At 63.3% G+C, this 230134-nt stretch carries 205 protein-coding genes, 1 tRNA gene, 1 other RNA gene, 3 pseudogenes and 1 riboswitch (2 of these 211 cut by a window edge); of the genes and pseudogenes, 88 read left to right on the top strand and 122 right to left on the bottom strand.

What is annotated here, in order from left to right:
• Both B0G71_RS01580 and B0G71_RS01575 read right to left on the bottom strand, forming a co-directional pair.
• Positions 1-857 carry the 5' portion of an ABC transporter substrate-binding protein gene (locus tag B0G71_RS01580; protein WP_116139303.1) on the bottom strand. The gene continues 97 nt to the left of window position 1, outside the view, so only the first 857 of its 954 coding nucleotides appear in the window; its start codon is at positions 855-857; the stop codon falls past the left edge of the window.
• A 113-nt stretch (positions 858-970) separates the two neighbouring features.
• Positions 971-1951 (bottom strand): AraC family transcriptional regulator, encoded by a 981-nt coding sequence (locus tag B0G71_RS01575; protein WP_116139301.1) that lies wholly within the window; start codon positions 1949-1951, stop codon positions 971-973.
• Between the two features lie 385 nt (positions 1952-2336).
• Between B0G71_RS01575 and dalD the strand changes: the two genes are divergently transcribed.
• The 3 genes from dalD (at position 2337) to B0G71_RS01560 (ending at position 6427) form a co-directional block, all read left to right on the top strand.
• On the top strand, positions 2337-3749 hold the full coding sequence (dalD, locus tag B0G71_RS01570) for a D-arabinitol 4-dehydrogenase (protein ID WP_116139299.1): 1413 nt from the start codon (positions 2337-2339) through the stop codon (positions 3747-3749).
• Between the two features lie 158 nt (positions 3750-3907).
• On the top strand, positions 3908-5389 hold the full coding sequence (xylB, locus tag B0G71_RS01565; RefSeq protein WP_116139297.1) for a xylulokinase: 1482 nt from the start codon (positions 3908-3910) through the stop codon (positions 5387-5389).
• Positions 5390-5479: 90 nt separating this feature from the next.
• Positions 5480-6427: a sugar-binding transcriptional regulator gene (locus B0G71_RS01560; RefSeq protein WP_116148263.1), complete on the top strand. Its 948-nt coding sequence runs from the start codon at positions 5480-5482 to the stop codon at positions 6425-6427.
• Between the two features lie 25 nt (positions 6428-6452).
• On the opposite strand, the gene B0G71_RS01555 is transcribed toward B0G71_RS01560, so the two are convergent.
• From B0G71_RS01555 to B0G71_RS01525, 7 genes are all read right to left on the bottom strand, one after another.
• The gene (locus B0G71_RS01555) at positions 6453-6749 is read right to left on the bottom strand and encodes a DUF1330 domain-containing protein (RefSeq protein WP_116139295.1); all 297 of its coding nucleotides are present in this window, start codon (positions 6747-6749) and stop codon (positions 6453-6455) included.
• A 57-nt stretch (positions 6750-6806) separates the two neighbouring features.
• Positions 6807-7916: an ABC transporter ATP-binding protein gene (locus tag B0G71_RS01550; protein ID WP_116118202.1), complete on the bottom strand. Its 1110-nt coding sequence runs from the start codon at positions 7914-7916 to the stop codon at positions 6807-6809.
• 106 nt (positions 7917-8022) lie between these two features.
• Positions 8023-8736 (bottom strand): HAD family phosphatase, encoded by a 714-nt coding sequence (locus B0G71_RS01545; RefSeq protein WP_116139293.1) that lies wholly within the window; start codon positions 8734-8736, stop codon positions 8023-8025.
• The gene (locus B0G71_RS01540; RefSeq protein ID WP_241974671.1) at positions 8733-9566 is read right to left on the bottom strand and encodes a carbohydrate ABC transporter permease; all 834 of its coding nucleotides are present in this window, start codon (positions 9564-9566) and stop codon (positions 8733-8735) included. Before B0G71_RS01540 ends, B0G71_RS01545 begins: the two co-directional genes overlap by 4 nt.
• Positions 9567-9607: 41 nt before the next feature.
• Entirely contained in the window at positions 9608-10543 is a 936-nt protein-coding gene (locus tag B0G71_RS01535; protein ID WP_116139289.1) for a carbohydrate ABC transporter permease, read from the bottom strand.
• 151 nt (positions 10544-10694) lie between these two features.
• Entirely contained in the window at positions 10695-12017 is a 1323-nt protein-coding gene (locus tag B0G71_RS01530; protein WP_116139287.1) for a sugar ABC transporter substrate-binding protein, read from the bottom strand.
• A 72-nt stretch (positions 12018-12089) separates the two neighbouring features.
• Positions 12090-12872 carry an L-iditol 2-dehydrogenase gene (locus tag B0G71_RS01525; RefSeq protein ID WP_116139285.1) on the bottom strand — a complete coding sequence of 261 codons (783 nt, stop codon included), beginning with the start codon at positions 12870-12872 and terminating at the stop codon, positions 12090-12092.
• 331 nt (positions 12873-13203) lie between these two features.
• Here B0G71_RS01525 and B0G71_RS01520 point away from each other — a divergent pair, with 331 nt between their 5' ends.
• From B0G71_RS01520 to B0G71_RS01505, 4 genes are all read left to right on the top strand, one after another.
• Positions 13204-13698, top strand: coding sequence for a Fur family transcriptional regulator (locus B0G71_RS01520; RefSeq protein WP_116139283.1), 495 nt, complete (start codon positions 13204-13206; stop codon positions 13696-13698).
• Positions 13699-13759: 61 nt separating this feature from the next.
• Complete coding sequence (locus B0G71_RS01515) at positions 13760-14728, top strand: metal ABC transporter solute-binding protein (protein ID WP_116139281.1); 969 nt, start codon at positions 13760-13762, stop codon at positions 14726-14728.
• Entirely contained in the window at positions 14725-15672 is a 948-nt protein-coding gene (locus B0G71_RS01510; protein WP_116139279.1) for an ABC transporter ATP-binding protein, read from the top strand. The genes B0G71_RS01515 and B0G71_RS01510 overlap by 4 nt, the downstream gene beginning before the upstream one ends.
• Positions 15665-16447, top strand: coding sequence for a metal ABC transporter permease (locus B0G71_RS01505; protein WP_116139277.1), 783 nt, complete (start codon positions 15665-15667; stop codon positions 16445-16447). The genes B0G71_RS01510 and B0G71_RS01505 overlap by 8 nt, the downstream gene beginning before the upstream one ends.
• A gap of 59 nt (positions 16448-16506) precedes the next feature.
• Here B0G71_RS01505 and fghA read toward each other — a convergent pair whose 3' ends face one another.
• The 3 genes from fghA to B0G71_RS01490 form a co-directional block, all read right to left on the bottom strand.
• On the bottom strand, positions 16507-17358 hold the full coding sequence (fghA, locus tag B0G71_RS01500; protein ID WP_116139275.1) for an S-formylglutathione hydrolase: 852 nt from the start codon (positions 17356-17358) through the stop codon (positions 16507-16509).
• Positions 17359-17373: 15 nt separating this feature from the next.
• On the bottom strand, positions 17374-18480 hold the full coding sequence (locus B0G71_RS01495; protein ID WP_042321278.1) for an S-(hydroxymethyl)glutathione dehydrogenase/class III alcohol dehydrogenase: 1107 nt from the start codon (positions 18478-18480) through the stop codon (positions 17374-17376).
• 231 nt (positions 18481-18711) lie between these two features.
• Positions 18712-20175, bottom strand: a complete 1464-nt coding sequence (locus B0G71_RS01490) for a xylulokinase (protein WP_116139274.1) — start codon at positions 20173-20175, stop codon at positions 18712-18714.
• 426 nt (positions 20176-20601) lie between these two features.
• Between B0G71_RS01490 and B0G71_RS01480 the strand changes: the two genes are divergently transcribed.
• Complete coding sequence (locus B0G71_RS01480) at positions 20602-22011, top strand: nucleobase:cation symporter-2 family protein (RefSeq protein ID WP_106311363.1); 1410 nt, start codon at positions 20602-20604, stop codon at positions 22009-22011.
• A 163-nt stretch (positions 22012-22174) separates the two neighbouring features.
• On the opposite strand, the gene B0G71_RS01475 is transcribed toward B0G71_RS01480, so the two are convergent.
• Genes B0G71_RS01475 through B0G71_RS01465 form a run of 3 tightly spaced genes read right to left on the bottom strand, consistent with a single transcriptional unit; the run spans position 22175 to position 28223 of the window.
• On the bottom strand, positions 22175-23752 hold the full coding sequence (locus tag B0G71_RS01475; protein WP_116139272.1) for an efflux transporter outer membrane subunit: 1578 nt from the start codon (positions 23750-23752) through the stop codon (positions 22175-22177).
• A gap of 1 nt (position 23753) precedes the next feature.
• Entirely contained in the window at positions 23754-26972 is a 3219-nt protein-coding gene (locus B0G71_RS01470) for an efflux RND transporter permease subunit (protein ID WP_116118212.1), read from the bottom strand.
• An 18-nt stretch (positions 26973-26990) separates the two neighbouring features.
• Entirely contained in the window at positions 26991-28223 is a 1233-nt protein-coding gene (locus B0G71_RS01465; RefSeq protein ID WP_116139270.1) for an efflux RND transporter periplasmic adaptor subunit, read from the bottom strand.
• Positions 28224-28653: 430 nt separating this feature from the next.
• Here B0G71_RS01465 and B0G71_RS01460 point away from each other — a divergent pair, with 430 nt between their 5' ends.
• Complete coding sequence (locus B0G71_RS01460; RefSeq protein WP_106284097.1) at positions 28654-29313, top strand: TetR family transcriptional regulator; 660 nt, start codon at positions 28654-28656, stop codon at positions 29311-29313.
• Between the two features lie 172 nt (positions 29314-29485).
• Here the strand turns inward: B0G71_RS01460 and B0G71_RS01455 are convergent, their stop codons facing one another.
• Positions 29486-30118 carry a cysteine hydrolase family protein gene (locus tag B0G71_RS01455; RefSeq protein WP_116139268.1) on the bottom strand — a complete coding sequence of 211 codons (633 nt, stop codon included), beginning with the start codon at positions 30116-30118 and terminating at the stop codon, positions 29486-29488.
• Between the two features lie 167 nt (positions 30119-30285).
• Here B0G71_RS01455 and B0G71_RS01450 point away from each other — a divergent pair, with 167 nt between their 5' ends.
• On the top strand, positions 30286-31293 hold the full coding sequence (locus tag B0G71_RS01450) for a helix-turn-helix domain-containing protein (RefSeq protein WP_116139267.1): 1008 nt from the start codon (positions 30286-30288) through the stop codon (positions 31291-31293).
• Positions 31294-31435: 142 nt separating this feature from the next.
• Here the strand turns inward: B0G71_RS01450 and B0G71_RS01445 are convergent, their stop codons facing one another.
• The 6 genes from B0G71_RS01445 to B0G71_RS01420 all read right to left on the bottom strand — a co-directional run bounded on the left by B0G71_RS01445 (position 31436) and on the right by B0G71_RS01420 (position 37222).
• Positions 31436-32197, bottom strand: a complete 762-nt coding sequence (locus tag B0G71_RS01445) for a CoxG family protein (protein ID WP_106284094.1) — start codon at positions 32195-32197, stop codon at positions 31436-31438.
• 33 nt (positions 32198-32230) lie between these two features.
• Positions 32231-32623, bottom strand: a complete 393-nt coding sequence (locus B0G71_RS01440; RefSeq protein ID WP_106284093.1) for a DUF427 domain-containing protein — start codon at positions 32621-32623, stop codon at positions 32231-32233.
• A gap of 163 nt (positions 32624-32786) precedes the next feature.
• Positions 32787-33284 (bottom strand): carboxypeptidase-like regulatory domain-containing protein, encoded by a 498-nt coding sequence (locus tag B0G71_RS01435; RefSeq protein ID WP_106284092.1) that lies wholly within the window; start codon positions 33282-33284, stop codon positions 32787-32789.
• A gap of 298 nt (positions 33285-33582) precedes the next feature.
• Entirely contained in the window at positions 33583-35097 is a 1515-nt protein-coding gene (locus B0G71_RS01430; RefSeq protein ID WP_116139260.1) for a DegQ family serine endoprotease, read from the bottom strand.
• Between the two features lie 156 nt (positions 35098-35253).
• Positions 35254-36555 carry an ATP-binding protein gene (locus B0G71_RS01425; RefSeq protein WP_116139258.1) on the bottom strand — a complete coding sequence of 434 codons (1302 nt, stop codon included), beginning with the start codon at positions 36553-36555 and terminating at the stop codon, positions 35254-35256.
• 4 nt (positions 36556-36559) lie between these two features.
• Positions 36560-37222 (bottom strand): response regulator, encoded by a 663-nt coding sequence (locus B0G71_RS01420; RefSeq protein WP_116139256.1) that lies wholly within the window; start codon positions 37220-37222, stop codon positions 36560-36562.
• A gap of 222 nt (positions 37223-37444) precedes the next feature.
• Between B0G71_RS01420 and dacB the strand changes: the two genes are divergently transcribed.
• The 3 genes from dacB to B0G71_RS01405 all read left to right on the top strand — a co-directional run bounded on the left by dacB (position 37445) and on the right by B0G71_RS01405 (position 41683).
• Complete coding sequence (gene dacB, locus B0G71_RS01415) at positions 37445-39187, top strand: D-alanyl-D-alanine carboxypeptidase/D-alanyl-D-alanine-endopeptidase (protein WP_116148259.1); 1743 nt, start codon at positions 37445-37447, stop codon at positions 39185-39187.
• A 188-nt stretch (positions 39188-39375) separates the two neighbouring features.
• The gene (locus B0G71_RS01410; protein WP_116139254.1) at positions 39376-40338 is read left to right on the top strand and encodes a sterol desaturase family protein; all 963 of its coding nucleotides are present in this window, start codon (positions 39376-39378) and stop codon (positions 40336-40338) included.
• Positions 40339-40432: 94 nt separating this feature from the next.
• Positions 40433-41683: an SGNH/GDSL hydrolase family protein gene (locus B0G71_RS01405; RefSeq protein WP_116139252.1), complete on the top strand. Its 1251-nt coding sequence runs from the start codon at positions 40433-40435 to the stop codon at positions 41681-41683.
• A 107-nt stretch (positions 41684-41790) separates the two neighbouring features.
• On the opposite strand, the gene B0G71_RS01400 is transcribed toward B0G71_RS01405, so the two are convergent.
• From B0G71_RS01400 to B0G71_RS01360, 9 genes are all read right to left on the bottom strand, one after another.
• The gene (locus B0G71_RS01400) at positions 41791-42831 is read right to left on the bottom strand and encodes an L-threonylcarbamoyladenylate synthase (RefSeq protein ID WP_116139250.1); all 1041 of its coding nucleotides are present in this window, start codon (positions 42829-42831) and stop codon (positions 41791-41793) included.
• A 10-nt stretch (positions 42832-42841) separates the two neighbouring features.
• A complete protein-coding gene (locus B0G71_RS01395; protein WP_116139248.1) occupies positions 42842-44038 on the bottom strand; it encodes a 5-(carboxyamino)imidazole ribonucleotide synthase in 1197 nt (398 codons plus the stop codon).
• Between the two features lie 112 nt (positions 44039-44150).
• Positions 44151-44669, bottom strand: coding sequence for a 5-(carboxyamino)imidazole ribonucleotide mutase (gene purE / locus B0G71_RS01390; protein ID WP_106284085.1), 519 nt, complete (start codon positions 44667-44669; stop codon positions 44151-44153).
• 223 nt (positions 44670-44892) lie between these two features.
• Positions 44893-45783, bottom strand: coding sequence for a phosphoribosylaminoimidazolesuccinocarboxamide synthase (locus tag B0G71_RS01385; protein WP_012434235.1), 891 nt, complete (start codon positions 45781-45783; stop codon positions 44893-44895).
• A 132-nt stretch (positions 45784-45915) separates the two neighbouring features.
• Complete coding sequence (gene fba / locus B0G71_RS01380) at positions 45916-46980, bottom strand: class II fructose-bisphosphate aldolase (RefSeq protein WP_106284084.1); 1065 nt, start codon at positions 46978-46980, stop codon at positions 45916-45918.
• A gap of 316 nt (positions 46981-47296) precedes the next feature.
• Positions 47297-48733 carry a pyruvate kinase gene (gene pyk, locus B0G71_RS01375; RefSeq protein ID WP_116148257.1) on the bottom strand — a complete coding sequence of 479 codons (1437 nt, stop codon included), beginning with the start codon at positions 48731-48733 and terminating at the stop codon, positions 47297-47299.
• Between the two features lie 454 nt (positions 48734-49187).
• Positions 49188-50381 carry a phosphoglycerate kinase gene (locus tag B0G71_RS01370; RefSeq protein ID WP_116139246.1) on the bottom strand — a complete coding sequence of 398 codons (1194 nt, stop codon included), beginning with the start codon at positions 50379-50381 and terminating at the stop codon, positions 49188-49190.
• Positions 50382-50652: 271 nt separating this feature from the next.
• Complete coding sequence (locus B0G71_RS01365; protein ID WP_106311304.1) at positions 50653-50976, bottom strand: AzlD domain-containing protein; 324 nt, start codon at positions 50974-50976, stop codon at positions 50653-50655.
• On the bottom strand, positions 50973-51719 hold the full coding sequence (locus B0G71_RS01360; RefSeq protein ID WP_116139244.1) for an AzlC family ABC transporter permease: 747 nt from the start codon (positions 51717-51719) through the stop codon (positions 50973-50975). Before B0G71_RS01360 ends, B0G71_RS01365 begins: the two co-directional genes overlap by 4 nt.
• A gap of 220 nt (positions 51720-51939) precedes the next feature.
• On the opposite strand from B0G71_RS01360, the gene B0G71_RS01355 reads away from it, so the two are divergent.
• From B0G71_RS01355 to B0G71_RS01330, 6 genes are all read left to right on the top strand, one after another.
• Positions 51940-52863 (top strand): branched-chain amino acid transaminase, encoded by a 924-nt coding sequence (locus B0G71_RS01355; RefSeq protein ID WP_012434241.1) that lies wholly within the window; start codon positions 51940-51942, stop codon positions 52861-52863.
• Between the two features lie 62 nt (positions 52864-52925).
• Positions 52926-53120, top strand: a complete 195-nt coding sequence (locus tag B0G71_RS01350) for a zinc-finger domain-containing protein (protein ID WP_007180502.1) — start codon at positions 52926-52928, stop codon at positions 53118-53120.
• Positions 53121-53478: 358 nt separating this feature from the next.
• On the top strand, positions 53479-54504 hold the full coding sequence (waaF, locus tag B0G71_RS01345) for a lipopolysaccharide heptosyltransferase II (RefSeq protein WP_116139242.1): 1026 nt from the start codon (positions 53479-53481) through the stop codon (positions 54502-54504).
• Positions 54505-54671: 167 nt separating this feature from the next.
• Complete coding sequence (locus B0G71_RS01340; RefSeq protein ID WP_106284077.1) at positions 54672-55118, top strand: nuclear transport factor 2 family protein; 447 nt, start codon at positions 54672-54674, stop codon at positions 55116-55118.
• Positions 55119-55157: 39 nt separating this feature from the next.
• Positions 55158-56264, top strand: a complete 1107-nt coding sequence (locus B0G71_RS01335) for a hydrolase (protein ID WP_116139240.1) — start codon at positions 55158-55160, stop codon at positions 56262-56264.
• Entirely contained in the window at positions 56257-56841 is a 585-nt protein-coding gene (locus tag B0G71_RS01330; protein WP_116139238.1) for a DUF2946 family protein, read from the top strand. The genes B0G71_RS01335 and B0G71_RS01330 overlap by 8 nt, the downstream gene beginning before the upstream one ends.
• 79 nt (positions 56842-56920) lie before the next feature.
• Here B0G71_RS01330 and B0G71_RS01325 read toward each other — a convergent pair whose 3' ends face one another.
• Positions 56921-58630 carry a M48 family metalloprotease gene (locus B0G71_RS01325; protein ID WP_116139236.1) on the bottom strand — a complete coding sequence of 570 codons (1710 nt, stop codon included), beginning with the start codon at positions 58628-58630 and terminating at the stop codon, positions 56921-56923.
• 124 nt (positions 58631-58754) lie between these two features.
• Here B0G71_RS01325 and moaC point away from each other — a divergent pair, with 124 nt between their 5' ends.
• Positions 58755-59231, top strand: a complete 477-nt coding sequence (gene moaC, locus B0G71_RS01320; RefSeq protein WP_116139234.1) for a cyclic pyranopterin monophosphate synthase MoaC — start codon at positions 58755-58757, stop codon at positions 59229-59231.
• Positions 59232-59292: 61 nt separating this feature from the next.
• Here the strand turns inward: moaC and B0G71_RS01315 are convergent, their stop codons facing one another.
• The 8 genes from B0G71_RS01315 to recA all read right to left on the bottom strand — a co-directional run bounded on the left by B0G71_RS01315 (position 59293) and on the right by recA (position 67712).
• The gene (locus B0G71_RS01315) at positions 59293-61077 is read right to left on the bottom strand and encodes a Wzy polymerase domain-containing protein (protein ID WP_116148256.1); all 1785 of its coding nucleotides are present in this window, start codon (positions 61075-61077) and stop codon (positions 59293-59295) included.
• A gap of 161 nt (positions 61078-61238) precedes the next feature.
• Positions 61239-61862 (bottom strand): pilin, encoded by a 624-nt coding sequence (locus tag B0G71_RS01310; RefSeq protein WP_116139232.1) that lies wholly within the window; start codon positions 61860-61862, stop codon positions 61239-61241.
• Positions 61863-62005: 143 nt separating this feature from the next.
• Complete coding sequence (locus tag B0G71_RS01305; RefSeq protein WP_106284071.1) at positions 62006-62710, bottom strand: TerC family protein; 705 nt, start codon at positions 62708-62710, stop codon at positions 62006-62008.
• 144 nt (positions 62711-62854) lie between these two features.
• Positions 62855-63736, bottom strand: a complete 882-nt coding sequence (gene sucD / locus B0G71_RS01300) for a succinate--CoA ligase subunit alpha (RefSeq protein ID WP_091799342.1) — start codon at positions 63734-63736, stop codon at positions 62855-62857.
• Positions 63737-63863: 127 nt separating this feature from the next.
• Positions 63864-65033: an ADP-forming succinate--CoA ligase subunit beta gene (gene sucC, locus B0G71_RS01295; RefSeq protein ID WP_012434252.1), complete on the bottom strand. Its 1170-nt coding sequence runs from the start codon at positions 65031-65033 to the stop codon at positions 63864-63866.
• On the bottom strand, positions 65030-65770 hold the full coding sequence (locus B0G71_RS01290; protein ID WP_116139230.1) for a DUF2889 domain-containing protein: 741 nt from the start codon (positions 65768-65770) through the stop codon (positions 65030-65032). Before B0G71_RS01290 ends, sucC begins: the two co-directional genes overlap by 4 nt.
• Positions 65771-65920: 150 nt before the next feature.
• The gene (recX, locus tag B0G71_RS01285; RefSeq protein ID WP_116139228.1) at positions 65921-66628 is read right to left on the bottom strand and encodes a recombination regulator RecX; all 708 of its coding nucleotides are present in this window, start codon (positions 66626-66628) and stop codon (positions 65921-65923) included.
• 7 nt (positions 66629-66635) lie between these two features.
• Complete coding sequence (gene recA / locus B0G71_RS01280; RefSeq protein ID WP_012434255.1) at positions 66636-67712, bottom strand: recombinase RecA; 1077 nt, start codon at positions 67710-67712, stop codon at positions 66636-66638.
• A 232-nt stretch (positions 67713-67944) separates the two neighbouring features.
• On the opposite strand from recA, the gene B0G71_RS01275 reads away from it, so the two are divergent.
• The 5 genes from B0G71_RS01275 to B0G71_RS01255 all read left to right on the top strand — a co-directional run bounded on the left by B0G71_RS01275 (position 67945) and on the right by B0G71_RS01255 (position 72772).
• The gene (locus B0G71_RS01275; RefSeq protein ID WP_116139226.1) at positions 67945-68727 is read left to right on the top strand and encodes a response regulator transcription factor; all 783 of its coding nucleotides are present in this window, start codon (positions 67945-67947) and stop codon (positions 68725-68727) included.
• Positions 68728-68736: 9 nt separating this feature from the next.
• A complete protein-coding gene (locus B0G71_RS01270; RefSeq protein ID WP_116118234.1) occupies positions 68737-70284 on the top strand; it encodes a sensor histidine kinase in 1548 nt (515 codons plus the stop codon).
• 218 nt (positions 70285-70502) lie between these two features.
• Positions 70503-72161 (top strand): MFS transporter, encoded by a 1659-nt coding sequence (locus B0G71_RS01265; RefSeq protein ID WP_116139224.1) that lies wholly within the window; start codon positions 70503-70505, stop codon positions 72159-72161.
• 89 nt (positions 72162-72250) lie between these two features.
• Positions 72251-72327 (top strand) — tRNA-Met (locus tag B0G71_RS01260).
• Positions 72328-72421: 94 nt separating this feature from the next.
• Positions 72422-72772 (top strand): hypothetical protein, encoded by a 351-nt coding sequence (locus B0G71_RS01255; RefSeq protein WP_116148254.1) that lies wholly within the window; start codon positions 72422-72424, stop codon positions 72770-72772.
• Positions 72773-72904: 132 nt separating this feature from the next.
• On the opposite strand, the gene B0G71_RS01250 is transcribed toward B0G71_RS01255, so the two are convergent.
• Positions 72905-73348 carry a MarR family winged helix-turn-helix transcriptional regulator gene (locus B0G71_RS01250; protein WP_116139222.1) on the bottom strand — a complete coding sequence of 148 codons (444 nt, stop codon included), beginning with the start codon at positions 73346-73348 and terminating at the stop codon, positions 72905-72907.
• Positions 73349-73483: 135 nt separating this feature from the next.
• Here B0G71_RS01250 and B0G71_RS01245 point away from each other — a divergent pair, with 135 nt between their 5' ends.
• Positions 73484-75022, top strand: coding sequence for a DHA2 family efflux MFS transporter permease subunit (locus B0G71_RS01245; protein WP_116139220.1), 1539 nt, complete (start codon positions 73484-73486; stop codon positions 75020-75022).
• A gap of 57 nt (positions 75023-75079) precedes the next feature.
• On the opposite strand, the gene B0G71_RS01240 is transcribed toward B0G71_RS01245, so the two are convergent.
• Positions 75080-75757, bottom strand: coding sequence for a FadR/GntR family transcriptional regulator (locus B0G71_RS01240; RefSeq protein ID WP_116139219.1), 678 nt, complete (start codon positions 75755-75757; stop codon positions 75080-75082).
• A gap of 291 nt (positions 75758-76048) precedes the next feature.
• Between B0G71_RS01240 and dgoD the strand changes: the two genes are divergently transcribed.
• The 3 genes from dgoD to B0G71_RS01225 all read left to right on the top strand — a co-directional run bounded on the left by dgoD (position 76049) and on the right by B0G71_RS01225 (position 78041).
• Positions 76049-77197 carry a galactonate dehydratase gene (gene dgoD / locus B0G71_RS01235; RefSeq protein ID WP_116139217.1) on the top strand — a complete coding sequence of 383 codons (1149 nt, stop codon included), beginning with the start codon at positions 76049-76051 and terminating at the stop codon, positions 77195-77197.
• A 285-nt stretch (positions 77198-77482) separates the two neighbouring features.
• Positions 77483-77785 carry a hypothetical protein gene (locus B0G71_RS01230; RefSeq protein ID WP_106284059.1) on the top strand — a complete coding sequence of 101 codons (303 nt, stop codon included), beginning with the start codon at positions 77483-77485 and terminating at the stop codon, positions 77783-77785.
• Between the two features lie 13 nt (positions 77786-77798).
• Positions 77799-78041, top strand: a complete 243-nt coding sequence (locus B0G71_RS01225) for a YodC family protein (RefSeq protein WP_106284058.1) — start codon at positions 77799-77801, stop codon at positions 78039-78041.
• A gap of 181 nt (positions 78042-78222) precedes the next feature.
• Here the strand turns inward: B0G71_RS01225 and B0G71_RS01220 are convergent, their stop codons facing one another.
• Together B0G71_RS01220 and copC are read right to left on the bottom strand one after the other, a co-directional pair.
• Positions 78223-79152, bottom strand: a complete 930-nt coding sequence (locus B0G71_RS01220) for a CopD family protein (protein WP_116139215.1) — start codon at positions 79150-79152, stop codon at positions 78223-78225.
• Complete coding sequence (gene copC, locus B0G71_RS01215) at positions 79149-79526, bottom strand: copper homeostasis periplasmic binding protein CopC (protein WP_116139213.1); 378 nt, start codon at positions 79524-79526, stop codon at positions 79149-79151. Before copC ends, B0G71_RS01220 begins: the two co-directional genes overlap by 4 nt.
• A gap of 379 nt (positions 79527-79905) precedes the next feature.
• Between copC and B0G71_RS01210 the strand changes: the two genes are divergently transcribed.
• From B0G71_RS01210 to B0G71_RS01195, 4 genes are all read left to right on the top strand, one after another.
• Positions 79906-80637 carry a c-type cytochrome gene (locus B0G71_RS01210; protein WP_012434267.1) on the top strand — a complete coding sequence of 244 codons (732 nt, stop codon included), beginning with the start codon at positions 79906-79908 and terminating at the stop codon, positions 80635-80637.
• A gap of 21 nt (positions 80638-80658) precedes the next feature.
• On the top strand, positions 80659-81957 hold the full coding sequence (locus B0G71_RS01205; RefSeq protein ID WP_116139211.1) for a cytochrome c: 1299 nt from the start codon (positions 80659-80661) through the stop codon (positions 81955-81957).
• Between the two features lie 194 nt (positions 81958-82151).
• The gene (locus B0G71_RS01200) at positions 82152-82772 is read left to right on the top strand and encodes a hemolysin III family protein (RefSeq protein WP_116118242.1); all 621 of its coding nucleotides are present in this window, start codon (positions 82152-82154) and stop codon (positions 82770-82772) included.
• A gap of 215 nt (positions 82773-82987) precedes the next feature.
• Complete coding sequence (locus tag B0G71_RS01195) at positions 82988-84532, top strand: DEAD/DEAH box helicase (RefSeq protein WP_116139209.1); 1545 nt, start codon at positions 82988-82990, stop codon at positions 84530-84532.
• A gap of 186 nt (positions 84533-84718) precedes the next feature.
• Here B0G71_RS01195 and B0G71_RS01190 read toward each other — a convergent pair whose 3' ends face one another.
• From B0G71_RS01190 to ggt, 4 genes are all read right to left on the bottom strand, one after another.
• Entirely contained in the window at positions 84719-85243 is a 525-nt protein-coding gene (locus B0G71_RS01190) for a hypothetical protein (RefSeq protein ID WP_116139207.1), read from the bottom strand.
• Positions 85244-85346: 103 nt separating this feature from the next.
• Entirely contained in the window at positions 85347-86174 is an 828-nt protein-coding gene (locus B0G71_RS01185; RefSeq protein WP_106284131.1) for a ferritin-like domain-containing protein, read from the bottom strand.
• Between the two features lie 347 nt (positions 86175-86521).
• Entirely contained in the window at positions 86522-87886 is a 1365-nt protein-coding gene (locus tag B0G71_RS01180) for an MFS transporter (protein WP_116139205.1), read from the bottom strand.
• Positions 87887-88077: 191 nt separating this feature from the next.
• Positions 88078-89715, bottom strand: a complete 1638-nt coding sequence (gene ggt / locus B0G71_RS01175) for a gamma-glutamyltransferase (RefSeq protein WP_116139203.1) — start codon at positions 89713-89715, stop codon at positions 88078-88080.
• Positions 89716-90064: 349 nt separating this feature from the next.
• Between ggt and B0G71_RS01170 the strand changes: the two genes are divergently transcribed.
• From B0G71_RS01170 to B0G71_RS01160, 3 genes are all read left to right on the top strand, one after another.
• Positions 90065-90844 carry a DeoR/GlpR family DNA-binding transcription regulator gene (locus tag B0G71_RS01170; protein ID WP_116118247.1) on the top strand — a complete coding sequence of 260 codons (780 nt, stop codon included), beginning with the start codon at positions 90065-90067 and terminating at the stop codon, positions 90842-90844.
• A 305-nt stretch (positions 90845-91149) separates the two neighbouring features.
• The gene (locus B0G71_RS01165; RefSeq protein WP_166679045.1) at positions 91150-91347 is read left to right on the top strand and encodes a hypothetical protein; all 198 of its coding nucleotides are present in this window, start codon (positions 91150-91152) and stop codon (positions 91345-91347) included.
• A 212-nt stretch (positions 91348-91559) separates the two neighbouring features.
• The gene (locus tag B0G71_RS01160) at positions 91560-92189 is read left to right on the top strand and encodes a TetR/AcrR family transcriptional regulator (protein ID WP_116139201.1); all 630 of its coding nucleotides are present in this window, start codon (positions 91560-91562) and stop codon (positions 92187-92189) included.
• A 74-nt stretch (positions 92190-92263) separates the two neighbouring features.
• Here B0G71_RS01160 and B0G71_RS01155 read toward each other — a convergent pair whose 3' ends face one another.
• On the bottom strand, positions 92264-92638 hold the full coding sequence (locus B0G71_RS01155) for a hypothetical protein (RefSeq protein WP_116139199.1): 375 nt from the start codon (positions 92636-92638) through the stop codon (positions 92264-92266).
• A gap of 201 nt (positions 92639-92839) precedes the next feature.
• Here B0G71_RS01155 and glpD point away from each other — a divergent pair, with 201 nt between their 5' ends.
• The 4 genes from glpD (at position 92840) to B0G71_RS01135 (ending at position 97715) form a co-directional block, all read left to right on the top strand.
• Entirely contained in the window at positions 92840-94369 is a 1530-nt protein-coding gene (glpD, locus tag B0G71_RS01150) for a glycerol-3-phosphate dehydrogenase (RefSeq protein ID WP_116139198.1), read from the top strand.
• A 175-nt stretch (positions 94370-94544) separates the two neighbouring features.
• Complete coding sequence (gene glpK, locus B0G71_RS01145) at positions 94545-96044, top strand: glycerol kinase GlpK (RefSeq protein ID WP_116139196.1); 1500 nt, start codon at positions 94545-94547, stop codon at positions 96042-96044.
• Positions 96045-96138: 94 nt separating this feature from the next.
• On the top strand, positions 96139-96852 hold the full coding sequence (locus B0G71_RS01140; protein WP_116118251.1) for an MIP/aquaporin family protein: 714 nt from the start codon (positions 96139-96141) through the stop codon (positions 96850-96852).
• 176 nt (positions 96853-97028) lie between these two features.
• Positions 97029-97715 carry an HAD family hydrolase gene (locus B0G71_RS01135; protein ID WP_116139195.1) on the top strand — a complete coding sequence of 229 codons (687 nt, stop codon included), beginning with the start codon at positions 97029-97031 and terminating at the stop codon, positions 97713-97715.
• 171 nt (positions 97716-97886) lie between these two features.
• On the opposite strand, the gene ribB is transcribed toward B0G71_RS01135, so the two are convergent.
• The 4 genes from ribB to B0G71_RS01115 all read right to left on the bottom strand — a co-directional run bounded on the left by ribB (position 97887) and on the right by B0G71_RS01115 (position 101518).
• Positions 97887-98606, bottom strand: coding sequence for a 3,4-dihydroxy-2-butanone-4-phosphate synthase (ribB, locus tag B0G71_RS01130; protein ID WP_116148253.1), 720 nt, complete (start codon positions 98604-98606; stop codon positions 97887-97889).
• A 147-nt stretch (positions 98607-98753) separates the two neighbouring features.
• A riboswitch (FMN riboswitch) is annotated at positions 98754-98937 on the bottom strand.
• A gap of 121 nt (positions 98938-99058) precedes the next feature.
• Positions 99059-99748: a helix-turn-helix domain-containing protein gene (locus tag B0G71_RS01125; protein WP_116139193.1), complete on the bottom strand. Its 690-nt coding sequence runs from the start codon at positions 99746-99748 to the stop codon at positions 99059-99061.
• Positions 99749-99936: 188 nt separating this feature from the next.
• Positions 99937-101103 (bottom strand): MFS transporter, encoded by a 1167-nt coding sequence (locus B0G71_RS01120; protein ID WP_116139191.1) that lies wholly within the window; start codon positions 101101-101103, stop codon positions 99937-99939.
• Positions 101104-101119: 16 nt separating this feature from the next.
• On the bottom strand, positions 101120-101518 hold the full coding sequence (locus B0G71_RS01115) for a VOC family protein (protein ID WP_116139189.1): 399 nt from the start codon (positions 101516-101518) through the stop codon (positions 101120-101122).
• Positions 101519-101627: 109 nt separating this feature from the next.
• Here B0G71_RS01115 and B0G71_RS01110 point away from each other — a divergent pair, with 109 nt between their 5' ends.
• The 7 genes from B0G71_RS01110 to lnt all read left to right on the top strand — a co-directional run bounded on the left by B0G71_RS01110 (position 101628) and on the right by lnt (position 109390).
• A complete protein-coding gene (locus tag B0G71_RS01110) occupies positions 101628-102611 on the top strand; it encodes a LysR family transcriptional regulator (protein WP_116139188.1) in 984 nt (327 codons plus the stop codon).
• 151 nt (positions 102612-102762) lie between these two features.
• The gene (miaB, locus tag B0G71_RS01105) at positions 102763-104136 is read left to right on the top strand and encodes a tRNA (N6-isopentenyl adenosine(37)-C2)-methylthiotransferase MiaB (protein WP_116139186.1); all 1374 of its coding nucleotides are present in this window, start codon (positions 102763-102765) and stop codon (positions 104134-104136) included.
• A gap of 59 nt (positions 104137-104195) precedes the next feature.
• The gene (locus tag B0G71_RS01100; RefSeq protein ID WP_106284036.1) at positions 104196-105269 is read left to right on the top strand and encodes a PhoH family protein; all 1074 of its coding nucleotides are present in this window, start codon (positions 104196-104198) and stop codon (positions 105267-105269) included.
• A 48-nt stretch (positions 105270-105317) separates the two neighbouring features.
• Positions 105318-105779, top strand: coding sequence for an rRNA maturation RNase YbeY (ybeY, locus tag B0G71_RS01095; RefSeq protein WP_116139184.1), 462 nt, complete (start codon positions 105318-105320; stop codon positions 105777-105779).
• 50 nt (positions 105780-105829) lie between these two features.
• Positions 105830-106531: a gamma-glutamylcyclotransferase gene (locus B0G71_RS01090; RefSeq protein WP_116139182.1), complete on the top strand. Its 702-nt coding sequence runs from the start codon at positions 105830-105832 to the stop codon at positions 106529-106531.
• Positions 106532-106732: 201 nt separating this feature from the next.
• Positions 106733-107626 (top strand): HlyC/CorC family transporter, encoded by an 894-nt coding sequence (locus B0G71_RS01085; protein ID WP_116118260.1) that lies wholly within the window; start codon positions 106733-106735, stop codon positions 107624-107626.
• Positions 107627-107686: 60 nt separating this feature from the next.
• Positions 107687-109390 (top strand): apolipoprotein N-acyltransferase, encoded by a 1704-nt coding sequence (gene lnt / locus B0G71_RS01080; protein ID WP_116139180.1) that lies wholly within the window; start codon positions 107687-107689, stop codon positions 109388-109390.
• A 137-nt stretch (positions 109391-109527) separates the two neighbouring features.
• Here the strand turns inward: lnt and B0G71_RS01075 are convergent.
• Positions 109528-109794: pseudogene (locus tag B0G71_RS01075) on the bottom strand (M48 family metalloprotease); the annotation flags it as partial.
• 99 nt (positions 109795-109893) lie between these two features.
• Between B0G71_RS01075 and B0G71_RS01070 the strand changes: the two are divergent.
• Complete coding sequence (locus B0G71_RS01070) at positions 109894-111132, top strand: IS4 family transposase (RefSeq protein WP_309546281.1); 1239 nt, start codon at positions 109894-109896, stop codon at positions 111130-111132.
• Positions 111133-111146: 14 nt separating this feature from the next.
• Here the strand turns inward: B0G71_RS01070 and B0G71_RS01065 are convergent.
• Positions 111147-111662 (bottom strand): annotated as a pseudogene (locus B0G71_RS01065) (M48 family metalloprotease); the annotation flags it as partial.
• A 303-nt stretch (positions 111663-111965) separates the two neighbouring features.
• Positions 111966-112580, bottom strand: a complete 615-nt coding sequence (locus tag B0G71_RS01060; protein WP_181196645.1) for a glutathione S-transferase C-terminal domain-containing protein — start codon at positions 112578-112580, stop codon at positions 111966-111968.
• Between the two features lie 203 nt (positions 112581-112783).
• On the opposite strand from B0G71_RS01060, the gene B0G71_RS01055 reads away from it, so the two are divergent.
• The 5 genes from B0G71_RS01055 to purH all read left to right on the top strand — a co-directional run bounded on the left by B0G71_RS01055 (position 112784) and on the right by purH (position 118759).
• Complete coding sequence (locus B0G71_RS01055; protein ID WP_116148251.1) at positions 112784-114190, top strand: aminopeptidase P N-terminal domain-containing protein; 1407 nt, start codon at positions 112784-112786, stop codon at positions 114188-114190.
• Between the two features lie 6 nt (positions 114191-114196).
• Positions 114197-115603, top strand: coding sequence for a UbiH/UbiF/VisC/COQ6 family ubiquinone biosynthesis hydroxylase (locus B0G71_RS01050; protein WP_116139176.1), 1407 nt, complete (start codon positions 114197-114199; stop codon positions 115601-115603).
• Between the two features lie 240 nt (positions 115604-115843).
• A complete protein-coding gene (gene dusB / locus B0G71_RS01045; protein ID WP_116139174.1) occupies positions 115844-116908 on the top strand; it encodes a tRNA dihydrouridine synthase DusB in 1065 nt (354 codons plus the stop codon).
• Positions 116905-117138 carry a Fis family transcriptional regulator gene (locus tag B0G71_RS01040; RefSeq protein WP_007180440.1) on the top strand — a complete coding sequence of 78 codons (234 nt, stop codon included), beginning with the start codon at positions 116905-116907 and terminating at the stop codon, positions 117136-117138. Before dusB ends, B0G71_RS01040 begins: the two co-directional genes overlap by 4 nt.
• A 55-nt stretch (positions 117139-117193) precedes the next feature.
• On the top strand, positions 117194-118759 hold the full coding sequence (gene purH, locus B0G71_RS01035) for a bifunctional phosphoribosylaminoimidazolecarboxamide formyltransferase/IMP cyclohydrolase (protein ID WP_116139172.1): 1566 nt from the start codon (positions 117194-117196) through the stop codon (positions 118757-118759).
• Positions 118760-118993: 234 nt separating this feature from the next.
• Here the strand turns inward: purH and B0G71_RS01030 are convergent, their stop codons facing one another.
• A complete protein-coding gene (locus B0G71_RS01030) occupies positions 118994-119233 on the bottom strand; it encodes a hypothetical protein (RefSeq protein ID WP_116139170.1) in 240 nt (79 codons plus the stop codon).
• 127 nt (positions 119234-119360) lie between these two features.
• Between B0G71_RS01030 and ruvC the strand changes: the two genes are divergently transcribed.
• The 4 genes from ruvC (at position 119361) to B0G71_RS01010 (ending at position 122722) form a co-directional block, all read left to right on the top strand.
• On the top strand, positions 119361-119903 hold the full coding sequence (gene ruvC / locus B0G71_RS01025) for a crossover junction endodeoxyribonuclease RuvC (RefSeq protein WP_106284025.1): 543 nt from the start codon (positions 119361-119363) through the stop codon (positions 119901-119903).
• 77 nt (positions 119904-119980) lie between these two features.
• Entirely contained in the window at positions 119981-120562 is a 582-nt protein-coding gene (ruvA, locus tag B0G71_RS01020) for a Holliday junction branch migration protein RuvA (protein WP_106284023.1), read from the top strand.
• Positions 120563-120680: 118 nt separating this feature from the next.
• On the top strand, positions 120681-121745 hold the full coding sequence (ruvB, locus tag B0G71_RS01015; RefSeq protein WP_106284022.1) for a Holliday junction branch migration DNA helicase RuvB: 1065 nt from the start codon (positions 120681-120683) through the stop codon (positions 121743-121745).
• A 35-nt stretch (positions 121746-121780) separates the two neighbouring features.
• A complete protein-coding gene (locus B0G71_RS01010) occupies positions 121781-122722 on the top strand; it encodes an oxygenase MpaB family protein (RefSeq protein WP_116139168.1) in 942 nt (313 codons plus the stop codon).
• A 187-nt stretch (positions 122723-122909) separates the two neighbouring features.
• On the opposite strand, the gene B0G71_RS01005 is transcribed toward B0G71_RS01010, so the two are convergent.
• The 3 genes from B0G71_RS01005 to tyrS form a co-directional block, all read right to left on the bottom strand.
• Positions 122910-123569: a histidine phosphatase family protein gene (locus B0G71_RS01005; protein WP_116139166.1), complete on the bottom strand. Its 660-nt coding sequence runs from the start codon at positions 123567-123569 to the stop codon at positions 122910-122912.
• 104 nt (positions 123570-123673) lie between these two features.
• Complete coding sequence (gene dtd / locus B0G71_RS01000) at positions 123674-124132, bottom strand: D-aminoacyl-tRNA deacylase (protein ID WP_116139164.1); 459 nt, start codon at positions 124130-124132, stop codon at positions 123674-123676.
• Positions 124133-124163: 31 nt separating this feature from the next.
• On the bottom strand, positions 124164-125414 hold the full coding sequence (gene tyrS / locus B0G71_RS00995; RefSeq protein ID WP_116139162.1) for a tyrosine--tRNA ligase: 1251 nt from the start codon (positions 125412-125414) through the stop codon (positions 124164-124166).
• A 206-nt stretch (positions 125415-125620) separates the two neighbouring features.
• Between tyrS and B0G71_RS00990 the strand changes: the two genes are divergently transcribed.
• Positions 125621-126751, top strand: coding sequence for an anhydro-N-acetylmuramic acid kinase (locus tag B0G71_RS00990; RefSeq protein ID WP_116139160.1), 1131 nt, complete (start codon positions 125621-125623; stop codon positions 126749-126751).
• An 83-nt stretch (positions 126752-126834) separates the two neighbouring features.
• On the opposite strand, the gene erpA is transcribed toward B0G71_RS00990, so the two are convergent.
• The 3 genes from erpA to rplM all read right to left on the bottom strand — a co-directional run bounded on the left by erpA (position 126835) and on the right by rplM (position 128311).
• The gene (gene erpA, locus B0G71_RS00985) at positions 126835-127200 is read right to left on the bottom strand and encodes an iron-sulfur cluster insertion protein ErpA (protein ID WP_007180424.1); all 366 of its coding nucleotides are present in this window, start codon (positions 127198-127200) and stop codon (positions 126835-126837) included.
• A 278-nt stretch (positions 127201-127478) separates the two neighbouring features.
• Positions 127479-127871 carry a 30S ribosomal protein S9 gene (gene rpsI, locus B0G71_RS00980; protein WP_007180423.1) on the bottom strand — a complete coding sequence of 131 codons (393 nt, stop codon included), beginning with the start codon at positions 127869-127871 and terminating at the stop codon, positions 127479-127481.
• Positions 127872-127882: 11 nt separating this feature from the next.
• Positions 127883-128311, bottom strand: coding sequence for a 50S ribosomal protein L13 (gene rplM / locus B0G71_RS00975; RefSeq protein WP_007180422.1), 429 nt, complete (start codon positions 128309-128311; stop codon positions 127883-127885).
• Between the two features lie 661 nt (positions 128312-128972).
• Here rplM and B0G71_RS00970 point away from each other — a divergent pair.
• Positions 128973-129395, top strand: coding sequence for an OsmC family protein (locus B0G71_RS00970; protein WP_106284016.1), 423 nt, complete (start codon positions 128973-128975; stop codon positions 129393-129395).
• 112 nt (positions 129396-129507) lie between these two features.
• Here the strand turns inward: B0G71_RS00970 and rnpB are convergent.
• The 3 genes from rnpB to pyrC form a co-directional block, all read right to left on the bottom strand.
• Positions 129508-129921, bottom strand: an RNA gene (rnpB, locus tag B0G71_RS00965) — RNase P RNA component class A.
• Between the two features lie 118 nt (positions 129922-130039).
• Positions 130040-130867, bottom strand: coding sequence for a DUF3025 domain-containing protein (locus B0G71_RS00960; protein ID WP_116139158.1), 828 nt, complete (start codon positions 130865-130867; stop codon positions 130040-130042).
• An 11-nt stretch (positions 130868-130878) separates the two neighbouring features.
• On the bottom strand, positions 130879-131940 hold the full coding sequence (gene pyrC / locus B0G71_RS00955) for a dihydroorotase (RefSeq protein ID WP_116139156.1): 1062 nt from the start codon (positions 131938-131940) through the stop codon (positions 130879-130881).
• A 166-nt stretch (positions 131941-132106) separates the two neighbouring features.
• Between pyrC and B0G71_RS00950 the strand changes: the two genes are divergently transcribed.
• Positions 132107-133042, top strand: a complete 936-nt coding sequence (locus tag B0G71_RS00950; RefSeq protein ID WP_116139154.1) for a class II glutamine amidotransferase — start codon at positions 132107-132109, stop codon at positions 133040-133042.
• 124 nt (positions 133043-133166) lie between these two features.
• On the opposite strand, the gene B0G71_RS00945 is transcribed toward B0G71_RS00950, so the two are convergent.
• The 6 genes from B0G71_RS00945 to B0G71_RS00920 form a co-directional block, all read right to left on the bottom strand.
• Positions 133167-133892 carry an amino acid ABC transporter ATP-binding protein gene (locus B0G71_RS00945; RefSeq protein WP_012434314.1) on the bottom strand — a complete coding sequence of 242 codons (726 nt, stop codon included), beginning with the start codon at positions 133890-133892 and terminating at the stop codon, positions 133167-133169.
• On the bottom strand, positions 133889-134566 hold the full coding sequence (gene gltK / locus B0G71_RS00940; RefSeq protein ID WP_116118276.1) for a glutamate/aspartate ABC transporter permease GltK: 678 nt from the start codon (positions 134564-134566) through the stop codon (positions 133889-133891). The genes B0G71_RS00945 and gltK overlap by 4 nt, the downstream gene beginning before the upstream one ends.
• On the bottom strand, positions 134566-135306 hold the full coding sequence (locus B0G71_RS00935; RefSeq protein WP_106284011.1) for an amino acid ABC transporter permease: 741 nt from the start codon (positions 135304-135306) through the stop codon (positions 134566-134568). Before B0G71_RS00935 ends, gltK begins: the two co-directional genes overlap by 1 nt.
• 82 nt (positions 135307-135388) lie before the next feature.
• Entirely contained in the window at positions 135389-136282 is an 894-nt protein-coding gene (locus tag B0G71_RS00930) for a glutamate/aspartate ABC transporter substrate-binding protein (RefSeq protein ID WP_106284010.1), read from the bottom strand.
• 287 nt (positions 136283-136569) lie between these two features.
• Positions 136570-137892, bottom strand: a complete 1323-nt coding sequence (locus tag B0G71_RS00925) for a Glu/Leu/Phe/Val dehydrogenase (RefSeq protein WP_116139152.1) — start codon at positions 137890-137892, stop codon at positions 136570-136572.
• A gap of 138 nt (positions 137893-138030) precedes the next feature.
• On the bottom strand, positions 138031-138987 hold the full coding sequence (locus B0G71_RS00920) for a LysR family transcriptional regulator (protein WP_116118278.1): 957 nt from the start codon (positions 138985-138987) through the stop codon (positions 138031-138033).
• Between the two features lie 236 nt (positions 138988-139223).
• On the opposite strand from B0G71_RS00920, the gene B0G71_RS00915 reads away from it, so the two are divergent.
• Together B0G71_RS00915 and purB are read left to right on the top strand one after the other, a co-directional pair.
• Complete coding sequence (locus B0G71_RS00915; protein WP_116139150.1) at positions 139224-139976, top strand: glycosyltransferase family A protein; 753 nt, start codon at positions 139224-139226, stop codon at positions 139974-139976.
• Positions 139977-140103: 127 nt separating this feature from the next.
• Positions 140104-141492 (top strand): adenylosuccinate lyase, encoded by a 1389-nt coding sequence (gene purB, locus B0G71_RS00910; RefSeq protein ID WP_116148250.1) that lies wholly within the window; start codon positions 140104-140106, stop codon positions 141490-141492.
• Between the two features lie 94 nt (positions 141493-141586).
• Here purB and B0G71_RS00905 read toward each other — a convergent pair whose 3' ends face one another.
• From B0G71_RS00905 to edd, 4 genes are all read right to left on the bottom strand, one after another.
• Positions 141587-142084: a gluconokinase gene (locus tag B0G71_RS00905; RefSeq protein ID WP_116139148.1), complete on the bottom strand. Its 498-nt coding sequence runs from the start codon at positions 142082-142084 to the stop codon at positions 141587-141589.
• A gap of 10 nt (positions 142085-142094) precedes the next feature.
• On the bottom strand, positions 142095-143492 hold the full coding sequence (locus B0G71_RS00900; RefSeq protein ID WP_116139146.1) for a GntP family permease: 1398 nt from the start codon (positions 143490-143492) through the stop codon (positions 142095-142097).
• Between the two features lie 259 nt (positions 143493-143751).
• Complete coding sequence (eda, locus tag B0G71_RS00895) at positions 143752-144393, bottom strand: bifunctional 4-hydroxy-2-oxoglutarate aldolase/2-dehydro-3-deoxy-phosphogluconate aldolase (protein ID WP_116139144.1); 642 nt, start codon at positions 144391-144393, stop codon at positions 143752-143754.
• 87 nt (positions 144394-144480) lie between these two features.
• On the bottom strand, positions 144481-146391 hold the full coding sequence (gene edd, locus B0G71_RS00890) for a phosphogluconate dehydratase (RefSeq protein ID WP_116139142.1): 1911 nt from the start codon (positions 146389-146391) through the stop codon (positions 144481-144483).
• Positions 146392-146688: 297 nt separating this feature from the next.
• Between edd and B0G71_RS00885 the strand changes: the two genes are divergently transcribed.
• Positions 146689-147534: a MurR/RpiR family transcriptional regulator gene (locus B0G71_RS00885; protein ID WP_116139140.1), complete on the top strand. Its 846-nt coding sequence runs from the start codon at positions 146689-146691 to the stop codon at positions 147532-147534.
• 67 nt (positions 147535-147601) lie between these two features.
• Here B0G71_RS00885 and B0G71_RS00880 read toward each other — a convergent pair whose 3' ends face one another.
• From B0G71_RS00880 to B0G71_RS42590, 3 genes and pseudogenes are all read right to left on the bottom strand, one after another.
• A complete protein-coding gene (locus B0G71_RS00880; protein WP_116139138.1) occupies positions 147602-148354 on the bottom strand; it encodes an OmpA family protein in 753 nt (250 codons plus the stop codon).
• Positions 148355-148480: 126 nt separating this feature from the next.
• Positions 148481-157798 (bottom strand): YadA-like family protein, encoded by a 9318-nt coding sequence (locus tag B0G71_RS00875; protein ID WP_404935452.1) that lies wholly within the window; start codon positions 157796-157798, stop codon positions 148481-148483.
• A 177-nt stretch (positions 157799-157975) separates the two neighbouring features.
• Positions 157976-158095, bottom strand: a pseudogene (locus tag B0G71_RS42590) (ESPR domain-containing protein); the annotation flags it as partial.
• A gap of 774 nt (positions 158096-158869) precedes the next feature.
• Between B0G71_RS42590 and B0G71_RS00870 the strand changes: the two are divergent.
• Complete coding sequence (locus B0G71_RS00870; RefSeq protein ID WP_116139134.1) at positions 158870-159295, top strand: nuclear transport factor 2 family protein; 426 nt, start codon at positions 158870-158872, stop codon at positions 159293-159295.
• 304 nt (positions 159296-159599) lie between these two features.
• Positions 159600-160034 carry a nuclear transport factor 2 family protein gene (locus B0G71_RS00865; RefSeq protein WP_181916700.1) on the top strand — a complete coding sequence of 145 codons (435 nt, stop codon included), beginning with the start codon at positions 159600-159602 and terminating at the stop codon, positions 160032-160034.
• A gap of 95 nt (positions 160035-160129) precedes the next feature.
• Here the strand turns inward: B0G71_RS00865 and B0G71_RS00860 are convergent, their stop codons facing one another.
• The 10 genes from B0G71_RS00860 to B0G71_RS00810 all read right to left on the bottom strand — a co-directional run bounded on the left by B0G71_RS00860 (position 160130) and on the right by B0G71_RS00810 (position 171089).
• Positions 160130-160579 carry a hypothetical protein gene (locus tag B0G71_RS00860; RefSeq protein ID WP_258875469.1) on the bottom strand — a complete coding sequence of 150 codons (450 nt, stop codon included), beginning with the start codon at positions 160577-160579 and terminating at the stop codon, positions 160130-160132.
• Between the two features lie 440 nt (positions 160580-161019).
• Positions 161020-161436: a CopD family protein gene (locus B0G71_RS00855; RefSeq protein ID WP_116118288.1), complete on the bottom strand. Its 417-nt coding sequence runs from the start codon at positions 161434-161436 to the stop codon at positions 161020-161022.
• Between the two features lie 163 nt (positions 161437-161599).
• Entirely contained in the window at positions 161600-162871 is a 1272-nt protein-coding gene (locus tag B0G71_RS00850) for a glutamate-5-semialdehyde dehydrogenase (RefSeq protein WP_116139130.1), read from the bottom strand.
• 243 nt (positions 162872-163114) lie between these two features.
• Entirely contained in the window at positions 163115-164233 is a 1119-nt protein-coding gene (holA, locus tag B0G71_RS00845) for a DNA polymerase III subunit delta (protein WP_116118290.1), read from the bottom strand.
• A gap of 54 nt (positions 164234-164287) precedes the next feature.
• Entirely contained in the window at positions 164288-164839 is a 552-nt protein-coding gene (gene lptE, locus B0G71_RS00840) for an LPS assembly lipoprotein LptE (RefSeq protein ID WP_116118291.1), read from the bottom strand.
• Positions 164840-164930: 91 nt separating this feature from the next.
• Entirely contained in the window at positions 164931-167522 is a 2592-nt protein-coding gene (leuS, locus tag B0G71_RS00835) for a leucine--tRNA ligase (protein WP_116139128.1), read from the bottom strand.
• A 514-nt stretch (positions 167523-168036) separates the two neighbouring features.
• A complete protein-coding gene (locus B0G71_RS00825) occupies positions 168037-168465 on the bottom strand; it encodes a biopolymer transporter ExbD (protein WP_116139124.1) in 429 nt (142 codons plus the stop codon).
• 25 nt (positions 168466-168490) lie between these two features.
• On the bottom strand, positions 168491-169207 hold the full coding sequence (locus B0G71_RS00820) for a MotA/TolQ/ExbB proton channel family protein (RefSeq protein ID WP_116139122.1): 717 nt from the start codon (positions 169205-169207) through the stop codon (positions 168491-168493).
• A 77-nt stretch (positions 169208-169284) separates the two neighbouring features.
• Entirely contained in the window at positions 169285-170082 is a 798-nt protein-coding gene (gene dapB, locus B0G71_RS00815) for a 4-hydroxy-tetrahydrodipicolinate reductase (protein ID WP_116139120.1), read from the bottom strand.
• A 176-nt stretch (positions 170083-170258) separates the two neighbouring features.
• Positions 170259-171089: an outer membrane protein assembly factor BamE gene (locus B0G71_RS00810; RefSeq protein ID WP_106285230.1), complete on the bottom strand. Its 831-nt coding sequence runs from the start codon at positions 171087-171089 to the stop codon at positions 170259-170261.
• A 158-nt stretch (positions 171090-171247) separates the two neighbouring features.
• On the opposite strand from B0G71_RS00810, the gene fur reads away from it, so the two are divergent.
• On the top strand, positions 171248-171676 hold the full coding sequence (fur, locus tag B0G71_RS00805) for a ferric iron uptake transcriptional regulator (RefSeq protein WP_012434340.1): 429 nt from the start codon (positions 171248-171250) through the stop codon (positions 171674-171676).
• A gap of 119 nt (positions 171677-171795) precedes the next feature.
• Here the strand turns inward: fur and B0G71_RS00800 are convergent, their stop codons facing one another.
• The 3 genes from B0G71_RS00800 to B0G71_RS00790 all read right to left on the bottom strand — a co-directional run bounded on the left by B0G71_RS00800 (position 171796) and on the right by B0G71_RS00790 (position 174775).
• Positions 171796-172308, bottom strand: a complete 513-nt coding sequence (locus B0G71_RS00800) for an ureidoglycolate lyase (protein WP_181916699.1) — start codon at positions 172306-172308, stop codon at positions 171796-171798.
• A gap of 13 nt (positions 172309-172321) precedes the next feature.
• Entirely contained in the window at positions 172322-173332 is a 1011-nt protein-coding gene (gene alc / locus B0G71_RS00795) for an allantoicase (protein WP_116139116.1), read from the bottom strand.
• 117 nt (positions 173333-173449) lie between these two features.
• Positions 173450-174775 (bottom strand): C4-dicarboxylate transporter DctA, encoded by a 1326-nt coding sequence (locus B0G71_RS00790; protein ID WP_116119645.1) that lies wholly within the window; start codon positions 174773-174775, stop codon positions 173450-173452.
• Positions 174776-175004: 229 nt separating this feature from the next.
• On the opposite strand from B0G71_RS00790, the gene B0G71_RS00785 reads away from it, so the two are divergent.
• Complete coding sequence (locus B0G71_RS00785; protein ID WP_116139114.1) at positions 175005-175715, top strand: FadR/GntR family transcriptional regulator; 711 nt, start codon at positions 175005-175007, stop codon at positions 175713-175715.
• A gap of 104 nt (positions 175716-175819) precedes the next feature.
• Here the strand turns inward: B0G71_RS00785 and gap are convergent, their stop codons facing one another.
• Complete coding sequence (gap, locus tag B0G71_RS00780) at positions 175820-176830, bottom strand: type I glyceraldehyde-3-phosphate dehydrogenase (protein WP_106285226.1); 1011 nt, start codon at positions 176828-176830, stop codon at positions 175820-175822.
• 95 nt (positions 176831-176925) lie between these two features.
• Complete coding sequence (gene tkt / locus B0G71_RS00775; protein ID WP_116139112.1) at positions 176926-178947, bottom strand: transketolase; 2022 nt, start codon at positions 178945-178947, stop codon at positions 176926-176928.
• A 288-nt stretch (positions 178948-179235) separates the two neighbouring features.
• Here tkt and speE point away from each other — a divergent pair, with 288 nt between their 5' ends.
• From speE to B0G71_RS00760, 3 genes are all read left to right on the top strand, one after another.
• Entirely contained in the window at positions 179236-180108 is an 873-nt protein-coding gene (gene speE / locus B0G71_RS00770) for a polyamine aminopropyltransferase (RefSeq protein ID WP_116139110.1), read from the top strand.
• 116 nt (positions 180109-180224) lie between these two features.
• Complete coding sequence (locus B0G71_RS00765; RefSeq protein WP_106285247.1) at positions 180225-180638, top strand: glyoxalase/bleomycin resistance/extradiol dioxygenase family protein; 414 nt, start codon at positions 180225-180227, stop codon at positions 180636-180638.
• Positions 180639-180657: 19 nt separating this feature from the next.
• Positions 180658-181398 (top strand): 16S rRNA (uracil(1498)-N(3))-methyltransferase, encoded by a 741-nt coding sequence (locus B0G71_RS00760; protein WP_116148248.1) that lies wholly within the window; start codon positions 180658-180660, stop codon positions 181396-181398.
• A 135-nt stretch (positions 181399-181533) separates the two neighbouring features.
• Here the strand turns inward: B0G71_RS00760 and B0G71_RS00755 are convergent, their stop codons facing one another.
• The 3 genes from B0G71_RS00755 to B0G71_RS00745 all read right to left on the bottom strand — a co-directional run bounded on the left by B0G71_RS00755 (position 181534) and on the right by B0G71_RS00745 (position 185309).
• Positions 181534-182094, bottom strand: coding sequence for a barstar family protein (locus tag B0G71_RS00755; RefSeq protein WP_106285246.1), 561 nt, complete (start codon positions 182092-182094; stop codon positions 181534-181536).
• Between the two features lie 16 nt (positions 182095-182110).
• The gene (locus B0G71_RS00750; protein WP_116139108.1) at positions 182111-182527 is read right to left on the bottom strand and encodes a ribonuclease; all 417 of its coding nucleotides are present in this window, start codon (positions 182525-182527) and stop codon (positions 182111-182113) included.
• Between the two features lie 442 nt (positions 182528-182969).
• Positions 182970-185309: an NADP-dependent malic enzyme gene (locus tag B0G71_RS00745; protein WP_012434352.1), complete on the bottom strand. Its 2340-nt coding sequence runs from the start codon at positions 185307-185309 to the stop codon at positions 182970-182972.
• Between the two features lie 219 nt (positions 185310-185528).
• Between B0G71_RS00745 and thiL the strand changes: the two genes are divergently transcribed.
• From thiL to B0G71_RS00725, 4 genes are all read left to right on the top strand, one after another.
• On the top strand, positions 185529-186527 hold the full coding sequence (thiL, locus tag B0G71_RS00740) for a thiamine-phosphate kinase (protein WP_116139106.1): 999 nt from the start codon (positions 185529-185531) through the stop codon (positions 186525-186527).
• The gene (locus B0G71_RS00735; protein WP_181916698.1) at positions 186517-187098 is read left to right on the top strand and encodes a phosphatidylglycerophosphatase A; all 582 of its coding nucleotides are present in this window, start codon (positions 186517-186519) and stop codon (positions 187096-187098) included. The genes thiL and B0G71_RS00735 overlap by 11 nt, the downstream gene beginning before the upstream one ends.
• A 66-nt stretch (positions 187099-187164) precedes the next feature.
• The gene (locus B0G71_RS00730) at positions 187165-187665 is read left to right on the top strand and encodes a CinA family protein (protein WP_106285221.1); all 501 of its coding nucleotides are present in this window, start codon (positions 187165-187167) and stop codon (positions 187663-187665) included.
• Between the two features lie 23 nt (positions 187666-187688).
• Positions 187689-188204, top strand: a complete 516-nt coding sequence (locus tag B0G71_RS00725; protein ID WP_116139104.1) for a cupin domain-containing protein — start codon at positions 187689-187691, stop codon at positions 188202-188204.
• A gap of 35 nt (positions 188205-188239) precedes the next feature.
• On the opposite strand, the gene pyrF is transcribed toward B0G71_RS00725, so the two are convergent.
• From pyrF to B0G71_RS00670, 11 genes are all read right to left on the bottom strand, one after another.
• The gene (gene pyrF, locus B0G71_RS00720) at positions 188240-189055 is read right to left on the bottom strand and encodes an orotidine-5'-phosphate decarboxylase (RefSeq protein ID WP_116139102.1); all 816 of its coding nucleotides are present in this window, start codon (positions 189053-189055) and stop codon (positions 188240-188242) included.
• Positions 189056-189298: 243 nt separating this feature from the next.
• Positions 189299-190360, bottom strand: a complete 1062-nt coding sequence (locus B0G71_RS00715) for an aldose 1-epimerase (RefSeq protein WP_116139100.1) — start codon at positions 190358-190360, stop codon at positions 189299-189301.
• Positions 190361-190578: 218 nt separating this feature from the next.
• Positions 190579-191481 (bottom strand): SMP-30/gluconolactonase/LRE family protein, encoded by a 903-nt coding sequence (locus B0G71_RS00710; protein WP_116139098.1) that lies wholly within the window; start codon positions 191479-191481, stop codon positions 190579-190581.
• On the bottom strand, positions 191478-192278 hold the full coding sequence (locus B0G71_RS00705; RefSeq protein WP_116139097.1) for an SDR family NAD(P)-dependent oxidoreductase: 801 nt from the start codon (positions 192276-192278) through the stop codon (positions 191478-191480). Before B0G71_RS00705 ends, B0G71_RS00710 begins: the two co-directional genes overlap by 4 nt.
• 39 nt (positions 192279-192317) lie before the next feature.
• Positions 192318-193334, bottom strand: coding sequence for an L-arabinose ABC transporter permease AraH (araH, locus tag B0G71_RS00700; RefSeq protein WP_116139095.1), 1017 nt, complete (start codon positions 193332-193334; stop codon positions 192318-192320).
• A 54-nt stretch (positions 193335-193388) separates the two neighbouring features.
• Entirely contained in the window at positions 193389-194927 is a 1539-nt protein-coding gene (gene araG, locus B0G71_RS00695) for an L-arabinose ABC transporter ATP-binding protein AraG (protein ID WP_106285244.1), read from the bottom strand.
• 181 nt (positions 194928-195108) lie between these two features.
• Complete coding sequence (locus tag B0G71_RS00690) at positions 195109-196107, bottom strand: arabinose ABC transporter substrate-binding protein (protein ID WP_106311003.1); 999 nt, start codon at positions 196105-196107, stop codon at positions 195109-195111.
• Positions 196108-196239: 132 nt separating this feature from the next.
• Positions 196240-197016 carry an SDR family oxidoreductase gene (locus tag B0G71_RS00685; protein WP_116139093.1) on the bottom strand — a complete coding sequence of 259 codons (777 nt, stop codon included), beginning with the start codon at positions 197014-197016 and terminating at the stop codon, positions 196240-196242.
• Positions 197013-197693, bottom strand: coding sequence for a 2-dehydro-3-deoxy-6-phosphogalactonate aldolase (locus B0G71_RS00680; protein WP_116139091.1), 681 nt, complete (start codon positions 197691-197693; stop codon positions 197013-197015). The genes B0G71_RS00685 and B0G71_RS00680 overlap by 4 nt, the downstream gene beginning before the upstream one ends.
• A gap of 36 nt (positions 197694-197729) precedes the next feature.
• Positions 197730-198782 (bottom strand): 2-dehydro-3-deoxygalactonokinase, encoded by a 1053-nt coding sequence (locus B0G71_RS00675; protein WP_116139089.1) that lies wholly within the window; start codon positions 198780-198782, stop codon positions 197730-197732.
• Complete coding sequence (locus tag B0G71_RS00670) at positions 198779-199765, bottom strand: IclR family transcriptional regulator (RefSeq protein WP_116139087.1); 987 nt, start codon at positions 199763-199765, stop codon at positions 198779-198781. Before B0G71_RS00670 ends, B0G71_RS00675 begins: the two co-directional genes overlap by 4 nt.
• Before the next feature lie 1092 nt (positions 199766-200857).
• Here B0G71_RS00670 and B0G71_RS00660 point away from each other — a divergent pair.
• Positions 200858-201310: a hypothetical protein gene (locus B0G71_RS00660; protein ID WP_116139086.1), complete on the top strand. Its 453-nt coding sequence runs from the start codon at positions 200858-200860 to the stop codon at positions 201308-201310.
• 432 nt (positions 201311-201742) lie between these two features.
• Here B0G71_RS00660 and mtgA read toward each other — a convergent pair whose 3' ends face one another.
• The 5 genes from mtgA to mpl form a co-directional block, all read right to left on the bottom strand.
• Positions 201743-202465 carry a monofunctional biosynthetic peptidoglycan transglycosylase gene (gene mtgA, locus B0G71_RS00650; RefSeq protein WP_116139084.1) on the bottom strand — a complete coding sequence of 241 codons (723 nt, stop codon included), beginning with the start codon at positions 202463-202465 and terminating at the stop codon, positions 201743-201745.
• A 48-nt stretch (positions 202466-202513) separates the two neighbouring features.
• The gene (gene aroE / locus B0G71_RS00645) at positions 202514-203377 is read right to left on the bottom strand and encodes a shikimate dehydrogenase (protein WP_116139082.1); all 864 of its coding nucleotides are present in this window, start codon (positions 203375-203377) and stop codon (positions 202514-202516) included.
• Complete coding sequence (locus B0G71_RS00640; RefSeq protein WP_116139080.1) at positions 203374-205491, bottom strand: ribonuclease catalytic domain-containing protein; 2118 nt, start codon at positions 205489-205491, stop codon at positions 203374-203376. Before B0G71_RS00640 ends, aroE begins: the two co-directional genes overlap by 4 nt.
• A 196-nt stretch (positions 205492-205687) precedes the next feature.
• Positions 205688-206290 carry a YqiA/YcfP family alpha/beta fold hydrolase gene (locus B0G71_RS00635; protein ID WP_116139078.1) on the bottom strand — a complete coding sequence of 201 codons (603 nt, stop codon included), beginning with the start codon at positions 206288-206290 and terminating at the stop codon, positions 205688-205690.
• Positions 206287-207681, bottom strand: coding sequence for a UDP-N-acetylmuramate:L-alanyl-gamma-D-glutamyl-meso-diaminopimelate ligase (mpl, locus tag B0G71_RS00630; protein ID WP_116139076.1), 1395 nt, complete (start codon positions 207679-207681; stop codon positions 206287-206289). The genes B0G71_RS00635 and mpl overlap by 4 nt, the downstream gene beginning before the upstream one ends.
• Positions 207682-207959: 278 nt before the next feature.
• Here mpl and B0G71_RS00625 point away from each other — a divergent pair, with 278 nt between their 5' ends.
• From B0G71_RS00625 to B0G71_RS00580, 10 genes are all read left to right on the top strand, one after another.
• Positions 207960-208613 carry a UDP-N-acetylmuramate--alanine ligase gene (locus B0G71_RS00625; protein WP_116139074.1) on the top strand — a complete coding sequence of 218 codons (654 nt, stop codon included), beginning with the start codon at positions 207960-207962 and terminating at the stop codon, positions 208611-208613.
• A gap of 10 nt (positions 208614-208623) precedes the next feature.
• Complete coding sequence (locus B0G71_RS00620; protein WP_116139072.1) at positions 208624-209175, top strand: TlpA disulfide reductase family protein; 552 nt, start codon at positions 208624-208626, stop codon at positions 209173-209175.
• A gap of 194 nt (positions 209176-209369) precedes the next feature.
• On the top strand, positions 209370-209825 hold the full coding sequence (aroQ, locus tag B0G71_RS00615; protein WP_116139070.1) for a type II 3-dehydroquinate dehydratase: 456 nt from the start codon (positions 209370-209372) through the stop codon (positions 209823-209825).
• Positions 209826-209893: 68 nt separating this feature from the next.
• Positions 209894-210361 carry an acetyl-CoA carboxylase biotin carboxyl carrier protein gene (accB, locus tag B0G71_RS00610; RefSeq protein ID WP_106285201.1) on the top strand — a complete coding sequence of 156 codons (468 nt, stop codon included), beginning with the start codon at positions 209894-209896 and terminating at the stop codon, positions 210359-210361.
• 117 nt (positions 210362-210478) lie between these two features.
• A complete protein-coding gene (gene accC, locus B0G71_RS00605; protein WP_106285200.1) occupies positions 210479-211846 on the top strand; it encodes an acetyl-CoA carboxylase biotin carboxylase subunit in 1368 nt (455 codons plus the stop codon).
• Between the two features lie 3 nt (positions 211847-211849).
• Positions 211850-212752, top strand: coding sequence for a 50S ribosomal protein L11 methyltransferase (prmA, locus tag B0G71_RS00600; protein ID WP_116139068.1), 903 nt, complete (start codon positions 211850-211852; stop codon positions 212750-212752).
• A gap of 48 nt (positions 212753-212800) precedes the next feature.
• Positions 212801-214144: a zinc-ribbon and DUF3426 domain-containing protein gene (locus B0G71_RS00595; protein ID WP_116139066.1), complete on the top strand. Its 1344-nt coding sequence runs from the start codon at positions 212801-212803 to the stop codon at positions 214142-214144.
• 73 nt (positions 214145-214217) lie between these two features.
• A complete protein-coding gene (tpx, locus tag B0G71_RS00590; RefSeq protein WP_106285197.1) occupies positions 214218-214718 on the top strand; it encodes a thiol peroxidase in 501 nt (166 codons plus the stop codon).
• A 94-nt stretch (positions 214719-214812) separates the two neighbouring features.
• Positions 214813-215751, top strand: a complete 939-nt coding sequence (locus B0G71_RS00585; protein WP_116139064.1) for a carbohydrate kinase family protein — start codon at positions 214813-214815, stop codon at positions 215749-215751.
• A 26-nt stretch (positions 215752-215777) separates the two neighbouring features.
• Complete coding sequence (locus tag B0G71_RS00580) at positions 215778-216254, top strand: glycine zipper 2TM domain-containing protein (protein WP_116139062.1); 477 nt, start codon at positions 215778-215780, stop codon at positions 216252-216254.
• Positions 216255-216527: 273 nt separating this feature from the next.
• On the opposite strand, the gene B0G71_RS00575 is transcribed toward B0G71_RS00580, so the two are convergent.
• From B0G71_RS00575 to B0G71_RS00535, 7 genes are all read right to left on the bottom strand, one after another.
• A complete protein-coding gene (locus tag B0G71_RS00575; RefSeq protein WP_012434386.1) occupies positions 216528-217145 on the bottom strand; it encodes a histone H1-like DNA-binding protein in 618 nt (205 codons plus the stop codon).
• A gap of 30 nt (positions 217146-217175) precedes the next feature.
• The gene (locus B0G71_RS00570; RefSeq protein ID WP_116139060.1) at positions 217176-217502 is read right to left on the bottom strand and encodes a hypothetical protein; all 327 of its coding nucleotides are present in this window, start codon (positions 217500-217502) and stop codon (positions 217176-217178) included.
• Between the two features lie 86 nt (positions 217503-217588).
• Positions 217589-218815 carry a ribonucleotide-diphosphate reductase subunit beta gene (locus tag B0G71_RS00565; protein ID WP_106285193.1) on the bottom strand — a complete coding sequence of 409 codons (1227 nt, stop codon included), beginning with the start codon at positions 218813-218815 and terminating at the stop codon, positions 217589-217591.
• Between the two features lie 761 nt (positions 218816-219576).
• A complete protein-coding gene (locus B0G71_RS00550) occupies positions 219577-222582 on the bottom strand; it encodes a ribonucleoside-diphosphate reductase subunit alpha (RefSeq protein WP_116139054.1) in 3006 nt (1001 codons plus the stop codon).
• 541 nt (positions 222583-223123) lie between these two features.
• A complete protein-coding gene (gene ampD, locus B0G71_RS00545) occupies positions 223124-223720 on the bottom strand; it encodes a 1,6-anhydro-N-acetylmuramyl-L-alanine amidase AmpD (protein ID WP_116139052.1) in 597 nt (198 codons plus the stop codon).
• The gene (locus tag B0G71_RS00540) at positions 223717-224022 is read right to left on the bottom strand and encodes a PP0621 family protein (RefSeq protein ID WP_116139050.1); all 306 of its coding nucleotides are present in this window, start codon (positions 224020-224022) and stop codon (positions 223717-223719) included. The genes ampD and B0G71_RS00540 overlap by 4 nt, the downstream gene beginning before the upstream one ends.
• A 9-nt stretch (positions 224023-224031) precedes the next feature.
• A complete protein-coding gene (locus B0G71_RS00535) occupies positions 224032-224961 on the bottom strand; it encodes an inner membrane protein YpjD (RefSeq protein WP_116139049.1) in 930 nt (309 codons plus the stop codon).
• An 81-nt stretch (positions 224962-225042) separates the two neighbouring features.
• On the opposite strand from B0G71_RS00535, the gene ffh reads away from it, so the two are divergent.
• Complete coding sequence (gene ffh, locus B0G71_RS00530) at positions 225043-226410, top strand: signal recognition particle protein (protein ID WP_012434393.1); 1368 nt, start codon at positions 225043-225045, stop codon at positions 226408-226410.
• Positions 226411-226564: 154 nt separating this feature from the next.
• Positions 226565-227116 (top strand): hypoxanthine-guanine phosphoribosyltransferase, encoded by a 552-nt coding sequence (locus B0G71_RS00525; protein ID WP_012434394.1) that lies wholly within the window; start codon positions 226565-226567, stop codon positions 227114-227116.
• A 127-nt stretch (positions 227117-227243) separates the two neighbouring features.
• Here B0G71_RS00525 and B0G71_RS00520 read toward each other — a convergent pair whose 3' ends face one another.
• Entirely contained in the window at positions 227244-227843 is a 600-nt protein-coding gene (locus B0G71_RS00520) for a MarC family protein (RefSeq protein WP_012434395.1), read from the bottom strand.
• A gap of 12 nt (positions 227844-227855) precedes the next feature.
• Positions 227856-229592, bottom strand: a complete 1737-nt coding sequence (locus B0G71_RS00515; RefSeq protein ID WP_116139047.1) for a proline--tRNA ligase — start codon at positions 229590-229592, stop codon at positions 227856-227858.
• Positions 229593-229906: 314 nt separating this feature from the next.
• Between B0G71_RS00515 and B0G71_RS00510 the strand changes: the two genes are divergently transcribed.
• Positions 229907-230134 carry the beginning of an RNA pyrophosphohydrolase gene (locus B0G71_RS00510; protein ID WP_116118326.1) on the top strand. Its footprint extends 513 nt past the window's final position, so the window shows 228 of its 741 coding nt (coding positions 1-228); it begins with the start codon at positions 229907-229909; its stop codon lies off the right edge, out of view.

The raw sequence follows: 230134 nt of genomic DNA, 5'->3' as shown, positions 1-230134 counted from the left end.
ATGCCGAGTGCAATGCGCACCTGGTCCGCCGGGAATTGCGCGGACGTTTCGACGAACTTCGAGTTTGGCTTCTGAATCGCGGCAATTGCTTCCGGCGCACCGTCGACGCTGGTCAGCTTGATGTCCTTGCCCGACGATTCGATCGCCGAGAGCGCGCCCATCGAGCCGCCGTCGTTCACGCTGAACACGCCCTTCAGGTTCGGATGCGCCTGAATCATGTTCTCGGTGACGGATAGCGCGGTCGCGCGTTCCTGCTTACCGTTCTGCGTATCCACGAGCTTCACGCCTGGCGCTTTCGCGAGCGCCGCCTTGCAGCCGCGCACGCGTTCGAGAATCGGCACGACTGGAATGCCGTCGAGAATCGCCACTTCGCCGCTGCCGCCGATCGACTTCGCCAGATACTCGCAAGCCATTTCGCCGGCGTCGTAGTTCTTCGAGCCGACGAATGAATCGACCGGACCGTTGGCGTTCGCATCCACGGCGACCACCACCACGCCCGCCTTCTTTGCCGATGTCACCGCCGACTGGATGCCGGTCGAGTCAGTCGGATTCACGAGCAGGATGTCGATCTTCTTCTGCAGCATGTCTTCCACGTCGTTGACCTGCTTGCTGACATCGTGGTGTGCGTCCGTGACGACCACCGTCGCGCCGATCGAAGCCGCCGCATCGTTCAGCGCTTTTTGCATCGTCACGAAGTACGGATTGTTCAGCTCCTGAAACGTCATGCCGATTTTCAGCGGCGTGGCCTGTGCGGCCGGCGCGGCGATCAACGACAGGCCGAAGGCGAGCGTCGCCAGTGCCGCCCTGCTGCGTGCGAAAGTCTTCAACGAAGTCGGTTTCGAAAGGGATTGCGTCATGGTTGTCTCCATTATTAAAAGTGAGCACGTCCCTCACGCTGCCGTGGGGCAGCGCGATACGTGTTGAAACGCAGGTGAAATAAAACGCTTCGGCGGGAAGCCTGGGCCTGGGACTACGTCGGTGGATAAGCGGCGGCGGCCCTGCGCGGCAAACCTGGCGCGAGCACGATGGCGGGCGCGTCGTCGATGCCTACACCGCGTGCCGCGGCTTGTTCGGAGGCGTCGCGGCTCGCGTCGTTCAGCTGCTGATAGTGCCGAAATTTCGAAGGCGCCATGCCCTTCACCGCGAGAAACTGCCGGTTGAAATTCGACAGGTTGTTAAAGCCCGCCTTGAAACAGATATCGGTGACGCTCAGATCGTCGTCGGTGAGCAGTTGGCACGCTAGATTGATGCGCATGCGATTCACGTACTGCACGAACGGCAACCCCGTATGGCGACGGAAATAACGCGAGAACGCGCTGACGCTCTGGCCCGCGAGTTGCGCCAGGTCCGACTCGCGCAATTCGTTCGCGAGGTTTTTGCCGATATACGAGAGCACGTGATTGATGCGCGTCGACGCGAAACTGGTCGGGTCGGCCTGATAAGCGGGGCTCGCAAGCGTCTCGCGGTCCTCGGCGTTCATCAGGATTTCGAGCATCGACATGAACAGAACCAGCCGGCGCAGTCCGCGCGCCGCCAGCAATTCGAGGAACAGCGGCTGGATCGCCGCGCTCGTTTGCGCGCCGAACGAGATGCCGCGGCGCGAATCGGCAAGCAGCGCCTCGACCTGCCGCCACTCCGGAAAACTGTCGATGCAGCTCGACACGAACTCCTGCCCAAATTGCACGACCAGATTGCGCTGTGCAATCGTCTCGCCTTCCGGCACGTCGCTTACCCAGTTGTGCGGCAGGTTCGGCCCCATCAACACGAGGTTGCCGGGCGTGTAGCTGCTGATGTGATCGCCGACGAACATCTTGCCGGTCGTCGCCACAATCAGATGAATTTCGTATTCCGGATGAAAGTGCCAGCGCACCGTACGGTACGGATAGCCGTGCGACCATACTTTGAACGATTCGTCACGACGTACGGCCACGAGTTCGAGATCGGGTTGCACTGTCTGTCTCCATGAAGCGGCCACTTGAGGCGCCGCTGGTCTTTCGTCTTGTATAGCGAAAAGTAGTCTTCTCGCGCGTGATCCACCACTAAAAATGAGACCGCGGACCAATACTTTTTTGCATTCGGGTTAGTCCTGGCCCGCTCGATGTCAAATTTGATGCAATGCAATACGCGCCGCAACTCGCCGCCATCACGCCACGGCGCATCGCGAGTCGCGCCGAAAAGCCCCGCAGCGCGGCGCTGCGCCACAAAAAACCGTACTCGGTCGCCTTGACTTTCGTTTCGCCGGGTACGATCATTCGCTCACATACAGAGCAAATGCTCCATCTCAAGAAGAAACGCACGCTACGAGCGGTGCGAGCAAGGACATTCAGGAGACGCACATGAACAGCGGGCAAGACAGCGGCGCGGCCGCACACGTGATCCTGCACATCGGGGCGGGATCGTTTCATCGCGCGCATCAGGCGTGGTATCTCCATCGGTTGAACGAGGCCAAGGTGCCTGGCGAGCCGCACTGGTCGCTTACAGTGGGCAATATCCGCAGCGATATGAACGCGGTGCTCGAAGCGCTCGCCGCGCAAAACGGCGTCTATACGCTCGAGACCGTCACGCCTCAAGGCGAGCGCGCGTACGAGACGATTCGCTCGATCGAGCGCGTCGTACCATGGACCGAAAGCCTCGACGCGCTGATCGAAGCAGGCGCCGATCCGGCCTGCAAGATCATCGCGTTCACGGTCACCGAAGGCGGCTATTACCTCGACGAGCAGGACGAACTCGACACCGCCAACCCCGATCTCGCGGCCGACCTCAAAGGCGGCCACACCACCATTTACGGCGCGCTGGCCGCGATTCTCGACGCGCGCATGAAAGGCGGCGCGGGCCCGGTCACGCTGCAGACTTGCGACAACCTGCGCAGCAACGGCGAGCGCTTCCATGCCGGCATGAGCGAGTTTCTCGAACGCCGCGGCGCGATCGAACTGGCGCAATGGTTCGACGACAACACCGCCAGTCCAAGCTCGATGGTGGATCGAATCACGCCGCGTCCCACGCCGGACGTGCGGGAACGCGTCAAGGCGGCGACCGGTGTCGACGACGCCGCTCCGGTGATGGGCGAAGCGTTCATCCAATGGGTGATCGAAGACAACTTCATCGCGGGACGGCCGGCATGGGAAAAGGTCGGCGCGGAACTGGTCGACTCGGTGATGCCGTATGAAGAGGCGAAGATCCGCATTCTCAACGCGACGCATAGCGGCATCGCGTGGGCGGGTACGCTGGTCGGGCTGAACTACATTCACGAAGGCACGCTCGACGCGGACATCAACAAATTCGCCTACGAATACGTGACCGAAGACGTGATTCCGTGCCTCACGCCAAGTCCGCTCGATCTCGAACGCTATCGCGACGTGGTGCTCGAACGCTTCAGCAATCCTTATATCCAGGACACGAACCAGCGCGTCGCGGCAGATGGCTTTTCCAAGCTGCCGGGCTTTATCGCGCCGACGTTGTCGGAGTGTTTCGAGCGCGGCGTCACGCCTGCGGCGACCGCCATGCTGCCCGCGCTGTTTTTCCGTTTTCTCGATCGCTGGAACGCCGGCGAGTTGCCCTACGCGTACCAGGACGGCGTGATGGATGAGCGCGTCGCGCGGGCCTTCTTCGAGGCGCCCGATCCATTGAAAGCGTTCGCCGCCGACCGGCTGCTGTGGGGCGGCATGGCGCAGACGCCGGAGCTGGAATCGGCGCTGGAAGGCGCCGTGGCGCGCGTCGACGTATGGCTCGCCAAACGCGGCGCGGTTTGAACGCCGCTGACTTCATGATTCGTAAGCGCCGCGCACCGCGCGGCATCGAAGCGCGCGGGTGCCACACCAGGCGAGGCTTAGCCAGGCTTAATGCGCATGGCACCGCGCGCCATGTGCGGCTAAAGTAGCGCATCTCCAACGACGAAGGTTCCGCGCCCATGTATCTCGGCATCGACCTCGGCACGTCCGAAGTGAAAGTCCTGCTGCTCGCCTCCGATGGACGCGTGATCGGCACCGCAGGCTCACCGTTTACCGTTTCGCGCCCGCATCAGCGCTGGGCCGAGCAGAATCCCGAAGATTGGTGGGCCGGCACGCGCACCGCGCTTGCAGCATTGCGCGCGAAGTATCCCGACGAGTTCGCGCAGATTCGCGGCATCGGCCTGTCGGGCCAGATGCACGGGGCCGTGCTGCTGGATGCGCAGGACCGCGTGCTGCGTCCTGCGATCCTGTGGAACGACATGCGCAGCGACAAGGAGTGCGCGGAGCTGACCGAGCGCGCACCGGAGTTGCACAGCGTGGCCGGCAATCTCGCCATGCCCGGTTTCACCGCGCCGAAGCTGCTGTGGGTCGCGCGTCACGAGCCCGAGATTTTTGCGCAAACCGCCTGTGTGTTGCTGCCGAAGGATTACTTGCGCCTGCAACTGACCGGCGGCAAGGTGTCCGATCCATCCGATGCGGCCGGCACGCTGTGGCTCGATGTCGCCAAACGCGACTGGTCAGACTCGCTGCTCGCGGCCTGCAACATGACGCGCGCGCAAATGCCGAGCCTCGCCGAAGGCAGCGAGCCGTCCGGCACGCTGCTGCCCTCGGTCGCGCGTGAATTCGGCCTGAACGACGGCGTGATCGTCGCGGCGGGCGGCGGCGACAACGCCACCAGCGCGATCGGCATCGGCGCGACGCAACCCGGCGACGGCTTCGTCTCGCTCGGCACGTCGGGCGTGCTGTGCGTGGTCGGCGACAGCTTCCGGCCGAATCCGGCTTCCGCCGTGCACGCGTTCTGTCACGCGATTCCTGATCGCTGGCATCAGATGAGCGTGGTGCTCTCCGCCGCGAGTTGTCTGCGCTGGGTCTGCAAGCTCACCTCCACCGACGAGCCGACTCTACTCGCCGAAATCGAGGCGCTGCCCGCGGACGCATTGAACACCGCACCGCTCTTCCTGCCCTATCTGTCGGGCGAACGTACTCCGCATAATGACCCGTACGCGCAGGGCGTGTTCTTCGGCATGACGCATGCAACGGATCGCGCGTTGCTCGGCTACGCGGTGCTCGAAGGCGTCACGCTCGCGCTCACTGACGGCCTCGACGCGCTGCGCGCGGCCGGCACCGAAGCGAAGGCGCTGTCCCTGCTCGGCGGCGGCGCCCGTAGCGACTACTGGGCCCAACTGCTCGCCGACGCACTCGACACCGCCACGCGCAAGCACGGCGGCGGCGAAACAGGCGCGGCGCTCGGCGCGGCACGCCTCGGCTGGCTGGCCGCCGGTGGCGATCCGGCCACCGTGCTGACCAAGCCGCCTATCGCCAAGGAGTTCACGCCGAACCCGCGCCGCCATGCCGAACTGCGCGCGCGGCTCGAAGCCTATCGCGCACTTTACCGCCACGTACGGCCGCTGTTCGACCCCGCGCGGCAACCGCTTGCCTGACCGGCTATCCGCAGCCGGTTTGCGCGCCAGGGTTGGTTGAAGCGCGCAGACCGGCTGCTATCATCGGCGCACTTCAAGCGAACCGTCACCGTGCCCAAGTCCACAGAAAAATTAGATCTCGCTACCCGCGCCGCGTGGCTCTACTACGTTGCCGGCAACACCCAGAACGAAATCGCCGAGAAGCTCCAGGTGTCGCGCCCGGTCGCGCAACGGCTCGTTGCTTTCGCGGTGGAGAAGAATCTGATTCGTGTGCGCGTCGATCACAAGCTGGCTGACTGCCTCGCACTCGCCGATCAACTGTCGAAACGCTACGGTCTGAGCATGTGCGAAGTGGTGCCGATCGACAGCGATACGTCCGAGGAAGTCGACCGCAAACTCGCAGTCGCCGGCGCGCAGGTGATGGAGCGCTATCTCGGCGAGGAAAAACCGATGGTGGTCGCCGTGAGCAGCGGCCGCACGCTGAAGGCCGCCGTCGATCAGATCGCGCAGCTGGACCGTCCGCAGCACCGGCTGGTGTCGATGGTCGGGGCGATCGCCCAGGACGGCTCCTCGAACCGCTATGACGTCGCACTGCACATTTCGGAGAAGACGGGCGGCAAGCATTTTCTGCTGCCCGCCCCGCTGCTCGCCGATAACGAAGCTGAGCGCGCGCAGTGGTGCAATCACCGTTTGTATCGGATCGTCGAGTCGTTGTCGGCGCAAGCCGATGTGGCGTTTGTCGGCATCGGCAATATTGGGCCGAAATGTCCGCTGCACGAAGACGGCTTCATTACGTCGGCGGAAGTGAAGGAGTTGATGCAGAACGGCGCGGTGGCGGAGATGCTCGGACTGCCTATCGACGCCGCGGGCGCGCATGTCGAATCGCCTACCGGCCGGCGCGTGACGAGTATCGCGCTCGACTCGCCGCCGCAGCGCCCGACCATCGGCTTTGCTGGAGGGCAGCGCAAGCGTGAAGCGTTGATCGCTGTGCTGAAAGGCGGCTGGCTATCGGGCCTGGTGACCGACGAATCATGCGCGAGAGCCGCGCTCGAGGCTTAAGCGGACGGTCTGCGCCCATGCCGCGCTACATCGCCGTCAGGCCTTCGGTGATGATGATCCGATATTCCCCGCCCTGCAGACGCGTCTCGCTGACGGCCTGATACTCCGGGCTGCGATACCAGGCAATCGCTTCGTCGTAGCTGGAAAATTCGAGGATCAGGATTTCGTCGATCGGCGGACCCTCCACCACTTCCTTGCGGCCGTGGCTCGCCAGCATCATCACCGGATGTTGCTCGAAGGTTGCAGGCGCAACCTGTTTGTATTCATCCAGCTTCGCGGGGTCGAGCGTTTTCTCGCGCGTAATGACGACATAGGCGGCCATGAACGTTTCCGGAGCGTGATTGAAAGGAAAGCGGCGCGCCCGCCGCTTTCCCAATCATTACGCGGCCAGCACTTCGACGATCTTACGCTGGAATGCTTTCCCCGCGCTGTCGAACAAATGGCAGTGCTCCGGCGTGGCGCCGAGTTTTTGCGTCTCACCCTTGGTATGACGTTCGAGCGGCGGAATGCGCGCGATCAGTCCGTCCGGCGCGACGCTCGATTCCGCGTACAGATACGCGGCGTCACCGAGCGATTCGATCGCCATGGTTCGGGCCGAAATGCCGTCTTCAGCCATGCCTACGTGCAGGTGCTCGGGTCGAATGCCGACCGTCACCTTGTCGCCCTGCTTCACCGCGGCCGGTTCCACCGCGACGCGCTGGGTCTCGCCGGTTTCGTAGCGCACCGTGACGCCGTCGTGCGTAACCGATTGCACCACGCCTTCCATGAAATTCATCTTCGGCGAACCGATGAATCCCGCGACGAAACGGTTGGCCGGCGCGTGATACAGCATGGTCGGACTGCCGACCTGCTCCAGATTGCCCGCCGACAGCACCACGATCTTGTCCGCCAGCGTCATGGCCTCGACCTGATCGTGCGTCACGTAGATCATCGTGGTCTTCAGTTCGTCATGCAGACGCGCGAATTCGAGGCGCATTTTCACGCGCAAGGCGGCGTCGAGATTCGACAGCGGTTCGTCGAACAGGAACACCTTCGGCTTGCGCGTAATCGCACGGCCGATCGCCACGCGCTGGCGTTGGCCGCCGGACAACTGCTTCGGCTTGCGATCGAGCAGATGGTCGATATGCAGGATCTTCGCGGCGTTGCGCACTGCCGCGTCGATTTCCGGCTTCTTGGTACCGGCGAGTTTCAGGCCGAACGCCATGTTGTCGTACAGCGTCATGTGCGGATACAGCGCGTACGACTGGAACACCATCGCGATGCCGCGCTTGGCGGGCGCCACGTCGTTCACACGCATGCCGTCGATGGTCAGATCGCCGCCGCTGATATCTTCGAGGCCGGCGATCATCCGCATCAGCGTCGATTTACCGCAACCGCTCGGGCCCACGAACACGACGAACTCGCCGTCCGCGATATCGAGGTTGATGTCGCGCATCACTTCGTTTTCGTCGTACGCCTTCCTGATGTTGCGCAGAGTTACGCTTGCCATGATGTGTCTCCGTGTAATGCTGTGTGCTGCTTGTCCGATGTTTCGGTTGCCTGAGTTGTTTCCGACGCTCAGGCGGCTACATTTGATTCGCTTTCGATGCCGCCGCTTATGGCGCGGCCGCCGTTGCGCTCAGCGTCCATTGCGCGACCAGTTCGGGCAACTGCTGCATGTCGTCGAATACATGGCGCGCCCCGGCTGCATGCAGCTTGTCGATCTGCGCATCGCTCGCATGACCGCCGCCGATGAAGCCGAGCACCGTCATGCCCGCCGCCGTGGCCGCGGTCACGCCGGTAACGCTGTCCTCCACCACGAGGCACGCCGAAGGCGCGAGTCCGAGGCCCTTGGCCGCCGCCAGATAAACGTCGGGCGCGGGCTTCGGATTCGGCACCGCGTCAGCGCAGAACAGGCGGTCGCCGAAAAATCTCACGAGACCCGTGCGCGTCAGCACCGTTTCCACATACGGGCGAAAGCTGTTGCTGGCGCAGCCTTTGGTGAGCGGCACCTGAGCCAGCGCGGCTTCGATGCCTTCGACCGTTGGCGCCTGCATCGCCGCCGCTTCCACAGCTTGCCGGATCGAATCGATATCCTCGTCGCTGAGGCTTTTGCCGAGCTGCGCCGCGGTGCCTTGCAGCACTTTCTCGATGCGCAGTCCGAGCAGCGGCAGCACGACCGGTTCGACGTCGGTGTCGGGCCAGCGCGCTTCGAGTTCGTGCACCAGCATGCGCGCCGCCACGGCTTCGCTGTCGATCAGCACGCCGTCGCAATCGCAGATCAGCGCGAAATTGCCGGCGAGCGTGCTTCCACTCGTGCCTGCCGTCATTTGACCGCCCCAAAGGTAAGACCGCGCACCAGTTGCTTCTGCGACAGCCAGCCGACGATCAGGATCGGCGCGACCGCCAGCAGCGAAGCGGCGGACAGCTTGGCCCAGAAGAGACCCTCAGGACTCGAATACGACGCGATGAACACGGTCAGCGGCGCGGCGTTCGAACTCGACAGGTTGATACTCCAGAACGCTTCGTTCCACGACAGGATCACGAGCAGCAGCGCCGTCGAGGCGAGACCCGGCAGCGACATCGGCATCAGCAGATAGACGATTTCCTGCCACGTCGCGGCACCGTCGATCCGCCCTGCTTCGAGAATGTCGCGCGGAATTTCGGCGAAGTACGTGAAGGACATCCACACTGCGATCGGCAAATTGATCAGCGTGTAGACGATCACAAGACCCGACACCGAATCCAGCAGTCCGCTGTTTTTCCACAGCAGATAGATCGGCACCAGCACGCCGACCGACGGCATCATCTTGGTCGACAGCATCCACAGCAACACCTTCTGCGTGCGGCGGGTCGGGAAGAACGCCATCGCATACGCGGCCGGCACGGCGAGTATCAGGCACAGAATCGTCACGCCCACGGAGATCAGTATCGAATTCCACGCGAACGAAAAGTAGTTGCTGCGCGCGAATACCTCGCGGAAGCTATCGAGCGTCGGAGTGAAAAACAGCGACGACGCATAGGCCTGCTGCTCCGTCTTGAAGGCGGTGATCGTCATCCAGAAGATCGGAAAAAACAGCAGCAGGGCGACGAGCCAGGCGATCACGCCGGGAATGCCGCGTCGGATCGCGGCGAACGGCGACTTCGCCGGCACCGTCATGGCAGTCGTCGGGTTCGACACCGGGGTAGAGGCAACTTGGCTCATTTTTCGTACTCCCCTTTCAGGTTCTTCGCGAGCATCCGCACGAGGAAGAACGACACGATATTGGCCAGCACGACAGCGAGAATGCCGCCCGCCGACGCGAGACCGACGTCGAACTGTTGCAGGCCCAGCGAATAGATCAGGTACGACAGGTTGGTGGTCGCGGTGCCCGGACCGCCGCCCGTGGTCGTATAGATTTCGGCGAAGATCGACAGCAGGAAAATCGTCTCCATCATCACCACCACCGCGATCGCCCGTTTCAGGTGAGGCAGCGTGATATAGAAGAACATCGAGAACGGGCCCGCGCCGTCGATGCGCGCCGCCTCCTTCTGCTCCTGATCGAGCGACTGGATCGCCGTGAACAGAATCAGGAAAGCAAACGGCAGCCACTGCCACGCGACAATCATGATCACTGCCGTCAACGGATATTCCGCGAACCAGTCGATCGGCGTCATGCCCATGGCGCGCATGCCCTGCGCGATCAGGCCATACACCGGATGCAGAATCATGTTCTTCCAGATCAGCGCGCTCACGGTCGGCATCACGAAGAATGGCGCGATGGCGAGCAACCGCGCGACGCCCTGGCCGTAGAACTTGCGGTCGAACAGGATCGCCATCAGCACGCCGCCCACCACCGTGATCACGAGGACCGAGATAATCAGTTCGAGCGTGTGGCCGATCGAAGGGCCGAACGACGGATCGCTGGCAAGGTATTTATAGTTGTCGAAACCCGCGAAGCCTTTCAGATCCGGATTCAACAGGTTGTAGCGCGAGAACGAAAACCAGATCGTCATCGCGAGCGGAATCGCCATCCACAGCACGAGCACCGCAACCGAAGGCGTGACTAGCCAGCGGGCGGAATTGGCTTTGCGGGTTTCGCGTTCTTTTTCTGTCTGGGGATGGGCATGCATGATAGGTAGGCGCAGAGGACGCATGATTGACCACCTGTGGTAATGCGCGGACCGCCGCCCGAAGCCGCGACGACACCCTGCGATGTCGCGGCGCACGTGTGGCGGCAAGGCCCGCTGTGCCGCGTAAGCCGGCTGACTGGCGTCAGCCGGCGCGTGCCACGTAACGGACCGTGGCTTACTTCTGGTAGCCGGCCTGCTTCACCGCGCGATCCGCGGTGGCGTTGCCGGCTGCCAGCGCCTGATCGACCGTCATCTGACCGGCAATCGCACCGGAGATGCTCTGACCGACCACGGTGCCGAACGACTGGAACTCAGGAATCCCGACGAACTGCACACCGGTGTACGGCACCGGCTTGAGCGTCGGATGCTCCGGATCAGCCGTTTCGATTGCCTTCAGCACGAAGTCGCCGAACGGTGCTGCCTGCTTGTACTCAGGGCGCGCGTAGGTGGATTTACGCGTTCCCGGCGGCACCGAGGCCCAGCCTTCGTCCTTCGCGACCAGTTCGATGTACTGCTTCGACGTGGCCCACGTGATGAATTTCTTCGCCGCGTCAGCCTGCTTCGACGACTTCGGAATCGCCAGCGCCCAGGCCCACAACCAATGCGAACCCTTCGGCGTGACCGCGACCGGCGCCGCGGCGAAACCGACCTTGTCGGCGATCTGCGATTGCTGCTTGTTGTAGAGCATGCCGGCTGCCACCGTGGCGTCGATCCACATCGCACACTTGCCAGAGGACATCAGCGTCAGGTTCTCGTTGAAGCCATTCGAACTCGCTCCCGGAGGACCGTCCTTCTTCAGCAGATCGACGTAGAAGGTCATCGCCTTCTTCCATTCCGGCGAGGTGAGCTGCGCGTTCCACTTCTCGTCGAACCAGCGGCCGCCGAAGGTGTTCACCACCGTCGTGCCGTAGGCCATGTTCTCGCCCCAGCCCGCCTTGCCGCGCAGGCAGATGCCGTAAATGCCGTTGGCTTTGTCGGTGAGCTTGTCGGCGAATTGCTTGATCTGGTCGTAAGTCGGCTGGTCGGGCATCTTCAGGCCGGCCTTCTCGAACAGGTCCTTACGGTAATACGTCATCGAGCTTTCGACGTAGAACGGCAGCGCGTACAACTGGCCGCCGCTCGAGAGGCCATCGCGGGCCGTCTTCACGACGTCGTTCAGATCGTAATCAGCGGGCAGATTCGTGAGCGGCGTGAGCCAGCCGCGCTTGCCCCATTGCGGCGTTTCGTACGCGCCGATCGTCATCACGTCGAACTGGCCGCTGCCGGTCGTGATGTCGGTGGTAGCGCGCTGACGCAGCACGTTTTCTTCGAGAATCACCCAGTTCAGCTTGATGTCCGGATTCGCCTTTTCGAATTCGGGCGAGAGCTTCTTCAACTCGATCATGTCCGGATTGTTCAGCGTGGCGATCGTTACCGTCGCCGCCGACGCGCTCAATGCAAAGCATGCGACCGCGCCGGCACTGACCGCCTTTAGCGTGGATTTGAGGGCTGGCTTCATGTGTTGTCTCCTTTCTCGTACGTTATGTAGTGCAGCGTTTGTTCTACGAAATTGACGATGAACGGCGCGGACTCAGCTCATCCAGTTGCCGCCGTCGACGTTCAGGGTTTGCGCGGTGATGTAGTCGGCATCCGCCGACGCGAGGAACAGGGCGGCGCCGGTCAGATCGTCCGGCACGCCCATGCGGCCGAGCGGCACCGCTTCGCCGACAAGCCGTTTCTTCTCGCCGAGCGGGCGCTTCTCATAGCGCGCGAAGAGCGCGTCGACTTCGTTCCACATCGGCGTATCGACGACACCCGGCGCGATGCCGTTCACATTGATCTTGTGCGGCGCAAGCGCCAATGCCGCGGATTGCGTGTAGCTGAGCACCGCCGCCTTGGTCGCGCAGTAGTGCGACACGAGCGCCTCGCCGCGCCGTCCGGCTTGCGACGACATATTGATGATCTTGCCGCCGTGGCCCTGCTCGACCATCTTTTGCGCCACGGCCTGCATGAGGAAGAACATGCCCTTCACGTTGACCGCGAAGAGACGGTCGAATACGTCCCAGGATTCGTCGAGGATCGGGCGCATGTCGAAGAGCGCCGCGTTGTTGAACAGAATGTCGATTTGCCCGAAGCGCTCCAGCGCGCTCGCCACGATGCGCTGGATATCGTCGCGGCGCGTGACGTCGGCGCGCACCGTCAGCACGCGATCGCCATGGATCGCACGCAGCGAGTCGCCGAAACTGTCGGCCGGCTTCACGTCGACCAGCACGCAGCGCGCGCCTTCGTCCAGATATCGCCGCGCCACGGCTTCACCGATTCCGCTTGCCGCGCCCGTCAGAATGGCCACCTTGTCCTGCAATCGTGCCGCCACTGCTCGTCTCCGGTTCGTTTCGCTTCTTGAGGCGCGGTGAGCGAACGCTCATCACGCGAACAATTGCTCTGTTAGTGATCGAATGATCGGATACGTACCGGGCCATGTCAAGGCGCCCGAGCAGATTTCGATGGTGCAGCGCGGCAGGACTCCGGTACCCCTTTCCTGCTCCGATCAACACTAGTACGAGAACTCGCAGTCGGCCAATTTGCTTTCCATGCGGCCATGCTGACAACATTTCGAGATACGTTATATCATTGCGACCTCGCTTCGCTTCGAAGCTGTTTGGTTGCGATTTCGCCCGATTGCCATTTCGTAGGAGCCTCCGCCGATGGCCACATCGACTGCAGAACACCATGCCGTGCGCCTCGCGCACGCCGAAGCGCATGCCGCCTTGCACAGGCTCGCGCTGACGCCGCTGCGTCGTCAGGTGTATGCGGCGATCGTCGCGAGCGAGCGGCCGATCGGCGCTTATGAACTGCTCGATGCGCTCGAACCGGAACGCGGCCGCGTGCCGCCCACGACCGTGTATCGCGCGCTGGACTTTTTGCTCGCGCATGGCTTCGTGCATCGGATCGAATCGAAGAACGCGTTCGTGGCCTGCTGCGAAGTCGGCGTGCCGCATCGCAGCCAGTTTCTGATGTGCGACGGCTGCGGCGCCACCGTCGAAATTCCCGGCGACGACCTCGCCGAACAGTTGTCGCATAGCGCGCCGGCCCACGGCTTCCAAGTGCATCGGCAGGTGGTCGAACTGAGCGGTCTATGCGCGCTATGTGCCCGCACGGCGCGGCCTGGCGACGCTTCGGCCGACACAAAGCCGGCCTAGAGCCGGCGCGCTTTTCCTAACGTCAGTGATCCATTCAACCCTCACGCAGCAGGACACAGCAATGAAGAAATTCGCCCCGATGTTGAACGGCGCGCAGCGTGCGCTGAAACTGTCGAAGTATGTCGCGGTAAGCGCCGCCATGGTCGCGTTCGGCCACGCCGCGATGGCCGCGGACGCCAAAATCCCGGTGGTCGCGGCGGAGAATTTCTACGGCGACGTGGTGCAGCAACTTGGCGGCGAACGCGTCGACGTGACGAGCATCCTCAGCAATCCGGAGCAGGACCCGCATCTGTTCGAAGCGAGCCCGAAGACGGCGCGCGCGCTACAGCATGCGAGCCTTGTGGTCTACAACGGCGCCGACTACGATCCGTGGATGGCAAAACTGCTGGCGGCGTCGAAGGGCGCGAAGCGCGTGACGATCGTCGCGGCCGATCTCGTCGGCAAGAAAGGCGGCGACAATCCGCACCTCTGGTACGACCCGGCGACCATGCCGAAAGTGGCGCGCGCGGTGAGCGAGGCGCTCGTCGCGGCTGACCCGGCGCACAAGTCGGCGTACGATGCGAACCTCGCGAAGTTTCTCGATTCGCTGAAACCAGTCGACGCCAAAGTCGCCGAACTGCATGGCCGCTACGCCGGCGTGCCGGTCACGGCGACCGAACCGGTGTTCGGCTACATGTCCGACGCCGTGGGCCTGACGATGCGCAACCTGCGCTTCCAGCTCGCCACGATGAACGACACCGAAGCCAGCGCGGCCGATATCGCCGCGTTCGAACGCGACCTGCGCGAGAAGCGCGTCCGTGTTCTGATCTATAACAGCCAGGCAACCGAGGCCCTGACCAAACGCATGTTGAAGCTCGCGCAGCAATCGAAGGTGCCGACCATGAGCGTCACCGAGACCGAACCGGCCGGCAAGACCTATCAGACGTGGATGCTGACGCAGCTCGACGCGCTGGACACGGCGCTGGCCTCGGGTAATACGAACGGCGCAAGTGCGGCTGCGGCTTCAGGCGCGAAAGGAAAAACCCAATGACCCAGACTGGCCGCGGCGCGCCAGCGCGCGAGCCCAGCAGCGCGCCCGTGCTCGAGCTCGAACGCGTGACGCTCGAACTCGGCGACCGCACGATTCTGCGCGACACCGGCTTCGTGGTGAACCAGGGCGAATTCATCGGCGTGCTCGGACCCAACGGCGCGGGCAAGACGACGCTGATGCGCGCCGTCCTCGGTCTCGTGCCTGCCGCTCAAGGCGCGATCCGCGTGCTGGGGCAACCGGTCGAACGCGGCAATTCGTCGATCGGCTATATGCCGCAGACGCGCAGCGCGCTCGCCGGACGCCGCGTGCGCGGCCGCGATTTCGTCGCGATGGCCGCCGACGGCCATCGTTGGGGCTTGCCGCATGCGGACGCGGCCACTCGCGCCGATGTCGAACGTGTGCTGGATCTGGTGGGCGGCCGCAAGCTGGCCGAGCGGCCGTTGTCGGAACTATCGGGCGGCGAGCGTCAGCGGTTGTTGCTGGCGCAGTGCCTGCTCGGCAACCCGAAACTGTTGCTGCTTGACGAGCCGTTGATCAGCCTCGACCCGCATCATCAAAAGAGCGTGGTCGAACTGGTGCGGCGCGTGCAACAGGAACTCGGCATCGCCGTGCTGTTTTCGGCGCATGAATTGAACCCGCTGCTTCACGCGCTCGATCGCGTGCTGTATCTCGGCAGCGGCGTGGCGGCGCTCGGCACCGTCGACGAAGTGATCACGCGGCCGGTCCTGTCGCGCCTCTACGGCTCGCCGATCGACGTGATGCGCGTGAACGGCCGCATCTTCGTGATGTCGGGCGACGTCGAAGTGGAAAAGCACGATCACGAGCACGAACACGACGAGCACGGCGGCCACGGCCACTCGCACTCGCATTCCCATTCGCATGGCCACGCGCACGGCCACTCAGACCAGCACGACTCACGCGACGGACACAAGCACGATGTTTGAATACGATTTCATGGTGAACGCATTCGCGGCGTCGGGGATCGTCGCGGTGCTGGCCGGCGTGGTGGGCTATTTTCTGGTGATGCGCGGACAGACCTTCGCGGGCCACGCGCTCTCGCACGTCGGCTTCACCGGCGCGACCGGCGCAGTGCTGATCGGCGTCTCGCCAATCTGGGGGATGATCGGCTTCACGCTGGCGGCGGGCGTCGGCATGGGCGCGCTCGGCGAACGCCTCGCCGGACGCGATGTGGCGATCGGCGTGATCCTCTCGCTGTCGCTCGGTTTCGGCTTGCTGTTTCTGCACTTCTTCACCGCGTACGCGACCCAAGTCACGGCGCTGCTGTTCGGCAATGTGCTCGGCGTGAATGCATCGACGCTCGGCGTGCTGGCGGGCTTGGGTCTAGTGAGCTTGCTGGCGCTCGCGGCGATCATGCGGCCGCTGCTGTTCGCTTCGTTGCAGCCGGAACTGGCCGAAGCCAAGGGCGTGTCGTTGCGCCTCGTGTCCGTGCTGTTTCTCGCGATCGCGGCGCTCGCCGTCGCCGCGTGCACGCAGATTGTCGGCGTGCTGCTGGTGTTCACGCTGATGGTCGGCCCGGCCGCCGCCGCGCAAAACATGACGACGCGGCTATCAGCGGGCCTCGTGCTCGCCGCAGTGTTCGCGCTACTGCAGGCGTGGCTCGGTCTGACACTCGCGTTCTACACCGATTGGCCGACGAGCTTCTGGATCACCGTGCTGTCGGCAATGGTGTACGGCGGGAGTTTGTTGAGACGGCATTGAGTCTTCGGGAACGATGGCGGCATCGTATCTGCACACCGCCATCGTCGTCCTACGAGCCTTCAGCCGAGCAGCACCTTCGCGTGATGCGCGAGATGATCCTCGATGAACGTCGAGATGAAGTAATAGCCGTGGTCGTAGCCCGCGTGACGGCGTAGCGTCAGCGGTTGACCTGCGGCCTGGCAAGCGGCTTCGAACACGTCGGGATTCAGTTGCTCCGCGAGGAACTGATCCGCGAGTCCCTGATCGACCAGAATCCCTTCCGAGAACTTGCGCGACGTACGCGCGACCAGTTCGCTCGCGTCGTACTGCTTCCACGCTTCGCGGTCGTCGCCCAGATAGCCGCGGAACGCTTTCGCGCCCCACGGACAGCGCGTCGGCGCGGCAATCGGCGCGAACGCCGACACCGACCGATAGATCTCCGGATTGCGCAACGCGAGCATCAACGCGCCGTGACCGCCCATCGAGTGCCCGAAGATGCCCAGACGCGCGCCGTCCACCGGCAGATTCGCGAGCACCGTTTCGCGCAGCTCGTCCCGCACGTACGAATACATCCGGTAGTGCTGCGCCCACGGCTGCTGCGTGGCGTCAACGTAAAAGCCCGCGCCCACGCCGAAGTCCCACGCCGCGCTTTCGCCCGGCACGCCCGCGCCGCGCGGACTGGTATCCGGCGCGATCAGCGCAATGCCGTGCTGCGCGGCGAAACGCTGCGCGCCGGCTTTGACCGGAAACGTTTCTTCGGTGCACGTGAGACCCGCGAGATAGAACAGCGCGGGCACGTTCGGACTGGCCTGCAAAGCTTGCGGCGGCAGATAGACGGAGAAGCGCATCGGCAGACCGATGGTCTGCGACTCGTGCCGATAGATGCGCTGCTCGCCGCCATGACAGACATGCGACGACAAGAGTTCAAGCATGGCGAGGCTTCCGGATTAGTACAGCACGACCGAGCGGATCGACTCGCCCTTCTTCATCAGATCGAAGCCCTCGTTGATGCGCTCGAGCGGCAGACGGTGCGTGATCAGATCGTCGATATTGATCTTGCCTTCCATGTACCAGTCGACGATCTTCGGCACGTCGGTGCGGCCGCGTGCGCCGCCGAACGCCGAGCCTTTCCACTCGCGACCCGTCACCAATTGGAACGGACGTGTGCTGATTTCCTCGCCCGCCGCCGCCACGCCGATGATGAACGACTGTCCCCAGCCCTTATGCGTGCATTCGAGCGCCTGACGCATCACCTTCGTGTTGCCGATGCATTCGAACGAGTAGTCCGCGCCGCCGTCGGTGAGTTGCACGATGTGATCGACCACGTTCTCAACCTCGTTCGGGTTGATGAAGTGCGTCATGCCGAATTTCTTCGCCAGTTCGACACGGCCCGGATTGAGGTCCACACCGATGATCTTGTCCGCGCCGACCATCTTCGCGCCCTGGATCACGTTCAGCCCGATGCCGCCGAGACCGAACACGACCACGTTCGCGCCCGCCTCGACCTTCGCCGAATACACGACCGCGCCGACGCCCGTCGTCACACCGCAACCGATGTAGCAAATCTTGTCGAACGGCGCGTCTTCACGCACTTTCGCCACCGCGATTTCCGGCACGACGATGTAGTTCGAAAACGTGGACGTGCCCATGTAGTGAAATAGCGGCTTGCCGTCGAGCGAGAAGCGCGAGGTCGCATCGGGCATCAAACCTTTGCCTTGCGTCGAACGGATCGCCTGGCAGAGATTGGTCTTGCGCGACAGACAGAATTTGCACTGGCGGCATTCCGGCGTATAGAGCGGAATGACGTGATCGCCCTTCTTCAGCGTGCCGACGCCGGGCCCGGTATCGACAATCACGCCCGCGCCTTCGTGCCCGAGAATCGCCGGAAAGATGCCTTCTGGGTCCGCGCCGGAGAGCGTGTAGTAATCGGTATGGCAAATGCCCGTGGCCTTCACTTCGATCAGGACTTCACCGGCGCGCGGCCCTTCCAGATCGACTTCCTCGATCGTCAACGGCGCGCCGGCTTTCCATGCGATTGCTGCTTTGGTCTTCATCGTCAATGCTCCTGTAATCCTGTAAGTCTGTCGAGGCAAGGCGCGTCGCGGCGGACTGCGTTGCGGCGCGCATGTGTTGCGATTCGGTGCTGCGGTTGGTTCGTGCGTCTCATGCGAGCACGTCATCATTGTCGTTCGGCGCACTGCGCCGACTCATACGTTAGCGAGTGAAAAACGTAATGGTATTGCAAAGTGCGTCAAGGCATTGTCTGAACCTGACATGACATTCGCTCATTGCGACGGCGTTTCCGTGAACCATGTTTCGACTCGTCCGTAGAGATCGAGAAAGCGCTCATAGCGTCCGGCAAGCGCCGCGTCGCCTTGCGGACCTGCAACGCGCGTCGCGCCCGGCGCGAGCGCGGCCAGATCGCGCGCGTGCCAATGCCCGCTTGCGAGGCCGCCGAGAATCGCCGCGCCACGCGGCGCCGCGTTCGGACAATCGACCGCGTGCAGTTCGACATTCAGCGCATCGGCGAGCAACTGGCGCCAGCGGGCGTCGACGGAGCCGCCGCCCGCCAGTTTCAACGCCGTCACCGTCGCGCCGCTCGCGCGAATCGCGTCGAGTCCGGCACGCAGCGAGAACGCGACGCCTTCGAACGCGGCGCGCATCATCGTGCCGCGCGTGTGATCGAGCGCGAGGCCGAGCCAGCCGCCGCGCGCCATCGGATTGAGCCAGGGCGTGCGTTCGCCTGTGAGGTACGGCAGGAACGTGAGGCCGGGCGCGGCCGCTGTGTTCGCACTGGATGTGGTGGTCGCGTTGGTCGCGTCACCGAACGCGTCCCGATACGCATCGGCCCATTCATACGACAGCCACCCGCGCGCGCGTTCGAGCGCGATGCCGACGTTCTGCATCGCCGCCATCCGATACCAGTGATCGCTCGCCGCGCGATAACGATGCAAGCCCCTGACCGCCGCGGGCGCGTGGTCGGCCAGCACCACGATCTGTCCGCCAGTGCCGGTGGTCAGCAATGCGTCGCCGTCGTGCGCCAGTCCGCTGCCGAGCGCGGCACAAGGCGTATCGGCCGCGCCGGTCGCGAGCACGATGCCGGCGCGCAACCCCAACGCCCGCGCAGCGCTCTCCGACAACACGCCACCGGCCGCATAGGACGGCGCCAGCGGTGCGAACCATTCGCGCGGAATCTCGAGCCGATCGAGCAGCGCCGCGTCCCACACGCCAGCGGGATCGGCGAGCGCGGTCGCGCAGGCGTCGGAGGGATCGGTCGCCACCGCGCCGCCCAGTGCGACGCGCAGCCAGTCTTTCGGTTGCAGCGCCCAGCGCGTGCGGCTCGCGGACTGCGGCTCGTGCAACACGATCCAGCGCAGCAGCGGACCGGCCATGCCCGGCGCAACCGGATTCGGCTGCGGCTCGGGCCACGCGTCGAGCAAGGCCAGCGCGCGCGTGTCGGGCCACAGCATGGCGGGCCGCACGGCCTCGCCCGCTGCGTCGACCAATACGACGCCGTGCATCTGTCCGGAAAAACCGATGGCTCGCACATCGCGGCGCAATCCGTCAGGCAAACGCGCGGCGGCTTCGCATAGCGCGCGCCACCATGTTTGCACCGATGTCTCCGCCCACCCCGCCTGCGGCGTTTCGATGGGGTAAGCGACGCTCGCCACCGCCTGCTCGCGACCGTTTTCGTCGACGATTGCTACTTTGAGGGAACCGGTGCCGAGGTCGATGCCGAGAAAACTCATGGGCGATTGAACGTCAAATTGAGGAGCGAAATAAGCACGCGAAAGCTGCCCGAAAAGCGCATTTTCCAGCTTCGGCGCAGCGCTTGAAAAGCATGCCCGACCGCACGCCGAAAATCGCGAATCGCGGGTTAACCCACCCGCGCCGCGAGCCACATCAAAACAGGACTATGCGGTGAGCCAGATACACCTCATTGATTCTCACACATATCGCGTCAATCCGGACTCGCGCGACGCACAGCCTCGCATCGCCACTGCAAGGGGCTGACCGCCGATGGACCAGGCCCGCGCATTTCTTTTGGCTTTCAAACGGCCCCTACCCATATCGTCACCGGGAATGCCGGAATAGGCCCCACTGGTCTTGTTGTGCTTTTTAGTCCCCGATACCTTGGAGTCATCCCAAAAACTCAGATGGTGGAGACAGACAATATGCAATCGAACACGGTTCACCCGTGCGACGAACGACTGCCCGCAGGCCAGTTGCTCACGCTCGGCATCCAGCACGTTCTGGTGATGTATGCCGGTGCGGTCGCAGTACCGCTGATCATCGGCGCGGCGCTCAAGTTGCCGAAAGACCAGATCGCGTTCCTGATCAGCGCCGATCTGTTTTCCTGCGGCATTGCCACGCTGATCCAGACGCTCGGTCTGTGGATTTTCGGCATCCGTCTGCCGGTCATCATGGGCTGCACGTTCGCGGCCGTCGGTCCGATGGTCGCGATCGGCACCAATCCCTCGCTCGGCATTCTCGACATCTTCGGCTCCACGATTGCGGCCGGTGTGGTCGGGATCCTGCTCGCGCCCGCGGTCGGCAAATTGCTGCGCTTCTTCCCGCCGGTCGTGATCGGCGTGGTGATTTCGGTGATCGGTTTGTCGCTGATGGAAGTCGGCATCAACTGGGCGGCCGGCGGTGTGGGCAATCCGGATTACGGCAATCCGATCTATCTCGGCCTCTCGCTGATCGTGCTGATGCTGATTCTGCTGATCAACAAATTCGCCAAGGGTTTCCTTGCCAATATCTCGGTGCTGCTCGGCATTGTCGCCGGCTTTGTGATCGCGCTGGCCATCGGCCGCGTCAACATGGAAGGCGTCACGCATGCGCCGTGGGTCGGCTTCGTCATGCCGTTCCACTTCGGCCTGCCGCACTTCGATCCGCTGTCGATCGCGACGATGGTCACCGTGATGTTCGTCACCTTCATCGAATCGACCGGCATGTTCCTCGCGGTCGGCGACATGGTGGATCGTCCGGTCGATCAGAAGACGCTGGTGCGCGGCTTGCGCGTCGACGGCCTGGGCACGCTGATCGGCGGTATCTTCAACTCGTTCCCGCATACCTCGTTCTCGCAGAACGTCGGCCTGATCGGCGTGACCGGCGTGAAGAGCCGCTTTGTCTGCGCGATGGGCGGCGTGATCCTGGTGCTGCTGGGCCTGTTCCCGAAGATGGCGCAAGTGGTCGCCTCGGTGCCGGCTTTCGTGCTCGGCGGCGCCGGCATCGTGATGTTCGGCATGGTCGCCGCGAACGGCATCAAGGTGCTGTCGAAGGTCGACTTCGTGAAGAATCACCACAACCTGTTCATCGTCGCGGTCAGTATCGGCCTGGGTCTCGTGCCGGTGGTGTCGCCGCACTTCTTCTCGAAGCTGCCCCCGGCGCTCTCGCCGCTGCTGCATAGCGGAATTCTGCTGGCTTCGGTGTCGGCGGTCGTGCTGAATCTGATCTTCAACGGCGTAAAGAGCGAGAAAAAGGCGCAGTGCGAAATTCGCAGCGCCGGGCATGATTTCGACGGACGCGGCGGCAATGAACCGCGCGGCGACGACATGCTGCGCGCGGCTGACGTGCACTGAACGGCACGCAACATTTGAGCGCTTGCGCGAATGAGGGACCGCGCAAGCGCTGCGGATAAAAAAACGCCACGGCATGCCGTGGCGTTTTTTTCATGGCGGGCTGCGCAAGGCGGTTTCTGCTGAAACTGAAACCGCTCTACGCGCCCGGGGGCAACGAGCAATTCTAACCCGCCGTGGCCCCAGAAGCCGCCACCGGCGCGCTCGCCGCACCGTAGTCGACCGGTGCATCGGCCGGACGCGGCTGCTCGCCGTTGTGTTCGATCCAGCCGCCGCCGAGCACCTGATACAACGTCACGAGGTTCTGCAGACGTTCCATGCGGGCGGTGACCAGCAACTGCTGCGACGAATACAGATCGGTCTGCGCGGTCAGCACCGTCAGATAGCTGTCGACACCATTCGTATAACGCAGGTTCGACAGATCCAGCCGGCGCTGTTCGGCAAAGGTATTGCGCTCCAGTGCCTGGATCTGCTGATCGTACGTGCCGCGCGCCGCCAGGGCGTCGGCCACATCGCGGAAGGCCGACTGGATCGCTTTTTCATACGTGGCGATCTGGACTTTCTTCTGGATATTGGCGAGATCGAGGTTGGCGAGATTCTGTCCGCCCTCGAAGATCGGCAACGTGATCGACGGTGCGAAGCTCCATGCCGCCGAACCCGGTTTGAACAGACCGCCGAGCGACGGGCTGAGCGTACCGAAGCTGCCGGTCAGCGAGACCTTCGGGAAGAACGCCGCGCGCGCCGCGCCGATGTTCGCATTGGCGGCCAGCAGATTCTCTTCGGCCTCCATGATGTCCGGACGACGCGTCAGCAGATCAGACGGCAGACCCGCCGGAATATCCGTGAGGAGATTCTGGTTGTCCAGCGTCATGCCCGGCGGCAGATCGTCCGGCAACGGCTCGCCGATCAACAGCACGAGCGCGTTATCCGCTTGCGCCCGCAGACGCAGCTGCTGCTGCAGGTTGGCCTGAGCCTGTTCGACCACGGTTTGCGATTGACGCAGATCCAGCTCCGAACCGGTGCCGTTGTCGAACTGCAGCTTGGCGATCCGATACGATTCCTGCGAGGTCTTCAGCGTGTTCTGCGTGACTTTCAACAGGTCGTCGAGCTCGAGCACGGTCATGTACTGGGTCGCCACCTGCGAGACCAGCGAGATTTCCGCCGCCTTGCGCGCCTGAGCCGTGGCCAGGTATTGCGCCAACGCCTGGTCCTTCAGGCTCTGAATCCGCCCGAAGAAGTCGATTTCCCACGACGCGTTCAAGCCGACCGAATAGGTGTTGGTAATCGTCTGCCCCGCGACCGACAGATCCTTCGGCGTGCGTTGCTTGCTTTGCGAAGCCGCGGCGTCGAGCGTGGGGAACAGCCCGGCGCGAACGATCCGGTATTGCGCCGCCGAGGCCTGCATGTTAAGCACCGACACGCGCAGGTCGCGGTTGTTCTTCAGCGCGATCTCGATCAACCGCTGCATGCGCGGATCGACGAAGAAATCACGCCAGCCGATATCCGCCGCGGCCACGCCGTTGGCGCTGCGCGCAGCATTCGTCGCGCCGGGCGGTTGCTTGCCCGCCTGGGTCGCGTCTGTCTGGCTCGCGCCCGGCTGGGTCGCGCCCGGTTGCGTGTCGTACACGCCGCCGGTCGGGAAGGTGCTCGTCGTGGGCGGAGCCGGACGCTCGTACTTCGGCGCCATCGTGCACCCCGCGGCGAACAGCGCGACCGCCACTGCAATCAGAGAGTGTTTTTGCATCTCAATGTCCGTCCTTGCCCGAGCCTTCATCCGTCGACCCGGCCGAAGCGCCGCCCTGGCCGTCATGCGGATGGTGCTGGTTGTAGTGTGCGAGCGCCTCGTCCGGGTCTTCCTTCTCACCGCCGAATTTCGCGCGGATCACGACGAAGAACATCGGGATCATGAAAATCGCGAGGAAGGTCGCCGTCAACATCCCGCCGATCACGCCGGTACCGATCGCGTGCTGGCTCGCTGAACCCGCGCCATTACTGATCGCGAGCGGCATCACGCCGAGAATGAACGCGAGCGAGGTCATCAGAATCGGGCGCAACCGCAGACGCGCTGCTTCCAGCGCGGCCTCGATCGGCCCCATGCCCTCACCCTGCTGTAGCTCGCGGGCGAATTCCACGATCAGAATCGCGTTCTTCGCCGACAGACCCACCGTGGTCAACAGACCCACCTGGAAGAACACGTCGTTCTCGAGTCCACGCAGCGTAGCGGCCAGCAGTGCGCCGATCACGCCGAGCGGCACCACCATGATCACCGAGAACGGAATCGACCAGCTTTCATACAGTGCCGCGAGACACAGGAACACGACGAGGATCGAGATGCCATACAGAATCGGCGCCTGCGAACCGGACTGGCGTTCCTGCAACGACAGGCCCGTCCACTCGTAGCCCACGCCGGCCGGCAGCTTCGCCACGAGCGCTTCCATGGCTGTCATGGCCTGACCGGTCGACTTGCCCGGTGCCGCCGCGCCCTGGATTTCCACCGCGGAAATACCGTTGTAGCGCTCCAGCTTCGGCGAACCGTAGGTCCACGTGCCGCTCGCGAACGACGAGAACGGCACCATGCCACCCGCCGAGTTACGCACGTACCAGGCGTTCAGGTCTTCCGGCGTCATGCGGAACGGCGCATCGCCTTGCAGATACACCTTCTTGATCCGGCCGTCGGTGTCGAGGAAGTTGTTCACGTACTGCGACGCCCACGCGATCGAGAACGTCTGGTCGATCGCGGACAGCGACACGCCGAGGGCCGAAGCCTTCTCGTGGTCGATATCCACCTTGAACTGCGGCGTGTCGTTCAGGCCGTTCGGACGCACCTGAGCCAGCGTCGGATCTTTCGCCGCCATGCCCAGCAACATATTGCGTGCTTCCATCAACTTTGCGTGACCGACGCCGGCGCGATCCTGCAATTCGAAGTCGAAGCCCGCGGCCGTACCGAGTTCAGGAATCGACGGCGGATTCACCGGATACACCAGCGCGTTCTTGTAGCTGCCGAAGTGCATGAAGAGACGGCCCACCAGCGCCTGCACCTTCTGATCGCTGTGCTGACGTTGCGAGTAATCCTTCATCCGCACGAACACGAGACCCGCATTCTGGCCGCGACCGGCGAAGCTGAAGCCGTTCACGGTAAAGGTCGATTCGACGATGCTCTTCTCGGTGTTGAGCAGATAGTCGGACACGTCCTTCAACGCGCGCGCCGTGGTTTCCTGCGTCGAGCCCGACGGCGTTTGCACCAGCACGAACATCGTGCCCTGGTCTTCGTCAGGCAGGAACGACTTGGGCAACTTCACGAACAGCAGGCCGACCGCGAAAATCACCACCATATAGATGATCAGCCAACGGCCCGAGCGCTTGATCACGTGGTGCACGCCCGAGTGATACTTGTCGCGGCTCCTGTTGAAGGTGCGGTTGAACCAGCCGAAGAAACCGGTGGTTTTTTCCTGATGCCCCGGTTCAACCGGCTTGAGAATCGTCGCGCACAATGCCGGCGTCAGAATCAACGCGACCAGCACGGACAGCACCATGGCCGCCACGATCGTCAGCGAGAACTGCCGGTAAATTGCGCCGACCGAACCACCCGAGAACGCCACCGGCACGAACACCGCCGAGAGCACGAGCGCCACGCCGACCAGCGCGCCGGTAATCTGATCCATCGCCTTGCGGGTTGCGTCACGAGGCGATAAACCCTCCTCCTGCATCACCCGCTCGACGTTTTCCACCACCACGATCGCATCGTCCACCAGCAAGCCGATCGCCAGCACGAGCCCGAACATGGACAGCGTGTTGATCGAGAAGCCCACCAGACCCATGATCGCGAACGTGCCCAGCAGCACCACCGGCACCGCGATCGTCGGGATCAGCGTGGCGCGCAGGTTCTGCAGGAACAGGTACATGACCAGGAACACCAGCACGATACCTTCGAGCAGCGTCTTGACCACTTCTTCGATCGACAGACGCACGAACGGCGTGGTGTCGTACGGGTACTGCACCACCAGACCGTGCGGGAAGTACTTCGACAGTTCGGCGACCTTCGCGCGCACCGCCTTCGCGGTAGCCAGCGCATTCGCGCCGGTAGCGAGCTGAATACCGAAGCCCGCCGTCGGCTGGCCGTTGTACTTGGTGTCGAAGTTGTAGTTTTCGCCGCCGAGCTCGATACGCGCCACGTCCTTGATGCGAACGCGCGAGCCGTCCTGGTTCACCTTCAGCAGTACGTTGCCGAACTGTTCAGGCGTATTGAGCAGCGTGGCTTCCGTGATGGTGGCCTGCAACACCTGACCCGGCACGGAAGGCGTGCCGCCGAGCGAACCACCCGCGACCTGCACGTTCTGCGCTTGCAACGCGGTTTCCACATCCACCGGCGTGAGGCCGAAGTTGGTCAGCTTGTTCGCGTCCAGCCAGATCCGCATGGCGTACTGCGAACCGAACAGCGTCACCGTGCCCACGCCGTCGATACGGCTCACCGGATCCTGAATGTTCGACGCGACGTAGTTCGCCAGGTCGTACTTGTTCATGCTGCCGTCTTCGGACACGAACGCCATCACCAGCAAGAAGCTGCTGCTCGACTTCGTGACCTTGGTGCCCAACTGCTGCACGGCTTGCGGCAACAGCGGCGTGGCGAGCTGCAGCTTGTTCTGCACCTGCACCTGCGCGATGTCAGGATTGGTGCCGGCCGCGAACGTCAGCGTGATGGTTGCCGTACCCGAGTCGTCCGAGGTGGACGACAGATACAGCAAGTGGTCGAGACCACTCATCTGCTGCTCGATCACCTGCGTGACAGTGTTTTCCACCGTCTTCGCCGATGCGCCCGGGTACGTTGCGCTGATCTGCACGGCCGGCGGCGCGATGGTCGGGTACTGCGCGATCGGCAATGTGAAGACCGACGCGATACCCGCGAGCATCAGAATAATGGCGATCACCCATGCAAAAATCGGGCGATCAATGAAGAACTTTGCCATGAGGCGGGCTCCCTGTTATTACGCGCCCGATGCAGCGGAGGCAGGTTGTGCCGTCTGCGCAGCACCGCTGGCGGCCGGCGCGCTTTGAGCAGCAGCGCCGGAAGCGGGTGTGGCGGGAAGTTGCGCGGCGACGGTCTTGACCTGCATGCCGGGTTTCGCCTTGTCGGTGCCCTGCACGATCACGCGGTCGCCCGGCTTCAGGCCGCTTTCGACCACCCAGTTCGAACCGTACGTGCCCGAGGTGACCAGCTGACGCAACACCACCTTGTTGTCGTTACCGACGACCAGCGCGGTCGGCTGGCCCTTCTGGTCGTGCGTGATGCCGACTTGCGGCACCACGAGCGCGCTTTCGTTGACGCCTTCTTCGATGCGCGCGCGCACGAACATGCCTGGCAGCAGCACCTTGTCGGTGTTCTTGAAGATCGCGCGCACGGTGACCGAACCGGTGCCCTGGTCGACCGTCACGTCGGTGAACTGCAGCTTGCCCTTCTCCGAATAGGTGCGGCCGTCTTCGAGAATCAGCGACACCTTGGCGGCGTCCGGCCCGGTCGTCTTCAGACGTCCTTCCTGCATGTCGCGGCGCAGCTTCAGCCCGTCGAGGCTCGATTGCGTCAGGTCCACATAGACCGGATCCAGTGTCTGCACGGTGGCCATCAAGGTGGCGGCGCTGGCCTGCACGTAGGCGCCCGGCGTGACCTGCGAAATGCCGACCTGGCCGCTCACCGGCGAAACCACGTCCGTGTAGCCGAGGTTGATCTGCGCTGTATCCACTGCCGCCTTGCCCGCGGCGACGTCAGCCACTGCCTGCCCTTGCGAGGCGACGGCGTTGTCGTAGTCCTGCTTGCTGACCGCATTGGCCGCCACCAGCACCTTGTAACGGTTCGCTTGCGCAGTGACCGACACGAGGTTGGCCTGCGCCTTCGCCAGGCTCGCCTTGGCGTTATTCAGCGTGGCGATGTACGGCGCCGGATCGATCTTGTACAGACGTTGTCCCGCTTTGACCTGACTGCCTTCTGTGAACTCGCGGCGCAGCACGATGCCGTCGACCCGCGCGCGCACTTGCGCCACGAGGAAGGCACTGGTGCGGCCGGGCAATTCGGTGACGACGGGCACGGCCGTCGGCTGAACAGTGACGACACCGACTTCCGGCGTTTGTTGCGGCGGGGCAGATTGTTTTGGTCCGCACGCTGCCAGCAATACGGCAGCCGTCGCGGCACTGATTAAGCGGAATGGAACCCGTTCGACGCGCATGGAGCGACCTCTGTCAAAGACTGAGAATGAAAAAGTGCGCGCATCCCTACCCCGGGGACGACAGCGCACACATGCGTCTTGCGACGCTTGACCGGACACCCGCGGACGCACACCGAACCTGCAGGGCACCCTGAGTGAAATGCGCCATACCGGGGAAATGCCGCGCGGCGCCGCCCGTCCGGGCACGGCGCGAAGAGCGTTTTGAAAGGCAACAGTGACGGATATTAACGTTTCGTCACGGCTTGGGCTATCCGATCGTGGGATGCTATTATATATACATTCACGAATGCATGTAAAAGTGCGTTTATATCTCTTGCTGGCTGGGGGCTTGCAAGATCGCTTCGCAATTCGGTCAACGGTAGACGGATTGTCATCGGGCGTACTTAAAAACGCCCGGGAAAACCCCACAATCAGGGCAGGTCATTCCAACATGGTCAGAAGAACCAAAGAAGAGGCGCAGGAGACGCGCAACAGTATTCTCGACGCGGCTGAACGGGTCTTCTTCGAGAAAGGCGTATCGCGCACGTCGCTTGCCGACATCGCGCAGGCCGCCGGTGTCACACGCGGTGCCATCTACTGGCACTTCGCACATAAGAGCGATCTGTTTACGGAAATGTTCGACCGCGTGCTGCTGCCGCTGGACGAACTCAAGGCTGCTTCGCAAGATCCCAACGAGCCCGATCCGCTTGGCCGTCTGATGGAAATCTGCACAGTCTGTCTGCGCGACACCGCCAACGACCCGCGTCGCCGGCGCGTGTTCGACATCCTGTTTCTGAAATGCGAGCTGGTCGAGGAAATGGGTCCGGTGATGGTCCGCTATCAGACCAACATGCGCGAAGGACTTCAGAAAATCCAGGGCGGTCTGCGCAATGCCATCTCCAAAGGGCAACTGCCCGCGGATCTGGACACGAAGCTGGCGGCGGCGATGGTGCACGCGTTCGTCAGCGGTTCGCTGCGCGACATGCTGTTTTTGCCCGACGCCACGGATTTCGGCGCCCATGCCGTGCAAATGGTCGAAGGCATGTTCGACGCACTGAAGCTGAGCCCGGCGCTGCGCAATGGGCATGCGCAGCGGAGCGGCGGCGGTTAGGCGATCGCCTGGCGGAAGCGGCGGACGAAAAAGGGCCGACGGGTGAGCAACCCGCCGCCTTTGTTTTCATGCACAGCATGCGTGATGCCGCATTCGCCGCTTTGTTCTACCCGCCCGAACCGTAGCACCGCTTCTATATAGCAGTGTTGGACGCGACCATCGTCCGCGATCTCTACGCCGCGGTCCGCGTGGCCCTTGCCTTCTGATTCGACGCATAGATATTGTCCCGCTCCAAAGGCGTCCCGCTCCGCACCGCCGCGATCCACTCGTCCGTGCTCGCCACCGCCGCGAAACGCGACTGCAGCACCACGCTGAACACCCGGTGGATGTCCTGCGCGCTGGCGAAACCCGCACTGTTCTGATACGGCACGGAACCCGTCGCGTCGTGCAGGAATTCGACGGTCAGCCCCGAGTGAACCGCGTGATTGATGGTCGACGCGTCGCAGTTGTGCGTCATGTAGCCGGCAACCGTCAGCGTGTCGATCTGGCGCGCGGCGAGCCAGTCGGCCAGGTCGGTGCCGGTAAAAGCGCTCGGCAGCGACTTTTCGACGTAGTGATCGCGAGCCCGCTCGCCCACCACCGGATGCAGCTCCGCGCCGCTGCTGCCACGCGCGAATAGCGGCGAGCTGGCCGGCGCGAAGTTTTGCACGACCACCACCGGCACGCCGGCGGCCCGCGCCGCATCCATCGCGCGGCCGATATGGGCGAGCGAGCTTTGCACGTCCGGATATTCGATCGGCAGATCGCCGGTCACGTATTCGTTCTGCACATCGATAACGATCAGCGCACGGCGCGGTGTGGTCATGGCAAGACTCCTCGGTCGGTAAATGGGCGGCGCGGGCGGGTCCAGTCTGGACTCGGAGCGAGCTGCGGGGATGACTGCATTGTTCCCTCACGGCGAATTTCCCGACAGCGACCCGAATGACAAGATTCGCTAGAATCGGGCCATTGTCGGAATTCACGAGATGACTGATGGCCACGCCCGCTTCCACTTCCGTTTCCTCTGGCACGACGCGCGGCGAACCGCTCCGCCACATCGTCGTGGTGGTCGCGTTCGATCGCATCAGTCCGTTCCATCTTTCGGTGCCGTGCGTGGTGTTTGGCGAAGACCGCAGCGGCGGCGGCGTGCCGGAGTTCGACTTCCGCGTCTGCGCCGCCGAAACGGGCGCGCTGACCACCACCGCCGGCTTTTCGATCGCCGTCACGCATGGACTGGAAGCGCTCGCCGACGCCGACACGATCATCGTGCCGAGCTGGCGCGACCCAGCCGAAACGCCGCCCACAGCGCTGCTCGGCGCACTACGCGCCGCCCACGCGCGCGGCGCGCAACTGGTCGGGCTTTGCCTGGGCGCATTCGTGCTGGCAGCCGCCGGCATCCTCGACGACCGTCCGGCGTCGACGCACTGGGCGTGGGCCGACGACTTCGCGCGCCGCTACCCGCGCGTGCGCCTCGATCCGAACGTGCTCTATGTCGACGACGGCAACGTGCTGACCTCGGCCGGCACGGCAGCGGGCCTCGACTGCTGTTTGCATGTGATGCGCAAACTGTGCGGCACCGCAGTGGCCAATCACGTCGCGCGCCGGCTGGTGGTGCCCCCGCATCGGCAAGGCGGCCAGGCGCAATACGTTCAGCAGCCGATGCCGCCGAATGTGCGCGGCGACCGGCTGTCGGATCTGCTCGATTGGGTGAGCGGCAATCTGACGTTGCCGCATACGCTCGACACGCTGGCCGGGCGCGCGCTGATGAGCCGCCGCACCTTCACGCGACGCTTCCGGCTCGCCACGGGCACGACTGTCGGCGCGTGGCTGCTGGCGCAGCGGCTGGCTCGCGCGCAGCAATTGCTCGAGAGCACCGACGAGTCGGTGGAAGCGATCGCGGGAATCGCGGGCTTCGGTTCGGCCGCTTCGTTGCGGCAACATTTCGCGGAGGCGTTTCGCACGTCGCCGTCGGCATGGCGAAGGGAGTTTCGTGGCGTGTGAGTGTGCATGCGCGAGCGCCAGCGCGGCGCTGCTCGGCTGACGACGTTTCGTAGCAGGCCACCGGAATTTCGTAGTCGCATGGACACGACAGCGGCGCTACCCGCCGCGCTTGCGCCGCCGCTACGACAGGCACCTGGCAGAATCAATGCTCGCTGATCCAGCGCGCGACATACAACAGCAGCGCGACCAGAAAGATCATCGCGGCCCAAGCCCAGTTCGGGACCGCGTGAGGACTCGGCTCGTGATGCGGAACCCCGTGCGACACACCATGCGCGGCTCCGTGCGACGCGCTGGCCGCGCGCCCGGGCAGCGCATTGCCGTGATCCGACCTTACTCGCCGCGCCATGCTGCCGAGCGTGATCGGCCGCAGAAACACATGCTGGCGGCGCACCGCCGAACCCCGGGCGCGATTAGGACCTTGCCCGTGCTTCGCGCGCACGACAGCATCGAACTCCGTAAAAAAGTCGTCGGCCAGTTGATGCAGCGCGTTTTCGAGTTGCCGCGTCGGCAGTTCCGCGAGCGGGCCCGACGAGGTGGCCCAGATGGTGTAATCGATCCGCGTGCTGCGCTCCCTGTCGGCGGCGTGCGCGCTTTCGTCCGCGCGCAAGCGCACTTCGATCTGGCCGCGCAACGCGCCGATGCCCTCGGCCCGCGCTTTGAAATTGATGGTGCGACGCTGCGCATCCGCCGGACCGGAATCCTGGCCGGCCACGTGGGCACGCGCCTGGTAGCGTGCGCGCAGCGGACCGAGCGGCACGGTCATGATCAGCTCGTATTCGCCGTGCGCGAGGCGGGTGAACGACTCGCAATTGTCGAGGCTGGCGCGCAGCAGCGCGAGATCCTGCAACGCTTCCCAGACGTCGGACGGCGCAAGTGGAATCCGTAACGCGTCGTTCAGTTCCATGCCAGCCTCCCCGATGAACGCGCGACAGCGGGATCAGGACGTCTGATCGATGCGGTCGACGCGCGATGCGTAAAACGCGAGATACCCTTTGATCTTCATCGCCGATTCGAGCGGCGTTTCGTAACTCCACACGGCGTTCTCGATCAGGCCGTCTTCCGTGCGCAGATGGAAATACGACGCGTCGCCCTTGAACGGACAGTGCGTGGTGTGCGTCGAGCGCTCGAGCCGGGCCATGTTCACGTCCGAGCGCGGGAAATAGAACACGTCCGCCAGACCGGTTTCCGACAATGTCAGTCCCGCCTGCGTATCGGCCATGGTGACGCCGCCGTGGATCATCCGCACCCGGTGGCTGTTGCCGGTGATCACGATGGTGTGCGCGCCTGCGCTCGCGTCGGGGCTACCGTGAGATGTCAAGGCATCGCTCATGTCTCGGCTCCGTGATGATGTGCGGTCGTGCAAACAGTAAAGCCACGGGGGGTGCCCGTGGCTTCATTATCGGCCAAAGTCCGGCCGATTGCGCAACCTTCCTGCACGCAGTGCGGCGCTAACCACACCACCGCCCGTAACGGCGCCGGGCTTACTGCGTGTCTTACTGCGTGTTCCAGTAGAACGCGGCCTTCGCAGTGCCCTTGGCCGGGATCGTCACCGATTTGGACTGGTCGCGGTCCTTGTATTGAGCGTGCACCGTGTAGCGCCCCGGGCGCACTTTCACCAGCATATACGGCCCGCGCGACGTGGTGCTCAGCACCTCGCCGTTGTGCGCGTCGACCAGACGCACATGAACGTCGGCGAGAAAGTCGGAACCCGGGCCCGTAAAGCGCAGCGACAGCGGCCACTGGCTTTGCGCCTGTTGCAATGCCTTCGATTCGTCGAGACCGACGCCGCCCGACACGAACGAGACGTCGCCTTGCTGCTGGATTTGCGGCAGGCCGCCGCCATTGGCGTTGCCCGCGCTGGTTTGATCGGTGGTCGTGCCGCCGGTCGTATCGCTTGCCTGCTGTGCGTATGCGCCACCCGCCAGACCGAGCGTGAGCGCTGCGGCGACCGCGGCGGCTACGATCCTTCGCTGATTGCGTTGGGTTTTCATCGGTTCGCTCCTTGTTGAAGTCCTATGCCTGCTTCTCCGGTTTCCCGCGATGGGCCCGGATCAAAGCAGACGCAACCTGCGTGCCAAGCCGTGGGCTGAGTCATATGGAGACCGCCATATGCCACGCCGGGCGGCGCACGGCGCCCTTCTTCAATGCAAAGGTCCAATAAAAATTGCCGGTCCGCCGGCATTAAATGCAACGGACCGACAAGCATTACTTCAACTCGCGGTGAGATCAGCCGCAGCGTCGGTCAAACTTCCAACCGGACGAGCGGCTATGCCGTTCGCCTCTCGCGCATCAGCCGAGATCCACCGGCACGAAGATCTGCGAGTTGTCGCGCTGGATCAGCAACGCGATGCTGTTGCCGGCGCCGGCGATGATCTGTTTCAGTTGATCGACGCTCGAAATGGGCCGGCCGTTGACCGCCAGAATCACGTCGCCCGGCTGAATGCCGGCGCTTTCCGCCGCGCCGCCCGATTGCTGCACCAGCAGACCGTGCGAAACCGACGCGCCGCTCTTCTCTTCCGGCGTCAGCGGCCGCACCGCCACACCGAGCCGGCCTTGCAACTGCGTCGGCTGATCGGCCTTGCCCGAAGCGACCTTCGCATCCGACAACGAGCCGATGGTTACCTTGAGGTCTTTGGTGGCCTTGTCGCGCCAGACCTGCACGGTTGCAGAACTGCCCGGCGCCAGACCTGCGACCTGCGCCGGCAGATCGGACGAGTCGCTGACCGGTTCGCCGTTCACCGACAGGATCACGTCGCCCGGCTGCAAGCCGCCCTTGGCCGCCGGGCCGCCCGGATCGACCGAGCTGACCAGCGCGCCCTGCGGCTTCTGCATGCCGAACGAGTTGGCGAGCGTCTGGTCCATGCCCTGCACCGCCACGCCGAGACGGCCGCGGCTCACGTGGCCGGTCTTGACGATGTCGTCCTTGACCTTGATCGCCTCATTGATCGGGATGGCGAACGAAAGGCCCTGGAAGCCGCCCGTCTGCGAATAGATCATCGAGTTGATACCGATCACTTCGCCTTGCAGATTGAACAGCGGTCCGCCCGAGTTGCCTGGGTTCACCGGCACGTCGGTCTGAATGAACGGCGTGTAGTTTTCGTTAGGCAGCGAGCGCGACTTCGCGCTGATGATGCCCGAGGTCACCGTGTTGTCGAAACCGTAAGGCGAGCCGATCGCGACGACCCACTGGCCGACCTTGCTCTGGCGCGGATCGCCGATCTTCACGGTCGGCAGATTGCTCGCGTCGATCTTCAGCACGGCGACGTCGGACTGCTTGTCGGCGCCGACCACCTTGGCCTTGAACTCGCGCTTGTCGGTCAGCTTCACTGTGACGACGTTCGCGCCGTCCACCACGTGCGCGTTAGTCAGGATATAGCCGTCATTGCTGACGATGAATCCCGAGCCCAGGCTCGCGCTCGGCTGATCGGTCGCATCGCCGCCGTCGCCGCCGCCTTGCATGCCCGGCATGCCGCCGAAGAAATGCTTATAGAACTGGTAGAACGGGTCACTCGGATCGATCGGCAACTGATTGCCGTTGCCATTGCCGGGATTGCCGCGCAGCGCCGTCTGCTTGACGACGTGCTTCGCGCTGATGTTCACCACGGCCGGACCGTAGGTTTCGACGAGGCCCGAGAAGTCGGGAATGCCGGTTTTAGCGGCGGCTTCTGCGGGCATCATCGCGGCTTGCGCCGGCGAGATCACCTGCGGCGCGGGCACGTCGCGATGCCCCGCTACATAGCCGGCGGAAAGCGCTACGGCGACGGCGATTGCAACGGCGCTGCGGGACAAGGTTTTCGCGTTCATCGTGTACTCCTGACTGGGAGAAAGAGACTTTGGATGTCTCGAAGCGTACGTGGCATCGCTTAAAAGAGTCTTAAGCAGCGACAGATCGCTTCCAGCCAGCTATTTAGGCCTGTTTAAGCCCTCTTTAAGTCTCTTTACGAACAGAAAGCCTTGCCTTCAAAATCGCACGCTCACCTGCAAGCCGCCCGCCGGCGACTCGTCGAGCGATACGGCGGCATGATGCTGCACGGCGATGCGGCGCACGATCGCCAGACCCAGACCGGTGCCCGCCACGTCCGTACGGACGCGATTCGCGCCGGCGCCCGCGCGATAAAAACGATCGAACACGCGATCGCGTTCGGCCGGCTCGATCCCCGGCCCGCTGTCGGCGATCCGCACGACCGGGTGTCCCTCTTCGACATGCAGGCTGACGTCCACACGTCCGCCGCGTGGCGTGTACTTGGTTGCGTTATCCACGAGATTGTTGAACATCACGCGCAACGCGTCGGCATCGCCGATCACGGTGGCGGATTCGGTCGCCTCGATGCCGAGATCGACGCCGCGATCGAGCGCAAGCGGCGCGTAAGCCACCACGCACTCTTGCAGCAGCGCGCGCAGATCGACCGCGTCGGTGGCGGCAAGGCCGTCCGGTTCAGAACGCGCCAGCGCCAATAGCTGTTCCGCAAGACGCGTGGCGCGTGTCACGCCGGCTTGCAGATCGGCGAGCGCTTCGCTGCGGCCGCTATCGTCCTTCGCGCGCGCCACCAGTTGCGCCTGAATCTGCACGGCGGCGAGCGGCGTGCGCAGTTCGTGCGCGGCGTCGGCGACGAATGCTTTCTGAGTATCGAGCGCGGTGGCGAGCCGTGCGAGCAGACCGTTCAGCGCGCGCACCAGCGGCTGCACTTCGAGCGGCAAGCGCTGATCCGGCAAAGGATCGAGCGCTTCGGGATGACGCGCGTCGAGCGCGCTGGTCACGCGCCGCAATGGCCTGAGTCCGCGACCGATAACCACCCACACCGCGAGCCCCAGCAACGGTAGCAGCACGATCAACGGCCACAGCGTACGCAACGCGACATTCGCAGCGAGCCGGTTGCGCACGGAAATCGGCTGCGCCAGTTGCACCACGTTATCGCCGACGATCGCGCCATACACGCGCCACTCGCCGCGATCCGTGTGCTCGGTCGAAAACCCGAGTTCGGCGCGCGGCGCGAGCGGCGCACGCGGACGCGAGTAGTACATCAGCACGCCGTTGCGATTCCAGATCTGCAGCACGATGCCCTCGTCGCCGGTGTCGCGCGAACCGAGCACTTGGGAGAACGGTTCCGACGGCAGCGCGGCGGCGATCTGCTCCAGTTGGTAATCGAAAAGTTCGTTGGCTTCGGCCAGCGCTTGCCGGTAAATCAGCCAACCCGCAATGCCGACGCCGAGCAGCACCAGCGCCAGCAGCCAGACCAGCAATTGACGGCGAATCGAACGCATCGGCTCAGGCGTCCTTCGCGATCATGTAGCCCAGACCGCGCACGTTGCGGATCAGCTCCGCACCGAGCTTCTTGCGCAGCGCGTGAATGTAGACCTCGACCGTGTTGCTGCCGATCTCCTCGCCCCAGCCGTACATTTTTTCTTCGAGCTGGCTCTTCGAGAGCACGGCGCCGGGACGCGCAAGCAGCGCCTCGAGCAGCGCGAATTCTCGCGCCGACAACGCGACCGGCGCGCCGTCGAGCGTGACCTGATGAGAGGCGGGATCGAGCGTCAGGTTGCCGTGGCGAATGGTCGAATCGCTGCGTCCGGACTGACGCCGGATCAATGCGCGCATGCGGGCGCCGAGTTCGTCGAGATCGAAAGGTTTGACGAGGTAATCGTCGGCGCCGGCGTCGAGGCCTTTGACACGATCCGCCACGGCGTCGCGCGCGGTGACGATCAGCACCGGCAGCGCGTGACCGCGCGAGCGCAGCGTGCGCAAGACGTCGAGGCCGTCGCGTTTGGGCAGGCCCAGGTCGAGCAGCACGAGATCGTAAGGCTGGCTGCCCGCCGCGCTGAGCGCCGCTTCGCCGTCTTCCACCCAGTCGACCGCAAAGCCTTCGCCGCGCAGCGCCTTGCGCACGCCTTCAGCAATCATCCGGTCGTCTTCGACTAGCAAGATGCGCATGGTTATCCGTTCCGAATCGTTCGATGATGCCGCATTCTAGCGCCCGCTCCCTGCATGCGCGCCGCGTGGCGCATTTTCCACCGCAGCCTGGCGGCAACTCTCTACAATGGGCGCTTTGCTTCGCGCGGCCGGCGTTTTGCGTCCGCGCGCCAACGCGATCCATCGGCGCCGCCGGGATTGCCGCGTGCCCCACGCCCTGACATTTTGCTTTTTCGCCCGTCCATGACGCACGCTTTTCTGGTTTCTCTTGCACGCCGCATCAAGTATGTTCGTCATGTCGCGCTGCGTACGCGATCCGCTTCTGTTTCCGCCGCTCCAGGCACATTCACTGAGCCGTTCGATGGCGTGGCTCGCGCAGCTTCGGCCATAACAACCGCTTCCACCATACATCTGCCGCGCCGGTTCGCGCCGCGCGCCGTGACATGGCTCGTCGCCTGCGCCGCGCTCGGCTGCGGCGCATCGCTGCCGCTAGTCGCGCAGGCTCGCGTCAAGGCCACGCGTCCGAGCGTCAACGTCACCACGGTCTTGCCGCAGTCGGTGATGCTGGGCTTGCAGCGCGCGCACGTGCCCTTGTCGTCGATCAGCGTGGTCGTGGAGAAAGTCGGCGATCGCACGCCGATCCTCGCACTGAACGCCGGCAAGCCGATGATGCCCGCCTCGACGATGAAACTCGTCACCACCTACTCGGGCCTGTCGATACTCGGCCCGGACTACCGCTGGCGCACCAGCGCCTACGCGGACGGCACCATCGACGCGAACGGCGTGCTGCACGGCAATCTCTACATTCAGGGCACGGGCGACCCGAAGCTCGTGCCGGAAGAACTGATCGATCTCGTGCAGAAGATCCATAAGGCGGGCATCACCGGCATAGACGGCGCACTGGTGCTCGACAAGCGCTACTTCGATCCGTCCACACGCGACCTTCCGCCGTTCGATGACGACGCCACCGCGCCGTACAACGTCGGCCCCGATCCGCTGCTGTATGCATTCAAATCGCTGTCGTTCACGCTGACGCCGTCGCCCGACGGCAGCGTCGCGATCGACGTGCTGCCCGCGCTCGCGCAGTTGCAGATCGACAACCAGATGCACGCGGTGAACGGCCCGTGCCGCGGCGACGCGGCCTCGGTGTCGCCCACTGTCACGCCGCAACCGAACGGCACCGTCGTGGCCTCGTTCAGCGGCGACTATTCGATGCGCTGCGGCCCGCGCACAATCAATGTCGCGGTACTCGACCACTCGGCTTTTTTTGCGGGCGGTTTTCTCGCGCTCTGGCAGCAAACCGGCGGCACGTTCAGCGGCGCGACGCACGAAGGCGCGGTGCCCGTCGGCGCCAAACTGGTGGCGACGCATCAGGGGCCGGTGCTGTCCGACATCGTTCGCGACATCAACAAGTTCAGCAACAACACGATGGCGCGCAACCTGTTCCTGACGATCGGCGCCGCCGAGGAAAAAGGGCCCGCGACGACCGCCAAATCGGCGCGCGCAATCCAGGCGTTTCTGCGCCGCGATAGCGTGGACATGGAATATCTGACGCTGGATAACGGCTCGGGCCTCTCGCGCGAAGAGCATGTCACCGCGCTCTCACTCGCTGATCTATTGCAGCGAGCCAACGCGAGTCCGGTCGCGCAGGTCTTCGTGGAGTCGCTGCCGATCGCGGGCGTCGACGGCACCATGCGCAACCGCTTGACCAACCAGGGCGCGGGCGGCAATGCGCACATCAAGACGGGCACCTTGCGCGACGTTCGGGCAATCGCGGGCTATGTGGCCTCGGCGGACGGTAACAGTTACGTGGTGGTCAGCCTGATCAACGATCCGCATTCGGAAGCCGCGCGCGCCGCGCACGACGCGCTGCTCGAATGGGTGTATCAAGGACCGTCGCAGGGCTTCACCAAGGTGTCCGATCCGGTCGTTGAACCACGCAGCATCAAGCCCAGGAAAAACCCGCACGCGCGTGGCGCTCACTGAGTGTTCCTTCTAGCGAAGCCGCGCGCGGCAACGTGCTCAAGCGTGTACGCTGTCGGGCAGTGTTTGAGGCGCGCGTAATACGCTGGACGTGGCGCCGGGGCTGTGCATCGATTACGGTCCCGCTCGAACAAAAACGACAACATCCGCTGCGCACAGCGCGGCGGCCAGGGACCACGGAGGAAGACACAATGCAATTCGATGCCGAATTGCTGCTGCTCGCCATGGCGCCGGTCTTTCTCGCATGCATCGGCTGGGAGGCGTGGCACCTGCGGCGCACGCAACCGGGCGCGCAACTCTATAGCTGGCGCGACACGCTCTGCAATGCCGCGCTCGCTCTGATGCAGCAAGCCGCCGACAAGCTCGCGTGGCTCGCCATCATTCCGGTCTACGCGTTCTTCTACGATCACTACCGCATCTACACGTGGCAGGCGGGCTGGGTCTCGTTTGGCGTGCTGTTCATCGCGCAGGATCTGCTCTACTACGTGTTCCACCGCTGCAGTCATCGCGTGCGCTGGCTGTGGGCCGCGCATGTCGTGCATCACTCGTCGGAGCGCATGAATTTTTCGACCGCGTTCCGTCAGAGCCTGATGTATCCGGTCGCGGGCATGTGGCTGTTCTGGACGCCGCTCGCCGTGCTCGGCTTTCCGCCGAAGCAGATCGTCGCGATCGTGCTGATCAATCTCGGCTTTCAGTTTTTCGTGCATACGCAGGCCATCGGCAAACTCGGCTGGCTCGAAAACGTGTTCAATACGCCGTCGATTCATCGCGTGCATCACGCGCGCAACGACCGCTATATCGACCGCAACTATGCCGGCGTGCTGGTGATCTGGGATCGCCTGTTCGGCAGCTACGTCGAGGAAGATTTGCGCGATGCGCCGGTGTACGGCATCGTCGAGCCGCTTCACACCTACAACCCGTTGAAGGCGACGTTTCACGAATGGGCGTCGATGACCGCCGACTTCGCGAGCGTGCGCGGTTGGCGCAACAAACTGCGTGCGCTGTTTGCGCCGCCCGCGTGGGCGGCGGATTATCATGCGCGGCGCGCCGCCGGTTCATCGGGAGCGCGCATGAATTCAGTCGAATATTCGGGCGAGGCTACGCGCGCGAAGCAAGACCATACGGCCGCATTTCAAACACCACGCAGGCCGTAGAAGATTCTGTAAGCTGTCGTCACGCCGCCTAAGCGGTGGGCGCTGCCTGCAACACATGGCATAAGGGCCACACATACGAGGAGATGTCGTCAACATGAAGCAAACAGCATCGCGGAAACAACATTGGCTGCGTGTCACGCAGATCGCCATGGCCAGCACGGCCTTCGCTCTGCTCGCGGCTTGCGGCGGGGGTAGCGACAATAACAATAACGCCAGCAGCACGCCTGCGGGCGGAGTCAAATTGCAGGTCGTGTCGTTCGGCGACAGCTTGTCGGATGTCGGCACGTACTCGCCGGTCATTCAGGGGAGCTTCGGCGGCGGCCGCTTCACGACGAACCCGGGTGAAGTGTGGACCCAGAAGGTCGCTGAGTATTACGGCGACACGTTGACGCCGGCCTACCTCGGCGGCTTCGGCCAGCCGTTGGTCGCAACGGGTGGCCTGGGCTATGCACAAGGGGGCTCGGACGTCGTCAATGCTCAAGGCCAGGGTTGGGCGCCTAACAACATGGCCGCGACGACCGTGCCGGTCGTGACGCAGGTGGCCAACTACCTGGGCGCGCATGCGAGCTTCAATCCGAACCAACTCGTGCTGATCAACGGCGGCGCGAACGACATCTTCCAGTTCGCGGGGACCACCGCCAATCTGACGGCGCTGGGCGCCGCGCTACAGACGCAATATCCGCTGCTCGTGCAAGCCGGCACACTGCCGAACTCGCAAGCGGGCCAAGTGGCGTTCATCGTCGGCTACCTGCAGAAGTTGCCCAATCCGCAGATCGCGCAGGCCGCCACGCAGCTCGCTGCGCAAGTCCAGAAAATCGTCGGCTCGGGCGCGACTCACGTGGTGGTGTCGACAGTGCCGGACATCGGCAACACACCGCTCGGCGTCGCCGCCAACGCAAGCACGCCTGGCACGGCTGCACTGCTGTCCGGCATTACCGCGGCGTATAACTATCTGCTGGTGCAGAACCTGACGGCTCTCGGCCTGGTGGGTACGGGCAAGGTCATCGTGGCCGACGCGTTCACGTGGATCGATCAGCAACTGCCGAACTACCAGGCGCTGGGCTTCACGGTGTCCAACACCGGCACGGCGTGTAACCTGACGTCGATGCAGGCCAACGCAACCGCATACGCCACCGCCAATCCGAGCGCGACGAACGGGCTGACGCCGGCTCAGTACGGCGCCCAGTTCGGCTCGTCGCTGTTCTGCTCGCCGCAGACGTATACGGTGGCTGGCGCTGACCAGACCTATATGTTCGCGGATACGGTGCACCCGAGCACGCACCTGCACGCGTTGTTCGCGCAGTACGTGCAGCAGCAGATCGCTGCGACGGGGTTGGGGAAGTAATCAGGCGAGACGTTGCAGGCAAAACGGCGGATCGAAGCTCGATCCGCCGTTTTTCTTTGCTGTGGTGAATGAGAGGCCCGGCGGCTGATGCAGCCGTGCTGCCGGCATTATCCCTGCGCTTCGAACGCGGCGGCCGCCCGGCCAAGCCGGTCATTCACCGCGATCCACTCAATCGTATCCGGCAGCTTCTCGATCAGAATCCGCGTCACGTTCGCGCGATCCAGCGCCCGCAGCAAGCCATACAACTCACGCGCGTAGACATGCGGATCTTCAGGCGCCGCGATGAAATGCACGCCTTCGGCATCGGCCCAATGTCCGGCTCGCGACGCACGCGCCACCAACGCCACGCGCTCATCCGCTTGCCGCGCGGCAAGCAAAGGCTCCAGCGCGACGAACGGCAACAGCGCCAGCGGCGTGCGCGGCGCGTAATGCGCCTTCAACGTGCCGGAAGCCCGCGGCGCAGTCGCGTCCGAGCCGTCGGGCAAACGCGGCGCCTCGCCGAGCACGTCGGCGATGTCTTGCGGTGTTACACGCCCCGGCCGCAACAACGCCGGAAAGCCGCGCGACAAATCCAGAATGGTCGATTCAATACCGACATCCGACGCGCCGCCGTCCAGCACATGAATCGTGTCGCCGAACTCGTCGCGCACGTGTTGCGCCGTAGTCGGGCTCACATGTCCGAACCGGTTCGCCGACGGCGCCGCAACACCGCCGTGTCCGCCGCGCAATGCATTGAACGCATCGAGCAACGCTTGCGCGACCGGATGCGAGGGGCAGCGCAATCCCACCGAATCCTGGCCGCCGCTCACCGCCGCCGGAATGCGCGCGGCGCGCTTCAGAATTAACGTGAGCGGACCCGGCCAGAACGCGTCGATCAACCGCTGCGCCTCCGCAGGCAAATGCTCGACCCAATAGTTCGGGTCGCCTTGCGGCGCGAGATGCACAATCACCGGATGATTCGCCGGCCTACCCTTCGCCGCGTAAATGCGCGCGACGGCGTCGGGACTCTCGGCGTCGCCGCCGAGACCGTAGACCGTCTCCGTGGGAAACGCGACCAGGCTGCCCGCGTCGAGCAGCGCCGCCGCGTGTTCGATCTGCGCGGCGCTCACCGGCAATGCGGCTTCGGCGTGTTTCGGTTGATCCGGCATGATGCTCGTGTCAGCTCGTGATGATGTGCAGAAGCCGCGCGCAATCGCGTCCCGCCGTGCGCGCTTCTTCGAGCGTGGCAGCCGTGAAGTTCACGTGGCCCATCTTGCGGCCGCATCGTGCCTCCTCCTTGCCGTACAGATGCAGACGGGCTGCCGGCATGGCGGCGACTTCATGCCACGGCGGCGTGACGGCCGCGCGCTTCGGGCCGTCCGGAAACCACACGTCGCCGAGAATGTTCAGCATGACAGCCGGCGAATGCTGGCGCGTGTCGCCGAGCGGCATGCCGGTCATGGCGCGCACCTGTTGCTCGAACTGGCTGGTCGCGCAGGCGTCGACAGTGTAGTGGCCGGAATTGTGCGGGCGCGGCGCCATTTCATTGGCCACCAGCGAGCCGTCTTCGAGAATGAAGAACTCGACGCACAGCACGCCGACGTAACCGAGCTTGTCGGCGATTTGCAGTGCGGCCTGTTGCGCCTGCTGGACGAGCGTGGGGCTCGCATCGGGCGCCGGGACTATGGTGTGCGACAGCACGCCGTCGCGATGCGTGTTCTGCGCGAGCGGATAAACCACCGACGCGCCGCTCGCCGCCCGCGCGATCAGCGCGGACACTTCGAACTTCAACGGCAAACGCTTTTCCAGCACGCACGGCACGCCGGCGAGCGAAGCATGCGCCTCGCGCACTTCCTCGGCGTTGCGCACGCGAATCTGGCCTTTGCCGTCGTAGCCCATGCGGGCGGTCTTGAGAATACCCGGCAGCACGGCTTCGAGCTTCGCATCGTCGAGCGCGGCCAGCGCATCCGACGATTCGATCACCACGTGCGGCGCCACCGTCACGCCCGACGACGCGATAAAACGCTTCTCGGCAATACGGTCCTGGGCTACGGCGACGCAGCGCCCGGCCGGACTCACGAACGTAGTCCGCGCGAGGAAGTCGAGACTCGCGGCCGGCACGTTCTCGAATTCGGTCGACACCGCCGCGCACAGCCGCGCGAGTTCGGTCAGCGAAGCTTCGTCGTCGTAAGCGGCGCGCAAATGGCGATCGGCGACGGCGCCCGCCGGACTGCTTTCGTCCGGATCGAGCACGGCAACGCGATAGCCCATGGCTTGAGCAGCGAAACAGAACATGCGGCCAAGCTGGCCGCCACCGACCATGCCAAGCCATGCGCCGGGCAGAATCGGTGAAACCGGTGTGTTGTCTGGGTTCATCTTAGTGGTCGGTCGCGGCCAGGTGCTGTATGCAGTGCGTGCGTGCAATGCGATGTCAGGCACCCGGCCGGGGGTCGGACAGGGGACGTCTTCAAGCAATCAATTCGTGCGCTTACAGCGCCGGCAACACCATGGCGTGAGCCGCTTCGTTCTGGCGCACGCGGAACGCAGCCAGCTTCTGCGCATACTCGTCGCTCGTGCCGCTCAGGAGCGACACCGCGAAGAGCGCCGCGTTCGCCGCGCCCGCTTCGCCGATCGCAAATGTGGCGACCGGCACGCCCTTGGGCATCTGCACGATCGAATGCAACGAATCGACGCCCTTCAGGTACTTGCTCGCCACCGGCACGCCAAGCACTGGCACCGTAGTCTTGGCGGCCAGCATGCCCGGCAGATGCGCCGCGCCGCCCGCACCAGCGATGATCGCGCGAATGCCGCGCTCGCGCGCGCTTTCAGCATAGGCGAACATTTCGTCGGGCATGCGATGCGCGGAGACGACCTTCGCTTCGTAGGGCACGCCGAATTCCTGCAGAATCGCCACGGCGTTCTTCATGACTTCCCAGTCGGAACTGGAGCCCATCAGCACGCCGATAACCGGCGCGCCATGCGTATGGGCGGTTTGTGCTTCACTCATCTTACGGCTTCCTTGTTTCTTGAGAGCGCCCGGCGCTGTCGCTTCGCGCCAGACGCCCCGGCGGAGCGGAATAGTTAGCGGCGGCCCGGCGCCCGGTTAGAAGCGCCACAAAGTCGTCGCTTCGCGCCGCCCGGCGAGGCCGTGATTGCAGAGGCGGCTTCCTCGGGAGCGGGCAAGCCACGGCGGCCCACGCTTTCTCGCGCGCGCCAACCGCTGCGCGCAATCAGGCGAGCTTATGTCCGGTCAGGCGTTCGAGCGCTTCCTGGTACTTCTCGCCCGTTTTCGTGACCACGTCGTCCGGCAGCTTCGGCGCCGGCGGCTCTTTCTTCCACGGCTGGGTTTCGAGCCAGTCGCGCACGAACTGCTTGTCGAACGACGGCGGGTTGGTGCCGACCTGATACTGGTCGGCCGGCCAGAAGCGCGACGAATCCGCAGTCAGCGCCTCGTCCATCAGATACAGCTTGCCGTGATTATCCAGACCGAACTCGAACTTCGTATCCGCGATGATGATGCCGCGCGTGGCCGCGTAGTCGGCCGCTTCCTTGTACAGCTTGATCGAGATGTCGCGGATCGTGGCCGACAGTTCGGTGCCGATGCGGCGCTCCATCTCGTTGTACGTGATGTTTTCGTCGTGATGGCCCATTTCGGCCTTGGCTGCCGGCGTGAAAATCGGCTCGGGCAGCTTCTGCGCGTTTTGCAGACCCGGCGGCAGTTCGACGCCGCACACCGAACCGGTGGCCTGGTAGTCTTTCCAGCCGCTGCCGGCCAGATAGCCGCGCACCACGGCTTCGACGAGGATCGGCTCAAGGCGCTTCACGACGACCGCGCGGCCCTTGACCTGCTCGACCTCGTCGGCCGCCACCACGGACTCGGGCGCGACGCCCGTCAGGTGGTTCGGCACCACATGCTTCAGTTTCTCGAACCAGAAGTTCGCCATTTCGTTGAGCACGCGTCCCTTATTCGGAATCGGCTCGCCCATGATGACGTCGAACGCCGACAGACGGTCGGTCGTGACGATCAGCAACTGGTCGTTGCCCACCGCATAGTTGTCGCGGACTTTACCGCGGCCGAGCAGCGGCAGCGAGCGGAGCGTGGATTCGTAGAGGGTAGACATCGTCGTGGTTCGCTAAAAGTGAGGCAAAAAGTGTGACCGGAACAAAAGGGAAACGCCGTTCCCCGGATGATGCGGGAACGGCGGTCTAACGGCAACCTGGCCAAACGGCCAGGCGCGGAGCCTGTTGATAGCTTAGCGGACGACTTGCGAAAGCTCGCCTGCTTTGTACTTCTCCGCGATTTTATCAAGCGAAACCGGCTTGATCTTGCCAGCCTGGCCTTCGCAGCCGAATTGCGTGTAGCGCTCGACGCAGATTTTCATGGCGGCTTCGCGCGCCGGCTTGAGGTAATCGCGCGGATCGAACTTGCCCGGGTTGGTCGCCATGTAGCGGCGGATCGCGCCGGTGATCGCCAGACGCAGGTCGGTGTCGATATTGACCTTGCGCACGCCGTTCTTGATGCCTTCCTGGATTTCCTCGACCGGCACGCCGTAGGTTTCCTTCATGTCGCCGCCGAATTCACGGATTTCCGCCAGCAGTTCCTGCGGCACCGATGACGAACCGTGCATCACCAGATGGGTGTTCGGAATGCGCTGGTGAATTTCCTTGATGCGCTGGATCGACAGAATATCGCCCGTGGGCTTCTTGCTGAACTTGTACGCGCCGTGCGACGTACCGATCGCGATGGCCAGCGCGTCGCACTGGGTCAGCTTGACGAAGTCGGCAGCCTGCTCCGGGTCGGTCAACAACTGCTCGCGCGTCATCGTGCCTTCCGCGCCGTGGCCGTCTTCCTTGTCGCCCTTCATGGTTTCCAGCGAACCGAGCACGCCCAGTTCCGCTTCCACCGTGATGCCGATCGAGTGAGCCGCTTCCACGACCTTGCGCGACACGTCCACGTTGTACTCGTACGACGCAACCGTCTTGCCGTCGGCTTCGAGCGAACCGTCCATCATCACGCTGGTGAAACCGCTGCGGATCGCCGCCATGCAAACCGCCGGCGACTGGCCGTGATCCTGGTGCATCACGACCGGAATGTGCGGATACGACTCGACCGCGGCTTCGATCAGGTGACGCAGGAACGCTTCGCCCGCGTACTTACGCGCGCCGGCCGACGCCTGCATGATGACCGGAGCGTTGACCTTGTCGGCCGCCGCCATGATCGCCTGAACCTGCTCCAGATTGTTCACGTTGAATGCCGGGAGGCCGTAGCCGTTTTCGGCGGCGTGGTCCAGCAGTTGACGCATTGATACGAGAGGCATGCAATAACTCCATAGATTGAAACGAAATCTTGTGCCGTCGGCATCTTTTTTTGCGAGTTGGTCTCGGAGCAAGCTACATACCCGTTCACACAGTCTCTAAAGCGCGGAGCGGTCCTTACCGCTCGACGCGCGATTGGAGCCTGTGCGCCGCCTCTCGCGGAGCATGGCAGCCTGCTTCGGCCAATCAAAGCTGTCGACCGGAGTTTGTGCTTCAGCACCCACTCCGGTCCGACGCAGAGCGTGCCGATCGAGCAGAGCACATGTCGATCAGAGCCAGCGCTTCAGCACCGACCCCGATCCCACGCACCACACGCGCTCAATACGGTTCGCCGACCCGTACGATCTTCAGCGTATTCGTGCCGCCGGCCTGACCCATCGGCTCGCCGACGGTCAGCACCACCATGTCGCCGAGTGACGCGTAACCCTTGCTGACCACGGTCTCCAACGCCTGTTGCAACGCGGTGTCGCGGTCGGTGTTGGTGTCCAGATGCAGCGAAGTCACGTTGCGGTACAGCGCCATGGCCCGCTCGCTGCCGACCCGCGGCGTGAGCGCGAAAATCGGCACGTGGGTCCAGTGACGCGACATCCACAGCGCGGTCGAGCCGGACTCGGTCAACGCCACGATCGCCTTCGCGCCGAGATGGAACGCCGTGAACAGCGCGCCCATCGCGATCGACTGGTCGATCCGCGTAAACGTGCGGTCGAGGAAATCCTTGTCCAGCTCCGACTGCTCCGACTTCTCGGCTTCGATACAGATCGCCGCCATGGTTTCGATGGTCTGCACCGGATACTTGCCCGCCGCCGATTCCGCCGACAGCATCACCGCGTCCGTGCCATCGAGCACCGCGTTGGCGACGTCCGACACTTCGGCGCGGGTCGGCACCGGCGCGTGGATCATCGACTCCATCATCTGCGTGGCGGTGATCACGAACTTGTTCGATTCGCGCGCCATACGAATCATCCGCTTTTGCAGCGCGGGGACTGCGGCATTCCCCACTTCCACGGCCAAGTCGCCGCGCGCGACCATGATGCCGTCCGATGCATCGAGAATGCCCTGTAGCGCCGGAATGGCTTCAGCGCGCTCGATCTTGGCGATCATCTTCGGCTTGATGCCGAACGGCGCGCCGGCGATGTTCGCCAGCTGACGGGCCATTTCCATGTCGGTGGCGTTCTTCGGGAACGATACCGCGACGTAATCCACGCCGAGCGACATGGCGGTGCGAATGTCTTCCATGTCCTTGGCGGTCAGCGCGGGCGCCGTCAGACCGCCGCCCTGGCGGTTGATGCCCTTGTTGTTCGACAGCTCGCCGCCGATCTTCACAACGGTGTGAATCTCGTTGTTGATCACGCGCGCGACGTTCAGCACGATCAGGCCGTCGTTGAGCAACAGCACGTCGCCCGCTTTCAGGTCGCGCGGCAGGTCTTTGTAGTCGAGACCGGCGCGCTCTTCGTTGCCGAGTTCGCAGTCGGCGTCGAGGATGAACGGCTCGCCGGCGATCAGATTGATTTTGCCGTTTTCAAATTTGCCGACCCGGATCTTCGGGCCTTGCAGGTCCGCCATGATGGCGACTTCACGGCCGGCCTGGCGAGCCGCCTCGCGCACGAATTCGGCGCGTTGGCGGTGGTCGTCGGCGGTGCCGTGCGAGAAATTGAGCCGTACCACGTCCAGTCCTGCCTGCATCATTTGCAGCAGGATTTCCGGCGTGCTGGAAGCCGGTCCGATGGTGGCGACAATCTTGGTGGCGCGATGCATGAGTCTCCTCGTCTGGGTGAGATCGCTGGAAAGAGCGCTGCGAGTCGGATGCGGAGGCTGCGCACCGAAAGATGCTGCCGGGGGCTGCGCGCCGGTTGAAACCAGCGTCGCTTTATTGGGTGAAGCGGTGTTCGAGACCAGCACGGGAGGTGCCGGCTGCGGGGCGAGTTCTTCGTCGGGGAGTTCTGCGGATGGCGAGGCGGTCTGCACAGCATCTGCGCTGGGCAATTCCGCTGCCTCGCCGGCAGTGGTCAACTCCGCGAGCGCAAGGGGCGCCCCGGATTCTTCTTGCTGCTGGCTAGCTGAACCGACCGTGGCATCACCCGCGGACTCGAGCGCTGCCGGCGTGGCGGCGGAGCGCGCCGCGCGCTCCCCTGCCGATTCCGCCGCGATGTTGCGCGGCTTGCCGCCGCGCGCTTTTGCAGACTTTGCCGTTGGGGAGCGCGTCGCCACGTTAAGCCCGCGATTCCAGAACTTCGACGGCGGGCAGCTTCTTGCCTTCGAGGAACTCGAGGAAGGCGCCGCCGCCCGTCGAGATATAGCTGACCTTGTCGTGGATGCCGTATTTGGCGATCGCCGCGAGCGTGTCGCCGCCGCCGGCAATCGAGAACGCCGACGACTTGGCGATAGCGTCCGCCAGCGTTTTGGTGCCGTTGCCGAACTGGTCGAATTCGAACACGCCGACCGGGCCGTTCCATACGATCGTGCCGGCCTTTTCCAGTTGTGCGGCAAGCGCCTTGGCCGTTTCCGGTCCGATGTCGAGGATCAGGTCGTCGTCTTGAACGTCGGCGACGGCCTTGATTTCGGCCTTGGCGGTCGGCGAAAACTCTTTGGCCGTGACCACGTCGGTCGGGATCGGCACCGAGGCGCCGCGCGCTTTCGCGGCGTCGATGATGGTTTTGGCCTCGTTCACCAGATCGGCTTCGGCAAGCGACTTGCCGATCTTCAGGCCGGCAGCCAGCATGAACGTGTTGGCGATGCCGCCGCCCACGATCAGCTGATCGACCTTGTCGGCGAGCGACTTGAGAATGGTCAGCTTGGTCGACACCTTCGAGCCGGCGACGATCGCCACCAACGGACGCTTCGGCGCGCCCAGCGCCTTGCCGAGCGCTTCGAGTTCGGCGGCCAGCAGCGGGCCGGCGCACGCGACCGGCGCGTATTTGGCGATACCGTGCGTCGTGGCTTCAGCGCGGTGCGCGGTGCCGAACGCGTCGTTCACGTAGATGTCGCAGAGCTTCGCCATTTTTTGCGCGAGCTCGTCGGAATCCTTCTTTTCGCCCTTGTTGACGCGGCAGTTTTCCAGCAGCACGACCGAGCCCGGCTCGACATTCACGCCATTTTCCACCCAGTTCGCCACCAGCGGCACGTCGCGGCCGAGCAGTTCGGCCAGACGCTTCGCGACCGGCGCCAGCGAGTCTTCCGGCTTGAAATCGCCCTCGGTCGGACGGCCCAGGTGCGACGTGACCATCACGGCGGCGCCCGCGTCGAGCGCGGCCTTGATGGCCGGCACGGAGGCGCGGATACGGGTGTCTTCGGTGATGTTGCCTTGATCGTCCTGCGGCACGTTCAGATCGGCGCGGATGAACACGCGTTTGCCGGATAGCTTGCCTTCGGCGATCAGATCGGAGAGACGCAATACCTTGTTCATGGGCGTGTGTGTGCGAGTTGATGGGAAGGCGGTGGCGGACGGCGCGCGGCACTCAAGCGCGGTGAACTCCAGCGCTCAGGCACGGCAGCGGCTCCACTGAATCGGGTGCCGGCGGCAGAGCCGCGGCCCGCGCGCCTTGCAGCGGCGCGCGTATCCCGGAAACAAGCATTTTAACTGATCCACACGGCCTTCTGACCCGCGACCGGGCGAATGTCCCGTATTTGGAGCAAGCGGCGTCTACGCCGCAACGCACCATTTCCTGCCTCTTCAACTACATGAAGAGCCGCAACAGCGTGAACACGACCATTCCGACGACAATCGTACCGAGCATGGTGCGTCGCCACAAAAACCACGCGAGACCCGCCAGCGTGGCGTAGAACTCATGGTTCGACGGCGCGAACGACAGGCCGTCGGGCGTCGCCAGCACGTCCGGCAGGACCACGGCGGCGAGCGCCGCAGCCGGCGCATAACGCAGCATGCGCTGCACCCGCGCCGGCAAAACGGTACGCTCGCCGCCGATTAGAAACATCGCGCGTGTCACGGCGGTGACCAAGGTCATGCCGAAAATGGCCAGCCAGATCTGCGTGGATGTCATCGGGAATCTCCGGCGCTGTTACGGATGCGTCGCAAATCGGCGCGCTCGACCATCAGGTCGGCGGCGCTGCCGGCGACGATCGCCGCGATCACCGCGAGCGGCAGCGCGAGCCGGTACGGCAAGTCGAACGCCAGCAGAGACACCACACCGGCGACGGCGACCGCGACCAGTGTGGAGCGCGTCGCGATCGCCGACATCATGATGGGCAGCAAGGCCAGCGTGCCCGCCAGCGCAAGGCCCCAGTTATCGGGAATCAGGCTCGCCAGCAGAATCCCGGCGATCGACGACACCTGCCACGACAGCCAGCTACAACTCGCCATGCCCCAGTAATACGCCTCCTTGCCCGGCACATAGCCAGTGGGGAAGCTCTTCTTCTGGAACAGCAGATAGATGACGTCGCCATTGAAGTAGCCGAGCACGATGCGCCGCCACATCGACAGATACGAAAAATGCGGCGCGAGACCCACGCTGAAGATCACGAAACGCGTATTGACCATCGCGGCGGTGAGCAGCACGGTCCAGATGGGCAGCTTGGCGGCGAGCAGCGGCAGCACCGCCAGTTGCGACGAGCCCGCATAGCACAGCAGCGACATGGTGAGCGCCTGCGGCAACGTGAGCACCGATTTGCTCATGGCGATGCCGGTGACGAGCCCCCAGGAGAAGATCGCCATCAGCGTGGGCGAATAGTCGCGCGCGCCTTCGCGGAAGGCACGACGATTGGTATCTGACAGGCGAGCGAGCATGGGGGCGAAACGCGGGCGCCAAGGGGCGCTGCAAGGATGGGAAGTCGGCGCCAGGTCGTCAAGCACCCGCTGGCGCATCCGGATATGAATTATGCGTGCGCTGGATTATAGCGTCGGGAATGCGGCCAAATGCCCGTTTCGTGTGCAAAAGACGTTAAAATGCGGGTCCTGGCTATACCCGACATAGCTACGCCTAACAACGCACCCGCTGGAGAATCGTATGTCAATGGCCGACCGCGACGGCAAGATCTGGATGGATGGCAAGCTCATCGACTGGCGCGACGCCAAGATCCACGTGCTCACCCACACGCTGCACTACGGCATGGGCGTCTTCGAAGGCGTACGCGCCTACAAGACCGCGGACGGCGGCACCGCGATTTTCCGTCTGCAGGAACACACCAAGCGTCTGCTGAACTCGGCCAAGATCTTCCAGATGGACGTGCCGTTCGACCACGAAACGCTCGCCGCCGCGCAATGCGAAGTGGTCCGCGAAAACAAGCTCGAATCCTGCTACCTGCGCCCGATCATCTGGGTCGGCTCGGAAAAGCTCGGTGTGTCGGCCAAGGGCAACACCATCCACGTGGCGATCGCCGCCTGGCCGTGGGGCGCGTACCTCGGTGAAGACGGTATCGCCAAGGGCATCCGCGTGAAGACTTCGTCGTTCACGCGCCATCACGTGAACGTGTCGATGGTCCGCGCCAAGGCGTCGGGCTGGTACGTGAACTCGATCCTCGCCAACCAGGAAGCCATCGCCGACGGCTACGACGAAGCGCTGCTGCTCGACGTGGACGGCTACGTGTCGGAAGGCTCCGGCGAGAACTTCTTCCTCGTGAACAACGGCAAGCTGTACACGCCGGACCTGTCGTCGTGCCTCGACGGCATTACGCGCGACACGGTCATCACGCTGGCGCGGGACGCGGGCATTCAGGTGATCGAAAAACGCATCACGCGCGACGAGGTTTATACCTGCGACGAAGCGTTCTTCACCGGCACCGCCGCCGAAGTCACGCCGATCCGCGAACTCGACAACCGCACGATCGGCTCGGGCGCGCGCGGCCCGATTACCGAGAAGCTGCAGTCGGGCTTCTTCGATATCGTGAACGGCAAGAGCGACAAGTACGCGAACTGGCTCACCAAGATCTAACGCGCGCTGCGCCGGAATCAACCGGCGAAACGCACGCACCCTGCATACAACGAGAACGTCTCATGAGCGAAATCAAGGAAATGCCGCTGGTCGAACTGTCGGCAAAAGACCTGCCGGCGTATTGCCCGAATCCGGCCATGCCGCGCTGGAGCGCGCATCCGCGTGTCTTTATCGACGTCACGCATGGCGAAGCCAAGTGCCCGTACTGCAGCACGCGTTACAAGCTGCGCGACGGCGAAGTGGTCAAGGGTCATTGAACACGGCGCATTGAGCACTGATTGCTTGTGGCGCCGCTTGCCGGGTCGGCGGCCCGCTTCGTTGCGGGTTGCGCGCGGGTTGCGTCGTGGGGTTCGCTGCTTGATCGGCTGCGGGTTGTTCCGCGGCGAGGTTCGTCGTTGCACGAGCCCGCGCCGGTCGTGTAGCAGACCGTGACCATGCCACGCGCGCGCGCAACCCGGTCCGAAAGCAGGCGCGTCACAGCAGGGCCGCCACCGCGGCGCGTCCGGCCATGCCGGAAATACGCCACGCGGCTTGCGGCTTTTCCCCTTTTACTAATCCGAATGCCACGCGCAAAACCTGCGCGGGGTTTCGTTTCGACACCGGACACTCACTCTGATGCGTCGCGCGTTGGTTATCGCACCGAACTGGATCGGTGACGCATTGATGGCGCAGCCGCTGTTTGCGCGCCTCGTGAAATTGCATCCGCGCATCGTCATCGACGCGGTCGCGCCCTCGTGGGTCGCACCTGTACTCGAACGTATGCCGGAAATCCGCGACGTCTACTCCACGGATCTCGCGCACGGCAAGCTGCAAATGCTGCGCCGCTGGCAGTTGGCGAGCGACTTGCGCGATGTCGGCTACGACGCCGCCTACGTGCTGCCGAACTCGCTCAAGTCGGCGCTGATTCCGTGGATGGCGGGCATTCCTCTGCGCATCGGCTATACCGGCGAAAGCCGCTACGGCCTGCTGAACGTGCGTCATGCGAATCCGCGCAAGGACGAGCGCCCGCCGATGGTCAGCCAGTACGCCGCCCTCGCCTACGCGCCCGGCGCCAAGCTGCCCGACGACCTGCCGATGCCGCGCCTCGACGCGGACTTGAACGAAGCGTCGCGCGTCTCGGCACGCTTTAATCTCGACACGCGCGTGCCGCTGCTGGTGTTTTGTCCGGGCGCCGAATACGGGCCGGCCAAGCGCTGGCCACCCGAGCACTTCGCGTCGCTCGCGCAAATGGTCGGCCAGTCGTTTCCGTACACGCAGATCGTCGCACTCGGTTCCCCGAAAGACGCGCCGCTCGCGCAGGCCATTGCCGAGCGGGCGCCGAACGTGCGCAACCTGTGCGGCCAGACCGCGCTGGGCGAGGCCTGTGCGCTGATCGCTCGCGCCAACGCCGTCGTCACCAACGATTCCGGCCTGATGCATGTGGCCGCCGCGCTGCGCCGGCCGCTGGTGGCCGTGTACGGTTCGACCGATCCGCGCCACACGCCGCCCTTGTCCGAGCTTGCGAAGGTACAATGGCTTCATCTCGAATGCAGCCCCTGTTTTGAGCGCGAGTGTCCGCTTGGTCATCTGAACTGCCTGAAGCAGTTGAGCGCCGAGCAGGTGTTCGGCGATTTGCGCGGCATGTTGCTGGCGCAACGCTGAACTCGCTGACACTCGCACGCAACACCGCACGCCCTGAGCGCGTCGCGTCATGTTCGCGCCTTGCGGCGCGGGCATTCTGGCGCTCGGGTGCGATTGTCCGGTGCACCGGACTGTCCCGCTGACCGCTGTCCCGCAACCGCGCGCCGCGCACAAGAGACTGACGAGCCATGCCACGTTTTGCCCATATCTTCGAAGCCGCCGCCGATACCCTGAATGCCTATTACCAGGCCGTCGCCGAGGTCAATATCGACAGTTTGATGGGTCTGTGGATCGATGAAGAGTTCGTCAGTTGCATCTGCGCCGACGGCTCGCACCTGCACGGCCTCGACAGCATTCGCGCGGGCTTGCAGACCCAGCTCGAGACCGCGCGGGTGTCCATCGAACCGCTCGATATCCGCGTCTATGACAGCCTCGGCACCGTGGTCTACGCGATTGCCGAAGCGCACCGGCCGGCCGACCCGAAGGCCACGCCCGCCATGGTGTTCACGACTTACGTGATGGTTCACGAACGCGGCGAATGGCGCATCGCGCACATTCACGCGAGTCCGATGCCCAACGAAGCCGCCAGCCAGTTCGCCACGAAGATGCGGCATGGCCAGGGGTCGCTGCACTGACGCGCACCGCGCGTTTCACTTTTTTGTTCTGAAGCAGGCATGAGCACGCCCCGCAGGAAGTCCCTTTTGGGCACGACGCACGATCAATCCGCTTCTTCCGGCGCGGCACGCGCCGCGGCCGCCGTCGAGGCGACGGTCGAAGCGGCCGTCGACTTGCTCTACCGCGCGCCGCTCTGGCTGCCGAACCGGCATGTGCAGACCATCGTCCCGTCGCTGTTTGCGCGCCGCCCCGCCGTCTCGTTTCGGCGCGAGCGCTGGGACACGCCAGACGGCGATTTCATCGATCTCGACTGGGTCCAACATTCGGGCCACGCCGACGCCGCACCTCGCATTCCCGCCGAGACCGCCCCGCTCTTTGTCCTGTTTCACGGCCTCGAAGGCAGTTCCGGCTCGCACTACGCCGCTTCGTTGATGGCGGCCGCGCGAGAGTACGGCTGGCATGGCGTCGTGCCGCACTTTCGCAGTTGCAGCGGAGCGTTGAACCGCATGCCGCGCTTCTATCATCTCGCCGACAGCAACGAAGTCGACTGGGTGCTGCGCCGCCTGCGCGCCGCGCATCGCGGGCCGATCGTGGCGGCCGGCGTGTCGCTCGGCGGCAATGTGCTGCTGCGCTGGCTGGGCGAGCGGCGCGAAGACGCGGCCTCGGTGATCTCGGCCGCCGCGGCGATCTCGACACCCATCGACGTGCATGCCGGCGGCCGAGCGTTGTCACAGGGTTTCGGCCTCGTCTACACGCGCAGTTTCCTGAGGACGCTCAAGCAGAAGGCCGAGCAGAAGCTGGTTCAGTTTCCCGGCCTGTTCGACCGTGGCGCGATGCTGGCGAGCCGCACCATGTACGAGTTCGACAACGTGGTGACCGCGCCGCTGCACGGCTTTCGCGATACCGACGACTATTGGAGCACGGCGACCACGCGTCCTCTGCTGCCGCACATTCAGGTGCCGACGCTGGTGCTGAACGCGCGCAACGACCCGTTCCTGCCGGCTGCGGCATTGCCGTCGCGGCATGAAGTCTCGGAGGCGGTGGAACTCGACCAACCCAGGCACGGCGGCCACGCCGGCTTTATGACCGGGCCGTTTCCGGGCCGCATCGACTGGCTGTCGCGGCGCGTGCTCGGCTATCTGGAGCAACACGTCGATCATGGATGACATCGTCAAGCAGGCCTTGGCCAAATGGCCGAATGTACCGAGCTGCACAGGGTGGCTGATGCTGGACAGGCGCGGTAACTGGCGCATGCGCGACGAAGCCGCGCAGTCGAGTGGTTCGCCGGGTACACCGATCCGCCATGAAGCGTTGCTCGCGTTCATCAACCGGAATTACGACGCTGACGAGCGCGGGCAATGGTATTTCCAGAACGGTCCGCAGCGCGTGTATGTCGAGTTGGGCTATACGCCGTGGGTCGTGAGGCTGTCGGCCAATACGGAGGCCGGCGCCGCAGTGCTCGCCTTGCAGGACCAGGCGGGCGGCCCATTCGAGCCCGCAGCCGTGTTCGTCGATGAAGAAGGCGGCATTCTCTTTACGGACGGCGCGACGCCGCCGAGAGTCGCCGTCCTGCACGACCACGATCTGGAAGTGTTCTCCGATCACGCAACGCTGGCGGACGATTCGATGAGCGGCGAGTTTCGCTGGAACAATCGGGTTGTGCTGCCGCTGCAGGCTGTGCGGCGAAGCGACGTTGCGGCGCGATTTAAGTTTGTGCCAAGTCCGGCGGCTGCGGGCGCTTGAACCTTAGCCCGCGCGCGGCGCTGTGCTTCGACGAGGCCAGCGCGTTGAACCCAGCCAGGCGCAGGCAACCAGGCGACGCTTAACTCTTTTCGTCCAGCCGCTCCTCCTGATAGCGGCTTTCCATCTCATGCAGCCTCGCGTCGACGGTCGCGAGGTCGTAGTAGCCGATCGTCTTCAGATCGCGCGCGTCCTTCAATTGACGGATCGCCGAAGGCCACGCTCCCTCGAGCGCGAACTTTTCAGCCATCGCACGATGCTGGGTCAATGCGTCGCCGGTGCCCGCGCTAGCCTGGGCAAGATACAGCCACCAGGCCGGCTGATCGGGCTGGGCACGGGTTTCTTTTCGCGCAAGCGCCTGAGCATCGGCAAAACGGTGCAAGGTCAGCAAGGTGCGGATATGCATGTCGATGGCGGCATTCGACTGTGGCCAGCGCTTCTGCGCCAGCTCGGCCAGACGCGCGGCTTCGTCGTCGCGGCCGGCGCGCCGCGCGATGTCGGCGGCCAACACGTCGAGACTCGGCGAACTGCGTGCCGTGCCGCCCTCGGCCTGCTCACCCGTCGCGAACGCGGCGCGGGACGACGCCAGCGACGCCGCCGCTTCGTCGTAACGTTCGAGCAGCATCTGCCCGTACGCAATGCCGTACCAGTTCGCCGCGACGTTGACCGCGGTGCGGTCCTCGATCTCGGAGCGCAAGCGCGAAATCTCGTCGCCGTATTCGCTGCGCGAGCGGTCCTGCAGCAGACGAGAGCGGGCCCGCACGAAACCATATTCGGCCGATTGATGCGGTTGCCGGTAAGGCGCGCGGCGCGCACGGTCCTCCATGTCGGCAATCCGTTCGCCAGTCAGCGGATGGGTGCGCGCGTACGCCGGAATGCCGGTGTCACTCATCGCGGCACGATCTAGGCGACCGAAGAAGGTCGTCATCGCGTAGGGATCGTAGCCGGCACCGGCAAGCAGCAGAAAGCCGACGCGGTCCGCCTCGTGCTCGGCGGACCGGGAGAAACGCAACTGGTTGTCGACCGCATACGCCTGGCCGCCGATCGCAATCGCGCTGCCGAGGTCGCCGCTATGCGCGAGCACGCCGGCCAGCACGCCGAACAATAGGCCCGCGAGCGCCGCGTAGCCGCTGCGCTCGCCGGTTGTGATCATGCGCGAGATGTGCCGCTGCAAGACGTGTCCCATTTCGTGACCCAGTACCGATGCCAACTCGGACTCCGTCTGCGTGGCCACGATCAGGCCGGTGTTCACGCCGATAAAACCGCCCGGCAGCGAGAAGGCGTTGATCTGCGGGTCGCGCACCGCGAACAGATCGAAGTCCGGCCGATATCCGCCGATATAGAGCGCGCTCGCCGCCGCGGCCAGTTTCGCGGCAACCGAGTTCAGATAGTCGCGCACCAGCCAGTCGTCGAGATAGTCGGGGTCGCGGCGCAGTTCGCGCATCACGCGCTCGCCGAGCTTGCGCTCGGCCTGTGGCGTAAGCGAGCCGGAACCGCCGTTGCCGAGATCGGGGAGCTGTTGCGTAACGATCGGTGTGCGCCAGTTGGTGTTCACGCCGGTGTTGCCCGAGAAGCGGCTCTGCGCGCCGCCGTACACACCGAACACGCCTTGCGCGATATCGGACGGAACGAGCGGATCGGCGTAGGCATCGGCCGGGCCGCTAACCAGCGGCGGCTCCGCGGGCAAGGTGTTGAGCGCGATGCTCGACCCGCCGGGCGATTGCGCGAACGCGCCAGGCGGTGCGGCCAGCGCGACAGACAGCAACGCAGCGAGGAACCGTTTGAGACGCATCGCGAGCTCGAGTTGACGAAGTCGAAAGCGACGCCCGCCGCTCGGACTAAGATAGCGGGCATGGGCAATTGTAATCCGCCCATGCCGCGCTGCTATGATAGGCGCCCTCTGAAGGAGCCCAACCATGCCTGAACTCACTCATTTCGACGCAGCCGGCCAGGCGCATATGGTGGACGTCGGCGGCAAGCAGGAGACCAGGCGCATCGCCGTTGCGCGTGGCTCGATTCGCATGCTGCCGGAAACCTTCGCGCTGATTCGCGACGGCAACGCCAAGAAGGGCGACGTGATCGGCATCGCGCGGATTGCCGCGATTCAAGGCTCAAAGCGCACTGCCGATCTGATTCCGCTGTGTCATCCGCTTGCGTTGACGCGCGTGAAAGTGGATTTCGAGCTCGATGACACGCTGCCGGGCGTGCATTGCACGGTTCAGGTTGAAACGCTGGGGCGAACGGGCGTGGAGATGGAAGCGCTGACTGCCGTACAGGTCGGGTTATTGACCGTGTACGACATGTGCAAGGCGGTGGATCGCGGCATGACGATCACCGATGTGCGCGTGCTGGAAAAGCACGGCGGGAAGTCGGGGGATTGGGTGGCGAGTTGACGACTGGCTGCGTCATCAACCCTCCCTTGAATCCTTGAAGCATTGAAGCGAACGTAGCGCCTCACTCCTCGTCGCTGTTGTCGTCCTCATTGACGTCGCCCGGCGGCATGCCGTAGCGCTTGACCAGTTCCGCCTTGAAACCGGCCAGCGTTTTCTGCTCGTCGCAAAGCTCGTACACGTAGCTCAGTTGCGACGGCCAGTCCTTCAGTTCCGTGGCGAAAATCTTCAGTCGTTCGACGGTATCGAGTGCCCCGGCCTGATCGCCGCTCAACGCCTGCAACACCGCATAGCGACGCAACACGGTTTCGCCCGGCAGCAGCGCCATCGCCTGTTTGTGCATGGCGAGCTTCTGTGGCAGATCCGTCGAATTCATCGGCAAAAGCGTCGCCAGACCATATTCGCCCCACGCCTGGAACAGGAACGACGGGTCCGCGCGATATTGCTCGGCGGGACGCTGGCCGTAGTACAGAACCTCGGCGCGCGCATAGTCGCGATACACCGGATACAGCGCGGCCAGCCCGCCGAACACCACCACCGCAAAGACGCCGAACGACAGCCGTGCGGGCACGAGCCGCAGCGGCCGCGTTTCCAGCAGGCCGAACACGAACATCGCCGGCAGCAGGAAGAACATGTACTGCTGCGGATATTCGACCAGCGCGTGCATGACCAGCACACCGATTAGCGCAATGCCGAATACGCGCGCTGAACTTTGTGGTGCGCGCACCACGCGCACGAGCCACGTAATCAGACCGAACAGCACGATCGCGAGGCCGATCAAACCGGTCTTCGCGAGCAGGTCGATAAAGATGTCGTGCGAATTATTGGCGATCTCGACGCCGCCGAGCGACTTCGCAAACTCGTACTGGTAGCTCGGAAATTCGCCCCAACCGACGCCCAGCAGCGGATGCGTCTTGAACATCGTCCAGCCGTATTTCCACAGCGCGAGGCGCGGCGCGATCTGTCCGGCATCCTGAAAACGTTCCGCCGCGGACTGCCCAAGCTCCAGGTGATAGTGAACGTTGGCCCAGCGGATCAGCGCGTTGATCACGAAAAACAGCACGGCGAGCGCGATCGGAATGATCCATTCGCGATTGCCGCGGCGTACCTGCGACTGATCGCGCATCTGCGCGAACGCCATCCAGAAACCTGCCACCACGATCACACCCATCTGCAGCCACGGCCCGCGCGACACGGTCAGCGCGAGGCCCACCGCGAAAATCGTCGACACGAGGAACCAGATGCTCACGGCGATCCGCCGCGTTTGCACGAGGAACAGCGCCCCCGCCATCGCAAACGCAATGTAAGTGGCGAGGTGGTTGGCCTGAGCCATGTTGCCGAACGGCCGGCGCTCGACGGCCACGTTATACGCGACCACGAGCGGCGACACGCGCACTTCGAGGTGAAACAACTGGATGACCTGGCAAAACACCGCAAACAGTCCGCCGACGATCAACGCCCCTGCCGCCCAACGCAACGCGGTCTCGTTGAGCTTGGCGCGCGTGAAGCCATAACCGGCGTGCGTCGCCATGAAGGCCGCCAGCAAATAGCCGCCGCCGAGCCAGTTCATGGAAGGTTGCGAGACCGGCAACACTACCGACTGCGCCACCAGCAACAGCCCGAACAGCAACGGCACCAGCGCGACCACCGGCGACGCGAACGTCACACGCGGCTTGGCGCTCGCCACCATCAGCACGACACCCGCCCCCGTCAGCAGATACAGGGCGAGTGCGGTGAATTCAGCGTAAAAGGTCGGAATCGGATACGTATGGTTGACAACTGCATAAGGCAGCACCAACGCGAGAGCCAACAAAATGAAAGACAGATAGCGCGCGAAAGGGGTGGGCATCGAGGAACCGGTGGGCGTCAGCAACCGGCGCACTATACAAAAAAATTCTCCTGCTGTGCGCCGGCCCGGCTGAAATATCCCAAAAATCAGCCTTTTACGTGCGGACGACTGCGGCGCCGCGCCGCTCTCCCGCGGTTATCGCGCGTTCATGTCGCATAGGTTCATGAACGGCACTCAGGCGGGGCGAGATTCGACGGCAACGTGGGCGCATCGGTCGGTGCCGGGCCTGCGCCCGGCGCCGGCAGCGAGGACGCCGCTTTGCCGCCCGCAAAACATTCCCACGTCAGCGCGCCCGCCTGCACTCCGCCCTTGCTCAACGCGACGCGCGCAGTCGGCGCATCCGCATTGTCAGGCACCGACGGCACGAGCGTGAGCGTGTTCGAACCAACGGCTGCGACGCGCGTCGTGAAGGCGACGGTGATCTGGCCGGTGTCGTCGTCGACCCGAATGGATTCGACGTTGCGGGTGGCGGGCGGCGACGCATAACCGCCACTGAACGTGTTGCCGCTCGCGGCGTTTTCAGCCACCGCCAGCCGCGCGGACGCCGCCAGCGACAGCCCCTCGCCGACGCGGCTGCGAGCCAGATAGTCCTGATACGCGGGAATCGCATAGGCCGCGATCACGCCGACGATCGCCAGCACGATCATCAGCTCGATCAGCGTGAAACCGAAACCGAGGTGTCGGCAGGCACGCGCGAGCCGCGCGGACCAGGCCGCCCGGCAAGATCGTGAGCGCGTGGCGAGCGAGGATTGGGAGTACGGGCAATAAGGCAAAGTGAAGATCATCGGCAGGCTCCTGAAACGAAAACGCCTGCCCCACGGATCGGGAACAGGCGTATCAATCGTAGCCAGCGGCGTTCGTGTCAGACAGTCAGCCGAATGGCTAACGTTGCAGCGTGGTGCGCCTCATGCCGACGCCGGAGCGCGTCTCAAGCCGCCGCGCGATGGGCGTTGCGGCGCTTGAGCAGATAACCAAGGACGACGACGAACAGCGCCCCCGCGATGCTCATGCCGTATTCGGCCAACGGCGTATCGAGGATCGGCCAGCGATCGCCTGCCGGGTCGTTGATGATCAGCCCGCCCGCAATCCAGCCCAGCAACCCGGCGCCGAGCGTGATGACGATCGGGAAGCGGTCGAGCAGTTTAAGAACCAGCTGGCTGCCCCACACGATCAACGGGATGCTCACCACCAGACCGAAGATCACCAACGCCAGACGGTGCTCGGGATCGGCCGCCTCAGCAGCGCCCGCGATCGCGATCACGTTGTCGAGGCTCATGACCGCGTCCGCGACGATGATGGTCTTGATCGCCGCCATCAGCTTGTCGGCCGGCTTGATGTTCTCATGCGGGTCGTGCGCCGGCGCCATCAGACGCACGCCGATCCACAGCAGCAACAGGCCGCCCGCGAACTTCAGCAGGGGCACATCGAGCAGGGCGACCGCGAACGCGATCAACGCCACGCGCAGCACAATCGCGCCTGCCGTGCCCCACAGCACGCCTTTCGTGCGCTGGGACGGCGGCAAATTGCGGCAGGCCAGCGCGATCACGACGGCATTATCGCCACCCAGCAGAATGTCGATGACGATGATCTGGATGACAGCGCCCCAGTGGAGCGTGGCGAAGAACTCGAGCATGTTTGAAAGAATAAGGAGAAATGCGGCGAGCGGCCAATAAAAAAGCGGAGGAGTCTGCACTCCCCCGCTTTTTGGACCGCGTGCTCACGAAAGGACTTCGTAAGCGTATCAAAAAACGCGCCGTGACAGCGCGCGAATTTCGATTTACAGCATTGCCTTCAGAAGACGCGCCATTTCCGACGGGTTCTTCGTGACCTTGATGCCGCAGGCGTCCATGATTTCCAGCTTCGCTTCAGCGGTGTCAGCACCGCCCGAGATCAGCGCGCCGGCGTGGCCCATGCGCTTGCCCGGAGGCGCCGTGACACCCGCGATGAAGCCGACCACCGGCTTCTTCATGTTGTCCTTGATCCACTCAGCCGCGTTGGCTTCGTCCGGACCGCCGATCTCGCCGATCATGATGACGGCGTCCGTTTCCGGATCGTCGTTGAACATCTTCATCACGTCGATGTGCTTCAGACCGTTGATCGGGTCGCCGCCGATACCGACCGCCGACGACTGGCCGAGGCCGATCGCCGTCAATTGGCCGACTGCTTCGTACGTCAGCGTGCCCGAACGCGACACGACGCCGATGCGGCCCTTGCGGTGGATGTGACCCGGCATGATGCCGATCTTCAGTTCGTCTGGCGTGATCGTGCCCGGGCAGTTCGGGCCGAGCAACAGTGTCTTGCGGTTTTCAGCGCGCATACGAGCCTTCAGCTCGATCATGTCACGCACGGGAATGCCTTCCGTGATACAGATCGCCAGATCCAGATCGGCTTCGACCGCTTCCCAGATGGCAGCCGCGGCGCCTGCCGGCGGAACATAAATCACCGACACGGTCGCGCCCGTTTCAGCCTTGGCTTCAGCGACGCTAGCGTAGATAGGAATGCCTTCGAAGTCTTCGCCGGCACGCTTCGGGTTCACGCCCGCAACGTACGCTTCGCGGCCGTTTGCATATTCACGGCAAGCACGCGTATGGAACTGACCGGTCTTGCCGGTGATGCCCTGCGTGATGACCTTGGTGTCTTTGTTAATCAGAATCGACATGTATTGACCTCTGTTCGTTTGGCGTCATGCGATGGCGCCGCGAGGCGGAATGTTCTCGCCCGCGTCGCTCGCACGCCGCCATTCGTAATCCTGGTTAATTCTGGCAAAAAGCCGCCGGGGGCGACGCTTACGCCTTGCCCGCAGCAGCCGCGACGACCTTCTGAGCCGCTTCTTCCATGCTGTCCGCCGCGATGATCGGCAGACCGGATTCAGCGAGCATCTTCTTGCCCAGGTCTTCGTTCGTGCCCTTCATGCGGACCACGAGCGGCACCTTCAGCGACACGGCCTTCGACGCCGCGATCACGCCTTCCGCGATCACGTCGCAGCGCATGATGCCGCCGAAAATGTTGACCAGAATCGCGGTCAGGTTCGGGTTCTTCAGCATGATCTTGAACGCTTCCGTGACCTTCTCGGTCGTGGCGCCACCGCCCACGTCCAGGAAGTTCGCCGGTTCGCCGCCGAACAGCTTGATGGTGTCCATCGTTGCCATGGCGAGGCCAGCACCGTTCACGAGGCAGCCGATGTTGCCGTCGAGCGAGATGTATGCGAGGTCGAACTTCGACGCTTCGACTTCAGCCGGATCTTCTTCGTCCAGATCGCGATACGCGACGATTTCCGGGTGACGGAACAGCGCGTTCGAATCGAAGTTGAACTTGGCGTCCAACGCGATGACCTTGCCGTCGCCGGTCAGGATCAGCGGGTTGATTTCGGCCAGCGATGCGTCGGTTTCCCAGAATGCCTTGTACAGGCCTTGCAGGATCGCGCGCGCTTGCGGCAGCGAAGCAGCGGGCACGCCGATCTTCGTGGCCAGTTCGTCGGCTTCGGCGTCTTTCAGGCCGGTTGCCGGATCGACGGCGATCTTGTGGATCAGCTCAGGCGTCTTTTCGGCGACTTCTTCGACGTCCATGCCGCCTTCGCTCGATGCCATCACGACGATCTTCTGCGACACGCGATCGATCACGAGGCCGACATACAGTTCCTTCTTGATGTCAGCGCCTTCTTCGATCAGCAGACGATTCACCTTCTGGCCTTCCGGACCGGTCTGGTGCGTGACGAGCTGCATGCCGAGGATCTGTTCCGAGTACTCGCGAACCTGATCCAGCGACTTGGCGACCTTCACGCCGCCGCCCTTGCCACGGCCACCCGCGTGGATCTGAGCCTTCACGACCCATACCGGGCCGCCGAGCTCTTCCGCGGCCTTGACCGCATCATCCACCGAGAAGACCGGCTTGCCGCGCGGTACCGCGACGCCGAATTTCCGCAGGATTTCCTTACCCTGGTACTCGTGAATCTTCATGCGTGATTCCCTTCAGTCTGAGAGTTGGATTGAACTTCGTTTCCGCTGCCGTCGTTCATGCCGGACGCGTTGCCGCCCTCGCCTGTCTGGCGGACTGCCCCGTCGCCTGACGATGCCGCGCGGTCCGCTGTATACGGAGCGCGGCCATACCAGCGCGGATAAAACTGCTGCACCGCCTCGCCGTCGAAACGCAGCGCGTGGCAGCGTCCCAGCTGGAATGGCGGTTTATCGTTGGAATGCTCGCCTGTGCTGTTAGACGATCCGTCTCCTGAACCTGCGTTCGCGCCCGGCGCACTGCCACCGGTATTCCACACTTCGCCCGCGAACGCCTGAATCGCGGCGGTCGGCAGAATTGCGCACAGCTCGGTGAGATGCGTGCAACCCGCCGTGCCACCGAGCACACGGGCAGACTCGCGACGGAAGTTTTGACGGAGATTGAGCCCGATGAGGGCACGGTAGGCGGGATTGCTGGCTTGGCACAAACCAGGATAGGGCACCCAGTCGGACGACGCCTCGGCGTCAACGACATTGAGCTTGCGATCGATGGTGATGCGAAGCCAGAGTTCATGGATCGGCTGACCCTTGGGCCGGACGCCCGACGCAAGCACTACGTCGCGCGGTTTTTCGTCAGTCAAGCACGCTTCCACATCCCACAGGCCATCGGCTCGCTCATAGGCTTCCGCTCTGATTGCGCGACGATGGCGCAACTGACGGGACACGGGCGGGGAGAGCGGCATGCGGGAAGGAAAGGCCGGATTGGAAAACCCACGAATTTTAGCATACTGGGTATTTGGGACAGGTCCGAGTGCGCACGGCCGTGCCGCGCGCGGCTGAGAGGGGAACGTGCCACCCCAAAGGGTCTTGTATGCAAACGATGGACGACGCGGCTACTCGCCGCTCCACTCCTCGTCCATTCCCTTGAGGATTTTGCCGATCGTGGCGCCCGAAAATCCGCGCGATGCCAGAAAACGCTGCTGTTTCGCCCGTTCGGCAGGCGTTTCGGGAAGCCGGCCGAACTTCTTTTGCCAGACGGCATGGGCACGGGCGAGTTCGGTTTCGCGCAATTGCGCGCTCGCCTCTTCGACAAGCGTCTGGTCGACCGAATGCTGCTTCAATTCGCCAACTATCCGGCTCGCGCCCAGTCGCGACGAGCGGCGATGAATCAGGCTTTCGGCAAAGCGCGAGTCGGACAGCCAGTTTTCGGCTTCCAGCGAGTCGAGCACGGTGTCGAGAGAATCGGTTTCCTCGACGAATGGCTTCAGCTTGCGCGCCAGTTCAGTGCGGCTGTATTCGCGGCGGGATAGATAGCCGAGCGCGCGGCCTTTTAAAGACCGTGCCGGACGTTTGGACTGTTTGGCTTCGTCTTGCCCGGGTTTCGCTTCGCCTGGGACGCGACGTGAGCGGGTGTAGGTGGTCTCGGAGGGATCCGAGCCTACGGGCGGCGGGGATTCAAACTGCGCGCGCTGCGGATTGCGGCCCGCAGCGCGGTCGTGTGCGTCGAACGATTCGAACGGATCGAACGACTCGCCGTCTTCATCACGCGGGCCGTCCGCGTGGCGTCCGGAATCGGACAACGGCCGGCCCTTGCGTATCACGTGATGGTTACTCTTCTTCGTCCGCGACTTCAGCGGCTGCGCCGGTCACGGCTTCAGCCATGGCATTCACGCCCAGCGATTCGCGGATACGATTTTCGATTTCACGAGCGATATCCGGATTTTCGCGCAGGAATTCACGCGCGTTGTCCTTGCCCTGACCGATACGTTCGCCGCTGTAGCTGTACCACGCGCCGGCCTTGTCGACGATCTTGGCTTGCACGCCCAGGTCGATGATTTCGCCCTGACGTGAAATGCCCTCGCCATACAAAATGTCGAAAATCGCTTCGCGGAACGGCGGCGCCACCTTGTTCTTCACCACCTTCACGCGCGTTTCGTTGCCGATCACTTCGTCGTTCTTCTTGATCGAACCGATACGGCGAATGTCCAGACGCACCGACGCGTAGAACTTCAACGCGTTACCGCCCGTAGTGGTTTCCGGATTGCCGAACATCACGCCGATCTTCATGCGGATCTGGTTGATGAAGATCACAAGGCAGTTCGTGCGCTTGATCGTGCCGGTGAGTTTGCGCAGCGCTTGCGACATGAGACGCGCTTGCAGACCCGGCAGCGAGTCGCCCATTTCGCCTTCGATTTCAGCCTTCGGCACGAGTGCCGCGACCGAGTCGATCACGATCATGTCGATCGAACCCGAGCGCACCAGTGCGTCGGCGATTTCGAGCGCCTGCTCGCCGGTGTCCGGCTGCGAAACCAGCAGTTCGTTCACGTTCACGCCGAGCTTGCCCGCGTACTGAATATCCAGCGCGTGTTCCGCGTCGATAAACGCTGCCGTGCCGCCGAGCTTCTGCATTTCGGCGACGACCTGCAACGTCAGCGTGGTTTTACCGGACGATTCCGGGCCATAAATTTCGACCACACGGCCACGCGGCAAACCGCCGACGCCCAACGCGATGTCGAGGCCGAGCGATCCGGTTGAGACCACCTGGATATCTTCGACCGCCTCACCTGCGCCGAGCCGCATGACCGACCCTTTGCCGAACTGCTTTTCGATCTGTGCGAGTGCGGCAGCGAGTGCCTTGCTCTTTTCAGCCGTCAGTCCAGCCGAGCCTTTCTTGCTTTCTTCCATGAATCGTCCTTTGCTATGATGAACGGCGTCTGAGGCGGATGTGCAGCCCACTTTGAAAGGACAGCACACGAAACCCAGACACTGTATAAAAAAACAGTAGTTTTGGCAAGCACGATTCTCATGCGAACGCGCATTTTTACCGTCGCGCTGCCCAACTACCCACAATAATTTTCGGAGACCGCTGTGCGCCGGGGGGACACCCGCGGTGCCGGCAAGGCCAGGCTGGCGCACCATGCGAATTCTGATTGCCGAAGACGACAGCATACTCGCGGACGGTCTGGTTCGATCACTCCGCCAATCGGCCTATGCCGTCGATCACGTAAAGAGCGGCGTCGAGGCCGATACCGCGCTGTCGATGCAATCTTTCGACCTGCTGATTCTCGATCTGGGCCTGCCGCGCATGTCCGGCCTCGAGGTGTTGCGGCGCTTGCGCGCGCGCAATTCCACCCTGCCGGTGCTGATTCTGACCGCCGCGGACAGCGTCGACGAGCGCGTCAAGGGCCTCGACTTCGGCGCCGACGACTACATGGCCAAGCCCTTCGCGCTGAACGAACTCGAAGCACGCGTGCGCGCCCTGACGCGGCGCGGCGCCGGCGGCGGCCCGACGGTCGTGCGGCACGGCTCGCTGTCGTTCGACCAGGTCGGCCGGATCGCCTATGTCAACGAGCAGGTGATCGACCTGTCGGCGCGCGAGCTGGGTTTGCTCGAAGTGCTGCTGCAGCGGATCGGCCGGCTGGTTTCGAAGGAACAACTCGTCGATCATCTATGCGAATGGGGCGAAGAAGTCAGCAATAACGCAATCGAGGTCTACGTGCACCGCCTGCGCAAGAAAATCGAGCCGAGCGGCGTGCGCATCATCACCGTGCGCGGTCTGGGCTACTGTCTTCAGAAGGCCGCGTCAGCGCCGAGCGCAAGCACGAGCGCGAACGCTACGACCGCCGCCCCGCCCGCCGAGCCCGAACCGCCCGCCGCGCCGCCGTCCGGCGCGATGCCGGCGAGCCATCACTACAAATAGAGACCGCCCATGTCCGCACGCGCAGACCGCGCTACGGCGCACGCGGCGGACCTCGACGAGGCGCGCGACGAGCGCTACGCCAACCCGTTCGCCCCGCCCGACGAAACCGAAGCCGCCGCCGAGGCGCGCCCGCGCTCGCTGTTCGGCGAGATTCTCGACTGGATGCTGGCGCCGCTGCTGCTGCTTTGGCCGATGAGTCTCGCGGTCACCTATCTGGTCGCCAAGTCGATCGCGAACGGCCCGTTCGACCGCGCGCTGGAAACGGACGCCTACGTGCTGGCCCGCCAGATTCATCCGGTGAACGGCGTGGCGGAACTGACGCTGCCCGACTCCACGCGCGACTTTCTGCGCGCGGACAATGTCGACAGTGTGTTCTATCAGGTGCTCGGCACGCGCGGCGAACTGGTGGGCGGCGAGCGCGACATGCCGCTGCCGCACGAGGAAGACCGCCCGCAGCCGGGTCTCGTCGAATTTCGTGACGATGTGCTGCGCGGCAACGACATCCGCGTCGCCTACACGACTGTGGAATTTCCGCAGACGCCCGGCGCGCAGCCCGTGCTGGTGCAGGTCGCCGAAACGCTCGACAAACGCAGCCAGCTCGCCAACGACATCATCAAAGGCGTGATCTTGCCGCAGTTCGTGATTCTGCCGCTCGCGATCCTGCTGGTGTGGTTCGGGCTCTCGCGCGGGCTCGCGCCGCTGCACGCGCTACAGGCGCATATCCGCGCGCGCCGCCCGGACGACCTGTCGCCGCTCGAGGCGCGGCGCGCGCCGCCGGAAATCGAGCCGCTCGTGACCTCGTTCAACGATCTGCTGACGCGTCTCGAACAGAACATGGAGCTGCAAAAACGCTTTATCGCCGACGCCGCGCATCAGATGAAGACCCCGCTTGCCGGCTTGCGCACGCAGGCCGAGCTGGCGCTGCGTCAGGACGCCTCCGCGGAGGTGCATCGCTCGCTTGAGCAGATCGCCACCAGCTCGGAGCACGCCGCGCGGCTCGTCACGCAACTGCTGGCGCTGGCGCGCGCGGAGAACCGCATGTCGGGTCAGATTTTCACACCGGTCGAAGTGACGGAGGTCGCGCGCAGTGCAGTGCGCGACTGGGTTCAGGCCGCGCTCGCCAAGCAGATGGATCTGGGCTACGAAGCGCCTGAAGAACCGGTCGAAGTGAACGGCAATCCGGTTATGTTGCGCGAAATGCTTTCGAATCTGATCGACAACGCGATCCGCTATACGCCGCCGGGCGGCCGCATCACCGTCAGAGTGCGGCACGACGCGGCGGCGCGGCTCGTGCATCTGGAAGTCGAGGATACCGGCCTCGGCATTCCGGTCGCCGAGCGTTCGCGGGTGATCGAGCGCTTCTACCGGATTCTCGGCCGCGAAGGCGACGGCAGCGGCCTCGGACTCGCGATCGTCCGCGAGATCGCGACCATGCACGGCGGCGAGCTGACGATCGACGACAACGTCTATCAAACTTCGCCGCGGCTTGCCGGCACGCTCGTACGCGTCAGTTTGCACGTGCACGAACGGGCCGGGACTTACCCTAACGCGACCTGAATGCGTCGATTCGCCGACTCAATAATGAGATACGTTGGGTGTAAATTGGGCCAGTTTGGCGCCAGATAGGCGCGTGTTGGGCGAAAACCCACAACACAGACCAGGCCTGCAAATTCACCCCGCCACGTCAGTACGCCGTAAGTTTCCACTCCAATAATCGGTTTCACGGGAACGCCGTTACCGGCGAACCGCGTGCATATCAATATTGGAGACGACATATGGCTACCGTTGGCGGGCAAATCTCGCACGTGCCGATGACGCGCGAAGAGAAGCGGGTGATCTTCGCATCGTCGCTGGGTACGGTTTTCGAGTGGTACGACTTCTATCTGGCCGGCTCGCTGGCGGCCTTCATCAGCAAGAGCTTCTTCTCCGGCGTCAATCCGACAGCTGCCTTCATCTTCACGCTGCTCAGCTTCGCGGCCGGCTTCGCGGTCCGGCCGTTCGGCGCGATCGTGTTCGGGAGGCTCGGCGATATGGTCGGGCGCAAGTACACGTTCCTCGTGACGATCGTGATCATGGGCTTGTCGACGTTCCTGGTCGGCTTCCTGCCGGGTTACGCGTCGATCGGCTTTGCATCGCCCGTGATCTTCATCGCGATGCGGATGCTGCAAGGCCTCGCGCTCGGCGGCGAGTATGGCGGCGCCGCCACCTACGTGGCCGAACATGCGCCGCCGGGACGCCGCGGCTTCTACACGGCATGGATCCAGACCACCGCCACGCTCGGCCTGTTCCTGTCGCTGCTGGTGATTCTCGGAGTGCGCACGGCAATGGGCGAGGATGCATTCGGCGCCTGGGGCTGGCGCATTCCGTTCGTCGTCTCGATCCTTCTGCTGGCCGTGTCGGTGTGGATTCGTTTGCAACTGCACGAATCGCCGGTGTTCGAGCGCATCAAGTCCGAAGGCAAGACCTCCAAGGCGCCGTTGACCGAAGCCTTCGGCCAGTGGAAGAATCTGAAGATCGTGATTCTCGCGCTGATCGGCCTCACCGCCGGCCAGGCCGTGGTCTGGTACACGGGCCAGTTCTACACGCTGTTCTTCCTGACGCAGACGCTGAAAGTGGATGGCAGCAGCGCCAACATCATGATCGCGATCGCGCTCCTGATCGGCACGCCGTTCTTCCTGTTCTTCGGCTCGCTGTCGGATCGTATCGGCCGCAAGCCGATCATCATGGCCGGCCTGCTGATCGCCGCGTGCACGTACTTCCCGCTGTTCAAGGCGCTCGCGCATTACACCAATCCAGCACTGGAAGCGGCGACCGCGAAGGCGCCGATCGTCGTGATCGCGAATCCGGACGAGTGCTCGTTCCAGTTCAACCCGGTCGGCACCGCGAAGTTCACGAGTTCCTGCGACATCGCCAAGAGCGCGCTCTCGAAGGCCGGTTTGAACTACGAGAACGTCGCCGCGCCGGCGGGCACGCTGGCGGAGATCAAGGTCGGCGATACGGTGATCAACACGTATGACGGCAAGGCTGCGGACGCCAAGGATCAAGGCAAGACGTTCGACAAGACTCTCGCGACGACGCTGAAGACCGCCGGTTATGCGCCGAAGGCCGATCCCACGCAGATCAACTGGCCAATGACCGTGGTGATTCTGACGATCATGATGATTTACGTGACGATGGTCTACGGCCCGATCGCGGCGATGCTGGTGGAGATGTTCCCGACGCGCATCCGCTATACGTCGATGTCGCTGCCGTATCACATCGGCAATGGCTGGTTCGGCGGCTTCCTGCCGGCCACCGCCTTTGCGATCGTGGCGGCGAAGGGCAATATCTTTTCGGGGCTGTGGTATCCGATCGTGATCGCGCTCGTCACCTTCGTGATCGGCATGCTGTTTGTCCGGGAAACCAAGGACTCGGATATCTACGCGAAAGATTGACGCGTCTGATGGACGTGACAGCTTCTTGAAAAAGTTGTGCACCGGGGGTTGACAGCCTCCGGTGCCGTCCGCATAATCTCGCTTCTTTCGGCGAATTAGCTCAGTTGGTTAGAGCGACGGAATCATAATCCGCAGGTCCGGGGTTCGAGTCCCTGATTCGCCACCAGTTGCAAGAAAAAGCCGCTGATCCGCAAGGTTCAGCGGCTTTTTTGTTTTGGCTTTCCGAACTGCAACTACAGCAACTTCAAGGAGGTTTCTTGATGACGTTCCGCACCGCCGTGCTTGCCGCGGCCACCGCTTCCATCGCTTTGCTCGGCGGCACGGCCGCCTTCGCCGCTCAGGCTCAGACACCGCCCGACAGTCAGTGGCGCACCAGCGCAACGACGCTCTCCACATTGCTGCAGGACGGCTACAAGATCGTCGCTGTCCTGAATGGCGCCCATGGCAGCGCTGGGTCAGCCGACACGATTTTCGTCCAGCGCGATCAGAGCGCATTCAAATGTATTGACCCGCAGCAGACCGACGCAAAAACCAGAACGTCCGTCGCGCCGCCGGCGTGTTTCGAACTGGTGCCGCCGTCGGGAGCGTCGGGGACGCCCGAGTCGAAATAGTCGGCACGCGGCGCGCCAAAGCGCGCCGTCAACCGCACGCTCTGTGCCGACCTACGGACTTTGAAGCTACGGTTTGAAAGAAGCCGGCGGCGGCGCAACCCACACCCCGCCCAACCAGCCGCGCGCCGCCTGTCACCGATCCACCAACCGGCTCAAATTCCCCCGCACCCGCTGCAACAACGCGATCAACTGCTTCGCTTCTTCATCGGTGAAGCCGTTCAGCGCTTCAAGCGCGACTTCGTCGCCGACTTTGCGCGCCTTGCCGAGCGTGCGCTCGGCCTTCGGCGTCATGTTCACCTGGCGCTCGCGGCGGTCCTGCGGATTGGCCGTCCGCTCGATCCAGCCGCCCTCTTCCATCCGATCCAGCAAACGCCCCGCCGAAATCGGCGCGACCTCGAGCAGGTCCGCAAGCCGCGCCTGATTGGTGTCGCCGTAGTGCGCGAGATAGGCCAGCACGCGGCACTGCGCGCGCGTCAAGTCGACCGACGACTTCGCGAGATCGTCGAAACGCTTGCCTGTCAGGCGACCGACGTCGGAAATCAGAAAGCCGAAGCGCTCATCGAGTTGGGTTTTCATTGGCGGATTATACGAAAGGCCTTCGTTTGTTAGCGTTGAAACGGGCGTATTCAGACTCCGCATAATTCCCGATGGCAGGCACGTGCTCAGTCGATATACTAAGCATGCTTATTATATCGACGACCCCGCTCCTTCATGTCCTCCGACACCCCGGCGGCCCGCGCCGCCGCGCAGCTCAACCGCCCGATGATCACCGTCTCGATCATGCTGGCAACGTTGATCCAGACGCTCGACAGCACGATCGCCAACGTGGCGCTGCCGCATATGCAGGGCACGCTGTCCGCGTCGCAGGATGAGATCACGTGGGTGCTGACCTCGTACATCGTCGCCGCCGCGATCGCCACGCCGCTCACCGGCTGGCTGTCCGACCGGCTGAGCGTCAAGCGTCTGCTGATCTTCGCGATCGGCGGCTTTACGGTGTCGTCGGCGCTGTGCGGTTTGTCGGAGACGCTCACGCAGATCGTCGCGTCGCGTTTGCTGCAAGGGCTTTTCGGTGCGTCGCCGGTGCCGCTGTCGCAGTCCATCCTGCTCGACATCAACCCGCGCGAGAAGCAGGGGCAAGCCATGGCCGTGTGGGGCATGGGCGTGATGGTCGGACCGATTCTCGGGCCGACGCTCGGCGGCTGGCTCACCGACAGCTACAACTGGCGCTGGGTGTTTTTCATCAACGTGCCGATCGGCGCGTTCGCGCTGTTCGGTGTGGCGACCTTCCTGCCCGCGCGCGAACCGAAACACGATGCGAAGTTCGACGCGTTCGGCTTCGCCACGCTCGGTCTCGCCATCGGCGCATTGCAGGCCATGCTCGATCGCGGCGAGCAACTCGACTGGTTCGGCTCGAACGAAATCGTCATCGAGGCGCTGCTCGCGGCCATCAGTTTTGCGTTCTTCCTCGTGCACACGGCCACGGTCGGCAAGAAATCGTTTTTCAAGTACGAGTTGCTGAAGGACCCGAACTTCGCCACGGGGACGCTTTTCATCTTCGTGATTGGCGCGGTGATGTACGCAACGCGCGCGTTGCTGCCGCCCATGCTGCAGAACCTGATGAACTATCCGGTCGCGACGACCGGCCTCGTCACTGCGCCGAGCGGTGCGGGCACGATGGTCGCCATGCTGTTCGCCGGGCGCCTGCTGAAGCGGATCGACGCACGGCTTCTGCTGCTCGCCGGCTTTCTGATCTCGGCGTTCGCGCTCTGGCAAATGATGCATTACACGATCGTGCTGTCGGCGTCGGACATTGTCTGGCCCGGAGTGATTCAGGGCTTCGGGCTCGGGCTCGTGTTCGTGCCGCTGAGCGCGCTGACCTTCTCGACGCTCACGCCGGAACTGCGCGCGGATGGCACCGCGACGTACAGCTTGATGCGCAATATCGGCAGCAGTATCGGCATTTCGATCGTGCAAACGCTGATGACGCGCAACACGCAGGTCTCACATGCGGACCTCGCGGCCAACATCACGCCCTTCAATCCCGCCGTCCAGCCGATGCTCAACAACGGCTCGAATTACGACATGGCCGCACTGAACGCGTCGATCACCCAGCAGGCGTCGATGATCGCGTATCTGAACGACTTCAAACTGATGTTCATGGCGACGCTGCTGGTTATTCCGCTTCTGCTATTGATCCGCCCCGCGCATAAGGCAGCGGACGCATCGGTGGCGCATGCCGCGATGGATTGAGACACGGCGCTAACCCGGTTGGTCGCCGTCGCAATGGGCCGCGCGCGACACCCGCGCCTAACCTTCGATCCGCCCGCGCGTCACACCCAACAATGCCGCCATCGCCGTGCGCGCCGCCGCGGCGTCGCGATCGCGAATCGCTTCGAACACCGCCGTATGCTCGGCCAGCGACGCATTGAACACCTCCGCGCGTTTTGCATTCAGACGCAGTTGCGCTTCGAGCGTGCGCTCGATCAACGTGCCGAGCGGAATCAGCAATTCGTTGCTGCACGCGGTCAGCACGCTCAAATGAAACTGCAGATCGGCTCGCACCCATTCGTCGACATTGCGCGCCGCCACCATCGCTTCGTGGGACTCCGCGAGCGCGTGGAAGGTGTCGTCCGTATGTGAGGCCGCCGCCAGACTCGCGGCATACGGCTCAATCATCTCGCGCATTTCCTGCAGGTTGAGCGCGAACGCCATCGGCTCGGCGACCCGCGAGTACCAGTCGAGCACGTCCACATCAAGCAGATTCCACGCGCGTTTCGGCCGCACGCGCGTCCCCACGCGCGGACGCGATTCGATCAAGCCTTTCGAAGTCAACGTGCGCAACGCCTCGCGCAACACCGTGCGACTCACGCCGAACGCCTCCATCAACTCCGCTTCGCGCGGCAGGATCGAATCGGGCGCGTAGTCGCCGCGCAGAATCGCGGTCGCCAGCCGATGGGCGACACGCCCATGCAGATCGTGCTGAATAGCTTTCTCCTAGCGGCCTTGCAGCGCTATTGATACGGGAACCGAGGCCGGAACGAGCGCGATTATCCGGCATCTCATCTCAGCCGTGAGATCACCGCTTCGACAATGCCGTGCCGAGACGGCCGGTCTCACCACTATCTGGCCAATAGTACTATTAATAGTACTTAAATGCGATTTTGATGTAGCATGTGAATCCTCGAAATAGTTCGCAGACGCCTAAGGCCGATGCTTCGCATGGGGCTGGAGTGAGCGCAAAAGCACTAACTCCAGCCGACAAAGGAGACGCACACCATGAAAATCACCAAGCTCGAAACCTTCATCGTTCCGCCGCGCTGGTGCTTCCTGAAAATCGAAACCGACGAAGGCATCGTCGGCTGGGGCGAACCGGTGGTCGAAGGCCGCGCGCATACGGTGGCGGCTGCGGTTGAAGAGCTGTCCGACTATCTGATCGGCAAAGACCCGCTTCTGATCGAAGACCATTGGCAAGTGATGTACCGCTCGGGCTTCTATCGCGGCGGCCCGATCACCATGAGCGCGATCGCCGGCGTCGACCAGGCGTTGTGGGACATCAAGGGCAAGCACCATGGCGTGCCGGTTCATGCGCTGCTCGGCGGCCAGGTGCGCGACAAGATCAAGGTGTATTCGTGGATCGGCGGCGACCGTCCGAGCGACGTGGCCAACAACGCGCGCGCCGTGGTCGAACGCGGCTTCAAGGCGGTGAAGATGAACGGCTCGGAAGAGTTGCAGATCATCGACACCTTCGACAAGGTGCAAGGCGTCATCAACAACGTCGCGGCCGTGCGCGAGGCAGTCGGACCGAACATCGGCATCGGCGTGGATTTCCATGGCCGCGTGCACAAGCCGATGGCCAAGGTACTGGCGAAAGAACTCGATCCGTACAAGCTGCTCTTCATCGAAGAGCCGGTGCTGTCGGAGAACGCCGAAGCGTTGCGCGACATCGTCAATCAGACCAACACGCCGATCGCGTTGGGCGAGCGTCTTTACTCGCGCTGGGACTTCAAGCACATTCTGTCGGGCGGCTACGTCGACATCATTCAGCCGGACGCATCGCACGCGGGCGGCATTACCGAGTGCCGCAAGATCGCGTCGATGGCGGAAGCCTACGACGTCGCGCTCGCGCTGCATTGCCCGCTCGGGCCGATCGCTCTGGCGACGTGTCTGCAGATCGATGCGGTGAGCTACAACGCGTTCATCCAGGAACAGAGCCTCGGCATCCACTACAACCAGGGCAACGATCTGCTCGACTACATCAGGAACCCGGAAGTCTTCAAATACGAAGACGGCTTCGTGTCGATTCCGCAAGGCCCGGGGCTCGGCATCGAGGTCAACGAGGAGAAAGTGCGGGAGATGGCCAAGGTCGGCCATCGCTGGCGCAATCCGGTGTGGCGCCATGAGGATGGCAGCGTCGCCGAATGGTAATCGCGTAAAGGAGCGCCGCCCGTGGGCGGCGTTTTTGTTTGCGTCGGCGGCCGCTCCGCCGATGCGGCCCGCGTTACGGTGACGTGACGCGTGGGCCGTCGCAGTAACGTAACATCCCGGACCGAACCCATCCGAGCAGGCGTTTTCCGCGCCCTTCCCAAACCCGCTCGAATTCCCGCAAAGCCTTATCCACAAAGGCTTTCACGCCATCCGTTCGACACCACACACACACATGGCCCGCTCTTTGCTCAAATGCATTCAAACGACAAATGCATCGGGGAAATCATGGGCGAATTCCTGCCAGACTATCTGCTCCGCGAACAGGCCGCCGTCGGCGCGTTGGTGGCGTTCGGCGTGCTGCGCATCATCGGCGCGGCACTCGCATTCGAACGCGGCTGGCGCATCTCGGTCGTCGAGAAATGCTTCATCGGCGCCGCGATCGTGTACTGCCTGCCGCAACTGTTCGATCTGCTGACGCATATGTACGGCTCGCGCGCCGCGGGCGCCGAATTGGAAGGCAAAGCCGCGGGCTGCGCCATCGCCCTCTTTTGCGCGCCGATTCTCGGCCATCGGCTCGGTCTCGAATAAGCGGAGCCTCGCCATGCAATTGGCCAGGCGGCTCATGAGGCGGCCAAAACCCACCTTTCGCGCGGGCGACGTCCTGAAACTCAAGTCAGGCGGCCGTCCGATGACCGTCACCTGGAGCGGCCGGGTGCTATTCGCATCAGGTAACTGGCTGATCTGCCAGTGGTTCAGCGAGACCGGCGAGTTACAGCAGGAGATGTTTCCGGAGGAAACCCTGGAGCGGACGAGCCACGTACTCGCCGCTTCAAAAGTGCAGTAACGGATTGCTGGCCACCGCCAGGCGACCGTGTGTATTGCGCCGCACGCTTTGGCTGTGCGGCGCTTTTTTATGCGGCCGATGTCGCGCTTGCGAGACGTTGCGGACCTGAATCCTCAAGGACGCGGTTGCGGCTCAGGTGCCACCTGCCAGCCCGCCTTGCAGACGACCTCGCGCCACAGTGTCAGCCGAGCGCGGCGAACGCAGGCACGCTATGCGACAACGCGGCCGCCGCGACGAACACGCCGATCATCGCCAGCGCTTCCAGATACAGCACGTTGACGAAGGTGTGGGCATCCATTGTCGAGGCCGTGCGGCGCAGGCGCGGCAGCGCCAGAAAGCGGTTGAGTCCGCCGAGCACGAGCGCGAGCCCGACCAGCGCAAGCTTGAGCATCAGCACATGGCCCCACGTGCTGAGTTCGATTGCCTCGAACGAGCCGCCGGAACCTCGAACCGCGTTGAAGACGCCGGAGAGCAGCACGAGCACAACCGCCACCACCGAGACGTTCGACACCTGAGTCGCGGTGCGGATCAACATGCCGCGTGCAGTCGAGGTGCCGAGTGCCGGCAGCACCGCGAGCCCTGCCGCCATGGCCAGACCGCCCCACACGCTGGTGACGAGCACGTGCAGCGTTTGCATGGCGATCGCAGCCGAGGCCGGGCCGGCATCCGCCGCGTGACCGAGCGATGCCTTGCCGGCGGCGATCGCGACCACCGCGAGCCACAGGAGCGCGTTGCGCAGCATGCCCGTATGGCTGGCCATGGCCGTGCCGAGCAGCACCAGCGCGCCGGCAAACGCAAGGCTCCAGCCATAACCGACATGAGTTTGCGTCAGCACCGTCGGCACTACGCCGATGGCGGCCGGCAACCCGACACCGCTCATCGACGCCGCCTGGTACAGCAACCAGCCGAGGTCGGCGAGCACCAGCACGACGGTCGCCGTCAGCATCGAACGTTGCGCGCGCAACCAGGCGGGGCGCGCGGGCGAGATTTTCTGCTGGGCGTCCTTCGCGAGCCACGCGCCGAGCAACGCCGAACCTACGGCAAACGCAAACGCGACGTTCATGAGCGCGGCCATGGCGACCTGCCCGATCCAGAGTCCGTCGATGCTCATTTGACGATAAACGCAAAGTCGCCTTGGGTACGGTGGCCGTCCGTGGCTACCGCGATCCAGTGCACGGCATAGCGTCCGGCGCTCAACTGCGGCAGCGGCAGATGCATGACCCGGGCGTCGTCCTTGTCGACCTGCGACTCAGTTGCCACGGCTGCCTTGCCGCTGGTGTCGGCAAGCGCGATCTTGCTGAAAGCCGGTTCGAGCGGCTCGGTGAAGTGGATCGTCACTTCGGAGGGCGCGGCGACTTCGGCGTTGGCCGCCGGCTCGCTCGAGCTCAGATGCGCATGGGCGAATGCCGTGGACGTCACAAGCAGCGCCGCGGCGCCGAGCATCGACGCTCGCAACGCCGGACGGGAAAAATCAGGTAGTTTCATGTAAGACCGATAGCGGATGATCAGGAAACAGTGGGCGTCGGACCGGACATGTCGAGGCCGGGACCAGGCCGGATCCAGTCCGGCGCGCCCGGAAGTGTACGCTTCGATGGTTCGCGCGGGCGTCGGTTCAACCTGGTTTATAGATAGATCGCCCAGGCTCGAGCGTTGCGCCATTGATCGCGCAGACAAATTCGGGATAACAGTCAGGCAGCGTGAAACGCCTGTGCGCGTCAAACTGTCGCATGGCTGTCACAGCCGGAACCTTCTCTAATGTGCCAAATAGTCATCATCACCCTTCGATGATAGAATGCTGCGTCGCCGCAGCGCCGGCTGCCCTTCACACCGAGCCGCTCGAAGTTCGGTCAGGTCCCCGATTTTGATGGAGTTACGCGTGTCTTCAAGACGCATTTTCCGCCCGTTGCTCGCCCTTCTGCTGATCGGCTCCGCGGGCGTTTATAGCGCTGCGAAAGCGCAGACTCAGCCGAAAGCCCCCGATACGATGGAAGCGCGCGTGCAAGGCTGCACGGCCTGCCACGGCACGCATGGCCAAGGTACGGACAATGACTACTTCCCTCGCCTCGCGGGCAAGCCTGCCGACTATCTGTACAACCAGCTACAGAATTTCCGCGAAGGGCGCCGCAAGTACCCGCCCATGAACTACCTCGTCACGTATCTCTCGGACGACTACCTTCATCAGATCGCCACGTATTTCTCGCAACAGCGTCCTCCGTATCCGCCGCCGGCCAAGCCGACGGTATCGTCGAGCACGCTCGCGCGCGGCCAGCAGATCGTGCTGAACGGCGACGCGTCGAAGCAGATTCCGGCTTGCGCGGCCTGCCACGGCAAGACGCTGACCGGTATGCAACCGGCTATCCCGGGTCTGGTCGGCCTGCATTCGGACTACATCAGCGCGCAGCTCGGCGCGTGGCGCTCGGGCTCGCGCCATGCCATCGCGCCTGATTGCATGCACACCATCGCCACGCGTCTGACCGACGAAGACGTGAACGCCGTTGCCGCCTGGCTTTCCACGCAGCAGGCCCCACAAAACCCCGTGCCGGCTCCAGCCCGCTCGATGAAGACTCCGCTTGCCTGCGGCAGCGAACCGCAATAAGGCACCGGGAGAGACACTCAAATGAAACGCAAGTCTTTGTTCGCCCTCTCGGCAGTCGTCGTCGTTGCGGCTGCCGCACTCGTTCCCGTCCTGTGGTCGGGCGGCGACCATCTGCATAACGGCACGGCCATGGCGGCAACGCCCGCCGACCAGGCCGCGCTGATCAAGCAAGGCGAGTATCTCGCACGTGCCGGCGACTGTATCGCCTGCCACACGGTGCGCGGCGGCAAGCAGTTCGCCGGCGGTCTGCCCATGGCCACGCCGTTCGGCACGATGTTCACGCCGAACATCACGCCTGACGACCAGTACGGTATCGGCAAGTGGACGCAGGACGACTTCTATCGCGCCATGCACACCGGCCGTTCGAAAGACGGCAGCCTGCTGTATCCGGGCTTCCCGTTCACCAGCTACACGAAGGTCACGCGCGCCGACTCGGACGCGATCTACGCGTATCTGCGTTCGGTCACGCCGGTGAACGTGCCGAGCCGTCCGCACGAACTGAAATTCCCGTTCAACCAGCGCAACATGCTGATCGGCTGGCGCACGCTGTTCTTCCGTGAAGGCGAGTACAAGCCGGATCCGACCAAGTCGGTCGAATGGAACCGTGGCGCGTATCTGATCGAAGGCCTCGGCCATTGCGGCATGTGCCACACGTCGATCAACGCCATGGGCGGCCCGGTCAGCTCGGCGGCATTTGCCGGCGGCCTGATCCCGCTGCAGAACTGGTATGCACCGTCGCTCACGTCGAACAAGGAAGCCGGCCTCGGCGACTGGGAAACCAAAGACATCGCCGATCTGCTGAAGACCGGCGTGTCGAATCGCGGCGCGGTGTTCGGTCCGATGGCCGAAGTGGTTCACAACAGCCTGCAGTACATGTCGGACGCGGACATCAACGCGATGGCCACGTACCTGAAGACGATTCCGCAGAAGAGCGAAGCGCCTGAGTCGCTGCAGCTCGAAACGTCTGAAAAGTTCGGCGGCGAACTGCTGAAGCAAGGTCAGAAGATCTACGCTGACAACTGCGCGAAGTGCCATGCGGAAAACGGCCTCGGCATGCCGCCGGCCTTCCCGCCGCTCGCGAACAACCAGTCGATTCAGATGCCGTCGGCGGTCAACCCGATCCGTATGGTGCTGAACGGCGGATACCCGCCGAGCACGGATGCCAACCCGCATCCGTACGGCATGCCGCCGTTCGCACAAGCACTGTCGAATCAGGAAGTCGCGGCGGTTGTGACGTACATCCGTATGTCCTGGGGCAACCACGGTACGGCCGTGTCGCCGCAGCAAGTGTCCGATCTGCGTTCGGCGCCGCTCGACTAAGCAGCGTTCGTTGCACCCGGGGCGCGGCCTGCGAAATTCGCGGCCGCGCCCTTCGTTTTTGAAGGACCGGTATCATAGGGGAGTATTTACCCTGAGATAAACGCCGGGCCGCTGCTAGTTTTCTCACCCTGCGGGGTCGGCGCGCAGCGACAGATCCGGGAGCGCTTATGAAACTGGGCAGGAGATAAAGAATCGTGCATGCCGGGGAGCGTTTCAACAGCATTACCCACCTCGTCGGCGCCGTACTGTCGGTGGCGGGTCTTGCAACGCTCGTGACGATGGGCGCGCTCGACGGCGACGCGTACAAGGTGGTCAGCTTCAGCGTGTACGGTGCGATGCTGTTCGTGCTGTATGCTATCTCGACGCTTTACCACAGCGTGCGCAATCCGCGCGCGAAGGCGGTTCTGCAGAAATGCGACCATTCGGCGATCTACCTGCTGATCGCCGGCAGCTACACTCCGTTCACGCTCGTCACATTGCGCGGACCGTGGGGCTGGTCGCTATTCGGCGTAAGCTGGGGGCTTGCCGCTCTCGGCATCGTGCAGGAATTGACGCTGGGGCGACGCACCCGCAGCGTTTCGATGGTGCTGTATGTCCTGATGGGATGGCTCGCGCTCGTTGCCGTCCGCCCGCTGGTTGAAGCCTTACCGGCAGCGGGTACCGCCTGGCTCGTGGCCGGCGGGGTCATCTATAGCGTCGGCATCTACTTCTTCATCAACGACGAGCGCATCCGGCATGGACATGGTATCTGGCACCTGTTCGTACTGGCGGGCAGTCTGTGTCAATTCGTCAGTGTCGCGCGCTACGTCGCATGACACCCCACGGCGGCGAAATGCAACTTAAGGCCAGTCAACGTGTCTGCATAGCGCGTTGAAGCATTCGGCACGCGTTTGCGCGCGTGCCGCCGATTTCTCTGCGAACGGAACTGGGCTTCGGCCTCGAACACGCCATGCCGGTGTGTTCATGCCGCGTTCATGCCTGCCTGAACTCAGGTGTGTCCGTCCGCGAAACTGCATTGCAAAGATCTTTTATGTCTTTTGATTCCCTCGGCTTGTCCGAACCGTTGGTCCGCGCTGTACACGAACTCGGCTACACCACCCCGACTCCGATCCAGACGCAAGCGATTCCCGCCGTGCTCAACGGCGGCGATCTGCTGGCCGGCGCGCAAACCGGCACCGGCAAGACTGCCGGCTTTACGTTGCCGATCCTGCAACGCCTGAACACCATGCCCGCCGTTACGACCGGCTCGGGCAAGCGCGCGGTGCGCGCGCTGATTCTCACGCCCACGCGTGAACTGGCCGCGCAGGTCGAAGAAAGCGTGCGCGCGTACGGCAAGTATCTGAAACTCAAGTCGACGGTGATGTTCGGCGGCGTCGGCATCAATCCGCAGATCGGCGCACTGCGCAGCGGCGTGGATATCGTCGTCGCGACGCCGGGCCGTTTGCTCGATCACATGCAGCAGAAGACCATCGACCTGTCGCATCTCGAGATTCTCGTGCTCGACGAAGCCGACCGCATGCTCGACATGGGCTTCATCCACGACATCAAACGCGTGCTGGCGAAGCTGCCGCCGAAGCGGCAGAACCTGCTGTTCTCCGCCACCTTCTCCGACGAGATCAAGACGCTCGCCGACAACCTGCTCGACTCGCCGGCGCTGATCGAAGTCGCGCGCCGCAATACGACGGCGGAAACGGTCGCGCAGAAGATTCACCCGGTGGATCGCGACAAAAAGCGCGAACTGCTCACGCATCTGATCAAGCAACATAACTGGTTTCAGGTGCTGGTGTTCACGCGCACCAAGCACGGCGCCAACCGTCTTGCCGAACAGCTGACCAAAGACAGCATCAGCGCCCTGGCGATTCACGGCAACAAGAGCCAGTCGGCCCGCACACGCGCGCTCGCCGAGTTCAAGGACGGCACACTGCAGGTGCTGGTCGCGACCGACATCGCGGCGCGCGGCATCGATATCGATCAACTGCCGCACGTGGTGAACTACGATCTGCCGAACGTGCCGGAAGACTACGTGCACCGCATCGGTCGCACGGGCCGCGCGGGCGCGACGGGCGAGGCGATCTCGCTGGTGTGCGTCGACGAACTGCAGTTGTTGAAGGACATCGAGAAGCTGATCAAGCGCCCGGTGCCGCAGGAAGTGATCGCCGGTTTCGAACCGGATCCGACTGCGAAGCCGGAACCGATCCTGCGTCGCGGCCAGGGTGGTGGCGGTGGCGGTCGTTCGCCGCGTCAGGGTCAAGGCGCACCGAAACGTGATGGAGCGGGTTCCGCGAAGCCGGCGCAGCGCTCGGGTCAACGCCCGGCGAACGGTCAACAGCAACCGAAGCCGCATGGTGCGAAGCCGGCCGGCAATGGCGGCCAGCCGCGTCGCGACGGTCAGCGTCACGACGACCGGCCGCGCGCCGTCGCGCATGAGGGCAGCGCCGCGCAGCATGCGCCGCGCAAGCCGCAAGCCGCGAAACCGCAAGGCGGCAATCCGGGTGCGTTGCTGGGCGGTGCCAAGCCGCGCAACGAGGCGCCGCGCGGTGGCCAGCCCACGCGCAGCGGTCAGCGCGGCCGTTAAGCTTCGAGGCTTAGCCCACGGTCGCTGGCCGCTGTCGTTGCGCTAAGCACGACGGGCCGGCGGCAGCAGGCAACATAGCCGCCAGGCCTAAAAGGCACACACTCGCCGGCCGTTGTCCTTGCACCAAGGACGGCGGACGGCAGCACGCCGCTCACCCATCTATGGCCGTTGTCCTCGCATCGAGGACTAGCGGCCCGCCGCGGCAGCCGCTTGCTTCAGGTGCTCGATCTGCTGTTCCCATCGATCGAGTACCGCCTCTCGGTCCCCTTCCAGTTCGAACGTAATGCCGCTCGTCAGGCGCGCATAACGAACGCTTTGCGCCTCCGCCGTGTCGATCGAGCCGTGCAGATAGACAAGCCCGCTCACATCGCCCGCGACGCTCGCTAGCGGCGTCATCAGCAACTGCACCTGATAGAACGCCTCGTCGCAGACAAAGGTAAGCGCCGCCCGTCCGCTGTGCGCGATGGCGCGCGTCGCCCTCGCTTGCGGCCATAGCGCGATGCATAACGTGCGCGAATCAGGCGCGTACAACTCGCCGACGCCAAGCAGCGACGTGCGCACATGGCCATTCGTATCGACGCTCAGCAGCGACGCGGTGAAACCCGTCTTGCCCGCGAGCGACGAACCGTCGAACAAGGCGCGTACGGCATCGGGCCATTCATCGAACACGTTCTGTTCGACTGGACGTTCGGGTGCGGGGGAATCGCTCATGATGTCGATGGGATGAGAAGTGAGCCAGTCTGCATCATGCCTCGAAAAGCAAATGGCCCGCCTAAGCGGGCCATTTGCAACGCCGGTGATTCACGCCAGGCGATCAGCGAAAGAACACGTGCTGCGTGATCTTGGCGAGCGGGTAATGCACGCCCGGCTGGATGCGCGCCGGCAGATTCAGCGGCTTGAGCAGCATCTTGACGCACATGTCGGCCGACAGATTGCGCCGCACCAGCGCATTGATCCGCGCCGCGCGCGCACGGTTGTAGGTCGAGTCGTGCACGCGCTCCGGATAACGAGTCGCGAAGACGTGCCGCAAGGCGATCTCCGAGTCTTCGTTCTTGATCTCCATGACGCGGCGCATAAGCGCGCCAAGCACAGCCAGCCGGCCGTTGCCTTCGATCTTGTTGTACTTCTTGAAGTACTTGAAAAAGTGCTTGTAGTGACGCACTTCGTCAGTGCGGATGTTGTCGGTGATCTGCTTGAGCACGGGCTCGTCCGAGCATTCGCCGATCGCGCGATACAAGGTCGCGGTGCCGGTTTCCACCACGCAGCGCGCGACCATCTCTAGCGCGCGGGTCTTTTCGAAGTCCTCCACTGAGCAGGTCAGCGAATACTCTTCCATGAAATTACGAAATGCCGTGTCCCAGTCGAATTCGGGCCACACGTAAGCGATATACGTCTTGAGCGCGCGACCGTGCTGCAACTCTTCCGGCTCCCACTCCTGGTTGAGCCAGGCCGAGACTTCAGGATCGCCGTTAAAGAAAGTGCTCAGATTGCTGGTGTACAGATCGGAGCCGCTTTCGATAAACGAAGACGCGCACAGCAGCAGCAGCAAGTCTTCGTTAGCGACGGCCTTTTGCCGATCAATGCGGGTGAGGTCGATGTCCTCGATCCGCCAGGGCATGACATGGTTCAGCTCTGTATGCATCGTGTCTTGCTCCGAAAGCTGTATCGACTCGCGGAGCATGCTCGAGACCGCCCGCTCTCGGCCGGGCCGGTCCGCCGTGTCTGATACAGCGCCTTGAATTAGAGTTAACCCCTTGTATCCTGCATCTTAGTCGGTGTTTCGCAACTCTGCAGATAACAGAGCACAGACCATGCCGACGCGCCGCAGTTCCAATGGCGCGGTAGTCGAATCATTCGACCGGACAAAAGCGCATCGCACGGAGCACAAAAAAAGCCAGCTGAAGAGCTGGCTTGAGTTTGCGACGATCGCTCGTCAGTCAGGTTGGACGGGCGTAGCGGCGCTTTGATTCAACGGCGCAAGGCCTGCGCTCAGGCCATCTGAACGCCTCCCGTCAGACGCACGCGGCGCATGCGCCACGCCACGACCACGAGCGAGAGACCCGACAGTAGCGCGGCAATCAGCACGTAATAACTTGGCGCAAGTTTGTCGCCGGTCAAATGAATGAACGTTTCGACGATAGTGGGCGCGAAGCCGCCGAAGATCGTCACGCCGATGCTGTAACCGATTGAAAGACCGGTCGAGCGCACCTGCGTCGGAAAGATTTCGGACATCAGCGCGGGCATCGGTCCGGAATAAGCGGCCTTGAAAATTCCCGCCGTACCCTGCAACACGAGCAGCCAGCCGACAGTCGGATGAGACTGCAGCAGCGCGAACATCGGATAGATCAGCGTGCCCATCAGAATCGAGGTGGTCAGCATGATGCGAATCCGGCCGATGCGATCGGACAACGCGCCCATCACCGGCGAGAGCAGGAACTGCAAGCCGCCGTTGAGCACCACCACGCCGAACGATGCCGCCGCGGGCATGTGCAATTGCTTGACGGCGTACATCGGCATGTAAAGCTGCAGCACATAGACGCCCACCGTGGATTGCGCGACGATGCCGATCGCAAGCAGCAGGTTGACCCACTGGCTCGCGAACGACGCGTCCTTCTCCGCGTTTGCCGTCGAGCGAGCGCCGGCCGCTTCGCGTGCCTCGCGCAGCGCGAGGAACTCCGGCGTTTCGTCGAGATGCGAACGGATGTAATAGCCCACCGGGCCGACCAGCAAACCGAACACGAACGGCAGGCGCCAGCCCCAGTCGTTCAGTTGCGCGGGCGGCATCCATGCGGTCAGCAACGAGCCGAACGCGGCGGCCGTAATCGCGGCAAGCCCCTGGCTCGCGAACTGCCAACTCGCGTAATAGCCGCGGCGCGACGCGCTATGCTCGACCATGAACGCCGTCGCGCTGCCGAACTCACCGCCCACCGCGAATCCTTGCACGAGCCGCGCGAGCAGAATCAGAATTGGCGCCGCGATACCGATCGATGCATACGGCGGCATCATCGCCATCGTGAAAGTGCCGACCATCATCAGCGCGATGGCGAGCGTCAGCGCCGCCTTGCGGCCCTTGCGGTCGCCGTAGATGCCCAGCACGACCGCGCCCAGCGGCCGCATCAGAAACGAGATGCCGAAGGTGGCGATAGCGAGCAGCGTGGAGAGCCACTCGTCCTGCATCGGGAAAAACTGCTTGGCGATGATGGTCGCGAAGTAGCCGTAGACCAGAAAATCGAACCACTCGAGCGCATTGCCGACCGACGACGAAAACACGATCCGCCGCACCATCGCTTTGGAAAGCGGCGCGGGTGCGGAATGAGGGGAAGCTGTCGCCGAAGGCGACGCGTGGGTCTGCATGATGTCTCCTACTCTGTCTGATACTCGATGCCGGATGCCAGATGCCTGGCGTGCGAGAGACAACGCCGGCAACCGGTGTATTTGATTTGCGCGGGCCTTTAGCGTGCAGCGGAACGCGCGCTAAGGCATCGCCTGCGCACGCAGCGAAGCGCCGTTTCGAGCGGCGCCCTGCCTCGCGCATGGATGCCTGCTTAGAACCCCGCGGCCAACCCGTCACGGCGGCTATCGCTCGCCGCGACATAGCCACGATCCGGATCGTTGCGATCGAGCTTCCAGATGTATTGGCCGGAGCCGAAGTCCATATACGGATCGTCGACTGACTTGATCGTGTGGCCGAGCTTCTGCAAGGCCTCGGCGGTTTTCGGATCGAGCGTCGATTCGATGTCGATCGTGAAGTCGCGATTGACCTTCCAGCGCGGCGCGTCGCACGCGGCCTGCGGCTGCTGACCGTAGTCGAGCATCCGCACGATGGATTGCAGGTGACCTTGCGGTTGCATGTCGCCGCCCATTACGCCGAAGCTCATCACCGCTTCCTGCCGGCCATCCACCTGCTGCGTGAGGAACGACGGGATGATCGTGTGGAACGGCCGCTTGCCGCCTTCCACCACGTTCGGCGACTTCGGGTCCATCGAGAATCCGCAGCCACGGTTCTGCATGGCGATGCCGCTATCCGGCACCACGATGCCCGAGCCGAAGCCCATGTAGTTCGACTGGATGAAGCTGACCATCATGCCGCGCTCGTCAGCCACCGACATGTAGATGGTCCCGCCGGCCTTCGGCATGCCGAAGTCGAACTGCGTGGCGCGCTTGTGATCGATCAGTTTGGCGCGCGAGGTGAGGTACGCGTCGTCCAGCATCTGCTCCGGCGTGACTTCCATGGAGCGCGGATCGGCGACGTAGCGATAGACGTCGGCGAAGGCCAGCTTCATGGCTTCGATCTGCAAGTGCTGCGACTCGACGTTGTCGACCGCCAGTTCCTTCACATCGAATTTTTCGAGGATGCCCAGTGCGATCAGCGCCGCGATGCCCTGCCCGTTCGGCGGAATTTCGTGCACCGTGTAGCCGCGATAATCCTTGCCGATCGGCTCGACCCAATCCGCTTTGTAGTTGCGCAGATCGTCGAGCGTCAGCGCGCCGCCGCCTTCGCGGGCGAACGCGGCGATCCGTTCAGCGATCTCGCCTTCGTAGTACGCACGCGGGCCTTGTTCGGCGAGCTTGCGCAGCGTCTTCGCGTGGCCGGGGAAGCGCACCAGTTCGCTCACTTCCGGCGCGCGGCCGCGCGGCATGAAGGTTTGCGCAAAGCCCGGCAGATCCTTCAGTTCCGGCACGGCAGCCGCCCACTTATAAGCGACGATGCTCGCCACCGCGTGACCGCGCTCGGCGATTTCAATGGCCGGCTCCATCAGGTCCGCGAACGGCAGCGTGCCGAATTTCTGATGCAGCGCTTCCCAACCTGCGATCACGCCGGGCACCGTCACCGCGTCCCAGCCGCGTTTCGGCTGCTTCGCGAGACCGTTTTCCTCGCCGTACTTGCGCTTGAAATAGTCGACGTTCCACGCCGCCGGCGAGACGCCCGACGCATTCAGGCCATGCAGCTTCTTGCCGTCCCACACCAGCGCGAACGCGTCGCCACCCAGCCCGCACGAGACCGGCTCGACCACGGTGATGGCCGCGGCGGCCGCGATCGCCGCATCGACGGCATTCCCGCCTTTCCACAGCATGCGCAGGCCGGCTTGCGCCGCGAGCGGATGCGAAGTCGAAACGATGTTGCGCGCGAATACAGGCAGACGCGGCGTCGGGTAAGGGTTTTGCCAGTTGAAGCCAGTCATGTCGAACACTCTCGAAAGCACGGCCCGGCATGTGGAAACGCCGGAAGCCATTGGAAACGGATCGAACGCGGGGTGAGGCGAGGTGAAGCGCGAATCAACCGAGGAACCCCGGATTGCATCGTGATCCGGCCCAAAAAACAAATTCATTTATCAAATGAATAAATGCGTAAATAGCCTGAATAGATCCGGGCGCGGTCGTCTTGTTGCCCATGCATGTCGCACGAGTTGGCAGACAAGGCGCGCGATGGTCTTACAATACGCTCACCCCGCTCACGCATCACCCGCTTACCGGCCAGCCTGGCGCGCCGGCGGCGGGCAGCGCCGACAAAAAACCCACGAACCGAGACACATGACCCGAGACCCCCGCCTGACTCTCAATGCCCGGCAACAGGAACTGCTGGAGTGGGTGCAACGCGACGGCTTCGTGACCGTGGACGACCTCGCGGCCCACTTCGACGTGACACCGCAGACGATCCGCCGCGACGTGAACTGGCTCGCCGACATGAACCTGCTGCGCCGTTATCACGGCGGCGCCAGTCTGCCGACCAGCTCCGAAAACGTCTCCTACACGGCGCGTCAGCGCATGTTTCACGACGAGAAGCGGCGCATCGCGGCGCTAGTGGCCACTCACATTCCCGATCAGGCGTCGCTCTTCATCAACCTCGGCACCACCACCGAAGAAGTGGCGCGCGCACTCAATCGCCATCGCGGCCTGCGCGTGATCACCAACAACCTGAACGTCGCCAGCATGATGAGCGGCTATCCGGACTGCGAGGTGCTGGTGACGGGCGGCATCGTGCGGCCGTGGGACAAGGGGATCGTCGGCGAACTGGCGATCGATTTCATCCGCCAGTTCAAGGTGGACTTCGCGATCATCGGCACGTCGAGCATCGAAACGGACGGCACGCTGCGCGATTTCGACACGCGCGAGGTGCGCGTCGCCGAAGCGATCATCCAGCATGCACGCACCGTTTTCCTCGCCGCCGACAACTCCAAATTCGGCCGCCCCGCTCTGGTTCGCCAAGGCCATCTCGATCAGATCGACGCGTTGTTCACGGACATCGCACCACCCGCCGAGATGACCGAGACGCTCGCGGCCGCCAACTGCCAGGTATATATCGCCGGCTGACGCCAGGCGTTTTTCGCCATGTTGCAGCGCACGCGAAACTTCGAGTGAAATCAAGGATCTGGCCGCGGCTCCTAACCGCCTCCCATGCACCCAATTGTCAAAGGGAAAATTTACTGGGGCGGATTTGGTGTTTAACGTGCGGATGACTACACTCCAGTTCCCGGCGTACTTTTCCGCATTCTGCGTAGCGCCGTTGCATCAAACTTTCGTTAGAGCCGTACCTCCCGCCTGATTCTTTGCGGACTTCACTGGCAAGAGCCAGTCGCCGGCAAGGCCGTCCGCGTTTGCTTGACATGGAGAGAACGATGCTAAGTCCGCATGAATTCGCCACGTTGTTGCTCGTCAAGGATGCTCCGAACCAGGTCGATATGGAGCGAGAAGAACTCGACGCCCTTCTGGAACGCCAGTTGGTGCAACTCGAACGGCTCGCGTCGGGCAACGAACAATGGCGCGTGACTGAAATCGGCGATAGCGCGTTGCGGGCCATCAAGCGCCTTTCCTAGTTTTGCGGGTTTCATCATTGCGTCTTGCGGCCGGACGAGCGATTCCCGTCCGCCGCCGGGACGGCGCACGCGCCGCGCTTTCATCGCACTCGCCCTTGCAACTTTGAAATCTTTCTCTTCGCGTGAAACGTAGGACGCCTTCCGGCGTCCGCTTTGTTGTGCCCAAATCATTTACACAGTAAATTGACGCGACGGACTTTCTGCCCTCGCGCATGCCCAAAACGCTCTCCCCCGACGACATCCAGCAATTCCGCGAGGCCATGCGGCGCGTGGCCGAGAATGCGTTCGCGACGCGTGGCGCGGCGGGCGTGACAATGCGCGAACTGGCGAGAGAACTCGGTTGCAGCGCCATGACGCCCTACCGCTACTTCCGCGACAAGGAGGAGATTCTCGCGATGGTGCGCGCCGCGGCATTCAACCGCTTCGCGGCGCGCCTCGAAGCGGCCGCGAAGACTGCCCCGGAGATGGATCACTCGGCGGTGAGCGAAGCCTACGTGGCGTTCGCGCTCGACGAACCGCACGCCTATCGGCTGATGTTCGATCTGGCTCAGAATGCCAGCGTCCATCCGGAACTTGCCGCCGCCTCGCAGCGCGCGTGGCGCATGCTCGGCGAGCACTTCGAGCAGCTCGTCGCGGCGGGCATTATGGAAGGCGATCCGCAACTGATCGGTTACGCGTACTGGGCGAGTCTGCACGGCTTCACCATGCTGACGCTGGCGAATCAGTTGCCGTTGCCTCAGGCGCAGCAACCTGCCGGCGCCGGCAATGCGCCGACCCGCGAAGCCGTGTTCGCGCAAATTCGCCGCATGCTGTGGCGCGGCGCACAGCCGCAACGCGCCTAGCGCTCACTGCGCGCGAAACAGACCGGTTCACGAATGGCGACAAGCGAGCCGAACGACGGCGCTCGCGCTTGGGCTTAACCGTTGCGCAAGGTCGGATCGACGGTCGCGCGCCAGCTCAACGCCTTAGCCCGCTGCTCGGTGAAGAACGTCACCCACTGGTTACGCACCTGCGGATCGGTGCTCACACCCTGGCTCGTGTAATGCTGCGCGATCGACGTCTGAAACGCGCAGAAATCCTCTTTCGACAGCTTGCCGCTGCGGTTCGCCACGTACGCGTCGAACATCGCCGCGTAGACGCCTTGCGCGTCGTTGCCGTAGTCGACCGTTTGGGGACTGCACATCTGCTGCAACGACGCGAACGAAGGCGCGCCCCTCGTTCCGCTCAGGCTCGGCGAGCTGACGCACCCCGCGAGAAGCGTAGCGGCGCCGATCATCAAAAGTCCACGCATGAATTCACCTCGAAATGGCTGCTGCCGAGAGTATCGTCCGTGGCCGCGCGTTGCGCCACTACCCGGACAACCGTTAGAGGGGCGCCCAAACAAACCGAACTTTACTTTTTCGAATATGTTCATTAGAGTTCGAAAACGAACACTATCGGTTCGATAGGTTTTCCAAACAGTTTTCCGGACACGACGCAGGGGACACAGCAGGTGACGCAAGGCTCGAGATACGATTTGCTCGTCGTGGGCGGCGGGATCAACGGTGCAGGCATCGCGCGCGATGCGGCGGGCCGCGGCCTGTCGGTGCTGCTCTGCGAACAGGACGATCTGGCGGCGCATACGTCGTCGGCCAGCACGAAGCTGATCCACGGCGGCCTGCGCTATCTGGAATATCGCGAGTTCGGCCTGGTGCGCAAAGCGCTGCAGGAGCGCGAGACGCTGCTGCGCGCCGCGCCGCACATCATGTGGCCGCTGCGCTTCGTGATGCCGCACATGCCGGATCTGCGCCCGGCCTGGCTGATCCGCGCCGGCCTCTTCCTGTACGACCATCTGGCCAAACGCGAACTCCTGCCTGGCTCGCGTGGCATCGTGATGCGCAATCATCCGGCGGGCGCGCCGCTGGTCGATTCGATCAAGCGCGGCTTTGTGTACTCGGACGGCTGGGTCAACGACGCGCGCCTCGTCGTGCTGAACGCACTGGATGCGCAGGAGCACGGCGCAAAAATCCTTACGCGCACCAAGCTGCTGAGCGCCGTGCGCGCGGGCGGCGAATGGCGCGCGCAACTCAAACGCTCGGACGGCACGATTCTGGACGTGCGCGCCGCCTCGATTGCGAACGCTGCGGGCCCGTGGGTCGGCGAACTGCTGCAAGGCGCGCTCGGCCGCGCCGCGTCGCACAGCGTGCGACTCGTGAAAGGCAGCCATATCGTCACGCGGCGCCTGTTCGATCACGATCACGCGTACATCTTCCAGAATCCGGACAAGCGCATCATCTTCGCGATTCCGTACGAACACGATTACACGCTGATCGGCACGACGGATCTCGAATATCGCGGCGACCCGTCGCAAGTGGCGATCAACGCCGACGAAACGCAGTACCTGTGCGACTCGATCAACCGCTACTTCAAGCAGAAGATTTCGCCGGCCGACGTGCGCTGGACGTATTCGGGCGTGCGTCCGCTGCTCGAGGAAGAAGGGGCTGACAATCCGTCCGCGGTCACGCGCGACTACTCGCTCGAACTCGACGCTCCCGCCGGTGAAGCGCCGCTGCTGTCGGTGTTCGGCGGCAAGATCACCACCTTCCGCAAACTGGCGGAAGAAGCCGTCGACAAACTCGCGCAAGCGCTGCGCCACGACGCGGCTTCGTGGACGGCCGGCGCACCGTTGCCCGGCGGCGACATTCCGAACGCCAACTTCGAGCGCTTTCTGAGCGAATTCAAGCAGCAGCATGCATGGCTGCCGGCCGATCTTGCGCATCGCCTCGCCCGCGCTTACGGCACGCGCGTCAAGCATGTGGTCGGCAATGCGCGTTCCGTGACTGATCTCGGCCGTGCCTTCGCACCAGGTCTCTACGAAGCGGAACTGACGTACCTGCGCGACACCGAATGGGCGCGTAGTGCGCAGGACGTGCTGTGGCGCCGCTCGAAACTCGGCTTGCACGTCGAACCCGGCACGCTCGATTCGATCACACGCGATATTGATGCGTGGTTCGCTCGCGAGCCTGAGCGACAGAGCGCATAGTCAGACATCGCCACGCGGCGCGCTCGCCGCAGTAAAAACAACCGCATCGATTCACCCCTCGGCTGGGCCACGCGGGGCCGCATCATCGCACGTGTTGCTGCCCGCGCAAAACTAGAAGCCGTTCCCGTCGCCGGCTATCCGTCCGGCGATTCATAAAACGCATGGAGAAGAGACAATGCAGGACCAGTACATCCTCGCGCTTGACCAAGGCACCACCAGCTCGCGCGCGATGCTGTTCGACCGGCTCGGCAATATCGTGTCGATCGCGCAAAAGGAATTCCAGCAGATCTATCCGCGTCCGGGCTGGGTCGAACACGACCCGCAGGAAATCTGGTCGACCCAGGCGGGCGTCGCCGCCGAAGCCGTGACGCGTGCCGGCATGAACGGCACTTCGATCGCCGCGATCGGCATCACCAATCAGCGCGAGACCACCATCGTGTGGGATCGCGAAACCGGCCATCCGATCTATAACGCGATCGTTTGGCAAGACCGCCGCACCGCCGACTTCTGCGACCAGCTCAAAGAGCAAGGGCTCGAAGAAAAGGTCCGCGCCAAAACCGGCTTGCCGATCGACTCGTACTTCTCGGCGACCAAGATCCGCTGGATTCTCGACAACGTCGAAGGCGCGCGCGAAAAGGCCAAACAGGGCCGCCTCGCATTCGGCACCGTCGACAGTTGGCTCGTGTGGAATTTCACCAAAGGCGGCCTGCACGTCACCGACGTCACCAACGCATCGCGCACGATGCTCTTCAACATCCATTCGCTGAAGTGGGACGACGAGTTGCTCGAAGCGCTCGATATTCCGCGCAGCATGCTGCCGGAGGTGCGGCCTTCGTCGGAAGTGTACGGGCCGACCAAGACCACCGTGTTCGCCTCGAAGATTCCGCTCGCGGGCATTGCCGGCGATCAGCACGCCGCCCTCTTCGGCCAGATGTGCACGGAATCGGGCATGGTGAAGAACACCTACGGCACCGGCTGCTTCCTCGTGATGAACACCGGCGACAAGCCGATCGAATCGAAGAACAATCTCGTCACCACGATTGCGTGGCAGATCGGCGATCAGATCAATTACGCGCTCGAAGGCAGCATCTTCATCGGCGGCGCCGTGGTGCAATGGCTGCGCGACGGCCTCGGCATCATCAAGAACGCCGCTGAAATCGAAACGCTGGCGCGCAGCGTGCCGCATTGCGACGGCGTGTATCTGGTGCCCGCCTTCGCCGGCCTGGGCGCGCCGCACTGGAATGCGCGCGCGCGCGGCACGCTGTTCGGCGTGACGCGCGGCACGTCATCGGCGCATATCGCGCGCGCCGCGCTCGACTCGATCGCCTATCAATCGCTCGACGTGCTGAAGGCGATGGAAGCCGACTCCGGCATTCGCATCGGCGAATTGCGGGTGGACGGCGGCGCCTGCGCGAACAATCTGCTGATGCAGTTCCAGGCGGACATTCTCGGCGTCGACGCGGTGCGCCCCAAAGTGGCGGAAACCACCGCATTGGGCGCGGCATATCTCGCCGGACTCGCGGTGGGTTACTGGAAAGACGTCGACGAACTACAAAGCCAGTGGAAGCTCGATCGCCGCTTCACGCCTGCCTTGCCGCACGCCGAGGTCAAGCAATGTCTCGACGGCTGGCAGCGCGCGATTCGCGCCGCGAAGGCCTGGGCCGACACGCCCTGAGCGCATCTTCCAACACCTTCCTTCAACGATATCGACTATAAGGCAGCCGCTTATCCCGCGGCTTCCCGCATAACTATATTTCGGATACCCAACGATGTCTCCTTACATTGCTGAATTCATCGGCACAGCACTCGTGGTGCTGCTCGGCGACGGCGCCGTCGCCAACGTGCTGCTCGCGCGCACCAAAGGCAAAGGCGCGGACCTGATCGTGATCGTCATGGGCTGGGCGATGGCCGTGTTCATCGCCGTCTACGTCACTGCGTCGTTCAGCGGCGCTCACCTGAATCCCGTCGTGACCATCAGCCTCGCGCTGGCCGGCAAATTCGCCTGGGCCAAAGTGCCCGGCTATATCGCGGCGCAAATGCTCGGCGGCATGGCGGGCGCGCTGCTCGTATGGATGGCGTATCGCCAGCACTTCGCCAAAGAAGCCGACGCCGACGTGAAGCTCGGCGTGTTCTGCACCTCGCCCGCGATTCGCAGCGTGCCGCACAACCTGCTCACCGAAATGATCGCCACATTCGTGCTGATCCTGGGCGTGCTGTATCTGGCTTCGCCGCAAGTCGGTCTCGGTGCGCTCGACGCACTGCCGGTCGGTCTGCTGGTTCTCGGCATCGGCATCTCGCTCGGCGGCCCGACCGGTTACGCGATGAGTCCCGCTCGCGATCTGTCGCCGCGTTTGATGCACGCGCTGCTGCCGATTCCGGGCAAGCGCGACAGCGACTGGCACTATGCGTGGATTCCGGTTTGCGGTCCGTTGCTGGGTGGCGCGGCGGCGGCGTGTCTGTATCTGTATCTGCACGTGCATTGATCCGCGCGGCGTAGGTGGGGCTCACTAGGCGTATGTCACGGTGCGCCTGAGCAAAGACGTCACGGAAAGCAGCGGCGCCGCTCAGGCGCCGCCAAAGCACGTATCATGACGCTTTCACTTACCGCGCATGCGCTTGCAATTGCCTTGCCCATGCGCTTCGCTTTCCGTTTCTAGGCATGATCGACCACCTCATTTGTGACTGCGACGGCGTCCTCGTCGACAGCGAAATCATCGCTGACCGCGTGATGCTCGAAACGCTGACCGCCACGTTCCCCGGCCTCGACTTCGAACCCATCGTCAAGACGGCCTTTGGTCAGCAAACGTCGCGCTTTCTCGAAGGCATCGAGAAGTCGTTCGATATCACGCTGCCCGTGAATTTTTTCGACACCATCGAACACAACGTCGAGCTCGAACTCGCGGCTTCGCTGAGCCCGATCAACGGTGTGCGCGACGCGTTGCAACGCGTCACGTTGCCGGCCGCCGTCGTGTCGAACAGCCGGATGGCGCGCGTGAATGCGTCGGTGCGGCGCGCGGGTTTGCAGCAGATTTTCGGCGAACGCATTTTCAGCGCGGAACAGGTGGCGCGGCCGAAGCCCTATCCCGATGTGTATCTGTTCGCCGCGAAAACGCTGGGCGTGGAACCGTCGCGATGTGTGGTGGTGGAAGACAGCGTGGCGGGTTTGAACGCCGCGCGCGCGGCGGGCATGAAGACGATCGCTTTCGTCGGCGCGAGCCATATTCCCGATGGCTACGCGGACGCGCTGCGCAAAATGGGCATGACGCGGATCATGCAGCATATGGACGAGTTGCCCGCGCTGGTCGAAGCCGGCGTACGCGGCGAGTTCGGCGACGTGCAGTCGTAGCAGTGGCGGCTAACGGACAAGCCGGCTGCAATGCCGGCGTTCATGGCGAATTCGCCGGCGTGCAACCGTAACCGTTACGCGGCGATAGGAAAAGCCGGCAATTCAAGCTTGCCGGCTTTTTTGCATCTACGCGGTAGCGAATGCGCGCGTCACCTCACGCGCGCACAGGAGTCACACCTCGTCAGCCACGCACTCGCGCGCCTGCGCCAGCGCCTGACGAAACTCCACCAGCTCGGCGATGGTCAGCATCGGCAGATTGTGTTGCGCGGCGAAGCGCTCCACATCGGCGCCGCGCGTCATCGTGCCGTCCGGGTTCATCAGTTCGCACAGCACGCCGGCCGGCTTCAGGCCCGCCAGAATCGCGAGATCGACCGTGCCTTCGGTGTGGCCGCGACGCGCCAGCACGCCGCCGGGTTGCGCACGCAGCGGGAACACGTGACCAGGACGCACGATATCGGCGGGCTTCGCCGTGTCGGCGATCGCGGCACGAATCGTCGTCACGCGATCGAGCGCGGAGACGCCGGTAGTCACGCCGTCGCGTGCTTCGATCGAGACCGTGAACGCGGTGCCGTGACGGCTTTCGTTGTTGACGGACATGGGCGGCAGTTCGAGCGCGCGGATCTTCTCGTCGGGCAAACACAGGCAGACGATGCCGCTGCATTCGCGGATCAGCAACGCCATGGTTTCGACGGACAGACGCTCGGCGGACACGATCAGATCGGCTTCGTTCTCACGGTCGTGATCGTCTTGCAGAACGACGGCGCGGCCATCGCGCATGGCTTGCAAGGCGGCGGCGATACTCGGCGGAACGGCTTCGGTGGCGAGCAGCGGGAGGTCGAGGAATGCGCTATCCGCAATCGTCGACGGGGCAGGGAAAGTAGCAAAGGTCATGATTGAAACGCTCATCGCAAAAGTTGGGCGAGAAACGTTTCAGGGCATTGCAAACAGACAAAGACGCGCCGTTGAACGCCGCGCGAAGCGACGCTCGCGCACCGCCTCGACCTGCAAGCGGCGCCACGGAAACGAACATGACTATCTGCACATCTTCTTCCATCCGGACTCTAACCGTCGGCTCTGGCTTCTCACCAGATCTGCTGACCCCACTTCAGTCTTTCCTGTTCGGAAGACCGGACTACGTGGGCGCTCGCGGGCTCACCGGCTCACGCTTTCGCGTTGCCGGCATACCGCCGGTGGGGAATTTCGCCCCGCCCTGAAGACGCACTGATTGCCGGATCGACCGGCTGGCAAAGCATACAGCAGTCGCGCCGCACCTGCAGCGCAACCCTGCTCGTCAGACGGAGATCTCCGACTCGGAGCACATCCGTCTGTCACGATACGGATGATCAAACCGGCGCGGCCTCGCGCGCCGGCTCGTGGTGCGCTTGAACGTCCCAGCGCGGCGGCGTCTCCGCTTTCAACGTCACGCGAAACGCGCGCGCTTCCGTGTCGCCAGGATTGCGCAGGCTATGCGGCTGGTCGGCGTCGAACACGATCGCGTCGCCCGTGGCCAGCAACTGGCGTTGATCGTGGACGCTGACCTCCAGCGTGCCTTCGCTCACCACCAGATTCACCGTGGTGCCAGGCGCGCGCCGCGTACCGGCTTCGGTGTGCAGCGGCGCGATACGCAATTCGTGAAACTCCGCGGCGGTCGGCTCGGCGTCGGGATAAAGCGGCCGGGCCGAATAGCGTCCGTTCGAACTGACGACACGCGACGAACGCTCCGCCGGCAAATGCTCGAAGCCGTTGGTCGCGTGACGGCGCAAGAAAGCCGCCACCGACACCTTCAACGCCGCCGCCACCTTGCACAGCACCTTGATGGACGGCACGCTGCGCGCCGACTCGATCTGCGCGAGCATGGCGCGAGAGACGCCGGACGCGCGAGCCAAAGCGTCGAGCGACAGTTGCCGCTCGGCGCGCAAACGGGCGAGATTCACGCCGACCAGATGTTCAAGTGCATCGAAGGGTTCAGCGGCACGCGGCGACGTATCGGTGTCAGCCGTGGGATCACGAACCAGCGCAAGCGGGGAATGCATGATTGCCTCCAGGAGCGCCGCCGGACGGCGGGCAAACGGTTAGTGGAAGCAAGATAGCATCGTGCCGCGCCACCCCCAACGAAGTTATCTTCACACTGTTATCAGCATTGCGGAGGACGTTTTCCGCAATGCTTGTGCGAATTATTCATAAGGGCGCAGGCGCGGGCGGTTCACGGCCTCGTGCGTTCTCACGCCCGCTGCGCCACCGTCGTCGCCGGCGCATCCGTGCGCGCCGCGAACCACGTCAACAGCAACGCCGCCACGCTGACCGCTGCCGCCACCCACGGCAAGGTATCGAGCGAATGGCCGTGATTGATCACCAGACCGCCGAGCCACGCGCCGCCCGCATTGCCGACGTTGAACGCACCGATATTCAGCGTCGAGGCCAGATTCGGCGCCGCGGCCGCTTTCTCGACTACGCGCATCTGCAACGGCGGCACCGTGGCGAACGCGGCAATGCCCCATACGAAGATCGTGATCGCCGCGGCCACCTGCGAATGGCTGGTGCGCGCGAAGATCGCCATCACCACCGCGAGCGCCACCAGAATGCCCATCAGCGACGGCATCAGCGCACGGTCCGCCAGCTTGCCGCCGATCGTATTGCCGATAGTCAGACCCACGCCGAACAACACCAGGATCAGCGTGACGCCGCGCGGCGAGAAGCCGCTCACCTGCTCGAGAATCGGCGCGATATAGGTGAACACGACGAACACGCCGCCGAAGCCGAGCACCGTCATCGCGAGCGCGGTCCAGACTTGCGGATCCTTCAACACGCGCACTTCGTGACCGAGGCCGACCGGACCTGCGTCATGACGATTCGGCACCAGCGCCGTGACGCCCGCGAGCGACAGCACGCCGAACGCGCTGACAATCCAGAACGCCGCGCGCCAGCCGAACTCCTGGCCGACGAACGTGCCGAACGGCACGCCGAGCACGTTCGCGAGCGTCAGTCCGGTGAACATGAGCGCAATCGCGCTGGCGCGCTTTTCGGCCGGCACGAGCGAAGCCGCCACCACCGCGCCGATCCCGAAGAACGAACCGTGCGCGAACGAGGTCACCACGCGCGCTATCATCAGCACGGAATAGCTGGACGCGACCGCGCACAGCGTATTGCCGACGATAAACACGCCCATCAGCAACTGCAACGCCAGCTTGCGCGGCATCTTGCTGGTCACTACCGCGAGCAGCGGCGCGCCGACCGCGACGCCGAGCGCGTAGCCGCTCACCAGCAATCCCGCCGACGGAATCGACACCGTCAGATCGTGCGCGACCTCGGGCAGCAAGCCCATGATCACGAACTCTGTCGTGCCGATTGCGAATGCGCTGATCGCCAGCGCGAGTAATGGAATGGGCATTTTTCTTCTCCAGGTTCTAAATTTGAGCGTGATGCAGCGCGGTCACGAATTCGACGACGACGCCCGGCGCGAGCGCCACGAACAGTTGCGCCTGTGCCTCTTGCGGTCCCATCTGCGGCACGCGCGCGGTTTGAAAGTCGACGCCGTGTGCGTGTAGGCGGCCGAGCAGCGCCTGCCATTCGGCGGCGCTCTCCAGCCGGAAGGCGATGTGGTCGATGCGCGGCGTCGTCCTGCCACCCGCGGCGGGCGCTGTCGCGTCGATCAGGTGAATCAGCGGCCGGCCGTTCGCGTACAGCCAGTAGCCATCAATCGAAAACGGCGGCCGGGCGCCTTGGGTCAGCCCGGCGACGTCGACGAAAAAACGTCGGGCCGTGTCGAGGTCGGCAGTGACGATGGTCGCGTGATCGAGTTGCATGGCGTGGCGGCCCCAGGGTTTTCCATGAGCGCATTGTCGGGGCTGCGTGTCAATTTGATAATTGGCGTAGCATTTGAAGCATTTTCAAATCTCATTTGAAAGATTCGTCATGGACAACCTCGGTGACATCCGCCTGTTCGTCGAAGCGGCGCAGCAGGGCAGCCTGTCGGCCGCGGGCCGCAAGCTGGGACTGACGCCGGCCGCCGCCAGCGCGCGCCTTGCCAAGCTCGAAGCCGGCCTCAAAGCGCGCCTGTTCGAGCGCACCACCCGTCAACTCAGGCTCACTGACGAAGGCCGCCTCTACCTGAACTGCTGCCGTCAGGCGCTGCAATCGCTCGACGACGCCGAAGCGGCCCTGCAAGCCGGCCAAGGTGTCGTGCGCGGCAAGGTGCGGGTGTCGGCGACCTCGGACTTCGGCCGCAATCTGCTGATGCACTGGCTCGACGAATTCAACGCGTTGTATCCGGAAGTGACCTTCGCGCTCACGCTGTCGGACTCGCTGGCGAATCTGGTGCAGGAGGACATCGATCTGGCGATCCGCTTCGGCGTGCCCCAGGACAGTTCGCTGGTCGCCCGCAAGCTGGCGCCGAACCGGCGCGTGCTGTGCGCGTCGCCGGACTACATCGCGCGCAAGGGCGAACCGAAAGATCCGCACGATCTGGCCAATTTCGACTGCATCGTGTTGGCCACCGCCGCTGGGCTGGCGAACGAGTGGCGCTTCACGCGCGGCGACGAGGTACAGCACTACACCGTGCCGTTCGAAACCGCCCGCGAAACCAACGACGGCGCGGTCGCCCGCGAATGGGCGCTGCGCGGTTATGGCATCGCGATCAAGTCGATGTGGGACGTGGAAGCCGACCTGCGCGCCGACGGCCTGAAGATCCTGCTGCCCGAATGGCGTTATCCAGATGCGCCGCTGCACGCGCTCTACCATCGCAACCGCTTCATGGCGCCGCGCGTGCGCGTGTTGCTGGATTTTCTGAGCGAGCGTTTCGCGCAGGTGTCGGACGAACTGGAAGGCCTGCTGGGCTTGCCGCCGGAGCTTGCATACGGCGAGGCGGCCGGGGAAACCGCATCGCGCGAAGGGCTATAATAATGAGCTACGCTGCAAACGTGCCCCGAAAGCTGCCCACGGCGGCCCATGACGGCAAATAAGCGCCGCCCCGCGGCCCGCTCGCACGTTTCGCCCTCTTCACCTTTTTAAACGACGCCCCCAGGTTAACCACTGCGACCGGCGAAATTCAATGACCAAGAAAGTTTATGTAAAGACCTTTGGCTGCCAGATGAACGAGTACGACTCCGACAAGATGGTCGACGTACTCGGCGCGGCTGAAGGCCTCGTCAAGACCGACACGCCGGAAGACGCGGACGTCATTCTGTTCAACACGTGCTCGGTGCGCGAAAAGGCGCAGGAAAAAGTGTTCTCCGACCTCGGCCGCGTGCGCGAGTTGAAGGAAGCGAATCCGAATCTGATCATCGGTGTGGGCGGCTGCGTGGCGAGCCAGGAAGGCGCGGCAATCGTGTCGCGCGCGCCATACGTCGATCTGGTGTTCGGCCCGCAAACACTGCACCGTCTGCCGCAAATGATCGACAAGCGCCGCGAAAGCGGCCGCGCGCAAGTGGACATCTCGTTCCCGGAAATCGAAAAGTTCGATCACCTGCCGCCGGCGCGCGTCGACGGCCCGAGCGCGTTCGTGTCGATCATGGAAGGTTGCAGCAAGTACTGCAGCTATTGCGTCGTGCCGTACACGCGCGGCGAAGAAGTGTCGCGTCCGCTGGACGACGTGCTGACCGAAATCGCAGGCCTCGCCGATCAGGGCGTGCGCGAAGTCACGCTGCTCGGCCAGAACGTGAACGCTTACCGCGCCGGTCTCACACTCGGTTCGGCAGAAATCGCCGACTTCGCCCAGTTGATCGAATACGTCGCGGATATTCCGGGCATCGAACGGATTCGCTATACCACGTCGCATCCGAAGGAATTCACGCAGCGCCTGATCGACACCTACGCGAAAGTGCCGAAGCTCGTCAGCCACCTGCATTTGCCGGTGCAGCACGGCTCGGACCGCATCCTGATGGCCATGAAGCGCGGCTATACGGTGCTCGAATACAAGTCCGTGATCCGCAAGCTGCGCGCGATCCGCCCCGACCTGTCGCTCTCCACGGACATGATCGTCGGCTTCCCCGGCGAGACGGAAGAAGACTTCGACAAGATGATGGCGCTCGTGCACGAAATGAAGTACGACACCAGCTTCTCGTTCATCTACAGTCCGCGTCCCGGCACGCCGGCCGCGAATCTGCACGACGACACGCCGCGCGAAGTGAAGCTCAGGCGTCTGCAACATTTGCAGGCCACCATCGAGGAAAACGTGCAGCGCATCAGCGATTCGATGGTCGGCAAGATCGAGCGCATACTGGTCGAGCGCCCGGCCCGCAAGGATCCGAACGAACTCGCCGGCCGCACCGAGAACAACCGCGTGGTGAATTTCCCGGCGCCGGTCGCGTCGCACGCCAGGCTGATCGGCCAGATGGTCGACGTGAAAATCGTCAAAGCGTACCCACATTCGCTACGTGGCGAGCTCGTGCTAGTTCATGATGACGCTCCGGCCACGACCCACTAAGCGACGCAAAACCACGACGCCAACCCGCGTATCGAAACCGACAGGATCGACCCACCGCCTTGAAGACCACTCAGCAGCATCTGGAATTCACCGCACCGCGCGAAGACAACGCGCGGCTCGCCAACCTCTGCGGCCCGCTCGACGAGAATCTGCGCCAGATCGAGCAGGCGCTCGACGTAACGCTGCAACGCCGTGGCCACCGCATCACGATTCGCGGGCGCGGCGCGAAACTCGCGCTCACCGCGCTCGAAAAGTTCTACGACAACTCGCAGAAGCCACTGTCGGTAGACGATATCCAGCTCGCGCTCGTTGAAGTGCGTCAGCCGGCACGACGTCGCACGAACGGCAACGGCCACGGCACGGAAGCGCTGGACCCGCGTTTCCCCGGCAATCCGGATCATCCGTTCGACGAGCCCGCCGACGCCGGCGACGACGATATCGAAGAACTCGGCCCGAAGCTGTACACACGGCGCGCCGACCTGCGCGGCCGTACGCCGGCGCAGCGCGAGTATCTGAAGCAGATCATCTCGCACGACGTGACCTTCGGCATCGGCCCGGCCGGCACCGGCAAGACCTATCTCGCGGTGGCTTGCGCGGTGGACGCGCTCGAACGCGATCAGGTCAAACGCATCGTGCTGACGCGTCCGGCTGTCGAAGCGGGCGAGCGTCTCGGCTTCCTGCCGGGCGATCTGGCGCAAAAGGTCGATCCGTATCTGCGTCCTTTGTACGACGCGCTGTACGATCTGCTCGGCTTCGACAAGACCGCCAAGATGTTCGAGCGGCAAATGATCGAAATCGCGCCGCTCGCCTACATGCGCGGCCGCACGCTGAACCACGCGTTCATCATCCTCGACGAGGCGCAGAACACCACGCCCGAACAGATGAAGATGTTCCTCACGCGGATCGGCTTCGGCTCGAAAGCGGTGGTCACCGGCGACACGACTCAGGTCGACTTGCCGCGCGGCCACAAGAGCGGGCTGATCGAAGCGCAGCAGGTGCTGGCCGATGTGCGCGGCATCGCGCTGACACGCTTTACCAGCGCGGACGTGGTGCGGCATCCGCTGGTCGCGCGAATTGTGGAGGCGTACGATGCGCATTCGCAGAAAACCGCCAGTCCGGCGGATTCGCGCTAAGCGCCCGCAGCTATAAAGAACGCAACGAAAGCATTAAAACGACACCGCATGAGCCGCGCCCCGAAACTGACGTTGAATCTGCAATTCCCCGCCGCCAAGACCTGGCCGCAACACAAGGCGCTGCTGCCGCGCGCCACCGTGGCCGGCTGGATCAAGGCGGCGCTCTTCGCGGACGGCGAACTGACGGTGCGTTTCGTCGATGCCGAAGAAGGCCGCACGCTGAACCGCACCTATCGCGGCAAGGATTACTCGACCAACGTGCTGACCTTCGCCTACGCCGAATCGGAAGACGATCCCGTGACGGGCGACCTGATCCTGTGCTGTCCGGTGGTCGAGAAAGAAGCCGCCGAACAGGGCAAGCCGCTCATTGCGCACTACGCGCATCTGCTCGTGCACGGCACGCTCCACGCCCAGGGCTACGACCACGAAGTCGAGGAAGAAGCCGAGGAAATGGAAGCCATCGAAACGGAAATCCTCGGCAAGCTCGGCTTTCCCGATCCGTACCGGTAGGCGTCGATCACCCGCGCGTCGTCAACGTCCAAAATCTGTTCAAAACCATCGTGAGCCTCTCTTCTCCTGAAGCCGACACCCGAACACCGTGCCCGGACTATCCGCCGGCGCTCGGCGAATCGCGGCTTCTGACGGACGAGGAGTTGCGCGCGTCGCTCGACTGCACGTTGCGCGACTGGGACCGCAAAAGCGACCTTTGGCTCTTCGGCTACGGGTCGCTGATCTGGAATCCCGGCCTTCCTACCGTCGAAGCCACCCGCTCCAAAGTCCACGGCTATCACCGCGGGCTCTATCTATGGTCGCGCGTGAATCGCGGCACGCCCGAACAGCCCGGACTCGTGCTGGCGCTCGATCGCGGCGGCTCGTGCACCGGCATCGCATTCCGGCTCGCGGCCGAAGGCTCGTTGCCGCATCTCGAAGCGCTCTGGCGTCGCGAAATGGCGATGGGCTCGTATCGGCCGGCGTGGCTGCCGTGCGTGCTCGCCGACGGCCGGCGCGTCTACGCACTCGCCTTCGTCATGCGCCGCGACGTGCCGAGCTACACCGGCAAGCTGCGCGACGAAATTGTCAAAACCGTGTTCGGCTGCGCGAGCGGGCGCTACGGCACCACGCTCGACTACGTCAGCCGGACGGTCCATGCACTGCGTGAGAGCGGCATGCCCGACCGCGCGCTCGAAGCGCTGCTCGAACGGTGCCGCGAGGAAAGCCGCGAAGCGAACGTGAAAGCGGGCCAGAAAGCAGACCAGAAATAACCGCGGCGAGCGGCGCTTTTTTTCCCGAAAACGCTTTTCCGCGCGTAATCAGTTAGGATTGACCCACGCCCGTCCTCACGGCGGAGCCGCTTCACCCCAGCTTCACTCATCGCCCAGCCGGGCGGGACACGGTCCTGCCATGTGCCTGGTGTATCCTTAATGCTCTGCAACAGCGCGCCCAGTCTTGCCGGGCGCACTACCATGAACGACACGTATCCCAGTCGACGCGAACTCGACAAACCGCAGGAAAAGCGCTCACTCCTCGAGCGTCTGACCGACTTCATCTCGCCCGAGCCCGACTCGCGCGCCGAACTTCTGGAAATTCTGCAGGATGCGCACGAGCGCAACCTGATCGACGCCGACTCGCTGTCGATGATTGAAGGCGTATTCCAGGTGTCCGAACTCAGCGCGCGCGACATCATGGTGCCGCGGGCGCAAATGGACGCGATCAATATCGCGGAGAATCCCGCCGAATTCATCCCCTACGTGCTGGAAAAAGCGCACTCGCGCTATCCGGTCTACGAGGGCAATCGCGACAACATCATCGGTGTGCTGCTCGCCAAAGACCTGCTGCGCTATTACGCCGAAGAAGAGTTCGACGTGCGCGGCATGCTGCGCCCCGCCGTGTTCATCCCCGAATCGAAGCGCCTGAACGTGCTGCTGCACGACTTCCGTGTGAATCGCAATCACCTCGCGGTGGTGGTCGACGAATACGGCGGCGTGGCCGGCCTGATCACGATCGAAGACGTGCTGGAACAGATCGTCGGCGATATTGAAGACGAATACGATTTCGACGAGGAAAGCGGCAATATCATCGCCTCGCCGGACGGACGTTTCCGCGTGCGCGCGCTGACCGAAATCGAACAGTTCAACGAGGCCTTCGGCACGCACTATTCGGACGATGAAGTCGACACGATCGGCGGGCTCGTCACGCATCACTTCGGACGGGTGCCGCATCGTGGCGAAAAAGTCCGCCTCGACGATCTGATCTTCGAGATTCTGCGCGGCGATGCCCGCCAGATTCACATGCTGCTGGTGCGCCGCGATCCGCTCGCGGGCCAGCGCGAGCGCGAAGCGCAGCACGTGCAGACCTGATCCCACTTTTCGCTGGGTCTTGTTCCCGCCTCTCCAACTCCTCACGCCGACCGCGCAACAATGGCCGACCCGATGACTTCCCGTTCGCGCCGCAGCGTGAGCGCTTCTGCCGCCCAGCAAACCCTTGGCCGCACGCTGCCGCGCTGGCATTACCTGGTCGCGCTGGCCGCGGGCGCGGCCAATACGCTCTCGTTCGCGCCGACGCCGCACGGCGGCTGGCTCGAACTCGCGATCTTCGCGTTCTTCTTCGCCTGGCTCACACGCAGCACCGGCTGGAAAAGCGCGGCGCTGACGGGCGGCGCATTCGGCTTCGGTAATTTTGTGACCGGCGTGTGGTGGCTCTACGTCAGCATGCATTTTTACGGCGGCATGGCGGCGCCGCTCGCCGGCGCGGCCGTCGTGGTGTTCTCGCTGTATCTGGCGATATATCCGGCGTTGGCGGCGGGCGTCTGGTCGTTCTGCGCCGGACACGCGCGCAACGGCGCGGCCGCCGACGACACGCCCTTCTCGCCGACCTGGCACGGTGCGCTAGCGTTCGCGAGCGCGTGGGCGATCGGCGAATGGTTGCGCGGCACGGTGTTCACAGGCTTTCCGTGGCTGGCGAGCGGTTACGCTCAGGTGGACGGTCCGTTTGCCGGCTTTGCGCCGGTGGCAGGTGTGTACGGTGTCGGCTGGATGCTGGCGCTGGTGGCCGCGCTAATCGTGCAGGCTTTGCTCGCGTTCCTCTCCTCGCGCAAGCAAAGCCGGGCCGGCAACACCGGCAATAACGGCGCGCAAGCGGGCGTGGCGCGCGTCGCCGTGCCGGGCGCGATCGCACTGGCGCTAATCGCCGCCGGCCTGCTGCTGCCGCTCGTGCAATGGACGGTGCCGGCCAACGCGCCACTGACCGTGCGTCTGCTGCAGGGCAATGTCAAACAGGAAATGAAGTTCGAGGAATCCGGCATGCGCGCCGCGATCGATCAGTTTCAACAGATGATCACCTCGAAACCGGCCGATCTGATCGTCACGCCGGAAACCGCCATCCCGGTGCTCGCGCAGCAGTTGCCGGCGCCGTTCGCCTCGGCGGTGCGCAACTTCTCGGACGCGACCGGCAGCGCGATTCTGTTCGGCGCGATCGGCGGCACGATCACGCCGGAAGGCCAGGTAATCGACTATACGAACAGCCTGTTCGGCGTCACGCCCGGCACGCGCGACGTGTATCGCTATGACAAGCACCATCTCGTGCCGTTCGGCGAATTCGTGCCGTGGGGCTTCCGCTGGTTCGTCAATCTGATGAGCATTCCGCTCGGCGATTTCTTCCGTGGCGCGCCGGTGCAGAAGCCGTTCATGGTGCACAACCAGCCGGTCGCCGTGGACATCTGCTACGAAGACATTTTCGGCGAGGAGATTGCGCGGACCATCCGCGAAAGCGCTACGCCCGCCGGCGTGCTGGTCAACTCGACCAACCTCGCCTGGTTCGGCGACACGATCGCGCTCGATCAGCATCTGCAAATCGCGCGCATGCGCTCGCTGGAAACCGGCCGCCCGATGCTGCGCGCGACCAACACCGGCATGACCGCCGCGATCGACGCAAATGGCAAGGTGATCGGACGCCTGACGCCTTACACGATCGGCTCGCTCGATATCACCGTGCAAGGAACTACGGGCAGCACGCCTTACATCACGAGTGGCAATAACACCGTGCTGGCAGTTTCGTTGCTGCTGTTGGCGTTCGGCTTTGCGTTCGGGCCGGGCATTACGCGGCGGCGCAACGGCAAGCACTAAGCCGCGCGATCAAGCGCATCGATCCCGCGCGCCGCCTGTATAAAAGCGGCGCGCGCGAATCGAGACACTGGGAAACACCGCCATAAAAAACGCGCGCCGCGGAATACCGCGGGCGCGCATTTTAGCCCGAATCAAATTTACTGGTTCGAAGCAATGCGCTGCTGAATATGCTGCGCACGCGCCGGCGAAGCCGGATGCGAACTCAACATGCTCGATTTACCGCCATCCAATGCGGCGAGCTTGTTGAATGCCGTCACCAATCCGGACGGATCGAGATTCTTCTTTTTCTGCAAGTCGAACGAATAATCGTCCGCGGCGCTTTCCTGCGTTTGCGAGAATTGCGCGTTAATCAGCTTCTCCGAAAAATCGCCGAGTTGCGAACCGGACAGCGCCCCCGCCACCCCCAATGCTCTCAACTTAAGCCTCGAAGGGCTTGTATACAGGGCGTTAGCCCTGTAAACTTCATCGCATAACTCACTGATAAATCAACGATATGAACTCAAATACCAGCGTCCTCAAGGCTTCTGGCTGAGTTCTCCGAATTCCTGTTCGATCCGGCGCTCGCCGATCGCGTGCGTCGTTCTCCCACCGCCTTTACCCGCAATCGCACACTGACCTTGCCGCGCATGGCCGCGCTGATGATGTCGGGCATGTGCGCCAGTGTGCAGGCCGAACTTGACGCGCTATTCGGCGCACTGGGAAGCCGCGGCGGGCGCACCCGCGCTGTGAGCGCACAGGCCTTCAGCAAGGCGCGACGGGGCGTGTCTGCCGAACTGTTCGAGCTGGCCCGCGCCCGCCTGATCTCGCTGGCCCAACCCCATATCGATTCGATGCGCTGGCACGGCCTGAGGCTGGTCGCCGCTGATGGCAGCCGCCTGCGTGTGGGCACGCGTCGCGGCCATGAACTGCGCGCCGATCACTACGCGTTTGCGCTATTCCTGCCGGGTTCCGAACTGACCCTGCACGCTGCACTTCATCCCGCCGACGGCGGCGAGCGGCAGATGCTGTTCGAAGCCCTCGATGTGCTGCAACCGCATACCGACCTGCTGCTGCTCGATCGCGGCTATATCGGTAACGCGATGGTGGCGGCGCTCGCACAGCGCGAAATCCCGTTCTGCATGCGCGTCGATGCGCGTAACTGGAAATGCGTCAGCGCCTTTGCCCGCAGCGGTAAAGCCGAGCGTGTGGTGACACTGGACGCGCCCGGCGAACTGGATGCCCGCGACTATGAACTGGCGCGTACGCCCACCACTGTTCGCCTGATCCGCGACGTCACGCCGGGCGGTCGCGTGCGGATGCTGATGACCTCGCTGCTCGATGGCGGGCGTTATCCGGCGGCATCGTTCGGCGCGCTCTATCATCAGCGCTGGCGGGTCGAGGAAGCGTTCAAACGACTCAAGCACCGGCTGCGACTGGAAGCCGTCACAGGCCTCGATTACCTGGCGTTACAGCAGGACTTCGGCGCAAAAATCCTCGCCGACAACCTGTTCACCCTGCTCAGCGATCTCGATGCGCCGCACGACGACAGACATGCCAGCCGTCCTAACCGGGTGTATGCACTGGGCGCACTCAAGCCCATCCTCGGCGCGTGTCTTCTGCGCATCCAGCGCTGCCTGGACGGCCTCGCCGGTGTGCTGGAACTGATCCGCCAGACCCGATGCCGGATACAGCCGTCACGCTCCTATCCAAGACCACCCCGAAAAGCCAAGCCCCACTTCCATCTCGCGTACAAACTTGCTTGATGCAGCGGAGCTTAAGTTGAGAGCATTGCCGCCACCCCGCCCGCCGACGACGCCACCGAGCGTGCCGCGGAAGTCGCATACGCGACCTGCATCGCTTTTCTCGTGTGGCCGAGCGCAACGTGGCCCATTTCGTGGCCCACCACGCCGCGCACTTCGTTGTCGTTCATCATGTCCATCAGACCGCTGTAGACGCGCACGCAGCCGTTGGCCATGGCCCACGCGTTGACGTCTTTGGTCATATACACCTTGTAGTTCACCGGCGTGCCGTTGATGTTGTCGCCCAGTTGCGCGGCAATCTTGTTCAGCCGCTTCTGGTAATTGCTGTTCGCGGCGGCAATCTTGTTTTCGCTGTCGAGTTGCGCGCACGACTTGTCGGTCAGGGCTCGCACGTCGGCGTCGCTCAGCGTGGCAGCCTGAGTGGCCATCTGGCCGGACTTGATCAGCGCGGACGGATCGACGTTGCCGACATTCGAGCACGCTGCAAATAAAGCGCAGGCGGAAACGGTAATGGCAAAGCGGTACGATTTCATGGTGGAAGTCTCTCTACGATGTTATTCGCTTCTGCGGCGCGCTTTTAATGCACCGCCTGTTCGCAACAGGTTTCATATCGGCAGGAAAAGAAGCCGTTATGTAAATTGCATAAACCCGCATGGACGCATTTACAGCCCGCCAAAGACAAAAAAAATGCGCCTGACGGGCAGGCGCATTTTTACCACAAACGTAAGCTTTAATTCATGACTCTGGAAGCCTAATGACACTATTTTGCAAACTTCCCGATACGGCGAGCCATGTTATTCAAGACTGCATCGCCTCGCATCCATTTGGCTCACTATTCAGTCGGAAGGCGCCGTATCAATGAACGACTGACGCAGCGAGAGCTTCTGGAAATGTTTGTCCAGGTTCGGATACGGTTCGCGCCAGTTCAATTCCGGCATACGGAAATCTAGATAACCCAATGCGCAACCCAGCGCGATATCGGCGAGCGTGTAGTGATTGGCCGCGCACCACGTCTTGCTGCCCAATCCTTGCGCCATCGCGACCAGGGCTTCGTCGATCTTGCGCTGCTGGCGCGCGACCCACGCATCCACGCGCTGCTCCGGAGCGCGCTGCGTGCCTTCGAGGCGAATCAGCACCGCCGCGTCCAGCACGCCGTCGGCGAGCGCTTCCCAGCAGCGAACCTCGACACGCTCACGTCCCGACTGGGGAATCAGCTTGCCGACCGGCGAAAGCGTATCCACGTATTCACAGATCACGCGCGAGTCGAACACTGCTTCGCCATCTTCCATCACGAGGCACGGCACCTTGCCGAGCGGATTGAACGTGTGAATGCGGGTGTCCGGCGCCCAGACATTCTCGGGCACCAGTTCGTAGTCGATCTTCTTGTCGGCCAGCACGATCCGCGCTTTACGCACGAACGGACTGGCGAGCGAACCGATGAGTTTCATCATTACCATCTGCCTTTTTCTGAATCCGGCGAAAGTATAAGTGCTCGGCGGCGTTCACGAGCGTTCAGAAGCGTCACGCCGGCGCTTCGTGAGCCGCACGGGGACTTGCTGTGGACGGATTGCAACAGCGCCGCCGGCGCGTTGGCCGCCGCTTCCATGAGTATCCCGCGCAAAATAACTCCGCGCATGGGCGCTACAATCGCACGATGAACCAGCCGACCGAACTCACCATCGCCATCGACGTCTACCGCACGCGCCGTGAACGCGTACTCGCCGCGCTGCGGGCAGCGGGCGGCGGCGTCGCCATCGTCCCGACCGCGCCGGAAGCACTACGCAACCGGGACGCCGATTATCCGTATCGGCACGACAGCTACTTCTATTACCTGACCGGTTTCACCGAGCCCGAGGCGCTGCTGGTGCTCGACGCCAGCGCCGCGCCCGGCGCACCGGCGTCGGTGCTGTTCTGCCGCGAGAAAAACGTCGAGCGCGAAACGTGGGAAGGTTTCCGCTTCGGCCCTGACGGCGCGCGCGCCGCCTTCGGTTTCGACGCGGCGTTCGCCATCGGCGAAATCGATACGCAACTGCCGCGACTGCTCGCCGACAAGCCGTCGCTGCACTACGCGCTCGGCGCTTCGGCGCAACTGGACGAGCGGGTGCGTGGCTGGCTCGACGCGGTGCGCGCGCAAAGCCGCGGCGGTGTCGCCGCGCCGGCGGCCGCGTGCGATCTCATCCCGTTGCTCGACGAGATGCGGATTATCAAGGACGATCACGAACTCGCCATCATGCGCCGGGCCGGGCAGATTTCCGCCCAGGCGCATCGTCGCGCCATGGCGGTGTGCCATCCGGGCGTGCGCGAGTACGAACTCGAAGCCGAGCTGCTCTATACGTTCCGCAAGTTCGGCGCGCAGGCGCCGGCCTACACGTCGATCGTCGCGGCCGGCGCGAACGCCTGCGTGCTGCACTACCCGGCCGGCAACGCGATTGCCCAGGACGGCGACCTGATCCTGATCGACGCGGCCTGCGAACTCGACGGCTACGCGTCCGACATCACCCGCACCTTCCCCGCGAGCGGCCGCTTCACGCCGGCGCAGCGCGAGCTGTACGACATCGTGCTGGCCGCGCAGCATGCCGCGATCGACGCCACTCGCGCCGGCGCCACCTTCGACGACCCGCACCAGGCCGCCGTGCGCGTGCTGTCGCAGGGTCTGCTCGACACCGGCATTATCGAGCGCGCGAAATTCGCCTCGGTCGACGACGTAATCGCGGAGCGCGCCTACGCGCCCTTCTACATGCACCGCACCGGCCACTGGCTCGGCATGGACGTGCACGATGTCGGCGACTACCGCGAACGGGGCGCGCCACGCGACGAAGCGGGCGCGCTGCCGTGGCGCACGCTGCAGGCGTCGATGACGCTGACCATCGAGCCCGGCCTGTATATCCGGCCGGCCGAAGGCGTGCCCGAGCGCTACTGGAACATCGGCATCCGTATCGAGGACGACGCCATCGTCACGCCGACCGGCTGCGAACTGATGACACGCGAGGTGCCGGTCGCCGCCGACGAAATCGAGGCGCTGATGCAGGAAGCCCGCGCGGCATATGAATCAAGGAAGTAACTCGCAATGAACGACGTTTCCCAGTCGACGGTGATCCTGGAGCCTGCCAAGGCCGGCCAGCCCTTCGATTTCGACGTGACGATCGTCGGCGCCGGTCCGGTCGGGCTGGCGCTGGCCGGCTGGCTGGCGCGGCGCAGCGCGACGCGGGCGTTGAAGATCGCGCTGGTGGACGCGCGCGAACCGGAAGATTCGATCGCCGATCCGCGCGCAATCGCCGTGTCGCACGGCAGCCGGATGATCTTGGAGCCGCTGCGCTGGCCCGCCGACGCCACCGCGATCCAGCGCATCCACGTGTCGCAGCGCGGGCACTTTGGCCGCACGCTGATCGATCACGGCGAGCACGGCTTGCCGGCGCTTGGCTACGTGCTTCGCTACGGCTCGATCGTGCACGGTCTCGCCGAGGCGGTCCACGCGACCCCGGTGCATTGGTTCCGCTCCACTTCGGCTGCGGCGCCGACGCAGGAATTCGACGGCGTCACGCTGCCGATCGAAACCGCGGGCGTCACGCGTCAATTGCGCACGCGCATTCTGGTGAATGCCGAAGGCGGCCTGTTCGGCGATCAGAAGTCCGCTAAACGCGCGGCAAAACGCGCCGACAGGGACGCGCGCATGAGTGCGGACGAAGAAGTCGGCCACGACGGCGGCGAAGGTGGCGGCTACGATGACAGAACCGGCAGCCGAGCCGCGGATAGCGCGGCGAAAACCGCTGATCAGCACAGCGGCCGGGACGGCGACGCCGCGCGCCGCGCCGGCCGAGGCGCCGTCGAACCCGGCTCGCGCGATTATGGGCAAACCGCGCTGGTCGGCACGGTGACTGTTTCCGCGCCGCAACCGCACGTGGCGTGGGAGCGCTTCACGTCGCAAGGGCCGATCGCATTGCTGCCGATGGGCGGCGTGCGCGGCGCCGACTACGCGCTGGTCTGGTGCTGCGCGCCCGATGAAGCCGCGCGCCGTGCGCAACTCTCCGACGAAGACTTCCTGCGCGAACTCGGCACCGCGTTCGGCGACCGCATGGGCCGTTTCACGCACATCAAGGGACGCGCGTCGTTCCCGTTGGGACTGAACGCGGTGGAAACGCTGGTGAACGGCCACATCGTCGCGATCGGCAACGCGGCGCAGACGCTGCATCCGGTCGCGGGCCAAGGTCTGAATCTGGGTCTGCGCGACGCGCACGCGCTCGCCGACGCCTTGTCGGCGGAAGGTCCGACCCCGCTCGCGCTGGCCACCTTCGCGCAACGCCGCGCGCTCGACCGGCGCCTGACGATCGGCGCAACGGACACGCTCGCTCGTCTCTTTACCATCGACTTCGCGCCCCTCGCCGTCATGCGCGGCCTCGCTCTTACCGCGCTCGAATTCCTGCCGCCGGTAAAAACCGCGCTGGCACGGCAAATGATGTTCGGACAGCGCCGCTAGGCGCGCCGCGCGCTCACGCCCCGCGGCCTTTTTGCTCGTCGCGCAAGGGTCGGCGCGGGCAGCGCCGGTTCTATGAATCGGCGCACTTTCATAGAAGATTTAATGGGTTACGACAGTCACATGTCGGGTGCCGGGTATCCGTTAACGCTAAAATAGCGGTTTTCTCTCGCATTTCGCGAACGCTCCGATTGACAGAAAATTGAGCAATCGGCTGCGCCCGCGTCCACCGCGTCTCACGTTATGCCCACTCTCGGCTCCCACAATCTGCGTAATAACCTGTTCGTCGCGCCTATGGCCGGCGTGACCGACCGGCCGTTCCGGCAACTGTGCAAACGGCTGGGCGCGGGCTATGCGGTGTCGGAAATGGTCGCCTCGAACGCGCAGTTGTGGAAAAGCGAGAAGACCATGCGCCGCGCCAACCACGCGGGCGAGGTCGAGCCGATCGCCGTGCAGATCGCCGGCGCCGATCCGGCCATGATGGCCGAAGCGGCCCGCTACAACGTGGCGAACGGCGCGCAGATCATCGACATCAACATGGGCTGCCCGGCCAAGAAAGTGTGCAACGTGGCGGCAGGTTCGGCCCTGTTGCAGAACGAGCCGCTGGTCCAGCGCATCGTCGAGGCCGTGGTCGGCGCCGTGGGCGTCGGGCCCGACGCGGTGCCCGTCACGCTGAAGATCCGCACGGGCTGGGATCGCGAGAACAAGAACGCGTTGAACGTCGCACGTCTGGCCGAAGCCGCCGGCATTTCCATGCTGACCGTGCACGGGCGCACGCGCGCCGACCTGTACCACGGCGACGCCGAATACGAGACCATCGCCGCGGTGAAAGCGGCGGTGCGCATTCCGGTGGTCGCCAACGGCGACATTACCTCGCCGCACAAGGCGCGCGAGGTGCTCGCCGCCACCGGCGCGGACGCCATCATGATCGGCCGCGCGGCGCAGGGGCGCCCATGGCTGTTCCGCGAGATCGAGTACTTCCTGCAAACGGGTGAGTTGCTGCCGCCGCCGCGCATCGACGAAATCCAGCAGGTGATGAACGAGCATCTGGAAGACCACTACGCGTTCTACGGGGAATTTACCGGTGTCCGCACTGCGCGTAAGCACATCGGCTGGTACACTCGCGGCCTTTCTGGCGCCAACGTGTTCCGGCATCGCATGAATACGCTGGACACCACGCGCGAACAACTCCTCGCCGTCAACGAATTCTTCGACGCCCAAAAGGCGATCTCAGACCGTCTTGTCTACGTCGACGAGACGCTCAACGAAAACGGCGAGCCGGACCAAACCGACCGACTAGCAGCATGAGCAAGAACAATATCGAACAATCTGTCCGCGACAGCCTGGGAATGTATTTCCAGGACCTCGACGGCTCCAATCCGCACGACGTCTACGACATGGTCATTTCCTGCGTAGAAAAACCCCTGCTCGAAGTGGTGCTCGAGCAGGCCGGCGGCAATCAATCGCTGGCCGCCGAGTATCTCGGCATCAACCGCAATACGCTGCGCAAGAAACTGCAACAGCACGGGTTGTTGTAGTTCGTTGTAGTTTCAGGCGCCCTGCCACGTTTCCCTTCGGCTTTTCGTCTTCATCATGATCAAGCAAGCGCTCATCTCCGTTTCCGACAAGTCCGGCATTGTCGACTTCGCCAAGTCGCTGTCGGACCTCGGCGTCAAGATCCTGTCGACCGGCGGCACCGCGAAACTACTCGCGGACGCGGGTCTCTCCGTCACCGAAGTCGCCGATTACACCGGCTTCCCGGAAATGCTGGACGGGCGCGTGAAAACGCTGCATCCGAAGGTGCACGGCGGCATTCTCGCGCGCCGCGATCTGCCGGAACACATGGCTGCGCTTGAAAAGCACGACATTCCGACCATCGACCTGCTGGTCGTGAATCTGTACCCGTTCGTGCAGACCGTGTCGAAAGAAGAATGCTCGCTGGAAGACGCGATCGAGAACATCGACATTGGCGGCCCGACCATGCTGCGATCGGCCGCGAAGAACCATCGCGACGTGACGGTGGTGGTCGATCCGGCCGACTACGCGGTCGTGCTCGACGAAATGCGCGCGAACCGCAATGCCGTGTCGTACAAGACGAACTTCCGCCTTGCCACCAAGGTATTCGCGCACACCGCGCAATACGACGGCGCGATCACGAACTATCTGACGAGCCTGACCGACGAGTTGCAACACTCGTCGCGCAACACGTATCCGGCGACGTTCAACCTCGCGTTCGAGAAGGTGCAGGATCTGCGCTACGGCGAAAACCCGCATCAGAGCGCGGCGTTCTACCGCGACCTGTCGGTGCCGGCCGGCGCGCTGGCGAACTACAACCAGTTGCAAGGCAAGGAACTGTCGTACAACAACATTGCGGATTCCGACGCAGCGTGGGAATGCGTGAAGACTTTCGACGTGCCGGCCTGCGTGATCGTCAAGCACGCAAATCCGTGCGGCGTGGCGCTCGGTGCGAATGCGCACGACGCATACGCCAAGGCGCTGCAGACCGATCCGACCTCGGCGTTCGGCGGCATCATCGCCTTTAACCGCGAAGTGGACGAAGCCGCGGCGCAAGCCGTGGCCAAGCAGTTCGTCGAAGTGCTGATCGCGCCGTCGTTCAGCGCCGAAGCGCGCCAGGTGTTCGCGGCCAAGCAGAATGTGCGTCTGCTGGAAATCGCGCTGGGCGAAGGCCATAACGCGTTCGATCTGAAGCGCGTGGGCGGCGGCCTGCTGGTGCAATCGCTCGACTCGAAGAACGTGCAGCCGCACGAATTGCGCGTGGTCACGAAGCGTCATCCGACGCCGAAGGAAATGGACGATCTGCTGTTCGCGTGGCGCGTGGCGAAGTTCGTGAAGTCGAACGCCATCGTGTTCTGCGGCAACGGCATGACGCTCGGCGTCGGCGCCGGCCAGATGAGCCGCGTGGACTCCGCGCGCATCGCCAGCATCAAGGCGCAGAACGCCGGTTTGACGCTCGCCGGTTCGGCGGTGGCGTCGGATGCGTTCTTCCCGTTCCGCGACGGCCTCGACGTGGTGGTGGCGGCAGGCGCGACCTGCGTGATTCAGCCGGGCGGCTCGATGCGCGATGATGAAGTGGTTAGCGCGGCGGATGAACACAATATCGCGATGGTGTTGACTGGCGTGCGACATTTCCGGCATTGATTTGGGGGTTGGCAGTGGCGCCGGGTTCTTGTTGAAACCGGGTTGCTGGTGAAGGTTGAGGTTTAGGGAAACGGCCTGGTGGAATTATTCGCCGGGCCGTTTTTTTGGCGCGGACTTGGTGCGGACTTCGGTTCGGCGCTTGTGCCGTGTGTGCCGTGTGTGCCGTGTGTGCCGTGTGTGCCGCTTGTTCTGCTTGTTCCGCTCGCTTCGATCCGTGCTTCCGCCAAGCGTCGTTCAGTCGTCCGGTTCCTTTCTCGCATAGCCGCCACTCACATCAGCATGTCGGCTGATATAAGTGCTGAGCCCCTGCCCGCGTTGCGCGAAACGTTTAAGCGCGGCAACGTGCCGTGCGCCGACGCTCGCCTCGGTGTACCAATACACCACCCCGTGCCTGAAGCGGACCGCGACGAAATCGTCGCCAATTTCATACGCCTCGACGCCCGAGTCGCCGCTGAGATTCCGATAGCGCTCCATGTGCGAATGCCTCCTTGCAGCCCACCCAGCAGTTTTTATTCCGCCGACATCGCCGCGCGCCGACCGCCACGTGGCGCGGGTGTTGTAGTATCGCAAGCACCTGGTTTTTACCGCATTGCGGCATCTCATGAGAATTCTCGGCATCGACCCCGGCCTGCGCGTGACCGGCTTCGGCGTGATCGACCAAAGCGGCCACAAGCTCAGCTATGTCGCAAGCGGCGTCATCAAAACCGCCGACGCCGATTTGCCGTCGCGTCTGGGCACTATCTTCGAAGGCATCTCCACATTGATCCGCCAGCATTCGCCGGATCAGTCGGCGATTGAAAAAGTGTTCGTCAACGTCAATCCGCAATCCACCTTGCTGCTCGGCCAGGCGCGCGGTGCGGCGATCTGCGGACTGGTCGCGGGCGGCGTGCCGGTCGCCGAATACACGGCCCTGCAATTGAAGCAGGCCGTGGTGGGCTACGGCCGCGCAACCAAGGAGCAGATGCAACAGATGGTGGTGCGCCTGCTCAATCTCTCCGGCGTACCCGGCACCGACGCCGCCGACGCGCTCGGCATGGCAATCTGCCACGCACACGGCGGCACGACGCTAAGCACGTTGGGCGGCATTGCGCCTTCGCTGGCGAAGAAGGGGCTGCGGGTGAGGCGCGGACGTTTGGTGGGGTAATTTACGCGTAACTCGCTGTCCACTCGACGCTCACGCGCTGCGCTACACTCGCCCTTTCTCTCGAGATTGAATTCGCCATGATCGGTCGCATTGCCGGCGTACTGCTGGAAAAAAACCCGCCGCATCTGCTCATCGACTGCAACGGCGTCGGTTACGAAGTCGATGTGCCCATGAGCACGTTCTACAACCTGCCCTCCACCGGCGAGCGCGTCGTGTTGCTCACGCAGATGATCGTCCGCGAAGATGCGCATCTGCTGTACGGCTTCGGCACCGCCGAGGAACGCTCGACGTTCCGCGAACTGCTGAAAATCTCCGGCATCGGCGCGCGCATGGCGTTGGCGGTGCTGTCGGGCATGAGCGTGCATGAACTCGCGCAGACCGTCACGATGCAGGACGCGGCGCGTCTGACGCGCGTGCCGGGCATCGGCAAGAAAACGGCGGAACGCTTGCTCCTCGAACTGAAGGGCAAGATCGGCGCAGACCTGGGCGCGATGGCGGGCGCGGCGTCGGCATCCGACCACGCCTCCGATATCCTGAACGCACTGCTCGCATTGGGTTACTCCGAAAAAGAAGCGTTGGCCGCCGTCAAAAACGTGCCGGCCGGCACCGGCGTTTCCGAGGGCATCAAGCTCGCGTTGAAGGCGCTGTCCAAGGGCTGAAGCTCAGCCTTCGCTTCGACATGCGAGCGACAGCTGAAGCTTCGCACACGCCTGCACGCCGCGCACCCTGGCCATTCGGCCGAGTTTCGCGGCAGGCGGCTCGCGGTACAATGAACGCATGATCGAAACCGACAAACTCGCCGCCGAGCGCATCATCGCGGCCACGCCCGTCTCGCCGAACGAAGAAGCGTTCGAGCGCGCGTTGCGTCCGCGCCAGCTCGAAGAATATGTCGGGCAGGAAAAAGTGCGCGGCCAGCTGGAAATCTTTATCGAGGCCGCCAAGCGCCGCTCCGAATCGCTCGACCATGTCCTGCTGTTCGGGCCGCCGGGCCTCGGCAAGACCACGCTCGCGCACATCATCGCGCGGGAAATGGGCGTGAATTTGCGGCAAACGTCCGGACCGGTGCTCGAGCGCGCCGGCGACCTCGCCGCGCTGCTCACCAATCTCGAAGCCAACGACGTTTTGTTCATCGACGAAATCCACCGGCTCTCGCCGGTCGTCGAAGAAATTCTCTATCCGGCGTTGGAGGATTATCAGATCGACATCATGATCGGCGAAGGGCCGGCCGCGCGCAGCGTGAAGCTGGACCTGCAACCGTTCACGCTGGTCGGCGCGACCACGCGCGCGGGCATGCTGACCAACCCGCTGCGCGACCGCTTCGGCATCGTGGCGCGGCTCGAGTTTTATAACGCCGAGGAATTGGCGCGCATCGTCACGCGTTCGGCGTCGCTGCTTCATGCACAGATCCATCCTGACGGCGCGTTCGAGATCGCCAAGCGCGCGCGCGGCACGCCACGGATCGCGAACCGCTTGCTGCGCCGTGTTCGCGACTTCGCCGAAGTGAAGGCCGACGGCAACATCACCGCGCAAGTGGCCGACGCCGCACTCAAGATGCTCGACGTGGATGCAGTCGGCTTCGACCTGATGGACCGTAAGCTGCTCGAAGCAATTCTGCACAAGTTCGACGGCGGCCCGGTCGGCGTCGACAATCTGGCGGCGGCAATCGGCGAAGAGCGCGACACGATTGAAGACGTGCTCGAGCCGTATCTGATCCAGCAAGGCTTCCTGCAACGCACGCCGCGCGGCCGCGTGGCCACGCTGCTCACGTACCGGCATTTCGGCCTCGCCGCGCCGGATTCATCGAGCGGCCTGCCGGGTCTATGGGATTCGGCCGCGACCTGAGCGGCACACGTCACGCCCCACGAGACCGAATCAGGATGTCCGACCAAACCAGTCAGCCCAACTCGTCCAACGGTCTCGCGCATCTTCTCACCGGCAGGCTCCGCTCGAAACTGGCCGCCGGCGTCACGCACCTGACAAGCGGCAGCGGTCCCACGCTCGACTACTCGTCGCCTCCGGGCGACCCTGGTCTGTTCGGCCCGGACTCGGTGTGCTGGAAAGTCCACGCCGATTTCACATCGATGATGACAGGCGGCATCAGCGCGCTTCTGCTCCAGGCGCTGCACCCGCTGGCGCTCGCCGGCGTGTGGGACCATTCGACGTTTCGCACGGATATTCTTGGCCGCCTGCGCCGCACCGCGACGTTTATCGCGGGCACGACCTTCGGCAGCCGGCGCGACGCACTGGCGCTGATCGAACGTGTGAAGCACATTCATCTTGGCGTGAACGGCGTCGCGCCTGACGGCCGGCCCTATCGCGCAAGCGAACCCGCGCTGTTGACCTGGGTGCATGTCGCCGAAGTATCGAGCTTCATGACCGCGCACTTGCGCTATGTGAATCCATCGCTGCAGATCGCCGCGCAGGATCAGTACTTCATGGAGACCGCACGAATTGCGGAGATGCTCGGCGCATCGGACATTCCGCGTTCGCGCGCCGAGATCGACGCTTATCTGCTCGCGATGCAGCCCGGGCTTTTCGCCAGCGAGCGCACGCGCGAAGTCGTGAGGGTTCTGATGAACGCGCCCGCCCCGAGCCTATCGATGCGGCCGGCCGGCGTGTTGATGGTCAACGCTGGCGTCGACCTTCTGCCCGATTGGGCACAGGCGATGTTGGGATTTCAGCGCTATGCGATGCTTCGCCGCGCGGTGGCGAGGCCAGGTGTGCGGCTGATCGCGCCGGTCATTCGCTGGGCGCTGGTGAATGGTGTGTCGAAACGGGCGCGCCGGCGTGTCGCCGCTGGCGTACGCGAAACGGAGTAACACGAGCGACGGCGCTCGAACGCGCACAAGCTGCGCGATCAAACGTCAGTGACAACAACCGCGTGAATATGCGGTAAATCGCGACACCCATCTTCGGCAGCCCGAATTCGCTGGCCGCGTGCGGACGCTCCGAATCAGCCGCGCGAACTCACGCCGCCCAATCGACGCGCGCCAATCACCGCCCCGGCTACAGCACCTTCTTGAAACTATCATCCTCGCTCGGTGCATCGAGGTGCGAGACGTCCGCCCACGACACGATCGTCGCCTTGCCATTGTCGAAATCCACCGTGTTCACGCTCGTGTTCAGCAGCGGGTAGTTACGCGGCGCATCGAGCGGCAAACCGCAGGCAAAGCGTCGCACGCAATCAAGCACGCCGCCGTGCGCGACGCAGGCAATCCGCCCACCGGGATGCGCGGCGACCAGCGGTTCGATCGCGTGCAGCACGCGATGGTAGAGCGTGCGTAGCGACTCGCCGTCCGGCGGTGCGAAGCCTGCATCGCGGGTTTGCCAGTGCGCGTATTCATCGGGGAAACGCAGGGCGATCTCGTCGCTATCGTGGCCTTGGAACGCGCCGTAGGAACGCTCGCGCAGACCCTCCCGCAACTGCAGCGGCAAGCTGAGCACGTCGGCGACCGGCTGGGCAGTTTGCTGCGCGCGTTGCAGGTCGCTCGAATAAATCGCGTCGAGCCGCGCGCCCCGCTTCGCCTCATCGGCCATGCGGCGCGCCAGGCGCTGCGCTTGCGCGAGCCCCGTGGTAGCGAGCGGAATGTCGATGTGACCTTGAATGCGCTTGATGCGGTTCCAGTCGGTCTCGCCGTGCCGGATGAACAGAATCTGCGTCGTCATGGAATGAAAGTGGGCGCCTTGGCCGGTGTTGCCGAGCCGCTATTGTCGCAAAAGCGGCTGGAGGAATGGATGCACACGCCAAGGTGCGCATTGAAGGACAAAGCTTAGGCGTTCGTCTTTAGCCAGAACGTGACCGGCCCGTCGTTGACGAGCGAGACCTGCATGTCGCCGCCGAACTCGCCGGTCCCGACGATCGGATGTTTCACGCGCGCCGTCGCGACGAAGTAGTCGAACAGGCGCTTGCCTTCATCCGGCGGCGCGGCCGGCGTAAAGCTCGGACGCAGGCCGCTGTTGGTGTCCGCGGCCAGCGTGAACTGCGACACGAGCAGCAAACCGCCCGCGCGCCCGGCGCCGTCGATATTCTGCACGGAGAGATTCATCTTGCCGGCAGCATCGCTGAACACGCGGTAGCCGAGCACCTTGGCGAGCAGCCGGTCGGCGGCTGCCTCGGTGTCGCCGCGTTCGGCGCACACGAACGCGAGCAGGCCCGCTTCGATCGCGCCGGTCACGCGGTCGGCCACGCGCACTTCCGCGCGCCGCACGCGTTGGATCAGCGCGATCATCGGCTCAACTCCGGAAGCGCCGCTCTGAACATCAGGCTGTCAGCGTAACGCGCGCAAAACGGCGCTTGCCGACCTGCACGACGTACTCGCCGGCTTCGACTTTCAGGCCCTTGTCGGACACGGTCGCGCCGTCGATCTTCACACCGCCCTGTTCGATGTTGCGCAGCGCTTCGCTCGTCGACGGCACGAGATTGGCCTGCTTGAGCAACTGGCCGATCGCGAGCGGTGCGCCCGCGAGCGTCACGCCCGGAATATCGTCCGGCACGCCGCCTTTCGCGCGATGGTTGAAGTCTTCGAGCGCGCGCTCGGCATCGGCTTGCGAGTGGAAGCGCGCGACGATTTCCTGGCCGAGCAGCACCTTGAAATCGCGCGGATTGCGGCCCGCTTCGATTTCCCTCTTGAACCCGGCGATTTCGTCCATCGGACGGAACGACAGCAGTTCGAAGTAACGCCACATCAGCACGTCGGAAATGCTCATCAGCTTGCCGAACATGTCAGTTGGCTTTTCGCTGATGCCGATGTAGTTGTTCTTCGACTTCGACATCTTCTCGACGCCGTCCAGCCCTTCGAGCAGCGGCATCGTCAGAATACATTGCTGTTCCTGGCCGTATTGCTTCTGCAACTCGCGGCCTACCAGCAGGTTGAATTTCTGGTCCGTGCCGCCGAGTTCGAGATCCGCGTTCAGCGCGACCGAGTCGTAGCCTTGCATCAGCGGATACAGGAACTCGTGAATCGAGATCGGCACGCCACCCTGAAAACGCTTGGTGAAGTCTTCGCGTTCGAGAATCCGCGCCACCGTGTAGCGTGACGCAAGTTTGATCATGCCGTCGGCGCCGAGCGGCATCGACCATTCGCTGTTGTAGCGGATCTCGGTTTTCTCGCGGTCGAGCACGAGCGCGGCCTGATCGAAATACGTTTTCGCGTTCGATTCGATCTGCTCGCGCGTGAGCGGCGGACGCGTGGCGTTGCGGCCCGACGGATCGCCGATCAGCGACGTGAAATCGCCGATCAGGAAGATGACGGTGTGGCCGAGATCCTGCAACTGACGCATCTTGTTCAACACGACCGTGTGGCCGATGTGGATGTCCGGCGCGGTCGGATCGAGCCCGAGTTTGATACGCAGCGGCGTGCCCGTGGCCGCGCTCTTCGCGAGTTTTTGCGCGAATTCGTCTTCGATCAGCAGTTCGTCGACACCGCGTTTGGTGACGGCGAGGGCGTGACGGACTTCGTCGGTGATCGGGAAAGCGGCAGCGGGATTAGGCTTGGTGGACTCGGTGCTCATGCTGGAAACGTGAAGTCGCGAAAAAAGGAGATTGTCCCATAGATGCGCGCCGCCGCGCCCAATGAGGCACCTAAGAACGCCCCGCCGGTGCACGATTTCTCCGTTCAACGTCGTGCCACCCGCGTCGCGACGCTTTATATTCGACCGCGCTTCACCCGATAATCTGCTACAACGAATCGCAACGAACCATCGAGAGGAGCAGCAACGTGGTGCAAGACCCCGCAGACGGCGTCTATTTTGGATTGATGTCCGGCACCAGCATGGACGGCGTGGACGGCGTGGCCGTCAGGTTCGCGCAAGGCAAGCCGCCGGTGGTGCTGGCCGAGGCGTTCGTCGGCTTTGCCGCGGGTCTGCGCGATGCATTGTTCGCGCTCCAGCAACCCGGCGACAACGAGATCGAGCGCGAGGCGCTCGCTGCCAATGCGCTCGCCACGCGTTACGCCGTGTGTTGCCACGACCTGCTGCACAACAGCCGCGTGCCCGCCGCGGAGGTGCGCGCGATCGGCGTGCATGGGCAGACGGTGCGGCATCGGCCGGAAAAGGGCTATACGCGGCAAATCAACAACCCGGCATTGCTCGCGGAAATGATGCATATCGACGTGATCGCCGATTTCCGCAGCCGCGACGTCGCGGCCGGCGGCCAGGGCGCACCGCTCGTGCCGGCGTTTCACGCCACGGTGTTCGGGGCGAAAAACGAAACGCGCGTGGTTTGCAATCTCGGCGGCATCAGCAATATCACGATTCTGAACGCGACCGGCAGCGTGCGCGGCTTCGACTGCGGGCCGGCCAATGCGCTACTCGACGAGTGGGCGCAACGCCATCTCGGCAAACCGTTCGATGAGAACGGCCATTTCGCGGCGGGCGGCCAGGTGGATCGCTCGCTGTTGAACACCTTGCTCGATGAGCCCTTTTTCGCGCAACAGCCGCCGAAGAGCACCGGCCGCGACCTGTTCAACGCGCAATGGCTCGACGCGAAGCTGCAGCCGTTCGCCGGACTCGACCCCGCCGACGTGCAAGCGACGCTGGTGGCGCTCACGGCGGTGACAGTCGCGCGCGAAGTCGAACGGCACGCGTCGGATGCGAGAGCGGTCTATGTCTGCGGCGGCGGCGCGCGCAATCCGGAGATCCTGAAGGCCTTGCAGCAGGCGCTGGAAGAAAGCGGCGTGAGCGGCGTACCCGTCATGACGACGGATGCGCTGGGCGTGCCGCCAAGCCAGGTCGAGCCGCTGGCGTTCGCCTGGCTTGCGATGCGCTGCGTGGCGCGCTTGCCAGGCAATCTGCCGGCGGTGACGGGCGCGTCGGCCGAGCGCGTGCTAGGAGCAATCTATCCGCGCTGACCGATGCACAGTTTATTGGTGCTGGAAATAAGAAACGGGGCCGAAGCCCCGTTTTTTATTTCAACCTGTTGCTCAACGAGCCATCACACCGAGAACGATGAGCCGCAACCACAGGTGGTCGTAGCATTCGGGTTCTTGATGACGAACTGCGCGCCGTTGATGTCGTCCTTGTAGTCGATCTCAGCGCCGACCAGGTACTGGTAGCTCATGGAATCGATCAGCAGCTGGACGCCGCTCTTGTTCATGACGGTGTCGTCTTCGTTGACGGCTTCGTCGAAGGTAAAACCGTACTGAAAGCCCGAGCAGCCGCCGCCCTGCACGAAAACGCGCAGTTTGAGGTCCGCATTGCCTTCTTCTTCGATCAGTTGCTTGACCTTGTCAGCCGCTGCGTCGGTAAAAACGAAGGGGGCGGGCATCTCGGTCACGGGTGTATCGGTGACTGCGTTCATTCGAACTCTCCAAAAAGCTTCTAACCGCTATTGTAGGGCTGATCTCGATATCGTGCTGAAGCCCACAAAATCAATGGGTTCTTCCGGCAAATTGATGGACGGCGCATTTCTGCCGCCGCCAGCCCCGCCAGGCGGGATACATCGCCGCTTTGGCGACGAGTTCGTTGCGGCAGCACCGGGAGCACTGAGCCGCAAACCCATGAAAAAAGCCGCCAACGCGAAAGCGTTGGCGGCTTTTGCAGCGCGCCAGCCCGAAAGCCGGCTCGCGCCCGAAGCGATTAACGCTTCGAGAATTGCTTCCTGCGACGTGCCTTGTGGAAGCCGACCTTCTTACGTTCGACTTCACGTGCGTCACGCGTAACGAAGCCAGCCTTCGACAGTTCCGGCTTCAGCGTTGCGTCGTAGTCCATCAGCGCGCGCGTGATGCCGTGGCGAACCGCACCGGCTTGGCCCGTTTCACCGCCACCGTTCACGTTGACTTTGATGTCGAACGTAACGCCGTGGTTCGTGAGTTCCAGCGGCTGACGCACGATCATGAGCGACGTTTCGCGCGAGAAGTAATCGGCGATAGGCTTGCCGTTGACAATGATCTCGCCCTTGCCAGCCTTGATGAAGACGCGTGCGACGGCGCTCTTGCGGCGGCCCGTGCCGTAATTCCAGTTACCGATCATGTGGGCTCCCCTTAGATCTCGAGCGCTTTCGGCTGTTGTGCCGAATGCGGATGCGTTGCTTCAGCGTAGACCTTCAGCTTCTTGATCATCGCGTAGCCGAGCGGGCCCTTCGGCAGCATGCCCTTGACCGCTTTCTCGAGCGCGCGGCCCGGGAAGCGTTCTTGCATCTTGCCGAACGTCGTTTCATAGATACCGCCCGGGTAGCCCGAGTGACGGTAGTACTTCTTGTCAGTAGCCTTGTTGCCCGTGACGCGCAACTTACCCGCGTTGATAACGATGATGAAATCACCGGTGTCGACGTGCGGAGTGAATTCAGGCTTGTGCTTGCCGCGAAGACGGTGTGCCACTTCGCTGGCGACACGCCCGAGAACCTTATCCGTCGCGTCAATCACGTACCATTCACGCGTAACCTCATGGGCTTTTGCGGAAAACGTCTTCATGATCGATCCAAAAAAATTGCTGCGCCCAATGTGTTTTTTCCTGCTTGTAGTGTGCGCATCGAGGCGCGTGCAGGCTCTCCCTGGTTCTTCCTCCGCGGGCGCGGATGCGGAAAAGCCCTGAATTATAAAGGAATTTGCTACGGCAAGTCAAAACGTACGGGAACGTGCGTGAGATTTCGCGGCGATCCGGCTATTGGAAGCGCGATTTGACGCACTATCGGAAGCGCGATTTGACGCACTATCGCGCCCGAACGCGCAGGACGCGGGCGAAAAAAAACCCGAACGAGCGGTTCGGGTTTAATCCACCAAAGGAGGAGGTGGAGGAGACAGAAACGATTATATGAGCCGACCTTGTGCGATGCAAGAACATTTGCATTGCGAAATGTGATTTCACAAAGTGAAATCACATTTTCTCGACACCATGTCGCAAATTTTCCTTTTAAATCAAACTCTAAATACCGCTAGCGCGACCATGCGGCTAGGTGTCATCTAGAGTAAAACCCCTAACCATGTCAGGGCCTTCCCGAATCGGCTGAACATGCCGCAGCGCAACACGCAAGCCGCATCCGGCATAACTGGAAGCAAAAGTCGCCTCGGGCAGACACCCAAACACCCGGCTACAATGCCCTTTCGATAAAGTAAACGCGCGGTGGAGCACAGCATGGAATGCAAGGTGAGCTGGATGGGGCAGGACGGGATGGCGTTCGCAGCCGAGACGGGCAGCGGTCATCTGGTGACAATGGATGGCGCGCCTGAAGGCGGCGGCCGCAACCTCGCGCCGCGTCCGATGGAAATGGTTTTGCTCGGCACGGGCGGCTGCACCGCCTACGACGTCGTGATGATCCTGAAGAAAAGCCGTCAGGAAATCAGCGATTGCTCGGTGACGCTGAAGGCCGAACGCGCCAGCGAAGATCCAAAAGTGTTCACCAAGATCCACTTTCACTTCACCGTGACGGGGAAGAATCTGAACCCCGCCACCGTCGAACGCGCGATCAACCTGTCGCACGACAAATACTGCTCGGCGTCGATCATGATCGCCAAGACCGCTGAGTTGACGCACTCGTTCGACATCGTCGCGGGCTGATTGCTGCCTTGCGGCGACCGCGGCGCGGGTGCCGGACGAACGCTCGCCGCCCTGCACGCGCACTAAAAGAAAAATGCCGGCGTCCAGATGGACGCCGGCATTTTTTGTCAGGTGGCAAAGCAAGCCGATAAGCCGGATTCTGTGCACGCGCAACGTCCGAAGACGCGACGCGCGTGGCAGCCATTCCTCTAGGCGCGCCATTGCTGACGCGCTCAAGCTTCCTACCCGCAGACGTGACAGGGGCCCCGTCCTGCATCTCGAAGATGCTAGCCTGCCTACTTGGAATTGCTCCGGGTGGAGGTTACCGTGCCGGTCTGCCTTGCAGCAGCCGCGGTGCGCTCTTACCGCACCGTTTCACCCTTACCTGATCCCGGCTTGCGCCGGGCCATCGGCGGTTTGCTTTCTGTTGCCCTGTTCCGCGTGTTGCCACGGATGGCCGTTAGCCATCACCCTGCCCTGTGGAGTCCGGACTTTCCTCGCCCTCTTTGGCCGAAACCTCGGAGGCCGCGACTGCCTGGCCTGCTTTGCTGGGGCGGATTTTAACATCTGCGGGACGGACGGCCCGGTTTAACCGCTGAAATAGCCGAACGGCCAGGAGAATCCGAGGTCGGTTCCGCGTCGGAACCCGAACGCACCCGCCGCGCTCACCGCGCACGCCGCCCCGGGCGAAACACGGAGGTGTCGTCGTAAAACGCGGGCGACTCGTTCTCCGGCCACCAACCCGGAACACCCAGCACCGGCAACGGCGCAAACATGCGGCTTGTCAGCGCATCGGTATTCAGCAGCGCTGCCGCGATGGACTCGTCCAGCCAGGCGTCTCGCTTCGCAGCATCCCAGTCGAAATACACGGCCGGCACTTCGACGATCCAGGCATGCCCCGTGCAAGCCTTGAACGGCGCAATCAGCTTCTCCATCAGCGCATGGCCGAAACATCGCACTTCGCAACTCGCCCCCCATGCATCGCGCCGGGCCACCAGCAGCGTATGCCAGTCGAACCCACGCAAGGCCTCGCTCAAAGCAGGATCAGCGCAAGCGAACAGCAGCGCGTTCTCGTCGAACAGGGTTAGCGCATCGCGCACGCCGCCGCGGGTCGGACCAACGCCCAACACGTCGATGGCCGCCGACTGCCGTGCGTTCAGCGCCGTTTTGATGCGCGGAAAGGCGAACCACATCGACGCATTGAAGAAGTCGTGCAGATTGTGGCGCGTCGGCACGCAGCCGGTCGACGCGATATGCGCCTCGTACGCCGCGCCGGCAGGCAAATCATCTTGCGCGATGAACGCGAGGCGCTGACCGCGCCCCGTGACCTGCCGCATCTCGCGGGCATCGGCGTTCATTTCGGCGAGCAATGCCGCGTAGCTCGTCAGGGCCGCTTGCTGCCACCGCTTGCCGCGTTCGGCAAAAGGCGCGAACCACGGCCTGGTCCAGTCGATTGCGGCAAAGCCCGTCGGCTCCGCCTCTCGCGCCTGCATCTTGCTGAGCCTTAAACCAGCCGCCAGCCAATCGACTCGCCGCCGCGCAGCGGCACGACCGGCGTATCGCCGACCGGCAATTCAGCCGGCAGCGTCCATTCCTCGCGGCGCAGCGTGACCTTCTCTTCACTGCGCGGCAGGCCGTAGAAGTCGGCGCCGAAAAAGCTCGCGAAGCCTTCGAGCTTGTCGAGCGCGTTGGCCTGGTCGAATGCTTCCGTGTAGAGCTCCAAAGCGTGCAGCGCCGTATAGCAACCCGCGCAGCCGCACGCATGCTCTTTCAGCCCCTTCGGATGCGGCGCGCTATCCGTGCCGAGGAAGAAACGCGGATTGCCCGAGGTCGCGGCCTCGACCAGCGCCACGCGATGCCTTTCCCGCTTCAACACCGGCAAACAGTAGTAATGCGGCCGAATACCGCCCTGGAAGATCGCGTTGCGGTTGTACAGCAGGTGGTGCGCCGTAATCGTCGCGCCCAGCAGTTCCGGCGCCGCGCCGGCTTCGCGGATATAGTCCACCGCGTCTTTCGTGGTGATGTGCTCGAACACCACCTTCAGCGCCGGAAACGCGCGGCGCAACGGCGCCATGACCCGGTCGATGAACACCTTCTCGCGGTCGAACAAGTCGATCGACGAATCCGTCACTTCGCCGTGCACGAGCAGTGGCATGCCGACTTCCTGCATGACCTCGAGCGTTTTCGCGCACTTCATGATGTCGGTGACGCCCGCGTCCGAATTGGTCGTCGCGCCCGCCGGATACAGCTTCACGCCATGCACGAAGCCGCTTTCGCGAGCGCGGCGGATTTCGTCGGGCGGCGTGTTGTCGGTGAGGTACAGCGTCATCAGCGGTTCGAATTTCGCGCCTTCGGGAATCACGGCGACGATCCGCTCGCGATACGCCTGCGCCATCGTGGTGGTCGTGACCGGCGGCTTCAGGTTCGGCATGATGATCGCGCGGCCGAACTGGCGCGCGGTGTCCGGCAACACGGCCGCCAGCATTGCGCCGTCGCGGACGTGCAGGTGCCAGTCATCCGGACGGGCGAGCGTGATGGAGTCGATAGAAGCGTTGGAAGCGGTCATGGCGGCGGGGGACGAGATTCGACGACAAAAGCCAATCTATGCGGTCTATCCGCAACGTTGCGGCATAAACACGTGTCAATTTTGCTATTTGGCGTTTCTGGCTCGGTGATATGCTTGGAAAATCATCATTGTAACGGCTCGCCCCGTTCACAGGCTTACCCGCAACATGTGCCAACTTCTTGGAATGAACTGCGCCGCGCCAACGGACGTCACGTTCTCGTTCACCGGCTTTGCGGCGCGCGGCGGCGTCACCGATCACCACGCCGACGGCTGGGGTATCGCCTTCTTCGAAGACAAAGCCTGCCGTCTGTTCATCGACCATCAATCGTCGGCGACCTCGCCGATCGCCGAAATGGTCAAGCGCTACCCGATCAAATCGAAGAACACGATCGCGCATATTCGCAAGGCGACGCAAGGGCATATCCTGCTGGAAAATTGCCACCCGTTCATGCGCGAACTGTGGGGACGTCACTGGATCTTCGCGCATAACGGCGACCTCAAGGATTATTCGCCGGCGCTATCGGGTGTGTATCAGCCGGTTGGCACAACCGACAGCGAACTCGCTTTCTGCGCGCTCCTCGAAGGCCTGCGCAAGGCGTTTCCCGGCGCGCAGCAACCGCCGCTCGACGAACTGTTTGCCGCGCTCGAAACCCTCACGCGTGAAATCACGCAGTTTGGCGTATTCAATTTCCTGATGTCGAATGGCCAGGCGCTGTTCGCGCATTGCTCCACGCATCTGCACTACATCGTGCGGCGCTGGCCGTTTTCCACCGCGCATCTCGTCGACGCCGACGTGTCGATCGATTTCGCCAAATACACGACGCCCGAAGACCGCGTCGCGGTGATCGCCACCAAGCCGCTAACCGACAACGAAGTCTGGACCGCCTTCGAACCGGGCGATCTGATGATGTTCCAACACGGCGACGTGATCGGCCGCGTCAATGTGCCGGTGCCGGCTTCGGTGCTGGAAAAGCTGCGCAATCCGGCTTTGGATGCGTCGGCGTCGGCGAGCACGATCGCGGCTTCGACTGGCTCGTCGTCCGATGCGCAAGCCGAGGTCGATCTCGAAGCCGCAGACGACGCCGCTGCATTCGAATCCTGAGCGCGCGAGCATTCGCCAGAAAACGAATCGCCAGAAACAACAAAGCCGCTTCTTACGAAGCGGCTTTTTTCTGCCCGCGACACGCCGCGACGCGTGGCCTGCGCGCCGCGATGCCACAACAAACTCAGTGCAGGATCTTCGCCAGAAAATCCTTCGCGCGATCCGACTTCGGATTGGCGAAGAAGTCTTCCTTACGGTCGTCCTCAACGATCAAGCCTTTGTCCATGAAGATCACGCGGTGCGCGACCTTCTTCGCGAAGCCCATTTCGTGCGTCACGCACATCATGGTCATGCCTTCCTGTGCGAGTTCGACCATCACGTCCAGCACTTCGTTGATCATTTCCGGATCAAGCGCGGAGGTCGGCTCGTCGAACAGCATGGCGATCGGATCCATCGACAACGCGCGCGCAATCGCCACGCGCTGTTGCTGACCACCCGACAACTGGCCCGGAAACTTGTCCGCATGCGCACGCAGGCCGACGCGATCGAGCAGTTTCAAACCCTTCGCCGTCGCTTCGTCGTTTGAGCGGCCGAGCACCTTCACCTGCGCGAGCGTGAGGTTCTGCACGATCGACAGATGCGGGAACAGCTCGAAGTGCTGGAACACCATGCCGACCTTGGCACGCAGCTTCGACAGATTGGTTTTCTTGTCGGTGAGCGACTGGCCGTTGATGACAATCTCGCCCTTCTGGAACGGCTCGAGGCCGTTGACGGTTTTGATCAGCGTGGATTTGCCCGAGCCCGACGGCCCGCACACCACCACCACTTCACCCTTTTTGACTTCCGTCGTGCAGTCGGTCAGCACTTGAAACTGGCCGTACCACTTCGAAACATTCTTGATAGAGATCATCTTGCGACCTTTTTCTGAAGACCTTTGACGAGGCTCGACGCGACCACACAGATCACGAAATAACACGCGCCCGCGAACAGTACCATTTCGACATTCGTACCGTCACGGTCGCCAATATTCGTGGCGGTGCGGAAGAAGTCGGCGAGGCTGATCACGTAGACGAGCGACGTATCCTGAAACAGCACGATACCTTGCGTGAGCAGCAGCGGCACCATGGCGCGGAACGCCTGCGGCAGCACGATCAGACGCATGGACTGCGCGTACGTCATGCCGAGCGCGAACGACGCGTTGACCTGCCCGCGCGCCACCGACTGAATGCCGGCGCGGATGATTTCCGAATAGTAAGCCGCCTCGAACAGCGAGAACGCGACCATGGCCGACGCGAGGCGAATGTCGATATCCGGCGACAAACCGAGCACGTTTTGCAGCACTTGCGGCACGATCAGGAAGAACCACAGCAGCACCATCACCAGCGGGATGGAACGGAAAATCGTCACGTAGCCCTTCGCGAACCACTCGAAGGGTTTGAACGACGACAACCGCAACATCGCGAGAATAGTGCCCCAGACGATACCGAACACGATTGCGATCAGCGTGATCTTGAACGTGACGATGGCGCCGGTCCACAGCGTAGGCAATGCGCCCGGAATACCGCTCCAGTCGAAATGGTGCATTACTTGCCTCCGATATAGCCGGGCAACCGGGTCTTGGCTTCGACCCAGCGCATGAGTTGCATCACGACCAGATTGATCAGCATGTACGCGATCGTGACCGCGATGAACGACTCATACGTCTGCGACGTGTAGTCGACCAGTTGGCGCGCCTGAGCGGACAGATCGAGCAGACCGATCGTCGACGCCACCGCCGAGTTTTTGAAGATATTCAGAAACTCGGAAGTCAGCGGCGGCACGATGATGCGGTAGGCGACCGGCAGCAGCACATATCGATACGTCTGCCATTGCGTGAAGCCCATGGCCAAACCCGCGGCGCGCTGACCCTTCGGCAAGGCGTTGATCCCCGAGCGCACCTGCTCGCACACGCGCGCAGCCGTGAATAGCCCGAGACAGATAATCGACGACGAGAAAAACTGCGCGCTCGGCGGCAGTTGCTTGAACCAGTTGCCGATCGAAGCGGGCAGCAACTCCGGTATCACCAGATACCAGATGAAGAACTGCACGATCAGCGGGATGTTACGGAAAATCGCGACATAGAGCGTGCCGATGCCCGACGCCCATTTATTCGGCACCGTGCGCAGCACGCCGAACAACGAACCGACGATCAGCGCGATCACCCACGCCGACAGCGACACGGTAATCGTCACCCAGAAGCCCGACAGCAGCCAGCCCAGATACGTGGTCGGCTCGCCGGTGGAGACGGGACTCAGCAGAATGCCCCAGTTCCAGTGATATGACATGACCAAGACTCCAGCAAAAAGAAACGGAAGAAGCGCGTGGCCCCTTCCGTTTCGTTCAGCGTTTCAAAAAAACAGCTAAGGTTTAATCGATTGCCTTGTCATTCGGGCTCTTGTAGAGCGCCTTGATGTCGTCGCTTTCCGGGAAGTTCAGGTTCAGGCCCTTCGGCGGGATCGGCGATTCGAACCACTTCTTGTAGATCGCGTCAGCTTCGCCTGAGGTTTCGACCTTGGCGATCGCGTCGTCGACTACCTTCTTGAACTCCGGATCGTTCTTGCGAATCATGCAGCCGTACGCTTCATGCGATTGCGGCGTGCCGACAATCACGAAATCGCCCGGATTGTTCGACTTCGCGCGTTCGCCCGCGAGCAGCGCGTCGTCCATCATGAAGGCAGCGGCGCGGCCCGTGGAGAGCGTCAGGAACGACTCGCCGTGGTCCTTCGCGCTGATGATGTTCATGCCCATGCTCTTGTCCTGGTTCATCTTGCGAAGCAGGCGCTCGGACGTGGTGCCGGCGGTCGTGACAACCGTCTTGCCCTTCAGGTCCGCCCAGTCCTTGATGCCGGAGTCTTTCTTGGTCATCAGGCGCGTGCCGATCACGAAGATCGTGTTCGAGAAGGCAGCCTGCTGCTGACGTTCAGCATTGTTCGTGGTCGAACCGCATTCCATGTCCACGGTGCCGTTCTGCACCAGCGGAATACGGTTTTGCGACGTGACCGGCGTGAGCTTGACCTTCAGGTTCGGCATGTTCAGCTTCTGCTTCACTGCCTCTACGACCTTCAGCGCGAATTCCTGCGAGTAGCCGATGACGTTCTGCTTGTCGTCGTAATACGAAAACGGGATCGACGATTCGCGATGACCCAGCGAAATGACACCCGTGTCCTTGATCTTTTTCAGCGTACCAGCGTCTTGCGCATGCGCGCCAACCGTAAACAGTCCGAGAGTCGCGAGCAGCAGCGCAGCTTTTTTAACCTTCATGTGTGATCTCCTTGGCAAGAACCGGCGCCAGTTTAGCAAAGTAATTATTCTGAAAGTATGGCTATAAACCATGTTGTTGCGCGCGCGCCGCTAGGGGTTTGCGGCGCTTTGGGGGCAGGTCGGTCAACCTTTCCGCATATGCAAAGGCGGGCGGCATCGAAACGATGCCGCCCGCCGGGTCGAACACGCAGTCTTGTGGACCGCGCTGAAGCAAGGATTGGCGGCGGTCCCGCGGGGTAGCGGAACCGCCGTTTGAAGCGGAAAAGAAGCCGAAAGAAGCCGATAGATCAGGGATACAGGCCGCGCAGTTCGCGTGCTTCCAGGATCCGCTTACATGCGACGATAAACGCCGCTGTCCGCACGGACACCTTCTGCTCGCTCGACACTTGCCACACTGCGGCAAACGCTTCACGCATCACGCGCTCGAGGCGCTGGTTGATCTCGTCTTCCGTCCAGAAGAAGCTCGAGAAGTCCTGCACCCACTCGAAGTACGACACGGTCACGCCGCCGGCATTGGCCACCACGTCCGGAATCACGAGGATGCCGCGATCGTGCAGGATGTCGTCCGCAGCCGTGGTGGTCGGGCCGTTCGCGCCTTCCACGACGATCTTCGTCTTGATCTTGCTGGCGTTCTTTTCGGTGATCTGGTTTTCCAGCGCCGCCGGAATCAGGATGTCCGATTCGACGGTCCAGAACTCCTCGTTCGTGACTGCGTCGGCTTCGGGGAAACCACCCACGCCGCCCGTCCTGGCCACGTGTTCGAGCAGTGCGACGGCGTCGATACCGGTCGACTTGTACAGCGAGCCGGTGTGATCCTGCACCGCGACCAGTTTCGAACCGGCTTCCTGGAACAGACGCGCCGCGATGCCGCCCACGTTACCGAAACCTTGAACCGCAATGCGTGCGCCTTCGATATCGACGCCGATACGGCGCGCGGCTTCCGAAGCCGTCACGAACACGCCGCGGCCCGTCGCCTCGCGGCGGCCAAGCGAACCGCCCAGCGTGATCGGCTTGCCCGTCACCACGCCAGTGGCCGTTTGGCCTTGGTTCATCGAGTACGTGTCCATCATCCACGCCATGATCTGCTCGTTCGTGTTCACGTCCGGCGCGGGAATGTCCGTATTCGGTCCGATGATGATGCCGATCTCGCTGGTGTAACGGCGCGTCACGCGCTCCAGTTCACCACGCGACAAGGTGCGCGGGTCGACACGGATGCCGCCCTTCGCGCCGCCGTACGGCACGTTCACCGCAGCGTTCTTCACCGACATCCACGCCGACAAGGCCATCACTTCCGACAACGTCACGTCCTGGTGGTAACGCACACCGCCCTTGCCCGGACCGCGCGACACGTTGTGCTGCACGCGATAGCCTTCGAAGTGAGCGACCGTGCCGTTATCGAGTTCGATAGGCACGTCGACGATCAGAATGCGCTTCGGGCGCTTCAGGGTTTCGAGCCAGCGGGACAGGGAGCCGAGGTACGGGGCGACGCGATCGACCTGACGCAGGTAGTTGCCCCACGGGCCGAGATCGTCTTTATTCAGGTAGGAAGGAACCGACTGCAACGTTGATGCGGATTGGGCTGCTTGTGCTGCCTGTTGCTGGGATGACATGAACGCTCCGGCGTTGAACGAATGTCAGCATTGTGGAAAAACGCCGTTTTGAAATCCAATGCCGTTTCCTTATCCGATTATGTTTTTTTTGCATAACCATCAAGAAGCCGCAAATTCGCGTCGCAAGGAGGCAGGATTTCAGGCCGTGCCTTGCGCCAGTTCTTGCGACACCACCTCCCACAATTGACGCGCGAGTATCTGTCGCGCATCGTCGCTCTTCGCCGCGAGCTTGTCGCGATAGAGGCGAATCTCCATGGTCAGTGTGAGCTGGCCTTCCGGCGTGCCGCGCGTCGCGCGGTCAAGACGGATCAGCTTGCCGTCCGCGACCGCGTCCTCGACCGCGCTGTGCGGCAGGAAGGCAATGCCGTGCCCGGCCAGCGCCATCGCCTTGAGTCCCTCGGCCATGTCGGTTTCGTAGAGGCGGTCGAGGTACAGGCGCTCCGGCGCGTTGGCGAGTATCACTTCGGTCATGCGTCCCAGATAGGCGTTCGGCGTGTAGGACAGGTAAGGCGTGGGCGCCTCGCCCGTGCCCGGCAACGTATGACGCGGCCGGCCGGCGCGGCCCGGCGCCGAAAACGGACTGATCGGTTCGTTGCCGAGCGTCAGCATGTCGTAGCGGCCCGGATCGAGCGCGACCGGATGACTGGGATGGTGATAGCCCATCATCAGATCGCAGCCGCCTTCCACCAGCGACAACGCCGCGTCGTGCACGTTCAGGGCCCGCAGACGCGTGTGGATCGGACCCAGATGGGCTTCGATCCGCTGCAGCCAGCGTGGAAAGTAAGTCAGCGACAACGTGTGCGGCACGGCGAACTCGATGGTCGCCTGTGGCGTCGCCGTATGGCCGCGCAGCAGGGCGCGGGCTTCGTGGAACTGCGAGAGCATCGCGAGCGCCTGTTCGTTGAATACCTGGCCGGCCGCCGTGAGCCGCGTCGGATAGACCGAGCGGTCGATCAGCTCCGTGCCGAGCCATGCTTCGAGCGCCTGAATCCGCCGGGAGAACGCCGGCTGCGTGACGTGGCGCAATTCAGCCGAGCGGCTGAAACTACGCGTTTCCGCGAGCGAAACGAAGTCTTCGAGCCATTTCAGTTCCATGCGGGGCCTGCTGCCGACGGGAGAGAGGAAGTCAGCATTCTAGTGGGTGTCGTGAGACCGGCAGGTGCGGCCGTGCGCGAGATCGCGTGATGACCCCACGTCAGGAAATCGGATTGCGCCGATGGCGCCGCCCGGCCGCGAGCCGCTATCTTGCTGCACGCACGCCCCGGCGGCAGCGCGCCGCACCCTCCATCAACTCTCTCAGATAACGCGCCTTCCCGTGCGCGAGACCCGCCATGTCACCACTCGTCTCCATCATCACGCCGACGGCCAATCGCGACCGCTTCCTGCCGGCCATTGCGCGCTGCGTGCTGCGCCAGCAGGTCGACTGGGAATGGCTAATCCTCGACGACAGCCCCGAGCCGAGCGCGTATTTGCAGGCGCTGGCTTTGCAGGACGCGCGCATTCGCTACTTTCATTCCTCGGTGCGCATGTCGATCGGCGCCAAGCGCAACGCGCTGATCGCGGAGTCGCGCGGCTCGCTGATCGCTCATTTCGACGATGACGACCACTACGCGCCGCACTACCTCGCGCACATGGTCACGACGATGCAGGAGAACCGCGCGGATCTGATCAAGCTGTCGGGCTTCTTCATGTACGCGCCGCACACGCAGTTCTTCGGCTACATGGACCTGAATGCCAAGGTGGGCTTGCACTACGAACTGAGCGGGCGTTCGGTCAGCCCTATCGAATTCCACGAGAAGATGCAGATCGGCGCGGACTTCATCCTGTTCTACGGCTTCTCCTATGTGTACGACAAAACGCTGGCCGCGGTCTCGGCCTTCGACGACATCAATCTGTGCGACGACGAGAGCTTCATCCGGCGCGTAGTCGAATCGGGCCGCAACGTGATCGCGGTGGACGATCCGCAGGCGAGCTGCCTGCATCTGGTCCATCCCGGTTCCACCTCGCGCTGCTTTTCGCGCTACTCGCTGCCGCCGTTCACGCTGCCTACCCTGTTCCCCGGCTACGAAGGTTATCCGGGCTAGCCGCCGCACGGGCGTTACGCTGGCGCCGCGCGGCGCAGCGTCGAAATCGGCCAGTCGGCGTCAGGTGGTAAAATTCGCGGTTCCCGCAGTTTCCTCCGCGTTTTCACCCTTGCGCCACGCCGCCATCATGTCCGACACCCATCCCGACACCCTGTTCGCGCTGAACGCGCTCTCCCCGCTCGACGGCCGCTACGCCTCGAAAACCGAAGCCCTGCGCGTCTGGCTCTCGGAAGCCGCATTCATGCGCAATCGCGTGACGGTCGAAATCCATTGGTTGATCGCGCTCTCGCGCGCCGGTTTCGCCGAAGTGCCGCGCTTTTCCGAAGCGTCCGAGCAATTCCTGCTGCAACTGGCCGAGCGCTTCACCGCGCACGACGCCGCGCGCATCAAGGAAATCGAACGTGTGACGAATCACGACGTGAAAGCGGTCGAGTACTGGCTGAAAGAATCGGTGAAGGGTCAGGCGGAACTGGAGCGCGCGAGCGAGTTCATCCACTTCGCCTGCACGTCGGAAGACATCAACAACACGTCGCACGGCCTGATGCTGGCGGGCGCCCGCGAACACGTGATCCTGCCGGCGCTGCGCTCGGTGCATCAGCGTCTCGTCGCTCTCGCTCACGCCCACGCCGAGCAGCCGATGCTGTCGCGCACGCACGGCCAGCCGGCCAGCCCGACTACGCTCGGCAAGGAACTCGCCAACGTCGCGGCCCGCCTTGAACGCGCGATCGATCGTATCGCCAAGGTCGAACTGCTGGGCAAGATGAATGGTGCGGTCGGCAACTTCAACGCGCATCTCTCTGCGTATCCGGAATTCGATTGGGAAGCGTTCTCGCGCGAAGTCGTCGAGCAACGTCTGAAACTCACCTTCAATCCGTACACGATCCAGATCGAGCCGCATGACTATATGGCCGAACTGTTCGACGCGGTCTCGCGCGCCAACACGATCCTGCTGGACCTGGATCGCGACGTCTGGGGCTACATCTCGGTCGGTTACTTCAAGCAGCGCACCAAGGCGGGCGAAATCGGTTCGTCGACCATGCCGCACAAGGTCAACCCGATCGACTTCGAAAACTCGGAAGGCAATCTCGGCCTGGCTAACGCCACGCTGCGCCACCTCGCCGACAAACTGCCGGTCTCGCGCTGGCAGCGTGACCTGACCGATTCGACGGTGCTGCGCAATATCGGCGTCGCGTTCGGTTACTCGCTGCTCGCGTACGACTCGCTGATCCGCGGTCTGGACAAGCTGGAAGTGAATGCGCTGCGTCTGAACGAAGACCTCGACAACTGCTGGGAAGTGCTGGCCGAGCCGGTGCAAACGGTGATGCGCCGTTACGGCATCGAGAATCCGTACGAGCAGTTGAAGGAACTGACGCGCGGCAAAGGCATCACGCGTGAAGCGCTGCAAACGTTCGTCAACGGCCTCGCGATTCCGCAGGACGCGAAAGACCGCTTGCTCGCGATGACGCCGGGTTCCTATATCGGCAAGGCCGTCGAATTGGCTAAGCGGATCGCTTAAGCGGTCTCGATTGCCGATTGCCTCGTTAAAGTCGAGGCGTAAAAAAACCGCTCCGTTCATGGAGCGGTTTTTCATTTGCAGCAGCGAAACAAACTCACTTGCGCGCTTCGACCTGCTTCAGCACCTCGACGACGATTTCTTCCGGGGACAATTCGATGCTCACCGTGATCGCTTCGTCCGGGCTCGGCTCTTCAAGTGTATCGAGCTGGCTTTGCAGCAGCGACGGATCGAAGAAATGCCCGGTGCGCGTGGTCAGACGCTGCTCCAGCACCTCACGCGAACCCTTCAGATACACGAAGCACACGTCCTTGTCGCCATCGCGCAAAACGTCGCGGTACGAGCGCTTCAGCGACGAGCAGGTGAACACGGCCGTCTCGCCCGCCTTCTCCTTCTCGACGATCGCGGCGCGGATGGTTTGCAGCCACGGCCACCGGTCTTCATCGGTAAGCGGAATGCCGTGGTGCATTTTCTCTTTGTTGGCGGCGCTGTGAAACGCGTCGCCATCGGTGAACGCGCAATGCAGGCGTTCCGCCAGCATTTCGCCAATTCTCGTCTTGCCGGCGCCCGACACGCCCATTGCGATCAGAATCATCAAAAACTCCTTACACGACCGCCGCGAGTGCGAAGGTCAAACCCAAGCCCATCAGTGAAATGATGGTTTCGAGGAGCGACCATGTCTTGAAGGTCTGCCCCACCGTCATACCGAAGTATTCCTTGATCAGCCAGAAACCGCCGTCGTTCACGTGCGAGAAGATCAGCGAGCCCGAACCGGTGGCGAGCACCAGCAATTCCGGCTCGACATGCACACCGCTAGCCGAAGCGATCGGTGCGACGATGCCGCACGCGGTGGTCATGGCGACCGTCGCCGAACCCGTGGCCAGACGAATCAGTGCGGCCACCAGCCAGCCGAACAACAGCGGCGACAGATGCATGGCCGTTGCCACATTGACGATTTCCTTCGAAATGCCGCTATCCATCAGCACGCGCCCGAAACCGCCGCCCGCGCCGACGATCAGCGTGATGCCCGCGATCGGCGCGAGACAGTCACCGCAGAATTTCTGGATCTGCTCGCGAGTGAAACCGCGGCTCGCACCGAAGGTCCAGAAGCTCACCAGCACGGCGATCAGCAGCGCGACGTCCGAATTGCCGGCGAAGTGCAGCAGATCGTTCGGCAAGGTTTTCGGCGTGGTGAAGAGATCGGCCCAGCTTCCCACCAGCATCAGAATCACCGGCAGCAGGATTGTGAGCAGCGTGATGCCGAAGCTCGGCAGTTCACGCTTGGGTGCCACGTTCTGCACTGCGTTTTGCTCGCCGTTTTTGGTCTCGTCACCGTGGCCGAGAAATTGCGCGGCTAGCGCGTTCTCTTTCGGCAGCTTGATGTAGCGGCTGATCAGCAACGCGAACAGCGGACCCGCGACGATCGCGGTCGGCACACCGACGATCAGCCCATAAGCGATGGTCCTGCCGATATCCGCGTGATACGCCTGCACCGCGAGCATCGCGGCCGGGTGCGGCGGAAGCAGGCCGTGCACGACGGACAGACCCGCCACCATCGGCAAGCCGACCAGCAGCAACGACTTGTTGGTGCGCTTGGCGACGTTGAACGCGATCGGGATCAGCAGCACGAAACCGACTTCGAAGAACACCGGCAAGCCGACGATGATCGCCACGATCATCATGGCCCAATGGATGTTCTTCTCGCCGAAGAAGTTGATCAACGTGGTGGCGATGCGCTCGGCGCCGCCCGACTCGGCCATCATCTTGCCGAGCATGGTGCCCAGACCGACCACGATGGCGATATGCCCAAGCGTATTGCCGTTACCCGTTTCGAACGATTTGACGATGGTCGCCATCGGCATGCCGGATGCAAGACCCAGCAGCAACGACACGATGATCAGAACGAGGAACGGATAAACCTTGTAGCGTGTGATCAGCAGGATCAGCAATGCGATGGCGATCACCGCGAAGACCAGCAGCGTGCTGCCGTGGACAGCTTCCATGAAGCTCCTCCTTTTGCGTTATTGATTCTGAGTGCGTGCGGAACACAGCCAGCACCGTGTCTCACGGCGACCTGTACGGCGCCTTGAAACCGGGCTGACCGCGCGGACGCTGAATTTTACTGTTTGTTATCTGAAGACGTGCGCCAATTCTCCGCGCATATCGCAAAAAGAGCCTCGCCAAGACAGCCTGAACAGCTGTATCGACGAGGCTCCTTCGTGTCGGACCTTGATAAAGGGTTAACGAGCGCGCGGATTCAACCTAGTGAGCCGGCGCCGCCAGCTGGCTCGCGGCACGCGCCAGACGCGTGACCTCGTCCCAGTTTTGCGCGGCGAGCGCGGCTTTCGGCGTGAGCCATGAGCCGCCCACGCATACCACGTTCGGCAGCGACAGGAAATGCGTGGCCGTTTCCGCCGTGATGCCGCCGGTCGGGCAGAACTTCAGATTCGGGAACGGGCCGTGGAACGCTTGCAGCATCGGCACGCCGCCGGCTTGCTGCGCCGGAAAAAACTTCACGATCTCGTAGCCGAGCTCGAGCGCCGCGATGATGTCCGTCGGCGTCATCACGCCCGGCAGCAGGGGCAAGCCCGCATCCTGCGCGGCCTTGTGCATGTCTCTTGTCAGGCCGGGCGAGACGCCGAACTGCGCGCCCGCCTTCTTGGCCTGAGCGCAATGCTCGGGCTTCGTAATCGTGCCGACACCCACCACGATATCTTCGGCCAACTGGCTCGCGCGTTCGATCGCTTCGAGGCCTGCTGCGGTGCGCAAGGTGATTTCCAGCACCTTCACGCCGCCCGCGTGCAGCGCGCGCGACACGTGTTCACCCTGTTCGACCGAGTCGAACGCGAGCACCGGAATCACCGGGCCGAGGCGCACGATATCGCTTACTGTTTTCGACGTCATAGTCAGACTCCTTGTTCTGCAGCACTTGGCTGGCTTGAGTGGTGCTTGTTGGGTGCCGATTTGCTGCTTGCGTGCCGCTTGCGTGTTTCAGGTGTGCGCTTTGGCTTTTTCGCCGTGACGCGCAGCCTCGTGAGTGTCGTGCGACGCTGCATGAGGCGCCGCGTGCTCGCCCACCATCGCGCCGAATACCGACGCACCCTGCTCCGCCGGCGCCGCCGCCGCGCGGAACACGCCGAACAGCTCACGGCCGAAGCCAACTTCGTTCGCCGCCTGATGCTGCGGCACGGCGCCCTCACGCGCGCTCCATTCCGCCGCGTCGATTTCGATGTCGAGCACGCCGGCGTCGGCGTCGATCACCAGCATGTCGCCCGTGCGCACTTTGCCGATCGGCCCTTGCAGCAACGCTTCCGGCGACAGATGAATCACCGCCGGCACCTTGCCCGACGCGCCGGACATGCGGCCATCCGTGACCAGTGCAACATGGAAACCTTGATCCTGCAACACACCGAGCAGCGGCGTCAAACGGTGTAGTTCGGGCATGCCGTTTGCGCGCGCGCCCTGGAAGCGCACGACAGCGATAAAGTCGCGCTTCAGCTCGTGCTTGTCGAACGCTTCCTGCACGGCTTCCTGCGAATCGAACACGATCGCCGGCGCCCTCACCTTGCGATGCTGCGCCGCCACCGCCGAAATCTTGATGACGCCGCGCCCGAGCTTGCCCTGCATCAGACGCAGGCCGCCGTCCGGCTGGAACGGTTCCTTGATGCCGCGCAGCACCGCGGTGTCTTCGCTCGCTGCCGCACCCGGCACCCATTGCAGCTTGCCGTCGATCAGCTTCGGCTCTTCGGTGTAGTGCTTGAGCCCCTTGCCTGCGACCGTGTTCACATCTTCGTGCAGCAAGCCGCCTTCGAGCAGGTTGCGCACGAGGAACGCGACGCCGCCGGCTGCGTGGAAGTGGTTCACGTCCGCCTTGCCGTTCGGATAGATTTTCGCGAGCAGCGGCACGGCTTGCGACAGCGTGTCGAAGTCGTCCCAATCGATCACGATGCCGGCCGCGCGTGCAATCGCGACCAGATGCAGCGTGTGATTGGTCGAGCCGCCGGTGGCCAGCAACGCGACGATACCGTTGACAATCGCCTTTTCGTCGACCACGTGGCCGATCGGCATGTAGTTGCCGCGCTCGACCGTCAGATCGAGCACACGGCGCGCGGCCTGCGCGGTCAGCGCATCGCGCAGCGGCGTGTGCGGATGCACGAAGGCCGAACTCGGCAGATGCAGGCCCATGACTTCCATCAGCATCTGATTGCTGTTGGCCGTACCGTAGAACGTGCAGGTGCCGTGACTGTGATACGCGGCGGCTTCCGCTTCGAGCAGCGCGCCGCGGTCGCATTGGCCGGTCGCGAAGAGTTGGCGCGTTTTGGCTTTGTCGTCATTGGACAGGCCGCTGCCCATCGGGCCGGCCGGCACGAAGATGGTCGGGATATGGCCGAATTGCAGCGCGCCAATCAACAGGCCCGGCACGATCTTGTCGCAGATGCCCAGGCACAGCGCCGCGTCGAACATGTTGTGCGTGAGCGCGACCGCCGTGCTCATGGCGATGACCTCGCGCGAGAACAGCGACAGCTCCATGCCCGCATTGCCTTGCGTGACGCCGTCGCACATGGCCGGCACGCCGCCCGCGAATTGCGCGACGCCGCCGTTTTCACGCGCGGCCTGCTTGATGATGTCCGGGTAGTTTTTGTACGGGGCGTGGGCCGACAGCATCTCGTTGTACGAGGACACGATGCCGATGTTCGGCTCGCGAATCTGCTTGATGACGAGCTTGTCGTTGCCTTCGAGGCCGGCGAAACCGTGAGCCAGATTGGCGCAGGAGAGCGCGCCGCGCGCCGGGAACTTGCCCTGCGCCTGGTGGATGCGGGCGAGATACGCCTCACGAGTGGGCTTGCTACGCTCGACCACGCGCTGCGTGACCTTCAACAATTGCGAATGCGGGGAAACCATCGGAGCTCCTTCGTCGCTGGCCTAAGACGCGCAGTCGCTGCGCGCACGATGCCAGGTGGGTATCGCGGGGGCGTCGGGTCAACCGACAACGTCATGTTAGTAGAAAAACTACACGATCGCAATGTGGATTCTTGTTGCGACGCCGCATCGTCGAATCGTCAGAAGCCCTTTACTGGCGGACCGCCGTCATATTCCAGCAACTCCTAGGGAATACACCTACGCGCTAAATGTAGTTTTTGTACCTTTCAGGCAATCAGCTATAGTCCACGCATTCTTCAGCATAGTGCGAGTTTTCCGATGATGCTGTCCCAAGTCGAAGAGATGCGCGAGCAGTTGCGGCCGTCCGAGCGCAAGCTGGCCGACTATGTGATCGAGTCGCCACGCGAGGTGCTCGATCTGTCGATGACCGAAGTCGCCGCCCGCGCGGGCGTCAGCCAGCCGACCATCGCGCGGTTCTGTCGCGCGTTGGGCTTTTCGGGGTTTCGTGAGTTCAAGATCCGGCTGGCGCAAGGTATCGCGTCCGGTGTGCCAACCGTCTATCGCGACGTGCGGCCGGACGAAGGTGCGTCCGGGCTGATCGCCAAAGTGTTCGACCGGACCATCGGCACGCTGATCGAGGTGCGCAACAGCCTGTCGCCGGACAGCGTCGAAGCGGCCGTCGAACTGCTGGCGAACGCGGCGCGCATCGAGTTTTACGGCGCGGGCGGCTCGGGCATCGCCGCGCAGGATATACAGCACAAGTTCTTCCGGCTCGGCATGCCGAGCGTCGCCTACTCCGATCCGCACACGTATTCGATGTCGGCGGCGCTGCTCGAACCCGGCGACGTCGTCGTGGCGATTTCCAATACCGGCCGCACGCGCGACATCATCGATTCGGCGCGCTCCGCGCTCGCGCGCGGCGCTAAAGTGATTGCCATCACGCACGGCAGTTCGCCGCTCGCACGGGTCGCGAGCATTTGCCTGTTCTCGAACGTCGTCGAAGAAAACGACGTCTTTTCACCGATGACCTCGCGCATGTCGCATCTCGCGATCGGCGACATTCTGGCGGTCGGCGTGGCGCTCAGGCGTGGACCTGAACTCGTCGAAAGGCTCGGCCAGGCGAAAGGCGTGATCGGCCGGCTGCGCATCGACGGCGAGCCCTGAAGCCGCAATAGAAAAAAGGCCTGCGCGACGGCAGGCCTTTGACGGTCAAACTTTTGCGTCGCCCGATTTACTCGGCGAAGACGCGTACGTCGACACGACGGTTTTGCATACGACCTTCGGCGGTCGCGTTCGTGGCGACCGGATCAGCGCTGCCCATGCCCTTCGATGAGAACTGGTCGGCCTGAAGGCCACCGTCGCGCAGATAAGCGACGACAGCCGCGGCACGCGCTTCGGAGAGCATCCGGTTATGCGGCTCGGAGCCTGTCTTGTCGGTATAGCCGATCACGGTTACGCGACGAAGGTGTACTTCCTTGTTCACGCGCAGGAACTGGTCGAGATTGTCCTTGGCGACCGCGCTGAGTACCGAGCTATCGGTGGCGAAGTTCGCGTTGCCTTGCAATAGCAGACGGCGTTGTTGCACCGTGACTTGCGGTTGCGGGGCGGGTTGCTGCTGGACGATCACCACCGGCGCCGGCTGCTGTACGACAGGCTGCGTCACCGGCTGCTGCACGGCAGGCGCACCGCACATGAAGGTTGCTTCGCGCGGATCTTTCTTCGGCTCGTTGTTGCGTACGCCGTCAATCGATTCGAGCCAGGTGACGGGCTGGGCTTTACAAGTTTCTTCGGCCACGCGCACACAAGCCTGCGAGCTTTCGAAAAGTCCCTGACAGGTCACGTGATAAGTGCGTGCCTGCTGGTTCGGCGCGCTAATGGCGTGCAACGTGTAGGTCGCACCCGACTGCGTGTTACAGGCAGCGAGCGCGGCGACGAACGCGCCGAGCAACGGCGCGCGGAGATATTTAAAAAGAGTCGAGTTCATTTCAACGGATTCAGTGTTTGAAGCGGCGCTGTTGCTGCGTGTGCTGCCAACAACGGCGCGCTTTCAGTTAGGAGATGTGCGGATCAGGGCCGACGGATGGAATTTGCATCCCATCCGTCGAGGCGCTTACCACTGATAGGAAGCACCCAACCCGACGGTCGTGCCTTGCGAGCTGGTGCCCGCGCCGGCCTTCATCTTCAGGTTCTCGGTAATACGCGCCGAGATGCCGAGTGCGACAGCGTTTTGCCCGCCGTACGTGCCACCGCCGATACCGACCGCGATCGTCTTGCCTTGATCGACGTCCGGAATCATCGTCAGCGCCGTAGCGGCTGCAACACCGGCGTACGCTTTCTGGGACACCTGGTTGACGCTGTTCTGCACCGCGCCGATCTGTTGGTCGGTGTAGTCCTTCGCCGTCGTACCCGCCGGCAGATTGCCGACCGCCGCGCTGATCGAGTCGTTCAACTGGCCGACGTTGACCGCGTCGGTCGTTGCCGTACCAGCTGCCACGTTGGTGACCTGGCGTTCGTTGCCCGCCGAACCCACCGACACCGTGTTAGCACGGTCCGCCACCGAGTTCGCACCCAGCGCCACCGAGTTGGCCGCGCTCGCGCTGGCGTTCGCACCCATTGCCGTCGAATGCGTGCCGCTCGCGACCGCTGCTTCCGTGTCACGGTTGCCGTTTGCAGCAAACATCGGGTTGCTCGCTGCGTTGTTGGCAATGTTCGTCACGGTGGAAATCGCCGTGTTCAGCTGACTGACGTTGACTGCATCGTCGCCGGCCGAGCCTGCTGCCACGTTGTGGATCGTCGTACCGCCTGCAACACCATTACCCATCGTGATGCTGTTGTAGTTGGTCGTACCGTCCGCGTTGTGGTCGTACGTGACTGCCGCATTCGTCGTGCCGTTAGGATTGATCACGCCCGACGCCTTCAACTGCGCGACGTTCACCGCATCCGTATCCGCCGTACCTGCCGCGACGTTGGTGATCTGGCGTTCGTTGCCCGCCGAGCCCACGGACACCGTGTTGGCGCGATTGGCCATCGAGTTGGAACCCAATGCCACCGAGTTCGCCGCCAGCGATTGCGCGTTACCACCGATCGCCACCGAATCCGCGCCGATTGCCTGGGAATCCGGCAACGCCGAGTTGGCGTGGAAGTACGTGACACCGACTCCACTGCTGATGTTGTTCAGCGTGTTGTTGATGTTGGTGATCGCCGTCGTGTTCTGCGTCGTGCGGTCGTCCAGATTGGTAATCGCGGCACCTACGTTGTTGACGGTCGTGCCGCCCACCTCGTAAGTCGGCGCCGTGATGGAGCCATCCGTGTTCACCGTCGAACCACCGCCGATTGCATTCGCAACGCTCTGCGACACGCCGAACAGCTGCGAACCGTTCACCGCATCCACGCTCGTTGCGCTCACTTCACCGGCGGCTACGCCGGTCAGTTTGCGCGAACCCGCCGTACCCGTGAAGTCCACCACCGTACCGTCGCTATCCTTCGCCACGGTAATGTTGCGCGACGTCGCATCCTGCTGCACCAGACCCACCGAACCGTTGTTGATGTTGTTCGTCAGGTTAGTGATGTCGCTCGAGTTCTGCGTCACCTGCTGGTTGGTCGCATACAGCTGGCTGCCATTGACCGCGTCCGTGCTGGTCGCGCTCAGGCGGCCTGCCGCCACGTTGGTGATGGTGCGCTCGTTACCCACCGAGCCCACGCTCACCGTGCTCGTCGGAGCCGTGCCTGCAAACGTGTAGTTCACGCCGCCGACGGTCGCGCCAGTGGTCGCCACTGCTGCAGCCGTCGTCGAACCCGCGCCCAGTGCCACCGCGCCGGCATTCGCTGCCGATGCGTTGCCGCCGATCGCCACTGCATCCGCGCCCGTTGCCGACGAATCCGCCAGCGTCGAGTTCGAGTGGAAGTACTTGATGCCCGTACCGCCGTTGGTGATGTTGTTCACCACGTTGCTGATGTTGGTGACATTACCCGCGATGTTGCTGACGTTGTTGCTCAGGTTCGTCACGTTGCTGTTCGTCGAGTACAACTGCGAACCGTTGACCGCGTCCGTGCTCGCGGCGCTCAGAACACCCGCCGTTACACCGGTCAGCTTGCGCGAACCCGCCGTACCCGTGAAGTCCACCACCGTACCGTCGCTATCCTTCGCCACGGTGATGTTGCGCGACGTCGCATCCTGCTGCACCAGACCCACCGAACCGTTGTTGATGTTGTTCGTCAGGTTGGTGATGTCGCTCGAGTTCTGCGTCACCTGCTGGTTGGTCGCGTACAGCTCGCTGCCATTGACCGCGTCCGTGCTGGTCGCGCTCAGGCGGCCTGCCGCCACGTTGGTGATGGTGCGCTCGTTACCCACCGAGCCCACGCTCACCGTGCTCGTCGGAGTTGCGCCCGCGAACGTGTAGGTGACGCCACCAATCGTCGTGCCACTGGTCGCCACTGCGGTCGTCGTCGTCGAATTCGAACCGAGTGCCACCGAGTTCGCCGTCGTCGCCGATGCGTTGCCACCGATCGCCACTGCGTCCGTGCCCGTTGCCGACGAGTCGGCCAGCGTCGAGTTCGCGTGGAAGTACTTGATGCCGCCACCGCCGTTGGTGATGTTGTTCACCACGTTGCTGATGTTGGTGACGTTGCCAGCGATGTTCGTCACGTTACCCGCGATGTTGCTGACGTTGTTGCTCAGGTTGTTCACGTTGTTGTTGACCGTGTTCACCTTCGCGTCTTCCGACTGCAGCTGGCTCACGTTCACCGCATCCGTCGCGTTCAGACCTGCTGCCACGTTGGTGATACGACGTTCCTTGCCCGCTGCGCCCACCGACACTTCACCGCCCAGCGCCGTCGCTGCCGAGATCGCCGAGCCGCCGGCCGGCGTGAAGCCTGCCGTCGTCAGCGTCGTCGAGTTCGCCACCGAGTTCGAGCCCAGTGCTACCGAGTTCGCCGTCGTTGCGGAGGCGTTGCCACCGATCGCCACTGCGTCCGTGCCCGTTGCCGACGAATCCGCAAGCGTCGAGTTCGAGTGGAAGTACTTGATGCCGCCACCGTTGGTGATGTTGTTGACGGTGTTGTTGATATTGGTGATGTTGCCCGTCGCCGTGCTGATATTGTTCACGGTGTTCGACAGGTTGCTCAGGTTGTTCGAAACGTTATTGACCTTCGCATCTTCCGATTGCAGCTGGCTCACGTTCACCGCGTCCGTGGCGTTCAGACCCGCTGCCACGTTCGTGATGCGACGCTCCTTGCCCGCTGCGCCCACCGACACTTCACCACCCAGCGCCGTCGCTGCCGAGATCGCCGAGCCACCGGCCGGCGTGAAGCCTGCCGTCGTGAGCGTCGTCGAGTTCGCCACCGAGTTCGAACCCAGTGCCACTGAGTTCGCCGTCGTTGCCGAGGCGTTGCCACCGATCGCCACTGCATCCGTGCCCGTTGCCGACGAATCCGCCAGCGTCGAGTTGGTATGGAAATACTTGATGCCAGCACCACCGTTGGTGATGTTGTTCACCACGTTGCTGATGTTCGTAACGTTGCCAGCGATGTTTGTCACGTTGCCCGACAGATTGCTGACGTTGTTGCTCAGGTTGTTCACGTTGTTGTTGACCGTGTTCACCTTCGCATCTTCCGACTGCAGCTGGCTCACGTTCACTGCGTCCGTCGCTGCCGAACCGGCTGCTACGTTCGTGATGCGACGTTCCTTGCCTGCCGAACCCACCGACACTTCGCCGTTGGCCGTCGAAGCCGTGCCCGACAGCGTGCCCGTGCCCGGGTTGTAACCCGCGGCCGACAGGTTCGCCGTCGTGGTCGAACCCGAACCCAGCGCCACCGAGTTCGCTGCCGAGGCCGACGCCGCACCACCGATCGCCACTGCATCCGTGCCCGTTGCCGACGAATCCGCAAGCGTCGAGTTCGCGTGGAAGTACTTGATGCCACCACCGTTGGTGATGTTGTTGACGGTGTTGTTGATATTGGTGATGTTGCCCGTCGCCGTGCTGATATTGTTCACGGTGTTCGACAGGTTGCTCAGGTTGTTCGAAACGTTATTGACCTTCGCATCTTCCGATTGCAACTGGCTCACGTTCACTGCATCCGTGGCGTTCAGACCCGCTGCCACGTTCGTGATACGACGTTCCTTACCCGCTGCGCCCACCGACACTTCACCGCCCAGCGCCGTCGCTGCCGAGATCGCCGAACCACCGGCCGGCGTGAAGCCTGCCGTCGTCAGCGTCGTCGAGTTCGCCACCGAGTTCGAGCCCAGTGCCACCGAGTTCGCCGTCGTTGCCGAGGCGTTGCCACCGATCGCCACTGCGTCCGTGCCCGTTGCCGACGAGTCTGCCAGCGTCGAGTTCGCGTGGAAATACTTGATGCCGGTGCCGCCGTTGGTGATGTTGTTCACCGTGTTGCTGATGTTGGTGACGTTACCCGCGATGTTGCTGACGTTGTTGCTCAGGTTGTTCACGTTGTTGTTGACCGTGTTCACCTTCGCATCTTCCGACTGCAACTGGCTCACGTTCACCGCGTCCGTCGCCGCCGAGCCGGCTGCCACGTTGGTGATACGACGTTCCTTGCCTGCCGAGCCAATCGACACTTCGCCGTTGGCCGTCGAAGCCGTGCCCGACAGCGTGCCCGTGCCCGGGTTGTAACCCGCAGCCGACAGGTTCGCCGTCGTGGTCGAACCCGAACCCAGCGCCACCGAGTTGGCTGCCGAGGCCGAGGCGTTGCCACCGATCGCCACCGCATCCGTGCCCGTTGCCGACGAGTCCGCCAGCGTCGAGTTCGCGTGGAAATACTTGATGCCGCCACCGTTGGTGATGTTGTTGACGGTGTTGCTGATATTGGTGATGTTGCCCGTCGCCGTGCTGATATTGTTCACGGTGTTCGACAGGTTGCTCAGATTGTTCGAAACGTTATTGACCTTCGCATCTTCCGATTGCAGCTGGCTCACGTTCACCGCGTCCGTCGCCGCCGAACCGGCTGCGACGTTCGTGATGCGACGTTCCTTGCCTGCCGAACCCACCGACACTTCGCCGTTGGCCGTCGAAGCCGTGCCCGACAGCGTGCCCGTGCCCGGGTTGTAACCCGCGGCCGACAGGTTCGCGGTCGTCGTCGAACTCGAACCCAGCGCCACCGAGTTCGCAGCCGAGGCCGATGCCGCACCACCGATCGCCACCGCGTTCGTGCCCGTTGCCGACGAATCCGCCAGCGTCGAGTTCGCGTGGAAGTACTTGATGCCCGTGCCGCCGTTGGTGATGTTGTTCACCACGTTGCTGATGTTCGTGACATTGCCAGCGATGTTGCTGACGTTGTTGCTCAGGTTCGAAACGTTATTGCTGACGTTGTTCACCTTTACGTCTTCCGACTGCAGCTGGCTCACGTTCACCGCGTCCGTGGCGTTCAGACCCGCTGCCACGTTCGTGATGCGACGTTCCTTACCCGCTGCGCCAACCGACACTTCACCGCCGAGCGCCGTCGCTGCCGAGATCGCCGAGCCGCCGGCCGGCGTGAAGCCTGCCGTCGTCAGCGTCGTCGAGTTCGCCACCGAGTTCGAGCCCAGTGCTACCGAGTTCGCCGTCGTTGCCGATGCGTTGCCACCGATCGCCACTGCATCCGTGCCCGTTGCCGACGAATCCGCCAGCGTCGAGTTCGCATGGAAGTACTTGATGCCACCACCGTTGGTGATGTTGTTCACCACGTTGCTGATGTTGGTGACGTTGCCAGCGATGTTCGTCACGTTGCCCGACAGATTGCTGACGTTGTTGCTCAGGTTGTTCACGTTGTTGTTGACCGTGTTCACCTTCGCATCTTCCGACTGCAACTGGCTCACGTTCACTGCGTCCGTCGCTGCCGAACCGGCTGCCACGTTGGTGATACGACGTTCCTTGCCTGCCGAGCCCATCGACACTTCGCCATTGGCCGTCGAAGCCGTGCCCGACAGCGTGCCCGTGCCCGGGTTGTAACCCGCGGCCGACAGGTTCGCGGTCGTCGTCGAACCCGAACCCAGTGCTACCGAGTTGGCTGCCGAGGCCGAGGCCGCACCACCGATCGCCACCGCGTTCGTGCCGGTTGCCGACGAATCCGCCAGCGTCGAGTTCGTGTGGAAGTACTTGATGCCCGTACCGCCGTTGGTGATGTTGTTCACCACGTTGCTGATGTTGGTGACGTTACCCGCGATGTTGCTGACGTTGTTGCTCAGGTTGTTCACGTTGTTGTTGACCGTGTTCACCTTCGCATCTTCCGATTGCAACTGGCTCACGTTCACCGCGTCCGTCGCTGCCGAACCGGCTGCCACGTTGGTGATGCGACGTTCCTTGCCTGCCGAACCCACCGACACTTCGCCGTTGGCCGTCGAAGCCGTGCCCGACAGCGTGCCCGTGCCCGGGTTGTAACCCGCGGCCGACAGGTTCGCGGTCGTCGTCGAACCCGAACCCAGCGCCACCGAGTTCGCTGCCGAGGCCGAGGCCGCACCACCGATCGCCACTGCGTCTGTGCCCGTTGCCGACGAGTCCGCCAGCGTCGAGTTCGTGTGGAAGTACTTGATGCCACCACCGTTGGTGATGTTGTTCACCGTGTTACTAAGGTTGGTGACGTTGCCAGCGATGTTGGTCACGTTGCCGGCAATGTTCGACACATTCTGGTTCGTCGCATACAACTGCGAGCCGTTCACCGCGTCCGTGCTGGTCGCGCTCAGCGTGCCGGCGGCCATGTTGACCACCTTGCGCTGCGACGTGGACGAACCCACCGACACCGTATTATTGACATCAGCAACAGAGTTGGAGCCCAAAGCCACCGAGTTACTTCCCGACGCCGTCGTGCCCATGCCAAGTGCAGTTGCCGCGTAATTCGTGGCCGAGCTGTTCGCGCCAACGGCGGTGGTATAACCCCAGGTTAGCGCCCCCCCTTGGGCAAGCGCGTTTTCGCCGATCGCGACAGAGTAACCGGCGTTGGAGCCCATGCTATTGAGGGCGCCCGCCTTCGCATTGCCGCCCAGTGCGACCGACGATCCCCCACCGGCTTGCGCGCTAGTGCCAATAGCGATCAGGTCAACACCTGTGGAATCGGCAATAGGCGCGGTGTTCGCGCCGGTTCCCATCGCAATTCCGTTGGTGCCCGCTGCCACAGCGCCCCCGCCGATCGCCACCGCGTTCGTGCCCGTTGCCGATGAATCCGCCAGCGTCGAGTTCGTGTGGAAGTACTTGATGCCACCGCCGTTGGTAATGTTGTTGACGGTGTTGTTGATATTGGTGATGTTGCCCGTCGCCGTGCTGATATTGTTCACGGTGTTCGACAGGTTGCTCAGGTTGTTCGAAACGTTATTGACCTTCGCGTCTTCCGACTGCAGCTGGCTCACGTTCACCGCGTCCGTCGCTGCCGAACCGGCTGCCACGTTCGTGATGCGACGTTCCTTGCCTGCCGAGCCCACCGACACTTCGCCATTGGCCGTCGAAGCCGTGCCCGACAGCGTGCCCGTGCCCGGGTTGTAACCCGCGGCCGACAGGTTCGCCGTCGTGGTCGAACCCGAACCCAGCGCCACCGAGTTCGCTGCCGAGGCCGACGCCGCACCACCGATCGCCACCGCGTTCGTGCCCGTTGCCGACGAATCCGCCAGCGTCGAGTTCGTGTGGAAGTACTTGATGCCCGTACCGCCGTTGGTGATGTTGTTCACCACGTTGCTGATGTTGGTGACGTTACCCGCGATGTTGCTGACGTTGTTGCTCAGGTTGTTCACGTTGTTGTTGACCGTGTTCACCTTCGCATCTTCCGATTGCAACTGGCTCACGTTCACCGCGTCCGTCGCTGCCGAACCGGCTGCCACGTTGGTGATGCGACGTTCCTTGCCTGCCGAACCCACCGACACTTCGCCGTTGGCCGTCGAAGCCGTGCCCGACAGCGTGCCCGTGCCCGGGTTGTAACCCGCGGCCGACAGGTTCGCGGTCGTCGTCGAACCCGAACCCAGCGCCACCGAGTTCGCTGCCGAGGCCGAGGCCGCACCACCGATCGCCACTGCGTCTGTGCCCGTTGCCGACGAGTCCGCCAGCGTCGAGTTCGTGTGGAAGTACTTGATGCCACCACCGTTGGTGATGTTGTTCACCGTGTTACTAAGGTTGGTGACGTTGCCAGCGATGTTGGTCACGTTGCCGGCAATGTTCGACACATTCTGGTTCGTCGCATACAACTGCGAGCCGTTCACCGCGTCCGTGCTGGTCGCGCTCAGCGTGCCGGCGGCCATGTTGACCACCTTGCGCTGCGACGTGGACGAACCCACCGACACCGTATTATTGACATCAGCAACAGAGTTGGAGCCCAAAGCCACCGAGTTACTTCCCGACGCCGTCGTGCCCATGCCAAGTGCAGTTGCCGCGTAATTCGTGGCCGAGCTGTTCGCGCCAACGGCGGTGGTATAACCCCAGGTTAGCGCCCCCCCTTGGGCAAGCGCGTTTTCGCCGATCGCGACAGAGTAACCGGCGTTGGAGCCCATGCTATTGAGGGCGCCCGCCTTCGCATTGCCGCCCAGTGCGACCGACGATCCCCCACCGGCTTGCGCGCTAGTGCCAATAGCGATCAGGTCAACACCTGTGGAATCGGCAATAGGCGCGGTGTTCGCGCCGGTTCCCATCGCAATTCCGTTGGTGCCCGCTGCCACAGCGCCCCCGCCGATCGCCACCGCGTTCGTGCCCGTTGCCGATGAATCCGCCAGCGTCGAGTTCGTGTGGAAGTACTTGATGCCACCGCCGTTGGTAATGTTGTTGACGGTGTTGTTGATATTGGTGATGTTGCCCGTCGCCGTGCTGATATTGTTCACGGTGTTCGACAGGTTGCTCAGGTTGTTCGAAACGTTATTGACCTTCGCGTCTTCCGACTGCAGCTGGCTCACGTTCACCGCGTCCGTCGCTGCCGAACCGGCTGCCACGTTCGTGATGCGACGTTCCTTGCCTGCCGAGCCCACCGACACTTCGCCATTGGCCGTCGAAGCCGTGCCCGACAGCGTGCCCGTGCCCGGGTTGTAACCCGCGGCCGACAGGTTCGCCGTCGTGGTCGACAAATAGCCTAGCGCTACCGAGTTCGCTGCAGTTGCATTCGCCCACGCGCCCAATGCTGTCGAATTACTCCCTGATGCACTTGCGCTATAACCCACTCCCGTCGCGTCAACGCCGGTCCCAGCGGAATTTTCTCCCACTGCTGTCGCGTAGGACGCTGTGGCAGTTGAAAGCGTACCCAGCGCCGTGGCAGCCACTGCGGACGCTACCGCGCTAGTACCAACTGCCGTGGCAGCTAACGCCGACGCTGTCGCGTCAGAGCCGAACGCCAACGAATTCGAGCCCGTCGCTTTTGCCATTTGCCCGACAGCTGTCGCGCCGGCGGCCGAGGAGCCCCCCGCGACCGCACCATTGCCAATCGCGGTTGATTGGGCCCCGAGTGCTTGCGCGCCCCCGCCAACGGCCACGCTGTAGTTGTCGGTAACTAATGCGTTCACGCCGATGGCGACCCCTTGACCGCCGTCACCAGTGGCGGTCACTTTAGCACCTTGACCAATGGCTTCCGCCGTAGCAGCCGCCACCGTCCCGCCGTCAAGCCCACCAGCCACGGCCGAGCCAGCGCCGATGAGCGCGCTCCCGCCAATGACAAGCGCCAACACGCTCTTTGCCGGCGAGGCGGATTTCTTCCGTCCCTTGGCCGTCTCCTGCGCAGCAACCCACGTCCCCGTCGATTCGTTCCAGACAGAGCGATATGTCTTATTCATTTGAAAATCCTGATGAAAATTGAAAAAAGTTGTTCACGCGTTCGTGCTTGCCGCGCGGCGATGCGTCGGTGAAGTTCTGACTGAGGCGTTCGGTAGCCGGTGGACAGAGCCAGGAAGAGAAGGACTGAAGCGCCAATTGATTTGAAATTCGCGGAATTGATGACCTGCGGCAGATTCCGAATCGCTCCCGCTTATCGGGGCGTCGCTCCAATATCAAAAATGCCTTTGACTGCGTTTTCTCTATGTATGAAACTTTATGACCGACGTCATCAGACCTTAATAAGAGCATTCCGAATTGAGAGATCACGCGGCAAGATTGACAAAAACTGCCTGGATTTTTTTCTTCGGCGAAACTCGACTCGACGACGGGTCTGGTAAATGAAAGGCGCGGCGGCGGAGATTTCTGTTTTGATATTAAGAATTATCCCAACGACACACCCATGCTTAGAGCACAACGCGGAGGCCACGGCAAGATTCACGGCGGACCTAATAGGACTTGCTCGTGATGGACGGAGACAGAAACAGGACAATTCTTAATGCCGTAAGCGGAATTCCTCGGGCACATTAGGAATTCGCTTATTTATATTGATGCAAAATAATCTAAAATTTTTACAAATGCCGCCCCGTAAATCGAGAGCAAAGCATTCTCCTTCGATTTGCCGAAAGTCGGAATCGATTGCCGGCGGCGCAAAGTGATTGTTTTTTGCACAGCCGCTGGAGCAAAAAACACACGCTCGGCGCGCCGCCTCCCCTCACTTAATCGAGATAATCAGCATGAAAGCGCTCAACCGTTTGACCCTTGCCATTCTTTTGGCGTCCTCCCTCGCGTCCCCTGCGTTCGCATCAGATCAAGACGAAGCGACTCTGAAGGCAATGGAACAGACTTGGGCCACTGCGACCGCCAACACTGACCGCGTCACGCTGGAGAAGCTGCTCGACGATTCTTTCGTCGACACGACCCCCAGCGGCTCGCACCGCAGCAAGTCCGACCTTCTGTTGGCGCCGCCGCCGCCGCCCGGCTCGACGCAAACCTTGATGGATATGGAAGTCCGCGTGAACGGCGACACCGCCATCGTCACCGGCATCAATCAATTCAGAGCAAACCCAGGCGCGCGGCCGGTGGACTATTCGTTTACCGACGTGTTCGTCCGTAAATCCGAAGGCTGGCGAGCGATCGCAGCACAAATGATTCGCAAGTGAGAGAACAAGGGCGGCCCGTGCGCCGCCCTGGTGGCTTGAAGGCACAAGAAGCGTGACCTTGCTCGCGCTTCTTTTATACCGTTGCGGAGCCATCCCGCCCGGTCGACGAGCCGGTGCCTCAGTAGTGGAATACGTCGGCCGGCTACTGCAAGCCACGCCAGGCAGCCGCGGTCTTCCAGTCACAACAGCCCCTGCGAGATACACCGCCTGACGATTCGCAGGCCGAATGTCATGGCTATCGGCCTGCGTCGCTGCAATGCGGACACGCGCTCGCGTGCCTACCGTCGATTCAATGGATGTGAATATGAAGCACCTCAGTTTCCTGGCCGCGATTGGCCTATCAACCTGCGTCCTCGCCTCCGGCCTGACCACCCAGCTGCAAGTCGAAAACAAGCTCGTCCTCATGGAGCAAGCATGGGTCGATGCCGCCATTCGCGGCGACCGCGCGGCGCTCGATCAGTTGCTCGACGACTCCTTCGTCGAGACGATGCCTAACGGCGCACGCCGCACCAAAGCCGATCTTCTGGTCGCGCCCACGCTGCCGCCCGGTTCGGCGCAGACGCTCAGCGAACTGAAGGTGCGTGTATTCGGAAATGTCGCCATGGTGTCCGGCGTCAATCACTACACGCCGGGCGCGGGCATGAAAGCGACCGATTACGCTTTCACTGACGTGTACGTCCGCCGTGGCGACGCATGGCGTGTGGCGGCGTCGCGCACGGCACGCGAGGCCAGCGCCTAAGCGTTCAAGTGGCGCGTCACCGGCCGTGAGTCATCAATCAGGAAGCGCGAATCCTTCGCGCCTCGTTGATTGCTGGAGCGTATCCGCAGTCCGTCTCAGTGCGCCGTCGCGGCCGCGACTGGATCGGCCGCCCCTTGTGCTGGCTTGCGCGTCGTCTCGGCGCCCACTTCAGCGACCGGTTCGGCCCTGTCCGCATCCCGTGTCGCATCGGCAAGCAATTTCGCCGCCGCACTCGCCGTAATCCGCCGATGCGCAATCCCCCGCGCATCGAGCGCAATCACCTGATACAGTTCGCGGTCGCGTTCCACTTCGCGCTCATACTCTTCGCACGTCTCCACCAGCAATTCGAGCAGCACTTGTCGGCTGCGTCGCTCGTGGTTCGTCAATGCAGGATTCCTATATATCGAGGTCGCAAGCGTGGCCAATCGGCTGAGTTGAGTCAACTGCCGTTCGCATGAACCGAATGCCGACAAGGCAAGCTTTTCGTACTGCAGGGCATCGACGGGTGGGCGCGAGGCCGTTTGTTTTTTGGTGGACTTGCTCATGGTGCGATCTCCTTAAGACTTGCTGGATCGCCCGACACTCGCTTGCAAGGAGGGTGAGCGGGCACGTAGCGAAGTTGACAGACCGGGCTTGAAACAATCCGGCGAGCCTTGCGGCTCCTCCACCACAGCCCGCCCATAGAAAATACAGACGTGCAGAGATAGACGCACGACCCGCCTGGACGGGTGTGCGGTTTCAAGCGCGAGCTGTCAAACTCGACCACCGGTTGTTGCCGATGGTCTGCAAATTATAGATCACCCAACACGCCCATCGGCCGTCCCAATATAGGCTAACAACCGCACTGGCCATTCGGCCTAAGACACCGCATCACCATCCAGCGCTGCAAAACGAAAAAAGGGCGGTTTGCCGAACACCTCAGCAAACCGCCCTTCTACAAAATCAAAAGCCCTAACCCAAACAACCCACCCAACCACCCGCCGCCCTAAAACGGCTTGATCACCACCAGCGCCACCGCCGCCAACATCCCCAGCACCGGCAACTCGTTGAACATCCGATACCACTTGTCCGTCCGCCGATTCTCGCCGCGCTCGAACGTCCGCAGCAGCACACCGCAATAACCGTGGTAAATCAAAAGCAGCACCACCACGCCAACCTTGGCGTGAATCCATCCCTGCCCGCGCCCGATGCCGATCCCCAGCCACAGCCAGAGCCCGCACGCCAGCGCGGGCACGGCAATGAACGTCATGAAGCGGAACAGCTTGCGTGCCATGGTCAACAGACGCGCCGTCGCCGCAGGCTCCGTTTCCATCGCCAGATTGACGAAGATGCGCGGCAAATAGAACAGGCCGGCAAACCAGGAAGCCACCAGCACAATGTGAAACGTCTTGATCCAGAGCATCTGGGTCCTCGGGTTGCGGGTGAATTGTTGTGCGGAGCGGCGGCGGTTATGCCGGTCACGCATCGCGACACAAGGCGATCGAGGATCGCGGCAATGACAGGATGCAGCGAGAAACGGTCACGCGTGGCCGCATTTCACAGCCACGCTGCCCACCGCGTCCGCGTTATTGGCGCCCTTCACCGTGCCCAAGCACGACATACTTGAGCGACGTCAGCCCTTCCAGTCCCACCGGACCACGCGCGTGCAGTTTGTCGTTGGAAATGCCGATTTCCGCGCCCAGTCCGAACTCAAAACCATCGGCAAAACGCGTCGACGCGTTGACCATCACACTCGCCGAATCCACTTCGCGCAGAAAGCGCATTGCGCGGTCGTGGTCTTCGGTGACGATCGCATCCGTGTGATGCGAGCCAAACTCGTTGATGTGCCCGATTGCCTCATCGATCCCGTCCACGACCTTGATCGCCAGCACCGGCGCGAGATATTCGGTGCGCCAGTCTTCTTCCGTCGCGTCGACCAGAGGCGCCACGCCCGCGTCTTCGAGCACCTTGCGCGCAGCCGCATCCACGCGCAGTTCTACCTCTTTTTCGCGATACAACCTGCCGAGCGCCGGCAGCACTTCAGCCGCGATGCCGCGCGCGACCAGTAGCGTTTCCATCGTGTTGCAGGTGCCGTAGCGGTGCGTCTTTGCGTTGTCGCAGACGGTGAGCGCCTTCGGAATATCCGCGCGGCCGTCGACATACACGTGGCAAATGCCGTCGAGGTGCTTGATCATCGGCACGCGGCCTTCTTCCATCAGGCGCGCGATCAAACTCTTGCCGCCGCGCGGCACGATTACGTCGACATATTCCGTCATGGTGATCAGCTTGCCGACCGCGGCGCGGTCCGACGTTGCGACCACCTGCACGGCTTCCTGCGGCAGGCCCGCCCTTTCCAGCCCTTCGCCGATCAGTTTCGCCAGCGCCGTGTTGCATTCGAGCGCTTCTGAACCGCCGCGCAGAATTGTCGCGTTGCCGGACTTCAGGCACAGCGCCGCGGCGTCGATGGTCACGTTCGGCCGCGATTCGTAGATGATGCCGATCACGCCGAGTGGCACGCGCATCTGTCCAACCTGAATGCCGCTTGGCCGAAACTTCAGATTGCTGATCTCGCCGATCGGATCGGCCAACGCGGCAACCTGCCGCAAGCCTTCCACCATCGTTTTGAGCGCTTTGTCCGAGAGCGTCAAGCGGTCGATAAACGCGGCGTCGTGACCTTTGTCGCGAGCCCGCGCGAGATCGCGCGCATTGGCTTCTTTCAGCAACGCGGCGTCGCGCTCGATCGCCTCGGCGACAGCGGCAAGCGCAGCGTTCTTCGCCGCCGTCGACGCCCGCGCCATCGCCCGCGATGCCCGGCGGGCGCGGCGACCGAGGTCGGTCATGTACTGGTCGATATCCATGGTGAGTCTCGTAGTGCCGCGCGCGCCGAGGTGCAGCGGACAGGCAGAATTAGCGAAAGATCAAACGATTGTAAGTCGGGCCAGGCCGCTTTGCTTACCGCGGTGAAGCGCGTTAGCCGATTGGCCAGGCCTTCATGCGACGAAAACGACGAAAGCGCGACAGGCTAGCGGTCCGCGAACATTGGCGCGAGCGGTGCGGTTTTCAGAACCAGCCGGCCGCAAGGCCAGCTCCCACGCCAGCCCTCAGACCGGCCGCCGCGCCGACGCCGCCGCCGAGCTGCGAGGTCGCGCCGGCGGCACGGCCGACGTTTTTGGCGCGGCCACCGTCATGGCGAGTTCGAACAGGCCGTCCCACGGATCAGGCGGCGGATCGTTGCGATGATTGCCTGGCGTTCCGCCCGACAACCCCTTCACCTGCCGGTCGAGCCTGGCTGCCAGCGCGAGCGCCTTTTCCAGCGCGCCTTCAGTGACACGCGACAGCGCGGGCCCGATCAACCGTTCACGCGGACCCCACACGCGGTTCTCGCGCACCAGCACCGCCAGCGGCTTGCCGGCCGCCGCGCCGCGCTTGATGCGCAGCAGCGTGCGTACTTCTTCGACCACCGCCCACAGCACCAGCACTGCGGCCTCGCCTTCGCCACGCAAGCCGTCGAGCATGCGCGACAACCGGCCGACGTCGCCCGCCAGCATCGCTTCGTTCAGCTTGAAAACATCGTAACGGGCGACGTTGAGCACGGCGTCCTGAACCTGTTCGAAGCTCAACGAACCCGCCGGATACAGCAGCCCGAGTTTCTGAATTTCCTGATGCGCGGCGAGCAGATTACCTTCCACGCGCTCGGCGATAAACGCGAGCGCGCGCCGCCCTTCTTCGCCTGCGGCAACCCGCTGACCCTGCGCTGCAAGCCGCTGCCCAACCCAATTCGGCAACTGCGCGCGCTCGACCGGATCGATTTTCAACGCGACACCCGCCTCGGACAAAGCCGTAAACCACGCCGACTTCTGCGTGGCCGCGTCGAGCCGCGGCAGCGTGATCATGGTGAGCACGTCGTCATTGACGGCAGCGGCGAGCGCTTTCAGCGCTTCCGCGCCTTCCTTGCCGGGCTTGCCGGACGGAATGCGCAACTCGACCAGTTGGCGGTCGCCGAACAGCGACATCGACTGGCTCGCGCCCAGCAACGAACTCCAGTCGAAGCCGCGCTCCACGGTGAACACCGAGCGGTCGGTAAAGCCGGCCGCGCGCGCCGTGGCGCGAATGCGGTCGCACGCTTCCTGCGCGAGCAGGTGCTCGTCGCCGTACACAACGTACAGTCCGGCGAGTCCTTTGGCGAGATGCGCTTCGAGCGCGTCAAGTCGCAGTTGCATGGCTACCGATCGGCGAGGTTGAACAAAGACGGCAATTCGAACGAATGGTGCGACTCACAGCGGCGGCGGCGGCAACGGCGCGCGCGGCGCAACCGAGGGCACTTCCTCGCCCGGCGCCGGATGCATTGAGCGCACGACGGCCAGACGGCGCGTGAGCTGGTCGATCGCGTCTCTTTCCATGTCGTCGAAGAGAATGTTGCTTTCGGAGGCTTTCGCTTGCGAGAACTGATCGCTATAGGTCATTGCGCGGTTCAGCGCGATCACGCTCGGCGGAATCAGCAGCGTGCCGTCCTTGGCCGTCAGCGAATAGTTCATGTTGAGATTCAATTGATACTCTTCGACCACACCCAGCGAGTTCAGCGTCAGCGTGCCGATGCCGCGACCTTCGGTGATCTGCAACGTGGCGTCGGCATTCGCGACCGACGTGACCACCACCGTGTCGCTGCCGCCTTCCACGATACGCGCGAGACGCGCGCCCGCCGCCGCGGAACCGCCGGCGATATAGAGGCGTTTGAATGCGTAGTCCTGCTGGCCGCGCAACTGGAAGCCGCAAGCGGTCAACATCAATACGCTGCAAGCCAGCGTCAAAAACGATCTGCGAGTCACATTGGCTCCTGGTTCGCAGTAGATTCCGCAGCGCGGACAAGCGCCGCCATGCGCGGCGGCGTCCTGCCTGCTGTCATGTCTTCGTCGATGCTCACACGACCACGTTCACGAGGCGTCCCGGCACCACGACGATCTTCTTCGGCGCCTTGCCTTCGCTGAACTTCGCAACCATGTCATGCGCGGCCGCGAGCTGTTCGATCGATTCGCGCGAGGCGTCTTTCGCCACCGTGATCGCGCCGCGCACCTTGCCGTTCACCTGCAGCACGAGTTCGATCTCGGACTGCTCCAGCGCTTGTTCGTCGACCTTCGGCCACGGCGCGTCGAGCAGCGAGCCGAGTTCGTCGGCGTAACCGAGTTCCTGCCACAACTGGAACGTAAGGTGCGGCACGACCGGATACAGCACGCGCAGCATCACGCTGCACGTTTCGCGCAGCACGGCCGGCCGGGCGCCCTTCGCGCTGTCGAGCGCGTTGAGCATCTTCATGGCGGCCGACACCACCGTGTTGTACTGCAGACGCTGGTAGTCGAAGTCGGCCTGCTTGAGCACGCTGTAGATCTCGCGGCGCAGCGTCTTTTCGACATCGCTAAGTTGGGCGGCGTCGAACGTGCCGCCTTCGCGCAATGCGGCTTCATTCGCCTGACTGAAGCTCCACACGCGGCGCAGGAAGCGGCTCGCGCCTTCCACACCCGAGCCGGACCATTCGAGCGACTGCTCGGGCGGTGCGGCGAACATCACGAACAGACGCGCGGTGTCCGCGCCATGCTGATCGATCAGCAATTGCGGATCGACGCCGTTGTTCTTCGACTTCGACATTTTCTCGACGCCGCCGAGCACCACCGGCTGACCGTCCTCATTCAGGACGGCGCCGACCGGGCGGCCCTTGTCGTCGAACGAAACGGTCACGTCGGCCGGGTTGTACCAGGTCTTCTTGCCCGCTTCGTTCTCGCGGTAATACGTTTCGTTGAGCACCATGCCCTGCGTGAGCAGGTTCCTGGCCGGCTCGCTGAATTTGACGAGGCCCATGTCGCGCATCACCTTCGCCCAGAAGCGCGAATACAAGAGGTGAAGAATCGCGTGTTCGATCCCGCCGATGTACTGATCCATCGGCGCCCAGTAGTCGGTGCGCTCGTCGACCATGGTCTTCGCATCCGGCGACGCGTAGCGGTAGAAGTACCACGACGAATCGACGAACGTGTCCATCGTGTCGGTTTCGCGTTTGGCCGCGCCGCCGCAGGTCGGGCAGGTGCAGTTCACAAACGCTTCCGACTTGGCGAGCGGATTGCCCGTGCCGTCCGGCACGAGGTCTTCCGGTAGCACCACCGGCAGATCTTTTTCCGGCACCGGCACGTCGCCGCACGTCGGGCAGTGGATGATCGGAATCGGCGTGCCCCAGTAACGCTGGCGCGACACGCCCCAGTCACGCAGACGCCACGTGATCTGTTTGTCGCCGAGGCCGAGTTCTTTCAGGTCCGCGGCGATCTGGTCGACCGCTGCTTCATAGCCAAGGCCGTCGTACTTGCCGCTGTTGATCAGCGTGCCGGTCTTCTCGCCGTACCATTCCTGCCAGGCATCGGTGGAGTATTCCTTGCCTTCAACCGCGACCACCTGCTTGATCGGCAGACCGTATTTCTTCACGAACGCGAAGTCGCGCTCGTCGTGCGCCGGCACGCCCATCACGGCGCCTTCGCCGTAGCTCATCAGCACGTAGTTGCCGATCCACACTTCGATCTGTTCCTGCGTCAGCGGATGCGTGACGTAGAAGCCGGTGGCCATGCCCTTCTTTTCCATGGTCGCGACGTCGGCTTCAGCGACGCCGCCGCGCTTGCATTCCTCGATGAAGGCCTGCAGTTCCGGCCTGTCTTTCGCGAGACGCGTGGCGAGCGGATGCTCGGCGGCGACCGCGCAGAAGGTGACGCCCATGATCGTGTCGGCGCGCGTGGTGAACACGCGCAGCAGCTTCTGTTCGCCGTCGATCTCGTACGGGAAGCCGAAGTTCACGCCGAAGCTCTTGCCGATCCAGTTCTGCTGCATGATCTTGACGCGCTCGGGCCAGCCGAGGCCTTCGAGGTCGTTCAGCAGTTCGTCCGCGTACTGCGTGATGCGCATGTAGTACATCGGGATTTCGCGCTTTTCGACGAGCGCGCCCGAACGCCAGCCGCGGCCGTCGATCACCTGCTCGTTGGCGAGCACGGTCTGGTCGACCGGATCCCAGTTGACGGTGCCGGTTTTCTTGTACGCGATCCCCTTTTCCAGCATCTTCAGGAACAGCCACTGGTTCCACTTGTAGTAGTCCGGGCTGCACGTGGCGACTTCGCGCGACCAGTCGATCGCGAGGCCCATGGACTGCATCTGCTTCTTCATGTAAGCGATGTTGTCGTAGGTCCACTTCGCGGGCGGCACGTTGTTGGCCATTGCGGCGTTTTCCGCCGGCATGCCGAATGCGTCCCAACCCATCGGCATCAGCACGTTGTAGCCGTTCATCCGCAGATAGCGGTACATCACGTCGTTGATCGTGTAGTTGCGCACGTGACCCATGTGCAGCTTGCCCGACGGGTACGGCAGCATCGAGACGCAATAGAACTTGGGCTTGTCGGTGGTTTCCGTCGATTTGTACGCGTCGATGGCGCGCCATTGCCCTTGCGCGGCGGATTCGACGTCGGAGGGAACGTATTTTTCGTGCATGGTGTGATGGGATCGCTGGGTCGGTGCTTTCGCACCGGCCGCTTGGTGCTCTGCTGGATGAATTGGCGTCGTTTCCCCTTCGGCGGGGGAAAGGGCTGATTATACCGTCCGCGGACGGGTCCGCCGCGCGGCGTGCTGCATGCGACGGCTTGGCTTGGCTTGGCTTGGCTTGGCTTGGCTTGGCTTGGCTTGGCTTGGCTTGGCTTGGCTTGGCTTGGCTTGGCTTGGCTTGGCTTGGCTTGGCTTGGCTTGGCTTGGCTTGGCTTGGCTTGGCTTGGCTTGGCTTGGCTTGGCTTGGCTTGGCTTGGCTTGGCTTGGCTTGGCTTGGCTTGGCTTGGCTTGGCTTGGCTTGGCTTGGCTTGGCTTGGCTTGGCTTGGCTTGGCTTGGCTTGGCTTGGCTTGGCTTGGCTTGGCTTGGAAAGTATTTTGCGGCGCGCGGGGCGAAAGCAACTCGCACGCGATCCGGAAAGCGCGACGGCCTCATCAGCCGCCCGTTCCGCCAATTCCCGCGCCGCTAAGGCTTTGCAGCCGGCGGCGGATCCGTCACGAAACCGATCCGCTCGAGGCCGGCCTGCTGCGCCGCGCCCATCACCTGCGCGATCACCTCGTAGCGCGTGGAGCGCTCGGCGCGCAACTGGATCTCCGGCTGATCGCTCTGCTTGCCCGCTTGCGCGAAGCGCGCGCGCATCTGCTCGAGCGTGATCACGCTGCCGTCCCAGTAGAGCTTGCCGGCGGCGTCGATGGAAAGAGAAATGGTTTGCGGCGTCTGGCGCGCGGGAGCGGCCGCGACCTTCGGCAAATCGAGCCGGATCGCATGCGTGAATAAGGGCGCGGTAATGATAAAAATCACCAGCAGCACCAGCATGACGTCGATCAGCGGCGTCATGTTGATCTCGGCCATGGGCGCGGCCGTCTGCTTTTTCTCGAGTCCGCCGAATGCCATACCGCCTCCTTCCGCCCGAGCGCGCTTAGTGGGTTGGAGCCTGCTGGGCCCGCGCCGGCGCCTGCGTGTGGCCCTGCTCCGCCGGCGCGCACACGTAGGCGTGCAGGTCGTGCGCGAAGCCGTCGAGTTCCTCCGACAACTGCCGCACCATACGCCCGAGCACGTTATAGGCGAGCACTGCCGGAATCGCCACCACAAGGCCGAAGGCGGTCATGATGAGCGCTTCGCCGACCGGCCCGGCGACGTTTTCGATCTGCGCCTGACCGCTCGCCGCGATGCTGCCGAGCGCGTGATAAATGCCCCACACGGTGCCGAGCAGGCCGACGAACGGCGCCGTGCTGCCCACCGAGGCCAGCAGCACCTGGCCAAATTCGAGCCGCCGCTGCGACACGTTGAGCGCCTGACGCAACGCCCGCAGCACTCGCTCGCCGCGTTCGACACGCGCGAGCAGTGCGCCCGGAATATCCACTTCAGACGCATGCAGCGCCGCCTCGGCAAGCGGCGTGAAGACGCGCTCGCGGTCCGCGCGCTTTAACGCCGCGACGCCTTCGGACAACGTAGGCGCCTGCCAGAAGAGCGCAATAGCGCGTGTGGCCTGGCGCTTGGCGCGCGTAAGAACCCAGCTTTTGACGATCAGAAAGCACCAGCTCGCAATCGACATGGCCAGCAGCACGTACGCGACGCCATGCGTGATGGCATCGCTGGTTTGCAGGTAATGGATGATGCCGCTGCTGCCTGCCATCTGACCTCGCCATGGAGTTGTGATTTCAGGGGCGCGAACACGGCGCGCGATGCCCCTGAAGTTCGCTCGGGAGATGCTCAGCGCAGACCGAGCACGTCCTGCATGTCGAAGAAACCGGTTGCGTGGCCTTCAAGGAAACGCACAGCACGAAGCGCGCCTTGTGCATATGACAGACGGCTCGCCGATTTGTGCGTGATTTCGATGCGCTCGCCGATGCCCGCGAACAGCACCGTATGGTCGCCGACGATATCGCCGCCGCGAATCGCCGAAAAACCGATCGTGGACGGGTCGCGTTCGCCGGTCACGCCTTCGCGGCTGTAGACCGCGCAGTCGTCGAGATTGCGGCCGAGCGCGTTGGCAATCACCTCGCCCATGACCAGCGCCGTACCGGACGGCGCGTCGACCTTGTGACGATGATGCGCCTCGATGATTTCAATGTCGTAGCCGGTCGCGAAATGCTTGGCCGCGAATTCGAGCAGCTTCAGCGTGACGTTCACGCCCACGCTCATGTTCGCCGAGAACATGATGGCGATCTTGTCCGCCGCGCCGCGCAGCTGCGCCTTCTGCTCGTTGTCGAAGCCGGTCGTGCCGATCACCATTTTGACGTTGTGACGCTGGGCCGCCTCGAGATGCATCAGCGTGCCTTCAGGGCGCGTGAAGTCGATCAGGTAATCGGATTCAGCGAACACGCGCTCGATGTCGTCGGTCAGCACGACGCCCGTCTGTTTGCCCAGAAACGCGCCGGCGTCCTGACCGAGTTGCGGGGAGCCCGCACGGTCGAGCGCGCCGGACAGCGTGGCGTCGGAATCGTTAAGGACTGTTTCGATGAGCATGCGGCCCATACGGCCCGATGCGCCAGCAATGGCAATTTTCATGGCTACGAGGGTTCGAAAGGCAAAACCCGGCAAGGCGGGCAAAAGCGGCGGCGGGCAGCACACCCAGGCGCCGCGCATGACTGAAAAACGAAGAACCGGACGGACGCTTTGCGCGGTGCGGTTGCCCGCGCGCAGCGCCTGTCTTAACAGCCTGTCTTAACACACGGACAGCGCGATTAGCCGCCCGTTCCCGAAGCCGGAGAAGAGGTCAGCGGCGCGTTGTGCGTCGGGCCGCTGTTGCTGCTCTGCGGGCCCGTCGGTCCGACCGGATTGCTGTTGTCCGTACCCGGATTTTGCGGCGGCGGCGGACGGTGGAACTGGAACTGCGGCTGACCTGCGGCCGTCGGGCTCTGTTGCGGGATGCCGCCGCCGTTGGCGGTCGGCGCGCTCGGCACGCTCGGACGCGCATTGGGCGACAACTGCACCGCATTGGTCGCACGATTGGCGGCTTGCGCGGCTTCGGCGTTGGCGTCGGTGGACGGCACGCCCGCTGCGGCAGCGCCGGCAACGGTCGGCGAACGCGTGGTGTCGAGCGTGGCCGGCGCGGTTGCAGCAACCGGCGCGCTCGCCTCGCTGGCGCCAGCGGCCACGGCCGCCGCGGCCTTCTTCTTGCCCAGTTTGTCGCCGTCGATTTCAGCCAGCAGTTCAAGGTTGGACGGCAGATCTTCGCCACCCGACCAGCTGGCGACACGGTCGCCCGCGAACATCACTACGAAGTCGCGCTGCTGAACGACGCTCGTCGAGCCGCGCTTGAAATAGAACACGTAGTCCCAGCGATCGGCGTGGAACATGTCGGTCAGGAGCGGCGTGCCGAGCAGTTGCTTGACCTGCGCGCGGGACAAGCCGACCTGCATCTGTGCAGCCGCTTCTTTCGAGACGAAATTGCCCTGCACCACTGTAATGCGGTACGGCGTGATGCTTTGGGCAATACGCTGTGTCAGGCTGTCGTACGTGGAACATCCGGCAAGAACCGCGACAGTCGCAACAGCGATCAAGGTACCCCGCATGCGGCTCCCCCGGTAGATCAATTGAGATTTTGAAATCATTTCACTCACCGTGCGGGCCCGCTGACGAGCCGCGCGAGTTTCATTCCATCGAAGATGACCAGAACGGCAAAAACACATTACTATGAGAGCCCAGCATTGTACTCTAGGGATCCCTTGTCATGACCAATCCAACCGATCTCAAGAATATCGGGCTCAAGGCGACCCTTCCGCGCCTCAAAATCCTTGAGATTTTTCAGCACAGCCCGGTGCGCCACCTGACGGCCGAAGACGTGTACCGCAACCTGCTGCACGAAGAACTCGATATCGGTCTTGCAACCGTATATCGCGTGCTGACGCAATTCGAGCAGGCGGGTCTGCTCTCCCGCAGCAATTTCGAGTCGGGTAAGGCGGTGTTCGAACTGAACGAAGGGTCGCACCACGACCACCTCGTATGCCTCGATTGCGGGCTCGTCGAAGAATTTTTCGACTCGGAAATCGAGAGCCGTCAGCAGTCCATCGCGAAAGAACGCGGCTTCAAGCTGCAGGAGCACGCTCTGGCCCTGTACGGCGCCTGCACCAAGGAGAACTGCCCGCATCGCAAGCATTGATGCGGCGCCGGCCGCGCCGGGTGCGCGGTGCAGGCGGGCAGAAAAAGACCCGGCGGATGCGAATCGGCCGGGTCTTTTTGCATCTGCGCGGTGAATCTGCGGGAAGGCTTTTTACGACCCTATTCCACCAACTCGGCGCTCGCTTCAAACGTGAGCCGCCACGGCTCTGCCAATGACAATTCGTCGCAATTAGGCTGCTCGCCGCCACGATCCACCACCACGAAATCGCTCACCCGATCGAGCGCGAGCAACGGGTGATGCCAGACGCCTTTCGCGTAGTTCACGCCCTGCCACGCGTCAGTCCAGAAGGCGCGCATCTGCGCCGGATCGAACTCGCCGGCCGGCGCGACGACCACCAGATAACGCCCCGCGGTTAAGGGAATGAAAGCCTGGCTGCCGAGCGGATGCCGCTCCATCATCGTGATCTCGACCGGCAGCGCGCGCGGCTGTGCGCGGAACAAGCTGATCAGCGGCCGCCCGCCATGCTCCGTCACGTCGACGCTGGCCAGATCGTGATAACGCTCGGTCGTACCGCCGTTGATAGCGAAATGCCGCGCGCCGTCCAGTTCGATCACGTCGCCGAACGGCGCGAAGGCCGCGCGCGTGAGGCGTTCCATCTGCAATGTCTTCATCGACGCCACTCCGCTATGCGATTTCGCCCCATAGGCGCAGGCGCGACACGCCGCCGTCAGGAAAGATATTGAAACGAACGTGCGTGACCGGGCCCAGCGACGCGAGGTTGTCCGTGAAGGCGTGCACGTGGTCCATCTGCAGTTTCTGTTCGTCGAGCAGCACCGGCCAGAACATTGCCTGCGTGACGAGCGAATCGTCCGTGCCGCCCGTCACCGACGCGGCTTGCAGCGAACAACGGTCCGGGAAGTTGCCCTTGAAGTGCGCCGTATCCACTTCGATCTTGCGGATCACGCCGGGCCGCGCCAACGCGACGATCGCCCAGTCGTTGCCCGGCTCGCGACGGCGCCGCGTTTCCCAGCCGTCGCCCATGTTGACGCCGCGGCCCGGCATCAGCATCTGCGAGGCCGGCCCGAAGTGCTGGTTGTTCGCCGCGACCAGATACGCGCCGTTCTCGATCGCCGCCAGATCCAGCAGCGTGCCGCGCTCCACGCGCTCCCAATCGCGCTTCGGCTGACCGTACACGCGCAGGCGCGCGAGGCCGCCATCCGGATACAGATTCACGCGCAGATGGGTGAATGCGCGCGCGTCGTTCACGTCGACGTAATGATGTTGATTGCCCTGCAGCGTGGTGGCCGGCACGAGGGTTTGCCAGTCCGCGTTATCGGCCGGCACGTCGCCGTCCGCGTAGCAGGCGTCGATGGACGCGGCCGGCGGGAAGTTGCCGGTGAAGTGGCTCGTATCGAGATCGACGCCATGCACGACGCCCGGGTGCGCGAGGCGGATCACGCAGTAGTCGTGGCCGGTGGTGCGCTTGCGGCGGGTTTCCCAGCCGTCCATCCATTTGCCGTGATCGTCGTATTTACCGGGGATGAACACCGCCGGCTGCGGCTCCAGCATGCGTTCCTTCGGCGCGAAGAATTCGTCGCTGGCGAAGAGCGCCTTCGCACCCAGACGCGGGTCGGCGAGGTTCATGTAGCGACGGGTGAAGGCAGGAGCGTTGGGGTCGAGGATCGGATTGGCCATGGTCGTCTAGTCTCGGTCAGGCAGCGAAAAAGTGAAGGAGAGCCGGCATTCTTCAGATCTGCCGGCGCTGGGAGCGCGCTGCAAGGGCGCGCGGTTTCTAATGACGGTTTCTCAGGTTCAGACAGCCGGAGCGTGCTCGCCGGCGGCAGCGGGTTCGGCATCTTCACCGGCCGGCACGTAACGCAACGCCGCGTCGCGATTCAAGACGCGATGCGCGCGTGCCCGGTCGATATCGTTTTCCCACACGGCGACCACCACCGTCGCCACGCAGTTGCCGATCAGGTTGGTCAGCGCGCGGGCAATGCCGACGAACCAGTCGACCGGCAGGATCAGCACGAGGCCGAGCACGGGGATCGCCGGAATCGCGGACAACGTGGCGGCCAGAATCACGATTGCGGAACCGGGAATGCCGTGCGCGCCCTTTGACGTCACCAGCGACACCAGCACCACCACGATCAGGTCATGCACCGACAGCGGCGTGTTGGTGGCCTGCGCGATGAAGATGACAGCGAGCGTGAGATAGATGGAAAAACCGTCGAGATTGAACGAGTAGCCAGTCGGAATGACGAGCCCGACAGTCGAATCCTTCACGCCCATCCATTCGAGCTTGCGCATGATCTGCGGCAGCACGGCGTCCGACGAGGCGGTGCCGAGCACAATCGACAGTTCTTCGCGCAGGTAGCGAATCAGCTTGAAAATGCTGAAGCCCGCGAGGCGCATGACAACGCCAAGCACGACGGCGACGAACACGAAACAGCTCACATAGAACACAAGCACCAGCATGCCGAGCTGCTTGAGCGACTCGACCCCATATGTGCCGGTGGTGAACGCGATTGCTCCGAGCACGCCGAGCGGTGCGAGCTTGATGATGAAGCCCATCACGCGGAAAAACACTTGCGACAGTTCGTCGATGAGGCTGCTCACACGCTGCGCCTTACTGCCGAGCAGCGACAGCGCCGATCCGAACAGCACCGAAAACACGAGGATTTGCAGGATGTCGCCGGTGGCGAACGCGTTGATCGCCGTGTCGGGGATGATCTTCAGCAGAAAGCCGGCCGTGTCCTTGAGGCTCTTCGCGTGCTCGGTGTAGGTCGAGAGCGAGGCCGGATCCAGCGAGTGCAGATCGATGTTCATGCCGACGCCCGGACGCGTGACATACGCGAGGATCGCGCCGATCACGAGCGCGATCGTCGTCATCACCTCGAAGTAGATCACGGCCTTGAGGCCGACGCGCCCCACTTTACGCAAATCGCCGGCATGCGCCATGCCGCTGACCACGACACAAAAGACGATGGGCCCGATCACCATCTTGATCAGTTTGAGAAAGCCGTCGCCGAGCGGGCGCAGCGATTGAGCGAAATGCGGAAAAACGGCGCCGACCACGATGCCCGCCACTAGCGCTATGACGACGCGCCCAAACAGCGAATTGAAAAATTTCAACACGGCTTCCTCCTGGTTGCGATTCACATCTGTTCAGACTGGTCCGACCAGTGCTGTTATCTCGAATAGTAGGAAGCCGATATACTGACGTCAAGGATTCATAGAACGGTGTTTACCCGCTGTTTCCGGAGCGGTTTCGGATCGGATCAGCGGTGGCGCGCAGCAAGCCACACGAGCGTTCAGAGCACGTACTACAATGCTGGTCAGACCGCGCCACCACAGTGAGACAACGATGAAAAACGTCCCGCATACCGTTACCGATGCCGCCATCGCGACCATCCGCGAACGGATCGAAGCGGGCGTCTATCCGGTGGGCAGTTTGCTGCCGGCGCAGCGTCAACTTTCCGAAGAACTTGCGATCAGCCGCGCGTCGCTGCGCGAAGCGCTTTCAACACTCGAAGCGCTCGGTTTGCTGGTGATTCGACCCGGCAAGGGCGTCTACGTGGAAAGCGCGCAGGCGTCGGCCGCGCATGCGTGGCGCTTCGCGGAGCAGCCGTCGCTGCCGGACACCTATCAGATGCGCTTCGCGCTGGAAGGCTTTATCGCGCGGATGGCGGCGCTGGCGGTCAGCGATTCCGACCTCGCCTGGCTCGAAGACAACATCACGGCCATGCAAACAGCGCTCGCCTGCGACGAACTCGACGAAGCCGCCCGCCTCGACTACGACTTCCACATGCGCATCGTCAACATTGCCGGCAACGCGGCGATCGAATCGATTCTGAGCAGCAGTGCGGAAATCATGAAGGAAAGCCAGCGCATGCCGTTCTACCGGCGCGAACTGGTGCTGTCCACGTACAACGAGCATCGCGTGATTCTGGACGCGCTCAAGGCGCGCGATTCCGCCGCGGCCGGCAAAGCCATCGAGACGCATATCTCGAACGCCGCGCAGCGCGCCGGGGTCTATTTCCCGACGCCGCAGACGCAGACGCAACCGCAGGCATAGGCATAGGCGAAAAAAAACCGCTCCGAAGAGCGGTTTTTCTTTGCCCAGCCACCGCCGGCACGAAGCCGGCATTGCAGGGCGCAATGCGCGCAAGGCGCCGTCAGTTACTTCGCGTTGGCCAGCGCCACAGCCGTGTCCAGCATGCGGTTCGAGAAGCCCCACTCGTTGTCGTACCAGCTCGACACCTTCACCAGACGGCCCGACACCTTGGTCAGCGTCGCGTCGAACGTCGACGAAGCCGGGTTGTGGTTGAAGTCGATCGACACCAACGGTGCCTCGTTGTAACCGAGGATGCCCTTCAGCGAGCCTTCCGACGCTTCCTTCATGATCGCGTTGACTTCTTCGACCGTCGTGTCGCGCGCAGCGATGAACGACAGGTCGACCACCGACACGTTGATCGTCGGAACACGAATCGCATAGCCGTCCAGCTTGCCGTTCAGTTCCGGCAGCACCAGGCCGACCGCCGAAGCCGCGCCGGTCTTGGTCGGGATCTGGCTGTGCGTGGCCGAGCGCGCGCGGCGCAGGTCTTCGTGGTACACGTCCGTCAGAACCTGGTCGTTCGTGTACGCGTGGATCGTGGTCATCAGACCGTTCACCAAGCCGATCTTGTCGTTCAGCGGCTTGACGAGCGGCGCCAGGCAGTTCGTCGTGCACGATGCGTTCGAGATCACCGTGTCCGATGCTTTCAGCACGTTGTGGTTCACGCCGTAGACGATTGTGGCGTCGACGTCTTTACCGCCCGGCGCCGAGATGATCACCTTCTTCGCGCCGCCCTTGATGTGCGCGCTCGCCTTTTCCTTGGTCGTGAAAAAGCCCGTGCATTCCATCACGACGTCGACATTCAGCTCGCCCCACGGCAGTTCAGCCGGGTTGCGGTTGGCCAGCACGCGGATCTTGTCGCCGTTGACAACAAGGTAGTCGCCGTCCACCGACACTTCACCCGGGAACTTGCCGTGCGCCGTGTCGTATTGCGTCAGGTGAGCGTTGGTCTTGGCATCGCCGAGATCGTTGATGGCGACGATTTCGATATCGTGCTTCTTGCCGTTTTCATAGAAGGCGCGCAGCGTGTTGCGGCCGATCCGGCCGTAGCCGTTGATTGCGACGCGAATCGTCATGGTCTATCTCCTGAGGGCTAAAAAAATACGTCCAGGTTCGTCTGACTGACAGCATTGCCGCGCGTTCGCACGCCAGCGGCAACGCTTGCTCAGGATCAGCCGAGGGCGGCTTTTGCCGTCTCCACCACGTGCTCGACGGTGAAGCCGAAATGCTTGAACAGCACGCCAGCCGGGGCCGATTCACCGAACGTGTCGATGCCGACCACGCCGCCTTCCAGACCCACGTACTTGCGCCAGAAATCCGTGACGCCCGCTTCGATGGCGACGCGGCGCACGCCATGCGGCAGCACGCGCTCACGGTACTCGGCGTCCTGCTTGTCGAACACGGTGGTCGACGGCATGGACACGACACGCGCCGCGATGCCTTCGCGCGCCAGCGGCTCGACTGCGTTCAGCGCCAGTTCGACTTCCGAACCGGTGGCGATCAGGATGACCTTGCGTGCGACGATTTCGTCATTCCAGTCGCGCAGCACATAACCGCCCTTCTCGATGTTGGCGATCTGCGCGTCCGTGCGCTCCGAGAACAGCAGATTCTGACGGCTGAAGATCAGGCACGACGGGCCGTGGTGTTCGACCGCGTGAGTCCACGCCACCGCAGTTTCAACGGTATCAGCCGGACGCCACACTTGCAGGTGCGGAATCAGACGCAAGCTGGCAACGTGTTCGACCGACTGGTGAGTCGGGCCGTCTTCGCCGAGGCCGATCGAATCGTGCGTGAACACGAAGATCGACGGCGCTTTCATCAGCGCGGCGACGCGCAGCGCATTGCGGCTGTAATCCGAGAACGTCAGGAACGTGCCGCCGAACGCCTTGAAGCCGCCATGCAGCGCGATGCCGTTGATCGCGGCGCTCATACCGAATTCGCGCACGCCGTAGTTGACGTAGTTGCCGGCAGCCTGGCCTTCGGCGTTCACACGCACCGGCTTGGCGGCCTTCCAGTTGGTCAGGTTCGAACCGGTCAGGTCGGCGGAGCCGCCGAGCAGTTCTGGCAGCACGGTCGACAAAGCTTCGATAGCCTGCTGCGACGCCTTGCGCGTCGCGATGGTTTCCGCGCGTTCGTTCGCGCCGGCGATGATCGCCTTGGCCTTTTCTTTCCAGTCGGCGGGCAGTTGCTTCGCGTCGCGACGCTTGAATTCCGCGGCTTCCTGCGGATATTTGGCTGCATACGCGGCAAACGCCTTGTCCCAATCGGACTCGTTGCGCGCGCCGGCTTCTTTCGCGTCCCACGCTGCATAGACTTCTTGCGGGATCACGAACGGTTCCCACTTCCAGCCGATTTTTTCGCGTGTGGCCGCGACTTCCTTGTCGCCCAGCGCCGCGCCGTGCGAATCGTGGCTGCCGGCCTTGTTCGGCGAGCCTTCGCCGATCACCGTCTTGCAGCAGATCAGCGTGGGCTTGTCGGATTGCTTGGCTTGCTTGATGGCAGCGTCGACCGCTTCGACGTCGTGGCCGACCACGTTCGGGATCACGTTCCAGCCGTACGCTTCGAAACGCTTGGGCGTGTCGTCGTGGAACCAGTGCACCACTTCGCCGTCGATCGAGATGCCGTTGTCGTCGTAGAACGCGATCAGCTTGTTCAGCTTCAGCACGCCCGCCAGCGAGCAGGCTTCGTGCGAGATGCCTTCCATCAGGCAGCCGTCGCCGACGAACACGTATGTGTGGTGGTCGACGATCTTCGCGTCAGGCTTGTTGAATTCGGTGGCGAGCAGCGACTCGGCGAGCGCCATGCCGACCGCATTCGCCAGACCCTGGCCGAGCGGGCCGGTGGTCGTCTCGACGCCCGGCGTGATGCCGTATTCCGGGTGGCCCGGCGTCTTGGAATGCATCTGGCGGAAGTTCTTCAGCTCGTCGATCGGCAGATCGTAGCCGGTGAGATGCAGCAGCGAATACAGCAGCATCGAGCCGTGGCCGTTCGACAGCACGAAACGGTCGCGATCGGCCCACTGCGGGTTCTTCGGGTTGTGGCGCAGATGGCGCGACCACAGCGCCACGCCGATTTCCGCCATGCCCATCGGCATGCCGGGGTGGCCGGAATTCGCTTTTTGAACGGCGTCCATGGACAACGCGCGGATTGCGTTGGCCATCAAGGAAGTGGGTGCGGGAGACGGGGTCGTCATGTCGAGTCCGGAGACAGAGTCAGAAAGCGGTGCGCGCTTGAGTCCCGAATGCTCGAATGCCGGTTCACTTTGGCGCACGGTGCGGCGCCAGGAGACGCGAAACGGGCAGAGCAAACGGACAAGGCTGAAAGCGTGACATTCTAACAGAACGTTGCCCGCGCCCCGCTCCGAAAGCCGTCTGACCGTGCGGCCCGATCCACCCGCCGAGCCCGCCGAGCCCGCGCCGCGCGTCGGCCATTACAATTGCTCAACCTCGACCCACCTTGCTCCGGACGGAGCCCGCCATCCGTGAGCATTCCCTTGCTGTTCCGACCGAGTCCCGACGCCGTCTACGGATTTCCGCACGCGAAGCGCCTCGTGCGCGTCGATTCGCCGTATCAGCGGATCGAGGTTTGGGACACGCCGCAACTCGGCCGGCTCTTCACCCTCGACGGCCGTCCGATGACCTCCACCGGCGACGAGTTCATCTACCACGAGTGCATGGTGCATCCCGCCGCGCTGGCGCACCCGTCGCCGCAAGCGGCGCTCGTGCTGGGCGGCGGCGACGGCGGTGCCGCGCGGCAACTGCTGAAGCATGCTGGAATCGGACGGATCGTGGTGGCGGAGTTGGACGCGCAAGTCGTACGTCTGACGCGCGAACACTTGCCCGAGGTGCACGGCGGCGCATTCGACGATCCACGCGTCGAACTGATAATCGGCGACGCCGCACAATACGTCGAGGCAGCCGCTCCGGCGCAGTTCGATCTCGTCGTGTTCGACCTGACGCCGCCGGACTCACCCGCCGCCGGTCTTTACACTCAAGCCTTCTACCAGCGGCTCAAGCGCGTCATGAGCCCGACTGCGGCACTCTCCGTGCACCTCGGGTCGCCCTATTTTCACGCCGAACGCGTCGCGCGCCTGCTCGACGACCTGAGCGCGGCCTTCGCCGTCGTCCGCACCATGAGCACTTTCGTGCCGCTATACGGTTCGCTGTGGATGATGGCAACCGCCAGCGACACGCTCGACCCCGCCGCCCTCACCGTCGATACGCTTGCGGACCGCCTGGCCGCGCGAGGAATCGACGCCCTGATGCACTACGACGCGGCCACGCACGCCGGACTGTTCTCGGCATCCCGCTCACTGCGAGATAAACTAGGTCAATTCTTAAAGCCAGCAAGCTAACGCGTGGGCAAAATGCACGGTTCCGTCGGACTGCGCTATCGGCATAACGATACGCAAACGTCCACCTGGACTCTCGCAGCACGTGCCCCGCCAACCCCATCGATCCGGAGAATCCCATGACCGCCTCCCGCCCAGCCGGTGTGCCCTGGTTGACCCCTTATCTGACGGTGCGCGACGCACATGCCGCGTCCGCGTTCTTCACAGCGGCGTTCGGCTTTGAAGTGCGTGACAGTGTCCAGGACGACGGTGTCGTCATGCATGTCGAGATGACCTATCAAGGCCAGTTGATTGTGATGTTCGCTCCGGAAGGCGCGTTCGGCTCGGCGGCGAAAACACCCAAAAGCGCGGGCGCAATCGCACCGCAATCGTTCTATGTCTATGTCGACGATGTCGACGCGATCTATGCGCGGGCGCTGGCCGCCGGCGCAAAGTCGCTGAGCGAGCCACAAGATCAGTTCTGGGGCGACCGCTTCGCCCAGGTCGAAGATCTGGACGGCTACCGCTGGGCGCTCGCTCGCCACCTTTCGTGAACCAATGAGTATTTTTCTGATGCCTCGCTTTTTCGTCGGTACGCCTCTCCAGCCCGAGGACGTCATGCCGCTCCCCGATGACGTCGTTCGGCATGTGCTCGTGCTGCGCCTGCAGCCCGGCGATTCGATCGTCCTTTTCAATGGCGAAGGCGGCGAATACAGCGCCGAACTCGTCGAAGTCGAACGGCGCTCGGCCGTGGTAAAGATCCGCGAATTCCGCGCTATCGAGGTCGAGGCGCCCTATCGCCTCACGCTCGCACAGGGCATTGCCGGCGGCGACAAGATGGACTGGCTGATCGAAAAAGCCGTCGAACTGGGTGCGTCCAGCTTCGTGCCGTTAACCACCACGCGCAGCGTCGTGCGTCTTTCCGGCGATCGCGCGCAGCGGCGCCATGCGCACTGGCAAGGCATCGTCCGGGCGTCGTGTGAGCAGTGCGGGCGCAATCGCCTGCCGGAAGTGATGCCGGTGCGCGAGATCGCCACCTGGCTCGGCTCGATGCCCCGCACGCCTGAAGAAGGCGACCTGCGCATTCTGCTCTCACCGCGCGCCAGCATCAGCTTTTCCGCGTTGCCCCCCGAACCGCCGAAAGGACGCGTGACTGTGCTGGTGGGCCCGGAAGGCGGCTTTTCCGCGACCGAGGAAGCAGCGGCGGCCGCTCACGGGTTTACCGCCGTCGGCCTCGGGCCGCGCGTGATGCGTACCGAAACGGCCGGCATCGCCGTTCTCTCCGCGCTGGCGGCCGGCTGGGGCGGCTGGTAAGCCGCTTGCCTGCCACGTCTCGGCCGTCTCGATTGAGAGCGGCTAGCCGGTCTCGGCATTCGCACCAAAAGCAAAGGCCCGCCAACTGGCGGGCCTTTGCTGTGTCGCCTCAACAGGCAACGCCCAAGCAAAAACTCAGGCGAACGAGTAAAACACCCGGAACGCCACTTTCCGCTCGGCCCAGAACTCCGCCGCTTCGCGGAACACGTCCAGCAGCGTCTCGCGGCCTTCCTTGTCGAACTTCTGGGCGACCGGCAACTGTTCGAGCACGATCACGAAGCCCGGCTGCGTACCCGCTTTCTGGACAAGATCGGTCAGGCAGTCGTAGAGCGCGTCGTAATTCTTGCCGAAATGCTTCGGAAACAGGAACGAGGTCGCGATGGTTTCGAGCACTTCCTGCTTGGACTGCGCGTTGGCGCAATACGCATAGAGAAAATGCTGGCCGAGCCGGTTGGCCTCGTCGGCGAGATCCTGCACGCGGAACGCGCGGATCGACTGTACGATGTTGGGTCGTACGGTCTTGAAAAGACTCATGGGCTCCTCGTTCGATGAAACCACAGTGCCTGCTTCGCTCTGGTTCTCGCGGCCCTGATCGCCGGCTCGCATCCGCATGACGCGTTGGAACAAATTGCCGTCGCCGGCCGCGAAAAGATCCGTCGCGACTCCGGAGTCGTGCGCGTAGACGTTGTCGCTCATGCCGTTCATCCCGATGTCATTCAACAATACGATTAAAACTGGTGTAGTGGTCGTCCGAGTAGTAACAATTGTCGGTTCGCTTCAGCGGACCTCCGCAGACGATGCGACGCGCCCCGCGATTACGTGAGCGAGGCGTGGGAACGGTGTATTCGTGGTAATAGCCGCGCCGATGGGCCGGCAGCAACCGTTCGCGATTGCCGAATACGATGCCGTCCTTCTCATACGGGTAAGGCCCGCCTGCGGCAATCAAGTTCAATGTATTGACCGCTTCGCGTGGCAACTGCGCCAGCGCGATGGTGCCCTGCAACTGCGCGTTCGCGTCGGCAGGTGCCGTGGAGTCGCGCGCAAACGCGCCAGGCACGGGGCCGGATAAAACGCACAGCGTAATAGCACCGATCAGCACGCCTTTCATGCGATGCCACTTGCGTGCCATGTATCAGGGTTCCCCGCTGTTAGATCACGAGTTTGACGACCATGAAAGTCGTAAGGGTATCGCTAATGGCCCCCGGAATCAACGCTCGCCGGGCCGGCGAAATCCTCACATAGGGCGCGAAATGGCCACCGGCGCGGCTTTGACGACTTTTGACAGAATATTTAGCTTAGTCAAGCTAAACTTTATCTCAATGTTGCGAATAGTGGTGGAAGCAGGCAGGTGGGGAGCGGATGTCGGGCCGCTTTGCATGAGGCTGCAAATAGTTCGATTCCCGAGGCAAGGGCAATGAGCCCATTAGCGTTCCGAGGCGGAATGTCTGCCTTGCCGTTTTTTCTGGGTGGCAATCCCCTGTTCACCCTAAGGCGTGCCCGTTGCGGGCGCGCCTTTTTTTTGCATGGCGCACGGTCTTCAAACCGGCGCCATGCTTCGTCTGGATCGCGGATTAACGGGCCGCGATCACATCCGCCACCAGCAGCGCCGTCATGTTGACGATCCGGCGCACCGTTGCCGAAGCCGTCAGCACGTGCACCGGCTTGGCCGCGCCCAGCAGCATCGGACCAATCGCGATGTTGTTGCCCGCGGCGGTCTTCAGCAGGTTGTACGAGATGTTGGCCGCGTCGATGTTCGGCAGCACCAGCAGATTGGCGTCGCCTTCGAGCGTCGAGTCGGGCATCACTTCGCGGCGCAGATTCGCGTCGAGCGCGATGTCGCCGTGCATTTCGCCGTCCACTTGCAGGTCCGGCGCGCGCTCGCGCAGGATCGCCAGCGTGTCGCGCATCTTCTGTGCGGTCGGCGCGTTGCTCGTGCCGAAGTTCGAATGCGACAGCAGCGCGATCTTCGGCTCGATACCGAAGCGGCGCACTTCTTCAGCCGCCATGATCGTGATTTCGGCCAGTTGCTCTGGCGTCGGATCGACGTTCACGTGCGTGTCGACCAGGAAAATCTGGCGGTTCGGCAGCACCAGCGCGTTCATCGCCGCGTAGACCTTCGCGCCTTCCTTCTTGCCGATCACCTGATCGATGAAGTGCAGGTGGCGATGCGTGGTCGACACCGTGCCGCAGATCATGCCGTCGGCCTCGCCCTTCTCCACCAGCATCGCGCCGATCAGCGTGGTGCGGCGGCGCATTTCGAGCTTCGCCATCTGCGCGCTGATGCCCTTGCGCGACATCATCTTGTGATATTCCTGCCAGAAATCGCGATAGCGCTCGTCGTGGTCGGTGTTGACGACCGTGTAGTCCTGCCCTGCGATAAGACGCAGACCGTAGCGCGCAATACGCTGCTCGATCACCGCCGGACGGCCGATCAGGATCGGTTTGGCCAGCTTTTCGTCGACGATGATCTGCATGGCGCGCAGCACACGCTCTTCTTCGCCTTCCGCGAACACAATGCGCTTTTTCTCCGGCTCGACGCCACGCGCGAGCTGGAAAATCGGCTTCATGGTCGTGCCGCTGTGATACACGAACTGCTGCAGATGCTGTTCGTAGGCTTCCATGTCCTCGATCGGACGCTCGGCAACGCCCGAGTCCATCGCGGCCTTCGCCACGGCCGGTGCGACCTTGACGATCAGACGCGGATCGAACGGCTTCGGAATCAGGTATTCCGGACCGAACGAGAGGTCCTGAATGCCATACGCCGTCGCGACGATGTCGCTCTGCTCCTGGCGCGCCAGTTCGGCGATCGCGTTGACCGCCGCGATTTCCATTTCCCGCGTCACCGTCGTCGCGCCCGCGTCCAGCGCGCCGCGGAACAGGAACGGGAACACCAGCACGTTGTTCACCTGGTTCGGGTAGTCGGTGCGGCCGGTGCACAGCACGGCGTCCGGACGCACTTCCAGCGCCAGTTCCGGCAGGATTTCCGGCGTAGGATTGGCCAGCGCGAGAATCAGCGGCTTGTCCGCCATCTGCTTGACCATGTCCTGCTTGAGCACGCCACCGGCCGACAAACCGAGGAACACGTCCGCGCCGCCAATCGCTTCAGCGAGCGTGCGGGCGTCGGTTTCACGCGCGAAGCGCTCCTTGTCCGGATCCATCAGTTCGACGCGGCCCTTGTAGACCACACCGGCCAGATCGGTGACGGTGATGTTTTCGAGCGGCAGGCCGATATCGACCAGCAGATCCAGGCAGGCCAGCGCCGCCGCGCCCGCGCCCGAGGAGACCAGCTTGACCTCCTTGATGTCCTTGCCGACCACCTTCAAACCGTTGGTGATGGCCGCCGCCACGACGATCGCCGTGCCGTGCTGGTCGTCGTGGAACACCGGAATCTTCATGCGCTTGCGGCATTCGCGTTCGACGATGAAGCAGTCCGGCGCCTTGATGTCTTCGAGGTTGATGCCGCCGAAGGTCGGCTCCAGCGCCGCGATCACGTCGACCAGCTTGTGCGGATCGGACTCGTTCAGCTCGATATCGAACACGTCGATGCCGGCGAACTTCTTGAACAGGACGGCCTTGCCTTCCATGACCGGCTTCGAGGCGAGCGGCCCGATGTTGCCGAGGCCCAGCACCGCGGTGCCGTTCGTGACGACGCCGACCAGGTTGCTGCGCGCGGTGAAGCGCGCGGCGTTCAACGGGTTTTCGACGATTTCTTCACACGCGAACGCGACGCCAGGCGAGTACGCCAGCGCGAGGTCGCGCTGGTTGATCATCTGCTTGGTCGGGGCGATCGCGATCTTCCCGGGGGTGGGGAACTCGTGGTAATCGAGGGCGGCTTCGCGGAGTTTGCTATTGACGGGAGTCGACATAAGGCGGGCTTCGGAGGGCGGATTAGAATAGACGTTCGACGGCATTGTAGCCCTAATTGCCGGCCCAATTCCTTCAATACGGGTACAACTGCCGCGACTGAAACATAGCGAAAGGCTGACGTGGCATGCTGTGGGCGGAACGCGACCCGAATCGGAGTTGCGGGCGGATCGAAGGTTTACCCTTCGTTCGCTCCGTACAATGCGCGCCGTTAGCCGAACTTCACGGCACTTGATCGTTCACCCTCGCGTCCACCCATCGCCACCATGCTCTCCGAGTTTTCGCTGATCGATCGTTTCTTTGCCCGCCGCGCCGCTGCCCGGCCATCCGATGCCGCCGCGGGCTCGCTCGGCATCGGCGACGACTGCGCGCTGCTCGCGCCGCGCGCCGGCGAAATGCTGGCGATATCGACGGACATGCTGGTCGAAGGCCGCCACTTTTTCGCCGATGTCGATCCCGAGGCGCTCGGTCACAAGGCGCTCGCCGTGAATCTGTCGGACCTCGCCGCGATGGGTGCGCAACCGCAGGCGTTCACGCTGGCGTTCTCCTTGCCGAAGGCAGAGGAAGCCTGGCTCGCCGCGTTCAGCGAAGGGCTGTTCGCGCTGGCCGAACGCTACGGATGCGAGTTGATCGGCGGCGATACGACCGGCGGCCCGCTGAATCTGTGCATCACCGTGTTCGGCAGCGTGCCGCCGCGCGCTGCGCTGCGCCGCGACGCCGCGCAGCCGGGCGACGACATCTGGATCTCGGGCACGCTCGGCGACGCGCGCGCCGGCCTCGGCCTACAGCGCGGCGAATGGTCCGCCGATGCCGGCGACACTGCGACGTTTCGCCGCGCCCTCGAGCGACCGGAGCCACGCGTCGCGCTCGGCATGGCGTTGCGCGGCACTGCCCACGCGGCGCTCGACCTCTCGGACGGCCTTGCCGGCGATCTGCTGCACATTCTGGAACGCTCGAACCTGCGGGCCACGGTCGACGTCGACGCCGTGCCGCGTTCAGATGCGCTGGGCCGCCTCGCCCCCGACATCCAGCGACGCTGCACGCTCGCCGGCGGCGACGACTACGAGCTGTGCTTCACGGCGCCGGTCGCGGCGCGCACCGCGGTCGACAAGGCCGGCCACGAGGTGGGGATCCAACTCACCCGCATCGGTACAATAAGCGCTCTCGAAACGGCGGCCGACCGCCCGGCGATCGGCTGGCACGACGCCGCCGGCGCGCCGCTCACTCTGACGTTGCAAGGCTTCGACCACTTTCATGCAGACTGATCCCCCGCTCGGCCCGGCCGACAAACTCATCGCCGCCGAGACCTCCCCGGCCCCGCGCGCGCCCGATCAGCGCCCGCCTGGCCGTCAGCCGCGTCGCGCCACGGCGCGTTTCATGCTGTCGCATCCGCTGCACATTCTGTCGCTTGGGTTTGGCAGCGGCTTGTCGCCGATTGCGCCAGGCACGATCGGCACGTTGTTCGCGTGGGCTTCGTTCGCCGTTCTCAGCCGCCATCTGACGGTCATCGAGTGGGCCGTACTGATCGTGGCCGGCTTCTTCGGCGGCATTGCGATTTGCGGCTTCACCGCGAAGAAGCTCGGCATCGACGATCCGTCGCCGGTCGTGTGGGACGAAATCATCGCGTTCTGGCTGGTGCTGCTGATGGTCACGCCGGTCACGCTGACCGGCCAGTTCTGGGCGTTCATCGTGTTCCGCTTTTTCGACATGGTGAAGCCCCCGCCCATCGGCTATTTCGATCGCCGTCTGAAAGGTGGCTTTGGCATCATGTTCGATGACCTGGTTGCCGCGTTTTTCACGCTGCTCGTGATTGCGCTCTGGCGTATGTCCGTTTGATTGCTGCCCGGCGGCCGCCGCGCCGCCGGGCATTCACCGCCAGCCCCCGTTTTCCGGATTGACGCCATGCCTACCGATTCCGTCGTTCATCAGCTCGCGATTCGCGTGAGCAACCGTCTGCGCGACGAGCGCCTCATGCTCGTCACCGCCGAGTCCTGCACGGGCGGCATGGTGGCGACCGCGATCACCGATATTTCCGGCAGCAGCGGCTGGTTCGAGCGCGGCTTCGTCACGTATTCGAATCAGGCGAAGAGCGAGATGATCGGCGTGCCCGCCGAGCTGATCGACAAACACGGCGCGGTCAGCGAGCAGGTGGCGCGCGCCATGGCCGAAGGCGCGCTGCGCAACAGCCGCGCGCAGGTCTCGCTGTCGATTACCGGGGTGGCCGGACCGGGCGGCGGCACCGAGACGAAACCGGTCGGCATGGTCTCGTTCGGCTGGAGCAACCGGCTGCATACGTCGGTGGAAACCAAGATTTTCAAGGGCGACCGCGAGAAGATTCGCGTGCAGGCTGCCGCGCATGCGCTGCGCGGCGTACTAGCCTTGCTCGACGAACGCGAGCACTAACCTCTGTTCGAAGCGGAAAGCCCATGCCTGATTCGCACGCAATCAAAGACGAACTGATCCGCCGCCTCGAACTCAAGCCGCATCCCGAAGGCGGATTTTTCAGCGAGACTTATCGCTCGGTGGAGCGTGTGATCCGCGACAAAGAGAGCGGCTCGGCGCACACGCGCTCTGCGTCGACGGCGATCTATTACCTGCTGTGCGACGGCGCGCATTCGGCGTGGCATCGGATCAAGTCCGATGAAGTCTGGCATTTCTATGCCGGCGAACCGCTGCTCGTCCACGTGCTCGACGAAATGGGCGCGCTGGTCACTCACAAGCTCGGCAACGCGCTGACGCACGCGGATGCGGTGTTTCAGGCGGTAGTGCCGGCAGGGTTATGGTTCGCGGCGGAATGCGCCGACCCGGCGGCCTTCGCGCTGGCGGGTTGCACGGTGGCGCCGGGTTTCGAATTCAGCGAATTCGAGCTGGCGGATGTTGACGCGTTGAAAGCGCGGCACTCACAGCATGCCGCGTTGATCGCGCGGCTGGGGCCGAACTGAACCCCACGCGCACCCGAACAACGCTCGCTAATGATTTACCGGAACGCGTTGATCCGATCCCGCGTTTCCATCGCGGCCTTCGCTGCGGCTTCGGCGAAATCGTCGCCCTTGCCCGCGTAAATAATCGCGCGCGACGAGTTGATCAGCATGCCCGTGCCGTTCGCGGTGCGGCCGGCGTTGACGGTCGCTTGCACGTCGCCGCCTTGCGCGCCGATGCCCGGAATCAGCAGCGGCATATCGCCGACGATCCCCCGCACCACCTCGATTTCCTTCGGGAAGGTCGCGCCGACCACCAGACTCAGTTGGCCGCTCGCATTCCATTTCTCGGCCGCCAGTCGCGCGACGACCTGATATAGCGGACGGCCGCCCGTCTCCAGGAATTGCAGATCGGAGCCGCCCGGATTCGACGTGCGGCACAGCACGATCACGCCCTTGCCTGCATGCTCCAGATACGGCTCGATCGAGTCGAAGCCCATGTACGGATTCACCGTCACCGCGTCCGCCTGATAGCGCTCGAACGCCTCGCGCGCATATTGTTCGGCGGTGCTGCCGATGTCGCCGCGCTTCGCGTCCAGAATCACGGGCAGGCCCGGATGGTTCGCGTGAATGTGGGCGATCAGCTGCTCGAGCTGGTCTTCCGCGCGATGCGCCGCGAAGTAGGCAATCTGCGGTTTAAACGACGACGCATACGGCGCGGTCGCGTCGACGATCGTGCGGCAGAAATCGAAGATCGCCTCGGGACGGCCCGCGAGCGCGCCCGGGAATTTGCTCGGCTCGGGATCGAGGCCGACGCACAGCAGCGAGTTGGTGCGCTGCCAGGCGTCGTTGAGTGTCTGGATGAAATTGGGCATGGTGGTCTCGCGGCGAGCAGGAAAACGGAAGAGGCGCGTATTTTACCCGTCCCGCGCGGCGGGCCGCGCCGGGAGCGTGCGGCAGCGGCGGTCCGGCGCCAGATGCCGACAGGAGCGGCTACCGGCCGCACTGGGCCGTGAGCGCGCACATGCATCGGCCAGGCACTCGCGAAGCGTGCGAGCCGATTGTCCGCAGCGCATCAGGGCATGCGCGCGTCCGCCCTGTCACGCTAACCTCGCCCGCTACTGCCGCCGCTTCGAGCCGCGCGCGCCCGGCATCGAGCGCAAACCTGTGCGTTCGACGGTGAAGCGGAACGTGCGCGTCAGTCGCTCGCCACGTCCTAGCAAAGTCATGCCGTTTTCGCTCGCGCCGCCGGCCAGGTTCATCGCGTTGATCGGATGATCCACCGGTTCGAAGCAGAAAAAGTCTTCGCCGGGCGGCGTGTACAGCACGTAGTAATCGGTGTCGGCGGCAATGTTCAGCGACAGGCGGCGCTTCGGCCACACCACCGCCGCTTGCCCGCTCCAGCCGGTAAAAGCGTGATTGACCATGGTTTCCGGCAGCGGATATGCCACGCCGAATTGCCAGGCGGGCGGCGCCGGCACATGCCGCACCGGCAGCCAGTCGTCGCCGGAGAGCCACAAGCCGCCGGCAGCAGCCGACAACTCGGTGTCCGCGTCGCGCACGAAGAAGGGATGCACGCCCAGCCCGAAAGGCAGCGCCTCGCGGCCGGCATTTTCTATTTCGAGCGCGACGACGAGCGTCGGGCCGTCCAGCGTGTAAGTTTGGGTCGCACGGTAGGCGTACGGCTTGCCGTCGCGGCGCTCGAGCGTGAGGCGGACGTTTTCACGATCCGACTCCGCGACCTGCCAGACCGATTGCCAGCCGTCGCCGTGAATCGGCAAGGGCTCGTCGACGCGATTGCGCGGCACCTCGACCCGCCGTCCCGCCACATTGAATTGGCCGCCGCCGATGCGGTTCGAATACGGCAGCAGCGGATAACAGGCCAACTGGTTCGGTTGCGTATCGGCCGTGACGTGGCGGCAGCGGCGGAAGATTGGCGTAAGCGCACCGTCGTTACGCCAGTCGAAACGAGTGACGCCGCCACCGAGCGTCGGCGCGACGTCGAGCCGCAGATGCGCATTGGCGAGCGTGATGCATGCGACATCGCCGCCGCTGTCTTCGCCGACGGCCACCGCCGACGTGCTGGGACCGGCGAGCACCGGATTGGCCGCCGCCGCGAGTCGCGAGCGTCGACTCTGTGAGGTCTGAGGGGAGGAGGAAACAGGATTCGCAACAGTCATATCTGGCTCCATCGAGAGGCTTGGGACGTTGCCGTCATTGCTGACGGATGCTGTTGGGCGATTTTCTTAAAACGGGTCGCCTCTGGGTCCGAACTGCATGCTGCCGATTTGCTGCCACTGGGATTGCACCATCAACTTGCGATTCACTTCTGATTCACTGCCCGACCGTGCTTGGTTGCTTCATGGCTGCCTCGGGAGCGAGGCAGCGTCATTCTGCGCTAAGCGGGCGCGCCTTGGAACACCGGCTCCGGCAAACCTTGCCGTCCGAGCGTGGCGATAAACACGCCGCCTGCCTGCATATCGTCGGCGAGCGCCGCTGCATCGAGGCCGCAGCGCGCGCTCGTAATGTACAGCGTGTCGAACTGCGTGCCGCCCAGCGCGACGCAACTCGGCTGCGCGGTCGGCACGTCGACGCGCTCCGTTTCCACGCCGTCCGGTCCGTAACGCACCACGCGCCGGCCGCCCCACTGCGCGTTCCACAGGCCGCCGTCGCGGTCGACGGTCGAGCCGTCGGGTTCGCCGCTGGCGTCGGTGAGGCGGGTGAACAGGCGGTCATTGGCGATGCTGCCGTCCGCGCGATAGTCGCACGCACGGATTTCGCGTGTCGGCGAATCACAGTAGTACATCGTCCCGCCGTCGGGACTGAACGCGATGCTGTTCGAGATCGCCGGCGCGGGCAACGGCAAACGCTCCAGCGACAAATCTTGACTGAGCCGGTAGAAGCCGCCGATTGCCTGCAACGGCGCGCCCTCATCTTTGGTGCCGAACACGAAGCGGCCCTGACGATCGCAGCGGCCGTCGTTCACGCGGGTGTTCAAGCCGGCCTCGACGTCGATGATGCGCCGCGTCTCGCCGGTGGCCAGCTCGAAAAACGCGAGATGCGTGGCCAGGCCGAGCAACAGGTAACGCGGATCCGCGCACAGCGCAAAGGTGGCGAGGCGCTCGGGCATCGGCCAGGACATGTTGCTGCCGTCCCGTGGGTCGTAGCGCCACAGACGCGCGCCTTCAATATCCGTCCAGTAGAAACGGCCGGTCTGCGCGCACCATGTCGCGCCTTCGCCGAGCGTGCATTTCGTATCGAGCAGCAGCGCGGCCGTGCTGGATGAACCGCTCGCACTCACGCCCAGCCTCCGTCCACGATGATGTCCTGCGCGGTGATCATCCGGCTGTCGTCGGCGGCGAGGAAGAGCGCCATGCGCGCGAGGTCGGCCGGTTCCAGCTCGGCGTCGATACACTGCCCTTCCTTGATCGAACGACGGCCCGCGTCGTCGAGCCACAAGCGTTTTTGCTTCTCGGTCATGACCCAGCCCGGCACCAGCGTGTTGACGCGGATATTGAAGTGGCCGAGGTCGCGCGCAAGACCGCGCGTCAAACCCTGCACTGCGGACTTCGACATCACATAGACCGGATAGCCGCCGTTTTTCAGCATCCAGCTGATCGAACCGAGATTGATGATCGAGCCGCTGTTGGCGGCTTTCATGTCTTCCATCACCGCCTGCGCCGCGAAGAACTGGTGACGGATGTTCACCGCGATGCCCGCGTCGAACGACTCGCGCGTGACTTCGCCGATCGTATGGCGCTTGTCGTTCGCGGCGTTGTTCACCAGCACCTGAATCGGACCGAGCGCGGCCTTTACGTCGGCGATTGCCTTTTGCAGCGCGTCGATGTCGGTCAGATCGCACGACAGGAACAGCGGCTTGTGTCTCGAATCGCCCAGTTCGTCGGCAAGCGCTTCACCAGCGCTCGCGTCGATATCGAAAAACGCGACGCGCGCGCCTTGCGCCGCGAAATGCTCGACGAACGATGCGCCGATGCCGGTCGCGCCGCCCGTGATCAACACCGTGCGGTCGACGAGGCTCGGATAACGCGCGAAGGCGCTGTCCGCGAGACGGACGTTTGCATTGGCCGGAGACGACATCGTTCGATTCCTTTTAGAGCAAGTGAGTGGGCGGCGGGCTTAATCGCGCGAGCCGCGGTTCTTCAACTGGTCGAGCAGCACGGCGGCGAGCAGGATCGCGCCACGCACGAGGTACTGATAGAACGCGTCGATGTTCATCAGGTTCATCACGTTCTCGACCGTGCCCATGATCAGCACGCCGATCACTACGCCGGAAATGGTCGCGCGGCCGCCGAGCAGCGACACGCCGCCCAGCACGCACGCCGAAATCACGTTCAGCTCGAAGCCTTCCGCGGCATTCGGCTGACCCGACGTGATACGCGAGGCCAAAATCACACCGGCCAGCGCCGTCACCGCGCCCTGGATCAGGAAGATGTAGACGCGCGTGTGTTCCACATTGATACCGGCCAGACGCGAGGCTTCCGGATTGCCGCCGATTGCGAGCGTATTGCGGCCATACACGGTCTGGTTGAGCATCACGCCGAACACGATGAAGCACAGCAGCGTGACCCAGATCGGCAGCGACACGCCGAAGAAGCTCAAGCCGCCGAGCGCGATAAACGTGTCCGACGACACGCCCACCGCCTGACCGTGCGAGACGATAAAGCCGAGACCGCGGACGATTTCCATCGTGGCGAGCGTCGTGATCAGCGCGTTGATGCGCAGATACGCGATCACCGCGCCGTTGACGAAACCGATCACGCCGCCCGCCGCCACCGCCGCGACGATCGCGATGAACGTGTTACCAGTCGCGTTGAGCACCATCGCACACAACACGCCGGCGAACGCGACCGTCGAGCCAACCGACAAGTCGAAATCGCGCGAGGCGAGACAGAACATCATCGTGCACGCGACCATGCCGATCTGCGAGATCGACAGCGCGAGGCCGAGCATGTTCTCGATCGAGAAGAAGTGATCGACGGTCAGCGACATCGTGACGAACATCACGACGAAGATCACGATCAGGCTGTACTCGGTGATCTGTTGCCACCATTTGGCCTTGTCGTTCGACTGCGGAATCAACGCATCGGCAGCGCTCTTGGCGGCCTGTTGCGCGAGGTTTTCTCTGGCTTGCATGTTGAAGACTCCTCCCGTTCCCCACGGGTTGCCGGACTTTCGTCCGAATGATGTTCAGGCCGCCTGTTGGGCAGCGGTTTCCGTTCCGGGCAGTGCGGTCGAGCTTTGCGGCAGCGCGAGGCTCAATACCGATTGTTCCGTTGCATCCTTACGCGACAGTTCGCCGGAAATCCGGCCCTGGCGCATTACGACGATCCGGTCGGACACGCCGAGCACTTCCGGCAGCTCCGACGAAATCATCACGATCGCGCAGCCGCGTTCGGCAAGCTGATAGATCACGTTGTAGATTTCATGCTTCGCGCCGACGTCGATACCGCGCGTCGGCTCGTCGAGAATCACCACTTTCAGATCAGGCTCGGCCAACCAGCGCGACAGAATCGCCTTCTGCTGATTACCCCCCGAAAGGAAACGGATTTTCTGGCGGCGGCTCGGCGTCTTGATCTTCAGCAGCTTGATGAAACGGTCCGCGGTTTCCGCTTCCTTCTTGCGGTCGAGGAACATCCCGGCGCGCAGATAGTGACGGCGGCAACTGATATTGATGTTCTCCGACACGGTCGCCATCGCGACAATGCCCTCTTCCTTGCGGTCTTCCGGGCACAGCACGATGCCGTGCCTGATCGCTTCGCCCGCGCTGCGCACCTTGATCGGCTTGCCGTCGAGCATCAACTCGCCGCCCTTCTTGTGATCGGCGCCGTACACCAGATGCATCAGTTCGCTGCGGCCCGCGCCCACCAGGCCGAAGAAGCCGACAATCTCGCCGCGCCGCACTTCGAAGCTGGCCGGCTGCGCGAGCGCGTGGCCTTCGATCGCTTTCGCCGCGAAACGCACTTCGCCGAGCGGCCGCGCCGAGTAGTTATAGATGTCCGAAATTTCCCGCCCCACCATCTCGCTGACGATGGTGTCGCGCGACACGCCTTCAAGCGTCGGATGCGAAGCGATCTTGCGGCCGTCGCGGAAGATCGTGCAGGCGTCGCACAGTTCGTAGATCTCGTCCATGCGGTGCGAGATGTAGATCATCGCGCGGTTGTCGGCGCGCAGATCGCGCACCAGCTTGAACAGCACTTCCGTCTCACGATGCGACAGCGAACTGGTCGGCTCGTCCAGCGCAATCACGCGCGCGTTGCGTAGCAGCGCCTTGCAGATTTCCACCATCTGCCGTTGCGCGATCGAGAGCTTGCGCAGTTTCGCGTTCGGATCGAGCGCCACGCCCATCGCCTCGAGGCGTTCGCGCACGAAGCGTTTGGCTTCGCGCTTGTTGACCCAGCCGAGCGAGTTCGGCAGTTGACCGAGCAGCAGGTTTTCCGCGACCGTCAGATCGGGCACGTATTGCAGCTCCTGGTGAATCACTGCGATGCCCGCCGCGATCGACGACGCCGCGCTCGTGAAGCGCACCTCGTTGCCGTCGATCATCACGCGGCCCGAGTCGGGCTGGTATTCACCACCGAGAATCTTCAGCAGGGTCGATTTCCCTGCGCCGTTTTCGCCCATCAGGCCGTGCACCTGGCCGACGTTGACGTCGAAGGACACACCGTCGAGCGCGCGCACGCCTGGAAAGACTTTACCGATATTGTCAAAACGTAGCGTCGCTGACACTTCGCCTCCTGTTGCTTCGTGTGAACCGAGTTCGTCGATGTGCTTCGTGGGCAACATCGCAAAAGCACGGCCTGTCTCTACTGCTGATCTTTTATTGCTGCTGCCGACACATGCCCTCTTTCGCGAAAGAGAACACGCGCCGGCAGTTCACTTCATCTCACCACGTGCGGAATCAACCCGCTCAATTCGCCGCGAGGCCCATCTTCTGGCGCACGTCGGCAACGTTGTCACGCGTGGCCAGCATGCCGGTCGTCAGCGTGAGCGGGGGCGGTGCCTTGCCTTGCGTGATCCAGTCGTACATCAGCGTGGAGGTTTCTTCGCCGTGACGCTTCGGGCTGATGATGACCGTGCCGTAGAAGCCCGTCGGCGACGGCTTCTTGAACTCGTTGAGTGCCGAGTCCGAACCGCCGATGCCGATACCGATCATGTTGTCCGCCTTGAAGCCGCGGCCTTCAGCGGCACGCACGGCGCCGAGCACGGCTTCGTCGTTCAGGCCGTAAGCGACCCAGTGCTTGAAGTTCGGATTCTTCGTCAGCGCGATGTTGGCGGCGTTGAACGCGTTTTCCGTGTCGGTCTTCGCTTGCGGCGCGGCGATGATGTTCGCCTTCGGGAAGCCGGCGGCGATCAGTGCGTCGGTTGCGCCGCTGGTGCGGTCATGCGCGGTCGGCAACTGTTCGTAGGTCACGTCGATCGCGCCCACGTCCTTCATGTCCCAGCCGCGCTTCTTGATTTCCGCAGCCAGGCCGTCACCGACCTGCTTGCCGATGTTGTACGCCGAGATGCCCATATGCGGCACCGACGCGATCGGCTTGCCCGCGCCATCGACCAGGCGGTCGTCCACCGTCATCATCTTCAGGCCGTCGGCCTTCGCTTTCGCGACGATGCCCGGTCCGAGCTTGACGTCAGGCGTGCAGATCACGAAGCCCTGCGCCTTTTGCGCCGACAGGTTGTCGATGGCGCTCATCACCTTCTCGCCCGACGGCGCGCCGATCTTCACCAGCGTGAAGCCCTTTTCCTTGGCGGCGATTTCGGCGAACTTCCACTCGTCCTGGAACCACGGTTCTTCCGGCTGCTTCACGAGGAAGCCGATCTTCACCGGATCGGCGGCTTGCGCGACCGGTGCGTTGAAGAGCACACCCGTCGCCGCTGCTGCCAGCGTGAGGAAAATTCTACGTTTCATGATGCGTGTCTCCTGACTAATTGATAACGAGAAGGTATCGGCCGCGTCTTCTTGTACCGGGTGTGACACACGCGGCCAGCGCGTCGTCCGGTGTACTCCATGCGCCCCTGCGCAATCCGAGTCCTGCAAAAATCAGTCGTGATACAGCGCCGAGCGCCCGCCATCCACCGTGATGCAGGTGGCGTTGATGAACGGCGCTTCGTCCGAGGCGAGAAACACCGCTGTCATCGCCACTTCTTCCGGGCGGCCAATGCGTTTCATCGGCTGCAGATCGAGCGTCGCCTGCTGGGCGGCGGCCGGATCGGCTTGTTCGTTCCACCAGTCATGCGTCAATTGCGTTTCGATGTAACCCGGCGCGATCGCGTTGACCCGCACGTTGCGCGGCGCGTATTCGATGCCGAGCGCGCGCGTCAGTCCAATCACGCCGTGCTTCGCCACCGGGTACGGAAAACAGCCCGGAATGATCTTGAACGAATGTGTCGAGGCGATGTTCACAATGCTGCCCGCGCCGCGTTCGACCATGCCCGGCAAGGCCGCGCGGCAACCGTTCCACACGCCGTCGAGATCGACCGCGAAGCAGCGGCGCCAGTCGTCGTCGGTCATGGTGAGCGGGTCGCAGAAAACGTTGATGCCGGCGTTGTTCACCAGCACGTCGAGCGCGCCGAATGCGCGTTCGGCTTCGCTCACCGCGTGCTGAACCGACGCGGATTGCGTCACGTCCGTGTGCACCGCGAGCACGTGCGCGCCGGTCTGCGACTCGATGTGCTCCGCCGTCTGCTGCGCGGTCTCGATATCCAGTTCGGCCAGCACGACTGCCGCGCCTTCGCGCGCGAACGCATGCGCGATCGCCGCGCCGATACCGCGACCGGCGCCGGTGACAAGCGCGACTTTGCCGGCGAGCCGTTTCATTTCTTCGCACCCGCGCGAGCGATGCGCAAACCGTTGATGTACGCCTTCGCGTGCGAAGCCGTCACTGCCGCACTCTGCCCCGGCTTATACAGCGCCGAGCCGAGGCCGAAGCCGTTCGCGCCCGCGCTCAGAAACGGGCCCATGTTGTCGGGCGTGATGCCGCCGACCGGTACCAGCGGCACTTCCGCCGCGATCACCGCGCGCCACGCTTTCACCACCTGACAGCCGAGTTGTTCGGCGGGGAACATCTTCAGCACGTCCGCGCCGTTTTTCAGCGCGAGGAATGCTTCGTTGGGCGTCGCGACGCCCGGCGCGCAGGCCATGCCTTGCGCTTTCGCTGCACCGACGACTTCCGGATCGCTATGCGGCATGACGATCAGTTCGCCGCCCGCCGACTTCACGTCGTTGACGAAACTCGGATGCAGCACCGTACCCGCGCCGACGATCGCATCCGCCGGCAACACCTTGCGGATCGCTGCGATGCTGTCGAAAGGCTGCGGCGAATTCAGCGGCACTTCGACAATCCGGAAGCCGGCTTCGTAAAGCGCCTGACCGTGCTCGGCGACATCGGCGGGCGTCACGCCGCGCATGATCGCGATCAGCGGACACGCCTCGAACGCCGCGACCAAACCCGCGTGCGGCATGTACGGAGCGGGCAGATTGATATGAGGTTGCATGTCGGTTCCTTGTTTCGTGAGCGGCGGCGCTGATGGTCAGGCGCGCGCTGTCTTGGCGGCCGGTTTGACGAGCCCCGCCTGCGAGGCGACGCGCCACAGGCCGCGCTCGGTGGCATGCTTGACCAGTTCCGCCTGGGTGCAGCCGAATTGCGCCAGCGCGAGCCGATAACGCTCGCACAGCGCTTCGTTGCCGATCAGGCGCAGGCTCTGCCCGGCGAGCGCGCTTTGCTGTTGCGCAAGCACGGCGTCGAGACCGGCCAGTTCGTGTCCGATCAGTAACCCCGACAGATAGTCCGGTTGCTGTTCGCGCGACAGTTGTCCGGTCAGGCCGAGCGTGCGCGAACTGAACACGGTCGCGAGCACTCCCGCCTGGCCTTTTTCCCGCGCGATGTTCACGCCATGCAGGAACGCGCCGGTGTCCGGAAGATCAGGGGTGAGCATCGTGCGGCCAAGAATCGTGTGTTCGCGCAGTGCCGCAAATACTTCGCCGGTCATGAAGGTATGAAAACGTTCGATGCGGTCCGCCTGCACCACCGCCCATTTCGCGTGGGTGCCGGGGAGGCCGATCAACGAGCGCTTGCCGCTGTCGGCGGTGTTCGTTTCTTCGCCGAGTGCGCCGAAGATTTGCGTTTCTTCGCCGCGCATGACGTTGGGCAGTTCGCCGCGTTGCAGGACGCCCGGCACGATATGCAGCGTCACGCCGCACGCCGCCTGCACGCGGACGATGCCGGCCACCAGCGCATCGGCGCTCGCCGGCGTGTCCACGTACGGCGCTTCCAGCCAGCCCTGCGCGCTCCCGACCATGCCTGCCGCGATCACCGGCGCGCCGGGCGCGTGTTCGAGCCAGGCGCCGCAGGCGTCGTCGAAGGCCGCGTCGAAGCCGCCCTGCTCCGCGCTGCGCGGCAGATTCATGATGCCCGCCGTCGATGCGCGCGTCGCCAGCACGTTGCCGGACGCGTCGTACAGATAGGCGCGCAGCGATGTCGTGCCCCAGTCGAGCGCGATCAGCGCGGCGTGCTCGTGGCTCGCGTCGGTCGATACGGCTGCGGCGTGGCCGGCTGCCTGGGTGGGAGAACCCGCTCGCTTCATCGCTTGATCCTGCGGGTTGCCGGCTGTGGAGCGCGCCAGCCGAGTTCTTCCGAAATCGCGCGCGCTTCGCGCTGCACGACCGGAATCAGTTCGTCCATGCGTTCGAGCGACATGTATGGAATCGTGCTCGCCACCGACAGCGCCGCCACCACCGCGCCCGACGCATCGCGCACGGGAGCCGCGACGCAGCGGATCGACGCTTCGTTTTCTTCGAGATCGAAGGTGTAGCCGCCGGCGGCGTAGTTGGTCATGCGCTGCATGAAGGTCTGCGCGTCGGGACGGTTATCCGGCTTGAAACTGACGCCGGCGAGCGCGCGGCGCGAGGCGTCGAAGAGCGACTGCCAAACGTCGGGCGTGAGGTCGAGCATCATGGCCTTGCCGATCCCCGTCGATGCCAGCGGCATGCGGTGACCGACGCGTGAGCGCATTTCGAGGCCGCGGGTGCCGGGGATTTTGTCGATGTAGAGGACGTCGTCGCCGTCGCGCACGCCGAGGTGGATCGTATCGAGGGTTTGTTCCGCGAGCGATTCGAGGTGCTGGCGAGCGACCGCGGTGAGCGGCATCTGTTCGAGCGCGATCGTGCCGAGTTCGATTAGCTTCGGGCCGAGCAGGTAGCCGCCTTGGACCTGACGCAGATAGCGCGCCTGCACGAGGCTGCTGACCAGGCGATGCGTGGTGCTGCGGGTCGTGCCGAGCGCGGCGCCGAAGGTGCGGAGGTCGCGCACGCCCGCTGCTGCGGCTTCCAGGATCGCCAGGCCGCGCAGGAGGGTTTGCGTGCCGGCTTGCTGCGGGGTGATGTCTAGCAGCGTGCTGGGGAGCGCGATTCCGTCGATCGGGGCCGGGTGGATGCCGGCGTTCGCGCGCGGTGTCCTGGCGGCGGGCGCCGACGGACGCGGCGGCGTGCCGCTAGTCGCGTGGTCGACGGATGGCGATAGATCGGCTTCGGATTCGCTCGCGGCGTGAGTAGGCATCGCTTTGTTCATGGCGATTCGCTTTTCGGTGGTTTTTTGCGCTTACAGCGCGGGGCCGGAGAGAGGGCCTTGATTGCTCGCGGTATGGCTGGCGCGGCGGTGATGCCTTTGGGTTTTGGGCATGGTTTGGGCTTTGTCTCCGGTTTCTTCTTGCTGTCGCTTGTTCGGCGCCTCGCGGCGGGAGTTTCTCCGTGCCGTGCGGCGCTTTCTGCTTGTTGGGGTGGATTGTAGGGCGGTTTTTGAGAAAGCTCCAATATGTGAGTGTTGGATTCAGATAATGGGATTTTTTTGCCGTGGGGGATTTCTTGGGGGTGTGGTTTGCGGGTGTTGGCCTTTCCTTGCATTGTTAGTGGTCTATTAGCGTCGCCCCTGTGCGGGGCAGGCACCTACTTTCTTTGCCGCGGCAAAGAAAGTAGGCAAAGAAAGCCGCTTCACACCGCTAACCTCTAAGCGGGGCCCTCGCACAGCCGCAGTAGTGGTGCATCTGGAATCTGTGCCCTCGCACATTCGGCCACGGTGACAAAGCCGTCATACCTCCCGCCTCGCGCTGCGCGCTCGCCGGATGGGTCCGCTTCTAGCTCGTAGGTTTCCCTGCGTACTGTGGGGCCGTTGGCTTCGCCTCGGCGTGGCGCTGAAGTGTCGGTGTGTGAAGAGCGAGGCAGGGGATCGAATGGCCAACGGTTTCGCGAGGTCTTGCAACGGCGCGAGTAGCTCCCTCTTCAGCATTGCCCGCCCCCCTCTTCTCAGCACAGCCGTTGAGAACATGAACTAGGGCTTGAGAAATTTCGGAATTGATTGCGGCACGCACCTTTTAGCCTGCGCAGATGTTCGCTTGCTGGAAGACACGTTTTAGAATTCTTGTGTCGTGTATTCCGCGACATACAGGTTTAACAGCCTACTAGCGTAGTATCCCGTACGATTGCTCAAGCAACTGTGCGGCTGCCTTTGCGCGTCTGTTCTCAACGGGCGGGCCTTGGCGGGGGAGCCTCACGGCTCGCCGGTTTTTGGTACTGCGCTCCGGTCTGTTAACCCCGTCACTGTGCCCGCTCACCACCTTGCAAGCGCGTGTCGGGCGATCCAGGTAAGTTTCAGGGAGATCGCGCCATGAGTAAATCGGTCAAGAATTCACGCACCACGTCGCGCCCACCCGTTGATGCACTTCAATACGAAAAGCTCGCCTTGTCCGCCTTTGGGCTGCTTGAGCGGCAGCTAAGTCAACTGGACAAGCTGGTGACACTTGCGGCCTCGATAGTCAGGAGTCCGGCGGTGACGCGAGAGGAGAGACATCGCCAACGGAAATTACTGGAACTGCTGCTCGACACGGGCGAGGATTACCAACGCGAAGTCGAGATCGACCGCGAGTTGTACCAGGTGATCGCGCTTGATGCGAAGGGAATTCCGCAGAGCCGCATCACAGCGCGCCACGCAGCGGACCTTCTTGCAAAGGCCACGAAGACAGCGTCAGAAGACCGTGAGCGTATCGGCGCAAAAAGAACGATGCAGAACAGACAACCTCGCTTTAGAACCATCACGCGAGCAACGACAGCAGCGCATTGACAAAGCTCTGCGTCGATATACGGCGCTTCGAAGAAGCCCCGAACTGAAGCGCACCAAATACCGAAAGTCGCTAGGGCCCAAAGCCGAGGCGAAGCCGACGGCCCCACAGCGCACAGAGAAACCCACTGGTTCGGATAGGAGCAGACCCTTCCGGCGAGCGCGTAGCGCGAGGCGGGAAGTATGACGGCCTTGTCACTAGCGCCGAATGTGCGAGAGCACAGATTCCAGATGCACCACTATTGCGACTGCGCGAGGGCCCCGCTTAAAGGTTAGCGGTGTGAAGCGGCTTTCTTTGCCTACTTTCTTTGCCGCGGCAAAGAAAGTAGGTGCCTGCCCCGCACAGGGGCGACGCTAATAGACCACTGAGAATACAAGGAAAGGCCAACACCACAAAAACCTCACCCAAAGCACCGCGCAAGGGCAAAAACCTCATCAATCGGGCAACTCAGCCGCCCCCATCCGCCTCGCAATAACCCGCGCCCGCTGCGCCAGATACTGCGACCCTCGATGCTCATCAAAATACTTAGGCTGCGGCAGCATGACAGCCAATCGCGCCGACTGCGCAGCAGTCAACCTACTCGCCGAAGTCTTGTAGTAGTAATGAGCCGCCGCCTCAGCCCCATAAACCCCATTCCCCCACTCAACGGAGTTGAGATAAATCTCAAAGATCCGTTCCTTATCCATCAAGCTCTCAAGCATCCAGGTAATGATGAGTTCCTGCCCCTTCCGGATATAACTCTTCTCCCGCGACAAGAACAGATTCCGCGCCAGCTGCTGAGTGATAGTCGACCCACCGCGCACAATCTTGCCCTTAGCCTTATTCCGCTCCCATGCCTGCAAAATAGCGTCAGTCTCATACCCGTTGTTATTAACAAAATTCGCATCCTCGGAAGCAATAATCGCGCGCTTCAAATTCCGCGAAATCTGGTCATACGACACCCACGTATGCTGCACTGAAAGATCCGGCCGATCCTGCGACAACCGCCACGCGTCCGACCGCATAAACGACGTACTCCGCGGATTGACGTAGTTCCAAACCGCGATCTGCCCGAAGTAAAACGCCTGCGTCGCCAGCCACGCAATCGCCACCACGGCGCCCAGATAGACGATCCATCGCACCGGACCTGGCCGGCTCACGCGCCGCGTTGCTGTCATCGTGCGTCGAGTCCTCGTGTCAATCGCCGCTGCAAAGTAAACGCCGCCTTAGGCGTGTGACGGCGCCGTCAACAGCGCGCGCAATTCGGCCAGCACCGGCGCGCCGTCAGGCCGCACGCCACGCCACACGTAAAACGATTCAGCCGCCTGTTCGACCAACATGCCGAGGCCGTCCGCACCTCGCGCGCCCAGCTTGCGCGCGTGCTCCATGAAGACCGTCGGATGCGCGCCATACATCATGTCGTAGGCAAGCGTGCCGCTGCCGAACGCGCGGTCGTCGCACTCCGGCAGCGACGCGTCCAGACTGCCCGCCGTCGCGTTGACGATCACGTCATAGGTGCCCGCTTCGATCGCCCGCGCGCTACCGCCGCTCAATCGGCACGCGGCATCACGCGCGGCTTGCGCGAATTGATCCACCAGCGCCTCGGCCTTTTCCGCCGTGCGATTGACGATGGTCAACGTATGCGGCGCGCGGTCCAGCATCGGCAGCACCACGCCGCGCGCGGCGCCGCCCGCGCCGAGCAACAGAATGCGCGCGCCCTTCAAGGACACGCCGAGATTCACCTCGATGTCACGCACGAGGCCGAAGCCGTCCGTGTTGTCGCCGTAAATACCATTCGCGTCGATACGCAACGTATTCACCGCGCCCGCCGCCGCCGCGCGCGGCGACAACGTGTCCGCAAAGGCATGCGCGTCGAGCTTGAATGGCACGGTCACGTTCAGCCCGCGCCCGCCTGCATCGATAAAGGCCCGCACGTGCGGCACGAACGCATCCACCGGCGCGAGCAGATGACCGTACTCGACGGGCTCGCCGGTCTGCGCGGCAAAGCGCCCATGAATGAACGGCGACTTGCTGTGGCCGACCGGGTTGCCGATGACCGCATAGCGGTCGCGTGAATCCTGGGTGCTCATCGCCCCGGCTCCGCAATGTGCTGATGGGTAACGGCACCGTCCGCGCCATCGCTGCTTTCGGCATCGTTCTTCACAGCAGCCGCATCGTTGCCGTCTAGTTCGGCTTCCGCCTGCGCCTCGGCTTCGCCTTCGGCGCTCTCGTCCGGGGCGTCGATGATCTCCTCTTCGCCCTCGTCCGCTTCTTCAGCCTCGCTGCCGCTCGTCACGGTCGGCGCGTCGAGCACGTGTAGCAGACGCACAGACGCTTCGACAGTCAACTCATCGATCGACATCACTTCCATCTGCAAACGCGTGCCGCGCGCGTGCACGCCGAGGCCAGGCACATGCAGCAGCAGCGGAATCTCTTCAAGGCGCACCAGATCGCCCTTCACCACCGACGCCAGCACCTGCTTCCGGTTCTCCTGCTTCAGCCAGCGCAGACACCAGAAATATTCCATGCGACGCTGGTGATCGGCATACGCGGTATACGTATCGTCGAAACCTTGCACGACAGCGAACAGATCGGCGTCTTTGGGCTTGAACGGCGCGGCCAGTTTCGCGGTCACGCCGTGCTGCACGCAGGCAATCAACTGCCACTGATTAACCAGGTCGACATAACGACGCAGCGGCGACGTGCTCCAGGCGTACTGCGTGACGCCGAGTCCTTCGTGCGGCGCGGCGTTGGTCTGCATACGCGTACGCTTCGGACCGGTCGGCGCACCGAATGCGCGTTGCGTGCGATAAATGCCCGGCACGCCGTGGTCATGCAGGAACGCGCCCCACGACGAGTTCGCGAGAATCGCCAGCTCGGCGACGATCGTATCGAGTGGCGACCCACGCCGGCGCGGCGTGATCGTGATGTGCTCGCCTTCCACGTAGAAGTTGAAGTCGGTGTTGCGCTGCACTTCGCGACGCAAACCGTAACCGGCGCGCGCGGCCTGGCGCTTTTCGAACAACGCCTGCGCGAACGGCCACAGCACGGCGATGTCGTCCTTGTGCGGATAGTCGCCGGTGCCGGCGGCGAGCGCCTCTTCGGTGACCAACTCGTCGAGCGTGTTGTGGCGCAGGTTGTTCTTCACGAACACGCGCTCGGCGCGCGTTTCGCTCGCGACGATTTCCTGCGTCTCGCGATTGACGATCACATACAGCGAGAGCGCCGGACGCAGGCCGCCTTCGGCCAGCGTGAACGCTTCGACGACGCTGTCGGGCAGCATGGTGATCTTGTCGCCAGGCATATACACAGTGGACAGACGCGTGCGAGCGATCGCATCGACCTCGTCGCCACGCTGAATGCCGAGCGCCGGCGCGGCGATGTGCACGCCGATCCGCACGCGGCCATCGGCCAGATGCTCGACGGAGAAAGCGTCGTCGATTTCAGTCGTGGTGATGTCGTCGATCGAAAATGCCTGCACGTTTGCTTCGGGCAGATCTTCCGGCAAGCTGCCGACCGTAACGGGCGGAAAGCCCGTGCCGTGCGGGAAAAACTCGGAGAGGAATTTCGCTTCGTGCAGCGCGCGCGCCGACGGAACGGCGCCATTTTCCAGCATCAGACGCGCTTGCGAGATGCCGCGTGCCGCCGCCGCGCCTTCGAGCGCCTTGTACTCGATCGTGTTCTTGTCAGGCCTGGTCAACAGAGCCAGCGCCTTGCTGCCGGTGAAGGCTTCCGGCAGACGGCCGGCTTTCAGCTCGTCTTCGTAGCCAGCCTGCACCAGCGCCTGCTGGCGCTTGCGCTCGAGGCCGGCGAGCGCCATCTTCAGTTGTTCCTGTGGCGCGCGCTGATACATGCCGCGGCCCTTGCGGCGGAAGTACACCGGCGAGCCGTGCATGCGCAACACCAGCGCGGCGCGCTCGATCGAGCCGAAGCTTTCGCCGAAATATTCGGCGCCGAGCGTGGCGAACGGAAATTCGTCGGCAGGCGCGCATTCCCACAGGAAGTCCAGATCGATCTCCTGCGCGGCGGCGTCGGCCTGTTGCATCAGCTCGGCCGCGCTCGGCTTTTCGAATTCGATCAGCACGTCTTTCGCGCGCACCTTGGTGCGCCGGCCGCCCGGCAGCTCGACCTGAAAAGCATCGCCCTGGCGCGACAGCACGCTGCCGGCCTTGAAACTGCCCGATTCCTCGAAGAAAACGTTCACTCAATACTCTCGTTCTGACTTGCATCTGCCGGCGCGCCCGATCTGGTTCAGCGATCGGTCACTGCGTGCGCGGCACGGCAACGTGTTCGTGGTAGTGGATCCGCGGCGCGGTACGCGCGCGCCTGCGGCATGATTCATGGTGCGCGGCAACTGCCGCGCTGCCGGAACGCCCGGCATGACGTGACTGAATGCAACATCAAGCGGCTTCGCGCGGCGCCGGCGGCTCAATGTCTTCCGCGTCGCAAAAGGCCAGCACGTCGTCGACGTATTGCGCGAACTCGCTGATCGCGTGGTCGCTCCCTTCGATCAGCGTAGTCCGTGCGCCGGGATAGTGCGCGAGCATTTCGCGGTAGTCGAGCACTTCGTCGCCGGTCGCGGCCATCAAATAATAGCGTTCGGGCCGGGTGATCGAGGCGACGCTGAGCGCGCGCAACTCATCCAGGTGATGCGGCTCGACGACGATGCTGCCGCCGCCGTGCCACAACGGCTGCTCGCCGAGATAGGCGCTCAGATCGCGCTGCGGCACGACCGCCGGGTTCAGCAGCACCGCCGGCCAACCGTGCTTTTCAGCCAGATACGTGGCGAAATAGCCGCCGAGCGAACTGCCGATCAGCGTGACGACTTTCGGCTGCGCCGCGTCCACCAGCGATTCGGCGAGCGCCACGGTCTCGAACGGCGAAACCGGCAACGTCGGACAACACCATTCGTCGCTGCGGCCGAGTTCGACAAGCCGCGCCGCCAGCACGCGCGCCTTGAACGAATTGGGTGACGAGCGGAAACCGTGCAGATAAAGGATCACGGAGCGCCTCGCGCGGAAAGGGCGTCGAGCAGTTTCTGATGCACGCCGCCGAAGCCGCCGTTGCTCATCACCAGAATCTGGTCGCCGGGGCGCGCTGCGTGGACTACCGCTTTGACCAGCGCGTCGAGATTGTCGAAAGCCTGCGCCTTGCCGCCGAGCGGCGCGAGCGCCTCGCCGAGATTCCAGCCGAGCGCGTCGCGGCCGCTCGGCGCGCCGTAGCCGAACACGAGGTCGGCGTCGGCGAGACTGGCCGGCAATTGCGCCTTCATCACGCCGAGCTTCATGGTGTTCGAGCGCGGTTCCAGCACGGCGAGAATTCGCGTGTTGTCGCGGCCGACGCGGGCGCGCAAGCCGGCCACGGTCGTATCGATCGCGGTCGGGTGATGCGCGAAGTCGTCGTACACGGTCACGCCGTCGACGCTGCCGCGCACTTCCATGCGCCGCTTGACGTTGCGAAAGCTCGCCAGCGACCGGGCGGCCTGCGCCGGCGGCACGCCGACATGGCGTGCGGCGGCAATCGCGGCCAACGCGTTCATGCGGTTGTGCTCGCCTTGCACCTCCCACTCGACCACGCCGACGCGCTTGCTGTTGTGATACACGGCGAAGCGCTCGTCGACCGGCACGCCGTCTTCCGCCGGCAAGGTTTGCCAGCCGCCCTGCACGCCGAAGCGCTCCACTTCGCTCCAGCAGCCGCGTGTCAGCACGCGCTCGAGCGCGTCTTCACGGCCATTCGTGACCACGCGGCCGATGCCCGGCACGGTGCGGATCAGATGATGGAACTGCGTTTCGATCGCGCCCAGATCCGGAAAGATGTCGGCGTGATCGAATTCGAGGTTGTTCAGCACCGCGGTCTTGGGCCGGTAGTGGACGAACTTGGAGCGTTTGTCGAAGAAGGCCGTGTCGTACTCGTCGGCTTCGATCACGAAGAAGCTGGAATCGGTCAGCCGCGCGGACACGCCGAAATTCAGCGGCACGCCGCCGATCAGGAAACCCGGATTGAGGCCGGCGTCTTCGAGCAGCCAGGTCAGCATCGAGCTGGTGGTCGTCTTGCCGTGCGTGCCGGCCACCGCCAGCACCCATTTGCCGTTCAGCACATGCTCGCCGAGCCATTGTGGGCCGGAGGTGTACGGCAGGCCCCGGTCGAGAATGGCTTCCATCAGCGGGTTGCCGCGCGAGACCACGTTGCCGATCACGAACAGGTCCGCGTTCAGGCCGTTCAACTGGTCCGCGTCGTAGCCTTCAATCAGGCCAATGCCTTGCGCCTCGAGCTGGGTGCTCATGGGCGGATAGACGCCGGCGTCGCAACCCGTCACGGTGTGGCCCGCGCCGCGCGCGAGGACCGCGAGACCGCCCATGAACGTGCCGCAGATACCGAGGATGTGGATGTGCATAAGCCTGTCGTGCCGCGCGGGCGTTTTTCCTGGAAGAGCCCCTACTAATCCGGCGCTTCGCGCCGGTCCCCCGAGGGGGCAAGAAAAGCGGGCGAGGCCCGGGGTTTTCCCGAGAGGGATGGGAGCGCAGAAGAGCGGCCGAAACGACCGTCTGCAAAGGACGCTATTGTAACCGACGCCTTTCGATCACCCTATGCGTGCGCGCCCGCGCCGCCGCGCCCCGCGCGCTGCGCGACCCGCCAGGAAAGGCCGTCGCCAATCTCTAGTATGATCGAGGGATGGTTCGCAAATCACACTTCGATCCGCAGCGCGTGCGCGAGGAAATCGCCATCGCAGCTGCCCGCCTGATCGCCGAAGACGGTCTGGACTACGCCACGGCGAAGCGCAAAGCCGCCCGCCAAGTGATCGGCGAGAGCCGTGTTGCCGGCGAATGGCTGCCGGATAACGACCAGATTGAAGAAGAAATCCGCGAGTATCAGTCGCTATTCCAGGGCGACAGCCAGCCCGCGCTGCTGCGGCGGCTGCGCCGCATCGCGGTCGACTGGATGGAACGGCTTGCGCCGTTCAACCCTTATTTGACCGGCGCGGTGCTGGGCGGCACCGCCGGCGAGCACTCGGATATCCACCTTCAGGTGTTCTGCGACAACCCCAAAGAAGTCGCGATCTATTTTCTTAACGCGGACATTCAGTACGACGTCTCGGAAACGCGGCATTTCGCCGGCCGCGGCTATGTCGAGACGCTTAGCTTCCTGTGGCGCCCCACGAATGAAGGCCGCGACGCGGAGCCGGTCGGCGTGCACGTGGCGCTCTACGAAACGGACGACCTGCGCGGCGCGGTACGCGCCGACGCGCGCGGCCGCACGGCGCGCGCGAATCTGCAGGCCGTGCAGACGCTGCTCGACGGCAGCGACGTCGCTCCTACAACCAACTAGACTGACCAAGATGAATACGAGACGGATTCTGGCGGGCGCGTGTGTCGCCATCGTCGCCGCGGGCGGCGGGGTACTGGCCAACCACTTGCTGAACGGCGGCGTCGCAGAAGTCGCGCACGCCGCCCAGCCAACCTCTTCTCAAAGCGCAGTCGGGCAACTCTGGACCGCCCCCGTCACGACGGTGGACGGCAAGCCACAAACGCTAAGTGTGCTCAAAGGGCACCCAATCGTCGTCAACTTCTGGGCCTCATGGTGCGGGCCTTGCGTCGAGGAAATGCCGGCTCTGTCGCAGCTTCAGCGCGATTACGCGAAAAAAGGCATCCAGTTCGTTGGACTTGGCGTCGATTCGGAGAAGAACGTTCAGGCGTTCCTGCAGAAAGTAAAAGTGGCGTATCCGATCTACATCACCGGCTTCGGCGGCGCCGACCTCGCGCGTGCGTTCGGCAATACTGCGGGCGGGCTGCCGTTTACCGTCGTAATCGACGCAAATGGCAACATTCGCTCGACAAAATTGGGACAAATCGACCCGCAAGCGCTGAAACAAACGCTCGACGCGCTCTAAATTTCACATTCTTCCGACGCTCGATTACCCGCGGAAGGCGCGAAAATACGCGCAAATCCCGGGGATTTGAGAGAAGATGGGCGCCCGGCGCGGCGGCAAAGCGCCGCCGGCATCGATCCGTACGTGCGCAAAACTAGACAAGTTTCTCTAATCAGCGCTAAAGTGCGCCCAATTCCACGGAAAAAGAAGCGACCATGACGCGACTGCTGGTACTGCACGGACCCAACCTCAACCTTCTCGGCACCCGGGAACCCGAGGTCTACGGTCGCGTGACCTTGCCGCAGATCGATCATGCGCTGGCGGACCGCGCGGCGGACGCAGGCGTCGAACTCGCGTCGTTCCAGAGCAATCACGAAGGCGCTCTGGTAGACCGCATCCAATCCGCGCGGACTGAAAAAACCGATTTCATACTGATCAATCCCGCCGCGTACACGCATACCAGCGTGGCCATTCGGGACGCACTGGCGGGGGTCGGCATCCCGTTCGTCGAGATTCATCTGTCGAACGTGCATCGTCGCGAACCGTTCCGGCATCACTCGTATTTCTCCGACCAGGCTGAGGGCGTGATTTGCGGTCTCGGCTGGAAGGGATATATGTACGCGCTCGAATTCGCGCTCGACCGGCTGTCCGCCGGCTCGTCGCGCGGCTGATTCCAAACACGTCTAATTTGCGCCGGCTGCGTATGCGCCGGCACTTTTCGCATTAAAGGGGCTGCCTGATGGACTTACGTAAACTGAAAACTCTGATCGACCTCGTCTCGGAGTCCGGTATTTCCGAACTCGAAGTGACCGAGGGCGAAGGCAAGGTCCGCATCGTCAAGAATGCGCCGCCGGTTTACGTGCAGCCGTCCGCCTCATATGCGCCGCAATACGCGCAGCCGGCACCGGCAATCGGTGGCGAAGCGCCGGCTGCCGCAGCCGCGCCGGCTACGCCGGCCGCCGTCGCGCCGCAAGGCCATGTGGTGACCTCGCCGATGGTCGGCACGTTCTACCGTGCGCCGTCGCCGGGTGCCGATCCGTTCGTCCAGGTGGGCGACACGGTCAAGGAAGGCCAGACGATCTGCATTATCGAAGCAATGAAGCTGCTTAACGAAATCGAGTCGGACAAGTCCGGCGTGGTGAAGGAAATCCTCGTCGAAAACGGCCAGGCGGTCGAGTACGGCCAACCGCTGTTCGTGGTCGGCTGACGCGGCACGCTTTACGCATGCCGCCCGCGCGCCCGTCGTTCCCAGGCGCGCGACCGATCCTCTGAGGCAGCCGGCGTTGTGATCACCCGGCGCCCATTGATGAGTCGAAAAACCGCTATGTTTGAAAAAATCCTCATTGCCAATCGTGGCGAGATCGCGCTTCGTATCCAGCGCGCCTGCCGCGAACTCGGCGTCAAGACGGTCGTCGTTTATTCCGAAGCCGACAAGGAAGCCAAGTACGTGAAGCTCGCCGACGAGGCCGTCTGTATCGGCCCGGCGCCTTCGAACCTGAGCTATCTGAACATGCCCGCGCTGATCAGCGCGGCGGAAGTCACCGACGCCGAAGCGATTCACCCCGGCTACGGCTTCCTCTCGGAAAACGCCGACTTCGCCGAACGTGTCGAACAGTCCGGCTTCACCTTCATCGGCCCGCGCCCGGAAACGATCCGGATGATGGGCGACAAGGTCACGGCCAAGCAGACCATGATCAAGACCGGCGTGCCGTGCGTGCCGGGTTCGGAAGGCGCGTTGCCGGACGATCCGAAAGAGATCGTGAAGATTGCCCGCCAGGTCGGCTATCCGGTCATCATCAAGGCCGCCGGCGGCGGCGGTGGCCGCGGCATGCGCGTGGTCCACACGGAAGCGGCGCTGGTCAACGCGGTCAACATGACTCGCGAAGAAGCCGGCCGTGCTTTCGGCAACCCGCAGGTCTACATGGAGAAATTCCTGGAGAACCCGCGGCACATCGAAATTCAGGTGCTGGCTGACTCGTTCAAGAACGCGGTCTGGCTGGGCGAACGTGATTGCTCGATGCAGCGCCGTCACCAGAAAGTGATCGAAGAGGCGCCGGCGCCGGGTATCGCGCGCCGCCTGATCGACCGCATCGGCGACCGTTGCGCGGACGCCTGCAAGAAGATGGGCTATCTCGGCGCGGGTACGTTCGAGTTCCTGTACGAAAACGGCGAGTTCTACTTCATCGAAATGAACACGCGCGTGCAGGTCGAGCATCCGGTCACGGAACTGATCACGGGCGTCGATATCGTGCAGGAACAGATCCGCATCGCGGCCGGCGAGAAGCTCGCGTTCCGTCAGCGCGACATCGTGTTCAAGGGTCACGCGATCGAATGCCGGATCAACGCGGAAGATCCGTTCAAGTTCATTCCGTCGCCGGGACGTTTGACGTCGTGGCACATGCCGGGCGGCCCCGGCATCCGCGTCGACTCGCATGCCTACAATGGCTATTTCGTGCCGCCGAACTATGATTCGATGATCGGCAAGCTGATCGCTTACGGCGCCACGCGCGAACAGGCAATCAAGCGCATGCGCATCGCGTTGTCGGAGATGGTGGTGGAAGGCATTCAGACCAACATCCCGCTGCACCGCGAGCTGATGCTGGACGCGAAATTCGTCGAAGGCGGCACCAGCATTCATTACCTCGAAAACCGGTTGGCCGCGAAGCTGCAGGCCGCGCCGGAAGAAGCGTAACCCATGAGCTACCGGGAACTGATCGCCGAGTTGGCACGCGAGCAGGCGGAGGAATTCTCCGACGCGCTGCTCGAGTTGGGCGCGTTGTCCGTATCGGTTGAAGATGCGGACGCCGACACGCCCGACGAGCAGCCGCTGTTCGGCGAACCCGGTCTCACGCCGGATCGCACGGCGTGGCAGCGATCACGCGTGATCGCGCTGGTCGCGCCGGAACACGACCCTGCGGTGTTGCTCACTGCCGCCGCCAATGAAATCGGCCTCCCGGCGGCGCCTTCGTTCACCGTGCGTGAAGTCGAAGATCAGGATTGGGTGCGCCTCACGCAGTCGCAGTTCGATCCGATCAAGATCGGCGAACGCATCTGGGTCGTGCCGTCTTGGCACGATGCGCCGGACCCCCATGCACTGGTGCTGGAGCTGGATCCTGGGCTCGCCTTCGGCACCGGCAGCCATCCCACCACGCGGCTTTGCATGGAATGGCTGGAGCAGTCGGTGCAGCCCGAGCAGTCCGTGCTCGATTACGGTTGCGGCTCCGGCATTCTCGCGATCCTCGCGAAAAAGTGCGGCGCGAATCCGGTGTACGGCATCGACATCGATCCGCAAGCGGTCGAGTCGGCGCGTCACAATAGCGAGCGCAACCGCGCGGAAGTCATCTACGGCCTGCCCGACGAATGCCCGACCGGCGAGTTCGATATCGTGGTCGCCAATATCCTGTCCAACCCACTCAAACTGATGGCGTCGATGCTTACGTCGAAGGTCAAGCCGGGTGGCAAGATCGCGCTGTCCGGCATTCTGGCGCGGCAAGCGGACGAGGTCGCGCAGGTCTACTCACGGTGGATCGACATCAGCGTATGGCGCGAACACGAAGGTTGGGTATGCCTGTCGGGAACGCGTCGCGAAAGCCATTAGAATAAGGCGTATTGTCCAACCAACGGCCTTCCGGCTCATCGGCTCAATATGCTCCTGGCGACGCGTTGCCCCTTCTGCGAAACCGTTTTTCGTCTGCAAACGGAACAGCTTGCGCTGCGCCGCGGCCTTGTGCGCTGCGGACATTGCCACGAAGTATTCGACGCATCGAGCAGTCTGTTCGACGTTAGCGAAGGCGGTGATTTTTCGACCGCTAAACCGGTCGCTGCGGCGATAGAAGCGCTCTCGGGCGTGCGGCCGAAAAGCCCCGACTTCAGCGCCGAAGCATGGGATCCGTGGGCGCCGGCACCCGATGCCGCCATCGACAAGCGTCTGCGCCACAACGCCGGCAATGTGCCGCTCTCGCCGGTCTCGACCGGCGCGGGCGTCGCCGTCACGCCGCGCCACGCTACGGAGCCCGAACTGCAACCCGGCGCATCCAACGCGCCACTTCCGCCCGACGATGAACCGGTGCTGGCGGACGCGCCGCTCGACCCGTTCGCGTATCACCTGGACCCGCCCGAGGAAGATACCGAAGCGCCGCGTGTCTGGCACAAGACCGAGCGCGCCCCCGATACGGCGCCGAGCGAACCGCTCGAAGAGCCGGTTCTGGACGAGCCGGCTACCTTGTATGGCATTCCTGACAATGAGCCGCGTTTCGGTGCGGCCGGCTTAGGTGCGGCCGGCTTAGGCGCGGCCGGCGCGGGTCCGGCCGGCTTCGGTCCGGCCGGCGCAGGCACAACCAGACCGGATGCGCCGATGGCTACAAGCGCAGGCGCGGCGGCCTTTGCCGCGGCCGGCGCCGCCGCTACCGGTCCCGTCTCCGCCAGCGGCGAACCCTTCTCCGTGCAGCCGATCGACGACGGCCCCGATCCCTTCCCCGTGGTGCGCGAAACCCGCCCGGCCGAACCGCGGCGCATGGGCTGGATCATCGCCGGTTCGGTGGTGGCGGCGCTGTTGATCGTCGCGCTGCTCGCGCAACTCGCCTGGTGGCAACGCGAAACGGTGATGGTTTATTTCCCGCGCTCGCAGACGCTCTATGCGAAGGCCTGCTTGACGCTCGGCTGCCAGGTTGCGCCGCCGCACGACATCGACGGCTTGCAGGTCGAGCCGTCCGATCTGCGGCAGATCGACGGTCCGCACAAGCTCGAACTGAAGATGCCGCTGCGTAACCGTTTCAATATCGCGCTCGCCTACCCGGCCATCGAACTCACGCTGCTCGACGACCAGAACAACGTCGCGGTGCGCCGCGTGCTGTGGCCGCAAGACTACGTTCCGCCCGGCACGCAGATCGCCGCCGGCCTGCCCGCGCATACGACCCAGACCATGATCGTGCATCTCGACACGGGCAATGCGGTCGCTTCCAATTTCCGCGTACAGATTTTTTATCCGTAACGCTTTCCCGCGCGCCCGGCACTCACCGGGCGCGTTCACCGTCAATCCTGACGAATTTTCGGAGCACGACAACATGAGTCAAGTTACGCTGGGTGGCAACCCGATCGAAGTAGCCGGCACGTTCCCGTCCGTGGGCCAGGCCGCTCCCGCTTTCTCGCTGGTCGGCAAGGATCTGAAGCCGGTGTCGCTCGCCGACTTCGCCGGCAAGCGCAAAGTGCTGAACATTGTGCCGAGCCTCGACACACCGACCTGCGCCACCTCGACCCGCAAGTTCAACGAAGCCGCCGCCAAGCTGACCAACACGGTCGTGATCGTCGTGTCGGGCGACCTGCCGTTCGCGGCGTCGCGCTTCTGCACGACCGAAGGCATCGAGAACGTCGTCACGGCGTCCACGTTCCGCGGCCATGAGTTCGCGCAAGCCTACGGCGTCGACGTAACGAGCGGCCCGCTGGCCGGCCTGACGGCACGCGCCGTGGTGGTGATCGACGAGAACGACAAGGTCGTTCACGCCGAACTGGTCGGCGAAATCAAGAACGAACCGAACTACGACGCAGCCCTCGCCGCGCTGAAGTAACGCCTTCGCGCACGAACCCGGCGCCGCGCTTCATGCGCGGCGCTGTCACATCGTCGCGCCCATTCTCTTTATCGTTTTTACAGGAACGCTCGCCTTGGCTACGCTGATTTGCGGCTCGCTCGCCTACGACAACATCATGACCTTCGAAGGCCGGTTCAGGGAGCACATCCTGCCGGAGCAGGTCCACATCCTGAACGTCAGCTTTCTGGTGCCGACCATGCGCCGCGAGTTCGGCGGCTGCGCGGGCAACATTGCCTACTCGCTGCATCTGCTGGGCGGCGACGCGCGCATCATGGGCACGCTCGGCTCGGTCGACGCGCAGCTCTATATGGAACGGTTCGAGCAGCTCGGGCTGTCGACGGAGAGCGTGCTGGTGGTGCCGGACACGTACACGGCTCAGGCGATGATCACCACGGACCTGGAAAACAATCAGATCACCGCGTTCCACCCGGGCGCGATGATGCAGTCGCATCTGAATCGCGCTGATCAGGCCAAGGGCATCACGCTCGGCATCGTCGGGCCGGACGGTTACGACGGCATGATCCAGCACGCCGAGCATCTCGCGGCTGCGGGCGTCCCGTACATTTTCGATGTAGGTCAGGGCTTGCCGCTCTTCGACAGCGAGTCGCTGCGGCGCATGATTGAACTCGCCACTTATGTAGCGGTCAATGACTACGAAGCCAAACTGGTGAGCAACAAAACGGGCTGGTCGATCGAAGAGATCGCCGGCAAGGTCGAGGCGCTGATCGTCACGCTCGGCGAGCATGGCGCGCAGATCCATCACGCGGGCAGCATCGAAGAGATTCCGGCGGTGAAGGCACAGCAAGTGCTCGATCCGACAGGTTGCGGCGACGCGTTTCGCGGCGGCTTGCTGTACGGCATCGAGAATAAGCTCGGCTGGGCCACCACCGGGCGGTTGGCGAGCCTGATGGGCGCGCTGAAGATCGAACATCAGGGCCCGCAAAATTACGCGCCCAGCCGGGCCGAGATCAACGAGCGGTTCAAGCAGGCGTTCGGATACGACCTGCCGTAATACCGAGAGCTATTGGAGTTTAGGGAATGAGAATAACAAGTCGCCTGATCGTGGCCGCCTTGATTGCCGGTTCGCTGGCCATGTCGGGGTGTGCGTACAACAGCAGTTCCGCGGACGTGTACACGGCGTCGCAGGCGCAGCGCGAAGAAACGGTCCGCATGGGCACGGTGGATAGCGTGCGCGCCGTGAAGATCAGTTCGAACAATGGTCAGCCGAGCGGTCTCGGCGCGATCGGTGGCGGCGCTCTGGGCGCGGTGGCCGGCAGCAGGATCGGTGGTGGCACCGGCGCGATCGTCACGGGCATTATTGGCGGCCTGGCAGGCGCGGTGGCCGGCAATGCGGTCGAGAACGGCGTCGCGGTGCACGACGGTCTCGAGATCACCGTCCGGCTCGATAACGGCGACATGCGCGCCATCACGCAAAGCGCCACCGGCGAAATCTTCCGCGCCGGCGAACGCGTACGGTTGCTTTCCAGCGGCGGCGTCACGCGCGTCACGCACTAAGTTTCCCCTCTCGCGCGGCGAGGCTGTCAGCCGCCGCGACGACCTCACACGCATGCCCTCCCCTGTGCATGCGTTTTTTTTCGCCTGCACGTTTTCGCCGGGTGACTTCGCCTGACGATTTCGCCGGGTGATTTCGCAGGGCGAAAAAAATCCCGTCGCCGGAAACCGGCAACGGGACTGACCGAGTAGCGCTCATCACGCTACTCAAGCGCTACTCGATCATCGGACACATCATGCGACGTGTCGAAGTACTTCTACCGCTCAGCGTCCGGATTACGGACGGCTGCCCGTCGGGAACGGCCATGCCGCTGCCGGGTTCAGCGCGGTCTTCACCGTCGCCGCCGGTGCGCTCGAGACAGAAGTCGCTGCGGGTGCGGGAGCCGCCTTCTTGGCGACAGCCTTCTTCGCAGGGGCAGCCTTCTTGGCAGGAGCAGCGGCTTTCTTCGCGGCAGCCTTCTTGGCAGGCGCAGCCTTTTTAGCGGCAGCCTTTTTCGCGGGCGCAGCCTTTTTAGCAGCAGCCTTTTTCGCAGGCGCAGCCTTCTTCGCAGCAGCCTTCTTAGCCGGTGCAGCCTTCTTCGCTGCAGCCTTCTTGGCCGGTGCTGCCTTCTTTGCTGCAACCTTCTTCACTGCGGCTTTCTTAGCCGGTGCAGCCTTCTTCGCAGCAACCTTCTTCACTGCGACTTTCTTGGCTGCAGCCTTCTTGGCCGGAGCAGCTTTCTTCGCTGCAACCTTCTTGGCCGGTGCTGCCTTCTTCGCTGCGACCTTCTTCACTGCCACTTTCTTGGCAGCGACTTTCTTTGCCGGAGCAGCTTTCTTGGCCGGAGCAGCCTTCTTTGCTGCGACCTTCTTGGCTGCGGGTTTCTTTGCGGCGGCTTTTTTTGCAGTTGCCATCATTTTCTCCTTCAGGTTTTCAGATGAGAGTCAGTTCAAACTACACCCTTCGTCAAAACCCGCTTCCCGCGGACGCTTCTCAGGGCGCGCGCTACGAAGCGGGCTATTCATCGGCGTACGCAGGTGCTGCGCGCTTACGCTAATGAATGCGGTAAGGCGCGCCGTGCCAAAAGGCACCGCGCGCCAGATCTGTTCGGCGTTGAGGCTCAACGCCGGCAATTGCTTGATCGAGCCGCCGGCAACGACGCCAGCGGCTTTTTCCGGGGGGAAGTTTGCCCATCCCACTGAAGGGTTCGCAAAGTGCCTGTCATAGTTGTGGGCCGCGAAGGCACGCGGCGCACCGGGCATGCTTTGCATCAGGCGATTCTGCTCCTAGCCAAAATTGCCGCGGCCCAAGCCGACGGCATCCCCATCGATGAATGCATCTGCAGCACGAACCCGGATCACTCCCAGGTCAGCGCGCCGCCAGTCTGATATTCGATCACTCGCGTCTCGAAGAAGTTGCGTTCCTTCTTCAGGTCGATCATCTCGCTCATCCACGGGAACGGGTTTTCCTCGTTCGGGTACAGCGGATCGAGACCGATCTGCTGGCAACGGCGGTTGCAGATGAAGCGCAAATAGCTCTTGAACATCGACGCATTGAGGCCGAGCACCCCGCGCGGCATCGTGTCTTCTGCGTAACGATATTCAAGTTCGACCGCTTGCTGGAAGATCTCGCGGATTTCCGCGCGGAACTCAGCCGTCCAGAGCTGCGGGTTTTCGAGTTTGATCTGGTTGATCAGGTCGATGCCGAAGTTGCAGTGCATCGACTCGTCGCGCAGGATGTACTGGTACTGTTCCGCGGCGCCGGTCATCTTGTTCTGGCGACCGAGCGCCAGGATTTGCGTAAAGCCGACGTAGAAGAACAGGCCTTCCATCACACAGGCGAACACGATCAGCGAGCGCAGCAGCGTCTGGTCTGCCTCGAGCGTGCCGGTCTTGAAGGCCGGATCGGTCAGCACGTGGATGTACGGAATCAGGAATTCGTCTTTCGCGCGGATCGAGGAAACCTCGTGATACGCGTTGAAGATTTCGCCTTCGTCGAGACCCAGCGATTCGACGATGTACTGGTAGGCGTGCGTGTGGATCGCCTCTTCGAACGCCTGGCGCAGCAGGAACTGGCGGCATTCGGGCGCCGTGATGTGGCGGTAGGTGCCCAGCACGATATTGTTGGCGGCGAGGGAATCGGCCGTGACGAAGAAGCCCAGGTTGCGCTTGACGATGCGGCGCTCGTCTTCGGTCAGACCGTTCGGGTCTTTCCAGAGGGCGATGTCGCGCGACATGTTCACTTCTTGCGGCATCCAGTGGTTGGCGCAACCAGCCAGATACTTTTCCCAAGCCCACTTGTATTTGAACGGCACCAACTGATTGACGTCGGTCTGGCCGTTGATGATGCGCTTGTCGGCGACGTTGACCCGCGCTTCCGAAACGGCAGCCGTTCCGGTAACAGCGTGAGCGACGGGAGCGACAGCGATGTCGTTCGCGAAAACGTCTTGAGCCGAGGGAGCATGAGGAGCGGAACGCGTTCCGACTTGCGAACCGACAGCCGATCCCGCAGCGTTGCGCAACACATTCTGTTGCGTAGCGCTCGAGGGAGTTACGGCAGTGATCTCGTCATCCCAGTTGAGCATAAATGTCACCATCAATTTAGAACGGTTTGTACCATCTTTTCACGAGCGATAAAAGAGTTCGCTGATGAAAAATCCTGTTTTCGATTCGCGTTGCTACGTTCATACAACACTTTGTTCAACGGAGTGTGTGCATCACCTCATGTGGAGCGTGTTGAACGTGTGTCGTCGAGGTGCTTCGCGAGCTCGAAGAGCAACGTGTCGATGCGACGTTTCGCTGCTCTATCTATCTGTATTGCGGAGCGTGCCTGTAGCGTCTTGCGACTGCTGACTGCTGACTCGCGTTGCTCGTCGCGATGGTCCGCGCTTGCTTCGCGCTTGCCCTGCGAGTGCTTCGCGTTTGCCTCGCGTTTGCCTCGCGTTTGCCTCGCGTTTGCCTCGCGTTTGCCTCGCGTTTGCCTATTCGTCAGTGCCGGCGAGGTGAAGTTCAATGCCATGTCGAGCGATGCATCGGGCCGGCTGCGTTGATCGACCCATCGATCGAAGCGTTTGCTGCGCGCACTGTGTCGCGCGCTTCGTCTGGTGCTGCCGACAGCTGATTGCCGAGTGACCGCTTCAAGACTTCAGTGACCTGCCTTGCTTCACTGCGTCGCTTCACTGCGTCGCCTCGCTGCGTTGCGATGAACAGCGCGCCTCGGATTTCACTCGCCGCGCCGCTCATCGGCTTCACTTCTACTTCACTTGCTTCAGCTTCGCTGCTCGCTGCATTCGGGTCATTACCTACAACCTGTCAGCAAGCAGCGATCCTGCTACCTGCGTGCTTCTTATTGGCAAGCTTCGCACTCGTCGAAGCCAGGATCGCCCGGACGCATCATGCACACCGGACCATCCGCTTCCGGCGCTGCTTCAACCGCGACTGCTGCCGTGGCCGCTGCAGCCTGAAAGCCACCCGCGGCACCACCAGCCGCGCCATTGTTCGCACCGAAACCACCGGCCGCGCCACCCGCAGCGCCGCCCGAACCTTCGCCGCCACCCGAGCTCACGGCGTTCAGCGCGCCGTGCGCCACCGTCGATTTCTCGACGTGAGTCGCCGCCATCGTGCGGAGGTAGTAGGTCGTCTTCAGGCCACGTACCCAGGCGAGCTTGTAGATCTCGTCGAGCTTCTTGCCCGACGCGCCGCCCATGTAAATGTTCAGCGACTGCGCCTGGTCGATCCACTTCTGCCGACGCGAAGCCGCTTCGACCAGCCACTTCGGATCGACTTCGAACGCGGTGGCGTAGATCGCGCGCAGGTCGGCCGGGATGCGATCGATGCGCGAGAGCGTGCCGTCGAAGTACTTCAGGTCGGCGACCATCACTTCGTCCCACAGGCCGCGCGCCTTCAGGTCGCGCACCAGGTAGTCGTTGACCACCGTGAATTCGCCCGACAGATTCGACTTCACATACAGGTTCTGGAAGGTCGGTTCGATGCAAGCCGACACGCCGATGATGTTCGAGATCGTCGCCGTCGGCGCGATCGCGACGCAGTTCGAGTTGCGCATGCCGTAGGTGGCGATGCGCGAACGCAGTTCGGTCCAGTCCATCGACTCGCTCGAATCGACTTCGACGTAACCGCCGCGCGCTTGCTCCAGCAGCTTCACCGAGTCTTGCGGCAGGATGCCGCGATCCCACAGCGAGCCGCGGTAGCTCGAGTAGCGGCCGCGTTCCTGCGCCAGTTCCGTCGACGCGTAGTAAGCGTAGTAGCAGACCGCTTCCATCGACGTGTCGGCGAACTTGACCGCTTCTTCCGACGCGTACGGCGTGCGCAGCAGGTGCAGGCAGTCCTGGAAGCCCATGATGCCCATGCCGACCGGACGGTGCTTCAGGTTCGAGTTACGCGCCTTGGCGACCGCGTAATAGTTGATGTCGATCACGTTGTCGAGCATGCGCATCGCCACGCTGACGGTGCGCTTCAGCTTGTCGTGGTCGAGCACGAGCGTGCCGTCGGCCTGTTCCTTCAGGTGAGCGACGAGGTTCACGGAGCCCAGGTTGCAGACGGCGATTTCGGCGTCGCTGGTGTTCAGCGTGATTTCCGTGCACAGGTTCGACGAGTGGACGACGCCGACGTGCTGTTGCGGCGAGCGCACATTGCACGGATCCTTGAACGTGATCCACGGGTGGCCGGTTTCGAACAGCATGCCCAGCATCTTGCGCCACAGTTGCGCCGCCGGGATCTTCTTAAACAGCTTGATCTCGCCGCGCGCGACCTTGTCTTCGTAAGCCGTGTAAGCCTTCTCGAAATCGGCGCCGAACAGGTCGTGCAGATCCGGGCAGGTGGACGGCGAGAACAGCGTCCAGTCGCCGCCTTCCATCACGCGCTTCATGAACAGGTCGGGAATCCAGTTCGCCGTGTTCATGTCGTGCGTGCGACGACGGTCGTCGCCGGTGTTCTTGCGCAGCTCGAGGAATTCCTCGATGTCCAGGTGCCACGTTTCCAGGTACGCGCACACCGCGCCCTTGCGCTTGCCGCCCTGGTTCACGGCGACCGCCGTGTCGTTGACCACCTTCAGGAACGGCACGACGCCTTGCGACTTGCCATTGGTGCCCTTGATGTGCGAGCCGAGCGCACGCACGCGCGTCCAGTCGTTGCCCAGACCGCCGGCGAACTTCGACAGCAGCGCGTTTTCCTTCAGCGCTTCGTAGATGCCGTCGAGGTCGTCGTCGACGGTGGTCAGGTAGCACGACGACAGTTGCGAACGGCGCGTGCCCGAGTTGAACAGCGTAGGCGTGGACGACATGAAGTCGAAGCTCGACAGCACGTTGTAAAACTCGATCGCGCGCGCTTCGCGGTCGATCTCGTTCAGCGACAGACCCATCGCGACACGCATAAAGAATGCCTGCGGCATTTCGATGCGCACGCCGTCGTGATGCAGGAAGTAGCGGTCGTACAGCGTTTGCAGGCCGAGGTAGCCAAACTGCAGATCACGGTTGTTGTCGAGCGCGGCGCCGAGGCGCTTCAGGTCGAACTGCAGCAGCTTGTCGTCGAGCAGCTCGGCTTGCACGCCGCGCTTGATGAACTGCGGGAAGTATTCGGCGTAACGCTCGCCCATTTCCGTTTGCGTGACTTCCTCTTCGAGGATCTCGCGGCGGATGGTGTGCAGCAGGATGCGCGCGGTGACCTGGCTATAAGCCGGATCTTTTTCGATCATGGTGCGGGCAGCCAGGATCGCCGAGTCGTAGACCTGGCTCATCGGCACGCCGTCGTACAGATTCTTGACCGTTTCCGCGATGATCGGATCGGCGCTCACGGCGTCGCCCAGGTTCGAGCAAGCCAGTTCGATGATGCCGCGCAGCGCAGCCATATCCAGCGGACGCGTGACGCCGTTGTCGGTCACGTTCAGACCCGGCGTGTTCGCCACGATCTGATCGTCATGACCGCGCGCCTGCGTGCGCTTCTCGCGATACAGCACGTACGCACGCGCGACGTTGTGCTCGCCGCCGCGCATCAGCGCGAGTTCGACCTGATCCTGAATGTCTTCGATATGGAACGTGCCGCCGTTCGGACGGCTGCGCACGAGTGCGCGCACCACGTTCTGCGTGAGTTGCTCGACCAGTTCGCGCACACGCGCCGACGCGGCGCCTTGACCACCGTTCACGGCCAGAAATGCCTTCGTCACGGCGATGGCGATTTTCGACGGTTCGAACGACACGACGCTGCCGTTGCGGCGGATCACCTTGTAGTCGGCGAAGGTCGCTTGCGGCGCGAGCGCTTGTGCGCCTTGTGCCTGGCCGAAGGCCTGGCCAGTCGGTGAGCCCTCGTACCGGGTCGTCACGTTGTCGGTGGTTTGCATGTGCAAAGCTCCTGGTCCTGGAAATGTTGCGGGAAGATCCGCGGATTAAAACGAACGCTGCGCCGCCGCGTGCGCAAGCGATGAGGTGCAGGAAAGGGACCGGCTGAGCCGGCTGGCGGGATGCGAGTGCGATGAAGCCTGGTTCGAATTGATAACGGTCTTCATCGTGTATGTCGCGATCACTTGCCAAGCCCCTTTCCTGAATGCTTCTGGATGCCGCCGGTGGTCTCTCCGGCCACGCCACAGGAATATTTTTTCGCTGCCTGAAATGCTTGCGGCGCCGTGCTCGGAGAGCGGACGCCGCTGACTTGTTCACCCAGTTGTGCACCCGGTTATTCACATGGTTATGCACAGAACACCACAAGATGTAGTGCGCAACTGGATTTGTGGCACCAAGTATAGTGGAGATTCGAGACAGGTCAAATCGAAATATTTACTTTCGATGTCTTGACTTTTGCTTAGCGCGGCGCGAAGCCGACTCCCCGGAGAACAAGGCAGCGCCTCGCTCTCCTCGCATCACGCGAAGTCGCGCGAAGGGTCGTTACCGCGTTTTGGAAAACTTGAGATAGGGGAAATACTGAGCGTCGAGCGCGGTGTCGCGCTGCAGACGCGACCACTCGAAATGCGGCCCAGGATCGGTCTTGCGGCCGGGGGCGATGTCCGAGTGACCGGCGAGCGCTTCGACCGGATAGCGAGCCTTGAGCGCGCTCACCAACGCACCGAGCGTGAGGTACTGAGCCGCTTCGAAAGGCGTGCTGTCGCTGCCCTCCAACTCGATGCCGATCGAGAAATCATTGCAGCGCTCGCGGCCGAAAAAATTCGACGGCCCGGCGTGCCACGCGCGTTCGTTGCACGACACGAACTGTTCGAGCGCGCCGTCGCGATGAATCACGAAATGCGCCGACACCCGCACGCCGCGCAAATGCGAGTCGTAGTAGGGATGGGCATCGCAATCGAGCGTGTTGAGGAACAGCTCGGCGATCGCGGTGCCGCCGAATTCGTTGGGAGGCAGGCTGATGTTGTGAACAACGATCAGCGTCGGCACTGCCCCTGCGGGCCGCGCTTCGAAATTCGGCGATGGCAGTTTGCGCGCGGCGGCGACCCAACCGTCGGCGTCGACGGCGAACTCGACGCTCATCGAGCGTCGCGGCCCGTGGGTCGAGCACCGTGACGCTGCGCGTGCGCGGCGCTGCAGAACGGCTGCCCCGCCACCACCACGGAATCGCTCTTCGGCGCGTGCACGCCGCATTCGACGCAACGGATCATCGGCTCGGGGAGTTGCGCCGGCGCGGCAGCGCGCGCACCGCCATTCGCGCCTTTGGCACTCGCGTCGCCGTTCGCGCCACTGCGTTGAGACGCCTGCGCGTCATGACGACGCAGCGCCTTCACCAACCACTGGCCGACGATGAACAACAGGATTAGCAGAAATATTTGTCGCATGGGACACGCTCACACTACAGCACGGTGCAACAGCACCTCGAATACAAACCGGCTGCCGACGTACGCCAGCAACAGCGCGACGAACGACGCCAGCACCCAGCGCAGTGCCGCACGGCCGCGCCAGCCGGAAACCTTGCGCGCCGTCAGCAGCGCGCCGAACATCACCCAGGAAAGAATCGCGAACACGGTCTTGTGATCGAGCCGCAACGCGCGGTCGACCAGTTGCTCGCTGAACAGAATGCCCGACACCAGCGTCAACGTCAGCAGGACGAAACCCGCGCCGATCAGACGGAACAGCAGCTTCTCCAGCGTGAGGAGCGGCGGCAGCGTATCGAGCCAGCTCGACAGCCAGCCGTTGCCCGCCGCCGCCGCGTGACGCTGCGCGACGCCGCCGCGCATGGCATGCAGCCGCCGCTCGACGAGCAGCATCAGAATGGCGTGCAGCGCGGCAATCGCGAACAAACCGTAGGCGATGTTGGCGATCAGGAAGTGCAGCTTGAACATCGGCGCGGCGGAATACGGCAGCACGCGCACGCCGCCGAACGCGAGCGGCAACAATGAAGCGACACAGGCGAGCGGCAGGACCAGCAGGCGCAGACCGTCGAGCGGAAAGAAAAAACTCTCTATCCAGTAGATGCCGGCGCCCAGCCAGAACATGGCCGACAGCGCGAACGCAAAACCGAACACCATCGCGTTCTGCGGGAAGATGGTGGTGTGCAGCAGCACCCCGTGGGCGAGCAGTGCCACGAACAACAGCGCGCGGCCCGAGCCGCTCATGCCCGAAGCAGCCGACGGAGCCGACACGGACGCCGGCGCGGCGGGCACCGGCGGCACGCTTTCGAGCATGGGATGCAACGCGGCGTGCCGGTGCGAGCGCCAGCCGGCCGCGGCTAAACCGCCGTAGAGGAGCGCAGTGAGGGCATACAGTACAATATCCATATTCGAAGTTTACACTAGGCCCCTGCTCCGCGACGTCTCCTGCATCGCGCCCCGCTCCGGCCGCACTGTTCATCGCTCCCCATGCTCGACAATCTGACTCAACGGATGGCGCGCGTCGTCAAGACGCTGCGCGGCGAAGCCCGGCTCACCGAGGCGAACACCCAGGAAATGCTGCGCGAGGTGCGTCTCGCGCTGCTCGAGGCCGACGTGGCGCTGCCCGTCGTGCGCGAGTTCATCGCCAAGGTGAAGGAAAAGGCGCTCGGCGAAGAAGTTATCAGCAGCCTCTCGCCGGGTCAGGCGCTGGTCGGCGTGGTGCAGCGCGAGCTGACCGCGATCATCGGCGGCGACTACGAAGGCAAGGCGGTCGAGCTCAACCTCGCCGTCACGCCGCCGGCCGTGATCCTGATGGCGGGTCTGCAGGGCGCGGGTAAGACGACCACCGTCGGCAAGCTCGCCAAGCTGCTGCGCGAGAAATACAAGAAGAAAGTACTGACCGTCTCGTGCGACGTTTACCGCCCCGCCGCTATCGCGCAGTTGAAGACGGTGACCGAGCAGGTCGGCGCGGATTTCTTCCCGTCCGAACCGGATCAGAAACCGGTCGACATCGCGCGCGCCGCCGTGGATTGGGCCAAGCGCCACTATCATGACGTGCTGCTGGTCGACACGGCCGGCCGTCTCGGCATCGACGAAGCGATGATGCAGGAAATCACCGCGCTGCATAACACGCTGAAGCCGGCGGAAACGCTGTTCGTGGTCGACGCGATGCTCGGTCAGGACGCGGTCAACACCGCCAAGGCCTTTAGCGACGCGCTGCCGCTCACCGGCGTGGTCCTGACCAAGCTCGACGGCGACTCACGCGGCGGCGCCGCGCTCTCCGTGCGTCATGTCACCGGCAAGCCGATCAAGTTCGTCGGCGTCGCGGAAAAGCTCGACGGCCTCGAAGTCTTCTACCCGGATCGCATGGCGAACCGGATTCTCGGCATGGGCGACATTCTCGCCCTCGTCGAAGAAGCGCAACGCGGCGTGGACGTGCAGGCCGCGCAAAAGCTCGCCGACAAGGTCAAGAAGGGCGGCGACTTCGATCTGAACGACTTCCGCGCACAGCTCACGCAAATGAAGGGCATGGGCGGCCTGTCGTCGCTGATGGACAAGCTGCCCGCGCAGTTCCAGCAGGCCGCCGCCGGCGCCAACATGGGCCAGGCCGAGAAACAGATGCGCCGCATGGAAGGCATCATCAATTCCATGACGCCGCAGGAGCGCGCCAAGCCCGATCTCATCAAGGCCACGCGCAAGCGCCGCATCGCCGCGGGCGCGGGCGTGCAGGTGCAGGAAGTCAACCGCATGCTGAATCAGTACGACCAGATGCGCACCATGATGAAAAAGCTCAAGGGCGGCAATCTGCAAAAGATGATGCGCGGCATGAAGGGTATGTTGCCCGGCATGCGCTAAGCTTTAGCAAGACGGCGACGCGCGTTCCGCGCATGAACCACGGAACGCGCCCCTGACTCCGCTGGGCCGACTCCCGCTTTGTGCGGGTTTATTCTGTACCGCGCGCCGCCGTCCTCACTCACACTATGTATACAGTCACCGCCCGCCAGACGTCATGAACCGCGAAGAAGCTCTCCACATTTTTAGCCACTCCGAAGAAATCGTTTCGGCCGACGACGTCAACGCGTCGATCAGCGGCATGGCCGCCGCCATCCGCAACGAGATGAGCGAGGACTTCCCGCTCGTACTGTCGGTCATGGGCGGCGCGGCGGTGTTCACCGGCATGCTGCTGCCACACCTCGATTTCCCGCTCGAGTTCGACTACATCCACCTCACCCGCTACCGCAATACCACCAAGGGCGGCAACGAGATGCAGTGGCGCGTGGCGCCGGCCGAGTCGGTGAAGGATCGGGTCGTGCTGGTGCTCGACGACATTCTCGACGAAGGTGAGACGATGGCCGCGATTCGCGACCGCATTCTCGCGATGGGTGCGAAGCGCTTCCTGAGCGCGGTGCTGTGCGAGAAGATCATTCCGAAGGCCAAGCCGCTGCGTCCGGATTATTGCGGCTTCGAAGTGCCGGACCGCTATGTGTTCGGCTGCGGCATGGATGCGAAGGGTTACTGGCGTAACCTGCCGACGATTCGCGCGCTGACCGAAGGGGCTTGAGGTCTCTTTGAGGCGCCCGCTTTCGGGCGGTTAAGCCGGTATCGGTATGGAAAAAAAAGCGGCCCGCGGGCCGCTTTTTTGTTGGCTTGTGTGACGCCGCCGCGCCAAACATTGGCCCGCTCCAGCATCAAAGTTGATGCACGAACGACCGGATACCGCCGAGCATCATCTCCACCGAAATCGCCACCAGCACGAGACCCATCAGCCGTTCGAACGCCATCATCGCGCGCTCGCCGAGCCATGCCTGAATGCGCTCCGCCAGCATCAGCACGATCGCGCAGACAACCATCGTGACAGTCAGCGCGCCGATCCACTCGAACATCTTGCCGGGCGCCTGCGACGTCAGTAGCATCACGGTGGCCAGCGCCGACGGACCTGCCAGCGCCGGAATGGCGAGCGGCACGATGAGCGGCTCGCCGCCGCGCGTGTCGCCGCCGAATGGACCGTCCGGATGCGGAAACACCATTCTGAGCGCAATCAGAAACAACACGATCCCGCCGCCGATACGCAATGACTGATCGGTCAGGCTCATCATGCGCAAAAAACGGTCGCCGACCACCATGAAGATCAGCAGGATCGCAAACGCGATCGCCACCTCGCGGAGGATGACGATCGTGCGCCGCTTCGGAGACACACTGCGCAGACAACTGACGAAGAGCGGAATGTTGCCGAGCGGATCGGTGATCAGAATCAGCAGGACGGTCGCGGACAGGAAGGTGTACTCCACCGTCCGCTCCGCTTAGCGCGCCAACGCGGCGCGAACTTTCCCGATCACCGTTTGCGCAGCGTCTTCGACGGGCAGAAGCGTCGCTTCAGCGTCGCGGCGGCCCTGGTATTCGAGCTTGCCTTCCTTGAGGCCGCGGTCGCCGATCACCAGACGATGCGGCACGCCGATCAGTTCCCAGTCGGCAAACATCACGCCCGGGCGCTCGCCGCGGTCGTCGAGGATCACGTCGATGCCGGCTTCGACCAGCGCCGCGTACAGCTTGTCGGCTTCCGTGCGCACCGCTTCGCTGCGGTCGTAACCCATCGGGCACAGCACGACTTCGAACGGCGCAATCGATTCCGGCCAGATGATGCCCTTGTCGTCGAAATTCTGCTCGATCGCGGCGCCCAGGATACGGGTGACGCCAATGCCGTAGCAGCCCATTTCCATCGGACGCGGCTTGCCGGTTTCGTCGAGGCAGGTCGCGTTCATCGCCTCGGAATACTTGGTGCCGAGTTGGAACACGTGACCCACTTCGATACCGCGGCAGATGTCGATTACACCCTTGCCGTCCGGCGACGGATCGCCCTTCTTCACGTTGCGAATGTCGGCGACGACCGGTTCCGGCAGATCGCGGCCCCAGTTCACACCAGTGGTGTGGTAATCCACCTCATTCGAGCCCACCACGAAATCGCTCATGTTCGCGACCGTGCGATCCGCGACGACCTTGATCGGCTTCTTCGTGTCGATCGGGCCGAGATAACCCGGCGGCGTACCGAAGGTTTCGATAATTTCCGCTTCGGTCGCCATGCGGAAGTCGGTCAGACCCGACAGCTTGCTCGCCTTGATCTCGTTCAGATCGTGGTCGCCGCGCAGCATCAGCAACCAGATGGTCGGCTCGGCGCCTTCATTTTCAGTGGCGACGATGATCGACTTGATCGTGCGCTCGAGCGGAATGTTCAGCAGCTCGGCCACCGCTTCGCACTTCGCCTTGCCCGGCGTGGGAGTCTTCTTCATTTCTTCGGTGGGCGCCGCGCGTTCCGCGTAGAGCGGCAGCGCTTCGGCCGCTTCGACGTTCGCCGCGAAATCGGAGGTCGGGCAATAGGCGATCGCGTCTTCACCGGTCTCGGCGATCACGTGGAATTCATGCGAGCCGCTGCCACCAATCGAACCGTTGTCCGCCGCCACCGCGCGGAAGTCCAGACCGAGGCGCGTGAAAATGCGCACGTACGCGTCATACATCTTGCGATACGACTCGCGCAGACCGTCCATGTCCTTGTCGAACGAGTACGCGTCTTTCATGATGAACTCGCGGCCGCGCATCACGCCGAAACGCGGACGGATCTCGTCGCGGAACTTGGTCTGGATCTGGTAGAAGTTCACCGGCAACTGGCGATAGCTCTTGATCTGATTGCGCGCGATGTCCGTCACCACTTCTTCGTGGGTCGGTCCGATCACGAAATCGGACTGCTTGCGATCCTTGAAGCGCAACAGCTCAGGACCGTACTTCTCCCAGCGGCCCGATTCCTGCCACAACTCGGCCGGCTGCACCGCAGGCATCAGTAATTCAATACCGCCTGCCCGGTTCATTTCTTCGCGCACGATGGCTTCCACCTTGCGGATCGAGCGCAGGCCGACCGGCAGGTAGTTATAGATACCGCCGGCGACGCGCCGGATCATGCCGGCGCGCACCATGAGCTTGTGGCTGACGATCTCTGCGTCGGCGGGAGCTTCTTTGAGGGTACCGATAAAGAAACGGGAAGCTTTCATTCAGATTATCCAAAAGCGGCGGCTCCGGAGGGACCGCCCGAAAGGTGAAAACGGTGGGGAAATCGACACAGATCCGGCTCTGAGCCGGCATGGCTCACCTGACAATACACTGACATCGGTACAGCGCGGTCCGACCGCGGCGCCGACGCCGCCGCGCAAAGCCTTTGCACAAGGGATAAGGCACGGAAAGACTGACAGGCTACCGCAAACGCGGGCCTTTGGCGGCGAATCGTTCCAATCTGGTGCGAATCGGTGCGTCAGACCCGTTATCTGTTTATAATCAAAGCAATTTTAAAGGATTCGAAGGTGGTTGTATGCTGGATCGTGAAGGCTTTCGCCCGAACGTCGGCATCATCCTCTTGAACGCGCACAACGAGGTGTTTTGGGGCAAACGGCTCCGTGAACATTCCTGGCAGTTTCCGCAAGGGGGCATCAAGTACGGAGAGACCCCCGTGCAAGCGATGTATCGGGAGTTACACGAAGAAACCGGGCTGCTTCCTGAGCACGTCAAGGTGATTGGTCGCACGCGCGACTGGTTGCGT

Source organism: Paraburkholderia sp. BL27I4N3 (assembly GCF_003386115.1).
GTDB lineage: Bacteria > Pseudomonadota > Gammaproteobacteria > Burkholderiales > Burkholderiaceae > Paraburkholderia.
The sequence above is the reverse complement of the archived record's forward strand: the minus strand, read 5'-3'. Positions and strand labels throughout refer to the sequence as shown.

Bases quoted from the DNA above. Each gene is read 5' to 3' on its own strand.
- tkt (WP_116139112.1), bottom strand. From the start codon at position 178,947: ATGACGACCCCGTCTCCCGCACCCACTTCCTTGATGGCCAACGCAATC.
- B0G71_RS01170 (WP_116118247.1), top strand. From the start codon at position 90,065: ATGACCCGAGACCCCCGCCTGACTCTCAATGCCCGGCAACAGGAACTG.
- B0G71_RS01450 (WP_116139267.1), top strand. From the start codon at position 30,286: ATGGCCACGCCCGCTTCCACTTCCGTTTCCTCTGGCACGACGCGCGGC.
- B0G71_RS01230 (WP_106284059.1), top strand. From the start codon at position 77,483: ATGGGCGAATTCCTGCCAGACTATCTGCTCCGCGAACAGGCCGCCGTC.
- B0G71_RS00540 (WP_116139050.1), bottom strand. From the start codon at position 224,022: ATGCGACAAATATTTCTGCTAATCCTGTTGTTCATCGTCGGCCAGTGG.
- B0G71_RS01220 (WP_116139215.1), bottom strand. From the start codon at position 79,152: ATGAGCATCGACGGACTCTGGATCGGGCAGGTCGCCATGGCCGCGCTC.
- tpx (WP_106285197.1), top strand. From the start codon at position 214,218: ATGAGTCAAGTTACGCTGGGTGGCAACCCGATCGAAGTAGCCGGCACG.
- B0G71_RS01360 (WP_116139244.1), bottom strand. From the start codon at position 51,719: ATGCTCGCTCGCCTGTCAGATACCAATCGTCGTGCCTTCCGCGAAGGC.
- B0G71_RS00820 (WP_116139122.1), bottom strand. From the start codon at position 169,207: ATGGCAGGCAGCAGCGGCATCATCCATTACCTGCAAACCAGCGATGCC.
- B0G71_RS00810 (WP_106285230.1), bottom strand. From the start codon at position 171,089: ATGCGGGGTACCTTGATCGCTGTTGCGACTGTCGCGGTTCTTGCCGGA.
- B0G71_RS01475 (WP_116139272.1), bottom strand. From the start codon at position 23,752: ATGCAAAAACACTCTCTGATTGCAGTGGCGGTCGCGCTGTTCGCCGCG.
- B0G71_RS01470 (WP_116118212.1), bottom strand. From the start codon at position 26,972: ATGGCAAAGTTCTTCATTGATCGCCCGATTTTTGCATGGGTGATCGCC.
- B0G71_RS01275 (WP_116139226.1), top strand. From the start codon at position 67,945: ATGCGAATTCTGATTGCCGAAGACGACAGCATACTCGCGGACGGTCTG.
- B0G71_RS00885 (WP_116139140.1), top strand. From the start codon at position 146,689: ATGATGCTGTCCCAAGTCGAAGAGATGCGCGAGCAGTTGCGGCCGTCC.
- fghA (WP_116139275.1), bottom strand. From the start codon at position 17,358: ATGCTTGAACTCTTGTCGTCGCATGTCTGTCATGGCGGCGAGCAGCGC.
- purE (WP_106284085.1), bottom strand. From the start codon at position 44,669: ATGAGTGAAGCACAAACCGCCCATACGCATGGCGCGCCGGTTATCGGC.
- B0G71_RS01195 (WP_116139209.1), top strand. From the start codon at position 82,988: ATGTCTTTTGATTCCCTCGGCTTGTCCGAACCGTTGGTCCGCGCTGTA.
- B0G71_RS01355 (WP_012434241.1), top strand. From the start codon at position 51,940: ATGTCAATGGCCGACCGCGACGGCAAGATCTGGATGGATGGCAAGCTC.
- sucC (WP_012434252.1), bottom strand. From the start codon at position 65,033: ATGAAGATTCACGAGTACCAGGGTAAGGAAATCCTGCGGAAATTCGGC.
- B0G71_RS01085 (WP_116118260.1), top strand. From the start codon at position 106,733: ATGAACGACACGTATCCCAGTCGACGCGAACTCGACAAACCGCAGGAA.
- B0G71_RS01490 (WP_116139274.1), bottom strand. From the start codon at position 20,175: ATGAGTTTTCTCGGCATCGACCTCGGCACCGGTTCCCTCAAAGTAGCA.
- gltK (WP_116118276.1), bottom strand. From the start codon at position 134,566: ATGCACCATTTCGACTGGAGCGGTATTCCGGGCGCATTGCCTACGCTG.
- B0G71_RS01505 (WP_116139277.1), top strand. From the start codon at position 15,665: ATGTTTGAATACGATTTCATGGTGAACGCATTCGCGGCGTCGGGGATC.
- B0G71_RS01115 (WP_116139189.1), bottom strand. From the start codon at position 101,518: ATGCAACTCGATCACGCGACCATCGTCACTGCCGACCTCGACACGGCC.
- B0G71_RS01530 (WP_116139287.1), bottom strand. From the start codon at position 12,017: ATGAAGCCAGCCCTCAAATCCACGCTAAAGGCGGTCAGTGCCGGCGCG.
- pyrC (WP_116139156.1), bottom strand. From the start codon at position 131,940: ATGACCGCTTCCAACGCTTCTATCGACTCCATCACGCTCGCCCGTCCG.
- B0G71_RS00745 (WP_012434352.1), bottom strand. From the start codon at position 185,309: ATGCCGTCGAACGTCTATTCTAATCCGCCCTCCGAAGCCCGCCTTATG.
- B0G71_RS01445 (WP_106284094.1), bottom strand. From the start codon at position 32,197: ATGGAACTGAACGACGCGTTACGGATTCCACTTGCGCCGTCCGACGTC.
- prmA (WP_116139068.1), top strand. From the start codon at position 211,850: ATGAGCTACCGGGAACTGATCGCCGAGTTGGCACGCGAGCAGGCGGAG.
- B0G71_RS00825 (WP_116139124.1), bottom strand. From the start codon at position 168,465: ATGGCATTCGGCGGACTCGAGAAAAAGCAGACGGCCGCGCCCATGGCC.
- B0G71_RS01425 (WP_116139258.1), bottom strand. From the start codon at position 36,555: ATGCGTTCGATTCGCCGTCAATTGCTGGTCTGGCTGCTGGCGCTGGTG.
- B0G71_RS00970 (WP_106284016.1), top strand. From the start codon at position 128,973: ATGGAATGCAAGGTGAGCTGGATGGGGCAGGACGGGATGGCGTTCGCA.
- dgoD (WP_116139217.1), top strand. From the start codon at position 76,049: ATGAAAATCACCAAGCTCGAAACCTTCATCGTTCCGCCGCGCTGGTGC.
- B0G71_RS00550 (WP_116139054.1), bottom strand. From the start codon at position 222,582: ATGCAAACCACCGACAACGTGACGACCCGGTACGAGGGCTCACCGACT.
- B0G71_RS01040 (WP_007180440.1), top strand. From the start codon at position 116,905: ATGAGCAAGAACAATATCGAACAATCTGTCCGCGACAGCCTGGGAATG.
- B0G71_RS01190 (WP_116139207.1), bottom strand. From the start codon at position 85,243: ATGAGCGATTCCCCCGCACCCGAACGTCCAGTCGAACAGAACGTGTTC.
- holA (WP_116118290.1), bottom strand. From the start codon at position 164,233: ATGCAACTGCGACTTGACGCGCTCGAAGCGCATCTCGCCAAAGGACTC.
- B0G71_RS00850 (WP_116139130.1), bottom strand. From the start codon at position 162,871: ATGGATATCGACCAGTACATGACCGACCTCGGTCGCCGCGCCCGCCGG.
- dalD (WP_116139299.1), top strand. From the start codon at position 2,337: ATGAACAGCGGGCAAGACAGCGGCGCGGCCGCACACGTGATCCTGCAC.
- B0G71_RS01365 (WP_106311304.1), bottom strand. From the start codon at position 50,976: ATGACATCCACGCAGATCTGGCTGGCCATTTTCGGCATGACCTTGGTC.
- B0G71_RS01290 (WP_116139230.1), bottom strand. From the start codon at position 65,770: ATGCCGCTCTCCCCGCCCGTGTCCCGTCAGTTGCGCCATCGTCGCGCA.
- B0G71_RS01520 (WP_116139283.1), top strand. From the start codon at position 13,204: ATGGCCACATCGACTGCAGAACACCATGCCGTGCGCCTCGCGCACGCC.
- B0G71_RS01110 (WP_116139188.1), top strand. From the start codon at position 101,628: ATGGACAACCTCGGTGACATCCGCCTGTTCGTCGAAGCGGCGCAGCAG.
- B0G71_RS01495 (WP_042321278.1), bottom strand. From the start codon at position 18,480: ATGAAGACCAAAGCAGCAATCGCATGGAAAGCCGGCGCGCCGTTGACG.
- B0G71_RS01005 (WP_116139166.1), bottom strand. From the start codon at position 123,569: ATGACGACGCAGATTCTGTTCATCCGGCACGGCGAGACCGACTGGAAC.
- sucD (WP_091799342.1), bottom strand. From the start codon at position 63,736: ATGTCGATTCTGATTAACAAAGACACCAAGGTCATCACGCAGGGCATC.
- B0G71_RS00870 (WP_116139134.1), top strand. From the start codon at position 158,870: ATGAAAGCGCTCAACCGTTTGACCCTTGCCATTCTTTTGGCGTCCTCC.
- B0G71_RS00675 (WP_116139089.1), bottom strand. From the start codon at position 198,782: ATGAAGCGAGCGGGTTCTCCCACCCAGGCAGCCGGCCACGCCGCAGCC.
- B0G71_RS01270 (WP_116118234.1), top strand. From the start codon at position 68,737: ATGTCCGCACGCGCAGACCGCGCTACGGCGCACGCGGCGGACCTCGAC.
- pyrF (WP_116139102.1), bottom strand. From the start codon at position 189,055: ATGCCCAATTTCATCCAGACACTCAACGACGCCTGGCAGCGCACCAAC.
- B0G71_RS01555 (WP_116139295.1), bottom strand. From the start codon at position 6,749: ATGGCCGCCTATGTCGTCATTACGCGCGAGAAAACGCTCGACCCCGCG.
- dapB (WP_116139120.1), bottom strand. From the start codon at position 170,082: ATGAAAATTGCCATTGCTGGCGCATCGGGCCGTATGGGCCGCATGCTC.
- B0G71_RS01305 (WP_106284071.1), bottom strand. From the start codon at position 62,710: ATGCTCGAGTTCTTCGCCACGCTCCACTGGGGCGCTGTCATCCAGATC.
- B0G71_RS01155 (WP_116139199.1), bottom strand. From the start codon at position 92,638: ATGCGTGGACTTTTGATGATCGGCGCCGCTACGCTTCTCGCGGGGTGC.
- B0G71_RS01225 (WP_106284058.1), top strand. From the start codon at position 77,799: ATGCAATTGGCCAGGCGGCTCATGAGGCGGCCAAAACCCACCTTTCGC.
- B0G71_RS00525 (WP_012434394.1), top strand. From the start codon at position 226,565: ATGAACCGCGAAGAAGCTCTCCACATTTTTAGCCACTCCGAAGAAATC.
- lnt (WP_116139180.1), top strand. From the start codon at position 107,687: ATGGCCGACCCGATGACTTCCCGTTCGCGCCGCAGCGTGAGCGCTTCT.
- B0G71_RS00800 (WP_181916699.1), bottom strand. From the start codon at position 172,308: ATGAAGACATTGCAGATGGAACGCCTCACGCGCGCGGCCTTCGCGCCG.
- B0G71_RS01405 (WP_116139252.1), top strand. From the start codon at position 40,433: ATGAAGCAAACAGCATCGCGGAAACAACATTGGCTGCGTGTCACGCAG.
- B0G71_RS00915 (WP_116139150.1), top strand. From the start codon at position 139,224: ATGTCACCACTCGTCTCCATCATCACGCCGACGGCCAATCGCGACCGC.
- B0G71_RS00595 (WP_116139066.1), top strand. From the start codon at position 212,801: ATGCTCCTGGCGACGCGTTGCCCCTTCTGCGAAACCGTTTTTCGTCTG.
- copC (WP_116139213.1), bottom strand. From the start codon at position 79,526: ATGAAACTACCTGATTTTTCCCGTCCGGCGTTGCGAGCGTCGATGCTC.
- purH (WP_116139172.1), top strand. From the start codon at position 117,194: ATGATCAAGCAAGCGCTCATCTCCGTTTCCGACAAGTCCGGCATTGTC.
- B0G71_RS00925 (WP_116139152.1), bottom strand. From the start codon at position 137,892: ATGTCATCCCAGCAACAGGCAGCACAAGCAGCCCAATCCGCATCAACG.
- ggt (WP_116139203.1), bottom strand. From the start codon at position 89,715: ATGACTGGCTTCAACTGGCAAAACCCTTACCCGACGCCGCGTCTGCCT.
- B0G71_RS01400 (WP_116139250.1), bottom strand. From the start codon at position 42,831: ATGCCGGATCAACCGAAACACGCCGAAGCCGCATTGCCGGTGAGCGCC.
- pyk (WP_116148257.1), bottom strand. From the start codon at position 48,733: ATGCATCGCGCCACCAAGATTGTCGCCACCATCGGACCGGCTTCCAGC.
- alc (WP_116139116.1), bottom strand. From the start codon at position 173,332: ATGGCCAATCCGATCCTCGACCCCAACGCTCCTGCCTTCACCCGTCGC.
- purB (WP_116148250.1), top strand. From the start codon at position 140,104: ATGTCCGACACCCATCCCGACACCCTGTTCGCGCTGAACGCGCTCTCC.
- B0G71_RS01340 (WP_106284077.1), top strand. From the start codon at position 54,672: ATGCCACGTTTTGCCCATATCTTCGAAGCCGCCGCCGATACCCTGAAT.
- B0G71_RS01140 (WP_116118251.1), top strand. From the start codon at position 96,139: ATGTCTCCTTACATTGCTGAATTCATCGGCACAGCACTCGTGGTGCTG.
- B0G71_RS00920 (WP_116118278.1), bottom strand. From the start codon at position 138,987: ATGGAACTGAAATGGCTCGAAGACTTCGTTTCGCTCGCGGAAACGCGT.
- fba (WP_106284084.1), bottom strand. From the start codon at position 46,980: ATGCCTCTCGTATCAATGCGTCAACTGCTGGACCACGCCGCCGAAAAC.
- ybeY (WP_116139184.1), top strand. From the start codon at position 105,318: ATGAGCCGCGCCCCGAAACTGACGTTGAATCTGCAATTCCCCGCCGCC.
- B0G71_RS01370 (WP_116139246.1), bottom strand. From the start codon at position 50,381: ATGAACAAGGTATTGCGTCTCTCCGATCTGATCGCCGAAGGCAAGCTA.
- miaB (WP_116139186.1), top strand. From the start codon at position 102,763: ATGACCAAGAAAGTTTATGTAAAGACCTTTGGCTGCCAGATGAACGAG.
- accC (WP_106285200.1), top strand. From the start codon at position 210,479: ATGTTTGAAAAAATCCTCATTGCCAATCGTGGCGAGATCGCGCTTCGT.
- B0G71_RS00730 (WP_106285221.1), top strand. From the start codon at position 187,165: ATGCCTACCGATTCCGTCGTTCATCAGCTCGCGATTCGCGTGAGCAAC.
- B0G71_RS01480 (WP_106311363.1), top strand. From the start codon at position 20,602: ATGCAATCGAACACGGTTCACCCGTGCGACGAACGACTGCCCGCAGGC.
- B0G71_RS00930 (WP_106284010.1), bottom strand. From the start codon at position 136,282: ATGAAGGTTAAAAAAGCTGCGCTGCTGCTCGCGACTCTCGGACTGTTT.
- moaC (WP_116139234.1), top strand. From the start codon at position 58,755: ATGCCTGAACTCACTCATTTCGACGCAGCCGGCCAGGCGCATATGGTG.
- ampD (WP_116139052.1), bottom strand. From the start codon at position 223,720: ATGAGCGTCGAGTTCGCCGTCGACGCCGACGGTTGGGTCGCCGCCGCG.
- B0G71_RS01395 (WP_116139248.1), bottom strand. From the start codon at position 44,038: ATGAACCCAGACAACACACCGGTTTCACCGATTCTGCCCGGCGCATGG.
- B0G71_RS00680 (WP_116139091.1), bottom strand. From the start codon at position 197,693: ATGCAACCTCATATCAATCTGCCCGCTCCGTACATGCCGCACGCGGGT.
- mtgA (WP_116139084.1), bottom strand. From the start codon at position 202,465: ATGACAGCAACGCGGCGCGTGAGCCGGCCAGGTCCGGTGCGATGGATC.
- B0G71_RS00705 (WP_116139097.1), bottom strand. From the start codon at position 192,278: ATGTCGTCTCCGGCCAATGCAAACGTCCGTCTCGCGGACAGCGCCTTC.
- B0G71_RS01205 (WP_116139211.1), top strand. From the start codon at position 80,659: ATGAAACGCAAGTCTTTGTTCGCCCTCTCGGCAGTCGTCGTCGTTGCG.
- dtd (WP_116139164.1), bottom strand. From the start codon at position 124,132: ATGATCGCGCTGATCCAACGCGTGCGGCGCGCGGAAGTGCGCGTGGCC.
- B0G71_RS00865 (WP_181916700.1), top strand. From the start codon at position 159,600: ATGAAGCACCTCAGTTTCCTGGCCGCGATTGGCCTATCAACCTGCGTC.
- B0G71_RS01030 (WP_116139170.1), bottom strand. From the start codon at position 119,233: ATGGAGCGCTATCGGAATCTCAGCGGCGACTCGGGCGTCGAGGCGTAT.
- xylB (WP_116139297.1), top strand. From the start codon at position 3,908: ATGTATCTCGGCATCGACCTCGGCACGTCCGAAGTGAAAGTCCTGCTG.
- B0G71_RS01465 (WP_116139270.1), bottom strand. From the start codon at position 28,223: ATGCGCGTCGAACGGGTTCCATTCCGCTTAATCAGTGCCGCGACGGCT.
- B0G71_RS01385 (WP_012434235.1), bottom strand. From the start codon at position 45,783: ATGTCTACCCTCTACGAATCCACGCTCCGCTCGCTGCCGCTGCTCGGC.
- B0G71_RS00735 (WP_181916698.1), top strand. From the start codon at position 186,517: ATGCAGACTGATCCCCCGCTCGGCCCGGCCGACAAACTCATCGCCGCC.
- rpsI (WP_007180423.1), bottom strand. From the start codon at position 127,871: ATGATCGGTAACTGGAATTACGGCACGGGCCGCCGCAAGAGCGCCGTC.
- B0G71_RS00960 (WP_116139158.1), bottom strand. From the start codon at position 130,867: ATGCAGGCGCGAGAGGCGGAGCCGACGGGCTTTGCCGCAATCGACTGG.
- thiL (WP_116139106.1), top strand. From the start codon at position 185,529: ATGCTCTCCGAGTTTTCGCTGATCGATCGTTTCTTTGCCCGCCGCGCC.
- eda (WP_116139144.1), bottom strand. From the start codon at position 144,393: ATGACGTCGAAAACAGTAAGCGATATCGTGCGCCTCGGCCCGGTGATT.
- B0G71_RS00725 (WP_116139104.1), top strand. From the start codon at position 187,689: ATGCCTGATTCGCACGCAATCAAAGACGAACTGATCCGCCGCCTCGAA.
- B0G71_RS01550 (WP_116118202.1), bottom strand. From the start codon at position 7,916: ATGGCAAGCGTAACTCTGCGCAACATCAGGAAGGCGTACGACGAAAAC.
- ribB (WP_116148253.1), bottom strand. From the start codon at position 98,606: ATGACCTTTGCTACTTTCCCTGCCCCGTCGACGATTGCGGATAGCGCA.
- B0G71_RS00935 (WP_106284011.1), bottom strand. From the start codon at position 135,306: ATGTCATATCACTGGAACTGGGGCATTCTGCTGAGTCCCGTCTCCACC.
- B0G71_RS01265 (WP_116139224.1), top strand. From the start codon at position 70,503: ATGGCTACCGTTGGCGGGCAAATCTCGCACGTGCCGATGACGCGCGAA.
- B0G71_RS01440 (WP_106284093.1), bottom strand. From the start codon at position 32,623: ATGAGCGATGCCTTGACATCTCACGGTAGCCCCGACGCGAGCGCAGGC.
- ruvB (WP_106284022.1), top strand. From the start codon at position 120,681: ATGATCGAAACCGACAAACTCGCCGCCGAGCGCATCATCGCGGCCACG.
- ruvC (WP_106284025.1), top strand. From the start codon at position 119,361: ATGAGAATTCTCGGCATCGACCCCGGCCTGCGCGTGACCGGCTTCGGC.
- B0G71_RS00660 (WP_116139086.1), top strand. From the start codon at position 200,858: ATGAGTAAATCGGTCAAGAATTCACGCACCACGTCGCGCCCACCCGTT.
- B0G71_RS01060 (WP_181196645.1), bottom strand. From the start codon at position 112,580: ATGATGAAACTCATCGGTTCGCTCGCCAGTCCGTTCGTGCGTAAAGCG.
- accB (WP_106285201.1), top strand. From the start codon at position 209,894: ATGGACTTACGTAAACTGAAAACTCTGATCGACCTCGTCTCGGAGTCC.
- B0G71_RS00670 (WP_116139087.1), bottom strand. From the start codon at position 199,765: ATGAACAAAGCGATGCCTACTCACGCCGCGAGCGAATCCGAAGCCGAT.
- B0G71_RS01350 (WP_007180502.1), top strand. From the start codon at position 52,926: ATGAGCGAAATCAAGGAAATGCCGCTGGTCGAACTGTCGGCAAAAGAC.
- B0G71_RS00625 (WP_116139074.1), top strand. From the start codon at position 207,960: ATGGTTCGCAAATCACACTTCGATCCGCAGCGCGTGCGCGAGGAAATC.
- B0G71_RS00900 (WP_116139146.1), bottom strand. From the start codon at position 143,492: ATGGAAGCTGTCCACGGCAGCACGCTGCTGGTCTTCGCGGTGATCGCC.
- B0G71_RS01245 (WP_116139220.1), top strand. From the start codon at position 73,484: ATGTCCTCCGACACCCCGGCGGCCCGCGCCGCCGCGCAGCTCAACCGC.
- B0G71_RS01535 (WP_116139289.1), bottom strand. From the start codon at position 10,543: ATGCGTCCTCTGCGCCTACCTATCATGCATGCCCATCCCCAGACAGAA.
- waaF (WP_116139242.1), top strand. From the start codon at position 53,479: ATGCGTCGCGCGTTGGTTATCGCACCGAACTGGATCGGTGACGCATTG.
- B0G71_RS01250 (WP_116139222.1), bottom strand. From the start codon at position 73,348: ATGAAAACCCAACTCGATGAGCGCTTCGGCTTTCTGATTTCCGACGTC.
- B0G71_RS00760 (WP_116148248.1), top strand. From the start codon at position 180,658: ATGCCTCGCTTTTTCGTCGGTACGCCTCTCCAGCCCGAGGACGTCATG.
- aroQ (WP_116139070.1), top strand. From the start codon at position 209,370: ATGACGCGACTGCTGGTACTGCACGGACCCAACCTCAACCTTCTCGGC.
- B0G71_RS01315 (WP_116148256.1), bottom strand. From the start codon at position 61,077: ATGCCCACCCCTTTCGCGCGCTATCTGTCTTTCATTTTGTTGGCTCTC.
- gap (WP_106285226.1), bottom strand. From the start codon at position 176,830: ATGACGATTCGCGTCGCAATCAACGGCTACGGCCGGATCGGCCGCAAC.
- B0G71_RS00860 (WP_258875469.1), bottom strand. From the start codon at position 160,579: ATGAGCAAGTCCACCAAAAAACAAACGGCCTCGCGCCCACCCGTCGAT.
- B0G71_RS01125 (WP_116139193.1), bottom strand. From the start codon at position 99,748: ATGCATTCCCCGCTTGCGCTGGTTCGTGATCCCACGGCTGACACCGAT.
- B0G71_RS01055 (WP_116148251.1), top strand. From the start codon at position 112,784: ATGAACCAGCCGACCGAACTCACCATCGCCATCGACGTCTACCGCACG.
- B0G71_RS00565 (WP_106285193.1), bottom strand. From the start codon at position 218,815: ATGCTCAACTGGGATGACGAGATCACTGCCGTAACTCCCTCGAGCGCT.
- B0G71_RS01165 (WP_166679045.1), top strand. From the start codon at position 91,150: ATGCTAAGTCCGCATGAATTCGCCACGTTGTTGCTCGTCAAGGATGCT.
- B0G71_RS00905 (WP_116139148.1), bottom strand. From the start codon at position 142,084: ATGATTCTGATCGCAATGGGCGTGTCGGGCGCCGGCAAGACGAGAATT.
- B0G71_RS00620 (WP_116139072.1), top strand. From the start codon at position 208,624: ATGAATACGAGACGGATTCTGGCGGGCGCGTGTGTCGCCATCGTCGCC.
- ruvA (WP_106284023.1), top strand. From the start codon at position 119,981: ATGATCGGTCGCATTGCCGGCGTACTGCTGGAAAAAAACCCGCCGCAT.
- dacB (WP_116148259.1), top strand. From the start codon at position 37,445: ATGACGCACGCTTTTCTGGTTTCTCTTGCACGCCGCATCAAGTATGTT.
- B0G71_RS00575 (WP_012434386.1), bottom strand. From the start codon at position 217,145: ATGGCAACTGCAAAAAAAGCCGCCGCAAAGAAACCCGCAGCCAAGAAG.
- B0G71_RS01310 (WP_116139232.1), bottom strand. From the start codon at position 61,862: ATGATCTTCACTTTGCCTTATTGCCCGTACTCCCAATCCTCGCTCGCC.
- B0G71_RS00785 (WP_116139114.1), top strand. From the start codon at position 175,005: ATGAAAAACGTCCCGCATACCGTTACCGATGCCGCCATCGCGACCATC.
- leuS (WP_116139128.1), bottom strand. From the start codon at position 167,522: ATGCACGAAAAATACGTTCCCTCCGACGTCGAATCCGCCGCGCAAGGG.
- B0G71_RS01540 (WP_241974671.1), bottom strand. From the start codon at position 9,566: ATGACGGTGCCGGCGAAGTCGCCGTTCGCCGCGATCCGACGCGGCATT.
- aroE (WP_116139082.1), bottom strand. From the start codon at position 203,377: ATGAGCACCCAGGATTCACGCGACCGCTATGCGGTCATCGGCAACCCG.
- B0G71_RS01185 (WP_106284131.1), bottom strand. From the start codon at position 86,174: ATGCATACAGAGCTGAACCATGTCATGCCCTGGCGGATCGAGGACATC.
- B0G71_RS01420 (WP_116139256.1), bottom strand. From the start codon at position 37,222: ATGCGCATCTTGCTAGTCGAAGACGACCGGATGATTGCTGAAGGCGTG.
- B0G71_RS01515 (WP_116139281.1), top strand. From the start codon at position 13,760: ATGAAGAAATTCGCCCCGATGTTGAACGGCGCGCAGCGTGCGCTGAAA.
- B0G71_RS01160 (WP_116139201.1), top strand. From the start codon at position 91,560: ATGCCCAAAACGCTCTCCCCCGACGACATCCAGCAATTCCGCGAGGCC.
- B0G71_RS01120 (WP_116139191.1), bottom strand. From the start codon at position 101,103: ATGCCCATTCCATTACTCGCGCTGGCGATCAGCGCATTCGCAATCGGC.
- B0G71_RS01255 (WP_116148254.1), top strand. From the start codon at position 72,422: ATGACGTTCCGCACCGCCGTGCTTGCCGCGGCCACCGCTTCCATCGCT.
- B0G71_RS00950 (WP_116139154.1), top strand. From the start codon at position 132,107: ATGTGCCAACTTCTTGGAATGAACTGCGCCGCGCCAACGGACGTCACG.
- B0G71_RS01545 (WP_116139293.1), bottom strand. From the start codon at position 8,736: ATGACGGCAGGCACGAGTGGAAGCACGCTCGCCGGCAATTTCGCGCTG.
- araH (WP_116139095.1), bottom strand. From the start codon at position 193,334: ATGCAAGCCAGAGAAAACCTCGCGCAACAGGCCGCCAAGAGCGCTGCC.
- B0G71_RS01510 (WP_116139279.1), top strand. From the start codon at position 14,725: ATGACCCAGACTGGCCGCGGCGCGCCAGCGCGCGAGCCCAGCAGCGCG.
- B0G71_RS00855 (WP_116118288.1), bottom strand. From the start codon at position 161,436: ATGCTCTGGATCAAGACGTTTCACATTGTGCTGGTGGCTTCCTGGTTT.
- B0G71_RS01210 (WP_012434267.1), top strand. From the start codon at position 79,906: ATGGAGTTACGCGTGTCTTCAAGACGCATTTTCCGCCCGTTGCTCGCC.
- B0G71_RS01135 (WP_116139195.1), top strand. From the start codon at position 97,029: ATGATCGACCACCTCATTTGTGACTGCGACGGCGTCCTCGTCGACAGC.
- ffh (WP_012434393.1), top strand. From the start codon at position 225,043: ATGCTCGACAATCTGACTCAACGGATGGCGCGCGTCGTCAAGACGCTG.
- B0G71_RS00515 (WP_116139047.1), bottom strand. From the start codon at position 229,592: ATGAAAGCTTCCCGTTTCTTTATCGGTACCCTCAAAGAAGCTCCCGCC.
- tyrS (WP_116139162.1), bottom strand. From the start codon at position 125,414: ATGAGCACCGAGTCCACCAAGCCTAATCCCGCTGCCGCTTTCCCGATC.
- B0G71_RS00755 (WP_106285246.1), bottom strand. From the start codon at position 182,094: ATGAGCGACAACGTCTACGCGCACGACTCCGGAGTCGCGACGGATCTT.
- B0G71_RS01460 (WP_106284097.1), top strand. From the start codon at position 28,654: ATGGTCAGAAGAACCAAAGAAGAGGCGCAGGAGACGCGCAACAGTATT.
- B0G71_RS00535 (WP_116139049.1), bottom strand. From the start codon at position 224,961: ATGGATATTGTACTGTATGCCCTCACTGCGCTCCTCTACGGCGGTTTA.
- edd (WP_116139142.1), bottom strand. From the start codon at position 146,391: ATGGTTTCCCCGCATTCGCAATTGTTGAAGGTCACGCAGCGCGTGGTC.
- B0G71_RS01330 (WP_116139238.1), top strand. From the start codon at position 56,257: ATGGATGACATCGTCAAGCAGGCCTTGGCCAAATGGCCGAATGTACCG.
- B0G71_RS00570 (WP_116139060.1), bottom strand. From the start codon at position 217,502: ATGCAAAGCATGCCCGGTGCGCCGCGTGCCTTCGCGGCCCACAACTAT.
- B0G71_RS00945 (WP_012434314.1), bottom strand. From the start codon at position 133,892: ATGATCTCTATCAAGAATGTTTCGAAGTGGTACGGCCAGTTTCAAGTG.
- B0G71_RS01335 (WP_116139240.1), top strand. From the start codon at position 55,158: ATGAGCACGCCCCGCAGGAAGTCCCTTTTGGGCACGACGCACGATCAA.
- B0G71_RS01010 (WP_116139168.1), top strand. From the start codon at position 121,781: ATGTCCGACCAAACCAGTCAGCCCAACTCGTCCAACGGTCTCGCGCAT.
- B0G71_RS01180 (WP_116139205.1), bottom strand. From the start codon at position 87,886: ATGCAGACCCACGCGTCGCCTTCGGCGACAGCTTCCCCTCATTCCGCA.
- B0G71_RS01325 (WP_116139236.1), bottom strand. From the start codon at position 58,630: ATGCGTCTCAAACGGTTCCTCGCTGCGTTGCTGTCTGTCGCGCTGGCC.
- B0G71_RS01435 (WP_106284092.1), bottom strand. From the start codon at position 33,284: ATGAAAACCCAACGCAATCAGCGAAGGATCGTAGCCGCCGCGGTCGCC.
- recA (WP_012434255.1), bottom strand. From the start codon at position 67,712: ATGGAAGAAAGCAAGAAAGGCTCGGCTGGACTGACGGCTGAAAAGAGC.
- B0G71_RS00580 (WP_116139062.1), top strand. From the start codon at position 215,778: ATGAGAATAACAAGTCGCCTGATCGTGGCCGCCTTGATTGCCGGTTCG.
- rplM (WP_007180422.1), bottom strand. From the start codon at position 128,311: ATGAAGACGTTTTCCGCAAAAGCCCATGAGGTTACGCGTGAATGGTAC.
- erpA (WP_007180424.1), bottom strand. From the start codon at position 127,200: ATGAACGCAGTCACCGATACACCCGTGACCGAGATGCCCGCCCCCTTC.
- B0G71_RS00765 (WP_106285247.1), top strand. From the start codon at position 180,225: ATGACCGCCTCCCGCCCAGCCGGTGTGCCCTGGTTGACCCCTTATCTG.
- B0G71_RS01050 (WP_116139176.1), top strand. From the start codon at position 114,197: ATGAACGACGTTTCCCAGTCGACGGTGATCCTGGAGCCTGCCAAGGCC.
- B0G71_RS00715 (WP_116139100.1), bottom strand. From the start codon at position 190,360: ATGACTGTTGCGAATCCTGTTTCCTCCTCCCCTCAGACCTCACAGAGT.
- dusB (WP_116139174.1), top strand. From the start codon at position 115,844: ATGCCCACTCTCGGCTCCCACAATCTGCGTAATAACCTGTTCGTCGCG.
- glpK (WP_116139196.1), top strand. From the start codon at position 94,545: ATGCAGGACCAGTACATCCTCGCGCTTGACCAAGGCACCACCAGCTCG.
- B0G71_RS00685 (WP_116139093.1), bottom strand. From the start codon at position 197,016: ATGAAACGGCTCGCCGGCAAAGTCGCGCTTGTCACCGGCGCCGGTCGC.
- B0G71_RS00750 (WP_116139108.1), bottom strand. From the start codon at position 182,527: ATGGCACGCAAGTGGCATCGCATGAAAGGCGTGCTGATCGGTGCTATT.
- B0G71_RS01410 (WP_116139254.1), top strand. From the start codon at position 39,376: ATGCAATTCGATGCCGAATTGCTGCTGCTCGCCATGGCGCCGGTCTTT.
- mpl (WP_116139076.1), bottom strand. From the start codon at position 207,681: ATGCACATCCACATCCTCGGTATCTGCGGCACGTTCATGGGCGGTCTC.
- fur (WP_012434340.1), top strand. From the start codon at position 171,248: ATGACCAATCCAACCGATCTCAAGAATATCGGGCTCAAGGCGACCCTT.
- B0G71_RS01455 (WP_116139268.1), bottom strand. From the start codon at position 30,118: ATGACCACACCGCGCCGTGCGCTGATCGTTATCGATGTGCAGAACGAA.
- B0G71_RS00880 (WP_116139138.1), bottom strand. From the start codon at position 148,354: ATGAACTCGACTCTTTTTAAATATCTCCGCGCGCCGTTGCTCGGCGCG.
- B0G71_RS01430 (WP_116139260.1), bottom strand. From the start codon at position 35,097: ATGAACGCGAAAACCTTGTCCCGCAGCGCCGTTGCAATCGCCGTCGCC.
- B0G71_RS00690 (WP_106311003.1), bottom strand. From the start codon at position 196,107: ATGAAACGTAGAATTTTCCTCACGCTGGCAGCAGCGGCGACGGGTGTG.